215 protein-coding genes and 11 pseudogenes (2 of these 226 cut by a window edge) are annotated in these 224,119 nt (G+C 71.7%); 111 read left to right on the plus strand and 115 right to left on the minus strand.

Going from position 1 to position 224,119, the window contains the following annotated elements:
- Positions 1-1,083: the 5' portion of an APC family permease gene (locus ABZ865_RS22530; protein WP_361232972.1), read on the minus strand. 432 nt of this gene lie to the left of the window's left edge; 1,083 of the gene's 1,515 nt are visible here — the first part of the coding sequence; its start codon is at positions 1,081-1,083; its stop codon lies off the left edge, out of view.
- Positions 1,084-1,303: 220 nt separating this feature from the next.
- Between ABZ865_RS22530 and ABZ865_RS22535 the strand changes: the two genes are divergently transcribed.
- Positions 1,304-1,918: a TetR/AcrR family transcriptional regulator C-terminal domain-containing protein gene (locus tag ABZ865_RS22535; protein WP_361232975.1), complete on the plus strand. Its 615-nt coding sequence runs from the start codon at positions 1,304-1,306 to the stop codon at positions 1,916-1,918.
- Between the two features lie 217 nt (positions 1,919-2,135).
- Positions 2,136-2,318 carry a hypothetical protein gene (locus tag ABZ865_RS22540; protein ID WP_361232979.1) on the plus strand — a complete coding sequence of 61 codons (183 nt, stop codon included), beginning with the start codon at positions 2,136-2,138 and terminating at the stop codon, positions 2,316-2,318.
- Here the strand turns inward: ABZ865_RS22540 and ABZ865_RS22545 are convergent.
- The 4 genes and pseudogenes from ABZ865_RS22545 to ABZ865_RS22560 all read right to left on the minus strand — a co-directional run bounded on the left by ABZ865_RS22545 (position 2,315) and on the right by ABZ865_RS22560 (position 5,755).
- Positions 2,315-3,316: an aminoglycoside phosphotransferase family protein gene (locus ABZ865_RS22545; protein WP_361232982.1), complete on the minus strand. Its 1,002-nt coding sequence runs from the start codon at positions 3,314-3,316 to the stop codon at positions 2,315-2,317. The genes ABZ865_RS22540 and ABZ865_RS22545 overlap by 4 nt on opposite strands.
- 109 nt (positions 3,317-3,425) lie before the next feature.
- Positions 3,426-3,520 (minus strand): annotated as a pseudogene (locus tag ABZ865_RS22550).
- Positions 3,521-3,645: 125 nt separating this feature from the next.
- Positions 3,646-4,413 (minus strand): polysaccharide deacetylase family protein, encoded by a 768-nt coding sequence (locus ABZ865_RS22555; RefSeq protein WP_361232985.1) that lies wholly within the window; start codon positions 4,411-4,413, stop codon positions 3,646-3,648.
- A 286-nt stretch (positions 4,414-4,699) separates the two neighbouring features.
- A complete protein-coding gene (locus ABZ865_RS22560) occupies positions 4,700-5,755 on the minus strand; it encodes a CPBP family intramembrane glutamic endopeptidase (protein WP_361232988.1) in 1,056 nt (351 codons plus the stop codon).
- Between the two features lie 138 nt (positions 5,756-5,893).
- Between ABZ865_RS22560 and ABZ865_RS22565 the strand changes: the two genes are divergently transcribed.
- Together ABZ865_RS22565 and ABZ865_RS22570 are read left to right on the plus strand one after the other, a co-directional pair.
- The gene (locus tag ABZ865_RS22565; protein WP_361232991.1) at positions 5,894-8,236 is read left to right on the plus strand and encodes a histidine kinase; all 2,343 of its coding nucleotides are present in this window, start codon (positions 5,894-5,896) and stop codon (positions 8,234-8,236) included.
- A complete protein-coding gene (locus ABZ865_RS22570; protein WP_361232994.1) occupies positions 8,233-8,892 on the plus strand; it encodes a response regulator transcription factor in 660 nt (219 codons plus the stop codon). The genes ABZ865_RS22565 and ABZ865_RS22570 overlap by 4 nt, the downstream gene beginning before the upstream one ends.
- Before the next feature lie 23 nt (positions 8,893-8,915).
- Here ABZ865_RS22570 and ABZ865_RS22575 read toward each other — a convergent pair whose 3' ends face one another.
- From ABZ865_RS22575 to ABZ865_RS22585, 3 genes are all read right to left on the minus strand, one after another.
- Complete coding sequence (locus tag ABZ865_RS22575) at positions 8,916-9,308, minus strand: RidA family protein (protein WP_361232997.1); 393 nt, start codon at positions 9,306-9,308, stop codon at positions 8,916-8,918.
- Positions 9,309-9,414: 106 nt separating this feature from the next.
- On the minus strand, positions 9,415-10,191 hold the full coding sequence (locus tag ABZ865_RS22580; protein ID WP_361233000.1) for an isoprenyl transferase: 777 nt from the start codon (positions 10,189-10,191) through the stop codon (positions 9,415-9,417).
- Between the two features lie 104 nt (positions 10,192-10,295).
- Complete coding sequence (locus tag ABZ865_RS22585; RefSeq protein WP_361233003.1) at positions 10,296-10,895, minus strand: TetR/AcrR family transcriptional regulator; 600 nt, start codon at positions 10,893-10,895, stop codon at positions 10,296-10,298.
- Between the two features lie 109 nt (positions 10,896-11,004).
- Between ABZ865_RS22585 and ABZ865_RS22590 the strand changes: the two genes are divergently transcribed.
- From ABZ865_RS22590 to ABZ865_RS22610, 5 genes are all read left to right on the plus strand, one after another.
- A complete protein-coding gene (locus tag ABZ865_RS22590; RefSeq protein ID WP_361233005.1) occupies positions 11,005-11,916 on the plus strand; it encodes an alpha/beta hydrolase in 912 nt (303 codons plus the stop codon).
- A gap of 154 nt (positions 11,917-12,070) precedes the next feature.
- A complete protein-coding gene (locus ABZ865_RS22595; RefSeq protein ID WP_361233007.1) occupies positions 12,071-12,736 on the plus strand; it encodes a PAS domain-containing protein in 666 nt (221 codons plus the stop codon).
- Between the two features lie 10 nt (positions 12,737-12,746).
- Entirely contained in the window at positions 12,747-13,715 is a 969-nt protein-coding gene (locus ABZ865_RS22600) for a threo-3-hydroxy-L-aspartate ammonia-lyase (protein ID WP_361233010.1), read from the plus strand.
- Between the two features lie 119 nt (positions 13,716-13,834).
- A complete protein-coding gene (locus ABZ865_RS22605) occupies positions 13,835-14,569 on the plus strand; it encodes a hypothetical protein (protein WP_361233013.1) in 735 nt (244 codons plus the stop codon).
- 63 nt (positions 14,570-14,632) lie between these two features.
- Entirely contained in the window at positions 14,633-14,953 is a 321-nt protein-coding gene (locus ABZ865_RS22610; RefSeq protein ID WP_361233016.1) for a DUF6400 family protein, read from the plus strand.
- A 6-nt stretch (positions 14,954-14,959) separates the two neighbouring features.
- Here ABZ865_RS22610 and ABZ865_RS22615 read toward each other — a convergent pair whose 3' ends face one another.
- Together ABZ865_RS22615 and ABZ865_RS22620 are read right to left on the minus strand one after the other, a co-directional pair.
- Positions 14,960-15,787, minus strand: a complete 828-nt coding sequence (locus ABZ865_RS22615; RefSeq protein ID WP_361233019.1) for a maleylpyruvate isomerase family mycothiol-dependent enzyme — start codon at positions 15,785-15,787, stop codon at positions 14,960-14,962.
- 117 nt (positions 15,788-15,904) lie between these two features.
- Positions 15,905-16,495, minus strand: a complete 591-nt coding sequence (locus ABZ865_RS22620; RefSeq protein ID WP_361233022.1) for a hypothetical protein — start codon at positions 16,493-16,495, stop codon at positions 15,905-15,907.
- 195 nt (positions 16,496-16,690) lie between these two features.
- On the opposite strand from ABZ865_RS22620, the gene ABZ865_RS22625 reads away from it, so the two are divergent.
- Positions 16,691-18,757: a serine/threonine-protein kinase gene (locus tag ABZ865_RS22625; protein ID WP_361233025.1), complete on the plus strand. Its 2,067-nt coding sequence runs from the start codon at positions 16,691-16,693 to the stop codon at positions 18,755-18,757.
- Between the two features lie 70 nt (positions 18,758-18,827).
- Here ABZ865_RS22625 and ABZ865_RS22630 read toward each other — a convergent pair whose 3' ends face one another.
- Entirely contained in the window at positions 18,828-20,735 is a 1,908-nt protein-coding gene (locus ABZ865_RS22630; protein ID WP_361233027.1) for an acyl-CoA dehydrogenase, read from the minus strand.
- A gap of 393 nt (positions 20,736-21,128) precedes the next feature.
- Between ABZ865_RS22630 and ABZ865_RS22635 the strand changes: the two genes are divergently transcribed.
- The 3 genes from ABZ865_RS22635 (at position 21,129) to ABZ865_RS22645 (ending at position 24,136) form a co-directional block, all read left to right on the plus strand.
- Positions 21,129-21,812 carry a ScbR family autoregulator-binding transcription factor gene (locus tag ABZ865_RS22635; RefSeq protein ID WP_361233030.1) on the plus strand — a complete coding sequence of 228 codons (684 nt, stop codon included), beginning with the start codon at positions 21,129-21,131 and terminating at the stop codon, positions 21,810-21,812.
- A gap of 150 nt (positions 21,813-21,962) precedes the next feature.
- Complete coding sequence (locus ABZ865_RS22640) at positions 21,963-23,198, plus strand: cytochrome P450 (RefSeq protein WP_361233033.1); 1,236 nt, start codon at positions 21,963-21,965, stop codon at positions 23,196-23,198.
- Between the two features lie 302 nt (positions 23,199-23,500).
- Positions 23,501-24,136 (plus strand): ScbR family autoregulator-binding transcription factor, encoded by a 636-nt coding sequence (locus ABZ865_RS22645; protein ID WP_361233035.1) that lies wholly within the window; start codon positions 23,501-23,503, stop codon positions 24,134-24,136.
- A gap of 162 nt (positions 24,137-24,298) precedes the next feature.
- Here ABZ865_RS22645 and ABZ865_RS22650 read toward each other — a convergent pair.
- Positions 24,299-24,526: pseudogene (locus ABZ865_RS22650) on the minus strand (AraC family transcriptional regulator); the annotation flags it as partial.
- Between the two features lie 9 nt (positions 24,527-24,535).
- Between ABZ865_RS22650 and ABZ865_RS22655 the strand changes: the two are divergent.
- Positions 24,536-24,910 (plus strand): annotated as a pseudogene (locus tag ABZ865_RS22655) (isochorismatase family protein); the annotation flags it as partial.
- Positions 24,911-24,960: 50 nt separating this feature from the next.
- On the opposite strand, the gene ABZ865_RS22660 reads toward ABZ865_RS22655, so the two are convergent.
- The 3 genes and pseudogenes from ABZ865_RS22660 to ABZ865_RS22670 form a co-directional block, all read right to left on the minus strand.
- Entirely contained in the window at positions 24,961-25,452 is a 492-nt protein-coding gene (locus tag ABZ865_RS22660) for a peptidylprolyl isomerase (RefSeq protein ID WP_361233038.1), read from the minus strand.
- A gap of 216 nt (positions 25,453-25,668) precedes the next feature.
- Positions 25,669-25,899, minus strand: coding sequence for a helix-turn-helix transcriptional regulator (locus tag ABZ865_RS22665; protein WP_361233041.1), 231 nt, complete (start codon positions 25,897-25,899; stop codon positions 25,669-25,671).
- Positions 25,900-26,294: 395 nt separating this feature from the next.
- Positions 26,295-26,388 (minus strand): annotated as a pseudogene (locus ABZ865_RS22670).
- 235 nt (positions 26,389-26,623) lie between these two features.
- Between ABZ865_RS22670 and ABZ865_RS22675 the strand changes: the two are divergent.
- The 3 genes and pseudogenes from ABZ865_RS22675 to ABZ865_RS22685 all read left to right on the plus strand — a co-directional run bounded on the left by ABZ865_RS22675 (position 26,624) and on the right by ABZ865_RS22685 (position 29,512).
- Entirely contained in the window at positions 26,624-28,324 is a 1,701-nt protein-coding gene (locus ABZ865_RS22675; RefSeq protein WP_361233043.1) for a sigma-70 family RNA polymerase sigma factor, read from the plus strand.
- A 128-nt stretch (positions 28,325-28,452) separates the two neighbouring features.
- A pseudogene (locus tag ABZ865_RS22680) lies at positions 28,453-28,533 on the plus strand (hypothetical protein); the annotation flags it as partial.
- Positions 28,534-28,573: 40 nt separating this feature from the next.
- Entirely contained in the window at positions 28,574-29,512 is a 939-nt protein-coding gene (locus ABZ865_RS22685) for a DUF6183 family protein (protein WP_361233045.1), read from the plus strand.
- A 67-nt stretch (positions 29,513-29,579) separates the two neighbouring features.
- Here the strand turns inward: ABZ865_RS22685 and ABZ865_RS22690 are convergent, their stop codons facing one another.
- Positions 29,580-30,653 (minus strand): NAD(+)/NADH kinase, encoded by a 1,074-nt coding sequence (locus tag ABZ865_RS22690; RefSeq protein WP_361233048.1) that lies wholly within the window; start codon positions 30,651-30,653, stop codon positions 29,580-29,582.
- 466 nt (positions 30,654-31,119) lie between these two features.
- Between ABZ865_RS22690 and ABZ865_RS22695 the strand changes: the two genes are divergently transcribed.
- Complete coding sequence (locus ABZ865_RS22695) at positions 31,120-31,824, plus strand: DUF4232 domain-containing protein (protein ID WP_361233049.1); 705 nt, start codon at positions 31,120-31,122, stop codon at positions 31,822-31,824.
- A 17-nt stretch (positions 31,825-31,841) separates the two neighbouring features.
- Here ABZ865_RS22695 and ABZ865_RS22700 read toward each other — a convergent pair whose 3' ends face one another.
- The gene (locus ABZ865_RS22700; RefSeq protein ID WP_361233051.1) at positions 31,842-32,756 is read right to left on the minus strand and encodes a serine hydrolase; all 915 of its coding nucleotides are present in this window, start codon (positions 32,754-32,756) and stop codon (positions 31,842-31,844) included.
- 338 nt (positions 32,757-33,094) lie between these two features.
- Between ABZ865_RS22700 and ABZ865_RS22705 the strand changes: the two genes are divergently transcribed.
- Positions 33,095-34,522, plus strand: a complete 1,428-nt coding sequence (locus ABZ865_RS22705; protein ID WP_361233054.1) for a cytosine permease — start codon at positions 33,095-33,097, stop codon at positions 34,520-34,522.
- 79 nt (positions 34,523-34,601) lie between these two features.
- Here the strand turns inward: ABZ865_RS22705 and ABZ865_RS22710 are convergent, their stop codons facing one another.
- On the minus strand, positions 34,602-35,471 hold the full coding sequence (locus tag ABZ865_RS22710; RefSeq protein ID WP_361233057.1) for a CAP domain-containing protein: 870 nt from the start codon (positions 35,469-35,471) through the stop codon (positions 34,602-34,604).
- Positions 35,472-35,940: 469 nt separating this feature from the next.
- The gene (locus ABZ865_RS22715; protein WP_361233060.1) at positions 35,941-36,792 is read right to left on the minus strand and encodes a helix-turn-helix transcriptional regulator; all 852 of its coding nucleotides are present in this window, start codon (positions 36,790-36,792) and stop codon (positions 35,941-35,943) included.
- 87 nt (positions 36,793-36,879) lie between these two features.
- Between ABZ865_RS22715 and ABZ865_RS22720 the strand changes: the two genes are divergently transcribed.
- Together ABZ865_RS22720 and ABZ865_RS22725 are read left to right on the plus strand one after the other, a co-directional pair.
- On the plus strand, positions 36,880-37,692 hold the full coding sequence (locus tag ABZ865_RS22720; RefSeq protein WP_361233063.1) for a glucose 1-dehydrogenase: 813 nt from the start codon (positions 36,880-36,882) through the stop codon (positions 37,690-37,692).
- A gap of 254 nt (positions 37,693-37,946) precedes the next feature.
- The gene (locus ABZ865_RS22725; protein WP_361233641.1) at positions 37,947-39,065 is read left to right on the plus strand and encodes an MFS transporter; all 1,119 of its coding nucleotides are present in this window, start codon (positions 37,947-37,949) and stop codon (positions 39,063-39,065) included.
- Positions 39,066-39,118: 53 nt separating this feature from the next.
- Here the strand turns inward: ABZ865_RS22725 and ABZ865_RS22730 are convergent, their stop codons facing one another.
- Positions 39,119-39,406: a DUF1905 domain-containing protein gene (locus ABZ865_RS22730; RefSeq protein ID WP_361233644.1), complete on the minus strand. Its 288-nt coding sequence runs from the start codon at positions 39,404-39,406 to the stop codon at positions 39,119-39,121.
- Between the two features lie 171 nt (positions 39,407-39,577).
- Positions 39,578-40,228, minus strand: coding sequence for an NAD(P)H-dependent oxidoreductase (locus ABZ865_RS22735; protein WP_361233066.1), 651 nt, complete (start codon positions 40,226-40,228; stop codon positions 39,578-39,580).
- 117 nt (positions 40,229-40,345) lie between these two features.
- Between ABZ865_RS22735 and ABZ865_RS22740 the strand changes: the two genes are divergently transcribed.
- Positions 40,346-40,708, plus strand: a complete 363-nt coding sequence (locus tag ABZ865_RS22740; protein ID WP_361233069.1) for a helix-turn-helix domain-containing protein — start codon at positions 40,346-40,348, stop codon at positions 40,706-40,708.
- Between the two features lie 64 nt (positions 40,709-40,772).
- Here the strand turns inward: ABZ865_RS22740 and ABZ865_RS22745 are convergent, their stop codons facing one another.
- Both ABZ865_RS22745 and ABZ865_RS22750 read right to left on the minus strand, forming a co-directional pair.
- Positions 40,773-41,471, minus strand: a complete 699-nt coding sequence (locus ABZ865_RS22745; RefSeq protein ID WP_361233072.1) for a hypothetical protein — start codon at positions 41,469-41,471, stop codon at positions 40,773-40,775.
- Between the two features lie 19 nt (positions 41,472-41,490).
- Complete coding sequence (locus tag ABZ865_RS22750; RefSeq protein WP_361233076.1) at positions 41,491-42,255, minus strand: DUF2071 domain-containing protein; 765 nt, start codon at positions 42,253-42,255, stop codon at positions 41,491-41,493.
- Positions 42,256-42,547: 292 nt separating this feature from the next.
- Here ABZ865_RS22750 and ABZ865_RS22755 point away from each other — a divergent pair, with 292 nt between their 5' ends.
- Positions 42,548-43,915 carry a tannase/feruloyl esterase family alpha/beta hydrolase gene (locus tag ABZ865_RS22755; protein WP_361233079.1) on the plus strand — a complete coding sequence of 456 codons (1,368 nt, stop codon included), beginning with the start codon at positions 42,548-42,550 and terminating at the stop codon, positions 43,913-43,915.
- Between the two features lie 32 nt (positions 43,916-43,947).
- On the opposite strand, the gene ABZ865_RS22760 is transcribed toward ABZ865_RS22755, so the two are convergent.
- Both ABZ865_RS22760 and ABZ865_RS22765 read right to left on the minus strand, forming a co-directional pair.
- Positions 43,948-45,564, minus strand: a complete 1,617-nt coding sequence (locus tag ABZ865_RS22760) for a glycerol-3-phosphate dehydrogenase/oxidase (RefSeq protein WP_361233082.1) — start codon at positions 45,562-45,564, stop codon at positions 43,948-43,950.
- Positions 45,561-46,160, minus strand: coding sequence for a TetR/AcrR family transcriptional regulator (locus tag ABZ865_RS22765; protein ID WP_361233085.1), 600 nt, complete (start codon positions 46,158-46,160; stop codon positions 45,561-45,563). The genes ABZ865_RS22760 and ABZ865_RS22765 overlap by 4 nt, the downstream gene beginning before the upstream one ends.
- A gap of 86 nt (positions 46,161-46,246) precedes the next feature.
- On the opposite strand from ABZ865_RS22765, the gene ABZ865_RS22770 reads away from it, so the two are divergent.
- A complete protein-coding gene (locus ABZ865_RS22770) occupies positions 46,247-47,839 on the plus strand; it encodes an FAD-binding oxidoreductase (protein ID WP_361233088.1) in 1,593 nt (530 codons plus the stop codon).
- A 160-nt stretch (positions 47,840-47,999) separates the two neighbouring features.
- Positions 48,000-48,881, plus strand: a complete 882-nt coding sequence (locus tag ABZ865_RS22775) for a diacylglycerol kinase family protein (protein WP_361233092.1) — start codon at positions 48,000-48,002, stop codon at positions 48,879-48,881.
- Between the two features lie 114 nt (positions 48,882-48,995).
- Here the strand turns inward: ABZ865_RS22775 and ABZ865_RS22780 are convergent, their stop codons facing one another.
- Positions 48,996-49,433, minus strand: a complete 438-nt coding sequence (locus ABZ865_RS22780) for an ATP-binding protein (protein WP_361233095.1) — start codon at positions 49,431-49,433, stop codon at positions 48,996-48,998.
- Positions 49,434-49,659: 226 nt separating this feature from the next.
- On the opposite strand from ABZ865_RS22780, the gene ABZ865_RS22785 reads away from it, so the two are divergent.
- Positions 49,660-50,427: an IclR family transcriptional regulator gene (locus ABZ865_RS22785; protein ID WP_361233098.1), complete on the plus strand. Its 768-nt coding sequence runs from the start codon at positions 49,660-49,662 to the stop codon at positions 50,425-50,427.
- Between the two features lie 44 nt (positions 50,428-50,471).
- Positions 50,472-51,986 carry a glycerol kinase GlpK gene (gene glpK / locus ABZ865_RS22790; RefSeq protein WP_361233101.1) on the plus strand — a complete coding sequence of 505 codons (1,515 nt, stop codon included), beginning with the start codon at positions 50,472-50,474 and terminating at the stop codon, positions 51,984-51,986.
- A 79-nt stretch (positions 51,987-52,065) separates the two neighbouring features.
- On the opposite strand, the gene ABZ865_RS22795 is transcribed toward glpK, so the two are convergent.
- Positions 52,066-54,000, minus strand: coding sequence for a cellulase family glycosylhydrolase (locus tag ABZ865_RS22795; RefSeq protein WP_361233104.1), 1,935 nt, complete (start codon positions 53,998-54,000; stop codon positions 52,066-52,068).
- Between the two features lie 276 nt (positions 54,001-54,276).
- Complete coding sequence (locus ABZ865_RS22800; protein ID WP_361233107.1) at positions 54,277-54,678, minus strand: cupin domain-containing protein; 402 nt, start codon at positions 54,676-54,678, stop codon at positions 54,277-54,279.
- A gap of 214 nt (positions 54,679-54,892) precedes the next feature.
- On the opposite strand from ABZ865_RS22800, the gene ABZ865_RS22805 reads away from it, so the two are divergent.
- The 4 genes from ABZ865_RS22805 to ABZ865_RS22820 all read left to right on the plus strand — a co-directional run bounded on the left by ABZ865_RS22805 (position 54,893) and on the right by ABZ865_RS22820 (position 57,604).
- Positions 54,893-55,768: a helix-turn-helix transcriptional regulator gene (locus ABZ865_RS22805; RefSeq protein ID WP_361233109.1), complete on the plus strand. Its 876-nt coding sequence runs from the start codon at positions 54,893-54,895 to the stop codon at positions 55,766-55,768.
- Positions 55,769-55,838: 70 nt separating this feature from the next.
- Positions 55,839-56,465, plus strand: a complete 627-nt coding sequence (locus ABZ865_RS22810; RefSeq protein WP_361233112.1) for a LysE family translocator — start codon at positions 55,839-55,841, stop codon at positions 56,463-56,465.
- A gap of 82 nt (positions 56,466-56,547) precedes the next feature.
- Positions 56,548-57,132: a thioredoxin domain-containing protein gene (locus ABZ865_RS22815; protein WP_361233115.1), complete on the plus strand. Its 585-nt coding sequence runs from the start codon at positions 56,548-56,550 to the stop codon at positions 57,130-57,132.
- Between the two features lie 88 nt (positions 57,133-57,220).
- Entirely contained in the window at positions 57,221-57,604 is a 384-nt protein-coding gene (locus ABZ865_RS22820) for an NUDIX domain-containing protein (protein ID WP_361233118.1), read from the plus strand.
- On the opposite strand, the gene ABZ865_RS22825 is transcribed toward ABZ865_RS22820, so the two are convergent.
- Positions 57,583-57,960, minus strand: coding sequence for a thioesterase (locus ABZ865_RS22825; RefSeq protein WP_361233121.1), 378 nt, complete (start codon positions 57,958-57,960; stop codon positions 57,583-57,585). The genes ABZ865_RS22820 and ABZ865_RS22825 overlap by 22 nt on opposite strands.
- A gap of 96 nt (positions 57,961-58,056) precedes the next feature.
- Positions 58,057-58,308, minus strand: a pseudogene (locus ABZ865_RS22830) (FUSC family protein); the annotation flags it as partial.
- 73 nt (positions 58,309-58,381) lie between these two features.
- Here ABZ865_RS22830 and ABZ865_RS22835 point away from each other — a divergent pair.
- The gene (locus ABZ865_RS22835; protein WP_361233125.1) at positions 58,382-59,020 is read left to right on the plus strand and encodes a DUF1345 domain-containing protein; all 639 of its coding nucleotides are present in this window, start codon (positions 58,382-58,384) and stop codon (positions 59,018-59,020) included.
- A 44-nt stretch (positions 59,021-59,064) separates the two neighbouring features.
- Here the strand turns inward: ABZ865_RS22835 and ABZ865_RS22840 are convergent, their stop codons facing one another.
- The 3 genes from ABZ865_RS22840 to moaA all read right to left on the minus strand — a co-directional run bounded on the left by ABZ865_RS22840 (position 59,065) and on the right by moaA (position 61,551).
- Positions 59,065-60,315, minus strand: coding sequence for a molybdopterin molybdotransferase MoeA (locus tag ABZ865_RS22840; protein ID WP_361233128.1), 1,251 nt, complete (start codon positions 60,313-60,315; stop codon positions 59,065-59,067).
- Positions 60,312-60,446: a hypothetical protein gene (locus tag ABZ865_RS22845; protein ID WP_361233130.1), complete on the minus strand. Its 135-nt coding sequence runs from the start codon at positions 60,444-60,446 to the stop codon at positions 60,312-60,314. The genes ABZ865_RS22840 and ABZ865_RS22845 overlap by 4 nt, the downstream gene beginning before the upstream one ends.
- Before the next feature lie 94 nt (positions 60,447-60,540).
- Entirely contained in the window at positions 60,541-61,551 is a 1,011-nt protein-coding gene (gene moaA / locus ABZ865_RS22850) for a GTP 3',8-cyclase MoaA (protein ID WP_361233133.1), read from the minus strand.
- A 353-nt stretch (positions 61,552-61,904) separates the two neighbouring features.
- On the opposite strand from moaA, the gene ABZ865_RS22855 reads away from it, so the two are divergent.
- Both ABZ865_RS22855 and fdhD read left to right on the plus strand, forming a co-directional pair.
- Entirely contained in the window at positions 61,905-64,217 is a 2,313-nt protein-coding gene (locus tag ABZ865_RS22855; protein ID WP_361233136.1) for an FdhF/YdeP family oxidoreductase, read from the plus strand.
- Between the two features lie 107 nt (positions 64,218-64,324).
- Positions 64,325-65,161 (plus strand): formate dehydrogenase accessory sulfurtransferase FdhD, encoded by an 837-nt coding sequence (fdhD, locus tag ABZ865_RS22860; protein WP_361233139.1) that lies wholly within the window; start codon positions 64,325-64,327, stop codon positions 65,159-65,161.
- Between the two features lie 58 nt (positions 65,162-65,219).
- On the opposite strand, the gene ABZ865_RS22865 is transcribed toward fdhD, so the two are convergent.
- The gene (locus ABZ865_RS22865) at positions 65,220-65,567 is read right to left on the minus strand and encodes a LysR family transcriptional regulator substrate-binding protein (RefSeq protein WP_361233141.1); all 348 of its coding nucleotides are present in this window, start codon (positions 65,565-65,567) and stop codon (positions 65,220-65,222) included.
- A complete protein-coding gene (locus tag ABZ865_RS22870) occupies positions 65,564-66,121 on the minus strand; it encodes a LysR family transcriptional regulator (RefSeq protein ID WP_361233144.1) in 558 nt (185 codons plus the stop codon). The genes ABZ865_RS22865 and ABZ865_RS22870 overlap by 4 nt, the downstream gene beginning before the upstream one ends.
- A gap of 147 nt (positions 66,122-66,268) precedes the next feature.
- On the opposite strand from ABZ865_RS22870, the gene ABZ865_RS22875 reads away from it, so the two are divergent.
- The 6 genes from ABZ865_RS22875 to ABZ865_RS22900 all read left to right on the plus strand — a co-directional run bounded on the left by ABZ865_RS22875 (position 66,269) and on the right by ABZ865_RS22900 (position 72,332).
- Entirely contained in the window at positions 66,269-67,252 is a 984-nt protein-coding gene (locus tag ABZ865_RS22875) for a Dyp-type peroxidase (protein ID WP_361233647.1), read from the plus strand.
- 2 nt (positions 67,253-67,254) lie between these two features.
- Positions 67,255-68,082, plus strand: coding sequence for a family 1 encapsulin nanocompartment shell protein (locus ABZ865_RS22880; protein ID WP_361233147.1), 828 nt, complete (start codon positions 67,255-67,257; stop codon positions 68,080-68,082).
- A gap of 113 nt (positions 68,083-68,195) precedes the next feature.
- Complete coding sequence (locus ABZ865_RS22885; RefSeq protein ID WP_361233150.1) at positions 68,196-68,708, plus strand: SRPBCC family protein; 513 nt, start codon at positions 68,196-68,198, stop codon at positions 68,706-68,708.
- Positions 68,709-68,796: 88 nt separating this feature from the next.
- Entirely contained in the window at positions 68,797-69,306 is a 510-nt protein-coding gene (locus tag ABZ865_RS22890) for a hypothetical protein (protein WP_361233153.1), read from the plus strand.
- A 163-nt stretch (positions 69,307-69,469) separates the two neighbouring features.
- The gene (locus ABZ865_RS22895; RefSeq protein WP_361233156.1) at positions 69,470-72,025 is read left to right on the plus strand and encodes an ATP-dependent Clp protease ATP-binding subunit; all 2,556 of its coding nucleotides are present in this window, start codon (positions 69,470-69,472) and stop codon (positions 72,023-72,025) included.
- A gap of 19 nt (positions 72,026-72,044) precedes the next feature.
- Entirely contained in the window at positions 72,045-72,332 is a 288-nt protein-coding gene (locus ABZ865_RS22900) for a hypothetical protein (protein ID WP_361233159.1), read from the plus strand.
- A gap of 97 nt (positions 72,333-72,429) precedes the next feature.
- Here the strand turns inward: ABZ865_RS22900 and ABZ865_RS22905 are convergent, their stop codons facing one another.
- On the minus strand, positions 72,430-72,894 hold the full coding sequence (locus tag ABZ865_RS22905; protein WP_361233162.1) for a GreA/GreB family elongation factor: 465 nt from the start codon (positions 72,892-72,894) through the stop codon (positions 72,430-72,432).
- Positions 72,895-73,540: 646 nt separating this feature from the next.
- Here ABZ865_RS22905 and ABZ865_RS22910 point away from each other — a divergent pair.
- The 3 genes from ABZ865_RS22910 to ABZ865_RS22920 all read left to right on the plus strand — a co-directional run bounded on the left by ABZ865_RS22910 (position 73,541) and on the right by ABZ865_RS22920 (position 78,961).
- The gene (locus ABZ865_RS22910) at positions 73,541-74,935 is read left to right on the plus strand and encodes an NAD(P)-binding protein (protein WP_361233165.1); all 1,395 of its coding nucleotides are present in this window, start codon (positions 73,541-73,543) and stop codon (positions 74,933-74,935) included.
- A gap of 103 nt (positions 74,936-75,038) precedes the next feature.
- Positions 75,039-77,366, plus strand: coding sequence for an FdhF/YdeP family oxidoreductase (locus tag ABZ865_RS22915; protein WP_361233168.1), 2,328 nt, complete (start codon positions 75,039-75,041; stop codon positions 77,364-77,366).
- 170 nt (positions 77,367-77,536) lie between these two features.
- Positions 77,537-78,961, plus strand: coding sequence for an NAD(P)/FAD-dependent oxidoreductase (locus ABZ865_RS22920; protein WP_361233171.1), 1,425 nt, complete (start codon positions 77,537-77,539; stop codon positions 78,959-78,961).
- A gap of 79 nt (positions 78,962-79,040) precedes the next feature.
- Here the strand turns inward: ABZ865_RS22920 and gap are convergent, their stop codons facing one another.
- The 3 genes from gap to ABZ865_RS22935 all read right to left on the minus strand — a co-directional run bounded on the left by gap (position 79,041) and on the right by ABZ865_RS22935 (position 81,630).
- A complete protein-coding gene (gene gap, locus ABZ865_RS22925; RefSeq protein ID WP_361233174.1) occupies positions 79,041-80,039 on the minus strand; it encodes a type I glyceraldehyde-3-phosphate dehydrogenase in 999 nt (332 codons plus the stop codon).
- Between the two features lie 152 nt (positions 80,040-80,191).
- The gene (locus ABZ865_RS22930; RefSeq protein WP_361233177.1) at positions 80,192-81,148 is read right to left on the minus strand and encodes a helix-turn-helix domain-containing protein; all 957 of its coding nucleotides are present in this window, start codon (positions 81,146-81,148) and stop codon (positions 80,192-80,194) included.
- Between the two features lie 26 nt (positions 81,149-81,174).
- Positions 81,175-81,630, minus strand: a complete 456-nt coding sequence (locus tag ABZ865_RS22935; protein WP_361233179.1) for a pyridoxamine 5'-phosphate oxidase family protein — start codon at positions 81,628-81,630, stop codon at positions 81,175-81,177.
- 139 nt (positions 81,631-81,769) lie between these two features.
- Here ABZ865_RS22935 and ABZ865_RS22940 point away from each other — a divergent pair, with 139 nt between their 5' ends.
- Entirely contained in the window at positions 81,770-84,553 is a 2,784-nt protein-coding gene (locus ABZ865_RS22940) for a LuxR C-terminal-related transcriptional regulator (protein ID WP_361233182.1), read from the plus strand.
- 18 nt (positions 84,554-84,571) lie between these two features.
- Here ABZ865_RS22940 and ABZ865_RS22945 read toward each other — a convergent pair whose 3' ends face one another.
- The 3 genes from ABZ865_RS22945 to ABZ865_RS22955 all read right to left on the minus strand — a co-directional run bounded on the left by ABZ865_RS22945 (position 84,572) and on the right by ABZ865_RS22955 (position 87,751).
- The gene (locus ABZ865_RS22945; RefSeq protein WP_361233185.1) at positions 84,572-85,024 is read right to left on the minus strand and encodes a DUF1801 domain-containing protein; all 453 of its coding nucleotides are present in this window, start codon (positions 85,022-85,024) and stop codon (positions 84,572-84,574) included.
- Positions 85,025-85,244: 220 nt separating this feature from the next.
- On the minus strand, positions 85,245-86,219 hold the full coding sequence (locus ABZ865_RS22950) for a DUF5996 family protein (RefSeq protein WP_361233188.1): 975 nt from the start codon (positions 86,217-86,219) through the stop codon (positions 85,245-85,247).
- Between the two features lie 515 nt (positions 86,220-86,734).
- Positions 86,735-87,751, minus strand: coding sequence for an aldo/keto reductase (locus ABZ865_RS22955; protein ID WP_361233191.1), 1,017 nt, complete (start codon positions 87,749-87,751; stop codon positions 86,735-86,737).
- Positions 87,752-87,915: 164 nt separating this feature from the next.
- Between ABZ865_RS22955 and ABZ865_RS22960 the strand changes: the two are divergent.
- Positions 87,916-88,073, plus strand: a pseudogene (locus ABZ865_RS22960) (transcriptional regulator); the annotation flags it as partial.
- A gap of 33 nt (positions 88,074-88,106) precedes the next feature.
- The gene (locus tag ABZ865_RS22965) at positions 88,107-88,322 is read left to right on the plus strand and encodes a hypothetical protein (RefSeq protein WP_361233692.1); all 216 of its coding nucleotides are present in this window, start codon (positions 88,107-88,109) and stop codon (positions 88,320-88,322) included.
- A 151-nt stretch (positions 88,323-88,473) separates the two neighbouring features.
- On the opposite strand, the gene ABZ865_RS22970 is transcribed toward ABZ865_RS22965, so the two are convergent.
- Positions 88,474-89,304 carry a helix-turn-helix transcriptional regulator gene (locus ABZ865_RS22970; RefSeq protein WP_361233194.1) on the minus strand — a complete coding sequence of 277 codons (831 nt, stop codon included), beginning with the start codon at positions 89,302-89,304 and terminating at the stop codon, positions 88,474-88,476.
- Between the two features lie 186 nt (positions 89,305-89,490).
- Here ABZ865_RS22970 and ABZ865_RS22975 point away from each other — a divergent pair, with 186 nt between their 5' ends.
- A complete protein-coding gene (locus tag ABZ865_RS22975; RefSeq protein ID WP_361233198.1) occupies positions 89,491-90,489 on the plus strand; it encodes an aldo/keto reductase in 999 nt (332 codons plus the stop codon).
- A gap of 135 nt (positions 90,490-90,624) precedes the next feature.
- Here the strand turns inward: ABZ865_RS22975 and ABZ865_RS22980 are convergent, their stop codons facing one another.
- Entirely contained in the window at positions 90,625-91,206 is a 582-nt protein-coding gene (locus tag ABZ865_RS22980; RefSeq protein WP_361233201.1) for a TetR family transcriptional regulator, read from the minus strand.
- 191 nt (positions 91,207-91,397) lie between these two features.
- Here ABZ865_RS22980 and ABZ865_RS22985 point away from each other — a divergent pair, with 191 nt between their 5' ends.
- Positions 91,398-92,189 carry an SDR family NAD(P)-dependent oxidoreductase gene (locus ABZ865_RS22985; protein ID WP_361233204.1) on the plus strand — a complete coding sequence of 264 codons (792 nt, stop codon included), beginning with the start codon at positions 91,398-91,400 and terminating at the stop codon, positions 92,187-92,189.
- Positions 92,190-92,262: 73 nt separating this feature from the next.
- On the opposite strand, the gene ABZ865_RS22990 is transcribed toward ABZ865_RS22985, so the two are convergent.
- Positions 92,263-93,435 (minus strand): helix-turn-helix domain-containing protein, encoded by a 1,173-nt coding sequence (locus tag ABZ865_RS22990; RefSeq protein ID WP_361233207.1) that lies wholly within the window; start codon positions 93,433-93,435, stop codon positions 92,263-92,265.
- A gap of 157 nt (positions 93,436-93,592) precedes the next feature.
- On the opposite strand from ABZ865_RS22990, the gene ABZ865_RS22995 reads away from it, so the two are divergent.
- The gene (locus ABZ865_RS22995) at positions 93,593-95,086 is read left to right on the plus strand and encodes a long-chain fatty acid--CoA ligase (RefSeq protein WP_361233210.1); all 1,494 of its coding nucleotides are present in this window, start codon (positions 93,593-93,595) and stop codon (positions 95,084-95,086) included.
- Positions 95,087-95,104: 18 nt separating this feature from the next.
- Here ABZ865_RS22995 and ABZ865_RS23000 read toward each other — a convergent pair whose 3' ends face one another.
- The 4 genes from ABZ865_RS23000 to ABZ865_RS23015 all read right to left on the minus strand — a co-directional run bounded on the left by ABZ865_RS23000 (position 95,105) and on the right by ABZ865_RS23015 (position 99,591).
- A complete protein-coding gene (locus ABZ865_RS23000) occupies positions 95,105-95,845 on the minus strand; it encodes an aquaporin (protein ID WP_361233213.1) in 741 nt (246 codons plus the stop codon).
- 748 nt (positions 95,846-96,593) lie between these two features.
- Positions 96,594-97,844 carry an MFS transporter gene (locus tag ABZ865_RS23005; protein ID WP_361233216.1) on the minus strand — a complete coding sequence of 417 codons (1,251 nt, stop codon included), beginning with the start codon at positions 97,842-97,844 and terminating at the stop codon, positions 96,594-96,596.
- Complete coding sequence (locus ABZ865_RS23010) at positions 97,841-99,001, minus strand: PLP-dependent cysteine synthase family protein (protein WP_361233650.1); 1,161 nt, start codon at positions 98,999-99,001, stop codon at positions 97,841-97,843. The genes ABZ865_RS23005 and ABZ865_RS23010 overlap by 4 nt, the downstream gene beginning before the upstream one ends.
- Before the next feature lie 176 nt (positions 99,002-99,177).
- Entirely contained in the window at positions 99,178-99,591 is a 414-nt protein-coding gene (locus ABZ865_RS23015) for a hypothetical protein (RefSeq protein WP_361233219.1), read from the minus strand.
- 280 nt (positions 99,592-99,871) lie between these two features.
- Here ABZ865_RS23015 and ABZ865_RS23020 point away from each other — a divergent pair, with 280 nt between their 5' ends.
- The 3 genes from ABZ865_RS23020 (at position 99,872) to ABZ865_RS23030 (ending at position 102,625) form a co-directional block, all read left to right on the plus strand.
- Positions 99,872-100,666 carry an SDR family oxidoreductase gene (locus tag ABZ865_RS23020; protein ID WP_361233222.1) on the plus strand — a complete coding sequence of 265 codons (795 nt, stop codon included), beginning with the start codon at positions 99,872-99,874 and terminating at the stop codon, positions 100,664-100,666.
- A gap of 76 nt (positions 100,667-100,742) precedes the next feature.
- The gene (locus tag ABZ865_RS23025) at positions 100,743-101,048 is read left to right on the plus strand and encodes a helix-turn-helix transcriptional regulator (RefSeq protein WP_361233653.1); all 306 of its coding nucleotides are present in this window, start codon (positions 100,743-100,745) and stop codon (positions 101,046-101,048) included.
- Positions 101,048-102,625, plus strand: coding sequence for a helix-turn-helix transcriptional regulator (locus ABZ865_RS23030; RefSeq protein WP_361233225.1), 1,578 nt, complete (start codon positions 101,048-101,050; stop codon positions 102,623-102,625). The genes ABZ865_RS23025 and ABZ865_RS23030 overlap by 1 nt, the downstream gene beginning before the upstream one ends.
- Positions 102,626-102,702: 77 nt before the next feature.
- Here the strand turns inward: ABZ865_RS23030 and ABZ865_RS23035 are convergent, their stop codons facing one another.
- Both ABZ865_RS23035 and ABZ865_RS23040 read right to left on the minus strand, forming a co-directional pair.
- Positions 102,703-103,278, minus strand: a complete 576-nt coding sequence (locus ABZ865_RS23035; RefSeq protein ID WP_361233228.1) for a transcriptional regulator — start codon at positions 103,276-103,278, stop codon at positions 102,703-102,705.
- Between the two features lie 67 nt (positions 103,279-103,345).
- Positions 103,346-103,439: pseudogene (locus ABZ865_RS23040) on the minus strand.
- 132 nt (positions 103,440-103,571) lie between these two features.
- Between ABZ865_RS23040 and ABZ865_RS23045 the strand changes: the two are divergent.
- The gene (locus ABZ865_RS23045) at positions 103,572-104,792 is read left to right on the plus strand and encodes a PQQ-binding-like beta-propeller repeat protein (protein ID WP_361233231.1); all 1,221 of its coding nucleotides are present in this window, start codon (positions 103,572-103,574) and stop codon (positions 104,790-104,792) included.
- Between the two features lie 39 nt (positions 104,793-104,831).
- Here ABZ865_RS23045 and ABZ865_RS23050 read toward each other — a convergent pair whose 3' ends face one another.
- Together ABZ865_RS23050 and ABZ865_RS23055 are read right to left on the minus strand one after the other, a co-directional pair.
- Positions 104,832-105,047 (minus strand): hypothetical protein, encoded by a 216-nt coding sequence (locus ABZ865_RS23050; RefSeq protein ID WP_361233234.1) that lies wholly within the window; start codon positions 105,045-105,047, stop codon positions 104,832-104,834.
- Positions 105,048-105,088: 41 nt separating this feature from the next.
- Positions 105,089-105,331 carry a hypothetical protein gene (locus ABZ865_RS23055; RefSeq protein ID WP_361233237.1) on the minus strand — a complete coding sequence of 81 codons (243 nt, stop codon included), beginning with the start codon at positions 105,329-105,331 and terminating at the stop codon, positions 105,089-105,091.
- Positions 105,332-105,444: 113 nt separating this feature from the next.
- On the opposite strand from ABZ865_RS23055, the gene ABZ865_RS23060 reads away from it, so the two are divergent.
- The 8 genes from ABZ865_RS23060 to ABZ865_RS23095 all read left to right on the plus strand — a co-directional run bounded on the left by ABZ865_RS23060 (position 105,445) and on the right by ABZ865_RS23095 (position 110,869).
- Positions 105,445-106,218 (plus strand): VOC family protein, encoded by a 774-nt coding sequence (locus ABZ865_RS23060; RefSeq protein WP_361233240.1) that lies wholly within the window; start codon positions 105,445-105,447, stop codon positions 106,216-106,218.
- A gap of 149 nt (positions 106,219-106,367) precedes the next feature.
- A complete protein-coding gene (locus ABZ865_RS23065) occupies positions 106,368-106,877 on the plus strand; it encodes a hypothetical protein (protein ID WP_361233243.1) in 510 nt (169 codons plus the stop codon).
- Positions 106,874-107,233 (plus strand): zinc ribbon domain-containing protein YjdM, encoded by a 360-nt coding sequence (locus tag ABZ865_RS23070; protein WP_361233246.1) that lies wholly within the window; start codon positions 106,874-106,876, stop codon positions 107,231-107,233. The genes ABZ865_RS23065 and ABZ865_RS23070 overlap by 4 nt, the downstream gene beginning before the upstream one ends.
- Positions 107,234-107,401: 168 nt before the next feature.
- On the plus strand, positions 107,402-107,743 hold the full coding sequence (locus tag ABZ865_RS23075; RefSeq protein ID WP_361233249.1) for a metalloregulator ArsR/SmtB family transcription factor: 342 nt from the start codon (positions 107,402-107,404) through the stop codon (positions 107,741-107,743).
- Entirely contained in the window at positions 107,740-109,500 is a 1,761-nt protein-coding gene (locus tag ABZ865_RS23080; protein WP_361233252.1) for a SulP family inorganic anion transporter, read from the plus strand. The genes ABZ865_RS23075 and ABZ865_RS23080 overlap by 4 nt, the downstream gene beginning before the upstream one ends.
- On the plus strand, positions 109,497-109,907 hold the full coding sequence (locus ABZ865_RS23085; protein WP_361233255.1) for a pyridoxamine 5'-phosphate oxidase family protein: 411 nt from the start codon (positions 109,497-109,499) through the stop codon (positions 109,905-109,907). The genes ABZ865_RS23080 and ABZ865_RS23085 overlap by 4 nt, the downstream gene beginning before the upstream one ends.
- Complete coding sequence (locus tag ABZ865_RS23090) at positions 109,907-110,347, plus strand: ATP-binding protein (protein WP_361233258.1); 441 nt, start codon at positions 109,907-109,909, stop codon at positions 110,345-110,347. The genes ABZ865_RS23085 and ABZ865_RS23090 overlap by 1 nt, the downstream gene beginning before the upstream one ends.
- Before the next feature lie 171 nt (positions 110,348-110,518).
- On the plus strand, positions 110,519-110,869 hold the full coding sequence (locus ABZ865_RS23095) for a metalloregulator ArsR/SmtB family transcription factor (RefSeq protein WP_361233261.1): 351 nt from the start codon (positions 110,519-110,521) through the stop codon (positions 110,867-110,869).
- A gap of 144 nt (positions 110,870-111,013) precedes the next feature.
- Here ABZ865_RS23095 and sbnA read toward each other — a convergent pair whose 3' ends face one another.
- From sbnA to ABZ865_RS23120, 5 genes are read right to left on the minus strand one after another with little or no spacing between them, the layout of a single operon-like run.
- The gene (gene sbnA / locus ABZ865_RS23100) at positions 111,014-112,039 is read right to left on the minus strand and encodes a 2,3-diaminopropionate biosynthesis protein SbnA (protein ID WP_361233264.1); all 1,026 of its coding nucleotides are present in this window, start codon (positions 112,037-112,039) and stop codon (positions 111,014-111,016) included.
- Positions 112,040-112,077: 38 nt separating this feature from the next.
- Positions 112,078-113,148, minus strand: a complete 1,071-nt coding sequence (gene sbnB / locus ABZ865_RS23105) for a 2,3-diaminopropionate biosynthesis protein SbnB (protein ID WP_361233267.1) — start codon at positions 113,146-113,148, stop codon at positions 112,078-112,080.
- Entirely contained in the window at positions 113,145-114,149 is a 1,005-nt protein-coding gene (locus tag ABZ865_RS23110; protein ID WP_361233269.1) for a TauD/TfdA family dioxygenase, read from the minus strand. The genes sbnB and ABZ865_RS23110 overlap by 4 nt, the downstream gene beginning before the upstream one ends.
- Positions 114,150-114,192: 43 nt before the next feature.
- Positions 114,193-117,456: an amino acid adenylation domain-containing protein gene (locus ABZ865_RS23115; protein ID WP_361233272.1), complete on the minus strand. Its 3,264-nt coding sequence runs from the start codon at positions 117,454-117,456 to the stop codon at positions 114,193-114,195.
- Between the two features lie 13 nt (positions 117,457-117,469).
- Positions 117,470-120,058, minus strand: coding sequence for a Pls/PosA family non-ribosomal peptide synthetase (locus tag ABZ865_RS23120; RefSeq protein WP_361233275.1), 2,589 nt, complete (start codon positions 120,056-120,058; stop codon positions 117,470-117,472).
- A gap of 406 nt (positions 120,059-120,464) precedes the next feature.
- Here ABZ865_RS23120 and ABZ865_RS23125 point away from each other — a divergent pair, with 406 nt between their 5' ends.
- From ABZ865_RS23125 to tatA, 5 genes are all read left to right on the plus strand, one after another.
- Entirely contained in the window at positions 120,465-120,827 is a 363-nt protein-coding gene (locus ABZ865_RS23125) for a metalloregulator ArsR/SmtB family transcription factor (protein WP_361233278.1), read from the plus strand.
- Positions 120,820-123,645 carry a magnesium-translocating P-type ATPase gene (gene mgtA / locus ABZ865_RS23130; protein WP_361233281.1) on the plus strand — a complete coding sequence of 942 codons (2,826 nt, stop codon included), beginning with the start codon at positions 120,820-120,822 and terminating at the stop codon, positions 123,643-123,645. Before ABZ865_RS23125 ends, mgtA begins: the two co-directional genes overlap by 8 nt.
- Before the next feature lie 116 nt (positions 123,646-123,761).
- Positions 123,762-124,460: a transglycosylase SLT domain-containing protein gene (locus ABZ865_RS23135; RefSeq protein ID WP_361233284.1), complete on the plus strand. Its 699-nt coding sequence runs from the start codon at positions 123,762-123,764 to the stop codon at positions 124,458-124,460.
- A 210-nt stretch (positions 124,461-124,670) separates the two neighbouring features.
- Positions 124,671-126,410: an LCP family protein gene (locus tag ABZ865_RS23140; RefSeq protein WP_361233287.1), complete on the plus strand. Its 1,740-nt coding sequence runs from the start codon at positions 124,671-124,673 to the stop codon at positions 126,408-126,410.
- Between the two features lie 121 nt (positions 126,411-126,531).
- Positions 126,532-126,861, plus strand: coding sequence for a Sec-independent protein translocase subunit TatA (tatA, locus tag ABZ865_RS23145; protein ID WP_361233290.1), 330 nt, complete (start codon positions 126,532-126,534; stop codon positions 126,859-126,861).
- A gap of 100 nt (positions 126,862-126,961) precedes the next feature.
- Here tatA and ABZ865_RS23150 read toward each other — a convergent pair whose 3' ends face one another.
- Complete coding sequence (locus ABZ865_RS23150; RefSeq protein ID WP_361233293.1) at positions 126,962-127,930, minus strand: hypothetical protein; 969 nt, start codon at positions 127,928-127,930, stop codon at positions 126,962-126,964.
- 242 nt (positions 127,931-128,172) lie between these two features.
- On the opposite strand from ABZ865_RS23150, the gene ABZ865_RS23155 reads away from it, so the two are divergent.
- Both ABZ865_RS23155 and ABZ865_RS23160 read left to right on the plus strand, forming a co-directional pair.
- Positions 128,173-130,449 carry a heavy metal translocating P-type ATPase gene (locus tag ABZ865_RS23155; RefSeq protein WP_361233296.1) on the plus strand — a complete coding sequence of 759 codons (2,277 nt, stop codon included), beginning with the start codon at positions 128,173-128,175 and terminating at the stop codon, positions 130,447-130,449.
- A 765-nt stretch (positions 130,450-131,214) separates the two neighbouring features.
- Positions 131,215-132,627 carry an RtcB family protein gene (locus ABZ865_RS23160; RefSeq protein WP_361233300.1) on the plus strand — a complete coding sequence of 471 codons (1,413 nt, stop codon included), beginning with the start codon at positions 131,215-131,217 and terminating at the stop codon, positions 132,625-132,627.
- A gap of 112 nt (positions 132,628-132,739) precedes the next feature.
- Here the strand turns inward: ABZ865_RS23160 and ABZ865_RS23165 are convergent, their stop codons facing one another.
- Positions 132,740-133,201 (minus strand): archease, encoded by a 462-nt coding sequence (locus ABZ865_RS23165; RefSeq protein WP_361233303.1) that lies wholly within the window; start codon positions 133,199-133,201, stop codon positions 132,740-132,742.
- 74 nt (positions 133,202-133,275) lie between these two features.
- Complete coding sequence (locus ABZ865_RS23170) at positions 133,276-135,408, minus strand: SpoIIE family protein phosphatase (RefSeq protein WP_361233306.1); 2,133 nt, start codon at positions 135,406-135,408, stop codon at positions 133,276-133,278.
- A gap of 140 nt (positions 135,409-135,548) precedes the next feature.
- Between ABZ865_RS23170 and ABZ865_RS23175 the strand changes: the two genes are divergently transcribed.
- The 4 genes from ABZ865_RS23175 to ABZ865_RS23190 all read left to right on the plus strand — a co-directional run bounded on the left by ABZ865_RS23175 (position 135,549) and on the right by ABZ865_RS23190 (position 139,099).
- The gene (locus ABZ865_RS23175; RefSeq protein WP_361233309.1) at positions 135,549-135,779 is read left to right on the plus strand and encodes a hypothetical protein; all 231 of its coding nucleotides are present in this window, start codon (positions 135,549-135,551) and stop codon (positions 135,777-135,779) included.
- Positions 135,780-135,885: 106 nt separating this feature from the next.
- A complete protein-coding gene (locus ABZ865_RS23180; protein WP_361233656.1) occupies positions 135,886-137,619 on the plus strand; it encodes an MFS transporter in 1,734 nt (577 codons plus the stop codon).
- A gap of 76 nt (positions 137,620-137,695) precedes the next feature.
- Positions 137,696-138,127, plus strand: a complete 432-nt coding sequence (locus ABZ865_RS23185) for a DUF5959 family protein (protein WP_361233312.1) — start codon at positions 137,696-137,698, stop codon at positions 138,125-138,127.
- Positions 138,128-138,157: 30 nt separating this feature from the next.
- Positions 138,158-139,099 (plus strand): hypothetical protein, encoded by a 942-nt coding sequence (locus ABZ865_RS23190; RefSeq protein ID WP_361233315.1) that lies wholly within the window; start codon positions 138,158-138,160, stop codon positions 139,097-139,099.
- 53 nt (positions 139,100-139,152) lie between these two features.
- On the opposite strand, the pseudogene ABZ865_RS23195 reads toward ABZ865_RS23190, so the two are convergent.
- A pseudogene (locus ABZ865_RS23195) lies at positions 139,153-139,305 on the minus strand (integrase core domain-containing protein); the annotation flags it as partial.
- Between the two features lie 3 nt (positions 139,306-139,308).
- Here ABZ865_RS23195 and ABZ865_RS23200 point away from each other — a divergent pair.
- Positions 139,309-139,591: pseudogene (locus ABZ865_RS23200) on the plus strand (hypothetical protein); the annotation flags it as partial.
- Positions 139,592-139,598: 7 nt separating this feature from the next.
- Here ABZ865_RS23200 and ABZ865_RS23205 read toward each other — a convergent pair.
- Positions 139,599-141,860 (minus strand): MMPL family transporter, encoded by a 2,262-nt coding sequence (locus tag ABZ865_RS23205; protein WP_361233318.1) that lies wholly within the window; start codon positions 141,858-141,860, stop codon positions 139,599-139,601.
- Between the two features lie 175 nt (positions 141,861-142,035).
- Between ABZ865_RS23205 and ABZ865_RS23210 the strand changes: the two genes are divergently transcribed.
- Both ABZ865_RS23210 and ABZ865_RS23215 read left to right on the plus strand, forming a co-directional pair.
- Positions 142,036-143,208 (plus strand): sensor histidine kinase, encoded by a 1,173-nt coding sequence (locus ABZ865_RS23210; RefSeq protein WP_361233320.1) that lies wholly within the window; start codon positions 142,036-142,038, stop codon positions 143,206-143,208.
- Complete coding sequence (locus ABZ865_RS23215; protein ID WP_361233323.1) at positions 143,183-143,845, plus strand: response regulator transcription factor; 663 nt, start codon at positions 143,183-143,185, stop codon at positions 143,843-143,845. The genes ABZ865_RS23210 and ABZ865_RS23215 overlap by 26 nt, the downstream gene beginning before the upstream one ends.
- Positions 143,846-144,091: 246 nt before the next feature.
- Here ABZ865_RS23215 and ABZ865_RS23220 read toward each other — a convergent pair whose 3' ends face one another.
- Positions 144,092-145,063 (minus strand): hypothetical protein, encoded by a 972-nt coding sequence (locus tag ABZ865_RS23220; protein ID WP_361233326.1) that lies wholly within the window; start codon positions 145,061-145,063, stop codon positions 144,092-144,094.
- A gap of 2 nt (positions 145,064-145,065) precedes the next feature.
- Positions 145,066-145,458, minus strand: coding sequence for a hypothetical protein (locus ABZ865_RS23225; protein ID WP_361233329.1), 393 nt, complete (start codon positions 145,456-145,458; stop codon positions 145,066-145,068).
- Between the two features lie 364 nt (positions 145,459-145,822).
- Between ABZ865_RS23225 and ABZ865_RS23230 the strand changes: the two genes are divergently transcribed.
- The gene (locus tag ABZ865_RS23230) at positions 145,823-147,943 is read left to right on the plus strand and encodes a SpoIIE family protein phosphatase (RefSeq protein WP_361233332.1); all 2,121 of its coding nucleotides are present in this window, start codon (positions 145,823-145,825) and stop codon (positions 147,941-147,943) included.
- 93 nt (positions 147,944-148,036) lie between these two features.
- Here ABZ865_RS23230 and ABZ865_RS23235 read toward each other — a convergent pair whose 3' ends face one another.
- Both ABZ865_RS23235 and sigJ read right to left on the minus strand, forming a co-directional pair.
- Complete coding sequence (locus ABZ865_RS23235) at positions 148,037-150,148, minus strand: MMPL family transporter (protein WP_361233335.1); 2,112 nt, start codon at positions 150,146-150,148, stop codon at positions 148,037-148,039.
- Between the two features lie 16 nt (positions 150,149-150,164).
- Positions 150,165-151,070: an RNA polymerase sigma factor SigJ gene (sigJ, locus tag ABZ865_RS23240; protein WP_361233338.1), complete on the minus strand. Its 906-nt coding sequence runs from the start codon at positions 151,068-151,070 to the stop codon at positions 150,165-150,167.
- 444 nt (positions 151,071-151,514) lie between these two features.
- Here sigJ and ABZ865_RS23245 point away from each other — a divergent pair, with 444 nt between their 5' ends.
- Positions 151,515-152,909 carry a hypothetical protein gene (locus ABZ865_RS23245; protein ID WP_361233342.1) on the plus strand — a complete coding sequence of 465 codons (1,395 nt, stop codon included), beginning with the start codon at positions 151,515-151,517 and terminating at the stop codon, positions 152,907-152,909.
- Here the strand turns inward: ABZ865_RS23245 and ABZ865_RS23250 are convergent.
- Positions 152,869-153,825 carry a LysR family transcriptional regulator gene (locus tag ABZ865_RS23250; RefSeq protein WP_361233345.1) on the minus strand — a complete coding sequence of 319 codons (957 nt, stop codon included), beginning with the start codon at positions 153,823-153,825 and terminating at the stop codon, positions 152,869-152,871. The genes ABZ865_RS23245 and ABZ865_RS23250 overlap by 41 nt on opposite strands.
- 330 nt (positions 153,826-154,155) lie before the next feature.
- Here ABZ865_RS23250 and ABZ865_RS23255 point away from each other — a divergent pair, with 330 nt between their 5' ends.
- The 3 genes from ABZ865_RS23255 (at position 154,156) to ABZ865_RS23265 (ending at position 157,448) form a co-directional block, all read left to right on the plus strand.
- Entirely contained in the window at positions 154,156-154,971 is an 816-nt protein-coding gene (locus ABZ865_RS23255) for a LytTR family DNA-binding domain-containing protein (RefSeq protein ID WP_361233659.1), read from the plus strand.
- A 199-nt stretch (positions 154,972-155,170) separates the two neighbouring features.
- A complete protein-coding gene (gene rox / locus ABZ865_RS23260) occupies positions 155,171-156,595 on the plus strand; it encodes a rifampin monooxygenase (RefSeq protein WP_361233348.1) in 1,425 nt (474 codons plus the stop codon).
- A gap of 25 nt (positions 156,596-156,620) precedes the next feature.
- Complete coding sequence (locus tag ABZ865_RS23265) at positions 156,621-157,448, plus strand: class I SAM-dependent methyltransferase (RefSeq protein WP_361233351.1); 828 nt, start codon at positions 156,621-156,623, stop codon at positions 157,446-157,448.
- Here the strand turns inward: ABZ865_RS23265 and ABZ865_RS23270 are convergent.
- Complete coding sequence (locus tag ABZ865_RS23270) at positions 157,384-157,980, minus strand: TetR/AcrR family transcriptional regulator (protein WP_361233354.1); 597 nt, start codon at positions 157,978-157,980, stop codon at positions 157,384-157,386. The genes ABZ865_RS23265 and ABZ865_RS23270 overlap by 65 nt on opposite strands.
- Positions 157,981-158,059: 79 nt before the next feature.
- On the opposite strand from ABZ865_RS23270, the gene ABZ865_RS23275 reads away from it, so the two are divergent.
- Positions 158,060-158,905: an NAD(P)H-binding protein gene (locus ABZ865_RS23275; protein WP_361233357.1), complete on the plus strand. Its 846-nt coding sequence runs from the start codon at positions 158,060-158,062 to the stop codon at positions 158,903-158,905.
- 280 nt (positions 158,906-159,185) lie between these two features.
- Here ABZ865_RS23275 and ABZ865_RS23280 read toward each other — a convergent pair whose 3' ends face one another.
- From ABZ865_RS23280 to ABZ865_RS23295, 4 genes are all read right to left on the minus strand, one after another.
- A complete protein-coding gene (locus tag ABZ865_RS23280) occupies positions 159,186-159,488 on the minus strand; it encodes a muconolactone Delta-isomerase family protein (protein WP_361233360.1) in 303 nt (100 codons plus the stop codon).
- Positions 159,489-159,589: 101 nt separating this feature from the next.
- Positions 159,590-159,775, minus strand: a complete 186-nt coding sequence (locus ABZ865_RS23285; protein ID WP_361233363.1) for a hypothetical protein — start codon at positions 159,773-159,775, stop codon at positions 159,590-159,592.
- 42 nt (positions 159,776-159,817) lie between these two features.
- On the minus strand, positions 159,818-160,261 hold the full coding sequence (locus tag ABZ865_RS23290) for a VOC family protein (protein WP_361233366.1): 444 nt from the start codon (positions 160,259-160,261) through the stop codon (positions 159,818-159,820).
- Positions 160,262-160,615: 354 nt separating this feature from the next.
- Positions 160,616-160,834, minus strand: a complete 219-nt coding sequence (locus ABZ865_RS23295; protein ID WP_361233369.1) for a hypothetical protein — start codon at positions 160,832-160,834, stop codon at positions 160,616-160,618.
- 498 nt (positions 160,835-161,332) lie between these two features.
- On the opposite strand from ABZ865_RS23295, the gene ABZ865_RS23300 reads away from it, so the two are divergent.
- Positions 161,333-161,776: an ester cyclase gene (locus ABZ865_RS23300; protein ID WP_361233372.1), complete on the plus strand. Its 444-nt coding sequence runs from the start codon at positions 161,333-161,335 to the stop codon at positions 161,774-161,776.
- On the opposite strand, the gene ABZ865_RS23305 is transcribed toward ABZ865_RS23300, so the two are convergent.
- Positions 161,771-162,385 (minus strand): TetR/AcrR family transcriptional regulator, encoded by a 615-nt coding sequence (locus tag ABZ865_RS23305; protein WP_361233375.1) that lies wholly within the window; start codon positions 162,383-162,385, stop codon positions 161,771-161,773. The two genes, ABZ865_RS23300 and ABZ865_RS23305, sit on opposite strands and share 6 nt — an antisense overlap.
- A 93-nt stretch (positions 162,386-162,478) precedes the next feature.
- Between ABZ865_RS23305 and ABZ865_RS23310 the strand changes: the two genes are divergently transcribed.
- Positions 162,479-163,060: an alpha/beta fold hydrolase gene (locus ABZ865_RS23310; protein WP_361233378.1), complete on the plus strand. Its 582-nt coding sequence runs from the start codon at positions 162,479-162,481 to the stop codon at positions 163,058-163,060.
- A 90-nt stretch (positions 163,061-163,150) separates the two neighbouring features.
- Here the strand turns inward: ABZ865_RS23310 and ABZ865_RS23315 are convergent, their stop codons facing one another.
- Both ABZ865_RS23315 and ABZ865_RS23320 read right to left on the minus strand, forming a co-directional pair.
- A complete protein-coding gene (locus ABZ865_RS23315; RefSeq protein WP_361233381.1) occupies positions 163,151-164,431 on the minus strand; it encodes an MFS transporter in 1,281 nt (426 codons plus the stop codon).
- Positions 164,428-165,042, minus strand: coding sequence for an XRE family transcriptional regulator (locus ABZ865_RS23320; RefSeq protein ID WP_361233385.1), 615 nt, complete (start codon positions 165,040-165,042; stop codon positions 164,428-164,430). The genes ABZ865_RS23315 and ABZ865_RS23320 overlap by 4 nt, the downstream gene beginning before the upstream one ends.
- On the opposite strand from ABZ865_RS23320, the gene ABZ865_RS23325 reads away from it, so the two are divergent.
- The gene (locus ABZ865_RS23325) at positions 165,041-165,562 is read left to right on the plus strand and encodes an N-acetyltransferase family protein (RefSeq protein WP_361233388.1); all 522 of its coding nucleotides are present in this window, start codon (positions 165,041-165,043) and stop codon (positions 165,560-165,562) included. The genes ABZ865_RS23320 and ABZ865_RS23325 overlap by 2 nt on opposite strands.
- 66 nt (positions 165,563-165,628) lie before the next feature.
- On the opposite strand, the gene ABZ865_RS23330 is transcribed toward ABZ865_RS23325, so the two are convergent.
- From ABZ865_RS23330 to ABZ865_RS23340, 3 genes are all read right to left on the minus strand, one after another.
- Positions 165,629-166,162 carry a hypothetical protein gene (locus ABZ865_RS23330; protein ID WP_361233391.1) on the minus strand — a complete coding sequence of 178 codons (534 nt, stop codon included), beginning with the start codon at positions 166,160-166,162 and terminating at the stop codon, positions 165,629-165,631.
- Positions 166,163-166,197: 35 nt separating this feature from the next.
- Positions 166,198-167,490 carry an MFS transporter gene (locus ABZ865_RS23335; RefSeq protein ID WP_361233394.1) on the minus strand — a complete coding sequence of 431 codons (1,293 nt, stop codon included), beginning with the start codon at positions 167,488-167,490 and terminating at the stop codon, positions 166,198-166,200.
- 192 nt (positions 167,491-167,682) lie between these two features.
- Complete coding sequence (locus ABZ865_RS23340; RefSeq protein ID WP_361233397.1) at positions 167,683-168,360, minus strand: metalloregulator ArsR/SmtB family transcription factor; 678 nt, start codon at positions 168,358-168,360, stop codon at positions 167,683-167,685.
- A 47-nt stretch (positions 168,361-168,407) separates the two neighbouring features.
- Here ABZ865_RS23340 and ABZ865_RS23345 point away from each other — a divergent pair, with 47 nt between their 5' ends.
- The 5 genes from ABZ865_RS23345 to ABZ865_RS23365 all read left to right on the plus strand — a co-directional run bounded on the left by ABZ865_RS23345 (position 168,408) and on the right by ABZ865_RS23365 (position 173,473).
- Positions 168,408-169,892, plus strand: coding sequence for an MBL fold metallo-hydrolase (locus tag ABZ865_RS23345; RefSeq protein WP_361233400.1), 1,485 nt, complete (start codon positions 168,408-168,410; stop codon positions 169,890-169,892).
- A gap of 5 nt (positions 169,893-169,897) precedes the next feature.
- Positions 169,898-171,169: an MFS transporter gene (locus ABZ865_RS23350; RefSeq protein WP_361233662.1), complete on the plus strand. Its 1,272-nt coding sequence runs from the start codon at positions 169,898-169,900 to the stop codon at positions 171,167-171,169.
- 90 nt (positions 171,170-171,259) lie between these two features.
- Positions 171,260-171,928 (plus strand): HAD-IA family hydrolase, encoded by a 669-nt coding sequence (locus ABZ865_RS23355; protein ID WP_361233404.1) that lies wholly within the window; start codon positions 171,260-171,262, stop codon positions 171,926-171,928.
- A 90-nt stretch (positions 171,929-172,018) separates the two neighbouring features.
- Entirely contained in the window at positions 172,019-172,549 is a 531-nt protein-coding gene (locus ABZ865_RS23360; protein ID WP_361233407.1) for a putative immunity protein, read from the plus strand.
- A gap of 57 nt (positions 172,550-172,606) precedes the next feature.
- Entirely contained in the window at positions 172,607-173,473 is an 867-nt protein-coding gene (locus ABZ865_RS23365) for a GNAT family N-acetyltransferase (RefSeq protein WP_361233410.1), read from the plus strand.
- Between the two features lie 124 nt (positions 173,474-173,597).
- Here ABZ865_RS23365 and ABZ865_RS23370 read toward each other — a convergent pair whose 3' ends face one another.
- The 3 genes from ABZ865_RS23370 to ABZ865_RS23380 form a co-directional block, all read right to left on the minus strand.
- The gene (locus tag ABZ865_RS23370) at positions 173,598-174,146 is read right to left on the minus strand and encodes a DUF1062 domain-containing protein (protein ID WP_361233413.1); all 549 of its coding nucleotides are present in this window, start codon (positions 174,144-174,146) and stop codon (positions 173,598-173,600) included.
- Positions 174,147-174,332: 186 nt separating this feature from the next.
- Entirely contained in the window at positions 174,333-175,121 is a 789-nt protein-coding gene (locus ABZ865_RS23375) for an MFS transporter (protein ID WP_361233665.1), read from the minus strand.
- 156 nt (positions 175,122-175,277) lie between these two features.
- Complete coding sequence (locus tag ABZ865_RS23380) at positions 175,278-175,757, minus strand: carboxymuconolactone decarboxylase family protein (RefSeq protein WP_361233416.1); 480 nt, start codon at positions 175,755-175,757, stop codon at positions 175,278-175,280.
- Between the two features lie 123 nt (positions 175,758-175,880).
- Here ABZ865_RS23380 and ABZ865_RS23385 point away from each other — a divergent pair, with 123 nt between their 5' ends.
- The 4 genes from ABZ865_RS23385 to ABZ865_RS23400 all read left to right on the plus strand — a co-directional run bounded on the left by ABZ865_RS23385 (position 175,881) and on the right by ABZ865_RS23400 (position 178,157).
- Positions 175,881-176,870, plus strand: a complete 990-nt coding sequence (locus tag ABZ865_RS23385; RefSeq protein WP_361233419.1) for a pirin family protein — start codon at positions 175,881-175,883, stop codon at positions 176,868-176,870.
- 46 nt (positions 176,871-176,916) lie between these two features.
- The gene (locus ABZ865_RS23390) at positions 176,917-177,255 is read left to right on the plus strand and encodes a GNAT family N-acetyltransferase (protein WP_361233421.1); all 339 of its coding nucleotides are present in this window, start codon (positions 176,917-176,919) and stop codon (positions 177,253-177,255) included.
- Positions 177,256-177,409: 154 nt separating this feature from the next.
- Entirely contained in the window at positions 177,410-177,856 is a 447-nt protein-coding gene (locus ABZ865_RS23395) for a DUF5709 domain-containing protein (protein ID WP_361233668.1), read from the plus strand.
- A gap of 133 nt (positions 177,857-177,989) precedes the next feature.
- Positions 177,990-178,157 (plus strand): hypothetical protein, encoded by a 168-nt coding sequence (locus ABZ865_RS23400; protein WP_361233423.1) that lies wholly within the window; start codon positions 177,990-177,992, stop codon positions 178,155-178,157.
- Between the two features lie 195 nt (positions 178,158-178,352).
- Here the strand turns inward: ABZ865_RS23400 and ABZ865_RS23405 are convergent, their stop codons facing one another.
- From ABZ865_RS23405 to ABZ865_RS23415, 3 genes are all read right to left on the minus strand, one after another.
- Complete coding sequence (locus tag ABZ865_RS23405) at positions 178,353-179,204, minus strand: NmrA/HSCARG family protein (protein ID WP_361233426.1); 852 nt, start codon at positions 179,202-179,204, stop codon at positions 178,353-178,355.
- A 161-nt stretch (positions 179,205-179,365) separates the two neighbouring features.
- Positions 179,366-179,488 (minus strand): hypothetical protein, encoded by a 123-nt coding sequence (locus ABZ865_RS23410; RefSeq protein ID WP_361233428.1) that lies wholly within the window; start codon positions 179,486-179,488, stop codon positions 179,366-179,368.
- A gap of 61 nt (positions 179,489-179,549) precedes the next feature.
- The gene (locus ABZ865_RS23415) at positions 179,550-180,416 is read right to left on the minus strand and encodes an LLM class flavin-dependent oxidoreductase (protein WP_361233431.1); all 867 of its coding nucleotides are present in this window, start codon (positions 180,414-180,416) and stop codon (positions 179,550-179,552) included.
- A gap of 133 nt (positions 180,417-180,549) precedes the next feature.
- Here ABZ865_RS23415 and ABZ865_RS23420 point away from each other — a divergent pair, with 133 nt between their 5' ends.
- On the plus strand, positions 180,550-181,098 hold the full coding sequence (locus ABZ865_RS23420; protein ID WP_361233434.1) for a hypothetical protein: 549 nt from the start codon (positions 180,550-180,552) through the stop codon (positions 181,096-181,098).
- 159 nt (positions 181,099-181,257) lie between these two features.
- On the opposite strand, the pseudogene ABZ865_RS23425 reads toward ABZ865_RS23420, so the two are convergent.
- Together ABZ865_RS23425 and ABZ865_RS23430 are read right to left on the minus strand one after the other, a co-directional pair.
- A pseudogene (locus tag ABZ865_RS23425) lies at positions 181,258-182,024 on the minus strand (NPP1 family protein).
- 26 nt (positions 182,025-182,050) lie between these two features.
- On the minus strand, positions 182,051-183,157 hold the full coding sequence (locus ABZ865_RS23430) for a lectin (RefSeq protein WP_361233437.1): 1,107 nt from the start codon (positions 183,155-183,157) through the stop codon (positions 182,051-182,053).
- A 545-nt stretch (positions 183,158-183,702) separates the two neighbouring features.
- Between ABZ865_RS23430 and ABZ865_RS23435 the strand changes: the two genes are divergently transcribed.
- The 5 genes from ABZ865_RS23435 (at position 183,703) to ABZ865_RS23455 (ending at position 188,969) form a co-directional block, all read left to right on the plus strand.
- Positions 183,703-184,152 (plus strand): hypothetical protein, encoded by a 450-nt coding sequence (locus ABZ865_RS23435; protein WP_361233440.1) that lies wholly within the window; start codon positions 183,703-183,705, stop codon positions 184,150-184,152.
- 46 nt (positions 184,153-184,198) lie between these two features.
- Positions 184,199-185,935: a cation acetate symporter gene (locus tag ABZ865_RS23440; RefSeq protein ID WP_361233443.1), complete on the plus strand. Its 1,737-nt coding sequence runs from the start codon at positions 184,199-184,201 to the stop codon at positions 185,933-185,935.
- A 110-nt stretch (positions 185,936-186,045) separates the two neighbouring features.
- Complete coding sequence (locus tag ABZ865_RS23445) at positions 186,046-187,275, plus strand: histidine kinase (protein ID WP_361233446.1); 1,230 nt, start codon at positions 186,046-186,048, stop codon at positions 187,273-187,275.
- A gap of 194 nt (positions 187,276-187,469) precedes the next feature.
- Positions 187,470-188,459: a phosphotransferase gene (locus tag ABZ865_RS23450; protein ID WP_361233448.1), complete on the plus strand. Its 990-nt coding sequence runs from the start codon at positions 187,470-187,472 to the stop codon at positions 188,457-188,459.
- 93 nt (positions 188,460-188,552) lie between these two features.
- The gene (locus ABZ865_RS23455) at positions 188,553-188,969 is read left to right on the plus strand and encodes a DUF3224 domain-containing protein (protein ID WP_361233451.1); all 417 of its coding nucleotides are present in this window, start codon (positions 188,553-188,555) and stop codon (positions 188,967-188,969) included.
- On the opposite strand, the gene ABZ865_RS23460 is transcribed toward ABZ865_RS23455, so the two are convergent.
- The 11 genes from ABZ865_RS23460 to ABZ865_RS23510 all read right to left on the minus strand — a co-directional run bounded on the left by ABZ865_RS23460 (position 188,957) and on the right by ABZ865_RS23510 (position 199,995).
- Complete coding sequence (locus tag ABZ865_RS23460) at positions 188,957-189,751, minus strand: nucleotidyltransferase domain-containing protein (protein ID WP_361233453.1); 795 nt, start codon at positions 189,749-189,751, stop codon at positions 188,957-188,959. The genes ABZ865_RS23455 and ABZ865_RS23460 overlap by 13 nt on opposite strands.
- A gap of 90 nt (positions 189,752-189,841) precedes the next feature.
- On the minus strand, positions 189,842-190,195 hold the full coding sequence (locus ABZ865_RS23465) for a VOC family protein (protein WP_361233671.1): 354 nt from the start codon (positions 190,193-190,195) through the stop codon (positions 189,842-189,844).
- Positions 190,196-190,261: 66 nt separating this feature from the next.
- Positions 190,262-190,591, minus strand: a complete 330-nt coding sequence (locus ABZ865_RS23470; RefSeq protein ID WP_361233457.1) for a hypothetical protein — start codon at positions 190,589-190,591, stop codon at positions 190,262-190,264.
- 117 nt (positions 190,592-190,708) lie between these two features.
- The gene (locus ABZ865_RS23475) at positions 190,709-191,137 is read right to left on the minus strand and encodes a YjdF family protein (protein ID WP_361233460.1); all 429 of its coding nucleotides are present in this window, start codon (positions 191,135-191,137) and stop codon (positions 190,709-190,711) included.
- Positions 191,138-191,304: 167 nt separating this feature from the next.
- On the minus strand, positions 191,305-193,377 hold the full coding sequence (locus tag ABZ865_RS23480) for an acetoacetate--CoA ligase (protein WP_361233463.1): 2,073 nt from the start codon (positions 193,375-193,377) through the stop codon (positions 191,305-191,307).
- Positions 193,378-193,383: 6 nt separating this feature from the next.
- Positions 193,384-193,962, minus strand: coding sequence for an alpha/beta hydrolase (locus ABZ865_RS23485; RefSeq protein WP_361233465.1), 579 nt, complete (start codon positions 193,960-193,962; stop codon positions 193,384-193,386).
- Positions 193,959-195,350, minus strand: a complete 1,392-nt coding sequence (locus tag ABZ865_RS23490) for an MFS transporter (RefSeq protein WP_361233468.1) — start codon at positions 195,348-195,350, stop codon at positions 193,959-193,961. Before ABZ865_RS23490 ends, ABZ865_RS23485 begins: the two co-directional genes overlap by 4 nt.
- Before the next feature lie 126 nt (positions 195,351-195,476).
- A complete protein-coding gene (locus tag ABZ865_RS23495) occupies positions 195,477-196,391 on the minus strand; it encodes a TauD/TfdA family dioxygenase (protein ID WP_361233470.1) in 915 nt (304 codons plus the stop codon).
- Positions 196,392-196,428: 37 nt separating this feature from the next.
- Complete coding sequence (locus ABZ865_RS23500) at positions 196,429-197,403, minus strand: quinone oxidoreductase (RefSeq protein ID WP_361233474.1); 975 nt, start codon at positions 197,401-197,403, stop codon at positions 196,429-196,431.
- A 131-nt stretch (positions 197,404-197,534) separates the two neighbouring features.
- Complete coding sequence (locus ABZ865_RS23505) at positions 197,535-198,587, minus strand: 3-keto-5-aminohexanoate cleavage protein (protein ID WP_361233477.1); 1,053 nt, start codon at positions 198,585-198,587, stop codon at positions 197,535-197,537.
- Between the two features lie 385 nt (positions 198,588-198,972).
- Complete coding sequence (locus tag ABZ865_RS23510) at positions 198,973-199,995, minus strand: AraC family transcriptional regulator (protein WP_361233674.1); 1,023 nt, start codon at positions 199,993-199,995, stop codon at positions 198,973-198,975.
- Positions 199,996-200,163: 168 nt separating this feature from the next.
- On the opposite strand from ABZ865_RS23510, the gene ABZ865_RS23515 reads away from it, so the two are divergent.
- Genes ABZ865_RS23515 through ABZ865_RS23535 form a run of 5 tightly spaced genes read left to right on the plus strand, consistent with a single transcriptional unit; the run spans position 200,164 to position 205,149 of the window.
- Positions 200,164-201,261, plus strand: a complete 1,098-nt coding sequence (locus ABZ865_RS23515; RefSeq protein ID WP_361233480.1) for a TauD/TfdA family dioxygenase — start codon at positions 200,164-200,166, stop codon at positions 201,259-201,261.
- 40 nt (positions 201,262-201,301) lie between these two features.
- Complete coding sequence (locus ABZ865_RS23520) at positions 201,302-201,835, plus strand: hypothetical protein (RefSeq protein WP_361233483.1); 534 nt, start codon at positions 201,302-201,304, stop codon at positions 201,833-201,835.
- A 44-nt stretch (positions 201,836-201,879) separates the two neighbouring features.
- A complete protein-coding gene (locus ABZ865_RS23525) occupies positions 201,880-202,893 on the plus strand; it encodes a hypothetical protein (protein WP_361233485.1) in 1,014 nt (337 codons plus the stop codon).
- A gap of 17 nt (positions 202,894-202,910) precedes the next feature.
- Positions 202,911-204,245, plus strand: a complete 1,335-nt coding sequence (locus ABZ865_RS23530; protein ID WP_361233488.1) for a Dyp-type peroxidase — start codon at positions 202,911-202,913, stop codon at positions 204,243-204,245.
- Between the two features lie 7 nt (positions 204,246-204,252).
- Entirely contained in the window at positions 204,253-205,149 is an 897-nt protein-coding gene (locus ABZ865_RS23535) for a hypothetical protein (RefSeq protein WP_361233491.1), read from the plus strand.
- Between the two features lie 30 nt (positions 205,150-205,179).
- Here ABZ865_RS23535 and ABZ865_RS23540 read toward each other — a convergent pair whose 3' ends face one another.
- On the minus strand, positions 205,180-207,261 hold the full coding sequence (locus tag ABZ865_RS23540) for a SpoIIE family protein phosphatase (protein WP_361233494.1): 2,082 nt from the start codon (positions 207,259-207,261) through the stop codon (positions 205,180-205,182).
- Positions 207,262-207,403: 142 nt separating this feature from the next.
- Here ABZ865_RS23540 and ABZ865_RS23545 point away from each other — a divergent pair, with 142 nt between their 5' ends.
- A complete protein-coding gene (locus ABZ865_RS23545) occupies positions 207,404-207,982 on the plus strand; it encodes a suppressor of fused domain protein (RefSeq protein ID WP_361233497.1) in 579 nt (192 codons plus the stop codon).
- 1 nt (position 207,983) lies between these two features.
- Here ABZ865_RS23545 and ABZ865_RS23550 read toward each other — a convergent pair whose 3' ends face one another.
- Positions 207,984-208,403 carry a CBS domain-containing protein gene (locus tag ABZ865_RS23550; protein WP_361233500.1) on the minus strand — a complete coding sequence of 140 codons (420 nt, stop codon included), beginning with the start codon at positions 208,401-208,403 and terminating at the stop codon, positions 207,984-207,986.
- 197 nt (positions 208,404-208,600) lie between these two features.
- On the opposite strand from ABZ865_RS23550, the gene ABZ865_RS23555 reads away from it, so the two are divergent.
- Positions 208,601-209,026 (plus strand): CBS domain-containing protein, encoded by a 426-nt coding sequence (locus tag ABZ865_RS23555; protein ID WP_361233503.1) that lies wholly within the window; start codon positions 208,601-208,603, stop codon positions 209,024-209,026.
- 78 nt (positions 209,027-209,104) lie between these two features.
- Positions 209,105-209,440, plus strand: a complete 336-nt coding sequence (locus ABZ865_RS23560; RefSeq protein ID WP_361233506.1) for a DUF6343 family protein — start codon at positions 209,105-209,107, stop codon at positions 209,438-209,440.
- 42 nt (positions 209,441-209,482) lie between these two features.
- On the opposite strand, the gene ABZ865_RS23565 is transcribed toward ABZ865_RS23560, so the two are convergent.
- From ABZ865_RS23565 to ABZ865_RS23625, 13 genes are all read right to left on the minus strand, one after another.
- The gene (locus ABZ865_RS23565) at positions 209,483-209,779 is read right to left on the minus strand and encodes a hypothetical protein (protein ID WP_361233509.1); all 297 of its coding nucleotides are present in this window, start codon (positions 209,777-209,779) and stop codon (positions 209,483-209,485) included.
- Between the two features lie 169 nt (positions 209,780-209,948).
- Positions 209,949-211,004, minus strand: coding sequence for an SDR family oxidoreductase (locus ABZ865_RS23570; protein WP_361233512.1), 1,056 nt, complete (start codon positions 211,002-211,004; stop codon positions 209,949-209,951).
- Between the two features lie 97 nt (positions 211,005-211,101).
- The gene (locus tag ABZ865_RS23575; protein ID WP_361233514.1) at positions 211,102-211,356 is read right to left on the minus strand and encodes a DUF5133 domain-containing protein; all 255 of its coding nucleotides are present in this window, start codon (positions 211,354-211,356) and stop codon (positions 211,102-211,104) included.
- Positions 211,357-211,544: 188 nt separating this feature from the next.
- Positions 211,545-212,477, minus strand: coding sequence for a non-homologous end-joining DNA ligase (gene ligD, locus ABZ865_RS23580; RefSeq protein ID WP_361233517.1), 933 nt, complete (start codon positions 212,475-212,477; stop codon positions 211,545-211,547).
- 67 nt (positions 212,478-212,544) lie between these two features.
- A complete protein-coding gene (ligD, locus tag ABZ865_RS23585; protein ID WP_361233520.1) occupies positions 212,545-213,582 on the minus strand; it encodes a non-homologous end-joining DNA ligase in 1,038 nt (345 codons plus the stop codon).
- Between the two features lie 135 nt (positions 213,583-213,717).
- The gene (locus ABZ865_RS23590) at positions 213,718-215,559 is read right to left on the minus strand and encodes a complex I subunit 5 family protein (protein WP_361233677.1); all 1,842 of its coding nucleotides are present in this window, start codon (positions 215,557-215,559) and stop codon (positions 213,718-213,720) included.
- 11 nt (positions 215,560-215,570) lie between these two features.
- Complete coding sequence (locus ABZ865_RS23595; protein ID WP_361233680.1) at positions 215,571-215,915, minus strand: sodium:proton antiporter; 345 nt, start codon at positions 215,913-215,915, stop codon at positions 215,571-215,573.
- A gap of 5 nt (positions 215,916-215,920) precedes the next feature.
- Positions 215,921-216,676 (minus strand): MnhB domain-containing protein, encoded by a 756-nt coding sequence (locus ABZ865_RS23600; protein WP_361233523.1) that lies wholly within the window; start codon positions 216,674-216,676, stop codon positions 215,921-215,923.
- Entirely contained in the window at positions 216,673-216,984 is a 312-nt protein-coding gene (locus ABZ865_RS23605) for a DUF4040 domain-containing protein (protein WP_361233526.1), read from the minus strand. The genes ABZ865_RS23600 and ABZ865_RS23605 overlap by 4 nt, the downstream gene beginning before the upstream one ends.
- Positions 216,981-217,289, minus strand: a complete 309-nt coding sequence (locus tag ABZ865_RS23610; protein WP_361233529.1) for a monovalent cation/H(+) antiporter subunit G — start codon at positions 217,287-217,289, stop codon at positions 216,981-216,983. The genes ABZ865_RS23605 and ABZ865_RS23610 overlap by 4 nt, the downstream gene beginning before the upstream one ends.
- Before the next feature lies 1 nt (position 217,290).
- Complete coding sequence (locus ABZ865_RS23615) at positions 217,291-217,638, minus strand: monovalent cation/H+ antiporter complex subunit F (RefSeq protein ID WP_361233532.1); 348 nt, start codon at positions 217,636-217,638, stop codon at positions 217,291-217,293.
- Entirely contained in the window at positions 217,635-218,126 is a 492-nt protein-coding gene (locus ABZ865_RS23620; RefSeq protein ID WP_361233535.1) for a hypothetical protein, read from the minus strand. Before ABZ865_RS23620 ends, ABZ865_RS23615 begins: the two co-directional genes overlap by 4 nt.
- A 173-nt stretch (positions 218,127-218,299) precedes the next feature.
- Positions 218,300-219,010, minus strand: coding sequence for a DNA polymerase ligase N-terminal domain-containing protein (locus ABZ865_RS23625; protein ID WP_361233538.1), 711 nt, complete (start codon positions 219,008-219,010; stop codon positions 218,300-218,302).
- 150 nt (positions 219,011-219,160) lie between these two features.
- Between ABZ865_RS23625 and ABZ865_RS23630 the strand changes: the two genes are divergently transcribed.
- From ABZ865_RS23630 to ABZ865_RS23645, 4 genes are all read left to right on the plus strand, one after another.
- Entirely contained in the window at positions 219,161-219,838 is a 678-nt protein-coding gene (locus ABZ865_RS23630; RefSeq protein WP_361233541.1) for an endonuclease, read from the plus strand.
- A 223-nt stretch (positions 219,839-220,061) separates the two neighbouring features.
- A complete protein-coding gene (locus tag ABZ865_RS23635; RefSeq protein WP_361233543.1) occupies positions 220,062-220,385 on the plus strand; it encodes a plasmid stabilization protein in 324 nt (107 codons plus the stop codon).
- A gap of 99 nt (positions 220,386-220,484) precedes the next feature.
- Positions 220,485-220,640 (plus strand): DUF6131 family protein, encoded by a 156-nt coding sequence (locus ABZ865_RS23640; RefSeq protein ID WP_361233546.1) that lies wholly within the window; start codon positions 220,485-220,487, stop codon positions 220,638-220,640.
- A gap of 16 nt (positions 220,641-220,656) precedes the next feature.
- On the plus strand, positions 220,657-221,727 hold the full coding sequence (locus ABZ865_RS23645) for a Ku protein (RefSeq protein WP_361233548.1): 1,071 nt from the start codon (positions 220,657-220,659) through the stop codon (positions 221,725-221,727).
- Here the strand turns inward: ABZ865_RS23645 and ABZ865_RS23650 are convergent.
- Both ABZ865_RS23650 and ABZ865_RS23655 read right to left on the minus strand, forming a co-directional pair.
- Positions 221,722-222,849: an enolase C-terminal domain-like protein gene (locus ABZ865_RS23650; protein WP_361233551.1), complete on the minus strand. Its 1,128-nt coding sequence runs from the start codon at positions 222,847-222,849 to the stop codon at positions 221,722-221,724. The two genes, ABZ865_RS23645 and ABZ865_RS23650, sit on opposite strands and share 6 nt — an antisense overlap.
- Positions 222,846-224,119, minus strand: partial view of a thiamine pyrophosphate-requiring protein gene (locus ABZ865_RS23655; protein ID WP_361233554.1) — the 3' portion only. 511 nt of this gene lie beyond the right edge of the window; 1,274 of the gene's 1,785 nt are visible here — the last part of the coding sequence; the start codon falls outside the window, past its right edge — the gene reads right to left on this strand; the stop codon is at positions 222,846-222,848. Before ABZ865_RS23655 ends, ABZ865_RS23650 begins: the two co-directional genes overlap by 4 nt.

Here is a 224,119-nt window from a genome sequence, read left to right on the forward strand (position 1 = left end):
GACGACCGCGCCGAGGACCGTCTGCGCGATGCCCGCGACGTACGGGGAGCGGTGGCGCGAGTGGATCCGGCCGAGCCGGCGCGGCAGCACGCCCTCCTCGGCCAGGGCGAGGGCGTAGCGGTTGATCGCGTTGTGGAAGGCGAGGAGCGAGGCGATCACGCTGGTGATGATGAAGACGTGCATCAGGTCGGCCGCCCAGCCGCCGACGTAGGTGGTGATCGCGGTGAAGAACAGCCCGGCCGGGTCCTTGCCCGCGGCCCCTACGACCTGGTCGTCGCCGAAGGCCTGGACGGCTACCCAGACGATGAATGCGTAGAACAGGCCGAGGAATCCGACGGCGAGGTAGGTGGCACGCGGCACCGTGCGCTCCGGGTCACGGGCCTCGCGGCGGTAGATGACGGTCGACTCGAAGCCGGTGAACGCGGCGAAGGCGAAGGCGAGGACCGCGGCGGTGCCGGGCACGAACACGTGCGCCGGGGCCAGGGAGCCGAGGGACAGTCCGTGGGCGCCGCCATTGATCAGGACCCCGCCCGCGAGCAGGACGAGTATCCCGGTCTCGGCGACGAGCAGCACGCCGAGCACCTTGGCGCCGAAGTCGATGGAGCGGAAGCCGCCGTAGCCGATCAGCAGCAGACCGGCGAGGGAGACGGGCAGCCAGGGGACGTCGCTGCCGGCGAGGGAGTGCAGGGTGTCCCGGGTGGCGGAGGCGAGGAGGCCGTAGACGCCGATCTCCATGCCGTTGTAGCCGACCAGGGCCAGCAGGGCGGCGCCGATGCCGACCGGGCGGCCGAGGCCCCGGGTGATGAAGGCGTAAAAGGCGCCGCCGCTTCTGACGTGGCGGCTCATGGTGGTGAAGCCGACGGCGAAGACGGCGAGGGTCAGACCGGCGAGGAGATAGCCGACGGGGGCGCCGATGCCGCCCAGCAGGATGGCCAGCGGAGCGACGCCGGCCATGACGGTCAGGGGTGCGGCGGCGGAGACGACGAAGAAGGCGACGTCGGCGGTGCCGAGGGAGCCGGAGCGGAGCGTGGCCGTGGCGGACGGCGCTCTCTCCTCCGGGATCTCGGACGTGGTCACGGACATACGGGGGAGCCCTTCTGGCGGCGGACGGGAGGGGTCCGGGTGGCGGGGCAGCAGGGGTCGCGGGCGTCGGCGGCCGGAGCGGGGGTGCGCGGGACCATGCCGACGTCTCCGGGCGCACGGGGGATGACGAGCGGCCCGGGCCGTAAACCTAAAGGCTTTCGGTTTCCGCAATGTAACCTGCCGTTGGGCATCCGGGAAGACCTCAGGGGGATCACTGACCATGGGACGGCCGCGCACACCGCTCCTCGACCGCGAGCGCATCACCACCACCGCGCTGCAACTGATCGACGAGAGCGGCGACTTCAGCGTCCCGCAGATCGCCCGGCGGCTCGGCGCCCAGACCGGGTCGGTGTACCACCACGTCGACGGCCGGGACGGCATCGTGGAACTGCTCCGGGAGCGCGTGGCCGCCGCGATCGACCCCGCCACCCTCGACCTCACCCCGTGGGACACGGCCGTCGAGGCCTGGGCCCGCTCCTACCGTGCCGCCTTCGCCGCGCACCCGCGCGCGATCCCGCTGCTGATGACGTCACCCGTACGAGCGCCCCGGGTGCTGGAGCAGTACGAGCGGGCGGTGACCCTGCTCATGTCGGCCGGGTTCGACCGGGCCGAGATCATGCCGTTGATCATCGCGCTGGAGAACCTGGTCCTGGGCTCGGCCCTCGACCTCGCCGCCCCCGAGGCGATGTGGGAACTGACGGACCGGACCCCGACCCCCTGCCTCGCCGAGGCGCTCGCCGCGGTGGGGGAGGGTCGCGCCGACCGCGCCTTCGAGGTCGGCCTCACCGCCTTCATGAACCACGCGCGGGCCCTACGGGAGGGTCGGCAGCGCTGAGGGCGGCCGCCGTCGGATCAGGCGGGCACGCCGAGTCGCCGGCTCGCCCGCGCCGACCCGGCGACCGGCGACCACGCAGAGTGATCTCAGGCCCGGCTATGGCCTCCATAGCCGGGTTTCCCAGTACCGGCAGTAACATGATCCCCTTGTTCCGGGTGTACCAGTCAGTCAACTAGGCGCCGTCCCGGGAGGGCGCGCGCCCTCCCCGGAGATGGTCATGTCCTCTGTCGACGACGCGTTCGAGAACGCACGTTTCACGTACGAGCAGCACATGCAGACGTGCCGCCAGTGCCACGCCGATGCCGCGCCCTGCGCCGTGGCCAAGCACCTCCTGCGGATCTACAACAACGCCCGCAGGGACCTGCTCCGCGCCTCTGGGCCGGGAAACCCGACGGCCTAGAGCGGCGGATCCTCGAGGAGTTCCAGCAGCGTGCGGGCGCTCTCCGTGGCCGCGGGAACGCTCGCGGCCGCGCCCGGGAACAGGCGGCCCCAGGCGCGGACCCGGCCCAGGGCGCCGAACCGCCACGCGAGCCGCACCCCACGGCGGAGCTCCGCCGCCGACCGGCCGGCTCCCGTCCACGGCTCCAGATAGGCGTCCCGCAGCCGCGGCAGCACGTCGGCTCCGTACCGCTCGCAGGCCCGTCGGGCCGGGACCCACAGACTGCAGAACGGGTGGGAGACGACGGCGTCGCCCCAGTCGAAGAACGTGTACCGGCCCGGCTCCGGGTTGAACAGCTGACCGTCGTGCAGGTCCGCGTGGTCGAGGGAGTCGGGGATGCCCAGCGCGGCCAGCTCGGCGCACCAGTCCACGAGTTGGGGCCGTAGTCGGCCGAGCCGCGCCCGCTCATCCGTGTCCAGCGCGGGGCTCGCGGCGAGCAACTCGTCGAAGGCATCGGGCAGTTCGAGGGTACGGACTCTCGTGACGCCCAGCTTCTCGATCTCCTCCGCGTGCGGGATCAGGGCGCGCTGCATGCTCGCGTACTGACGGAGCAGGTCCTCCCACGCGTGGGGCGGTACGGCGTCCCGTACGAGCACGTCCCTGAAGAGGTCGCCCCCGTCGGGCAGCAACGACCAGCCACGCCCGGCGTCGACCGCGAGGGGTTCCAGAACGTGCTCCGGAACCCAGCGGGCCAGCGCGGCGCTCAGCGCGCCCTCGAAAGCGCTGTCGGGCGGATTCGCCTTGAACCAGACGGCCTCCCGCCCGGCCACGGGCACCCGCACCAGAACCGACCACGGCCGCAGCCGCACGTGCAGGCCTCCGGTGGCCCGCAGACCGTGAGCGGCGAGCCCGCCGGCCACCCAGTCGAGGGCGGCGGCCCGCCAGGTCTCCTGCTCCCAGGGAGTGACCGCCTCCTGGTACCGGCCCCGGTCCACGGCCGCTGACGCATCGAGTCGCATCGCGCCATCCCAGCATGGCGAGCCCGGGGCTGACCAGCGGTTTTTGCCTGTGGGAACGGGTTCTCCGGTGAGCAGAGGGGGCGGCCCATGCCTGGACCGCCCCGTCGTGCGGAGAGGGCAGGATTCGAACCTGCGTGGGCCCCGTGGGGCCCGACCTCGCGACGTGCTCGCTGGTCCCCGATCAACCACTCCGGGCACCTCTCCCTGTTCCCGGCCTCCGGTCTCCCGTTGCGCCGTTCACCTGCATCAGAGTGGCAGCGGCGGCTGACGGCGCTCTGACGCGGGCCTGACGCGAGCGACCTCCGACGTCACAGGCGGCCGAACCCCCTTCAGCGCACGGGGAATCCGAAGGAATAGCCCTGCTGCTTCAGCCAGGGCAGCAGGGTGCGCAGGGCGGCCACGGTCTGGGAGCGGTCGCCGCCCGCGTCGTGGAAGAGCAGGGTCGGACCGTTGGTCACCTCGCCCTTGACCGTGGTGACGATGGCTTCGGCGCCGGGCCGCTCGAAGTCCTTGGAGTCGACGTTCCAGCCCAGCGGCCGCATGCCGTGGGAGGCCGCGAGGTGCCGGCTGTACGGGGTGAACGCGCCGCCCGGCGCGCGGTAGTACAGCGGTCGTACACCCCCGGACGCCCGCGTGATCTGACGCTCGGCGTCCAGGATCTGCTGGGACTGGTACGCCTGGGACTTGGTGTCCATCGTGGTGTCGTGCGACACCGTGTGGTCGCACAGCCGGTGCCCGGCGGCCACCACCCGCTTGACCAGATCCGGATGCGCCTGGGCCTGCGTGCCCACCATGCAGAACGTGGCCTTCACGCCGTTGTCCCGCAGCACCTGGAGCACTTGGGGGGTCCAGACCGGGTCGGGGCCGTCGTCGATGGTGATGTTGACCGCGTGGTCGCCGCGGTCGGAGGCGTGCACGATGGTGGCGGACACGGGTGCCGCCTTCGGCGCGGCGGCGCGGGGCGACGCGCCCGACCGGTGCCCGGGCGTGGGGCCGGCCTGCGCCGTCCATACCGACGTGGCAGCCGCCAGCGCCGTCACCCCGACCGCCGCCGCCATCACCCGGCCGTACCATCCCCGCCCCGCGTGCCGCGCCATGTCCGCCCCGTTTCTCGCCTGTTGGTGGGTCCCCGTGCAAGGCAGGACGGGACAGAGCGGCCTGGGGATCCCGTTGTTACCGATCGCGGACAATTCCGTGGTCCACGGGTTCACCACCATGCACCGCCGCACCGGGGGACCAGCAGTTCCCGGCGACCACGCGCAGCCTCGCCGGCTACGCGCTGGGCGCCTGACACCGGACGTGCTGCGGGCGCGGGACGCGGACCGGGCGATCGACCCGTCCGGTGCTGAACGAGGGGGATGGTGTGCCGGTCGTGGGCACCCCTCACGGCCAGTCGGCGATCTCCCCTCCGCCACCGGTGTGCGGGGGCGGAGCCGGTGAGTGCGGAGTCGGCCGGCCGACCCACGGCGGTGGCACGGGCGTATCCGTGCGGGATGCGTACAGGGGAACGAACGCGGTCGGCGGGGCTGGAGGGAGCGGTGCGGGGACGGCGCGGTCCTGCGGGCGGCGGCGAAGCAGCCACACCACGGCTGCCGCGTAGAGCAGGATGCCCACGACGTCGAGTGCGACCACCGGCCAGGTGGCGTCGGCCGCGGTCTCGTCGCTCGTGAGTCCGTCGACGGTGGCCGCCGAGGCGGCGAAGGCGAGGAGGTTGTTGACCGTGTGCAACCCGATGGACGCCTCCAGACCGCCCGTGCGCCAGGTCAGCCATCCCGCCGCGGCCCCGAAGACCACGAGGTCGGCGAACCCCCAGGGCGTGCCCCAGCCATGGGCGGCGGCGAACAGAACGGCCTGGGGCAGGAACGCGAACCAGGGCGAGCGTATGAAGGCGCCGACGGCCTGCGTCAGCCAGCCTCGGAAGACGTACTCCTCGGCGGCCGCCTGCAGGGGAACCAGGACGACGAGCATGGCGAGCGCGGGCCCGAAGACCGTCCAGCCCGCCCACCGGAACTCCTCGCCGCCGTCGGCGGGCAGCAGGAGCATGCCGCCCATCGCCAGGGCGACGATCGGCAGGCCCGTCAGCACGCACAGGATCAGCCAGCGCCATCTGAGCCGCCCGGTCACGGAGGAGACCGTGCCCGCCGGGCGCTGCCCGATCCAGCGCACGGCCAGCAGCACGACGGGGGTCGCCAGGGCGATGAGCAGCAGGCCTACGGCGGTGTCCGGGACGGGCCCGAACTCCGCCCATCCGTCGGGGTCCTCGGGGTACCCCTTCCGGGAGCCCCACTCGTCGAGGACGGCATAGAGGACAACCACGGTGATCACGTAGACCACGGCCACGACCAGGGTCCCCACCAGCGGGCGCCACCAGCGGTGGTGGCCCGAGAACCGGGCGAGTCGGTGGTACGGCAGGGGTTCGGGCAGCGGTGGAATCGTCATGACAACACCTTCCGCGGTGGCACCCGGCCCTGCCGTCGCCCTGCGGCACGAACGGTGTCTCTATCGCTGGGTAGGGATCGGTCTCGACCTCAGGGCCGGTGCCTGGCCTCCGGTAGGACCTCTACGCTCGTCGCCGAGATGGAGACAATACGCAACTGGCTTCTGCCCCTGGCGCTGGCAGCCGGACAAAGTGCGCTGATGTGGACCGGTTTGGGTCCGGACGAAGCGCCCGGCCTGCCGAGCGTGATCGCCGTCGTGTGTGCCCTGTCCCTGGAGACGGTCGCGTTGGGCCGACGCCGGCAGGCACCCGTACGGGCTCTGGCCGGGGTGCTGTGTGCCTACGTCCTGGGCACGGTCTCCTGGCCGGACGGCTACCTCGGCCTCGGCACGCTGGTGGCCCTGTACTCCGTCGCCGTCCACTGCCCCGTACCGGTGACGGTCCGGGCCGTCGCCGGGCTCGTGGGCGTCGAGTGGGGAATCTCCGCCGTACAAGAGGGTTTCCTTGTCTCGCTCCTGACGATGGCGGTCTCGCTGTCCGTGTACGTCCTGTGCGCGGGACTCGGCGAAGCGCGCCGCCAGTGGCTCGGCGGCCGGCTGACAGCGGCCCGCCGGATCGCCGGAGCAGAGCACGCCCGCCGGACGGCCGGCCATCATGAGCGCCGGCGCCTCGCCCGCGAACTGCACGACGTGAGTGCCCACCACCTCACCTCGGTCGTCGTCACCGTGGACGCCGCGCACAGGCTGAAGGACAGCAGGCCGGAACTGGCCGCCGAGGCCCTGTCGTTCGCGGAGCGCACCGGCGGCGAGACCATGGCGGCGTTGCAGCGACTCGTCGGTCTCCTGCGGGACACCGACTGTCCGGGCCAGGGGATCACGAGCGCCGACATCGAGGAACTGATCGCGGGATTCGGCCGGTTGGCCCGACCCGTCGACGCCCACATCCCCGAGGACCTGACCGGCCCCGCCGCCGAGGCGATCCACGGAATCGTCCGCGAGGCCCTCACCAACTCCCTGCGCCATGCCCCCGGTGCCGCCACCCGTGTGCGCCTCCACCGGGCGAACGGCCTGCTGGAACTGACCGTGGAGAACGCGTCGCCGCGCACCTGCCCACAGCACGACACCGGCGGCCTCGGCGCGGGACGCGGCGTGGCCGGCATGCGGGAACGGGCCGCAGCGGCCGGCGGCGAGCTGACCGCCGGCCCCGTCCCCGGCGGCGGATGGCTGGTCCGTGCGACCTTGCCCGACACTGCCGGCCCCCGGCATCCACCCGGGCCCGTATGGCGCCGCGACGTCCTGCGGGAGCAGCGGCTCGCCGATCCCGCCCTGGCCCTCACCGCGATGATCCTGCCGGTGGTCACCGCCCTCGCGGTCACGGAGGACTGGTCGGAACGGACCAGGCGCGCTTCGATACCGGAACTGCTCGTCGTGACGGCGCTGCTGGTCCTGCACGCGCTGCCTCTGGTGTGGCGCAGACGCGCCCCCTTGGCTTCCCTCGTCGCCGTGCTGGCCACGGCCTGGCTGGGGCCCGTGGCCGTCGCCGTGGTGCCCTTGCCGTCACGGGTGTCGCAGTTCCTCGTCATGGGCACGCTCGTGGAGTTGCTCGCGGTGTACGCCCTCGCCGCCTACGGGCGCGGGCCGTCCATCACTTGGCCGGCGGCGATCGCGGCGACCTTCGGCACGGCCTCGGTCCTCACGGCAACGGCCGCTGCCGACGGCGCGTTGGAGGGCGAACCGGTCGGCGGGTTCACCGTGGCGATGGTGGCCGTCCTGTGCGTTCTGCTGGCACCCCTCTATGCCGCCCTGTGTGGCGCGGGCCTCTCCGTACGACGCCGGCGCCTGCGCCTTCTGGCGAACGACGATTTCGCGCTCGCCACCTCGCTGCGGCACGCACAGTGGGCAGCCGAGGCCGAACGGCACCGGCTGGCGGTCTCGTTGCGCGAGGCCGTACTGCACCACACGGCGTCGCTCGTCGAACTGGCCCGGCAGGGACGCCTCGACGAGGTGGCCGCCACGGCCCGGGCAGCCCTCGCCGCCATGCGGGACATGCTGCACAGCCTCGACGACGCCGAAGGCCCCGCCGAGCGCCTCGCTCCGTCCCCGACCGCCGCCGACCTCGACACACTGTGCCGCACCTTGCGCGCCACCGGCCGCGACGTGCGGTTGCGGGGCCTGCCCGAGGCCGCACGGGACCTTGCGCCGTCCGTCCACGTCACGACGTACCGGATCGTCGAAGCGGCGCTCGGCGCGGGCGACCGGGGGCCGGCCCGGGTGACCCTGAGGCGGCGCCGCGGCACCGTGCACATCACGGTGACCGGCGTACCCCTCGCCGGCGCAGGCCCGGTCGCCGAACGCCTGCGGGTGCAGGTCGCCGCGGGCGAAGGACACATCGTGTTCGAACCAACCGGTAATGTACGGGTGTCGTTGCCGGCCGGACTCGGTCCGGCCCCCGTCCAGGAGGTGTCCCCGTCGCCCTACGCGTGATCGTCGTCGACGACCAGGCCGTGGTCAGGGCCGGCTTCGCCGCCATCGTGGACGCCGAGCCCGACCTCACCGTCGTCGGCGAGGCCGGAGACGGAGCGACGGCGGTGTCGCTCGCCGCCGCCGAGGCCCCCGATCTCGTCCTGATGGACATCCGGATGCCGGGTATGGACGGACTCACCGCCACCCGGCTGATCACCACGGTGGAGAACGGGCCGCGGGTGCTGGTGCTCACCACCTTCGACCTCGACGAGTACGTGTACGAGGCTCTGCGCGCCGGAGCCTCCGGGTTCCTGCTGAAGGATGCCCAGCCCGAGGACCTGCTGACCGCGATCCGCGTCGTGGCCGCAGGCGACGGCATCCTGGCCCCCGCCGTGACCCGCCGCCTCATCCACACCTTCGCACAAGGCGCCCCCCAGGTTTCCCTGGCGACCGGGGCCCTCGGTCAACTCACCCCGAGAGAGCGGGAAGTACTGCTGAAGATCGCTTCCGGTCTGACCAACGCCGAGATCGGAGCCGAACTCGGCGTGACCACAGGCACCGTGAAGACCCACGTGAACGCCCTGCTGTCCAAGCTCGGTCTGCGCGACCGGGTCCAGGCGACCATCCTGGCCTACGAGAGCGGACTGATCCGGCCCCGTACGAGCCGGCAGAGCTGACCGAGGGCCCGGTCGCGCCGGGATCAGTGAGCACTCGGGCGGCGGGCGTACACCTCGATCTCGATCTTCATACGGGGATCGGCGAGTCCGCACTCGAGCATCGTCGCGGCCGGACGGACGTCGCCGAAGCAACGCCGCAGGGCCGGCCAGCACGGTTCGAAGTCCGTGCGGTCGGGCAGCAGATAACGCACCCGTACCACGTCGGCGAAGCCGCAGCCCGCCTCGGCCAGCGCGGCCTCGATGTTGCGCAGGCACTGCTCGGCCTGCTCCACGACGTCGTCGGAGATCGTCATCGTGGTGTAGTCGAACCCGGTCGTCCCGGACACATGCACCCAGTCGCCGTCCACCACGGCCCGGGCGTAGCCGATCAGCTCCTCGAAGGTCGAGCCGCTGAGGATCGCACGTCGCTCTGTCATGCGCCGAACGCTAGGTGAGCTGCGCGGACACGTCCACCGCGTTCGGCGCCCCGCTGCCGGGGACGGCCCTCCCGCCGACTCTCGCGGCCGCCCGGTACGGCCTCCGTCAGCGGCCGTAGCGGCGGTCGCGGGCGGCGTACGAGCGCAGGGCCCGCAGCAGGTCGATCTGACGGAACGCCGGCCACAGGACGTCGACGAAGTGCACCTCGGCGTAGGCGGACTGCCACAGCAGGAAGCCCGACAGCCGCTGTTCGCCGGAGGTGCGGATGATGAAGTCGGTGTCGTGCCCGGCCGGCGAGTACAGATTGTCGGTGATGTGCTCCAGGTCGAAGTCCGCCGCCAGTTCCCGCGGGTCGCCGCCGGCGCTCATGTGCTTGTCGAAGGCCGCCTTGACCGCGTCGACGATCTCGCGGCGGCCGCCGTAGCCGACGGCCACGTCGACCTTGAGCCCGCCGCGGCCGTGCGTGCCGGCGGCGGCCTCCTTCAGGACGCGCGCCGTGTTGCCGGGCAGCAGGTCCAGCGCGCCGATGATCTCGATCTCCCCGGGTTCTTCCGGGGCACAGATGCGCTGGACGGTCTCCTCGATTATGTCGAGCAGCGGGCCCAGTTGATCGGCCGGACGGTGCAGGTTGTCGTCGGACAGCATCCACAGCGTGACGTGCTTGATGCCGGCGTCGGTGCACCAGTGGAGGAAGTCCGTCACCTTGGCGCCGCCGACGCGGTAGCCCTCACGGACGTCCTGATGCCCCGCGCCCCGGGCCCAGCGCCGGTTACCGTCCAGCATGATCGCCACGTGCCGTGGCCTGGGCAGGCCCTCCAGCTTGCGGTTCAGGCGTCGTACGTAAATCGCTTCCAACGCCGAACGCAGGGCTTTCCATGCCACGCCGATATCCCTTCTCCGACCCGTGATTGAGGGCGCAACGATAGTGCCACGCTTTGCGGGCGCGTCGCGAAGCCGCTCCTCCAGGAGGGCTGCGCTGCGGTCGGTCACTCGCCGGCCAGTGCCGCCCGTACGATCGCCGCGGCCGCCCTGCTCGCCGCGAGCACCGGCGCGGTGCTGCGTGCGGCGCGACCGAGCATGAACGCGCCCTCCAGCAGCGCGATGACCGAGCCCGCCGTCTCCCGGGCGGCGGGCTGGGGGATGCCGCCGTGCTCGTAGTAGGCGGCGAGGTGGTCCATCCAGCTGTCGAAGACCTCCGAGGTGGCCTGCCGCAGCACCTCGTTGGTGCTGGCGACCTCCATCGCCACGGTGGCGATGGGGCAGGGGTCGGCGAAGTCGAGTTCTTCGAGGGTGTCCGCGGCGGCGGTGAAGGCGTCGGCCGTGGCCGCGACCCGGTCCTCGTACGGCGTCATGAGCTCGCCGATCAGCCCCAGATACACGGCTCCCGACGTGCGGATCACCTCCTCGCCCAACTGGGCCTTCCCGCCGGGGAAGAAGTGGTAGATCGACCCGAACGGCGCCCCGGCGGCCTCCGCGATCTGCTTCATGCCGGTGCCGGTGTACCCCGTGCGCCGGAACAGCTCCGTGCCGGCGCTGAGGATGCGCTGTCGGGTCTCGTGGGTGCTGGGGGCCTTGCTGTCGCTCACGGGGGCCTCCGGGGGAGCCGTTGGTGTTCTGTCGCGCGTCCCCTATTCTGTCACTAGAACGATCTATCAAGTAGCTGCCGAGGCAGCCGACCGGATCGGAGACGGGGCCATGCCGCAGACCGGGCAGAGCGAGCAGACCGAGCAACTCGAGCACACTGAGCAAATCGAGCGCACTGAGCAGATCGAGTTGAGCGCGGGAACCATCGACTACCAGGACACCGGAGGAGAAGGGCCCGTGCTGGTCCTCGTCCACGGTCTCGGCTTCGACGAGTCGGTGTGGTCCGAGGTCGTGTCCGAGCTGCGGCCGGACTTCCGGGTGCTCGTCCCCGTCCTGCCCCTCGGCAGTCACCGGCGCCCGATGCGGCCGGACGCGGACCTGTCGGCGCACGGCATCGCCCGTCTGCTCGCCGAGTTCCTGGACCGGCTGGACCTGCGGGACGTCACGCTCGTCCAGAACGACACCGGCACCGCCCAACTCCTCGTCGGCGTACGGGACGAACGCGTCGCCCGCCTGGTCCTCACCTCCTGCGAGGCCCTGGACAACTACCCGCCCGGTCTCCAGGGCAAGCTGCTGCACCGGGCGAGCAGGATCCCCGGCGGTCTCTTCCTCCTCCTCCAGTCCTTCCGCTTCCCCTTCCTGGCGCGCATGCAGACGTCGCTCGGCGGCATGGCGAAGAAGCCGCTCCCGAAGGAACTGATCGCCCGCTGGTACGGCCCGCTGCTGACCAGCCGTGAGATCCGCGGCGACTTCGCCAAGTTCTGCGGTGACGCGGACCCGGACCGCTATCTGAAGGCGGCCCGGAACTTCCCCTCCTTCACCCGCCCGGCCCTCGTCGCCTGGGGTGCAGAGGACCGCATGATGCCGCCGGCCATCGGCCGCCGCCTCGCCGAACTCCTCCCGAACGCCCGCCATGTGGAGATCCCCGACGCCCGCACCCTGGTCCCGCTGGACAACCCCGGCGCCCTCAGTGCGGAGATCCGCCGCTTCGTGAAGGAGCATCCGCTGCCCGGCGAGGACTGAGAACAACGACCGGGAGAGCTCGGAAGATCCAAGGAGGGAAAAGGGGTGGCGGGAGCCGCTGTCCAGATGTACTGTCCAGAATTGGAAAGTTAGTCGAACGCCCGAGAGTTCGAACTCGAGTGCGCGAATCCGGGCTGGTCTGCGGGGGGCATCCATGGATCACGACGGCACGGCCGGCGCGGACGTCTCCGCCACCGTCGAGGCGGACGAGCACCTCGTCCACGAGCTGGAGAAGATCGCCGTCGCTCTGGGGCGCATGTTCCCGGGGCTGTGCGAGGTGGTGCTGCACGACCTGCGGGACCCGCAGCACGCGATCCGGGCCATCGAGAACAACCTGTCCGGCCGCCGGACCGGCGACTCCGCAACTGAGTTGGGCCTGGCCCGCATCGCCGACCCGCAGTACCCCAGCGTCATCCAGAACTACCCCAACCGGTTCCCCGACGGCCGCCCGGCGAAGAGCACGTCGATCGGGATCAAGAACAGCGCGGGCGACTACATAGCGGCCCTGTGTCTGAACCTCGACGTCTCCGTGCTGTCACCGGTCACGCTCGCCCTGTCCAACCTCGTCGCCACCGACACCGAACACCGCGACCAGCCGCTGGAGACCCTGCGCGACCGCAACGCCCGGGAGCTGCGCCAGGCGGTCGAGGCCCTCGCCGCGGAACGTGGCGGCACACCGCGGTCGTTGGGCCGGGAGGCGAAGAAGGCGCTTGTACGACAGCTGCACCGGGACGGCTACTTCGACTCACGCGACGCCGCGCAGGCCATCGCCGACCTGCTCGGCGTGTCCCGCGCCACCGTCTACAACTACAGCAAGTGAAGGACACGCCATGCCCGTCACCGCGCCCCTCACCCTCGACGACGTTCGCCAGGCCGCCGTACGCCTTAAGGGCGTCGCCCACCGCACCCCCGTCCTCACCTCCCGCACGCTGAACTCCCTCGTCGGCGCCGAGGTGTTCATCAAGTGCGAGAACTTCCAGCGGATCGGCGCCTTCAAGATCCGCGGCGCCTACAACGCGGCCGCCCAGCTCTCTCCCGAGCAGCTCGCCAAGGGCGTCGCCGCCTACTCCTCCGGCAACCACGCCCAGGCCACCGCCCTGGCCGCCCGCGAACTGGGCACCAGCGCCGTCATCCTGATGCCCGAGGACGCCCCCCGCTCCAAGATGGAGGCGACCGCCGGATACGGCGCCGAGATCGTGACGTACGACCGCTACACCCAGGACCGCACCGCCCTCGGCGAGGCCCTGGCCGAGGACCGCGGCCTGGCGCTGATCCCGCCCTACGACCACCCCCACGTCATCGCCGGCCAGGGCACCGCCGCCCTCGAACTCCTCGAGGACACCGGCGAACTCGACGCGCTCGTGGTGCCCGTCGGAGGGGGCGGCCTCATCGCCGGCAGCGCCACCGCCGCCAAGGCGCTGTACCCGGGCATCCGGATGATCGGCGTCGAGCCCGAGGCGGGAGACGACACCAAGCGCTCCCTGGAAAGCGGCGAGCGCGTCACCATCCCCGTGCCCCGCACCATCGCCGACGGTCAGGCGATCTCCACCCCCGGCGAGATCACCTTCGGCATCAACCGGCGGCTGGTCGACGCCGTCACCCTGGTCAGCGACGAGGAGATCGTCCGGGCCATGAGGTTCGCCTTCGAGCGCCTGAAGATCGTCCTCGAACCCAGCGGCGCCTCGGGCCTGGCGGCCCTCCTGGCCGGACGTGTCGACGACCTCCCGCGGCGGATCGGCGTCATCGCCTCGGGCGGCAACATCGACACCGAGCGGTTCGCCGCACTCGTCGGCGGCTGAGACGCGGGTCGGAGCCCGTACGCCCGGTGGCCCCTCGCCTCCCGGCCTTCCGGCCTTCCGGCCTCCCGGCCCCCGCACCCCCTGCGCCGAGCGGTCCGGCACCCGGGACAATCTTCGCCATGACCGAAGACAGGGGCGACGCCGAGAACCGCCTGGCCAGGATCGAGCGACTGTTGGAAAGCGGCGAGCGTGATCTGGTCCCCGCGTGGCGGCGGGTGACGCGCGGGGAGCCGCGCTTGGCGGTGACCGCCGTGATCGGGGTGGCGGTCGTCCTGCAGCTGGTGCTGCCGCACCGGCTCGCGCTCCAGCCGTTCTGGGTGCTGCCGGCGCTGGAGGTGGTGCTGCTGGCCGGCCTGATCGCCGCGAACCCCCGGCGGGTCGAGCCGCGCACGCGTCCGCTGCGGTGGCTGGGCCTCGGCCTGATCTCCGTCATCAGCGTGGCCAACGGCCTGGCGGCGGTCCGGCTCGTGGTGGAGCTGGTGAGCGGTCGCGCGGGGAAGGACGCGGTGCCGCTGCTGCTGACCGGCGGCGGGATCTGGCTGACGAACGTCATCGTGTTCGCCCTGTGGTACTGGGAGTGGGACCGCGGCGGTCCGATGGCGCGGGTCCTCGGCCGGCGGCAGCACGCCGACTTCCTCTTCGTGCAGATGCAGAGCCCGGAGCTCGCCCCGCCGGACTGGGAACCGGCGTTCCTGGACTACCTGTATCTGTCCTTCACCAACTCCACCGCCTTCAGCCCGACCGACGTGATGCCCCTGTCACGGTGGGCGAAGATGCTGATGATGCTGCAGTCCTCGGTCTCCCTGGTGACCATGGTCCTGGTGGTGGCGCGGGCCGTGAACATCCTGAAGTGACCTGCTGTGATGTCTCCCACCTGCTCTTGCCGTGGCGGGAAAGGCGTACCTACGTTCGGGTGTATGTCCTCCTTTGACCCCGTCCCTTCCGGTGAGCCGGACGACGAGTCCGCCGCGGTGAGCGAGTCCGAGCCGGTCGGCTTCGTCGTCGACCTGACCGCGCACGAGATGCTCCGGCGCACGCACGCCCTGGCCGCGCTGGGGCCCGACTGGGACCCCGTCGCGGCGCTGCGCGGCGAGGAGGAGGCGTACGACCTGCTGTACTCCGGCCTCGACGCGGAGCAGCAGCGCATCTACGACGAACTGGTCGCGGCCGGGGTGCTCCCCAGGCGCGGGGGCGGCGACGCCGCCGAGCACTTCGACGGCACCCGATCCCCGGGGTGAGACGGCTCAGGGCGCGGTGAACAGGGTCGGGAAGCGGGGGGCCAGCCAGGGCTTGGATCCCCAGGCGAGGACCTGACCCCGGGCGATGGCGCGCCAGGGGTTGAGCCGGCCCAGCGCGATGAGCAGGAACGCGGTCGGGTCCAGGAGGATCGTGCAGTCCGAGCGGTCCGCCGCCGGCCCCGGTGTCACCTGTACGACGCCGTCGGCCAGGGAGACGCCGAACGCCTCGCCCCCGCGCAGCCGGATCGTGTAGCGGGCCGTGAGACCGGCGGTGGCCGCGGTGTTCGTGACACGCGGCATGACCGAGAGCATGAACGGCATGCAGAGGCCCGCCCGCGGGCGGTCGACCATGTGCGGGCGGCCCAGGGCGCGCGCGAGATCGTATCCGTGGCCCAGCATGTGCGTGAGCAGGTACGACGCGAGAACGTCCCGGCCCATGGGGCCCAGCGGCGTGATCGGTGTACGGCCTTCGTCGGTGGTCCGCGCCATGGCGTCCAGGAACACCTCGGCCTGCTCCGCGATCATCGTCGCCAGCGGCTCCGCCCGGCGTTCCCCGAAGGCGGCGAGGGAGTCGGCGTTCGCCGCGGCCAGGCTCTGCGGGGTGCCGTCCCCGTAGGGGCGTTCACGCCCGGACGCGAGGTCGGCCATCAACTCGTTGGCCAGAGCCAGATGGGCGGCCGCCTCGCCGACGGTCCATTCCGACCCCGGTACGGGTACCGCCGTGTAGGACGCACCCCGCAACAGCGTGGCGATGTCCTCGGCGGTCGCCCGTATCGCCTGCCCGAGCCCTGCGGGCAAGGGCCCCTCGATGTCCTGCCGTTCCGTCGTCCGCACGCCGCCCGCCTCTCCCGCCTGCCGCGCCCCGTGCGCACGGGGCGCCGGGTACCCAACCAGACTCCAGGGCACCCGGCAAGCCCGCGGGTGGTGTGCGTTCCTCACCTCACCGTGCGCTCAGCGGCTGCCCGTCCAGTTGTGGGCCACGTCGATCACCAGGTGGTCGGGCAACTGGATGACCCGGAACGGCAGTCGGGCGCGGACCCCGAGGCCGACCTGCGTCTCTCCCTCGAAGCTGCCCGCGAACCGGGTGTCCCTGAACGTGCGGTATCCGGTGAGGTTCACGCCCGGCAGGGTGCGGCCCACCCGGCCCGGGTACGTGGCGGCGCCGGTCTCGGGGTCGTAGCTCGGCGCGCCGATGCGGACGTCGAGGACGGCCCCGCCGCCGACGGGGATGTACCGACCGCTGGCGGTCTGGTGGAGCCGGCTGACGTACCGGACGTAGTAGCCGAGGTGGTGGCCACCGCCGGGCACGTCGAACACCATGCGGTCGAAGCAGGCATGCCGACCGGTCCTGATGTTCTCCAGCGGCACGGCCCCGGCGGTGGGGCCGCCCTTGGCCCCGCTGCCCCAGCCGGTCGGACAGGCCGTCGCCAGTGCCGTCGCCTGTGCCGTGGCCGCCGGTGCGGCGCCCGCCGCGGACGATGCCACTCCCAGCCCTGCGCCCGCCATGACGAGCGCCGCTATCACTGCCCCAATTCTTCGCATGATGTCCCCCTTGGTCGAGTCATGCGCTTATGTGATGGGACACGCAGGTATGGCGAATGGTTGCATGTCGAGGTGGCTGAATTTCTGCGGTTTCGCCTCCGAGGGGAGAAGGCGTGCCGACTTCAACCATCCGCGTGATATACACATTCTCCACAACTTCCGCACGTCAGTCGGTCTGCTCCTGGGGGGAGTTCGGTGAGCACTACTGGCGCGGGCGGGCGGGTTCAGCCGGCCCATCTCGGGGACCCCTCCTGGATCGGCCCGTACCGGATCGTCGGCCGGCTCGGCGCCGGCGGCATGGGTACCGTCCACGCCGGCCTCACCGCCGAGGGGCTGCGGGTCGCCGTCAAGGTGATCCACCCCGCGCAAGCCCAGGACCCGGAGTTCCGGGCCCGGTTCCGCCGCGAGGTGCAGCTCTCCGCCCGTGTGCATGGCCCCTGCCTCGTACCCCTGCTGGCCGCCGACCCCGAGGCCGCGGCACCCTGGCTGGCGACCGCGTACGCCCCGGGTCCCACCCTCAGCCAGCACCTGGCCCAGTACGGGCCCCTCACCGGCGGCACCCTGTACGCCTTCGCGACCGGCACCGCCCAGGCCCTCGCCGCCATCCACGCGGCCGGCGTCGTCCACCGCGACGTCAAGCCGCAGAACGTCATCCTCACCCCTGCCGGACCGCGCGTCCTCGACTTCGGCATAGCCCACGCCGCCGACGGCACCAGCGTGACCCGCACCGGAGTCGTCACCGGCACCCCGGGCTGGATCAGCCCCGAGTACTACCGCGACGGCACCGCCGGACCCGAGGGCGACATGTTCGCCTGGGGTGCGCTCGTCGCCCACGCCGCCACCGGCCGCCTCCCCTTCGGCGCCGGGGCGCCCGACGCGGTGGCGTTCCGTGTCCTGTCCGGCGAACCCGATCTGGACGGCGTCCCCCGGGAGTTGCGGGAGATCGTGGCGACGGCCCTCGCGAAGCATCCTGGCGACAGGACACGCGCCGCCGCCGCGGCCGAGGAGTGCGCACGGCTGCTCGCCGCCGCGGCCACCCAGGTGGGCGGCGGCGCGGCGGGCCTCCAGAGCACCCGCGTCTCCGCCGACCCGGTCGCGGCCCAGTGGGAGATGCCCACCCTGGACGACCCCCGCTGGCACCCGCCGTCGTCGCCCACACGGAAGCGGACCGTCATCACCGCTCTCGTCGCGGCGGCCGTCGTCGGCGGCATCGCGGGCGGCGCCCTGGCCTTCCCGGGCGTCGGCGGCGACCGTGCCCGCGCCGCCAAGGCCGGCCCCACGGGCGGCGGTACGGCGTCCACGACCGTCACGCACGAGGACGGCGCCACCCCGGGCGCCGCGACCGCTACCACCCCAGCTGGGACGGCGGAGCCGGTGACCGACCCGCGCAGAGCGGCCGTTCCCACGGATCCGCTGGCCGGCGTGACCGACCCCGCCTTCACCCGCGCCGGGGACGAGACCCAGCCCGGCGACGACGAGTGGAGAATCAGCACCGCCGCGAGCACCCCGGCCGAGCAGCAGGTCGCCCAGGCCGTCCGGGACGGCATGAAGACCATGCTCGCCACCAAGAACATGGACTTCATGCAGCCCACGGTCACGTTCAACCGGCGCGCCCAGACGCTGATGGTGACCGGCGGACCGATCTCCCAGCTCCCCGAGAACGAGCAGGAGGTCTTCCGCAGGAGCGGGGAGATGGCCGCCTGCGTCGCCCTCGCGCGCCGGCTCAAGGACCACCCGACCAGCTGGCCGTACGGGCGCTACTCGGTTTTCTGGAAGGACTTCGACACCGATCCCGAGGCGAACATCCTCGGCTTCGGCGAAGCCACCGACGGCTGCTACACCCGGATCGCCGGGCAGTGGCAGGGAGACGAGGCCGGCCTGGCCACCGCCCGGATCCCGAGCAGCGACAAGGCCGAGATCCGCGTCGCCGACGCCATCGACAAGGCCGTCACCGCCGCGTGGCGGGCCCGGGCCGCCGAGGGCGACGGCCTGGAACCCTCCGCCGCGGACGACGAGATCAGCCTCGGCTTCGACCCCGTCGAGAAGGCGGCGTACGTGTGGATCGACGACTCCGCCGGACAGCTCGTCGGCCGCGCCCAGCGGGCGAACTTCCAGGACGTCGTCACCACCACCGCCTGCCCGAAGCTGGTCTCCGAGTACAGCAGCAACAAGGCGTGGCAGTACACCCGCTGGTCGGTGGCGGTGTTCGCCGGCAACAGCGGCGCCCCCGAATTCACGGGCTCGGGTGACTGCATGCCCTAGGTCCCGCAGAGGCGCTGCGGGACCGGGGTCACTCAGGGGTCCGCAGAGGTTCTCTGGACCGCGGGATCACTCACTCAGGCGGCATGGCGTAGTCCGCGAGTGATACGCAGCCGGAGTTGGCCAGGGGTATGCCTTCCAGATACGCGGTCGGCAGGTCGAACGCGTCGACCAGGTCCGACATGTGCGGGGCGAGGTCGTGGAGGACGTCGTCCAGGAGCTGGGGCAGGCCGCGTACCTGCTCGGGGGAGAGATGGCCGTGGGCCAGCAGGTCGCCGCTGTACGGGCCGATCTCCTGCAGCAGGAACAGCAGGCACAGCCGCTCCAGCAGATCACCGGCCTGGGGGTCGCCTGCGCGGGCGGCCGCGTCGAGGAAGGCGTCCGTCGCCTGCAGCCGGGCGTGCACCGACACCATTTCCAGGGCGGCGGACGAGGCGCCGTTCCACCGGGCCACCGGGTCCCCGGACGGGCCCTGGCGCAGTTGGGCGCGCGCCCGGTCCTGCCAGATGGCCTCGACCCGGGCCAGCAGCTCCCGCACGTGCCGGGGGTCCCTCAGCTGCCGTATGCCGCCGGGGGTCTCCAGGGCGTGCCGGGGCGGCTGGTGCGCGAAGAGCATCTCGGCGGCGGCCTTCACCCAGATCACCGTGTTGTCGCCCTCGGCGGTGACGGTGCCCTCGATGTACTGCGGGAACTCGGACAGCCCGTTGGCCGCGAACAGCCCCTGGGCGCCGCAGCGTTCCCGGCACTCGACGGTGACGGTGCGTGCCTGCCAGGTGATCCAGCTCTTGGCGATGGCCACCAGGCGCTCCGCGTCCGCGCGCTGCTCGGTGTCCCCGCCGGCCCCGTGGGCGGTCCAGCGGGCGAGCGCCGAGCGGTGCAGGAAGGTCATCGCGTAGGCGGTGGCGAGGCCCTGGAGCAGCGGCCGATGGTGGGAGCGGTGGGCGTTGACCGGGATGCGCTCGCCGGCCCGCGGCCCGCTGACCTGCCGGTGGTCGCCGTAGCGCACGGCGATGGCGAGTGCGGCCCGGGTCGCGCCGATGGCGGCACCGCTCATGCACAGCTTGCCCATCGTGACCCGGCCGATGGACTGCAGGAACCGCTTGCGCCGGTTGCCGAGGCTGCTGTGCAGCCGGCCGTCGGCGTCCAGCCGGCCGTGCGCGGACTCCAGCAGGGCGTCGCGCGGCAGGAGTACATGGTCGAACGAGGTCAGACAGTGGTCCACCGGGGCGCCCGTACGCATGGGCAGCCGGCGCACCCCGACCCCGGGCCGCAGTCCGTTCTCGTCGCTCAGCGGGGTCAGGAAGAGGAAGACGCCCTCGTCCCGGCCGTCGACCAGGAGGCGGGCGGCCACCACGGCGCTCTTCGGGCCGCCGGTCAGGCTGGTGTTGGGCATGAACTTCTGGGCGCCCGGGTGCGGTGTGTTCAGCACGAACCGGCCGGTGAGCGGGTCGAGTTCGGCGGTCGTCTCCAGCGCCGACGCGTCGTTGCCGTGCTCCAGTTCGGTGCAGAGGAAGGTGCCGATGCGTCGGAGCGTCGTGAAGTCCGACAGGTCACGGATGCCGGCGCCCGCGTGATCGAGCAGGGAGCCGAGGAACAGGTTGTAGTGGATGCTCGCCACCGTGCACAGGCCCCCGCCGCCGTCCACGATCGCCGCCCACTCGTGCAGTGCCGCCAACTTCGCCGGGTCGTCCGCGAGTTGTACGGCGTCCCCGGCGGTGTCGTTCACCAGCCGCAGCCAGTCGTAGGAGAGGGCCGCGCGTTCGGCCGGGCCCAGTCCTGGACGGTGGCGGAAGGTGTCCTTCGCGATGAGGTCGCGCCAGCGGCCGTGGACCTCTTCGACGTCGTCGCCGCTGTCGTCCTCGAAGAGGAGCCGGGTCAGTTCGGTGACGGGTGACGTGTCCTGATGAAGCCCTTGACGGGCGCTGAACTTCTCGGTCCTCGGTGCCGGGGGGAGGTCTATGGGGGGTGTCAGAAGGGTCATGGCCTGCTCCCGTAGTCGCAGATCCGGAAGGTTGGGATGCGCAACGTCAGAAGATACGGACCTCCCGGTTTGCTTATCAAGCAAAATTTCTGCCAGTCGGTTACCGACCCCTTGCATTCTGTGTGCACTTCCTGACCTGTCAAGTGACAGCAGATGACAGCTTCTTGCACAGCGACTCCGTCCACCGGCCCTGCTCGGGCGGGTGAGTTGGGCGTTGAGATACCGGGCGACACGTTTTATTGTGGCGGTCAGCGACGGGCCCGGACGCCCGGCAGAGGGTACGGAGGGGGTGTGCTCACGCTTGAAAGGCCGAGTTCCGGGGTGGCAGGATGCGTACCTGTCGGTCTCTTTTCGGTGCCGATCGGTCCGTGAAGCCAGTGCGGAGGGTGTGCCGTGGCCCTGCAGGAACGAGCGATCAGGACGAGGCGCAACATCCTGGTGGCCGCAGCCGACGTGTTCGCCGAGGTCGGTTACGAGGCGGCGACCATCTCCGAGATCCTGCAGCGGGCGAACGTCACCAAGGGCGCCCTCTACTTCCACTTCGCCTCCAAGGAGCAGCTCGCCCAGGCGGTGCTGACGGACCAGCTCAACTCCGTACCGGTCTCGCCACCGCGGGACCTGGTGCTCCAGGAGGGGCTGGACGCCGGTCTTCTCCTCGCCCATCTGCTCGGCGCGGGCGACCCCATGGTGCGCGGCAGCATCCGTCTGACCGTGGACCAGGGATCACCGCAGGACGGACTCGACCGGCGGGTGCCCATGGCGTCCTGGATCGAGCACAACGCCAAACTCCTCGCGCGCGCCAAGGCGAACGGCGAACTGCTGCCCCACGTCGACGTCGAGGCCGCGGCCAAGGCGTTCGTCGCCGCGTTCACCGGTGCCCAGGTGCTGTCCAAGATCATGAGCGACCACGCCGACCTGATGGACCGCGTGGTCGATCTCTACCGGCATCTCATGACCAGCGTCGCGGTCCCCGCGGTGCTCGTCCGCCTGGACATGTCCATGGACCGGGGCCGGCGGGTCTACGAGGAGGCCATGGCCCTGCGCCGGGAAGAGGACGGGGTCGGGGCCACCGGCTGAGCGGAACCTCCAGGGGTACGGACACGGCTGTCGGTGCGAGGAACGGGACGGCCCGCCGCGGGCACATCCCGGACCGGGGAGGGACGACCCTCCCTCGGGCACGTCGCGACGCAACAACGTGAGGCACGACCGAACCCAGGGAGCACACCGATGGAGAAGACCGCCTGCCCTTACACCTTGGACATCACGGGCCGCGACCACATGGGAGAGGCAGCCACGCTGCGCGCCCAGGGCCCCGCCGTCCAGGTCGAACTGCCCGGCGGAGTGATCGCCTGGGCCGTCGTCCAGCAGACGTACGTGGAACGGCTGCTGGCCGACCCGCGCGTCTCGCGCAGCGCCCGCCTGCACTGGCCGGCGTTCATCGAAGGCAAGATCACCGAGGAGTGGCCGCTCTACCCGTGGGTGGCGAACGAGAACATGCTGTTCGCCTACGGGGAGCACCACACCCGGCTGCGCCGGCTGGTGGCCGGGGCGTTCACCGCGCGACGCTCCGAGACCCTGCGCCCCCGCGTCGAGGAGCTGTCCGCCGAACTGCTCGACAGCCTGGCCGCCGTCGCCCTCGGCACCCCCGTCGACCTGCGCACCTCGTACGCGGAGGTGCTCCCGCTGCGCGTCATCTGCGAACTGTTCGGAGTGCCGCGCGGCGCCGAGACGGACGCCCTGTCCGCGGCCCTGAGCACGGTGTTCAGCTCCACCGTCTCCGCCGCGGAGATGGAGGCCGCGCGGATGGAGGCCTTCGGACGGCTCGCCGCCCTCGTGAAGACCAAGCGGCAGCAGCCCGGCGACGACCTCACCAGCTCGCTGATCGCCGCCCGCGACAACGACGACCGGCTCACCGAGGACGAACTGCTCGGTTCCCTCTTCATGTTCATCGCCGCCGGCCAGGACACCACCGCCACCCTGATCACCAACGCGGCCGGCGCCCTGCTCACCCACCCCGAGCAGCTGGAGCACGTCCGCGCGGGACGGGCGACCTGGGCCGACGTGGTCGCCGAGGCCATGCGGGTGCACACGCCCGGCGCGTACTCGCCGCTGCGGTTCGCGGTGGAGGACATCGACCTCGACGGCGTCACCATCCGCAAGGGCGAGTGCATCCTCGTCAACTTCGCGGCGGGCGGCCACGAGACCGACCGGCACGGCCCCGACGCTGACCGCTTCGACGTGCTGCGCACCGACCGCGACATCCTCGGCTTCGGCCACGGCCCGCACCGCTGCCTCGGCGCCCCGCTCGGCGAGATCGAGGCCGCCTCCGCCCTCGCCAAGCTCTTCGACCTCTTCCCGGACGCCCGACTCGCCTGCGCTCCCGAAGAGTTGGAGCCGCTGCCGACCTTCATGCTCAACGGATACCGCGCACTTCCCGTCGTGCTGCGCCCGTCGGCTTCCTGAGCGCACGGCGCGCCGACGGCAGGCGCCGGGGCTCTGGACGAGGAAGGCCAGGGCCCCGGCGGGTGAAATCCGGGTGAACACACCGCACGGACGGTTTGGTTGGAGGGAAGGAGTATGCCCCGGAGGCCGATTAAGCCCTGCTGTACTGGCAGTTTGTCACCATCCCAAGGGATTCCGGCCTGGCTTGCCGTCAAGTCTTGCCGCATCAGGCCCCGCTAAAACATACTGAACATGCGGTTAGATGCGGATCAGGGCGACGGGACGGCCAGACGGCCACCGGAGCCGGCCCGAAGGAGAGCGTCATGGTCAAGCAGGTACGGGCGGCCTTCACCCGCCAGGCCCTGGTCCGCGCGGCGGCGGAGGTCTTCGCCGACAACGGATACGCCCGCGCCTCCCTGCCGGCGATCAGCAGACGGGCCGGGGTGAGCGCGGGCGCCCTGCACTTCCACTTCCCGAGCAAGGACGAACTGGCCGGCGAGGTCGAGCGGGCGGCGACGCACGCGGTGACGGAGATGACGCGGCACTGCCGCCGCACCCGCGGCAGCGCGCTGAGCGCGCTGATCGCCGCGACCCACCAGTTGGTCGGCGCCTTCGCCGCCGACCCCGTCACCTGGGCGGGCTTCAGGCTGAGCGGTGACCCCGCGTGGCGGGACAGGGCCGGACTCCTTGACTGGTGGCACACCTGGGTGCACGACATGCTCCGCCAGGCGCGGGACGAGGGCGAACTCACCGACGGTGTCTCGACGGAGGGCGCGGCCGCAGCGGTCGTCGCCGCCACCGTCGGCTTCGAGGTGCTCGGCAGCCGGGACCGGGAGTGGCTGTCCACGGAGCGCATGACCCAGTTCTGGACGTTCCTGCTGCCGAGCCTCGCCGGGGCCCCCGAGGAGGACCTCACCCGGATGCTGAGCTACGGCATGGCCGAGGCCGCCCGCACCTGAACCGGAACACGAAGAACCCCCCGCCCTTGAATCCAGGGACGGGGGTTCTCTTCGAGCGCCGGGCAGGCCTTGCACCTGCATTTCCCCGCAGGAAGCGGGGCGTCTTTCCTTGGACCACCAACGCGTCGCGCCTCACCCGCACTTGGGTGCCGCGCTCAAGATCGAGCTTATCAGGCGGTTGCGGGCGACTTCGACCCGGGCGGACTCGATGTAGGCGGCCGGGGTCATGCCGAGCTCGGACGTGAAGATGCGGGTGAGCTGGCGCTCGCTGACGTGGGCGTACTCGGCGAGATCGGGGACGGTGAGGCGGCCGGTGAGGTGCCGCGCGAAGTGGTGCCGGAGGTCGTCCATGCGGCGTGTCGTGGAGACCGGTTCGATCGGGACGCTGAACGCGCGGTGGCCGAGATCGGCCGGATCCATGCCCGGGTGGCGCCCGTCGAGGGCGAGTCCGTGGTCGTCAAGACGACGCCCGACGCGTTGGCCGGTACCGGCCTGGGCGACCTGGTGGACGCGGCCGGGCACAAGGACGTGATCATCGCCGGGTTCATGACCCGCATGTGCGTGGCCTTCACCGCCGCCGGCGCGTTCCTGCGCGGCAACCGGCCCACGGTCGTCGCCGACGCCTGCGCGACGCGGCCTCTGACGTCGGGTGTCTCCGAGGTGTCCGCCGACCAGCTCCACCACGGCGCGCTCGCCACGATCGCCGACCTGTACGGCGTCGTGGTGCCGTCCGCCACGTCCCTGGACCGAGTGCCGGACCGGCCGCAGGGGTGAACCGCCCGCCGTGCCCCTGAGCGAGGGGCACGGCGGTTCGGCGGGTCCGGTCAGACCGTGCCGCTCTCGGCGATCGCGATCTTGGCCGACGTGGCGCCGCTGCGGCTGCCGAGGCTCTCGACCTTGTCGACGACGTCCTGGCCCTCGACGACCTCGCCGAAGACCACGTGCTTGCCGTCGAGCCAGTCCGTGACGACCGTGGTGATGAAGAACTGCGAGCCGTTGGTGTTCCGGCCGGCGTTCGCCATGCTCAGCAGGTACGGGCGGTCGTGCTTGAGCTGGAAGTTCTCGTCCGCGAACTTCTCGCCGTAGATGCTCTTGCCGCCGGTGCCGTCGCCGCGGGTGAAGTCGCCGCCCTGCAGCATGAACTGCGGGATGACGCGGTGGAACGTGGAGCCGGCGTAGCCGAAGCCGTGCTGACCGGTGGCCAGCTCGCGGAAGTTCTTGGCGGTCTTGGGGACCACGTCGTCGAAAAGACGGAAGACGATCCGGCCGGCCGGCTCGTCGTTGATGGTGATGTCGAAGTAGACGTTGTCGCTCATGGAGATCAACCTACCGCCGCTCGGCCCCGCCGCTTGCCAGGGCCCGGTCACGACGCGCTGTCGAGGGTGGGTCCGCGCGTGGCTCAGACGGCTGTGGTTCTCGATTGCAATCCTTATGGTAGGCATATGTGCTGCATTTTTTGATATTTGCTGCGCATCTGCAAACACATGAGGATGGGTTGGTGTCCCGGCGGGTCCGTCGCCGGGCTCACGGCATCACAGGCCCAGGGCGATGGCCATGCGGGTCAGTTCGGCCGTGCTGCTGATGTTGAACTTGGCACGAATGCGGCGGAGGTAGGCGTCGACGGTGTGCTTGGAGAGGCCCATGTGGCGAGCTGTCTGGAGGTAGGTCCGGCCGGCGGCGATGTGCCGCAGGGTCTCCCGCTCACGCGGAGCCAGCTCGGGGGTCGCGACCTCGGTGGTCGGTGCGGCGAGGCTGAGGCTCATGGGGATTCCTTCGGCGGATCGGCTCGGGTTCGCTGCTCGCATCGCGTGAGCGGGAGACGTTTGCCCGATTAGGACGATTTGCCCTGGTTTCTTCAGACTCCTCCGCGTTCTTCATGACAGCGTCCGTCGCCTGTCACAGGCGTGTCACAGGGAAGGGTGCAGCGTTTGAGTGCAAGAAAGGCCCTGGTGGCAGCGTTCTGATTGCGGAATGTGACCGAATTGGTCGATCTGGGTGACAGTCTGGGCGCCCTCGCCCTCGCCACTCGGCCTCGCCGCTCGCCATCGCCGGCAGGCCGGCCTGCCGGTCGCGCCCGCGCGCGGCTGAGGAATGTCACGCAAGCCAACTCAGATGACTGGCAGGGCAGTTGGCCCATCAAGCGTGATTGTAAGCTCGGCGGAGAGGGCAGGATTCGAACCTGCGTGGGCCGCGTGGGCCCGACCTCGAGACGCGCTCGCTGGTCCCCGATCAACCACTCCGGGCACCTCTCCCAGCTCCCGGCCCCGTGTTCCCGGGGGCCGTTCACATGAATCAGCATGCCCGGCCCCGCTGACGGCGCGCTGACACCCGATGTGATCCGGTCCATTGCGATCGCCGACCCTGGCCGCGAATCTCTCGTGGAACAAAGATCCGAAGAACTGTTATCCGGCGCTCGCCCAGCGGTCTCCCAGGCATCGGACAGACATCGGACCGCGTCGTGCGGCGTCGAGGACAGGGAAGCTTCAGATGAGGACACAGCACACGGTGGCGCCTACGGCACTGGTGACGGCTGCCCAAGAGGGTGACGTGGAGGCTCAGGACGCCCTCGTGAGTGCGTATCTGCCGCTGGTCTACAACATCGTGGGGCGGGCCCTGAACGGCTCGGTCGACGTCGACGACGTCGTGCAGGAGACCATGCTGCGGGCCCTGGACGCGCTCCCCGGGCTGCGTGCTCCCGAGAGCTTCCGCTCCTGGCTCGTGGCGATCGCCATGAACCAGGTACGGGCCCACTGGTACGAGCGGCAGGGCGCCCCCGGCACCGTGGAAGAGGCGACCGACCTCGCGGATCCGGGCGCCGACTTCGTGGACCTGACGATGGTTCAGCTGCAGTTGTCCGGCCAGCGCCAGGAGACCGCGCGCGCCACCCGCTGGCTGGAGCCGGACGACCGGGCTCTGCTGTCGCTGTGGTGGCTGGAGTGCGCCGGCGAGCTGACCCGGGCCGAGGTCGCCGCCGCCCTGGAACTGTCGCCCCAGCACACGGCGGTCCGCGTGCAGCGGATGAAGGCGCAACTGGAGGCGTCCCGCGTGGTGGTGCGGGCGCTCGACGCGCAGCCGCCGTGCGCGGAGCTGTGCGGCGTGCTGGCCGGCTGGGACGGCCGTCCGTCGGCGCTGTGGCGCAAGCGCATAGCCCGGCACGCCCGCGGCTGCGCGCGCTGCGGGGGCCTGTGGAGCGGGCTGATGCCCGCGGAGGGCCTGCTGGCCGGCCTCGCCCTGGTCGCCGCGTCGCCCGCGCTGCTGGCGAAGGTGCGCTCCGCCACCGGCGGGATGACCGCGACCGGCGGGACGACCGTCACCGGCGCCATGGCCGTGACCGGCTCGGCCTCCGCGCTCGACGCGTCCACGGGACCGGCCGCGGTGGGCCACGCCGCCTCGGGCCCGGCGGCCGGCGGGCACCGCGCCCCGCGCGGGCGGACGACCTCCCGCGGCGAGGCCCGGCGCCGCCGACGCATCCGGCGCCGGGCCGTCGGCGGCGCCGTGGTGGCGGCCTGTGTCGCGGGCGGCGGCCTCTGGTACTTCGGCTCCTTCGACGCGGGACCGGGCACCGGAACCGAGGACGCGACCGCCTCGCGCACCACCGGGGAATCCCTCACGGACCTCTCGGCGCCCGATGCCCTCGCGACCACGCCCTCGGCTTCGGCCTCCGTGTCACCGTCCGCGTCGGCCTCCAAGAAGCCGAAACCCTCCAAGTCCCCGCAGCCCACGAAGAAGACGGCGCCGACGCCCCGTCGGTCGGCTCCGGCGCCCCAGAGCGCGCCGCCGCCACCGCAGGCGCAGACGGCACCGTCGGACACGGTGGCGCAGGTGGTCGCGCTGGTGAACAAGGAACGGGCGGCCGCCGGCTGCGGACCGCTCACGGAGGACCCGCAGCTGGAGAAGGCCGCGCAGAACCACTCCGACGACATGGCCGCCCGTGACTTCTTCGACCACACCAACCCGGACGGCGCCGACCCCGGACAGCGCATCACCGCCGCGGGCTACCGCTGGTCCACGTACGGGGAGAACATCGCGAAGGGCCAGCAGACGCCCGAGTCCGTGATGGACTCCTGGATGAACAGCCCCGGCCACCGCGCCAACATCCTCAACTGCTCGTTCAAGGACATCGGCGTGGGCGTCCACCGGGGTGCGGGCGGCCCCTGGTGGACGCAGGACTTCGGCGCCAAGCTCTGACACCGCCCGGGGGACCCGGCGGAACGTGGGGCCGGCGCCCAGGACGTAGGCTCGTCGCCGTGACTGATCGGATAGAGAAGATCGTGGCGGAGCTGCCGGACCTGACGGAGGTCACCGGCGTGTGGGCCGTGGCCGCCGACCGTCTGGCACAGGGCGACGCCGCCTTCCCCGCCGACCTCGGCATCGCCGTCGCCCGGCGGTACGCCTCCGACGCCGGGAACATGTGGCAGTACCGCAGCGTCCTCGACCATGTGCTGCGGCTCCTGGCCCACCACTCCCGGCCCCGGGCACGTCGCCCAGGCCCTGCGCCTGGTGGCCGCGCCGGAGGTCGCCGGCAGAGGACGGGACCGCGCCACGGCGTCGCTGCTGGCGTCCAGCCACCCCGTCGAGGAACTGGCCGTGGCGTACACCGGGCACGCCTCGGAGGAACTGCGGGCGTGCCTGGTGCACGAACTGGTGCTCAGGGACGTCGCCGTGACCGAGACACCCGGCATCGCGGGCTGGGCGACCTCGCCCCACTGGAGCCATCACCCCCTGCGCCGGCTGCCGCTGGAGCGGTCCTCGGTCGAGGAACGCGTGGATCTGCCGAAATACGCCCTCCACGGCGAGAGTTACTCCATGCCGTACGGGGCCTGGGACGAACACGGCCTGCCGGTCGTCACCGGTGCCCCCGTGCCGCTGGCGACGGAGACGACGACGGCCGCGGACGCGCAGGCCATGACCGGGGCCGTGGCGAACTGGGCCGAGGAGTCCAACGGCCGCATGGAGGCGCGGGTCTTCGCGCTCGCGGACCCGCTGGCAGCGGAGTCGGTCCCGGCGGCCCTGCTGACGCTGGGGCTGGAATGCATGAAGGGCGAGGAGAAGAAGTCCACGCTCCTGGTGTCCCCCTGTCCGCCGGCCGAGGCATGGCGGGTGCTCTTCGCCGCCGCGTCCACCGGAGGGGCCTACAACTCCGGCCTGCGCGGCGCCTACGGGCGCCTGGCCGCGTGGCAGTCCCTGGCCGCTCTCGCCGGAGCCCCGCAGGACGCCCCCTTCGCCGAGGCCGAGTCGCTCGTCCGGGAGTCCACCTGGTACGGCTTCGACGCCGAGACCGCGTGGTTCGACCAGGTGGCCTGGGACTTCGGCATCGCCGCCCTCGCCCCGGACGGCCGCAGGCTGGCCGTGCTGGCCGCCACGGACACCGACTGAGACGCCCCGGTCCCGGCCACATCGATCGGGCCGCCTGCATGAAAGGGCGGAACCGCGGGGGTGTACGTCAGTTGGGCCGGGGTGCGTCGCCCGGAGCCGACGGCAGCGCGAGGTGGGCGAGGTCGCCGGGCGGCGGTGTGGTCACCGGCCACAGCGGAGCCGCGCCCCCGTCGGCGACCGCGGCCGGCGCGTCGGTGAGGTTCATGCGTTCGCGCAGCCGGCCGTAGAAGTCCATGGGGCCGAGGCGGACTGCCTTGAGCCGGCGGGGAGCGGCGTACACCCCGATCCAGTCCCCGGGGTGGAGCACGCCGCGCAGCTGTCCGTCGATGCTGACGGCCGCCTCGCCCGACCGTTCGAGCACCCGCAGCGCGATCGGCTCGTCCGGGGCGGCCAGGACCGAGCGGTTGAACGCCATGTGCGGGGCGACCGGCGTGAAGAGCAGCCCTTCCGCGCGGGGCGAGACGACCGGACCGCCGGCGGCGAAGCTGTACGCCGTCGAACCCGTCGGCGTGGCCACCAGCAGCGCGTCGGCGGAGTAGCTCGCGAGGAGCCGGCCGGCCAGATAGACGGCGACCGACACCTGTCGGTCCCGGGCCAGCTTCTCCACGACGATGTCGTTCAGCGCGGTGACGTCCAGCGCGACCCCCCAGTCGCTCCCGGTCTCGCACTCGGGGCGCACCCGGGGCGGGGGCAGCATCGGCCCACGGCCGTACCGGACCAGGGCCTCCACGTTCTCCGGCACGACCAGCCGGCACGACGCGCGCATGGTGAGCAGCATCCGCTGCTCGATGTTGATCCGCTCGCTCCGTACGGCGTCCAGGGCGGCGCGCACCGCCGTTGCCGGGACTTCCGTCAGGAAGCCCACCCGCCCGAGGTCGACACCGAGCACCAGGGCGTCGTTCTCGGCCGCCAGCCGGGCCCCGCGCAGGAAGGTCCCGTCGCCACCCAGCGTCACGATCAGGTCGGGATCGCCCGCGGCCTCGACCTCCTGCCGGGCGCTGTGCCGCTCGCCCGGCTGCCACACGTCGATCTCGGCGCACCCCACGGCGTGCTCGGCGCACCACTCGCGCACGGTCCGCGCGGCGGCCACGGCCTCCGCCCGCCCGCTGTGCACGACCAGGCCGACACGGCTCACTGTCATACCCGCACACCCGCCTCCCAGCCCGACCGCCCGGAGTGCCATCCTCGCCGCGGAACGAGCCGCCGCCGCGCACGCCACGCCGCCGGACGGATCCGACCGGCCGTCCGCGGACCGCGCCCCTGCTCGTCCCCCGTGCCGCGCAGCCGATCCGATCCGGTCCGCGCCGGTCCGGCCTGCCCCGATCCGCCGCGGCCGGGTCCCATCCGCGCCGCTCGGGTTCCGTCCGGCTCAGGTTGCGTCCCGCTTCCCGCGCCGCTCGGGTTGCGTCCGCCCTCGGCGCCGCTCCGGTCCCATCCCGTCCGCCCCGCCCTGGTCCCGCCCCGTCCGTGCCGATTCGGCCCGGGTTTTGTCACCGCCATGTCACAGGCGATCCGGCGTGGAACCCCGGCTCGCGCGGCCCTGTCTCCCTCGGTGACCACCGGCTCGGAGCCGGTCGACCTGTGCACTTCGGACATCGGGGGACCCCATGCAGTACGGCACCACCACGCGCGCCACCGTCTCGGCCATGGCCGTGATCGCGGCGGCACTGGCACTCACGGCATGTCAGTCGGACGGCGACGGAACGGCCACCAAGGCGCCGACCACGACCCCGACCACCGCCGCGTCCTCCCCGGCATCCGCTTCCCCCACGGCACCCGCTACCGCGACCCCGTCGGCGTCCGGCGGCGGCGCGTCCACCGCGAGTGCCGCCCCCGCCTCCCCGGCGTCCGCCACCTCGGCCGGCACCGCGCCGACGTGCGCGGCCGCGGCCCTGGAGACCTCGGCGTACCAGGCCGCCGTCCGCCCGGACGGCACCGGCACCGGAGCGGCGGTGATCCAGTTCAAGAACGTCTCCGCGAAGCCGTGCGTGCTGCGCGGGCACCCGACGGTGGCCGGCGCCGGCAACGGCTCACCCCAGCACAACACCCCGCTCACGGTGACCCGCACGGGCTCCGCGGCCGACGTGAAGGTCGCGCCGGGCGGCAAGGCCTGGGTGAAGCTCACCTTCGTGCAGGTACAGGGCGAGGGCGACGGATACTGCGCGTCGGGCGCGAAGCCCGCCGTGTACCCGACGCTGGTGGTCGGTCTGACCGGTTCGGGCGCGCATCAGGTCGCCCTGAACGACGGCCAGTTCGCCGAGTGCGACAACAAGGTCACCGCGACCGCGGTCTCGGCGGTGAAGCCCGCCTGACCTGGCCGGGAGGCGGCTCAGCGGGCGGTCGTGGAGGAGACGGCGGCGCGAGCCGCCCGTTCCACCAGGGCGACGCCCTCCGGCATCGACTTGTTGCCGTCCGAGAGGACCGCGACGAGGTAGTGGTGCCCGCCGCTGGTGATCCGGCCGACGCTGTTGACGTCCCACAGCTCGGTCGTGTTCCGCTGCAGCCACCCGTTCTTCAGCGCCCAGCCCGAGTCGGTCGCCGCCGAGACGCCCCAGGACTGATCGGCGGCGATGCGGCTCATCAGCGTGCGGAGGTAGGTGCGGGAGGCGTCGGTCAGCGCCGGCTTGGCTCCCGCCTTCGCGGTCGGCCCGCTGTCGAAGACCGCGCGCAGCAGTCGTATCTGGTCGCTGGCCGTCGTCCGGGTCAGACCCCACTTGGCGCCGGGACCGCCCTTGGTGGAGGTCAGGCCCAGCCGCTTGTTGGCCGCCTCCAGGCCCGGGGCGCGACCGATCTTCCGCCACAGGGCGTTGGCCGCCGCGTTGTCGCTGCGCTTGATCATCGCCTCCGCCTGAGTGCGCTCGCGCGCGGTCAGCGGGTGCCCGGAGTCCTGCGCCTGGATCAGTGCGGTGGCGAGGATGTCGACCTTGACGATGCTCGCCGTGTCGTACGGGGTGTCGTCGCCGTAGACCGCGGGCGTGCGGCCCGCGCCGTCCAGGTCGAGGACCGCGGCCGTCACCCGTGCCTTCCCCTTGGCCTGCACCGACGCCCGGAAGTCGGCCGCGGAGGCAGCGGCGGAACCGGAGCGGGCCGACGCCGTGGCGGCGGAAGCGGGCGCCGCGTGGAGCGGGCTCGCCGCGACCAGCGCCGCCGCGGCGAGGACCCCGGACGCCACCGCACGCCTGCCCGTGGACCCGGCCTTCCGGGGGTGCCGCGGTTGCTTGGAGGGGCGGGGCAGGAACGGCATGTGGGGGCCTCAGTGGTTCGGGGACGGGGACACGCGACAGCGAACGTAAACAAAACGCCCGCCCCGCGAAGTGACGGCCGCCACGACAGGGCCCCGTATGCCGGAATTGTGAGCAGAGCAACAGGTGCGGAGGTGAGCCGAGCGTGACCGGGACTCGCACGGCGTGACCTGGCGGTGAGAGTGCCGACCGGATGCCGAGCGCGCCCTAGAGGGGTCGCCCGCGTCCGATGAGAGCCGAACGCGCCTCATCGGAGGGGACGCGGGGAGAATGTGACCAGAGAGACGGACCTGCTCCGGGAGGCGTCATGGGCACATCAGCGGAACCTGGGGAGCCCAGGGTGTCGGGCCTGGAGGTCAGGTCCATCGACTACGTCCCGCTGAACGAGCGGCACGGCAAGCTCTGGCACCTGGGGCCCCTCTGGTTCATGTCGAACGCCCAGATCGCCACCCTCGCCGTGGGGCTGATCAGCATCACCGAGGGCGGCAACCTCATCTGGTCGCTCCTCGCGATCGTGGCCGGGACCGTCATCGGCACCTTCTTCATGGCGTTCCACTCGGCCCAGGGACCGCAGCTCGGACTGCCGCAGATGATCCAGTCGCGGCCCCAGTTCGGCTACGTCGGTGCCCTGCTGGTGTGGCTCTTCGCCTACGTCCAGTACGCGGGATTCAACGTCTTCAACACCATCCTCACGGCCGACGCCCTGCACACCACGGTGCACGGCAGCGTCAAGCTGTGGGTGGTCCTGGTCACCGTGGTCGCGCTCGTCATCGCCCTGGTGGGCTACGACATCATCCACAAGGCCGAGCGCATCCTGACGTACACGTTCCTCGTCGTCTTCGGGATCTTCACCGTCGGCGTCCTGGTCAACCTGCACTATCCGGCGGGCTCGTTCGACCTCGGCGGCTTCAAGTGGACGCCGTTCCTCGCCCAGTTCGGTGTGGTCGCGGGCTACCAGATCAGCTGGGCCATCTACGTCTCCGACTACTCGCGCTATCTCCCGCCCGACGTGACGGTCCGCAAGACCTTCTACTGGACCTACTTCGGCTCCGCGCTCGGCGGCATCTGGCTGATGGTCCTCGGATCGCTGCTCGCGGCCTGGGCCGGCAAGGACTTCGAGACGATCGCGTCGATCAACGCCGCCGGTGACAAGGTGTTCGACGGATTCGGCGCGGTCGTGCTCCTCTTCGCCGCGCTGGGCCTGATCTCCGTCACCGCGCTGAACATGTACGGCGGTTCACTGACCCTCATCAGCGCCATCGACTCGTTCAAACGGGTACGGCCCACGCTCGGCGTGCGGACGCTGACCATCGGGCTCACGGCGGCGCTCTCCCTGGTCGGCGCGCTGGCCGCCACCTCCGACTTCCTGCAGAACTTCAACAACTTCCTGCTGCTGGTGCTCTACCTGTTCATCCCGTGGACCGCGGTGAACCTCATGGACTACTACGTCGTGCGCCGCGGGCACTACGCCGTCGCCGAGATCTTCAACCCGCACGGGATTTACGGGCGCTGGGGCTGGCACGGGATCATCTCGTACCTGGTCGGCTTCGCCGTCATGATCCCGTTCTTCTCCGTCGGGACCCTGTACGTCGGCCCCGCCGCCGAGGCGCTCGGCGGAGCCGACATTTCCCTGTTCATCGGGCTGCCGGTCTCCGCCCTGCTCTACTGGTGGCTGACCCGCTCGATCGACGTGGAGGCCGAGACCCGCGTGGCCGAGGCGGAGGCCGAGGCACTGGAGCGGGCGGCCCACGAACACCGGGAGCCCTGACGCGGGCACCGCGGGAGTTCGCCGGGGACCGCCCGCGCCGGGGGCGCCTGCAGGGTCCTGCCCGGGCAACCGCCTTGTTCTAGCGGGCGGTTCCGAAGTCCTGCGTCCAGTAGCTGCCCGGCTGGGCGAGGCCGACGCCGATCTCCTTGAACGAGCAGTTGAGGATGTTGGCCCGGTGGCCCGCGCTGGTCATCCAGCCCTCCATGACCTGCTCCGGGGTGGAGTAGCCGTACGCGACGTTCTCGCCGTAGGCGCTCCAGTTGTAGCCGGCGCTGGTGATCCGGTCGCCGGGGGAGGAGCCGTCGGACCCGGTGTGCGACATGTTCTGGTGGGCCGCCATGTCGGCGCTGTGCGCCTGCGCGGCCTTCGTGAGGGTCGCGTTCAGTGTCAGGGCCGAGCAGCCGACCTTGCTGCGCTCGGCGTTGACGAGCTGCACGATGCGGGCGACGGTCCCGGACGCCGTGGCCGTGGCCTTCGGGGCGCTCGGCGTGGCGGTGGCCTTCGGTGCGCTCGGCGCCGCGGGGGCCGGGGTGGGAGCGCTGGGAGCGGTGGTCCTCGGCGTGCTGGGAGCGCTGGGGGCCGCGGTGGTCGTGTGCGGGCGCTTGTGGTGCTTGTGCTTGTGGTGCTTGTGCGGGTGCTTGTGGTGCTTGTGCTTGTGCGGGTGCTGGGTGTGCTGCGGGACGCTCGGGGGAGCGGTCGGGGTCCCCGGCGCCGACGGCGTGGCCGCGTCGGCCTCGGTGCCCCACCAGGCCTGGTTCCAGTGGGACGCGGGGCTGGCGTCGTACCACTCCTGCGGGCTCACCGGCTGCCCCGCCGCCGTGGCCGGGGGTTCCGTGCCGATCCCCCAGTCGGTGCTGGCCATGGCGGCGGACGGTATGCCCACGGCGCTCACGGCTACTGCGGCGATGACCATCCGCCGGTAGTGCTGCTTCTTGCGGTGCTTACCCATGCGTGACCTCACTCGGTAGTCGCCGAGCGCCCCTTCTGCGGCTGCCCCTGCGCGCACTCCGCCGCCTGCTGGGCTGCGGAGCCCTCCTGCGGTGGTCATTCTTAGGACGCCTTCACAGCGAGTGCAAAGGGCGCTTCGTACTACCTCTGCTCGTAGACCGGAGTGCCCCTTGCGCAGGGAGAGAGGGCGTGCTGCCCCGTCACGCGACCTCTTCGTCCGCACCTGTCACACCGTCAGAAGCCGTCAGAATTTGCAAAAGCGAGCGAAATTGCCGGGCGAGTGGAATGCCGTCGCGTCCGGCGCGAGTCGCGCCGGCGCCAAGACGGACAAATCCCATTTGTCGGCAGAGGGTCACCTACTATCCGGCACCCTTGATCGAAGTTCCCGTGTGACGGATGTCACGGAACCAAAGGCCGATAAAGCCTGTCCGGACGTACTTCGGCCCTGGGGTCCGGCCCGGCGGGACGGCTCAGCGGGGCACATCCATGCGCTGCGTGCCCACGACCGACAGCAGGCGCAGCGCCTCCTCGGACCGTGAACCGGGAGTGGCGGTGTAGATCACGAGGTGCTGGTCCCGGTCGGTGATGTGGAGGGCGTCGCAGTTGACCGTCACCGGGCCGACCAGCGGGTGCTGGAAGGTCTTGCACAGGGTGGGCTCGGCGGACACGTCGTGGGAAGCCCACAGGCGGGTGAACTCCTCACTGCCGGCGAGGAGTTCACCCACCAGCTCCGCCACCTCGGGGTCGTCGAGATAGCGGGCGGCCGTCGCGCGCAGACCCTGTGCCGAGACGCGGGCGAAGTCCTCCGCGTCGGACACCCCGTACAACCGGCGCCCCTCGGGGTGCGGCCCGAGGAAGGCCCGCCGCACCAGGTTGCGCTCGCGCCGAGGTACGGCCGAGAAGTCCTCCATGAGGGCGGCCGCCAGATCGTTCCAGGCGAGCACCTCGTACGTCGCGGACGTCACCATCGCGGCGGCCTGCGGGAGCCGCTCCAGCAGGTCGAGGATGCTCTGCCGTACCTCGCGCGAGGGCCCGGGCGGCGGCCCCGGCGGTGCGCCGGCAAGGTGGTGGAGATGATCGCGCTCGGCGTCCGACAGACGCAGGGCCCGGGCCAGCCCGGCCAGCACCTCCCGCGACGGCCGCGGGCCACGGGCCTGCTCCAGCCGCGTGTAGTACTCCGTCGAGATGAACGCCAGCTGGGCCACCTCCTCGCGGCGCAGCCCCGGGGTGCGGCGGCGCGGACCGGCGGGCAGTCCCACGTCGGCGGGGGCGATCCGCTCGCGCCTGCTGCGCAGGAACGCCGCCAGTTCTCGTCTGTCCACACGTCCAGTCTGCTCGGGGCCCGCGCGGCGGATCCAGGTATCGCCGGTGCCTGGATGAGCCCCCGGGACCGGCGCAGGCTCGCTGCCATGAACGACACACCCACACCTCGCACCGAGACCGCCACCCCCGCCTCCGCCCCCCTGGGTCTGCTGGCCGGCAAGGTCGCCTTCATCACCGGAGCCGGACGCGGCATCGGCGCCGCCGCGGCACGGCTGTTCGCCCGGGAGGGCGCCCGGGTGCTGCTCGCGGCGCGCACCGAGGCACAGCTGAAGGCCGTCACCGAGGAGATCCGGGCGGCGGGCGGAACCGCGGACTTCGTCGTGTGCGACCTGGCCGACGCGGCCAGTGTGCGCGCCGCCGTGGACCGTACCGTCGCCCTCTACGGCCGCCTCGACGTCGCCTTCAACAACGGCGCGACCATCCAGCGGCCCGGCCCGCTGGACCAGCTTCCGGAGGCCGACTTCGACCACGTCTACGCCGTGAACCTCAAGGGACAGTGGCTGGCCATGGCCGCCGAGGTCGCCGCCATCCGCGCCACCGCCGGGACCGGGGCCATCGTCAACAACTCGTCCGTCGGCAGCCTGCGGGGCAACCCCGAGCTGCCCGTCTACGGCGCGATGAAACGGGCCCTCAACAGCCTCACCGAGTCGGCCGCCCTCACCTACGGCTCGGAGGGCATCCGCGTCAACGCGATCGCCCCCGGCCACACGGCGACCGAGATGATCCGCGCCTGGGAGGCGGAATCGCCCGGCCTCGTCGAACGGCTCACGGCGCTCACCCCGCTGCGCCGCGCCGCCGACCCCGAGGAGATCGCCCAGGCCGCCGCCTGGCTCCTGAGCGACCGAGCCTCCTTCGTGACCGGCACGGTCCTGCGAGTCGACGGCGGCGCCCGGGCCTGAGTGGGGGGGTGATGCGGGGCGGGGCTGTCCGGCGCGGGCCTGAGCAGGATGCGGGGCTGTCCGCTGCGGGCCTGAGCAGGATGAGGGGCCGCCCGGCCCGGGCCTTGTGCGGCGCGGCGAAGCTCCGGCTTGCCGCGCCGCACCGCGCGGGTGCCCGCGTGCCATGGTGGAGTGTGATCGACACCGACGCCGAGTCTCGTCGGCAAGGCCGCCGGCCGGGCTACAAGGCCGCGGCGGCCGTCTTCGCCGTAGGGATGATGGGCACCACGCTGCCCACGCCGCTGTACGGGCTGTACCGGCAGGAGATCGGATTCTCCGAGCTGATCGTGACCGTGGTGTTCGCGGTCTACGCCGTGGGGGTCATCACCGCCCTGCTGGTCGCCGGTGGCGCCTCCGACGTCCTGGGCCGGCGCCCGGTGCTGACGGGCGCGCTGGTGCTGGCCGCGCTCAGCGCGGTCTGCTTCCTGGCCGAGGGCGGACTGCCGCTGCTGTACACGGGGCGGGTGCTGTCGGGGTTCTCGGCGGGGCTGCTGAGCGGCACGGGCACGGCGGCCGTGCTCGACCTGGCGCCGCCCGACAAACGAGGCCGCGCCGCCCTCGCCGCCACCGCGGCCAACATGGGCGGCCTCGGACTCGGCCCGCTCCTGTCCGGCCTCCTCGCCGAGTACGCGCCCTGGCCGCTGGCCCTGCCCTTCCTGGCCCATCTGGCGCTCGTCGTCATCGCCCTGGTCGTCACCTGGCTCCTGCCGGAGACCGTGCACCACTCGGGCCCACGCCCTTCGTTGCGCCCCCAGGGCATGACGGTCCCGTCGCAGGTGCGCGGGGTGTTCGCACCCTGCGCGCTGGCCGCATTCGCGGGCTTCTCGCTGCTCGGCCTCTTCACGGCCGTGGCCCCCGCGTTCCTCTCGCAGACGCTGGGGGAGCACAACCTCGCCGTCATCGGTGCCGTCGTCTTCTGCGTGTTCTGCGCCTCGACCGCCGGCCAGTTGCTCATGGGGCGGCTGGGCGCGCACACCGCCCTCCCGTGGGGCTGCGCCGTGCTCGTCGCCGGCCTCATCCTCGTCGGGGCCTCGCTGGCGGCGACGGCCTTCCCGGTGCTGCTGGTCGGTGCGGTGACGGGAGGCATGGGTCAGGGCATGGCGTTCCGGGCCGGGCTCACCCTGGTGGGTTCGGCGGCCCCCGAGGAGCATCGCGGCGCCACCATCTCGGCCTTCTTCGTCATCGCCTACCTGGGCATCTCGCTCCCCGTCGTCGGGGTCGGCGCCCTGGCGGTGACGCTGGGCGTACGCGACGCCGGCCTGGTGTTCACGGCCTGCGCGATCCTGCTCGTCGCGGCCGTGGGCGTCCAGGTGCGACGGAACCCGCCCCGATGACGGTGCCCGCCCCACCCGCTGACCGCCCCAGGCCCATCCAATGACCGGCCCGGCTAGAGACGGACCGTCATCTCCACGCTCACCTCGTCGCCCGCCGAGAGGCTCTGCGGGGCGCGCACCGCGCTCTTCAGCGGCAGCAGATAGGCGCCGTCCTTCGGGAAGAGCGAGGTGCTGAAGGCGACCTCACCGATCCGGGCCTCGACGGGGATCACTCCCCAGCCGTAGCTGGCCATCGCGGCCACCTCACGGATGTCGGCCGACTCCTGCTCGGGCACGGGGACGAAGTAGTACGGCGCCGGGCCGCGCCACTCGATCACCTCACCGGCGAAGGCAAACTCCACCATCTCAGCTCCGTCCCCCCGGTCCGGTCGGCCAACTCCCGCGCATGCGGCCCAGGATAGGGCTGCCGCGCCCGGCCGCCCCGGCGAGCCCCCGCCTCGATGCCCGCCCGCGGGCGCCGAGCCCGATCCGCCGTCCGCGGTCGGGTTCGGCGCCGCCGGCTTCCGCCGCCGCTACGCGGCGAGGCGCTCCGCCAGGGCCTTCGCCTTGGTGGCCGCCTCCTGGAGGGCGCGCTCACGGGACGCCTCGAAGAGGGGCACGAGCTCGGCCATGGCCGGGTTGTGCGGAGCCATGGTCAGTTCCGGAACGATGAAGTCGACGTCGAGGCCGAGGAAGTCGGCGAGGACCGCGTTCAGGTAGTTCTGGACGTACTCGTAGGACTCGCGCGGGGTGCCCGGCGCGTAGGAGCCGCCGCGGCTCGCCACGACGGTGACCGGGGTGCCCTTGGCGGAGGGGGTCTCGCCCGCCGTACGGCCGAACAGGATCACGTTGTCCAGCCACGCCTTGAGGGTCGACGGAATCGTGAAGTTGTACATCGGGGCGCCGATGAGGACCGCGTCCGCCTGCTCCAGCTCCTCGATCAGCCGCACGCGGTCGGCGAAGGCGGCCGCCTGCTCGGGCGTGTGGGCGGCCGGGTCGGCGAAGCCGGCGGTGTGGGCGGCGGCGTTGATGTGCGGGACGGGGTCCACGGCGAGGTCCCGGTAGACCACCGTGCCGCCGGGGTGCTGCTCCTGCCAGGCCGTGCGGAAGGCGTCGGTCACGGCGCGGGACGCGGACGCCTCACCAGGGAGGAGGGACGAGTCGATGTGCAGGAGGGTGGCCATGCGTGTCTCCAAGGAAAGGAGCCCGCGGAGAGCGGGCTGAGGTTTCGTACCTAGCTATGTCTAACACAGGTACTTACTTTTTTTCATCCCCCTACGACGGGGTAGTACCCTGGTCCCATGGCGGCGGTGGAGCGGACGCACGACGCGTCGGAGTGCAAGCGTGTGGACGACGGCATCACGCGCGTCTTCCAGGTGCTCGGAAAGCGCTGGAACGGCCCGATCCTGGCCGTGTTGCAGGGGGAGCCGACGTACTTCGCCGATCTGCGCCGGGCCATCCCGGGCATCAGCGAGCGCATGCTCTCCGACCGGCTCGCCGAACTCGGCGCCGCCGGACTCGTGGTGCGCGAGGTCGACGAGGGGCCGCCGCTGCGGGTCTCGTATCGACTGACCGCGCAGGGAGCCGCGCTGGAGCCCGCGCTCAGGGAACTCGGCGCGTGGGCGAAGGAGCATCTGCCGGACGCACCGCCCTGCGCGGGCTAGCGACGGCCTTTGCAGGGCGTGCCGCACCGGCGAGACTCGCCACCCGGGTCAACGGCCCCGTGGGTCAGTCCAGTTGACGGCCGGCCGAGCGGCGTGCCGGATCCGGTGCTCGTACCGTGGTGGTGACCCGGACGAGACAGGGCGTGCGCGGTGTCGAGCCGAAGCCGAAGTGCACCGGCGGTTCGACGGGGGCCAGTGAGCCGAGGTCCCGTCCCTCGAACCTGGCGGTCGCGGCGGTGACCGGACGCAGGTCGTGGGCGCCGTACCACTCGTGCCGGCCGGCGCCCGCGGTGCCACAGGTGTGGACACCGAGCAGCAGACGGGCGGCGGGGCCTGTGAGGGTCGCGTAGGACGGGCGCGCGCAGACCGGACCCGGGACGGCTCGGAGCAGCACGCCCAGCGCGCCCCGCCGACCGACGGTGAAGGTCAGGTCCAGCAGGGCGCCGGCCACGACGGTCCAGTGGTTCCCGGCGACGCCCACCCGTACGGGCACGACGCGCACCTCGTCGAAGCCGTACGTCCCGGCGATGAAGCCGGCCGTTCGACGGGTCGGGGCCAGGAGAAGCCGGTGGCCGTCGGCGCGTTCCAGCATGACGTCGCTGAAGGGGCCGAACGGCGAGCGGGCCCAGTGGCCCAGGACCAGGCGCGTGCGGGAGGTCGTACCGAGGCCCGCGATCCATCCGTCGAAACGGAGGGAGACGGGCCGCCGCTCGGGGGCGCCTCGTCCCAGGTCGCGGGTGCCATGGGACCGGGCCGTGCGCATCGCGCTCATCCGATCCCGGTCATCGTGGTCGTCCGGGTGCGCGTCCGTGCCCGCCGTGCGGCCCCTCGGCGCGCGGCGCGCCGCCCGCCGCGTGGTCGTGGGCGGGCTGCGACGGCCGGGAGGCCCCCAGGCGTACCCGGTGGACCCCGTCGCAGAAGTGCACCAGGGGCTCGGTGCCGGGCGGGGGCAGCCCCACCGCGCGGGTGAGCGTCTCTTCGAGAGCCTCGACGCGGGCGCTGCGCAGCGGGAAGGGCATGTGCTCCACGGGGGTCTCCCAGATGACCCCGAGCCGCTTGGTGAAGGCGCGCCAGCGCGAGGTCAGCCACACGTCCCGGTGGGCGGGGGCGATCGGATCGCCGGGGCGGACCGTCAGGCGGTACGTGGATCCGGTGCGCCGCCGGGAACCGGTGTACGTCACGACGCCGTCGCGCTGCGACACGCTCAGCCGTCCGAGGTGGTACGGAGCGCCCACCGCGCAGGCGGCGAGCATCGCCGAACAGCCCGCCTCCAGGGACAGGAACCACAGTCCGTCGCGCCCGCCCCGTCGCCGCACGTAGGTGCGCAGATTGGTCTGCGGGAAGGGGGGCAGGCCGGGCACGGCCGCCGGGAGCACGGACGGGCGCAGGTCCGCCATGACGAACGCCGTGAGGCTCACCCACGCGGCATCGTCGTACGTGTCCACGACCAGGCCGTCCGGTACCAGCCGCTGCACCAGCTCCGCCGGGTAGGGCCAGTGGACGAACGTCTGGGTCAGCCAGCCGGCGCGCAGCGCGGGGAGGTACACGCGCCGCTCCGGCCCGTACGAGACCACGCGCACCGAATGCCCCGGTGCCGGACCGTGAAACGCCGTGAGGGTGGGCACCGGGCCCGACGGCGACATGTGTGCGGCACACCCACTGCCTCCGCCGCCACAGTGTGCGTTCGCTCCGTGGCCGGACCGGCGCGGTGGGCCAACGATGTACGCCCAGCGCGTCCGCACGCGCGCCGCGCCTGCATCCCGCAGCCCCGTAGCCCCGTAGCCCTGCAGTCCCATCCCCTCGTACCCGTACCCCTCGCACCCGGGAGGCCCCGTACCGATGCGCCCCAGCCGACGCAGCACCCTCTTCTCCGCCGCCGTGCTCGCCGCGGCGGCGCTCACGCCAACGACCTCGGCCCGCGCCGACGACGTACGCGCCAACAACGCCGGCACCGGCCGGCGCCGCGTCAGGGTTCCCGGCGCCGAACGGCAGGAGTTCTCCCGGCACGACGACCTGACCACGAGCGCCCTCATCGGCACGCCCTACACCGACGCGGCGGACTGGGCCGGTCTCGCCGCCAAGGACACCCAGAACCCCTCGGGCGTGCCCGGCGTCCAGATCGACGGCTATTTCCCGGGCTCCTCGCGCCTCAACACCCTGCACGGCTGGAACCACGACGCCCAGTTCGTCATCCGGCTGCCCGACAGCTGGAACGGCAAGCTGGTCGTCACCGGCGCCCCCGGCGTCCGCAAGCAGTACTCGATGGACGAGCTCGTCTCCGACTGGGTGCTGGCCCAGGGCTACGCGTACGCCTGCACGGACAAGGGCAACACCGGACCCGACTTCTACACCGACGGCGAGCGTCCCGGCGACGCCCTCGTCGAGTGGAACCGGCGCACGACCCAGCTCACCCTGGCGGCGAAGGCGGTCGTCGCGCGGTACTACGGCCACGCCCCGCGCCGCACGTACATGACGGGCATCTCCAACAGCGGCTATCTCACCCGCTGGCAGCTGGAGAACCATCCCGAGCTGTACGACGGCGGCGTCGACTGGGAGGGCGCGCTGTGGCGGCCCGAGGGCCCGAACCTGCTGACCTTCCTGCCCACCGCGGTCGCCCGCCAGCTCGGGCGGGCCGGTGACGCGGACATGTACGCGGCCGGGTTCGCCCGCGGCTCGGAGTTCCTGTGGCCGTACCACGAGAAGGTGTACTGGGGCCTGACCCAGAAGATCTACCGTGCCGAGTTCGACCCCGGCTACGACCCGGCCTGCCCCGGTGCGTCGGCGGGGACGACGGCCGAGCAGATCCTCGCCCCCTGCCCCTCCGACGCCGCCTACGACTACGCCGCGCGCCCCGGCACGGTTCGTGACGCCGTCGCACGGGTCTCGCTGACCGGCCGCATCGGCAAACCCATGATCACCCTGCACGGCACGCTGGACGCGCTGCTGCCGATCAGCGTCCAGTCCGACGTCTACGCGCGCATGGTGGCCGCCCGGGGCCGGTCCCGGCTGCACCGGTACTACCGGATCGAGGGCGGCAACCACGTCGACAGCCTCTACGACGCCTTCCCGGACCGGCTCCAGCCGATCCTGCCCCACTACCGCGCCGCGTTCACCGCGCTGACGGCGTGGGTGGAGCGTCACGAGGAACCTCCGGCGAGCCGGACCGTCCCTCGCCCGGCGTCCGGCGGCCCGGCCGAGACTAAGTAGTGCAGTGCGTCGACTGAGTGCAGGGCTTCGGCTCAGTGCAGGGCTTCCGCACCCCGCGTCAACGCGTCCCGCGCCGCGTCGAGCGCCTTGGCCCGGTCCTCGGGGACGAGGCCGATGCGCGTACGGCGGTCCAGGAGGTCGGACGGGTCGAGGGCGCCTTCGTGCAGGGCGGCCCAGAGGAGCTCGGCGCGGGTGACGGGGTGTCCCGGCAGGACCGGTTCGGCGAGGGCCGGATCCCGTTCGGCCAGGGCGTGGACGGCCGGGGCCTCGGTGCCGTGACGACGGACCAGGCGGCCCGGCGCGCGCAGGGCGCGGAGGCGGTCCGGGGCGGCGGCGCCGACGAGGGGCAGGGCGGCGGTGGGGGAGGGGCCCGCGGGCAGCCGGTGGGCCTCGATCGCGGCGTCGACCGCGTCCTCGGCCATCCTGCGATACGTGGTCAGCTTGCCGCCGACCACGGTGATCACTCCCTCGGCCGAGGTGAGCACCGCGTGCCGGCGTGAGATGTCGGAGGTGCGTTCCTCAGTGCCGCCGCCACGGCCGTCGGGGCCGTCGTGGTCCGAGGTGTCCAGCAGGGGGCGCAGTCCGGCGAAGGCGCCGTCGACCTCGTCGCGGCGTACCGGCGTGTCGAGCACAGAACCGAGTACGTCCAGCAGGAAGCCGATGTCCGTCTCCGGCACCTCCGGCTCGTCCGGGATGTCGCCCTCGACGGGCTCGTCGGTGAGTCCGACGTAGGTCCGGCCGTCGCCCTGGGGCAGGACCAGGGCGAAGCGGTTGGTCTCGCCGGGGATCGGGATGTGCAGGCCCGCCGGCAGCGCGCCGAGCCGTTCCGAGCGCAGGACCAGATGGGTGCCGCGGGAGGGGCGGATGCGGATGCCGTCGACGAGGCCGCCGGCCCACACGCCGGTGGCGTTGACGACGGCCCGGGCCCTGATCTCCCCTTCCTCGCCGGTGAGTTCGTCGCGGATCCGGGCGCCGGTCGCGGTGAGTTCCAGCACCCTGACCCGGGTAAGCACCCGGGCGCCGCGGGCGGCGGCGGTGCGGGCGAGGGCGGTGACCAGCAGGGCGTCGTCGGTCACCTTGCCGTCCCAGGACAGCAGACCGCCGCGCAGGCCGGCCGCGCGGACCGAGGGCGCGAGGTGCCGGGCCTCGGTCGCCGACAGCCGGCGGGGCGCGGGCAGCACCTGGCGGGGGGTGCGGGCGGCGAGCCGCAGCATGTCGCCGGCCCGGAACCCGGCCCAGGCGAGGGAGGCCTGGCCCCGGGACACCAGCGGGGTCAGCGGCAGCACGAAGGGCTGCGCGGCCACCAGGTGCGGGGCGGTGCGGGTCATCAGCACGCCGCGTTCGACCGCGCTCTCGTGCGCGACGTCGAACTGCGCGGAGGCCAGGTAGCGCAGCCCGCCGTGGATGAGCTTGGAGCTCCAGCGGGAGGTGCCGAAGGCGAGGTCGTGGGCGTCGACCGCGACGACGTCGAGCCCGCGGGCGGCGGCGTCCAGGGCGGCGCCCGCCCCCGTGGCGCCGAGCCCGACGACCAGGACGTCGGCCACCCTGCCGTCGGCCGCCGCGGCCAGGTCGCGGATGCGCCGGCCGGCGCTGAGGGACGAGCCGGGTGCTGCCCCGGTGTGCTCGTCCCGGTTGCTGGTGGGGCTCATGGCGTGAGGGTCCTCTCCAGAAGGGTGCGCAGTTCGCCGAGCAGCGCGTCGGCGTCGAGCTCGGGGTCGTCCTCGTCGGTCATGGTGCGCAGCGACAGGGCGAAGGACTGCACCGTCAGCAGCAGGGCGCGGGCCTGCCGGTCGGCGTGGCCGGCGCGCACCGACCCGTCGGCGTGGCCCTCGCGCAGCCCCTCGGCCAGCAGGGCGAGCAGGGCTTCCTGGCTGGCGCCGCGCCGGTCGAGGACGTAGGGCAGGAGCAGTTCGGGGTCGACGTCGACGATCTTGCGGAAGAGGGGGTGGGCGCGGAACGCCCGCACCCCCGCGACCAGGCCCTCCACGATCCGCGTGCGCGCGGTCATGCCGTCCGTGTCCTCGGGCATGGCCCCGGTGGCCACGTCGAGCCACTCGCGGGTCATCAGGTCGCCCACCAGGGAGCGCAGATCGGGCCAGCGCCGGTACAGCGTCATCCGGGAGACGCCGGCGCGGCGGGCCACGTCGGCGAGCGTGGTGCGGCGGACGCCGACGGCCAGGACGCAGTCGCGCACCGCGTCGAGCACGGTGTCACTGTCCGAACGGTTGTGACGAATAGGCGTCATGTGTCACAGTGTAACGCCCCGGGGGCCGGGCGGGCGATGGCGCCGCACGAAACCGAGCGAACCGACCGTGTGAGGACGACCGTTCAATGGACATGCTGTGGAACGGCTGGGGCGACCCGGCCAAGGCGGCACCGCTGCCCGACGCGGTGACGGGCCTGCTGCGCGACCTGCTCGGCGTCAAGCCGCGCGGCGCCGAGCCGCTCGCCCTCACGGACATCCCCGTGCCCGGGACCACCGCCGCCCCCGCGGCGCTGGACGCCCTCGCCGACGCCGTCGGCGGCGCGGACCACGTCCGCACGGACGCGGAGAGCCGGATCCGGCACACCCGCGGCAAGTCCACCCCCGACCTGCTGCGCATCCGCGCCGGCGACACGGCGGACGTCCCGCAGGCCGTGGTCCTGCCCGCCTCCCACGACGAGGTGCTCGCCGTGCTGCGCGCCTGTGCCGCGCACCGGCTGGCCGTCGTCCCCTTCGGCGGCGGCACCAGCGTCGTGGGCGGCCTCGCCCCCGAGCGGCGCGACTTCGTCGCCCTCGACCTGCGGCGCATGAACGGCCTGCTCGACCTCGACCCGGTCTCCCGCACCGCCGTCCTGCAGCCGGGCCTGCGCGCCCCGGAGGCCGAAGCCCTGCTCGCCGAGCACGGGTTCACGCTCGGACACTTCCCGCAGTCCTTCGAGTGGGCCACCATCGGCGGCTTCGCCGCCGCCCGCTCCAGCGGCCAGGCCTCCGCCGGATACGGGCGCTTCGACGAGATGGTCCTCGGCCTCACCCTCGCCACCCCCGAGGGGACCGTCGAAACGGGCCGCGCCCCGCGCTCGGCCGCCGGACCCGACCTGCGCCAGCTGATCCTCGGCTCCGAGGGCGCCTTCGGCGTCATCACCTCCGTGACCGTACGCATCCGCCCGCTGCCCGAGCGGCGCGTCTACGAGGGCTGGCGGTTCGCCTCCTTCGAGGCGGGGGCCGCCGCGCTGCGCCGGCTCGCCCAGGACGGGCCCCGGCCCACGGTCCTCCGGCTGTCCGACGAGACCGAGACCCTCATCGGCCTGGCCCAGCCCGACGCGATCGGCGCCGGACTGGACCAGAGCGACGCCGGATGCATGGCGATCACCGGGTACGAGGGCACCGCCGAGGAGACCGAGCGGCGCCGCGAGCAGGCGGCCGCCGTCCTGCGGGACTGCGGCGGCACCCTCGTCGGGGCCGAACCGGGCGAGCGCTGGGCCCACGGCCGCTACTCCGCCCCCTACCTGCGTGACGCCCTGCTGGACGTGGGAGCCTTCGCCGAGACCCTGGAGACGGCGACCTTCTGGTCCCGCGTCCCGGACCTGTACACCGCCGTGCGCACCGCGCTCACCGACACGCTGACCGCGGCCGGCACCCCGCCGCTGGTGATGTGCCACATCTCCCACGTGTACGAGAACGGCGCCTCCCTGTACTTCACCGTGGTCAGCGCCCAGGGCGACGACCCGGTCGCGCACTGGACGCCCGCCAAGCACGCGGCCAACGAGGCCGTCCTCGCCGCCGGCGGCACCATCTCCCACCACCACGGGGTGGGCACCGACCACCGCGACTGGTACGTCCGCGAAGCAGGGCCCCTCGCCGTCGAGGCGCTCCGCGCGGTCAAGCGCCGGCTCGACCCCGAGGGCCTGCTCAACCCGGGCGTCCTGCTGCCCACGGATTGACCGTACGCTTCCCGCACACCGAGTGGTCCGCCGGCCGGCCCGTGGCCCTGGTCCGGCCGGCCGATCACTCCTCCCGTCGTCCGTACTCCTCGTCCGTCCTTCTCGCCCGTCCTTCCTTCCCATCCGTCTCCCGACCCGTCAGCGCCCCGGAGGCACACCGATGCGACAATTCACCGCCATCGTCAACCCCACCGCGGGCGGCTCCACCGGGGCGTCGACGCTGCTCCAGGTGGCCCGGCTGCTCCGCGAGCCCGGCGCCACCCTGGAGACCGAGTACAGCCACAGCCTCGCCCACGCCCAGGAACTCGCCCTCCGGGCCGGGGAGAGCGGCCGGGTGGTGCTGGCGGTCGGCGGGGACGGCATGGCCGGCGGCATCGGCGGGGCGCTCAGCGGCACCGGCGCCGTCCTCGGCCTGGTCCCCGCCGGCCGCGGCAACGACTTCGCCCGCGCACTGGAACTGCCCCACGACCCCGAGGCCCTGGCCGGCATCCTGCTGCACGCCGAACCCCGGCGCGTCGACACCATCGAGGTGGAATCGGCCGTCCACCGGCGCACGGTCGTCCTGGGCAGCGTCTACGCCGGCGTCGACGCCCTGGCCAACCGGTACGCGAACCAGGCCCGCCTGCTGCGCGGCTCCGCGTCCTACTACGCGGGCGGACTGCGCGCGGTCACCGGCTGGCGGGCGGCGGACTACCGGGTCACCGTCGACGGCGAGGAGCACACGCATCGCGGCTACACCGTCGTGGCCGCCAATTCCCCCTACTACGGCTCGGGCCGGATCATCGCGCCCAGCGCCAAGGTCGACGACGGGCTCCTCGACATCGTCATGATCCGCGAGGCGCCGCGCCGCCTCTTCTTCACCCTCATGAACGAGCTGAAGACCGGCGCCCACGTGCACCGGCCCGAGGTCCGCGTCCTCCAGGGCCGCGAAATCCGCATCGAAGCGTCCCGCCCGGTTCCCTACGGTGCCGACGGCGAGGTCGAGGCCACGCTCCCGGTGACGGCCCGGGTCCGCCCGGGCGACCTCGCCGTACTGTGCTGAGGCCGTGCTGAGGCCGTCAATCCGCCGAGGCCGTACGCGTCCTCTCTGCCGAGGCCGTACGCGCCTTCTCTGCCGAAGCCGTACGTGCCGTTTCTGCGGAGGCCGTACGCGGCCTCACGGTGTCGCTCCCAGGGCGACGAGGTCGGCCCAGCGGGTGATGCCGCCGGGGCGGACGCGTATGCCGTGACGGGTGGCCAGGGCGTGGACGATCTCCACGCCGCGGCCGTGCTCGTCGGGGTCGATGCCCGAGGGGCAGTGGCCGGCCGCGAGCGCGGGGCCCGCGTCGGTGACCTCCACCCGCAGGGTGCCGAGCCCGCCCTCCCGGACCCAGGACAGCCGCAGCAGGGCCGGGGGCAGGGCGTGGACGATCGCGTTGGTGAGCAGTTCCGACACCACCAGCAGCGCGTCATCGACGATGTCCGCGCACACCTCCCAGTCGGCGAGGATCCGGCCGACTTGCCGGCGTGCGGCCGGGACCGCCCCGGCAACGGGAGGCACCGAGCACACGTGTTCGCATGCCTCCCGGACCGGCGTGTTCAGCTGTACCGCCATCTTGTCTCCATGGGGTGAGCCCGCCCTCCAGGGTTTCCAGAGGGCGACCCTGCAGGTCAGGCGCTGGGCCTCCGGCACATTGCCGGAACCTGGGAGCACGTTAAAGAGACGAATCGGAACGGTCAATGAAGCCGGGTCGGCATTGCCGAACGCCCGAGCTCCCGCCGCATCCCGTGTGCGCCATGCACGCCAAGCGAAGCGGCTGCGGCGGTAATAGGCTCGCCATATGGCAGGCCCAGTCCAGTCCATCGAACGGGCGGCGGCGATTCTGCGCCTGCTCGCCGGGGGCCCCCGCAGACTGGGGCTCGGCGAGGTGGCGGCCTCACTCGGGCTGGCCAAGGGAACCGCCCACGGCATTCTGCGCACGCTCCAGCACGTGGATTTCGTGGAGCAGGACGCGGCGACCGGAAAGTACCAGCTCGGAGCCGCTCTCCTGCACCTCGGCACCAGCTACCTGGACGTCAACGAGCTGCGGTCGCGTTCGATCAACTGGGCCGACGCCCTGGCCGCCCGCAGCGGGGAAGCGGTGCGCCTCGGCACGCCCCTGGAGGGCAAGGTCCTCGTGGTCCACCACGTCTTCCGCCCGGACGACTCCCTGCAGACCCTGGACGTGGGCTCGCTGCTGCCCCTGCACGCCTCCTCGCTGGGCAAGATCCTGCTGGCCTTCGGGACCGCGCCGCTGGAGCCGGTCCTGGAGTCGGGGATGGAGGCCTACACCCGGCACACCCTGGTCACCCCGGACGACCTGGCCCGGGCGCTCGCCGAGGTCCGGGACCGGGGCTGGGCCGCCGAGATCCAGGAGATGAGCATGGGCGAGGCCGGGCTGGCCGCGCCGATCCGCGGGCACGGCGGACTCGTCGTCGGCGCCATCGGGCTGTCCGGCCCGGTCGAGCGGATCTGTGACAGCCAGGGCCAGCCCCGGGCGAATCTGCTCACCCTGCTCCGCGAGGCCGCTCGGGCGATCTCCAGAGACCTGGGTGCCGCGCGCTGGTAGACCTCACCGCTCCCTCCGCAACCGACCGGAAGGCAGACCTGATCATGGTTGAACGGTATGTGATGTCCATCGATCAGGGCACCAATTCCACCCGTTGCATTCTCTTCGACCACCGGGGACGGCTGGTGACGGTCGCCCAGCGGGAGCACCAGCAGTATTTTCCCAAGCCAGGATGGGTCGAGCACGACGCCATCGAGATATGGAACAACCTGCAACGCGTCGTACCCGAGGCGCTGACCGCCGGCGAGGTCGCCGCCGAGCAGGTCGCCGCCATCGGCATCGCCAACCAGCGGGAGACCACGGTCCTCTGGGACCGGCACACGGGCGCCCCGGTCGCCCGGGCGATCGTCTGGCAGGACACCCGTACCGGCCCGCTCGTCGAGGACCTCGGACACGATCCCGGAGCGGAGTTCTTCGTGGAGCGGTGCGGCCTGGCGCCCTCGACCTACTTCTCGGCGCTGCGCATCCGCTGGCTGTTCGACAACGTGAAGGGCCTGGAGGAGCGCGCGAAGGACGGCGACGTGCTGTTCGGGACGATCGAGAGCTGGCTGATCTGGAATCTCACCGGCGGCGCCGACGGCGGCCTGCACCTGACCGACCCCACCAACGCCAGCCGCACCATGCTGATGAACATCCGCACCCTCACCTGGGACGACGAGCTGCTGGCCTGCTTCGGCGTCCCCCGGCCGATGCTCCCCGAGATCAGATCCTCCGCCGAGATCTACGGCGACGCCCGCTCCCTCGTCCCCGGCGTCCGCATCTCCGCCGCCCTGGGCGACCAGCAGGCCGCCCTCTTCGGCCAGACCTGCTTCTCCCCGGGCGAGGCGAAGTGCACCTACGGGACGGGCAGCTTCCTGGTGCTCAACACCGGCACCGATCTGGTCCGGTCCCGGCACGGGCTCCTGACGACCGTCGCCTACCGGATCGGGGACCAGCCGCCCGTCTACGCCCTGGAAGGGCCGATCGCCGTCACCGGCTCCCTGGTCCAGTGGTTCCGCGACCGGCTGGGGCTGATCAGCAGCGCGCCGGAGATCGAGACACTCGCCCGGACGGTCGAGGACAACGGCGGCTGCTACATCGTCCCCGCCTTCTCCGGCCTGTTCGCCCCCCGCTGGCGCAGCGACGCGCGGGGCGTCATCGTCGGCCTCACCTCGTACATCACGAAGGGACACCTGGCCCGGGCCGTCCTGGAGGCCACCGGCTGGCAGACCCGGGAGGTCGTCGACGCGATGAACGCCGACTCCTCGGTGCCGCTGCGGGAGCTGAAGGTCGACGGCGGCATGACGGCGAACAACCTGCTCATGCAGTTCGTCGCCGACGTGCTCGACGTCCCCGTCGTACGGCCCATGGTCGCCGAGACGGTCTCCCTCGGCGCCGCCTACGCCGCCGGACTCGCCGCCGGCTACTGGCCGGACCTTGAGGTCCTGCGCCGCAACTGGCACCGGGCCGCCCAGTGGCTGCCCGACATGGACCCGCAGTTGCGGGAGGCGGAGTACGAGGACTGGCAGCAGGCCGTCGAACGGTCACTGGGCTGGGTCCGCACGCCTCGCTCTCCCTGAGTGGGCGGGTCCATCGGCAAGAGCGGTGGTCGGGGTGGTCCGGCCACTGGTGGGGTGGCCGGGCCAGTGTCGGGGGTGGTCAGGGCAAGATGCGGCACAGCAGGGCCGCGGGCCCGGGACTGCTGCCGACCCGGGTCGTGAACGCGATCCCGGCCGCGTACTCGTTCGCCGCGCACTGGCCCTTGTAGCTGCCGTAGGCGAAGTCGCCACCCGCCCCGTCGGCGGGCCGGTTGTCGGACCGGTCGAACCACACGGTGCGGCTCGCACCCGACAGCGCCACGCGCCCCGGAGCGCACAGGGCCGCCGAGACACGCGCGCCGCGTTCGCTGTAGCCGATGAGGAACGCACCGGACGGGCACTGGAACTTGGTGTAGCCGGACGCCCAGTCGCCGCCCCCGGGAACGTAGCGCTCGTCCGTGACGACCGTCTGGCCCGCGCCGGAAGCGCGCAGATCGGTCACGTCCGTGTCGGTGCACAGACCGCGCCCGGAGGTGTGGCTCAGACCGACGAGTCGCAGCCCGTCCGGACAGGCGGCCTTGTACGCCCCCACGTCCCAGTCCCCGGCGGCCCGCACCCGCACGGACTCCACCGCGTCCCCGTGGTCGGTGCTGAGCATCCGCCAGACGGGCACCGCCGCCACGGGACCGGACGTGCCCGGCGCCGTCATCAGGTGCTGCCAGGCCGTGGCGCGCCAGTCGGCGGAGTCGAGGATGCCGGAGCGGTGTCCCGCGCTGTCGTAGCGCAGCAGGGCCCAGTCGTCATGGCCGTCGAAGCCCACCAGCGGCCAGTACGCGAAGTCGGCGTCATGGTCGGCGAAGTAGTCGGTGACGTTGCCGAACCAGGTGCGGGCCGCCGTGTTCGTCTCCCCTGACCCGATCCCGAACTCGCTCACCCAGACGGGCGCCGTGTAGTGCCGGCCGGACTCCTCGACGAAGAACGCCTCGTCGTCCAGCGCCGCGGACAACTCCGCACGCGTCAGGTCCTGGTAGCGGGCGTCGTGGGTCTCGCCCAGGCCCGTGGCGCCGCTGTGGTGCGGGCCGGTGTAGCCGTAGAAGTGGGCGGAGTAGACGAGCTTGTGGGCGTTGACCAGGGTGTGCGAGAGCGTCCGGGCCGGGGTGAGGACCGGCCGGCCGTGCGGGAGCCCGTCCACCGGCACTCCGGTCCAGTTGATGCCCTCGATGACGATGAGCAGGCGAGGGTTGCCCTCGGTGAGGATGCGGTCGGCGGCCAGCTGGGCCGCGGCGTACCAGTCGTGGTTGTCGCCCATGCCCCAGTTGGGATCGTCGAGGACGTCCCGGCGGACCTCGTTGTACAGGTCGGCCCCGACCACGCGGGGGACGGAGGCGTAGCGGCGGGCCATGAAGACCCAGTCGTCGGCCCACTGCTGGGTGGACTGCCCGCTGTTCCAGCGCTCGTTGCCGTCGACCCCGCAGCACCAACGGGACGTGTTGGTGTGGTTGTTGAGGATGACGGCGAACCCGCTCTGGCTGAGCGCGTCGACCACGGCGTCGTAGACCTCGAGCGGAGTTCTGCCGCGCAGCTGGGGGTTGGCCGCGAGGGCCTCGTCGGGGACGGGAGCCGTCGCGTGGATCATCTCGTTGGAGAACGGTAGCCGGATGGTGTTGATGCCCAACTGATGGAAGTCCGCCATCAGTTGGGGCAGCGGAACGCGGTCGAGGCCGAGAGGTATGCCGTGCGAGTCCTGACCGGCGTGGTGGTTCGCGGGATCGCTGACGCTTCCGCTCCCGGTCCACGAGCCCTGCGCACCGTCCCAGTTGGCGCCCTTCAGCCGGAAGCGGTTGCCCTGGGCGTCGACGACGTAGCGGCCCCGGGTCGACAGCGGCGCGGACCAGGCGGCCGGGTCCGCCGCCGCGGCGGTGTGCCGGGTGGAGGAGGGCGGCGGTGGCACGGCGAACGCCGCGGTGGACAGGGCGGGCATGGTGGACAAGGTGGCCATGAGCAGGAGGCCGGCGGTGGTGGCGGCCAGGCGCGGCGCGGTGGGGGCCATCGGCATGGGGGCAGCCCTTGCGGTCGGGGGGGTGGCAGGGGTGACGGCCGGGAGACCTGCGCCGCCCGGCTGCGCGAAGTCTCCACCACCGTGCCCGTTGTGCGGAAGGGATCGGGGGCCTGGCTTGCCTCCAACTCCCCGCTGTGGGAGGGAGGTTGCCCGATGCAATGCCGGGGGCGTGGGCGTGGGCGAGGCTGGGGCCCGGTCCGCACCGCCGCCCCGACCTCGCCGCCCGCTGCCCACGGCGGCGCCGCCCTCCTCGACCACGCCTCCGCGGTCCGATCAGAGGCGGGTGCTGGTGCGGGGGCCCTGGTACTGCTCGTCGGTGACGTGCTCCAGCCAGGACACGTCGTCCGTCTCCCACAGGGCCAGGTGGATCATGAACCGGTCGGGTCCGGCGCCGTGCCAGTGCTCCTCGCCGGCCGGGGTCCAGATGACGTCGCCGGGGTGGGCCTCGACGATCTCCCCGCCCCGGGACTGGATCAGCGCGATGCCCTCGACGATGTACAGGGCCTGGCCCATACCGTGGGAGTGCCAGGCCGTGCGGGCCCCGGGGGCGAAGCGGACCATGTTGGCGCGGACCCGGGAGGGGTCCTCGCCCCGGTGGATCACATCCGCCCAGACGTCGCCGGTGGACCACTGCTCGGGCAGCTTCATCGTCGGCGGCTGCTTGAGAATCTCCATGATGCTGGTTGCTCCTGGTAGTCGACTGGTGGCCGATCGGTTCCGGCGTCCTGACGCCGTCGTCCCGGACCCGGTCACATCCGCCGCGCGGCCGGTCGGCACCTCCCGCGGCACGATCCAGAAAACCGCAGTTCACGGGGGCGAGGAAGGACACGCTGATACCTGTACTGACAGGGCACCCCAGCACCACCCGGCCGGACGTAGCCTCGATGACGTGGACCACCGCACCGAGATCCGGGACTTCCTCACCACCCGACGCGCCAAGATCGCCCCGAGCCAGGCCGGGTTTCCGGCCCACGGTGGCCGCCGCCGCGTCCCGGGACTGCGCCGTGAGGAAGTCGCCCTCCTCGCCGGGGTCAGCGTCGAGTACTACGCCCGTCTGGAACGCGGAAACCTCAGCGGCGTCTCCGAAAGCGTCCTCGACGCCCTCTCCCGCGCCCTCCGGCTCGACGACGCCGAACGCGCGCACCTCTTCGACCTGGCCCGCACGGCCAACACCACCCGCCGCGCGCCGCGCCGCCGCCGGTCCGAGCAGGTCCGGCCCGCCCTGCAGGCCCTCCTGGACGCTATGACCGAGGCTCCCGCGTTCGTCCGCAACGGCCGCCTCGACCTGCTGGCCACCAACCGCCTCGGCCGCGCCCTGTACGCGCCGGTCCACGACGACCCCACGCGCCCCGTGAACCTGGCCCGCTTCCGCTTCCTCAACCCCCGCGCCCGGGACTTCTACCCGGACTGGGAGGCCTCCGCCCACACCACCGTGGCCCTGCTGCGCACCGAGGCCGGCCGCGACCCGTACAACCGGGAGCTGACCGATCTCATCGGTGAACTGTCCACGCGCAGCGAGGAGTTCCGCACCCTCTGGGCGGCCCACAACGTGCGCCTCCACCAGACCGGCGAGAAGTCCTTCCGCCACCCCGCGATCGGCGACCTCACCCTGTTCTTCGAGGCCATGCCCCTGCCCGCCGACCCCGGACTCACGCTCACCGCCTACAGCGCCGTACCCGGCACACCGGCCCACGACAGCCTCAGACTCCTCGCCAGCCACGCCGCCACCGTCGACCGGAGCGAGGAGTCCGCCGCCTCTCGGTGAGCGTTTCGCGCCCTCCGCGAGGGAGAACGGGGCCTTGCGGGGCGTCGACGCGCTCGGCCATGCTGCCGCGATGACGACTTCCCTGCTCGCGTTCGTCGGCGCGGCGTTCCTGATCGCCATGGTTCCGGGACCCAGCACGGTCGTGATCCTGCGGCGGGCGGTGACCGACGGCCGGCGCACCGGCATGGCCACGGTCCTGGGGAACGAGTGCGGGGTGCTGCTGTGGGGCCTCGCCGCGGCCTTTGGTCTCTCGGCGCTGCTGCTGGCCTCGAACCTCGCCTACGACGGCATTCGGATCGTCGGCGCCGCGGTGCTGGTGTGGATGGGAGGGCGGGCCCTGTGGCAGGCCCGGCGAGGCGGCGAACTGCCGGACGAGGAACCGGAGCCGGCGCCCGCGGTGTCGCTCGGGCGGGCCTGCCGGCAGGGCCTGGTCACCAACTTCGCCAACCCCAAGGCCGGCGTCTTCGCCGTCTCCTTCCTGCCGCAGTTCGTGCCGCACGGCGCACCCGTCCTGCCGACCCTGCTCGCCTTCTCGGTGATCTGGGCCGTCGTCGACCTGATCTGGTACTTCCCGCTGGTCTGGCTGGCCGGGCGCGTGGGCGGAGTGCTCCGACGACCGTCCGTGCGACGCCGTATGGAACAGGTGTCCGGAGCGGTCCTGGTGGGCCTGGGCGTACGACTGGCCGTCGAGGCGTAGCGCACCTCGCGCACGCCCGGTGCGGGGTCGAGGAGCCCCGCCACCGCTCGTGAGGCATCGGCATCTGTGCCAAGCTCGATGCATGACTCCCGCAAACACGACGGACCCCGACGGCACCACGCTGTACTACGGTGACCTGTCCGCGCCGCACGTGCTTCAGGTGTTCATCGACATGCGCGACCGGGCGAGCGCCCGCGTCGCGCAGACTTTGCTCGACACCATCCGCAAAGCAGCCGACGAGGGCACGCTCGTCGTCAAGTTCCACTTCGCGGGGACGATGGACGACACCGTCGGCGGCAGCGGTTCGCAGCGTGCCCTGAGCGCGCTGGCCGCGGCGAGCGACGTGGGTCAGAAGCAGTTCCTCGACTATCTGGCGGCCCTGTTCGCCGCCCAGCCGTTCCCGCCCGGTGACGACCGGTTCGCCGAGACCTCGGTGCTGCTGTCGGCGGCCGACGGGGTGACCGGGCTGCGGTCCCCCGACTTCGACCGGAAGGTCACGGACGACACGTATCTGACCTGGGCCGGGGAGTCCATCGGCACCTTCCCGTCCTACGGCGTGGTGGGCGCACCGGCCGTCTGGTACGACAAGGAGGTCATCCCCGTCGTCACCATCGACGGAGACGTGGACATCACCCCGGGGACGTTCCTGGCCCGGATCCAGAAGTGACGGCCCGCCGTCCTGGGTAGGCATCGGACACCCGGCCGCGCACGCGGCCGGACGTCCGGGACGTGAACAGGGAAGGGGTGGGCCGCCGATGACGTTCGATCAGGCTGCCGGTGGCGCGGTGCAGGCGGTCGTGGTGTACGACGGGCGCCTGCTGCTGGTGGCGCGGAGGGACGGCTGGGAGCTGCCCTCGGGCACTCCGGACCCGGCCGAGTCGGCGAAGGTCACCGCGGAACGCGCCGTCTACGAACTCACCGGCTACCTCGTCGACGGCTCCCAGACGCTGGAACCCCAAGGGACGGCGCAGGCGGACGCGACAGCGGCCGTGGTCTGCCAGCTGCTGAGCCAGTCCCCGTCCGGAGGAGGCAGCCTGACGCCGGATCAGCTTCGCTGGGCCCCGTTCAAGGAGGCGGTGAACGCCGCCCCCTTGCCCGCGGCCGTGCGCCACTTCCTTCAGGGGCACTCGCCCGCCTGAGCCCCGGCAGCCCCGGCGAGGAACCGTCGGCGGTCGACGATCGCCCGGTCGATCTCACCGGTCGCGACCAGTTCCCCCGAGCTGTCGACGGCCCGCACCGTGAACGTGAGCCGCCGGCCCGCCCCGCCGGGCGCCGGCTCGGCGGTCACCTCCACCAGGCCGCCGACGCGCGTGGCACGGAGGTGCGCGACGCGGACCGCGGTTCCCACGGTCGTTTCGCCCGTGCCGGTGAACGGCGCGGCGGCCCGTACAGTCGCCGCCTCCAGCCACGCGATCAGCCGCGGGGTGGCGAGCACGGGCACATCACCGCTGCCCACCGCCGACGCGGTGTCGGCATCGGTCACTTCATGGCGCATCTCCTCACGCTAACGCGTCAGCGGTGCAGGAGCCGCTCCAGCAGCAGGTAGGCGCGCTGTTCGGCGGCGGGAAGGGCCGCGGGATCGATGCCCGCCGGCCACAGCTCGCCCGCCGCCGCGCCGTCATGGCCACCGCGACCCCGGCGAGGACGCGAGCCCGGCGGTCGTAGGGCAGGGTGCGTCCGAACGTCGTGGTGAAGGAGCCCAGCATCGCGTACACGGCGAGATCGGGGCGCCCGGCCGCCACGGCGGGCAGCGCCGCGAGCGCCATGGCCAGCGCAGCCCGCACGGCGAACGGGAACGCCCCGTCCACCCGGTGCCACTCACTCTGGTCCGGTTCCCGATCACCGGTTCGCGTCCCGCTGCCGCCGCCGACGGCTCGCCGGGCCGGGCTGCGCCGGGGCGGCTACCGTTCTGCCGTATGGGCAAGTGGAAGCCGCTGTCCGCGGTCCCCCGGCTCGCCGGCTCGGTGGTCGTCGGAGTGCTGGTCGGTGTGGTCGTCGGCGTGGCGACCCACGCACCCCTGGGCGCCCTCGCCGGGATCGCCTCGGGGGGAGTCGTCTTCGTGGCGTCGGGCTGGCTCGTGCTCTGGCCGATGGACGCCGAGGCGACCCACCACAACGCGCGGCGTGAGGACTTTCCGCCGGTCGCCGAGGAAGCGGTGGTGGTGACCGCCGCTCTGTGCGGACTGGTCGGGATCGTGCTGCTGCTCCTCGCGAACCGTACCGGCGGCCCCAACCACGCCGCGGCGGCGACCGCGCTCGGCGGTGTGTTCATGGCGTGGGCGTCCCTGCACCTCATGTACGCCACCCGCTACGCCTACCTCTACTACGGTCCGGCCGAGGGCGGCATCGATTTCAACTCCGAACTGCCGCCCGCGTACCGGGACTTCTTCTACTTCAGCTACAACCTCGGCATGACCTACCAGGTCTCCGACACCTCCGTGTCGAGTCCGCTGATCCGGTCGATGGTGCTGCGGCACACCCTGCTGTCCTACGTGTTCGGCACCGGCATCCTGGCCACGACCCTCAACCTCGTCGTGGGAATGGTCTCCGGCTGAACCGGCCGGCCGCGCGGGGCCGGATCAGCGGCCGGGACGGCCCGCTAGTGACCGGGCAGCCTGACGACCTCGACGGTTGCGCCGGCCGGCACCCCGCCCGGGGGAACCACGGCGAGGCCGTCGGCGAGTGCCAGGCCGCGCAGCATCGCCGGGCCGCCGAACGGCAGCGGGGTCGCCTCGCCGCCCGTGCCGTGCACGGGCAGCAGCCGGGTGTCCCGCGGGTGTCCCGGAAGCGCGGCGGTGGCGGTCGTCCGGCAGGGCTCGGGGGTCGCGTGGCCGCCGAGGGCGCGCAGCAGCGGTACGGCCAGGGTGACCATCCCGGCCACGGCGGCCAGCGGGTTGCCGGGCAGGCCGACCAGGTGGCGGGCCCGGCCGTCGGCGGTGGCGGGCAGTTCGGCCAGCAGCATCGGGTGCCCGGGCCGTACCGCGACGGAGTCGACGAGCAGTCGGGCGCCCAGCGCCCGCAGGGTGTCGTGCAGGAAGTCCACCGGCCCGGCGGCGGTGCTGCCGGTGGTGATCACGACGTCGGCGGGGGAGCGGCCCACCGCTTCCCGCAGCAGGCCTGGTTCGTCCGCGATCCGTTGATGGCCGATCAGTTCGGCGCCGCAGCCGTCCAGCCAGGGCGGCAGCAGCGGGCCCAGCGCGTCCCGGACGCGTCCGCCGCGCGGCACGCCCGAGTGGAGCAACTCGTCACCGAGGACGAGGAGTTCGGCACTGGGGCGGCGGTGCACGGTCAGCCGGTCGTACCCGCTCGCAGCCGCCAGGCCCAGGACGGCCGGGGTCACGGTGGCCCCGGACGGGAGCAGGGGCTCTCCGCTGCGGCACTCCTGGCCGAGCGGCCGGATGTCATGGCCCTCGGGTGTCGGTCCCGGGCCGGGCGAGCGGTCGTACAGGGTGTCCTGCCGCGGGTCCGCCGCTCCGTGTTCCCGGCGCAGTACGGCGGTCGCGCCGGGCGGCACCGGGGCGCCGGTGGCGATGGGGACGGCCGTGCCCGGCGCGAGCGGCCCGGGCGTCTCACCGGCCAGGACGCCGTGGCCGGCCAGCTGCCAGGGCCCGGGGCCGGACACGGCCCAGCCGTCCATCGCAGAGGTCGCGAAAGGCGGCAGGTCGGTCAGCGCGGTGAGCGGTTCGGCCAAGGCGTGCCCGAGCGCGTCGGCCAGCGTGCGGGGCACGGCGGGCAGCGGCTGTCCGGCGGCCGCACGCGCGGTCGACCTGGCCTGCTCCCAGCTGTGCGGTGCGCGAGCGGTGTGCTGTGGCGAGGTGTCCCCGGCGGCGTTCGTCCGTGCGGCCGTCACGGGGCCGTCGTACCGTTCTCGTGCTCGCCCGATCGGCGTTCAGCCGGCCGTGTCACCTGTCGCAACTCGCTCATGTCGGCGTCGGGATCGTTGCCCTGATCGTTCTCGGTCGAGGCGATCGATTCGCGCATCCGGCTCACCTTGTGGTCCTCATGATCGTCCTCGTGGTCGTTCTCACGGTCCTATCCTTGTGTCGAAGGGTGCTGGTCCGCGCGACAGCGCGCGTCAGCCGCCGATGGCCGACATGGGGCGGTCCGGGCGGCGGAAGCCGGCGCTGCCGATGGCGTGGCCGGGGGCCTTGCCCGCGAGGCAGGTGCGCCAGGCCGCCTCGAGTTCCGTGTCGTCGGCGCCGCCGCGCAGCAGGGCCCGCAGGTCCGACTCCTCGGTGGCGAAGAGGCAGTTGCGCAGCTGGCCGTCCGCGGTGAGCCGCACCCGGTCGCAACCGCCGCAGAACGGCCGGGTGACACTCGCGATGACACCGACCACGGCGTCCGTGCCGGCGATACGCCATTCCTCGGCGGGGGCGTTGTCCTCCCTCCCGACCGGGACGAGTGCGAAGCGCGCGCCGAGACGGTCGAGGATCTCCTCGGCCGTGACCATCCGGTCCCGCTCCCAGGCGCCCTGCGCGTCCAGTGGCATCGACTCGATGAACCGCATGCGGTAGCCGTGCTCGACGGCGAAGGCGGCCAGGTCGGCGATCTCGTCGTCGTTGACACCCCGCACCGGAACCGCGTTCACCTTGACGGGCGTCAGACCGGCGGCCCGGGCGGCGTGCAGACCGGCCAGCACGTCGGGGAGCCGGTCGCGCCGGGTGAGGGCGGCGAAGTGTTCCGGGCGGAGCGTGTCCAGGCTGACGTTGACCCGGCCCAGCCCGGCCTCGCGCAGGGCGGTCGCGCAGCGGGCCAGGCCGATGCCGTTGGTGGTGAGGGACAGCTCCGGAGCCAGGGGCAGGTCCGCGAGGCGGGCGACCAGAGCGGGCAGGCCGCGGCGCACCAGCGGTTCACCGCCGGTCAGCCTGACCTCGGTGATGCCCAGCCGCTCGGTGGCGATGGCGACCAGGCGCACGATCTCGTCGTCGGTGAGCACCTCCTCCCTGGGCAGCCACGCCAGGCCCTCGGCCGGCATGCAGTACGTGCACCGCAGGTTGCAGCGGTCGGTCAGGGACAGACGCAGGTCCGTGTGGATCCGGCCGAAGCGGTCCACCAGGGGGCGCTGGTCGGAGTGCGGTCGGGGCACGGTCCTGCCTTCTTCCTCTGCTGCCCTCAGGCGGTCGGATTACCGTCCGCCGATCAGCGTCGACCAAATTCGCGGCGGAGTCAAAGAGGGGTGGTTGATGGGCCGATAGGTGCCGTTTATCTACGCTCGCAGCGTGATTCGAGACACCCGCCGGGCGTGCGTCGTGCCTGGTGAGCAGCTCTGGCCTGGGGGAGAGAGGCTCAGATAAACGGCGCTTATCACGTCATCGAAATGGCCTCTTTGACTTTTGCCGTCTCGTCAGCGGAGGCTGCCTTCGCGGCGGATTCGGAAATCGCGGAGCGCGATGGAGGACCGCTGACGGACGCGCACGGCAGAAAGAGGCGGACGACACCATGAGCAGCGGCATCGAGGACCCGGCCGACGATCTGTCGGTCACGCCCCCCAAGACCTGGGCGACGGGTGTGCCCGCCGTGACCCACGCGCTGCGGTACTCGCTGAGCCAGACGTCCCCGCGGCGCACCATGCTGACGCTGCTGAACATCAACCAGGCCAAGGGCATCGACTGCCCCGGCTGCGCCTGGCCCGAGCCCGCGCCGGGCAAGCGGCACATGAACGAGTACTGCGAGAACGGCGCCAAGCACATCAACGACGAGGCCACCTCGCGCCGCGTCACCCGCGAGTTCTTCCGTGAGCACTCGATAGCCGAGCTGGGCACCATGTCCGACTACTGGCTCAACCAGCAGGGCCGGCTGACCGAACCCATGGTCAAGTGGCCCGGCGCGACCCACTACGAGCCGATCGGCTGGGAGCAGGCGTTCGAGGTCCTCGCTCGGGAGCTGAAGCAGTTGGCCTCCCCCGACGAGGCTCTCTTCTACGTCTCGGGCCGCCTCAACAACGAGGCCGCCTTCCTCCTCCAGCTCTTCGCCCGCGCCTACGGCACCAACAACCTGCCGGACTGCTCCAACATGTGCCACGAGTCCAGCGGTTCCGCGATGTCGGAGACCCTGGGCGTCGGCAAGGGCACCGTCTCCCTCCACGACCTGGAGACCTCCGACCTGGTCTTCGTCGTCGGGCAGAACCCGGGCACCAACCACCCGCGCATGCTCTCCTCCCTGGAGGAGACGAAGCGCAATGGCGGCCAGGTCGTCGCCGTCAACACGCTGCCCGAGGCGGGTCTGTTGCGCTTCAAGCACCCGCAGCGCCCGCGCGGCGTCATCGGCAAGGGCACGCGGATCGCCGACCAGTTCCTGCACATCCGGGCCGGCGGCGACCTCGCCCTCTTCCAGGCCCTGAACCTGCTCCTGCTGGAGGCCGAGGACGCCGCCCCGGGCACGGTGCTCGACCACGCCTTCATCGAGAAGCACACCACCGGTTTCGCCGAGTTCGCCGAGCACGCACGCAAGGTCTCCTGGGAGCACGTCCTCGACGCGACCGGCCTCTCCCGCGAGGAGATCGACGAGGTCTTCCAGCGCGTCCTGAAGGCCGAGTCGATCGTCGTGTGCTGGGCGATGGGACTCACCCAGCACAAGCACGGCGTCCCCACCATCCGCGAGGTCGTCAACTTCCTGATGCTGCGCGGCAACATCGGCAAGCCCGGCGCGGGCGCCTGCCCGGTGCGCGGCCACAGCAACGTCCAGGGCGACCGCACGATGGGCGTGTGGGAGCGGATGCCGCAGACGTTCCTGGACGCCCTGGGCAAGGAGTTCGGCTTCACCCCGCCGAGCCGGCACGGCCTGGACGCCGTCCACGGCATCCGCGCCATGTACGAGGGACGCGCCAGGTTCTTCCTCGGCGTCGCCGGTAACTTCGTCCGGGCCACGCCCGACAGCGAGGTCACCGAGCAGGCGATGCGCAACTGCCGTCTGACGGCGCACATATCCACCAAGCTGAACCGCTCCCACACGGTGTGCGGCGAGACCGCCCTGATCCTGCCCACCCTGGGCCGCAGCGACAAGGACATCCAGGCCACCGGCGAGCAGTTCGTCACCGTCGAGGACTCGATGAGCGACGTGCACGCCTCCCGGGGCAAGCTCCCGGCCGCCTCCCCGCACCTGCTCAGCGAGGTCGCCATCGTCAGCCGGTTGGCCGCCGCGACCCTCGGCGACCGCTACGGCATCCCGTGGCGGGACTTCGAGGACGACTACGGCACCATCCGCGACCGGATATCCCGCGTCGTACCGGGCTTCGAGGACTTCGACGCCCGCGTGTCGAAGCCGGGCGGCTTCAACCTGCCCAACCCGGCCAACCAGGGCGTCTTCAACACCCCCAGCGGCAAGGCCGTCTTCACTCAGAACGACTTCACGATGCCGCACGTGCCCAAGGGCCACCTGCTGCTGCAGACGCTGCGCTCGCACGACCAGTGGAACACCGTCTGGTACGCCCCCGACGACCGCTACCGCGGCATCCACAACGCCCGCCGGGTCGTGATGGTCAACCCCACCGACCTCGAACTCCTCGGGTTCGCCGACGGCGACATGGTCGACCTCGTCGGCGTCTGGCACGACGAGAGGGAGCGCCGCGCAGAGAACTTCAAGATCGTCGCCTACCCCGCCAGCCCCGGATCCGCCGCGGCCTACTACCCGGAGACCAACGTCCTGGTCCCGCTCGACAGCGTCGCCGACATCAGCAACTGCCCCACCTCCAAGGGCGTGCTGATCCGGCTGGAACCCGCCCGGGTCACGACGGCCGCCGCACCGGCCGACTGAGCGGCCGCATCCGTACACGGCCGGTCACCATCGCCGACCTTGGGCCGATCTCCCTCGGCCACGAGGTCACCTACAGTGGATTTCTCAGACCGGAGAGGAACAAGACCATGGGACGAGTGACCGCCCGGCGCAGGGTTCTCCGCATCCGCGACGGCGTGATCTCACACCGCCCCGACACCCTGGCCGCCGAGGAGCCGATGGAGATCCGGGTCGGCGGACGCCCGCTCACCGTCACCATGCGTACCCCCGGCGACGACTTCGACCTGGCCGCCGGCTTCCTGGTCAGCGAGGGCGCGGTCCACACCGCCACCGACGTGGCCGGAATCCGCTACTGCGCCGGCGCCACGGCGGACGGCGGCAACACGTACAACGTGGTCGACGTCGTCCTAGGCCCGGGCGCCCAGGCACCCGACGCCTCCCTGGAGCGCAACTTCTACACGACGTCCTCGTGCGGCCTGTGCGGCAAGGCCAGCCTGGACGCGGTGCGCACCACCGCGGCCTGGACCGTGGCCGAGGACCGGCTGAGCGTCGGCCCGGAGCTGCTGGCCTCCCTTCCCGACAAGCTGCGGGCGGCCCAGAAGGTGTTCGACACCACCGGTGGCCTGCACGCGGCCGGCCTGTTCTCGGCCGAGGGCGAGCTGCTGTGCCTGCGGGAGGACGTGGGCCGCCACAACGCGGTGGACAAGGTCGTCGGCCACGCCCTGCGCGAGGGACTGCTGCCCCTGCGCGGCACCGTGCTGATGGTCAGCGGCCGCGCCTCGTTCGAGCTGGTGCAGAAGGCGGTCATGGCCGGCATCCCGATGCTCGCCGCCGTCTCCGCGCCGTCCTCGCTGGCCGTGGACCTGGCCGAGGAGACCGGCCTGACCCTGGTCGGCTTCCTGCGTGGCGACTCGATGAACGTCTACGCCGGCGCCGAGCGCCTCCAGCCGCAGCCGGTCGCCTGAGCGGCGCCCATGGCTGCGGCCCGGGGAGCCACGTGGGGCCATGACAGGCACGTGAGCCCTACGGCAGGGCGGAATACCCGGGCAGGCGCTCCAGCGCGGCGGCGACATCGGTCCGCCCGGCGATCTCCGTCAGGGCGCGGGCCATGACGGACCCCGGCCGCTGGGCGGTGGTCACCAGCCCGACCGGAACGGTCCAGGCGGGTTCGACCAGCGGAACCGCCCGCATCCCGTGCGGGACGCCGAACACATGGAGCCAGGCGTGCGGCACGACGCTCGCCCAGCGGCCCGTCCTGACCTGGGCGAACAGCGCCGCCACGGAGTCGGTCTCGACGCGGGGCGAGGGGCGTGCCCCCGCCTTCGCGAACACCTCGTCCAGCACCCGGCGCCCCTGCATGGCCTCGGTCAACAGGCACAGCGGCAGCCGTGACGCCTCCGCCCAGGTGGCCGTCTCCCGGTGCGCCACGTGAAGCTTCCGAAATCGCGGAAATCGCCGAAATTGCCCGCAGGATCCGTGGGCAGATAGGTGATTCCGGCGTCGAGCTCGAACCGCTGGAGTCGACGGAGGATGTCCTCCGACCGGAGATCCGTCGCCACCTCGACGGTGACCAGCGGGTGCGCCGTACAGAACGGAGCCGTCAGCAGGGAGACGGCGGCGGACGCGGTCGGGACCGAGCCGATCCGCATCCGGCCGCTCAGCCCGCTGCGCAGCGCCCCGACCTCGTTCTTGAGGGCGTCGCGGTCGGCCAGGATCCGCTGCGCCCACACCACGATGCGCTCCCCTTCGGGGGTGAGGCCCTCGTACTTCCGGCCGCGCCGGACGAGCGGCACGTCCAGCTCCTCCTCCAGCTTCCGGATCCCTTCCGACAGTGCGGGCTGGGAGACATGGCAGGCCTGGGCGGCGCGCGCGAAATGGTGCTCCCGGGCGAGCGCGACCAGATATTCCAGTTGGCGAAACAGCACGTCATGGCTCTACCCGACGGCTCCCCGGAAAGCGCACCGGGACCGCCGCTCCCACTCTTCCGCTCGCCGGCGGGGACGACCGCGCGCCGACAGCCGACAGCGTTTATGTTCGTCGTGCATGCAGCCGATGAGGAGGCAGGATCCGGTATGGAACCCCAGCCCGTTGTCGTCCCGCCGGCCAGGGCCGCATTGTTTCTCGTGGTCACCATCTCGCCGGGCGGCGAGGAGACCGTCCGAGACCTGCTGGAGGATGTCGCGACCCTGAAGCGCTCGGTCGGGTTCCGGGTGCCCGATGCCGAGCTCAGCTGTGTCGTCGGGATCGGATCCGCGGCATGGGACCGGCTCTTCAGCGGTCCGCGACCTCAACACCTGCATCAGTTCGTGGACTTGATCGGCGAGCGCCACCGAGCCCTCGGCACCCCCGGTGACCTCCTCTTCCACGTACGGGGCCACCGCATGGACCTCTGCTTCGAACTGGGCCGGCTCTTCGTCGAACGGCTCAAGGGAGCCGCCACCGTGGTCGACGAAGTACACGGATTCAGGTTCTTCGACGACCGGGACCTGCTCGGATTCGTCGACGGCAGCGAGAATCCCGAGGGCGAGAACGCGGTCGAGTCGGTGTACGTCGGCGACGAGGACCCGGACTTCAAGGGCGGCAGCTACGTCATCATCCAGAAGTACCTGCACGACCTGGAGGCCTGGAACGCCCTGCCGCCGGAGAAACAGGAAATGGTCATCGGGCGGTCGAAGCTGGAAAACATCGAATTCCCGGACGAGGTGAAGCCCGCCGACTCGCATGTCACCCTCAACACGATCACCGACGAGGACGGAAACGAGCTCAAGATCGTACGCGAGAACATGCCCTTCGGAACCATCGGGAAGGGCGAATTCGGGACCTTCTTCATCGGCTACGCCCGGACCCCCGAGGTGACGGAAGAGATGCTGAGGAACATGTTCCTCGGCCGGGAACCCGGCCGGCACGACAGGATCCTCGACTTCTCGACGGCGGTCACCGGTGGTCTGTTCCACGTGCCGACCGCCACCTTCCTCGACGACCTTCCCCCGGCCCCGACGGCAGCCGAGGCACGGGCCGACGGATCTCTCGGCATCGGCGGCCTGAAAGGAGCCTGAGCATGACCACATCCGGCGTCGCGAACAATCTGCACCGGGAGCTCGCGCCGATCACGCCGCAGGCGTGGAGCGAGATCGAGGAGGAAGCCGGCCGCACGTTCCGTCGTCACGTCGCGGGCCGGCGGGTCGTGGACGTCTCCGGACCCGACGGGCCGGAGCTGGCGGCCGTGGGGACGGGACACCTCGAGGGCATCGAGGCACCGGCGGAGGGTGTCTCGGCGTGGCTGCGGGCGGCGCAGCGCCTGGTCGAGCTGCGCGTGCCGTTCAAGCTCGGCCGCGCCGCGGTCGACGACGTGGAGCGCGGCGCGAAGGACTCCGACTGGCAGCCGGTCAAGGACGCGGCGCGCGCCATCGCGTTCGCCGAGGACCGGGCCGTCTTCGACGGGTACCCGGCGGCCGGCATCGACGGGCTGCGCCACCGGACGTCCAACCCCGTGATCGCCCTCCCCGCCGATCCGCGCCACTACCCGGACGCCGTCAGCCAGGCACTGACCACGCTCCGCCTCGCGGGTGTCGACGGCCCGTACTCGCTGCTGCTCGGCGCCGACGCGTACACCGCCGTCAACGAGACGTCCGACCACGGTTACCCCATCGCCGCCCACCTCGGCCGCATTCTCGACGGCACGCTGGTCTGGGCTCCCGCGCTCGACGGAGGCTTCCTGATCTCCACGCGAGGCGGGGACTTCGAGCTGAGGCTCGGCCAGGACCTGGCGATCGGCTACACGAGCCACGACGACACCGACATCGAGCTGTACTTCCGGCAGACGCTCACGTTCCTGGTCTACACCGACGAGGCCGTGGTGGCGCTGAGCCCGGCGGCGGGCGAATGAGCCGCGACCGCGGGAGCACCCGGGGCCACCGGGAGCCGTAGACGATCACGACCTCTGACGGCCGGGGCATCCGCCGTTGACATTATGCAGGCAAACGCCTGCATAATTGAGGCGTGCCCACACCCCGCCTCCACGAGGAGTACGCCATGACCGACGGATCCACGGCCGTGCCGGACTACGTCTACGTCACCTACATCCGCGCGAGCGCCGAGCAGGTCTGGAAAGCCCTGACCGACGCGGACCTGACCGCCCGCTACTGGGGGCACGCCAACGTCTCGGACTGGCAGCCGGGCTCGGCCTGGGAGCATCGGCGCGTCGACGGATCGGGCGCCGTCGACGTCGTCGGCCGAGTGATGGAGAGCGAGCCCCCGACGCGCCTGGTCATCACCTTCGACGACGCCCCCGACATCGCGGCGACCAGGGAACCGTCGGTGGTCACCTTCCTCGTCGAACCGCACCAGGACATCGTCCGCCTCACCGTGACCCACGAGCACCTCCCCAACCGGGAGATGCTGGGCGGCATCTCGCGCGGCTGGCCGGCCGTGCTGGCGAACCTCAAGTCCCTGCTCGAGACCGGCGAGGTCCTTCCGCAGGCGCCCTGGGAGATGTCTCCCGCGCACACCTGAGCCGGCGGTCGCCGCCACCCCGCCGCCCCCTTCCACCTCGCCCCCTTCCACCCCGCGCACGACCGCAGAGAGAAGGCACGAAGACGTCATGGACACCACCACGCTTCGGGACGCCTACCGCGCGCTGCTGGACGCCGCCGCGACCGTCGCGGACTCCGACGGCCCCCACCTCGTCCCGCCGCCCGGCGAGTGGAACGCCGACCAGATCCTGGCGCACGTCTCCCTCGTCAACGCCGCCACCCTCGCCGCCGTCTCCGACATCGCCGCGGGGGCGCACACGACGTACGACAACCGCGTCGCGCTCGACATCTGGACCATCGACCGGCTCATCGCGCTCACCGGCGGCACCGCGGGGCTCCGCGAGCGCATCCGCCTCCAGGCGGACGCCCTGTGCGCACTGGGCGGGCCCCTGCTGAGCGAAGCCGAACTCGACACACCGGTCCCCACCCGGCTGCTCTCCCACGACACCCTCCTCGTCGATCAGCCCATGCCGCTGAGGGACCTCGTCACCGGGCTCGCGGACGTCGAACTGCCCGGCCACACCCGACAGCTCCTCGCCCTCCTGCCGAATGGCACCGAGGCCGAAGCCGCGAACTGACCTCAGCGGTTCGGGGGGCCGCTCGACGACCGTTTCACCTGCGCCTCGACCCCTTCTGCAGAGTCGGTGCCGAGCCGGTGCCGAGCCCGTCCGTGCTCCGGTTGCGGGGCACTGGGCATCGCGGTTCAGTGAAAACCTGGTCCGCCGTGCACCGGGAGCTGCCATGTCGTCGATGTCGTTCGGTTCACCGTTCGGTTCCTCCGATCCCTTCAGTGAACTGTTCAACCGCTTCTTCGGCATGTCCCCGGCCACCTCGCCGCCCGCGGTGCAGCGCGTACCGATCGGACGGCTGCTGACGGAGTCCTCGCAGGAACTCCTCAATCTGGCGGCGCAAAAAGCGGTGGACGACGGAACGACCGACCTGGACACGGAGCATCTGCTCTGGGCCGCGACACAGGTCGATCCCTCGCGCCGGCTGCTCGCCCAGGTGGGGGTGAATCCCGACAACCTCGCGACCGAGCTCGCCGCGGTCCTGCCCCGCGAGGCCAGGCAGCCGTCCGCGGAGCCGGGCCTGACCCCGGCGGCCAAGCGCACCCTCGCCTCCGCCTTCGCCCACTCACAGGCGGCGGGGGTCTCCTACATCGGCCCCGAGCACATCCTCACCGCGCTACTGGACGACGTCGCCTCCGGCGCCGGACGGCTGCTGACCGCCGAGGGGATCGACGGAAAGAAACTGGCCGGCCTCACGGAGCAGGCGGCCCGCACGGAAGCCCCTGCCGCCGAGCGGAAGAAGCCGGCCACGACGCTGGACGAGTACGGGCGCGACCTCACGGAGGAAGCCAAGGCGGGCAGGCTCGACCCGGTGGTCGGGCGTGCGGAGGAGATCGAGCAGACGGTCGAGATCCTCTCCCGGCGCTCCAAGAACAACCCCGTCCTCATCGGCGAGCCCGGCGTCGGCAAGACCGCGATCGTGGAGGGCCTGGCACAGCGGATCGTGGCGGGCGAGGTCCCCGACACACTGAAGGACAAGCGGGTCGTCGCCCTCGACATGTCGGGCCTGGTGGCCGGGGCGCAGTACCGGGGCCAGTTCGAGGAGCGGCTGAAGAAGGTCATCGAGGACGTCCAGGCGGCGAGCGGCCAGATCATCCTGTTCATCGACGAACTCCACACGGTCGTCGGCGCGGGCGCGACCGGCGAGGGCTCCATGGACGCGGGCAACATCCTCAAGCCCGCGCTGGCCCGGGGCGAACTGCACGTCGTGGGCGCCACGACCATCGACGAGTACCGCAAGTACGTCGAGAAGGACGCCGCCCTGGAACGCCGCTTCCAGCCCGTGCTGGTTCCGGAGCCGACCGTCGAGGAGACCGTACTGATCCTCGAAGGCCTGCGGGACGCGTACGAGGCGCACCACCAGGTCCGCTTCGACGACGGGGCGCTGGAGGCCGCGGCCGAGCTGTCCGACCGCTACATCACGGACCGCTTCCTGCCCGACAAGGCGATCGACCTGATGGACCAGGCCGGTGCCCGGGTGCGGCTGCGCAGCGCCGGCCGCTCCACCGAGATCGTCAGCCGCGAGGACCGCATCGCCAAGCTGCGCCGTGAGCTGGACCAGGCGGTGGCGGCGGAGGACTTCGAGAAGGCCTCCACCCTGAAGCGGGAGATCGCCGAGGCGGAGGGCGAGCTGGCCGGGATCGAGGAGCGCCGCGAGGGCGTCGTCACCGTCTCGGCGGCCGACATCGCCGACATCGTCTCCCGCCGCACCGGCATCCCGGTCTCCCAGCTCACCGCCAGCGAGAAGGAGCGGCTCCTCAGGCTCGAGGAGGAGATGCACGCGCGGATCGTCGGCCAGGACGAGGCGGTCACCGCGGTCGCCCAGGCGGTGCGCCGCAACCGTGCGGGCATGGGCGACCCGAACCGGCCCGTGGGTTCGTTCCTCTTCCTCGGTCCCACAGGTGTCGGCAAGACCGAACTCGCCAAGACGCTCGCCGCGTTGCTGTTCGGCGAAGAGGACCGCATGATCCGCTTCGACATGAGCGAGTTCCAGGAGAAGCACACGGTCGCCCGGCTCGTGGGCGCGCCTCCCGGATACGTCGGTTACGAGGAGGCGGGCCAGCTCACCGAGAAGGTGCGCCGGCAGCCGTACAGCGTGGTCCTGTTCGACGAGGTCGAGAAGGCGCACCCCGACGTCTTCAATACGCTGCTCCAGATCCTGGACGACGGGCGCCTGACGGACGCCCAGGGACGCACCGTCGACTTCCGGCACTGCGTCATCATCATGACGTCCAACATCGGCGCGCATCTGATCCTCGATCACAAGGGCGATGTGTCCGAGCTGAAGGACCAGTTGATGGACGACCTGCGGGGCCGGTTCCTGCCCGAGTTCCTCAACCGCATCGACGACATCATCATCTTCCACGGCCTGTCCGAGGACGATCTGTCGAAGATCGTCGACCACCTGCTGGACCAGAGCAAGCGCCGGGTGCACGCCCAGGGCATGAGGCTGGAGGTCACGGAGGCCGCCAAGAAGCTGCTCATCGCACACGGTCACCAGCCGGAGTTCGGCGCCCGTCCGCTGCGGCGCACGATCCAGGCGGAACTCGACAACCGCATCGCCGAACTGCTGCTCAGTGGCGAGGCGGATCCCGGCGACACGATCGTCGCCGACATCGAGCACGACTCCCTGCACTGCACCATCCGCAAGGGCGACGCGGACGCCGAGAAGGCCGCGGAGCCCGGGGCCGCCACCGACAAGCCGGCCTCGGGCACGGCGGCCACGTAGGGACTTTCAGGGAGGATCCATGGGACACCACCACCATCACAAGTCCAACAAGCAGGTCGCGGGCGACCTGGACTTCGGACATGGACGCGGTATGCCGCGGCGCCCCAATGCGGCACAGCTCGACCGGCGCATCATCGAGGACCGCCGCGAGGCGGGCCTGCCCGTCTACGAGCAGCCGAGTCCCGACGCGCAGTACGAGGAGGGACGGGCCGAGGTCGAACGCCAGGTCGACCGCGGCGAGATGGAGACCGGCTCGTTCTCGCGCAGGCAGCGAGCACCCTATCCGCCGAGCCGCTACGAAGACTGACGCCGAACCAACAGGGTCAGCCGGACTCGGCTGACCCAAGACGCTGACCCAGGACGCGCGGTCGCCTTCCCAGGCGCCTGCCGTCAGTCGCCTTCCTTCAGCCGATCGACACCACGACCGCGGACGCGTGCCCCTCCGGCGTGTCGTACCGGACCGTGTCGCCGGGGCGGTGGCCGAGCAGCGCGCTGCCCAGCGGGCTGTGGGACGTGACCAGTTGCTCGTCCTCGGCGTCGGGCAGCTCACCGACGTGGAAGGTGTCCGTCGAGCCGTCCGGGAACCGGACGGTCACCGTGCTGCCCACGCCGACCTCGTCGGTCCGGACCGGGCCCGCCAGGTCCGCCTGGCGCAGCCGCACGGTGATCTGCTCGATCCGGTTGTCCAGCCGCTGGAGTTGATCGGCGCGCCGCAACTCGTCGGCCTCGTCGCCGCGATCGCCCACGTCGTCGTTGTTCTTGTCCCGCAGGGACGCGGCGACGAGTCCGCGCTCCTTGCGCAGGTCGGCAAGCTCGTGTTCGAGCGCGCGACGGGCGTCCACGCTGATCGGCTCGGGGTCACCAGTCATCCCTGCTCCTGTGGTACAGGCGGAATAGCTTGATAGAAAAACGATAATTGTCCGTTTGTGCGGCGTGCCAGTCGGACCACGCCCATGCCCCTGCCCGACCGGCCCGGCCTGCGGTGGAGGAGGCGAACACTCAGAGATACGGTACTTGTGCGCATTGTGCGTATCAGTGCGCATTCACGCGTATTGGTCTCCATCGTGACGTTCCATCCCCCCGCATCCGCAGGAGGTTCCCATGTCCTCGAAGCGACGCCGGAAGAAGAAGGCCCGCCGCAGCCACGCCGCGAACCACGGCAAGCGGCCCCAGTGCTGATCCGCGTCTCACCGCCCTGACGTTCGCCACGCGCGGTGGCGCGGCCCACGGACCTCAGTCGGACGCTGTGCCGTCCGGCTGAGGTCCGTGGCCTTTCTGGTGGCGCGGTGCGCCGGCCGTGCACGCACGGTGACGGTCCGGTGGCTTGCGGGGTCCAGGACTGGACCAAAACTTTGCCCACACCGGCGCGAGTTTCTCGTATGATCGGTAGTCCGCTCATGTGAGCGCGTATATCGGATGAATCCAGCCGCCCGGCGACGACGCCCTACGGCGGCTCTCCGTCCACCGTCGGCCCCTGACGGTCGCGCCCTCACGACTGAAGGGACTCCCCGCGCCGTGACCCCCATACGCCCCACGCCCTCCGGCCCCCGAGCGTTCGTCGTCATCGGCGGGACCAACCTCGCCCGTCGGGTCTGCGCGACGCTGCGGGAACGTGACGACACGGTCGTCCACCTGCTCGAACCGACCGACGGCGAGCTGCGCGCCGCCCTGCGCGACAGCTCCGACGGCGTCGCGATCCTCCTGCACGACGACGTCGCCGCCCTGCGCTACGCACTGGCCGTCGCGCACCTCTTCCCGTGCGTTCCGGTCGTCGCCACGGTCTTCGACCGCACCGTGGCGGACGAACTCAAGCGGCTGCTGCCGCAGTGCGACGTCACGTCCCCGGCGGACCTCGCGGCTCCCGCGCTGGCGGGCCCCTGCGTCGACCCGTCGAACCTCGCCGTGCGACGGGCCGGACGGGGAGTGCGAGCGGTACGCGCGCGGCACGACGCGCCTTACACGGAGGAATGGCATCCGCGCCGGCCGAGGCTGGGGCGCCGCCTGCAGCACATGGCCGGGCAACTGCGGCCCCACGACGCGGGCGCCCGGCTCCTGCTGATCGGCCTGTTCGGCATCCTCGCCGTACTGGCGGGGGACTGGGCCTGGCTCGTCCGCGACGGTCATCCTCCGGCCGAGGCCCTCTTCCACGCCGCCCGCGTCGTCGCCACGGTGGGCCCGGCGACCGCCCCGGAGGAGGCGAGCGGCTACCAGGTCATGTCCAGCGTCGCGATGCTCGCCACCCTCGTCTTCAGCGCCCTGTTCACCGCGGGTGTCATCGAGCGCATGCTCGGACCCAGGCTGATCGGGCTCATCGGGCCCCGCACCCTGCCCCGCTCCGGGCACGTCATCGTCGTCGGCATGGGGCAGGTCGGCATGCGGCTCTGCGTCGAGCTGCGGCATCTCGGCATCCCGGTCGTCGGAGTGGAGCGGGACCCGCACGCCTCGACCGCGCGGCTGGCCCGCTCCCTGGGCATCCCCGTCATGACGGGCCACGGCGGCGACCGGGCCGTACTCGAACGGCTGCGCCTCGGACACGCCCGGGCCCTGGCCGCCGTCGGCTCGGACGATCTCGACAACATCGCGGTCGCCATCGCCGCGCACGGCGTGGCACCCGGCACCCGGCTCGTCATCCGGGCCGGCGAACACGAGGCCATCGCGGAGACCAGGTCCCTGCTGCCCATGGGCACGATCAGGGACGTCACCAGCCTCGCCGCCGCCTATGTGCTGGCCCGGCTCCTGGGGGAGCCCGCCACGGGCGTCGTGGCACACCAGCACGACATCTGTGTGCAGACGGACGAGGACACGTTCGTCCACTGGCCCCTCACGGCCCGCGAGCACTGCCCGCACAGCAACGGGGCCGCCTCGTCGGCGCAGGCCGCACAGCAGGCGGAGCACGCGCGACGGGGATGATCCACGGGCAGGTTTCCCGCCGCGCGGGCGCGCGTGGCGGGGCCTGATCAACCGGCATAGCCTGGCCTAAAGCCTCGTACACCGGGCGGGAAGGGTGAGAGCCGTGAGCACCTTGGGCGACCAGGCGCGGACCCAGGCGGAGGATCAGCTCGAACCCCGGGTCGGTCCCCTTCCCGACGGCGAACCGCACTTCCACCCCTACCACCACCCGGCCGCGGGCTGGGGCGCCGCCAAGAGCGTGACCAAGTTCCTGGTGCGCGAGGGCGCGTTGATGGACGGGCCGCGGGCCATCATGAAGATGAACCACGAGAACGGTGGCTTCGACTGCCCCGGGTGTGCCTGGCCGGACGACACCAAGGGCCTGAAACTCGACATCTGCGAGAACGGAATCAAGCACGTCACCTGGGAGATGACCCACAAGCGTGCCGACCGCGAACTCTTCGCCCGCCACACGGTCGGCGAGATGTCCGAGTGGAGCGACTTCAAGCTCGAGGACCAGGGCCGGCTGACCGAGCCGATGGTGTACGACCCGGACACGGACCACTACGTCCCGATCACCTGGCACGACGCCTTCGAGCTGGTCGGGCGGACCCTGCGCGAGCTGGACGATCCGAACCAGGCCTCCTTCTACACGTCCGGACGGCTCGGCAACGAGGCCACTTTCCTGTACCAGTTGATGGCCCGTGAGCTGGGCACCAACAACCTGCCCGACTGCTCCAACATGTGCCACGAGGCCAGCGGACGCGCGCTGCAGGCATCCCTGGGCACCGGCAAGGGCACCGTCGACCTCAAGGACTGGGATGCCACGGACGCCCTGTTCATCCTCGGCGTCAACGTCGCCTCCAACGCCCCGCGGATGCTCACCGCGCTGGCCGAGGCCTTCCACCGGGGCGCCCAGATCGTGCACGTCAACCCGCTGGTCGAGGCGGGTGCCACGCGGACGATCATCCCGCACGACTTCCTGGACATGGCCACCTTCCACTCGACGCGGACCAGCACCATGAACCTTCAGGTGCGTGTCGGCGGAGACATGGCGCTGCTCCGCGGCATGGCGAAGGCCGTCCTGGAACAGGCGAAGACCGACCCCAGGGCGCTCGACCAGGAGTTCATCGACCGGCACACCCAGGGCTTCCAGGAGTACCGGGAGCTGTGCGAGGCCACGTCGTGGGACGAACTGGAGCGGCAGTCCGGGCTCAGCCGCTCCGACATCCTCAAGGCGGCCCGCGTGTACACGGACGCCGACCGCAGCATCGTCAGCTGGTGCCTGGGCGTCAGCCAGCACGAGCACGGCGTCGACACCGTCCGCGAGATCGTCAACCTGCTTCTGCTGCGCGGCAATCTGGGCCGCGAGGGAGCCGGACCGTCCCCCGTGCGCGGCCACAGCAACGTGCAGGGCAACCGCACGTGCGGCATCGACCACCGGCCGACCGAGGAGTTCCTGGACCGCCTCGCCGAGGTCTGCGACATCGATCCGCCCCGTGAGCACGGGCTGGACACCGTCGGCACCGTCCAGGCGATGCAGCGCGGCGAGATCAAGGTGTTCGTCGGCATGGGCGGCAACTTCGCCCTCGCCGTACCGGACTCCGCGTACAGCTACGAGGCGATCCGCAGCTGCGACCTCACGGTCCAGGTGAGCACCAAGCTGAACCGCAGTCACCTCGTCCACGGCAAGCAGGCGCTCATCCTGCCGTGCCTCGGCCGCACCGAGAAGGACCACCAGCGCTGCGGCGACCAGGCCACCTCGGTGGAGGACTCGATGAGCATGGTGCACCTGTCCGAAGGGATGAGGCGGCCCGCCTCGCGGCACCTGCTGTCGGAGCCCGCCGTCATCGCCGGCATGGCACGGGCCGCGCTGCCCGACAGCGCCACACCGTGGGAGTGGTACATCGAGGACTACGACCGCATCCGCGACACCATGGCGCACGTCCTCGACGGATTCGAGGACTTCAACCGCAGGGTGCGCCTCCCGCTGGGCTTCCGCATCAAGCAGCCCGCCCGCGAACTGGTCTTCCTCACCCCTTCCGGACGCGCGGAGTTCTCCCACGCTCCGCTGCCCGACGTCGTACCGGAGCCGGGCATGCTGGCGCTGGGCACCATGCGCTCGCACGACCAGTGGAACACCACGATCTACTCCGAAAACGACCGCTACCGCGGCATCAAGAACCTGCGCACGCTGGTCTTCATGAACGAGGACGACATGCGCGAACGCGGCATCTCCGAGTTCGACCCGGTCGACATCGTGAGCACGGCCCGGGACGGCACGCACCGCTCCCTGGAGGGCTACCTCGCCATCCCGTACGACATGCCCCGCGGGTGTGCCGCCGGATACATGCCCGAGATGAACGTGCTGGTCGCGCTCTGCGACTACAGCCGCCAGAGCGACCAGCCGATCATGAAACACGTCAACGTCGCCATCACACCCGCCACTTGAGCGGCGCGAACCAACACGACGCGGACACCGCCCTGCTCATGGCGGGACCGGTTCTCTGTTTGGAAGCTCGGGCCCTCCACCGGCAGACTCAGGACCATGAGATCCACGACGCCGCCCCGGGCCCGCCGGAGCGCGGCCACGTCGACGTACGGGCCACTGGACACGGCGTCATGACGTCGGCCCTCGTCGTGGGCGGCGGGCCCAACGGGCTCGCCGCCGCGGCCCTGCTCGCCCGCGCGGGCCTGCGGGTCACCCTCCTGGAAGCCGCGGACGAACTCGGCGGCGGCACCCGCAGCTACGAGGCCATCCTCCCCGGACTGCTGCACGACCACTGCTCGGCCATCCACCCCATGGCCGTCACCTCACCGGCGCTGCGGACCCTGGACCTGGAACGGCACGGCCTGCGCTGGCGGTTGCCGGACATCGACTGCGTACACCCCCTCGACGACGGCAGCGCCGGCGTCCTGCTGCGCTCCGTCGAGGAGACCGCCCGCATGCTCGGCGCCGACGGCCGCCGCTACCGGGCGCTCGTCGAACCGTCGGCGCGGCACTGGGACGCCCTCGCGCACGACGTCATGGGCCCCCTGCTGCGGATCCCCGACCACCCGCTGCTGCTCGCCCGCTTCGGTCTGCCGACCACCCTGCCCGCCACCGTCCTGGCCCGCCTCTTCACCACCCCCCGGGCGCGGGCCCTGTGGGCCGGCGTCGCGGCACACGCGTTCCGGCCCCTCGACCGGCCGCTCACCTCGGCGATCGGCCTCGGCATCCTCACCGCGGGCCACGCCACCGGATGGGCCGTCGCCGAAGGGGGCTCACAGTCCATCGCCCGCAGCATGGAGAACGTGCTGCGGAAGCACGGCGGCACGATCGAGACCGGCGTCCGCGTCAGCGACCACCGGCAGCTCCCGCCCGCCGACGTGACCCTGCTCGACCTCGACCCCGGCCAGGTCGCCGCCATTTACGGCGACCGGCTCCCGCACCGGGTGCGCAGCGCGTACCGGCGCTACCGGCGCGGCCCGGGCGCCTTCAAGATCGACCTCGCGGTCGAGGGCGGCATCCCCTGGACCAACGAGCACGCCCGCCGCACGGGCACCGTACATCTCGGGGGCCCGCTCGCCGAGGTCGTGCGGGCGGAGCGGGACGTGGCGGCCGGACGCATGCCCGAGCGCCCCTTCGTCCTGGTCGGCCAGCAGTATCTGGCCGACCCCGCACGGTCGGTCGGCACCGTGCACCCCGTCTGGGCCTACGCCCAGGTCCCCCACGGCTACGACCAGGACGCCACACCCGCGATCCTGCGGCAGCTGGAGCGCTTCGCCCCCGGTGTCCGCGAACGGATCGTGGGCCAGAACGTCACCCGCCCGGCCGACTTCGCCGCCGCCAACCCCAACTTCGCGGGAGGCGACATCCTCACCGGCGCCGAGACCGTCCCCCGACTCCTCCTCGGCGCCCGCCCCGCACTCGATCCGTACTCCACCGGCCTGCCCGGGGTGTTCCTGTGCTCGGCCGCCACCCCGCCCGGCCCCGGCGCCCACGGCATGTGCGGCGCCGGAGCCGCCGCCGCGGCCCTGCGCCACCTCGGCATCCGCGCCGACTGACGATCGGGCCGTCGCCCGACCGGCTGCCGGGGGCGGCCGGCGGCCTGCCGGAGCACGGGTGGCCGTCCCCGGTGCCGGGTCAGCGGGCGGCGAGCAGCTGGAGCGTGTCGATCACGCGGTTGGAGAAGCCCCACTCGTTGTCGTACCAGGCCACGACCTTGATGTGGCGGCCGTCGACGCGGGTGAGGGCCGAGTCGAAGACGGACGAGGCCGGGTTGCCCGTGATGTCGGCCGACACCAGCGGGTCCTCGGAGTACTCGAGGATGCCCGCGAGCGGTCCCTCCGCAGCGGCGCGGTAGGCCGCCAGCACGTCCTCGCGGGTCACGTCGCGGGCGACGGTCGTGTTGAGCTCGACGATCGAGCCCACCGGAACCGGCACGCGGATCGAATCGCCCGACAGCTTGCCGTCCAGGTTCGGCAGCACCAGACCGATCGCCTTGGCGGCGCCCGTCGTGGTCGGCACGATGTTGACGGCGGCGGCGCGGGCGCGGCGGGCGTCGCGGTGCGGGCCGTCCTGCAGGTTCTGCTCCTGCGTGTAGGCGTGCACCGTCGTCATGAAGCCGTGCTCGATGCCCGCCAGGTCGTCCAGCACGGAGGCCAGCGGGGCCAGCGCGTTGGTCGTGCAGGAGGCGTTCGAGACGATCGTGTGGAGTTCGGCGTCGTACGCGTCGGTGTTGACGCCGAACGCGAGCGTGACGTCGGCACCGTCCGACGGCGCGCTGACGAGCACCTTCCGCGCACCGGCGTCCAGATGGGCGCGGGCGGCCTTGGCCGACGTGAAGCGGCCGGTCGCCTCCAGCACGATGTCGACACCCAGTTCGGCCCACGGCAGCTGCGCCGGCTCGCGCTCGGCCAGCACCTTGATACGGCGGCCGTCGACGACCAGCGTGTCGCCGTCGACGCTCACCGGCCGGCCGAGCCGCCCGGCCGTCGAGTCGAAGGCGAGCAGCCGCGCGAGGGTCGCCGGCTCCGTGAGGTCGTTGACGGCGACGACCTCCAGCGTGCTGTCGCGCTCCAGCAGAGCCCGCAGCACGTTGCGCCCGATGCGGCCGAATCCGTTGATGGCGATACGAGTCATGAGTGGTGTCCCTTCGGTTCGCCACCCAGATTCGCGGCCCGCGCCCGTGCCCGGCAGTGGCGCGAGCGCCACGGTTCGCAAGGATCGCGCCAGGGGCGGCGAGGGGCCGCGTGGCCGGGGCGGACGTGCCGCGTGGGCGGGGTGCCCGGGGGCTACGTGCCCCGGGTGAAGGTGCGCCGGTACTCGCTCGGGGTGGTGCCCAGGATGCGCTGGAAGTGCAGCCGCAGATTCGCGCCGGTGCCCAGACCGACGTCCGCGGCGATCTGCTCGACGCTGCGCTCCGACCGTTCGAGCAACTCGCGCGCCAGGTCGACGCGGGCGCGCATCACCCACTGCATCGGTGTGTACCCGGTGTCCTCGGCGAAGCGCCGGGAGAACGTGCGCGGCGACACCGCCGCGTGCCGGGCCAGCGCCTCCAGGGTCAGCGGGCGGCCCAGCCGGTGCAGCGCCCACTCGCGGGTCGCGGCGAACCGCTCGCCGAGCGGCTCGGGCACGCTGCGCGGCACGTACTGCGCCTGACCACCGCTGCGATACGGCGCCGCGACCAGCCTGCGGGCCGCGTGGTTCGACGCGGCCACCCCGAGGTCCCGCCGCAGGATGTGCAGGCACAGGTCGATGCCCGAGGCGGCACCGGCCGACGTGAGCACGCTGCCCTCGTCCACGAACAGCACGTTCTCGTCGACCTGGACCAGCGGATGCTTGGCCGCGAGCGCCCGCGCGTAGTGCCAGTGCGTCGTGGCGCGCCGGCCGTCGAGCAGCCCCGTGGCCGCCAGCGCGAAGGCTCCCGTGGAGATGGCGGCGAGCCGCGCACCCCTCTCGTGGGCGGCGACCAGCGCGTCGACCACGGCGCGCGGCGGGTCCTCGCGGTCCGGGAACCGGTAGCCCGGGATGAAGACGATGTCCGCCCACTTCAGCGCGTCCAGGCCGTGCGAGACGTGGTACGACAGCCCGTCCCCGCCGGTCACCAGACCGGTCTCGGCCCCGCACACCCGCACCTCGTACGGCATGCTCGCGCGCGTCGTGAACACCTGAGCCGGAATCCCCACATCGAGCGGTTTCGCACCTTCGAGGACAAGGACGGCGACGCGATGGAGACGGGAGGGTGGCACGGGGACCAGGGTACGGGGGAGCGGCGTCACACCAGCCAGCGGCCGTCGCGCATCAGCTCACGGTCGCGCAGTTCGTTCTCCTCGCGCCAGGCCTGGATACGGCGCGGTGTGATGCGGAACCAGCGGTAGCGCGTGGCCAGCGCGCGCGGGTCGAAGCCGGTGCGCGCGGCGAACCGGTCCCCCTGCCGGCGCGGCAGCGCGTCGATCTCGAGGACCTCGACCTCGCCCTCGATCATGGCGACGTCACGGGTGTGGCCCAGCGCCAGCCGGGCGGTCCGGGTGGCGGCCAGGTTCCGGCCGGTCGGGCTGTCGGCGGGGGTGGCCACCAGCAGCGCCTCGCCGTCCCGGTCGAAGGACAGCGGAACCAGGTACGGTGCGCCGTCCGGCGAGGCGCTGGCCACCCAGACGTCGACGTCGTGGGTGAGCCGGTGCTCGGTGTCGCGGCGGCGCTGGGCGCGGGTGCGGGGCGCGGAACCCGTCATGGTCACTCCTGCGGTCGTGGGGCGGTCGACCGCCCCGGTGCGTCGGACCGGGGCTGATCGCTGTGGTGACAGCCTCTCTCCACCGGGGTACCGGCCACCTCCGTGCCGACCACGGAAAGCCGTCACGGACAATGACTCGGTGTCGACTCCAGTGATCTCGGCTCGGGAAGCCGAAGTGCTCGCGCTCCTCGGGGAACACCTCAGCAACGCGGAGATCGCCGCGCGGCTGTTCATCTCGGTGCGCACGGTCGAGTCCCATGTCTCCTCACTGCTGCGCAAGTTGGAGCTGCCGGACCGGCGGGCGCTGTCCCGGCGCGCGCCCGCGCCGGCCCCCGCGGGGCAGCCGAGCCCGGCCCCCGCCCTGCCGGCGCCGCTGACCGCGTTCGTCGGCCGGGCACGGGAGCGCGGGGAGCTGGCCGAGGCGGTGCGGACACACCGGCAGGTGACCGCGGCCGGTCCCGGCGGGGTGGGCAAGACGCGGCTCGCGCTGACGGTGGCGGCGGACCTGGCCGGCGGCTTCGCCGACGGGGCGTGGTTCGTCGACCTGGTCCCGGTGACCGATCCGGGCCGGGTGGGGGCGGCGGTCGCGGCGGCCATGGGCGTCGGCGAGCAGCCCGGGCGCGGCATCGACGACGCGGTGGTCGCCGCGCTCGCGGACCGCGAGGCGCTGCTGGTGCTGGACAACTGCGAGCAGGTACGGGACGGGGTGGCGCCGTTCGTGGAGAGGCTGCTGGTGGCCTGCCCCCGGCTGCGGGTGCTCGCGACCAGCCGGGCCCGGCTGATGGTTCCGTTCGAGCGGGTCTTCCCCGTCCCGCCGCTGTCGCGGGCGGGCGGCGGCGATTCCGACGCGGTGGCCCTGTTCCTGGAGCGGGCGGCGGCGGTCGGCCGGTCGCCGGACCCGGCGGTACGCCCCGAGGTCGCGGCCCTGTGCGAACGCCTCGACGGCATGGCGCTGGCGATCGAGCTGGCGGCCGCCCGGTGGCCCACGCTCGGCCTCGACGGTCTGTCGGCCGGTCTCTCCGACCAGTTGCGGATCCTGGCCGGCGGCCCGCGCGTCGACGGCAGGCACCGGTCGGTGCGGGCGGTGCTGGACTGGAGCCACGACCTGCTGGAGCCGCGGGACCGGGCGCTGCTGCGGCGGGTGGCGGTGTTCGTCGTGCCGTTCACGGCGGAGGCTGCCGCCGAGGTGGCCGGGTTCGCGCCGCTGGGTCCGGCGGCGGTCGCCGACGGTCTCGGCAGGCTCGCCGAGCAGAGCCTGCTCACGGTGACCCAGTCCGCGGCCGGCACCCGGTACCAGGCGCTGGAGACCATCCGCCAGTACGGCATGGAGCACCTGGCCGACGCCGGTGAGCTGACCGACGTCCGCTCCCGCCATCTGGACTGGTGCCTGGCCGGTGCGACCGCCCTGACAGGAGCCGACGGCCCGGACGCGCGCGCCCGGTTCGACGACATGGCGGAGGACTTCCGGGCCGCGCTCGCCTGGGCCGCGGACCAGCCGGAGCAGCGGGCCCACGCCCACCGCCTCGCCCTGTCGCTGGCCGAACTGACCTTCACCTGCAACCTGTTGGGCGAGTCACAGCAGCGGTTCGAGCAGGCGGCCGCGCTGACCGACGACGCTCCTGCCGCCGCGGCGCTGCGGCAGGCGGCCGCGGTGGCCGGATGCCGCAGGCTCGGCGAGGACATGTTCCGGCTGCATCGCGCCGCCGCCGAAGCCGCCCGGCGAGCCGGCGACACCGCTGGTGCTGGCCGTGACCTGGCGGCCGCCGCCACCGTCGCATACCGCTTCTCCACTTCGTTCACGCGGATTCCCCCCGAGGCCGAGGTGACCGCCATGCTCGCGGAGGCACGAGAGCTGTCCGGCGACGACGACCCGGCTGTCGCGCTGGCCGAGGCGGCAGTGATCGCGGATGCTTTCGGCGCGCTCCAGGGGGATGCGGACAACACCGCGCAGGAGACGGTGGGATGTGCCGAACGGGCTGTCGAGCTTGCCCGGCGGGCGGGTGACCCGGTGGCCGAGTCGGCCGCCCTCGACGCGCTCTCCGGCGCCCGGAGCTGGGCCGGAGAGTCCTTCGCCGTCGCGGCTGCCGCCCGACGTCGGATCACCATCCTGGCTTCGGTACCGCGCACCCCGGCCAGTACGCACGAGTGGATGGACGCCCTCGCCATGGGCGCCGGAAACGCCCTCGGCGTGGGGGAGTTGCCGGGGGCCCGCCGGTGGGGCAGGCAGCTCGCCGACCATGCGCTGCTGGCCGAGGCGGGTCACCACGCCACGTCCTGGCTCCTGGTCGCGGACGCGTTCGCCGGCCATGCCGACGAGGTGCTCACCCGCAGCTCGAGATTCCGCGAGGCGTGGGAGCAGAGTGGCCGCCAGCGGTCGCTCTCCCTCGGCGCCGGGGCCGCGTCGGTCGCCATGATCCACGGCCTGCGTGGCGACCACGACGCGCGGGCGACCTGGCTCGCGATCGTCGACCAGGCGGACAGCGCGGTGCAGCACCGCCTCGGCTACGGTGCGGTCTTCGACGCCATGGTCCTGCTCCATCACGGGGACGCGGACGCGGCCCTGGAGCGGCTGGCGCCGGAGCCGGACCAGGTGTGGAAGTGGGTCTGCTGGGTCTGGCTGCACTGGTACGTGGCGCTCCGCGCCGAGGCGTCGGTACTCGCCGGACACCCGGACGCCCGGGACCGGATCGACGCCGCCCGGAGTGTGGTCGCCGGCAACCCGGTCGCCACCGCCCAACTGGACCGGGCGCAGGCACTGCTGGACGGCGACCTGCCACGACAACTCGCCGCCGCAGCGGCCTTCGAGGCGGCGGGCTGCCCCTACCAGTCGGCGCGCACGCTGCTGCTCGCCGGGAGCGACCACGCCGCCGCGGGCACGGCGGCACTCGCCGACCTGGGCCTCACGCCCGTGGACGTCGAGTGACCGCGGCACAAGGGCGGTTCAGCTCACCGCCTGCTTCACCAGCGCGGCGATCCGCGCCTCCACCTCGGGCGTCACCTCGGTCAGGGCGAAACCGGCCGCCCACATCGGGCCCTCGTCGAGGTTCGCCTGGTCGCTGAACCCGAGCGTCGCGTAGCGCGACTTGAACTTCTCCGCGCTCTGGAAGAAGCAGACGACCTTGCCGTCCAGCGCGTAGGCGGGCATCCCGTACCAGAGCTTCGGCGCGAGGACCGGCGCGTTGGCGGTGACGACGGCGTGGACGCGCTCCGCCATGATCCGGTCCGAGTCCTGCATCTCGGCGATCTTCGCGAGCACGTCCTGCTCCGCCTGTGCGGCCTTCTCCGCGCGAGAGCCGCGCCGAGCGGCCTTCTTCTGCTCCAGGGCGTGCTCCTTCATCGCCGCCCGCTCCTCGGCCGTGAACCCCTCGTACGTGCTGCTCTCCGTGCTGCCCATGGTCTCCCCTGTGGTCGTGCGTTCCCGATCGCCCTGGTGTGTCGTGTCGGGCGCGATCGCCGTGGCCACAGTCTCTCCCGCCCGAAGTACGGACCGCCTCCGTGCCGACCACGGAAACCAGCACGGATGCCGAGTCGCCCTGACACCGGCACTGGAGGGCGACTCCACGGTGATCGCGGTCGGCGCCCCGGGCGATGGCGGCTCGGGGACGGACCTCCGATCACCCCTGCCGGCACTGCGTCTGCAGGACCGCGGTCGGTGTCCGGCTCACGTACCACCCGTCGACACGCGGCACGAAGACATCGGTTGGCCAGCCCGCCGTCTCGACGGCGGCCTCGTACACGGCGTCGCCGAAGTCCACGATGGCCCGGTGCGGGTCCGGCAGTTCCCGGAGCGTGTCCCAGGGCAGCAGCACCAGACCGGCCTCCGGATACCACGCGGCACCCTTCACCCCCCAGGACCGGCCTTCCAGCCCGTCCGGCTGGGGCCAGATGTAGGCGTACATGCCGATCGGCGGCGCGTCGACGTCGCTGATCTTGGTGTTGTCGAAGCAGAACCCCACCGACAGGTACGAGTGGAGCTGGGCGTTCTGCATGAACGGCGGACGGCCGGGCGTCGGCGTCGCGGGCCGCGCCCGGAACCGTGTGGCGGACAGGTCGAAGCCGCCCCACATCACCCCGACCCGGGGCCGGTGTCCGAGGAAGGGTGCCTGCCACGCCTCCAGCCCGTCGGCGGCGAGGCTCAGCGCCTCCCACATCAGCCGGGCCGCGTCGCCGTCCCAGGTGCGGACGACCTGATCGTCCTCGAAGCTCGGCGGGGCGTCCGGGATCTCGCAGATCAGCGAGGTCCGCGGGCGCCGGATGCCGAGTTCGGACACGGCGGCGCAGAACGCCGAGTAGAACGCGGCGACCGATCCCTCGGCCAGCGACAGCCTCCGCGACTCACCGTCGGTCTCGATGACCACGTCCCCGTCGAGCAAGCGGTAGTGCACGCGGAAGGCCACGCCCCGCTGCCGGAACGTCGGCGTGCTCAGCCCCCGGGGCGTCACGTCCAGGACGATGTGCCCCCACCCCACTTCGAACGGCTCGTCGAGGGTGTACTTGCCCGCGACCTGAACGACGCGGTTCACATAGTCGACCATGGGAGCCAGGTCCTCATGGACCAGCGCCGGCCACGCGTCGGGACGTTCGCTCACGAAAAGCCTCCCAGCGTGTCGAGGGGAACGGCCGCAGGGGCATGAGCAGAGGCCCGCGCCCGCTCCCGGGGCCGGGCGGCGACGGACCGGCCTCGGCCGCCGAGCCTGCGGACCGCGTCCTCATTCTCGCACCAGGGCCGGGGGCCAGGCATGTTCTGCCGGATCGCCGCGAGCGTGTGACGATGACGCGCAGGCACCCGAACGCTGCCGCGACCTGTGGAGAGGCCGAACCAGACGCTGGGGCATGTCCCGCGGAGCGGTGCGACGGCCCGTGCCCCGGAGCGCTTGCCGACGCGAACTCCCCTTGGCCGGAAGGGGCTCGGCATGGCGTCCCCGGAAACGACCGGCACGGGCGTGGCAGCACCGTCCGGGACGAAGCCCCGTCGACCGGGCAGGACGGGCAGCAGGCACCACCTGATCACCGACATCGGCACCGGCCTGCAGGAGCGACGGCGGAATCCGGTCGAGTCCGGACGGACGGTCCTGCAGGCCGCGCACGGCCCTGCCGGTGCGCCTCAGCGGCGTCGCAGGCGCTTGTCGGTGAGGGGCGGGGTGGGGTCGATGTAGAAGTCACCGGGGTTGACATCGACGCCGGGCGGGACGATGTCGTCGATACGGTCGAGGAGGTCGTCGTGGAGTTCGACGTCGGCCCCGGCGAGGAGATCGGCGAGGTGCTCGGGCCGGCGCGGGCCGATGAGCACTGCGGTGACGGCTGGGTGGGCGCGGACGAAGGCGGTGGCCAGATGGGGCAGCGGCAGACCGGCCTCGGCGGCGAGGGCGGTGAGCTTCTGCACAGCGTCGGCCTTGGCCCGTACACCGGGCCGGGACAGGTCGAACGTCTTCGCCCCGGCACCGGCGCTGCGGTGCCCGGCAGTGGGGTCCCCGCGGCCGGAGAGCCAGCCGGAGTTGAGCGGCCCGAAGGTGAGCACGCCCATGCCATACCGCTGGGCGGTGGGCAGCACGCGGCTCTCCACACCGCGGGTGAGGATCGAGTACGGCGGCTGCTCGCTGCGGAAGCGGTGGTGCCCGCGCCGCTCGGCCGCCCACTGTGCCTCCACGATCTCCTCGGGGGAGAAGAAGGAGCCACCGATCGCGCGGATCTTGCCGGCCCGGATCAGGTCCGACAGGGCGGCGAGGGTCTCGTCGATATCGGTGTGCGGATCCGGACGGTGCATCTGGTACAGGTCGATGTGGTCGGTGTCCAGTCGGCGCAGGCTGTCCTCGACCGCTCGGTGGATCCAGCGGGCGGATCCACCGCGTCGGTTGGGATCGTCGCCCATGGCCAGCCCGAACTTGGTGGCCAGGATGACGTCGTCGCGGCGGCCCTTGATCGCCTTGCCGACGATCACCTCCGACTCTCCGGCGGAGTACACGTCGGCGGTGTCGATCAGGTTGATTCCGGCATCCAGTGCGGTGTGGATCATGCGGACGGACTCGTCGTGGTCCGTGTTGCCCATCGCGCCGAACATCATCGCGCCGAGCGCGTACTCGCTCACCGACAGCCCGGTGCTGCCGAGGATCCTGCGCTTCATAAGTACCTCCTGGTGTTGGACGGCTCTTCCAGCAGCCAAGCACCGTCCCCTGCCGCACTGGGAGGCCCGCCTCTACCGGGGGTCCAGCAGACCCCCTTTGGCGCGGCCATCACCCTGTCAACCCGGACGACCGTGGTGGCACGGCCCAGGAACCCGACACCGGGCTGCGGGATCTTCTGCGCTCGCGCCGCGCGAAGATCACCCCGGAGGAGGCGGGCCTGGGGCCCCGGGCCGGTGCCCGGCGGGCTCCGGGCCTGCGGGGTGAGGAGGCCGCACGGCTGGCCGGCGTGAGCGTCGATCACCAGTCCGCCTCGAACGAGGCCGGCCCCTGAACGCCGCCGGCCTGCCGAGGCGGGTGTGGCCTGGCCGCACCCGTACACGGCTCCTCGCGCTGGAGGAGCAGCCGGCACGCCCCGACCACCGGGGCTGCCCGCAGGCGGCTACCGCGATCGAGCACGCGGGTCATCCGGCGAGCGAGGTCGTCCGGCGTCACAAGCGGGAGATGACGGACTTCTTCCAGCGCCGGGCCGAACGTGGCGGCGCCCGCGACCCCGAGACGTCCGCTCAGTGACTGAGCATGGTGTTCGACGCCGCGAGCGCCCGCGCCGTCGTCCAGGCGGAACCACTGCACTGCCTCGCCGTCGAACGAGTCACCGTGGCCCGAGGTCTGCTTGCGCCCGCGGTACAGCGCGAGACGATGTCGTCGGGGCCGACGGGTCGGCTCAACTCGCGAGCCTGCGCAGGGCCTTCTCGGACGGCGATCCGGGTTCGACGGTGTACAGGCCGAGCGTCTGGTCGGCGTCGCCCATCGGAGTAAAGGCTTCGAAGCCGAGTGTCAGGTCCCCCACCAGCGGGTGACGGTAGTGCTTGACGCCGTGCCGAGGCAGGAACACCTCGTGCTCCGCCCACCAACGGCGGAAGTCCCGGTCCGCGGCGGACAGTTCGCCGACCAGTCGGGCGAGCCGGGGGTCCTGGGGATGATGGCTGGCATACAGACGCAGCATGCCCACGTTCTCCCGGGCGGTCTCGGGCCAGTCGACATACAGCTCGCGGGCCGCTTCAGTGAGGAACATGTAGCGGGCCATGTTCCGCTCCTCGGACGGCAGGGCGTCGAAATCCACGTACAGGGCGCGGGCCAGACGATTGGTGGCCAGAACGTCCAGGCGGTGTCCCAGGAGCAGAGCCGGTACGTCGGTGATGTTGTCCAGTGCCCGCAGCAGCCCGGGCCGTGCCCGCTGCGACGACACAGCGCGCGGCCGCCCCCGGGTGGCCGCGGCCAGGGCGAACAGATGATCACGCTCGGTCTCGTCGAGCTGCAGCGCGCGAGCCACGGCCTCCAGGACGGACGCGGAGACACTCGCGCACCGCCCGCGTTCCAGCCGCACGTAGTAGTCGACGCTCACCCCGGCCAGCTGGGCGACCTCCTCGCGCCGCAGTCCCGGCACACGTCGCGCCCCCAGATGCGGGGCAAGACCTGCCTGCTCCGGGGTGATGCGGGCCCTGCGGGTCCGCAGGAAATCCCGAAGATCCGTCTCGGGCCTGTGCTCACTCACGTCCTTCAGGCTAGCGCCGCCTGCCGGCCCCTTCCTCGGTACTTGAGGGGGTCTGCCGGACCCCCGGTCGGCCGGCCCCCGGGACAAGGGCTGCTCTTCCTGGACGTTGGCGGCCGGTGGTGCCCTGGATGCGTGACGACCCCGGCCGGCAGACCGGGGCAGATTTTCGAGAACGGAGAGACAACCATGCGACGGCTCCCACTGGGTTCAGACGGTCTCGCGGTGAGCACCGAGGGGCTGGGCTGTATGAGCATGAGCACGACGTACGGACCGAGCGACGAGCGGGAGGCCCGCGTCACGCTGCGGCGCGCCGTGGAACTGGGAGTGACCCTGTTCGACACCGCCGAGTCGTACGGGCTGGGCCACAACGAGCGCCTCGTCGGCCACGCCCTGGCCCCCGTCCGCAACGACGTCGTGATCGCGACGAAGGTCGGTTTCGGGTACACCGAAGACGGCCAGATGGCTGTGGTCGACGGACGGCCGGTTGTGGACGGGCGGCCGGAGCACATCGTGCGGGCGATCAAAGGCTCGCTGGGACGACTCGGGATGGAGCGGATCGATCTGGTGTACCTGCACCGGATCGACCCCACGGTGCCGATCGAAGAGACGATCTCGGCCATGGCGGGCCTGGTGAAGGCCGGACAGGTCTGTCATCTCGGTCTTTCCGAGGCGTCGGCGGCCACCATCCGGCGCGCACACGCGGTGCACCCGATCACCGCCGTACAGACCGAATACTCACTGTTCGAGCGTGGGGTCGAGGTCAACGGTGTCCTCGCCACCGTACGCGAGCTCGGCATTGGATTTGTGCCGTACTCCCCGCTGGGCCGCGGATTCCTGACCGGCCGACTCAACCCGGAGGACCTGCATGCGAGCGACTTCCGCAACAGCGATCCGCGGCTCCGGGGCGAGAACCTCGCCCCCAATCTGCGGATCGTCGACGCGATCGCGCGGATCGCCGCGCGGAAGGGAGTGACCCCCTCCCAGCTGGCCATCGCCTGGACCATCGCCCAGGGCGGCGTCCCGATCCCGGGCACGCGTCGGGTGCGGTATCTCCAGGAGAACGTCGCAGCCGCGGACATCACCTTGACCACCGACGAGCTGGCGGCACTCGATGTGGCCGCCCCGGTAGGCGCCGCCTCGGGCGACCGCTACGGAGCCGGAAACATGGAGCTCCTCACGCAGTGAGGGCGAGTGGGATGCCGGTGCCAATGTCGGTGATCAGGTGGTGCCTGCTGCCGGACCTCGTGCAGCCGGGGCGCACCCCGAGATCACCGATCCTGGAGTGATCCGACCACCTCGAAGATCATCTCGTGAGGAGTTCTAAGACCGTTCGGGCGCCCCGGTGACCAGCAGGATCGCGTCCACGAGGTCCTCCGTGGGGCTTCCGGTGGCCAGGTGCCGGAGCTGGAGACCCATCACCAGGGCGACCGTGGTGGCCGCGAGGCGCTCCGCGTCCGGGACACCGAGGGCGGTCAGGATCCGCGCGGCGAGCCGGTCGTAGGCCGTGAACGCCTCCGCCGCCGCCTCGCGCAGCCGCTCGTCGCGTCCGGCGTGGAGATACAGCTCGAACGGCGCGAGATGGGCACTGTCGAGCGCCGATCCGCATGCCACCTGCCCGGCCAGACGGGCCGCGTCCTCGATGTCGATGCCCTCGGTCTGGCACTGGTCGGCCAACTCGGTGAAGTGCCGTGCCTCCTCGCGCACGAAGTGCAGCAGACTCTCGCGCAGCAGCTCGTGCTGGGTCTCGAAGTGGTAGGTGACCGAGCCGAGGGAGACGCCCGCCACCTTGGCGATCCTCCGGTTGGTGAGCGCGGCGAGCCCGCCCTCGCCGACGATCTGCAGGACGGCCGTGATGATGCGCTGACGCGTCGGGACGGCGGCGGAGAGGTCGGCGTTCGGCATGGCCCGCATTCTTCCATCAGCGCTGGTCGGGCAGGGACTTGGGCGGACCGGTGTCGTACCGGGCCGGCGCGACGAGCGGCTGACGCTCGATCAGATCTCTTTCGCCGCCCCAGCTTTGTCGCATTGCGGCGGTGGACAGGGACCTCCGCCCTCCCTATTGTTCGTTCGAACGAACAGGACTGGAGGGTGTCGTGCGTATTGATGGGGCAACTGTGCTGCTCACCGGAGTCACCGGCGGGATCGGTGGCGCGCTCGCCGCGGGACTGTCCGCTCGGGGCGCGAAGCTCGTCCTCAGCGGCCGGCGCCGCGACGCGCTGGAGCCCCTCGCCGAACGCTACGGCGCCCGGACGATCCTGGCCGATCTCGCCGACGCCGACGATGTGCGGCGCCTCGCCGAGGAGGCCGCCGGCACGGACATCCTCGTCGCGAACGCGGCCCTGCCCTCCAGCGGCGACGTGCTCGACTACACGCCGGAGCAGATCGATCGCGCGCTCGCCGTGAACCTGCGGGCCCCCGCGATGCTCGCGCGCCTGCTGGCTCCCGGGATGGTGGCCGCAGGGCGCGGGCACATCTGCTTCGTCGGCTCGCTGTCGGGGATGGCGGCCACCAAGTCGTCGTCCCTGTACACCGCGACGAAGTTCGGGCTCCGTGGCTTCTCGCTCGCCTTCCGCCAGGATCTGTACGGCACGGGAGTCGGCGTCTCGATCGTCCAGCCGGGCTTCGTGCGAGAGCTGGGGATGTTCGCGAACACGGGGGCGTCGACGCCCGGCGGGGTGCGTACGGTCTCGCCGGAGCAGGTGGTCAAGGGCGTGGCGCGCGCGATCGAGCGCGATGTCGCCGAGATCAACGTGGCCCCGCTCGAACTGCGCTTCCTCACCAGGATCGCGTCGCAGTTCCCCGGGTTCTCGGAGCGGGTGCAGCGGCGGTCGGGGGCCGAACGGACCCTGAAGACGATCGTGGCGGCACAGCGCGCGAGCCGCTGAACGGAGCGGGCGGCCAGGCAGTCGGCCGGACGGCCGGGTCCCCTGCGCCTGCCCGGATGCCTTCCCCCGCGTCCTAGGTGTGTTTCCGGCTCAGCCGCAACGCGTGCAGGGCGGTGCCGAGGTCCGCGACGGCGGCGGGGTCGGTCAGGGAACGGCCCGTCAGTTCCTCGATGCGGCGGAGCCGGTAGCGCACGGTGTTCGGGTGGATGAAGAGGTGGTGCGCCGCGTCGGCGGCGACGCCCTTGGCGGTGAACCAGTGCCCGAGCGTCTGCAGCAGCCGCCCCCGTTCGGGCGCCGGGAGTTCCAGGACCGGTCCGAGGACGACCTCGACCAGGCGGGCCGACTCGGCGGGGGCGGCGGCGACCAGCATGGCGAGCGGGCTGTCGTCGAACAGGGCCACGCCCGGCCCCTCGCCCGGCAGCCCGGCCAGCGCCAGCCGGGCGAAGCGCAGCGCCTGCGGAGTGTCGCGCAGCGAGTCGAACCGGGGGCTGACGCCGACCCGGGCGTGATGGCGGCGGACCGCCCGGTGACTCACCGTCTCGGCGTCGGGATGGGTCAGCGCGAGCAGCCCGATCTGCTGGTCGGGCAGCAGCCGCCAGGCCGACGGGACACCCGTGCGGCGCAGGTCCGCCTCGATGCCGGGCAGCGGCTCGCCGCCCGGATCCGGCACGGAGGCGGCCACGACCGCGTACGGTCCCCGCTCCGGAAGACCCAGTTGCCGTGCCGTCTCCCACAGCGTCGTCCGGTCCGCGAGAGCGCCCGTGAACAGCGCCTCGACCAGGGCCGAGCGGCGCACCTCGCGCTGCAGGGCCAGCTCCGCGCTGGCCTCGCGGTAGGCGGCGGCGACGGCCTCCGCGTAGCAGCCGAACTGCGCCCAGATCTCCGACGACCCCGCCACCAGATGGGCGTCCGTGACCTCGGGATGCCGCTGGGCCTCGTCCAGCAGTTGCGCCCACAGGTACTCGAAGCCGATCCGGTAGGCGTGCAGCGTGTCCGCGAGCGGCACACCCTGCTCGGCCCGCAGCCGACCGGTTTCCTCCGCTGGTCGCACATCGGGTGCCGCGTCGACCGCGAAACGCCCGAGGATGTGGTCGGCGTTGGCCGTGCAGGACTTCCGCAGCGAGGCGAAGGGGATCAGCGACTCGTCGGCGTACGACTCGACCTCCGCGCGGATGCGCAGCGCCATCCGCTCACCCAGGTCGGGCAGCCGTACCCGCAGGGCCGCGCTCACTCCGGAGAGACTCATTCGTGCAGCGTACGGCCTGCTCTTTGTTCCTGGGAACAATCCACGGGCCGGTGAGCTGTTCGCGCGGCCATGGACGCCCCCCGGCGCGGAGGACACCATGCCGGGAGCGTCGGCGGGGACGGTCGGCGCGCAGTGAGCACGCATGCGAGGAGGCATCATGCCCAATCTGGCGGAATTCCTGGCGCGGACGGCGGCCCGGGGGCCCGAGAGTGCCGCGTTGCGGCTGGGCGCGGCGACCACCACCTATGCCGAGCTGGACCGGCTGAGCGCCCAGGCCGCCGCCCTCCTGCGCACCGAGGGCCTGCGCGCCGGCGACCGGGTCGCCCTCATGCTGCCGAACGTGCCCGAGTTCGTCGTCCTGTACTACGGCATCCTGCGCGCCGGCGGCATCGTCGTACCGATGAACCCGCTGCTCAAGGCGCGGGAGACCGAGTACCACCTGCGGGACTCCGGCGCTGTGCTGCTCTTCGAGTGGCACCAGGCGCCCGGCGAAGGCGCCCAGGGCGCGGCCGCGGCCGGGGTGCGGCACATCTCCGTCGAGCCCGCCGCCTTCGCCGCCGAGCTGGCACGGCTGGAGCCGCACCACGAGATCGCCGCCGTCTCCGACGACGACATCGCCGTACTGCTCTACACCTCCGGCACCACCGGCCGGCCCAAGGGCGCCGCGCTGACCCACGCCGGACTGCGTCACAACACCGAGGTCAACGTCGTCCACGTGCAGCGGCTGACGTCCGAGGACGTCATGGTGGGCTGCCTCCCGCTGTTCCACATCTTCGGGCAGACCTGCACCATGAACGTCGCCGTGTACAGCGGCGCGACGCTCGTCCTCGTGCCCCGGTTCGACCCCCAGACCGTGCTCGACACCATCGCCCGCGACCGCGCGACCGTCTTCGAGGGCGTGCCCACCATGTACGCGGCCCTGCTCCAGCACCCGGGCGCCGACGACATCGACGTGTCCACCCTGCGCATGTGCGTCTCGGGCGGCGCGTCCCTGCCGGTGGAGATCCTCCACGGGTTCGAGCGGCGCTTCGGCTGCATGATCCTGGAGGGCTTCGGCATGTCCGAGACCAGCCCCGTCGTCTCCTTCAACCACCCCGACCGGCCGCGCAAGCCGGGCTCCATCGGGACACCCATCCGGGACGTCGAGGTGCGGCTCGTCGACGACGACGGCAAGGACGTGGCCCAGGGCGAGGTCGGCGAGCTCGCGGTGCGCGGACCGAACGTGATGAAGGGCTACTGGAACCGCCCCGAGGAGACCGCCGCCACCATCCCCGACGGCTGGCTGCGCACCGGCGACCTGGCCCGGCAGGACGAGGACGGCTACCTGTACATCGTCGACCGCAAGAAGGACCTCATCATCCGCGGCGGCTACAACGTCTACCCGCGCGAGATCGAGGAGGTGCTGCACGAGCACCCCGCCGTCGCCCTCGCGGCCGTCCTCGGCGTCCCCGACGAGCGGCTCGGCGAGGAGGTGGCGGCCGCCGTCGTGCTCCGCCCCGGCGCCGAGGCGAGCGTCGAGGAACTCCAGGAGTACGTGCGGGAGCGGGTGGCCGCGTACAAGTACCCGCGCCGGCTGTGGCTGATGGACGCGCTGCCCATGGGCCCGAGCGGGAAGATCCTCAAGCGGGAGATCGCCGCGCCGGTACAGTGACCCCCCCGGAACCCGCCCTCAGAAGGCCGCGGGTTCGGCCTCGCCGTGAGGCGGGACGGCGATGTCGTCCCGCCTCACGCCGTCCGGCCGCCCATGGAGCAGCGCCGCGGCGCCGAATCCGAGTCCGGCCCCGAGCAGTTGGGCCGTGACGAACGGGAGCAAGGAGGCCGGCGCGATTCCGGCGGGAGTGTCGGTCAGGGCCCGGCCGACGGTCGTCGCGGGGTTGGCGAAGGAGGTCGAGGAGGTGAACCAGCAGGCCGATCCGATGTACGCCCCCACGGCGGCCGGCGTCAGCCGGGCACGCCCGGTGCGCTCCAGCCCGACGACGAGCAGGATCAGCCCGGCGGTGGCGACGACCTCCCCCAGCCACAGATGCCCGGCGGACAGATCATGCGTGGACCGTCTCACCAGCGGCCTCGCGAACATCGCGTCGGCCAGCACCGCGCCGCCGACCGCCCCCACCACCTGGGCCGGCACATAGGCGGCGACCTCCCGCACACCCGGCCCCGTGCCGGCGCGGCGGCCGCCGTACCACGCGGACAGCGTGACCACGGGGTTGAGATGGCCGCCGGACACCGGCCCCAGCAGGGTGAGCAGCACGCCCAGGCCGAGCGCGGAGGCGAGCGAGCAGGCGAGCAACCGCACACCGGCGTCGTCCGACAACTGGGCCGCCTGGATCCCCGAGCCGACGGCCACGGCCGCCAGCAGCCCGGTTCCGACCGCCTCGGCGGCGATGCGACGGGGGAGCGAGCCGGTCATGCGGTGTGCGGAGGGGGAGGAAACACGCTCATGAGAGGAGTCACGGTCATGAGAGGCAGTCTGGACACGCCCCTTGTCCGAGGACAGTGGAGGAACACCCCATCCTGACCTGGGTTGTTCGTCGATCCGACGGTGAGGGGGCGTTCCCGCCGGTCCAGAGGGTCGTGGGGGCGCGTCGAACTGGACGGACGTCAGTAGCTCTTCCACGCCGACGACATCTCCGTACTGCACGAGGTTTCCGCCCGGACCTGCGGCTGGTCCGGTGTGGGCGCCTCCCAGGCCGTCGTCAGCGACGCGGAACGCCTCGCCCTGCCCGTCGACACCGTGATCAGCGCGTCCTTCCAGCTCCGGGCGAGCCCGCTGTACGACCTCGTGCTCAGGCATCTGCGCGAACTGTGGCGCGCCCCGGCCCGGTTGGAGATCGACCCCGGTACCCCCGCCCTCGCGAGCGCGACCACCGACGCGCGATGTCGCCTCCACCACACCAGGGGCTCACGGTGGCCGCGGTCGCCGCACAGTGCGGCTCGGTGCGACCTCGGACGGCTCAGGGCCGAGGCACGGGGCAGGCAGGCGACGGGGGAGAGAGCCTGCCTGCCCCGGCGCGCGGCTCCCCTCCGGGGGGTCAGGGCGACAGAGGAGCCACGGGCCTCGCCAGGAGGCCATCCCCTACAGCGCAGCAAGCTCCCCAGGTGTCACGCGGCCCCGCCGGGGTGCGGCATCGGATCTCTTGTCGCAACGGGCTGCGGAGCTACGTCGCGACCGGCCGCGGCCGCCCGACCGCCAGGCGCCCCCGCTGGGCGAGGACGGCCACGGAGGCCGCGCACCCCAGACCGGTGGCCGCCAGCACGGTCCAGGTCAGCCAGACGGCGTCGTGCCGCAGCGCGAAGTCCCACAGCGCGCCGATGACCAGGTTGCCGAGGGTGATGCCCAGGCCGGAGACGGTGTTGTACAGGCCGTAGTGCGTCGCGACGAGGCGGTCACCGGACAACGCGACGATGGTGTCCATCTCGAAGGGATAGACCACCGCGGACCCCGCCGCGAGCAGCACCACCGCCACCACCAGCGCGCACAGCACCGACAGGGACGATCCCGGGGGAGTGAGCGCCAGCGGCAGGAACGCCAGCCCCATCGTCGCCAGGCCCCGCACCAGCGCCTGCTCCGACCGCCACCGGTCCTTCGCCCAGACCGTCAGGCGCAGTTGGCCCACCACGGCGACCCCGGCCGACACCACGAAGAGCCCGCTGGTGACGGCCGTACCCTCGGCGCCGAGGGCGTCGGCGGCGGCGAGCGGCAGCGCCAGATAGACCTGGAACGTCAGCACGTACGAGCCGATCATCGCCGTGGCGAACAGCAGGAAGGGCCGGTTCGCGGCGACCGTACGCCACTGCGCCACCACGCTTCCCCGCTCCGCGCCGGCCGCGTGGCCGTGGCGGCTGGGCAGCGACCGCCACTGGAGCAGGGTGAGAACGGCGAACACGGCCGCCGCCGTCGTGCACACGAGACGGAAATCGGCCGCCAGCAGCGCGAGTCCGACGAGCGGACCGAGCAGCATGCCCGCCTGGTAGTGGACGTTGAACACGGCGAAGGCGTCCACGCGCCGTTCACCCGCCTCCTCGGCCAGATACGCGCGGACGGACGGATTGAACAGCGCACCCGCGAAGCCCGTCGCCGCCGACGCGAAGACCAGGGCGGGCAGGTTGTCGACCCAGCCGAGCAGGGCGAAACCGGCCGTGCGCAGCAGGCAACCGGCCATGATCGGGGCCTTGTAGCCGAAGCGGTCGGCGAGCGTGCCGCCGATCAGGAACATCCCCTGCTGCGAGAAGTTGCGCACGCCCAGCACGAGTCCCACGGCCCAGGCGGCGAGGCCGAGACCATGGGAGAGGTGGGCGGCGAGATAGGGCATGAGCATGTAGAACGCGAGGTTGATGGCGAACTGATTGGCCATCAACAGCCGTGCCGGGGCCGAGAAGGAACGGATCTGCCGCCACAGCCGCTTCATCGGGCCGCCCCGTTCGGCGTCGTCGCCTTCGCCTCGGCCTTCGCCTCGGCCTTCGCCGTCCGCGCCGCCGCGTTGCGGGCGAGTGGATCCGTGATGTGCAGGCAGCGGGTCCAGCGGGTGACGGTCCGCTCGCCGGGGTGCTCGATCTCGTCGGGGTCGTCGGCGGGTGGCCGGTCCAACAGGCCGTGCGTACGGCAGTACGAGTCGTCGTAGACCGTTCCGACGTACCGCTGGGGCCCGTCGGGGAAGACGGCGACGATGCGTGCGTCGGCGGGCAGGGTGCGGGCCAGCCAGCGCGCCACCAGCGCGACGGCGCCGACGCTCCAGCCGCCCGTCGCGTAGTGGTCGCGGGCCAGGCGCCGGGCGGCCCAGACCGCTTCCGCGGCCGCCACCCAGTGGACCTCGTCGAAGAGGTCGTAGGCGACGTTGCGGGGGTGGATGCTGCTGCCCAGCCCCCGCATCAGGCGGGGCGCGGCGGGCTGACCGAAGATGGTCGAGCCGGTCGCGTCGACCCCGACGACCCGCAGGCGGGGAAAGGACCCGCGCAGCACGGAGGCGATGCCGGCGGAGTGTCCCCCGGTGCCGACGGAGACGACGAGAGTGTCGACACGGTCCAGTTGCGCGGCCAGCTCGCGGGCGAGCGGGGCGTAGGCGGCGACGTTGTCCGGGTTGTCGTACTGGTCGGGGTGCCAGGCGTCGGGATGCGCGGCGAGGAGTTCCCGGACGCGCCGGCGTCGCGCCTGCTGCCAGCCGCCGACCGGATGCGGGGACGGGACCGGGTCGACCTCGGCGCCGTGCGCGCACAGCAGACCGCTCATCCACGGCTCCATGCCGGGGTCGGTGACCACGGTCACCGGATGACCGAACGCGGCCCCGGCCAGGGCCAGCCCGAGGCCGAGCGTGCCCGAACTGGACTCCACGATCCGGGCGCCGGGCCGCAACTGCCCGCGCAGCCGGGCCGCGTGCACCATGTGCAGCGCCGCGCGGTCCTTGAGACCGCCGGGGTTGTGCCCTTCGAGCTTGGCCCAGAAGCCGCGACCGGGGGCCGTGAAGGGCTCCCCGATCCAGAGGACGGGGGTGTCGCCGACCAGCCCGGCCGGCGTACGCATCGGCTGCCGGACACTGCTCGGCGGCTGCGCGTCGGGGATGGCGGACATCGGGGCGGGGGAAGGGGGGTTCATGGCGTTCATGGGGTGCATGGGGTGCATGGCGTGCTTCTCCTGCGGCCGGTCAGCGGACGGCTGCCGGCCGTGGGGTAGGGAGGCAGTGGTGATCGGTCGCCGCGCCCGGGTGAAAGCGGGGAGGAGGAAGCGAGGGGCGCGGCCGAGCGCGATCAGGTCCGCGACACGCCGATCAGAGCCAGGGACCGGGCGATCGGCAGGCCGCCTCGGCCGGGAGGGGCCGCCGGCGACTGGCCGGGTCCCGGCGCGCGTACGGAACCGTCCTCGCCTCCGCTGGACGCGGTCAGGTGTGCCGACGGCAGGGCCGCGTCGGTGTCCCGCGGTGCCTGGATCGTCGGCTCGTCCTCGTGACAGCAGTGCTGGTCCGGGCCGTGCTCGGCATCGGAGTCCGCGGTGACGACGGCGATGGCGACTGCGGCGGCGGGGCCGGCCGGGAGGGAGTCCGCGGCCGGTGCCGGGCCGTGGGCGCAGGCCAGGAGATGCAACAGGGCGGCGAGGAGCACCAGGATCGCCGCACCGGCGCGAGACTCGGCGCGGCCGTCGCGGTACACCGGGCCGGCTCTCATGGACGCAAAGGGTAACCATACGATCGCGTGGGATGACGCAACCGATCGGGCCCGACGCGGGGATCAGTCGGAAAGGCGAGCACGCCCATGTGACCCGAACGAGTGAGTCGAGCAGGGCTGATCAACGCGATTCAACACGATCGACCCGATCGCGCGGATGTCCTCCGCCGCTCGGATGTGTCACCCGGTCACACTGGGCCGACGAAGTGCCGTATTCGACTGAACGACGCATTCGATGGAATCGCGCATTCGGACGCACGCGAAGGGAACTCGCTCGCCCATGCACATCGATCTGACGGGACGCACCGCCCTGGTCACCGGCTCGACGCAGGGCATCGGCGCGGCCATCGCCGCCGGGCTCGCCCGCGCCGGCGCACGCGTGGCGATCAACGGGCGCGACGAGCAGCGAGTGGCCGAGAGCGTCGGCCTGTTGGCCAAGGACGTACCCGGAGCCGATCTCGTACCCCTCGCCGCGGACGTGACGAGTGAGCAAGGCGCGGAGCGGGTGGCACAGGCGCTCCCGCGGGTGGACATCCTCGTCAACAACCTCGGCATCTTCGGCTCCGCCGACCCACTGGAGATCACCGACGAGGAGTGGCGGCGCTACTTCGAGGTCAACGTCCTGGCCGCCGTACGGCTGACCCGGCTGTACCTGCCGGGCATGACCGAGCGCGGCTGGGGGCGCGTCCAGTACATCGCCAGTGACTCGGCGATCGCCATTCCCGCGGAGATGATCCACTACGGGATGTCGAAGACCGCCCTGCTCGCGGTGAGCCGCGGCTTCGCCAAGAAGGCGGCGGGCACCGGCGTCACGGTGAACTCCGTCATCGCCGGGCCCACCCACACCGGCGGTGTCGAGGACTTCGTGTACGAACTCGTCGACCGCGATCTGTCCTGGGACGAGGCCCAGCGCGCCTTCATGCGCATGTACCGCCCGCAGTCGCTGCTGCAACGGCTCATCGAGCCCGAGGAGATCGCCCACATGGTCGTCTACCTCAGCTCCGACCAGGCGTCGGCCACCACCGGGGGAGCCCTGCGCGTCGACGGCGGATACGTGGACGCGATCCTGCCCTGATCCCCGCCCGCACCAGGACGCCATGCGGGAAACGCATAACCCATGAGTGATCGGTGATACCTTCGACCCCGTGGGTATGAGCCTGGACGACCGAGTGCGGTCCGCGGTGGCCGCGCTGCTGCACGCGACCGGTGAGTCGCAGACCGATCTCGCCGGCGCCCTGGGCGTGAGCCAGGCCCAGGTGAGCCGCCGTCAGTCGGGCAGCGCCGCATGGAGCCTGGCGGACTGTGACGCGGTCGCCGCGCACTACGGCATCGACGCGCTGGACCTCCTGGCCGGCCCCACCCGGGCTACGGAGTCGCTGCCCGGTGAAGGCCGCCGTACTCCCGGCAGACACGCCACCACCGCACGCCCGGCCGCCGTTCAGGACGGGAGGTCGTGATGAAGGACTTCGACGCGATCGACGCCCTGCTCGCCGGCGCCAGACAGGAGGTCCCGCTGCCACCGGCCGGGCAGCGCCGCGCGCTGCGTGAGGAGCTGAACCTCTCGCGCGCGCAACTGGCCAAGGCCTTGAACGTCAGCCCGTCCACGGTCGGCGGCTGGGAGTCCGGACGGGACCCGAGCGGCGAAGTCCGCGAGAGGTACGCGTACTTCCTGGAGGGAGCCCGCGCCAGGCTGGCCGACCTCATGGCCGAGAAGGCGCGGGGCGACGAGGCACCGGCCGGGGAGGCGGGGGAACCGGCGGTCGACGAGGCGGCGGGGACAGAGTTCCACGAGTCCGTGGTCAACGGCCCGGCGGACGCCGAGGGTCACGTCGGCCATGACGACGACGTCGAGTCTCTCTCCTCCCCTCAACCCTGCGTGCTGTGCGGGCAGTTGGCCCGCCATCAAGTCGCCGGATTCCCCCAGCACCTGGACCCCGCCGAGTGCGGCACGGCCGGGCCCGCGCAGCCGGAGCCGCCGGTGCGGCGGCCCGGGCCGGAGCAACGCTCGCCTCGGCCTGCCGACGGTAGGGGCGCGGCGGCGACGGGGGTCAAGGTCGTACCCGTCGGGCGCCGCCTGAAGACCGCCGACGCCCCGGACCCGATCGGCTCCGCCGTCGCGGCCGCCCTCGCCCAGCACTCCGGTGACGTCGAGGCGGCAACCGCGGCGCTCGTGAAGCGGGCCATCCCGGACGCGATGACGCTGCTGGACGAGACCCGCAAGGGCGGGCGGTACGACGTCGTCGCCCACCCGTGGCTGCCCGACATCCTGCGCAAGCAGACCGCCCGCGGCGCCGACCAGATCTGGGAGGCCCGCCCCAAGTGGGCCAGGTCCGAACTCCCGCCCGGCGCCCACGAGGTGACCGCGCTCGACGTCAACGGCGCCTACCTCTCCGCGCTCAAGACCCACCTGCCGATCGGCCAGCTGGAGCACTCCACCGGCGACCACCACGACCGCCGCCGCGCCGGCGTGCACCTGATCACCCCGCCCGACTGGGACCACGACGCCCACCTGCCCAACCCCCTCGGCAGCAGGGACGAACCGGGCCCGCTCTGGGTGACCGAACCGACCCTGCGCCTCCTGCTGCGCCTGTCGGGCCCGAAGTACGCGTTGTGCGACCCGCCGGAGATCCACGAGTCCTGGACCTCCGGGGCCACGGAGAACCTGCTGGAGAAGTTCCGCGTCACGCTGAAGGACGCCCGCGACCGGGCGATCGCCGAGGACGACGAGGTGACGCTGGAGTACATCAAGGCCATGTACTCCAAGTTCGTCTCCACGATGGGGGAGTCGAACTACAACCGGGAGCTGTACCGCACCGACTGGATGCACCTCATCCGTTCCCAGGCCTTCGTGAACCTGTGGTGGAAGGCCCACCGGGCCTACGACGAGGGCCTCATGGTCGTCCGCGCGATGGGCACCGACGAACTGCACGTCATCGGCGACTGGCGCGCGGTGTTCCCCGAGGGACGCGGCGTCACCGAGGTGAAGGTCAAGGACGTCTACACCGTCGGCTCCGACGCCGACGCCCCCGCGTGACGCCGTAGATGATCGCCGGGCAGGTCACCCTCCGCTCGCTCACCTCGTACGATCGCCGGCCCGTCGGAATCGATGATCTAGGCGGCGAAGCCGATGTTGGTGACGTACTCGTACTGGCCCCATTCCGAGCCGAGGTCGACCACCGCGTCGCTGACCCAGGCGTCGTCGAGGGCCTGGATGTCGTCGTCGGCCCAGGCCCGGACGATGCGGTCCCAGTGGCGGACGTTGAGCGTGCGGTAGGAGACGACGCGCTGGCGTGGCCGGTCGACCTGGGACTGGTTGAGCGGGTGGAACTCGACACGGGTGCCGCGGCCTTCGCGGCTGAGGCGGGCCAGGAGGTAGCGGGCGACGTTGTGGCGGCGCACGGTGCGGTAGGCCGTCTCGATGCGTTCGAGGTTCTGCTTCGAGGGGCTGCGCCTGCCGTCCAGCCATGCCTTGAGCGTGCGGTCGGTGACGGTCAGGCCCGCCTCGCGGGCCGCCTGGCGCGCGTGCTCGGTACGGGTCAGGTAGTGCAGCCGGGCGAGCAGACCGCGCCGGGCCGTGATGGGGGTGGCGACGAACCCGGCGAGCGCGTCGAGCCGGCGCGCGACCGCCTCGTGCCCCTTGATGCCACGGGCGCCGTACTTGCCGAATTCGATGTTGCGCTCAGGCACGCGTGCTCCTCTTCCGCCGCCGACAATCTACCGGTTGCGGTCCGGCACGTGCGTGCATCGATCGGTGCGGAGAGGGCAGGATTCGAACCTGCGTGGGCCGCGTGGGCCCGACCTCGAGACGCGCTCGCTGGTCCCCGATCAACCACTCCGGGCACCTCTCCCTGTTCCCGGCCTCCGGTCTCCCGTCGTGCCGTTCACATGCACAACAGTGCCAGGAGCCGCTGACCCGGCGCTGACATGTCGCTGACCCCCTACGCTGCCCTCGGCATCGGTTCTTCTGGGGTGGGAGACGCATGTACGAGGACAAGGCGCCGGAATCGGTATGGCTTCCGAAGCGGCGGTGGCGCGCGCTGAAACCGGCGTGGCAGGCCCGGCACAACGGTCCCGCCGAGGCCGAGACGCTGGGCACCTGGCTGTACGACGGGTTCGTCGTCAGGGCTGCCTTCGACCGGCTGCGGGCCTTCGACACCGAGACCGGCGAGCGGCGCTGGACCTGGGAAGTGCCCGGCCGCGACGTGCTGTTGGCCATGACCGACGAGGTCGTGGACGGTGTCGGGCTACTGGCCCATCGGCCGGACGTCTCCGGCGGACGGGAGAAGGCCACGGTCACCGCCCTCGACGTGGCGTCGGGCAAGGAACTGTGGTCGGCGCGGCAGGACCTCGGCAGGCTCTGGCACAGCGGCTCCCGTCTCAGGTCCGGCACTGTCGCCCTGTCCGGGGGCCGGGCGATGGTCGCCACGGGAGCGAGCGTCGTCGCCCTGGACATCCGTACGGGCCGGCCGGCATGGACCGTGCCGCACGGCCCCGCCGACGAGGCCGAGATCGGCGCCGGAAGCGATCGGCTCGTTCTGGTCACGTCGCACGCGGGCACTGCCACCGTCAGGTCGGTCGCCGCCGCCGACGGCACCGTGCACTGGGAGAAGCCGCTGCCCGTCGACGGCCCCGTCGAGCGGGTACGGGTCGTTGCCGTGGACCCCCTGCTGCTCGCCGTGGAGGGCGAGGGCCGTCGTGGCCCGAACTGTCTGCTCCGGCTGGACGCGGACGGCAACAACGCCACAGAGATCTCGCCGCCCGGCGACCACGGCACCACAGTGCCGTACGCCACCTGGGTCCTCGACGACGCACGGCGCCTGGTCACATGGGCCGGGGACACGCTGATCACGTTCGTCAAATTGCCGCAACACGACTATCTGACCCATCTCGCCGGCTTCTCACTGTCGACGGGCCGGCACCAGTGGACGTGGGACGACGGCTGGGGCATCGACGCGCTGGCCTGCCACCGCGGCCATGTCGTCGCCCTGCGCCACTTCGAACACGAAAACGAGGGGCATGTCGACTGGAGCTGCACGGCGCACGTGCTCGACCCCGCCGACGGCCGTGTGGTGGCGCGGCGCCGCCTGCGGGTGACAGCGGACAAGCCGTACACGATGCATCTGCACGGCAACCGGATGCTCTGGGTCAGTAAGGAGAGCAGCCTCGGCACGCCCCCGGTGAAGGCCTTCGACTGGCGCTGAGCCGACGCGTGCGGGCCGGTGCCCCTCCGCGGGATCTGCCTAGCGCTGCCACGCCTGCGGGCCGCCGCCGCGCCACTCGATCCATTCCGCGGCCGCGACGTCCGACGCCTCCATGTCCGCCACCCCGGCCCGGGACAGGAACTCGGCGACGTCCAGCAATGTGTACGCCATCCCCACGAACCGGTCTCCGACGCGCACCCGGCGGCCGCCGTCCTCGGCGGGCGGGTAGATCACGACGGGGGGTGCAGAGGTCATGAGCCGAGCCTGGACCGGGGTGGCGGTGGACGCATGCCCGGTTACTCCACAGCGGGGTCCTCCTGCGCCCGCCGTACCGCCGCCTTGACCGCCTCCTCCAGTCTGTCCCGGTCCTCGCCGGTCGCCGCCACCTGCGCGGTGATCGCGGACTGCACGGCTTCGTAGGCCTCGCACCAGCGACCGCGCTGCGCGTCGTACGCGGCGCCGGTGAGGCCGGCCAGCTTGGCGCGTTCGATCTCGGCGGATCGTTCCAATGCGATCAGTTTGTCTGGAATATCTCCCACGATTGGATCGTATGCGGGTGACGGAGAGCCCGCGAACAGGTGTCGCGTGCGGGGCTGTGGCCACGAGGTCGGCATAGTGACGGTCCGCCTACCGGACTCGCAGGAGGTATCCCTTGATCGGCACCGACTTCCGTACCGGGTCACCCATGTGGATCGACCTCGGCAGCCCGGACACGGACGCGGCGGCCGCGTTCTACGGCGCCGTCTTCGGCTGGGAGTTCGTGTCCGCCGGGCCGGACGCGGGCGGATACGGCCTCTTCCAGAAGGGCGGGAAGACGGTCGCCGCGATGGGACGGCTGACCGAGGAGGGGGCCCGGTCGGCCTGGATCACCTACTTCCGCAGCGACGACATCGACGCCACCACCCGCGAGGTCGTGGCCGGTGGTGGCAGCGTGCGCGTCGAGCCGCTGAGCCTGGGCGAGGGGCGGCTGGCCCAGTTCACGGATCCCCAGGGCGCCCGGTTCGCCGTCCTGCAGTCCGCGAGGGGACTGGAGACGGTGTCGGACAACGACGCCCTGGTGTGGGTGGAGTTGCACGTGCCGGAGCCCGAGGCGGCCCTCCGCTTCTACCAGGGCCTGTTCGGCTGGCGCGCCGAGGAGTTGCACGCACCCGGCATGGCGTACTGGGTGGTCGGCGTCGGGGATGCCGACCAGGGGAACGGGTCCTTCGGCGGCGTGGCCCCCCTGCCGGGCGAGCGGGAGGAGCCGCGCTGGTTGCCCTACTTCGCCGTCGTGGACGTCGACGCGGCCGTCGCGGCGGCGCAGGGCGGCGGCGGGACGGTGGTCATGCCCGCCGTGGACGTGCCCGACGGCGGACGGGTCGCGTGGCTGGCGGATCCGGGGGAGGCGCTGTTCGCGGTGCTGAAGCCGAATCCGCACCAGGGCTGATCGTCGGCTCTCGCACGTACCACCCCGCCGACGGGGGCAATCCGCCGAGCTCGCTCGCCCGTATGGATACATAGGGATCGATCCTCATGAACCAGATCGCCGTCAGGGGAGAGCGGTAGCACCTCCGCTCGGGAACAACCGGAGTCACCATGAACTCCACCCACGCCACCGACATCACCCTGAGGGGAGTGGGCGTGTGCTGTGCGCTCGGCAACACGGCGCTGCACACGCTCCTGATCCCCGATCACCTTGAGGAGAAGTTCTACGTGGGCGTCCTGTTCGCCCTGGGCAGCGCCGCCATGCTGGTCGTGGCGGCGTCGCTCACCGCCTTCAGGCGGCCCATGGCCGCGTGGCTGGCCGGGGCGCTCGTCAGCGGCGGCATGATCGTCGGCTTCCTGCTGTCGCGCACCGTCGGCTTGCCGCACGGCTATTACGAGCCCGGTTGGGAAGTGCCTTACGGACCGCTCTCGCTGCTCGTGGAGGGCGTCTTCATTCTCGCTTTCCTCCTCTGGCTCGGGCTGGCCGCAGGGGTGGCCACGGCCCCCGAACCGCCGTACCGGGCGGCGAACGCGAGCCGTCGTACGCCGGCGGCCGGGCCTTCCCGCCGGGCTGAGCGGCGGATCGTCCGAGGTGGAAAGCCGGATACGCTGAGCAGGTGAACGAGAATCTTCCTCCCTGTCCCAAGTGCTCCAGCGAGTACACCTACGAAATGGACGCCCTGATCGTGTGCCCCGAGTGCGGCCACGAATGGGTTCCCGCCGAGAACGGTGCCGAGGCCGGTGACGCCGCCGGTGAGCGTGTCGTCAAGGACGCCGTCGGCAATGTCCTGCAGGTCGGCGACACCGTGGTGGTCGTGAAGGCGCTCAAGGTCAAGGGCAGCCCCTCGGGGATCAAGGCCGGGACCAAGGTGCGCAACATCCGCCTTGTCGACGGAGTCGACGGCCACGACATCGACTGCAAGATCGAGGGCTTCGGAGCCATGCAGCTCAAGTCCAGCGTGGTCAAGAAGGCCTGACCTCTCTCCTGCCTCCCCCTCGACGGGATCACCCAGGCATCAGCAGGATGCGGAATTGCAAAATTTCGCAATTGGTTAGATGCTATGTTGGCTGTGTCCGCAGGTAGCCGCGGGCACAGCCCTGGATCTCCGCCCCGGACGGGGCTCGTACGGGAAGCCGAGGGGCCTGTGTCCGTTCCGCTCTACCAGGCCAAGGCCGAGTTCTTCCGGATGCTGGGGCATCCCGTGCGGATACGGGTGCTGGAACTGCTCCAGGACGGACCGAAGCCGGTACGGGACCTCCTGGCCGCCATCGAGGTCGAGCCGTCCAGCCTGTCGCAGCAGCTCGCGGTGCTGCGCCGCTCGGGCATCGTGACCTCGACGCGGGACGGCTCGACGGTCGTCTACGAACTGGCCGGCGGGGACGTGGCCGACCTGATGAGGGCGGCGCGACGGATCCTGACCGAGATGCTCGCCGGACGCAGCGAACTGCTGGCCGAGCTGCGGGAAGGCGAGGTCACCGCCCGATGACCACCTCGTCCACCCCGTCCGCCTCATCCGCTCCGTTCGTGTCGCCGCGCCGCGCGTGGGCCCGTGTCGCCTCGCTGCTGCCCGGCCGTGCCGACCTGGACCAGGCGCGGCGCGATCCCCGGCGGGACCTGCTCGCCGGGCTGACCGTCGCGATCGTGGCGCTGCCGCTCGCGCTCGGCTTCGGTGTCTCCTCCGGGCTCGGCGCCGCGGCCGGCCTGGCGACCGCCGTCGTCGCCGGCGCCCTCGCCGCCGTCTTCGGCGGATCCAATCTGCAGGTGTCCGGCCCGACCGGCGCCATGACCGTCGTACTCGTCCCCATCGTCGGGAAGTACGGGCCGACCGGGGTGCTCACCGTCGGGCTCATGGCCGGGGTCATGCTCGTCGGCCTCGCCGTGCTGCGGGCCGGGAAGTACATGCGGTACGTGCCCGCCCCGGTCGTGGAGGGCTTCACCCTCGGCATCGCCTGCGTCATCGGACTCCAGCAGCTCCCGAACGCCCTCGGCGTGCCGAAACCCGAGGGCGACCGGGTCCTGGTCGTGACCTGGCGGGCCGTCGAGGCGTTCGCGAATTCCCCGAACTGGACGGCCGTCGCGCTCGCTGCCGCCGTGGCCGTGGCCATGCTGCTCGGCGCGCGGTGGCGGCCGACCGTGCCGTTCTCCATCCTGGCCGTGATCGCCGCCACCGTCGTGGCACAACTGGCCCACCTGGACGCGGCGAAGCCGATCGGCGACCTGCCGGCCGGACTGCCCGCACCCTCCCTCGCCTTCCTCGACCTCGGCTCGCTCGGCTCCCTCCTCGCCCCCGCGATCGCGGTCGCGGCGCTCGCCGCGCTGGAGTCCCTGCTGTCCGCCTCGGTCGCCGACGGCATGACGGTGGGCCAGCAACACGACCCGGACCGGGAGCTGCTCGGCCAGGGCCTCGCCAACATCGCCGCCCCGCTCTTCGGCGGCGTGCCCGCCACCGGCGCCATCGCCCGGACCGCGGTCAACGTCCGCACCGGCGCGGGCTCCCGCCTCGCCGCCCTCACCCACGCGGCCCTGCTCGCCGGCATCGTCTTCGCCGCGGCCCCGCTCGTCTCCAGGATCCCGCTGGCCGCGCTGGCCGGTGTCCTGCTGGCCACCGCGATCCGCATGGTCGAGGTGGGCTCGCTGCGGGCGATGGCCCGGGCCACCCGCTCCGACGCGCTGATACTCGTCCTGACCGCCGTCGCCACCCTGGCGCTGGACCTCGTCTACGCGGTCATCATCGGCCTGGTCGTGGCCGGCGCCCTCGCGCTGCGCGCCGTCGCCAAGCAGGCCCGCCTCGACCAGGTGCCGCTGGACCACGGCGACCACAGCGCCGAGGAACACGCCCTGCTCACCGAGCACATCGTCGCCTACCGCATCGACGGGCCCCTGTTCTTCGCCGCCGCCCACCGCTTCCTGCTCGAACTGACCGAGGTCGCCGACGTACGCGTCGTGATCCTGCGGATGTCCCGGGTCTCGACCATGGACGCCACCGGCGCCCTGGTCCTCAAGGACGCGGTGGAGAAGCTGCGGCGGCGCGGCATCCGCGTCCTGGCCTCCGGGATACGTACCGGCCAGCGGCAGGTCCTCGACTCGGTCGGCGCGCTCGACCTGCTGCGGAACGAGGGCGGGGAGTACGAAACCACACCGGAGGCGATCCGGGCCGCGCGCGATCACCTGGAGTCGAGCGGTGTCCTGGCGGCCGTCCCGGTCCGCAGCGGCACAGAGACGAGCGAGAAGGCAGCCCGATGAGCATCCGTCCCGACGTGCTCCGCATGACCGAGGTCTCCGGCCCGGAGGCCCTGTGGCTGCTGGAGGGCAGCAGCCTGGGCCGCCTGGTCCATGTGCAGCGGGAGCAGGCGGTCGTACGGCCCGGCCGGCACGTGTGGGAGTACGGCCGGCTGATCGTACGGACGCCGGTGCCGGCCACGGCGCTGCCCGCGTCGGTGACGTACCAGGTGGACGAGGTGGGAGCGGCGAGCGGCACCGGCTGGACGGTGACCGCGACCGGGCCCGCCGAGCTGGTCACCGACCCCGACGAGGCCGCCCACTACCGGCGCACCCTGCCCGGCTGGGTGTACGGGCCGCACGACACGCTCGTCCTCGTCCGCCCGCGGACGGTGGGCGGCTTCCGCTTCGCCCGGAGCACGGAGGGCTGATGTCCACGCAGCTCGAAGCCCTTCCCTACCGGCACGTGCTCACGCTGCCCACCGAGCCGTCCGCGGTCAGGATGGCCCGGGAGACCGCCGAGCTGGCCCTGACCGAGTGGGGCATCGGCCTGCGCCACCCGGCCGTCGGCCCGGCCCTGCTGGTCCTGAGCGAACTGGTCACCAACAGCGTCCGGCACGCCGCCGTCCGGTCCCCCCAGCTCACCGTCGTCTACGCGGCCGGCCGGGACTGTTTCGCCTTCGCCGTCCACGACCGCCACCCCTACCGGCCGCCCCTCCACGGAGCGGTCACCGCCACCGGCACCTCGGGCACCACGGGCGCCGGTCTCCGCACGGTGATGGAGCTGGTCCTCGGCCTGGGCGGCACCGCGGTCGTCCGCGCGGACGCCGACGGCGGCGGCAAGAGCATCTGGATCACCCTGCCCCTCTGACCAGCGCCGCAGGGTGGTGCAGTGGGTGATTCCGGTGCAAAAGACCTCACGATTCGGCCTGGGGGGTCGCACAGGCGAGGATGTGCACATGCTTGTGACGACTGGGTGGACACGAGAGGCCGGGAACCGGCCCGTGGGGCCGTGCCGCTGTGCCGGGGAGGGGACGGCCGGGTGAGTACGCCGCTCTACCGGCTGAAGGCCGAGTTCTTCAAAACCCTCGGTCACCCGGCCCGCATCCGCGTCCTGGAACTGCTCAGCGAGCGTGAGCACGCGGTGGCCGAGATGCTGCCCGAGGTGGGCATCGAGCCCGCGCACCTCTCGCAGCAGCTGGCCGTGCTGCGGCGGGCGAACCTGGTCAAGACCCGCAAGGAGGGCTCGACCGTGTACTACTCGCTGACCAGCCCGCATGTGGCGGAGCTGCTGCGGGTGGCGAGGACCATCCTGTCCGGGGTGCTGGCCGGGCAGGCCGAACTCCTCGCCGACCTGAAGGCCGTGCAGGGAGAGGCGAAGCCGCCGTCCTGACGGGCGCTCCGGACAGCCGTAGCCCGGGCCGCCGGGTCCGCATCGCCCTGGCCTCGACCGCCCTGGCCCGGAGCGCCGGTACGGCCGCGTCCGCCCCTGTGCGGGGTGTCCGCCGCCGTACCGGTGGCCGTCGCCGGTGCGCCGCTACGATCTCGGCCGGCGTTCCGGCTCCCGTGGCGCCGGCTTCTCCCGGGGCGGTGCCGTGTTCAGCTGCTCGGCGTCGAGGATCTGCTCGCCGTACAGATCCTGCAGCCAGTTGGTCTGGTAGATGGTGTCCAGATAGCGCTCGCCGAGGTCGGGCGCGATGGCGACCGCGGTGAGGCCGCGGGTGTCGTGCCGGGCCAGCCAGTCCGTCGCACCGCTGACCACCGTCCCCGTGGAGCCGCCGAACAGGAAGCCGCGCCGGGCCAGCCGGTGACAGGTGCGGATGGTGTCCGCCTCCTCCACCTGGATGACCTCGTCGACGTAGGACTCGTCGAGCAGCGGCGGGACCATGCTCATGCCCAGGCCGGGGATCATCCGGCGTCCCGGTTTGCCGCCGAAGGCCACGGAACCCACGGCGTCCACCGCGACGATCCGTACCGGGCGGTGCCATTCCCGGAAGTAGCGCGCGCAGCCCATCAGGGTTCCGGCGGTGCCGGCCCCGACGAACAGCACGTCCAGGCGCGGGAAGTGCTGGGCGATCTCGCGGGCGGTCGTGCGGTAGTGGGCCCGCCAGTTACCGGGGTTGGTGTACTGGCTGAGCCACACATACCGGGAGTCGGACTCGCACAGCCCGCGGACGTAGTCGATGCGCGTGCCCAGGAAGCCGCCGTTGGCGTCCAGGTCGGCCACGACGTGCACCTGGCTGCCCAGCGCCTCCATGAGCAGTCTGGTCGACAGGTTGCACCGGGAGTCCGTCACACACAGGAACTGGTAACCCTTGCTCGCGGCGATCATGCTGAGCGCCACGCCCAGGTTCCCCGACGAGGACTCGACGAGGATGGAGTCCTGCGTCAGGACCCCATCCCGCTCGGCGCTCTCCACCATCTCGTTCGCGGCCTTCAACTTGATGGAGCCGGCGAAGTTGAAGCCCTCGCACTTCAGGTAGAGGGGGTGTCCGAAGATCGACTTCAGGTCCACGAAGAGACGGCCTTCGTTGAAGTCATGGGGAGCGGATATGACGGGCACGGTGGTCCTCCTGGTGCCAGGGCTGAGGGTTCGCGGCCTCAGCCGTACCGGCGCAGGTCGTGGAAGAAGTCGTCGATGAGGCGCAGGTTCCCGGCCTCGGCTGCCTGGTCGTAGACGTACTTGCCGACGGCGAGGTCGAGGACGCCGAGTCCGAACGGCGAGAAGATCACGGGCCGGTCGGCCGGCGGGGCGGCCCGTCCGAGCATCACGTCGTTGAGCGTGCCGTTCAGGAAGTCGCGGTTGCCGGTGCGCTGTTCGACCAGATGCGGGGAGGTGTCGGCCTTCAGGCAGTGCTCGACGTCGTCCACGAAGTTCGCCGCGTGGAGCAGGACCTCGGGGGAGAGGTCGCGCAGGGAGATGTGCAGGACCACGGGGTTGTGGTCGAACCAGGCCGGGCTGGTGACGTGGGGTTCGCCCGCGACGGTCGCGAAGATCACCAGGTCGCTGGAGCGGATCAGGTCCTCGGCGCTGTCGTGGACGGTGACCTCGGCAGTGCTCCCGGCCTGCTTGAGGTAGCCGCAGAAGCCGGTGGTGCTGTCGGGTGACACGTCGTGCACGCCGATCGTGTCGAACGTCCAGCCGGTGCCGGCCAGGAAGGTGTGGATGTAGCGGGCGATCAGGCCCGTGCCGAAGAAGCCGACGCGGGTCGGGCGGGTCCGGGTGCGGCTGAGCCAGTCGGCGGCCAGCGCGGCGGAGGCCGCGGTCCTGGTCGCGCTGATGATGGAGCTCTCCAGGCAGGCGAACGGGTAGCCGGTGTCCGGGTCGTTGAGGATGAGGACCGCGGAGGCCCGGGGCAGCCCCGCCTTCACGTTCTCCGGAAAACTGGAGATCCACTTCAGGCCGTCCACGTGGACGGAGCCGCCGACCGACGCCGGCAGCGCGATGATCCGCGCGGTGGGGCGGTCGGGGAAACGCAGGAAGTACGAGGGCGGGTTGACCGAGTCCCCGGCGCCGTGCAGCCGGTAGGTGGCCTCGATCAGGTCCACGATCTCCTTCTCGCGCCCGCTGAGCGCCTGCTGCACCTGTTCACCGGAGATCACGGAGAACGTCGGTACCGAAGCCGGGCGGGCCGTGGCCCGCCGGGTGGAGGGGGACACCGTCTGGGTCATCGCCGGCCTCCTTCCGCGGCCGGGCGGCCGTCGGCCAGGCGGCGGGGCTCGGCCATGCCGACCAGGACCTGCCGCTCCCCTGTGAAGGGCTCTCTGCTGTGCGCGGTGCGGATGTTGTCGACGAGCATCAGGTCGCCGGCCTGCCAGGGTTCACGTCGGGTGTGCTGCTCGTAGGTCGTGTTGAGCAGCTCGACGACGTCCTCGCCGATCGGGGTGCCGTCCCCGTAGCGGGTGTTGAACGGCAGCCCGTCCTCGCCGTACTCGTCGACCAGGTACTCGCGCACCTCCGGCGTCAGCGTCCACTGGTTGAGGAAGGCGATCTGGTTGAACCAGCAGCTCCTGCCGGTGACCGGGTGCCGGACCACCGCGCTGCGGCGCTGCCGGGTGCGCAGGGAGCCGTCGGGCCCCCAGGTGGCGTCGATGGCGTGTTCCCGGCAGTAGCGTTCGATCTCGGCGCGGTCGTCGGTGCCGAACGACTCCTCCAGGGACGCCCCGATCTCGTCGTTGTAGCTGCGGGTCAGGATCCAGCCCTCGCGCTCGAACCGCTCCCGCAGATCTGCGGGCAGCGCCCGGAGCATCTCCTCCGCGTCGGCCACCGCCGTCGCCCCGCCCTGATCGGGCGCGGTCAGACACGCGAACAGCATCAGACCGGGAACGTCCAGCGTGTAGCTCAGCTCGTGGTGCATGCACATCGGCTGGTTGGCCGGCCAGGTCGTGGAGGCGTACAGCCCGGGCCCGTACGCCTCACGGGGCGCGAAGGCCTCCCGCTCCGTCATGAGACCGTCGGCCAGGCCCGCGAAGACGGCACCGACCTGGCCGATGTCCCGCAGTGCGAGGCCGCGGACGACGAGCGCTCCGTGCTCGGTGACCTGAGCGCGCAGCGACTCGCGGTACTGGGCCGCCCAACTCGCCGCGTCACCGGGGGACTCGACGTGCAGGATCGCTGGTCTGTCCGGCCGCAGCTCCACGTCGAGCGGTGCTGCCAGAGGTGAGGACGACATCTCGGTTTCCCTTCGGTTGCCCGTCTGCAGTCGGTACGGGGGGTCAGGAGGAGGCCAGGGGCGCGACGACACCCAGGACGGCCTGTGCTGCCTCGGCCGGCCGGGTACGCGGGAAGTAGTGGCCCCCGTCGGGGAGTTCGTGCAGGTCCACGTGGTCGGCCAGGAGCAGCCACTGCCGGTGGCGGTGGGCGTGGCCGACGGTGTGCGGGTCGTCGGCGGCGACGACCACTGAGACCGGGGCGGGCAGCTTCATTGCCGGCGGGGTTTCCAGGGCGTCACGGAAGTAGCGGTGCGCGGACACGCAGTCGTGCCGGTAGGCGGCACCGATGTGCTCGGCGTGGTGTGCGTTCAGTTCCGCGAGTTCGGTGTAGCCGCTGTCCGCGGTCAGCCGTGCGGCGATCTCGGCGTTGTCGAGGCGCGACAGCTCACCGATGGCGGCGCTGCGTTCGGCGACGGTGCCGAGCAGCTGCGCGGCGAGGAACACCCGCGTCACGTCCACGCCGTGCTCGTGCAGCCGCCTGGCCGTCTCGACGGCCAGGGCTGTGCCCGACGAGTGCCCCCACAGCATCACCCGGGTGAGGCCCCGCGCGGCGATCTCGGCGGTGACCCGCTCCGCCACCTCCTCGATGGACGCGAACGGCTCGTGGTGGGAGGCCAGGTCGTGACCGGGCAGGTCCACCGCGAGCACGGCCACACCGCTGCCCGCGAGCGCGCTCGCCATCGGCTGGTAGTTGACGGCGTTGCCCCCCGCGTAGGGGAAGCACACCAGGGCGCACTGCGCCGCACCGCCCGCCTGGGACAGCGGCTGGAGCAGCTCCGGGTGCTGGCGGCCCGTGCCGTCGAGCAGGGTGGCGAGGTCGGCGAGGACCGGGTGCCGGGTGATGTCCTTGAGGGACACCGCCCGGTCGAGCGCGATGGTCAGCTTGACCGCCGACAGGGAGGTGCCTCCGGAGTCGAAGAAGTGGTCCTTGCGGCCGATCTGCGGTTCGGGGACGCCCAGCACCTCGGCCCAGGCGGCCGCCAGTCTGCGCTCGGTCGGGGTGAGCGGGGCACGCTCGGGCTCCGCGGCGGCGTCGCCGGGCGCGGCCGGTTCCGCCTGCGCGGCCAGGGCGGTGAGCGCCTTCCGGTCGATCTTGCCGTTGCCGGTCAGGGGCAGGGCGGCCTGCCAGTGGAAGGCCGAGGGGACCATGTAGCCCGGCAGGGTGGCACCCAGGGCGTCGCGCAGCACGTGCTGTTCCAGCCGCGAGCCCGTGTAGAAGGCGATCAGGTGCTTGTTCTGGCCGGCCAGCTCGGCGCAGACCACCGCGCCGTCGCGGACCCCGTCCACCTTCAGCAGGGCGTTCTCGATCTCACCGATCTCGATCCGGAAGCCGCGGATCTTGATCTGGTTGTCGCGGCGGCCGAGGAACTCCAGCTTGCCGCCGGGGTGCCAGCGTCCCCAGTCACCACCCAGATACAGCCGCTCGCCCGGGTGGTACGGGTCCTGCCGGTAGGCCTCGCGGGTCCGCTCGGGATCGTTGACGTACCCCCGGCCCACACAGACACCGGAGAACGCGATCAGCCCGGGTGCGCCCAGCGGCACCAGCGCCAGCTGCTCGTCGACGACGTAGACGCGCACGTTGTTGACGGCACGCCCCAGCAGCACGCGCTCGGGTACGGCGTCCATGACCTCGTGGTTGGTGTCGTCCGACGTCTCGGTCAGGCCGTAGGCGTTGACCAGCTTGATCTCCGGCTGGATCGCGAACCAGCGCTGGATCAGCTCCCGTTTCAGGGCCTCACCGGTCACCGACACACACCGCAGGTCCGGCAGCGCGCGGGGGTGCTGCTCCAGATACGCGGCCACGACCTCCAGATAGGACGGCACGACCTGCGCCACGGCGACCCGGCCGCGGACCAGCGTGTCGACGAACCGCTCCACGTCCACGATCACGTCCTGGCCGACGAGCAGCGTCCGCCCGCCCACCAGCAGCGAGGACACCAGCTGCCACAGCGAGATGTCGAAGCACTGCGGCGCGGTCTGCGCCACCACGCATCCCTCGCCGATGCCCAAGTCGTCGATCTTGGCGTGGAGATGGTTGAGCATGCCCGCGTGCTCGCACATCGCGCCCTTCGGCTCGCCGGTGGAGCCGGAGGTGAAGTAGATGTAGGCCAGCTGATCGGGGTCGACCCGCACCCCGGGATCGTCGTCGGCGTGCGGTTCCCGGTACGCCGCCCCGATCAGCAGCTTCTCCGTTCCGGGGAGCGTGGTCAGCGCCTCGTCGAGGGTGGCGGTGCTGCCGTCCTCGGTCAGGACCAGACGGCAGCCCGCGCGTGACAACGTTGCCGAGATACGACCGGCCGGGAAGTGCGGCTCGATCGGCAGGTACGCACCGCCCGCCTTGAACACCGCCAACGTCGCGGCCAGCCAGTCGAGATGGCGCTCGGTGACCACCGCGACCACGTCCTCGCGTTCCAGCCCTCGCGCCAGCAGCGCCCGCGCCAGCCGGTTCGCGCGCGCGTTCAGCTCCGCGTACGTCCACTCCTGCTCGCCGTGCACGGCCGCCACCGCGTCCGGATGCGCGCGCACCCGCTGCTCGAACAGCTCGTGGGCCCGGGCGTCCGGCAGCTCCCGGCGGGGCCCGGCCAGCCCTTCCAGCTGCTCGCGAACCTCGTCCGCCGACAGCAGACTCTGCCGCGCGTGCTCGGCGTCCACGTCGGCCGTCATCAGCCGAAGCGCCGTCAGGTGGTAGTCGCCGATCCGGGCCGCGGCCGCGGCGTCGAGGACGTCCGTGCGGTAGCGCAGCCGCAGCCTCAGCCGGCCGTCCCGGTCGCACCAGCGCACCCGCAGCACACCGCCGGCGACCGGTGCGTCCTCGGCCTCCCGGGGACCGAACACCACCTCGTACGACGGCTCCGTCAGGCCCAGCTCCCGCCGCAGCTCGCCCACCGGGAACTCCCGGTGCTCCAGCACCTCGGCCTCGGCGTGCTGAGCGGCCGTCAGCAGCCCGCGCCAGGATCCGGGGGGAACCGTCAGGCGGCAGGGCAGCGGCTCGCCCCGCACCCCGGCGGCGTAACCGGTCACCACGTCCGGCTCGCCGGACAGCACGGCGAGCACCTTGGCGTGCGCCGCGAGGAGCAGCGCGCTGACCGGTACGTCCAGCTGGTGCACCAGCGTCCGTGCCGCCTCCGCCACGTCGTCGGGTACGGCCACCTTGTGCTCGGCCACGCCCGCGACCGGTTCCCGCACCCACCGCGGCACCGCACTCGTACCGCCCGCGGTCAGCGCGCGGCTCCAGAACTCCCGGTCCGCATCCCGTTGCGTTCCCATCGAATGGCCTTCCTCAACTCACGGTCGCCGCAGTGGCGTTGATCGAAGACGGTGACGTTTTCCGGCCGGCGCCGTACGGCCGGTCGGCCGGGTCCGGCATGTCCACGGCCGGGTTGCCGCCCCAGCGCGCGTACGAGGGGACTTCCTCGCCCTTCATCAGGAACGAGTCGGGTGCCAGCACCGCACCGTCGTCCATCGTCACGCCGTAGTGCACATGCGCGCCGACGCCCAGCGTGACGCCGGTGCCGAGGGTGGTGTGGTCCGACTTGTAGGTGCCGTCCTCCTGCGAGTGGCACTGGATCTTGCTGCCCGCGTTGAGCGTGCACTCGTCGCCGATGGCGGCGAGCGTACGGTCCGTCAGGTAGCAGCCGTCGTCGAACACCCGGCGGCCGATGCGCACGCCCAGCATCCGCCAGACGAGACACTTGAACGGCGTGCCGTTGTAGATGTTCAGGTAGTGGTCCGGCACCTTCCACAGGCGCTCGATCAGCCAGAAGGCCCGGTCGTAGATGGAGCACAGCTGAGGTTGCTGCCGACGGAACCGCATGATGCAGCGCTCCACCACGACGTAGTACAGGGTGGAGAACGCCAGGGTGATGGCCAGGTACCCGGCGATCACCACGTGTCCGAGCACGCCGTACAGGTCCACGGTGGCGAGGGCGAACAGCGTCAGCGCGAAGGTCTGCAGCCACCGCACGAAGAGCATGCAGGCCATCGAGCGGAGGTTGTAGCGGTTCTTGGCCGCGAGACGACTGCGGTGCGTCTCGCCGGTCCTCAGGTCGTCGAACCGCGTGTCCCGCTCCACCGACCGGGGAATCTCGAAGCACGGCGAGCCCAGCAGGCCCACGCCTTCGCGGATCTCACCGTCGAGGGGCACCATCACCTTCGTGGCGAGAAGACAGTTGTCGCCCGTCCTGCCGCCCGTGGGGTAGGCGATGTTGTTGCCCAGGAAGTTGTGCGGGCCGATCGTCGCCCGGGACACCCGGAAGGACGTGCTGGAGTAGTCCGCGTTGACGATGGAGAGCCCGTCGGCGACCATCGTCCCCCTGCCGACGGTGACCAGCAGGGGACTCTCGTGCTGCACCTCGGTGCCGAAGTTCGAGCCGGTCTGCTCGACCCGGGACAGGTCGTATCCGATGCCCCGCAGGTAGTAGACGATGTAGGAACTGTCACCGAAGAGCCAGGCGAAGAACTTCACGTTCGTCATGCGGGCCATCGCCCGGTGGACCGCGTACTGGAATCCGTAGAGCGGATACACCCGGTCCGGCTTGACGACCAGGCCCAGCAGCCGCGGCACGACGCACAGGGCGGCGAGCCCGAGGACGACGAAGCCGAAGAACAGGGCGAAGGAGAGGAGCAGCGCGTCGGGGATCAGCTCCGACCGCTTGACCTCGGCCAGCTGCGGGTCGAGCCGGTCGCCGAGCGCCGGGACCGCGCTGAACAGCATGTACATTCCGCCGATGGCCAGCGGTATGTACAGGAAGAACAGCTGAAGCACCGTGACGAGGCCGAACCAGGCGCGGCGCACGCTGCCGCAGTCGGCCGGCGCGACGCGCACGTAGTCGATGTCCGTGGGCTGCGCCGGGGTTCCGTGCCAGTGCTCACCGTCCGGGACCGCCTGGCCGCGGTAGAGCGAGGACGAGTGGCCGAGTTGTGCGCCGTCGCCCATCGATGTGTCGATGTCGAGGACGGTCTTCTCGCCGATGTACACGTCCCGTCCGAGCGTGACCCGGCCGATCTCGATATGCCCCGCGTGCGCCCGGTAACCGAGGAAGAAGGCGTCCTTCCGGATCACCGTGCCGGACCCGATCGTGAGCAGGTCCGTGGAGACCGGGACCGCGTGGGACAGGATCGTGACGCCCTTTCCGATCCGCGCGCCGAGTGCCCGCAGATACAGCACGTACAGGGGGTTTCCGATGAAAAGGATCATCGGATTCGCGTGCAAGAGCACTTTGACGAGCCAGAAACGCATGTACGCGAAACCCCAGACGGGAAATTCACCTGGTTTCCAGCGGCCGATGAGCAGCCATTTGGCGATGACCGGGAAAACGCACAGGGCCAGGAATCCGATGCCCCCGAACAGGAGCGACCGCAGATAGATGTCGACCGCGTTCGCACCGCTCGCGACCCAGTCGTAGCCGCGCGCGGTGACGAATCCGGCGACCAGCGAATAGACCAGGAAGGCGAGCAGTTGGAATGTTCCGCACAGAACGTGGTTGAGCCTGCTCGCCGGTGCCGGAAGCACCGCCGGGACCGCCGGCGGCGGGGAGACCGGTGAGGCGACCGCCTCGGAGGAGGCCTCTGCGAGGGCCGCGGCCAGGCTCTGGATCGTCGGGTGCCGATAGATGTCCCTCATGGACGGGGACGGCAGATCCGGGCGCTTTCTGACCCGGGCACAGAACTGAGCCATGACGAGGGAGTTGGCGCCGAGGTCGTCGAAGAAATGGCTGTCGACCGAAACGCTGTCCGCGGATATCAGGTCCGCGAGCGTTTCCGCGAGTTTCGCCTCGAATTCCGTCCTCGTCGGGCCGGCGTCGCTGCGCCGGATGACGGCTCCTGCGTCCGGCCCGGATATATGGACCTCGGGGGACTGCTCCACCATTCGATCTCCTGGAAGGACGTGCTCTTTCCTGATCACGATCCGTCGAAATCCAGTCTCTGCCCGCCACCGTCAGGCTGCCACTCCGAATCGATCACGGTGAGCGTGGGCAGGGCTCGAATGGCCCGTGTTCCCTGGTCACTCGCGGCATCGCGGCGTGCGCCGGATCACCCGAATGGTCGCCCACGGCACCGAGTGGCTCCCGTGTCCCTGTCGCTCCCGTGCCCCCGCCGCGCCCGTGTCTCCGTCGCTTCCGTGCCCCCGTCGCACGGGTGTTCTGTCGGTGTCGTGCCCCCGTCGCTCCCGGGTCCTCGTCCGCTCCCGAAGGCCCGGCCGATGCGGGGAGACCGGCCCCCTACACTGGGCGGGCGCATGTGTGTGGGCTGTGAGAAGTGGGCGGGAGAGGGCTGTGTCGGGGAGCGCCGGTGGTTTCGAGGATCCGTCCGCCGAGGTTCTCGCCGAGGCGGCCGCCGCGTTCGGACTGCTCGCCTCGTCGGCCCGACTGCACCTCATGTGGGCGCTGTCGCAGGGGGAGAGCGACGTCACGCATCTCGCCGACCGGGTGGGCGGCGCGCTGCCCGCGGTCAGCCAGCACCTGGCGAAGCTGAAGCTCGCGGGGCTCGTCTCGTCCCGCCGTGAGGGCCGACGGCAGGTCTACTACGTCGACGACCCCGACGTCGTGACCGTCGTGCGGGTGATGGTGGGCCAGCTGACGGCGCGTTCCCGGCACACCCTCGCCTCCGTGCGCGAACTGCGCGGGACCGGTGGCTGACACCACCGCCGCCTCCGGGCAGGACGCACGGACACCTGAACCGCCGCACGCCCCGGCGTCCGGGCGCGGGCACCACGCTCTCGGAGGGTCCCGGCCGGGACCCCCCGACCTCACCGTCCTCGAAGTTCTGCGCGCGCTGGACAGCGGCCCGCGGGGCCTGACGGAGGCACAGGCCGAGGAGCGGCTGGCCCGGCTCGGCGAGAACACGGCGCCGGACCGGCGGGACGCCTCCTGGCCGCGACGGGTCGTGCGCAGCGCGAGGGATCCGTTCACCGCGGTGCTGGGATGCCTCGGGCTGGTGTCGGCGGCCCTGTTCGCCTGGGGCACGGCCTCCGTGATCCTCCTGCTCGTCGTGGTGAGCTGCGTACTGCGCGCCTCCGGTGAGCGCCGGGCGGACCGGTCCACGGCCGCGCTGCGCGAGCTGGTCGCCACCACCGCGACCGTGCTCCGGCGGCCCGACGAGGCAGCAGGGCCGGTGGCCCGCGAGGTACCCGTGGAAGAGCTGGTGCCCGGCGACGTCATCCGGCTCGGGCCCGGCGACCTGGTGCCCGCGGACGTACGCCTGCTGCGGGCGCGCGGCCTGACCGTGCACCAGGCCGCGCTGACCGGAGAGTCCGCACCCGTCGCCAAGTCCGCCGACGACCTGCCCCGCGTGACCGGTGGCGAGGCGGGTCCCGCCGCTCGAGCGAAGCCGGGAGCGGGGGAGTTCGACCGGCCGCAGCTCTGCTTCCAGGGCAGCAGCGTGGCCTCGGGCAGTGCCACGGCGGTCGTCACCGCGACCGGCGCGCACACCAGGTTCTCCGCCGCGCACGGCGGCACGGCGGGCCCGCCCGAGGCGAGCGCCTTCGACCGTTCCGTGCACGGCATCTCCTGGATCCTGATCCGGTTCATGCTGCTGACCCCGCCGCTGGTGCTCATGGCCAACGCGGCGCTGCGCGGGCGCGGCCTGGAGACACTGCCGTTCGCCGTCGCGGTGGCCGTCGGACTGACCCCCGAGATGCTGCCGGTCCTGGTCACCCTGTGCCTGGCGCGGGGCGCGTCGTTGCTGGCCCGGACCCACGGGGTGATCGTCAAGCGACTGCCCGCCCTGCACGACGTCGGTGCCGTCGACGTGCTGTGCCTCGACAAGACCGGCACGCTCACCCAGGACCGGCCGGTCGTCGAGCGTGCCCTCGGCCCGGACGGCCAGGACGATCCCGCGGTCCTGCACTGGGCCGTCGTCAACGCCTGGTGGACGCTGCAACTCGCCGACCTGCCGGAACCCGACGCCCTCGACGAGGCGCTCCTGGACGCGGCCGACGAGGACGCGCTCTTGGCGTACGACGGTGTCGCGGCCGTCCCCTTCGACCCGGACCGCCGGCTCGCCACCGCCGTCGTCCGCACACCCGGCCGCCTCGGCGCGCACAACCTGGTCGTCAAGGGAGACGTCGAGGCGCTGCTGCGGCGCTGCGCCCTGAGCGACGGCGAGCGCGCGGACCTGCGCGGCCTCGCCGCCCGGCAGGCCGACGCCGGGCTGCGCGTCCTGGCGGTGGCCACCGCCGAGCGCTCCGCGCGCGGCCGCGACTACACCCCGGCCGACGAGCGCGGCCTCACCTTCCGAGGCCTCGTCACCCTGCGTGACGCGCTCGTCCCCACCGCCGCCGAGGCGCTGAAGGACCTCACCGACCGGGGCGTCAGCGTCCGGATCCTCACCGGCGACCACCCCGGCACCGCCGTCCGCGCCTGCCTCGACCTCGGCATCCCCGTCGCCGGGGACGGGGTGCTCGGGGACGGGGCCCTTGGAGACGGGGTCCTCGGGGCCGGGGAGCCTGGGGACGGTGTCCTCACCGGCGACGGCATCGACGCCCTCTCCGACGCCGAGCTCATCGAGGCCGTCGGCCGTACGACCGTGTTCGCGCGTTGCACCCCGGACCACAAGGCCCGCGTCACCCAGGCCCTGCGCGGCGCCGGCCACACCGTCGGCTTCCTGGGCGACGGGGTCAACGACCTGCCCGCCCTGCGCGCCGCGGACGTCGGCATCGCCCCGCGCGACGCCGCCGCCGTGGCCCGCGAGGGTGCCGACGTCGTGCTCGCCGAGAAGGACCTCACCGCGATCGCCCACGCCGTCACCGCGGGCCGGCACGCGGGCGGCAACATCGCCACGTACCTGCGCATCACCCTGTCGTCCAACCTGGGCAACGTCCTCGCGATGCTCTGCGCAGGTCTGCTGCTGCCGTTCCTGCCGATGCTCCCCGCACAGGTCCTCATGCAGAACCTCTGCTTCGACGTGGCCCAGCTCACCTTCGCCCACGACCGCCCCCACCCCTCCGTGCTGCGCCGGCCGACCGTGCTGGACCCACGGGAGCTGCTGCGGTTCATCACCCGCTTCGGAGTGCTCAACGCCGTCGCCGACCTGGCCACCTTCGCCGTGCTCGCGCTCGCCCTGCACGGCCCCGGGACGGGGGACGACCGAGCGGTGTTCCACTCCGGCTGGTTCACCGAGAACCTGCTCACCCAGGCCCTGGTGATGGTGCTGCTGCGCACCGGCCGTCGCACCGGCCGCGGCACCGGCCCCCGCATCAGCCGTCGCACCGGCCGTCGTAACGCAGAGAGGCGCGGGCCGGGCCCGGTAGCCCGGGCCGCGCTCGTGCTGGCGGCATTCGGTCTGGCACTGCCCGCGTCACCGCTGGGCCCGATGCTCGGCCTGACCGCCCTGCCCGGCGTGTACTACCCGCTGCTCACCGCGGTCCTGGTCCTGTACGCCGGGGGCCTCGTTGCGGCCAGGACCCGGTACGAGCGACGTGCTGGTGGCCGAGTGCGGGCGAATCGCCCCCATTGAGGCCCCTTTGACCCGGACCCCCGGCGCTGCCTCACGCCCGGCTCGGTCGACCTGCTGTACAAGGGTGCCTGCCGAGAGCGGGATGCGAGAGAGGGCACGACGAGAGAGGGCACGACATGTCCGAGTCGCGGGCGCCGAAGCGCCGACGCTGGTGGGCCGTGATCGTCTTCCCCTTGGTGGTGTACGTCATCGTGCGCGCCGCCAACACCAACCAGAGCGACACGCCGCCCGCCGCACGAGCGTCCACGCCGGCGCCGACCCCGTCGGCCGGCTCGGCCGCGCCCACCGCCTCGTCCTCGGCCTCGGAGGCCGCCACGTCGTACGACCCCGCCCACTACGCACCCCAGGTCCGCACCCGGGCCCGCGAGGCCGGCGTCAGCGCCCAGCTGCTGATGGCGATCCTCTACAACGAGGCGTACAAACCCCACGACCCGGCCCTCGAACGGGCCTGGCAAAGGTACAAACCGGACGCCGCCTTCGGCATCGCGAACATGCACCGGGCCACCTTCGACGAGGTCAGGAAGGGCCGAGACTTCGCCGAGCGCCGCTGGGAGGACCTGCCGGACGACCGGGACCTCGCCATCGAGGCCGCGGCCTGGTACCTGCACGACCTCGCGACCCAGCTGCCCGCGCGGTGGCCCGCCCCCTACAGCCGCAACGAGCTGCTGGCCCTCGGCTACAACACGGGGTCCGCCAACATGCTGGCCTTCGCCCGCGGTGTGCGGCCCGGCAGCCAGGCCCAGTCCTACCTCGACAAGCTGCGCGCCTGCTGGGCCAAGGCGGGACGGGCCGTCGGGGTGAACGGAAGCCTCTGAGCGACGCCCGAGACACCTTTGAGGCGCCTTTGACATGCCTCACCTGTGAAAAGCCCAGGGCTTTACGCTGTTCGGGCGATGGGTTTGTTAGATTGCGCAACTACGCAATCGAGGTGGAGTTCCGCTCCGCCTGCCTGTACATCGTCGCGCACGCCCGGTCGTACCCCGTCGGCCCCGCATGCCGCGCTCGAGCGATCATGGGAGCGGGACATGAGCGACCCGTGGGACGGCCCGAGGGGCCAGGCCACGCGCAGCCGCACCGCCCAGGTGCCCGGACAGCGCCTGGCCGAGCCCGACGGCGGACGTCCACCGGGCGGCCGCGCCGCGGCGCGGGCGGCCTCCCGCGCGGGCGGCTCGCGGTCCGGCGGCTCGCGCTTCGGCGGGTCGCGGTCGGGGCGCCGGGCCCGCAGGGCGGGGCGCGGCAGGCGGGTACTGCGGATCATCGGACTGTGCCTGTCGGTCCTGGTGCTCGGCACGGCCGGTGTGGGCTGGTGGTTCTACGAGCACCTGAACGGCAACATCAACAGCGTCTCGCTCGACGGCAAGGGTGGCGAGGAGAAGGCCGACGCGTTCGGCCGCACCCCCATCAACATCCTCGTGATGGGCTCCGACGGACGCACCAGCAAGACCGACTGCAAACTCGGCGGCGGCTGTTCGAAGACCGGCGTGCAGACCGGCAGCAACGCGGATGTGGAGATGGTCGTGCACATATCGGCCGACCGCTCCAACGCCACCGTGATGAGTATCCCACGCGACACCATGACACACGTCCCGGCCTGCAAGGACAGCAAGTCCGGCCAGTCCACGGCCGGCTACTACGGCCAGATCAACAGCGCACTGCAGTACGGTCCGGCCTGCCAGGTGGCCACCGTCCACCAGCTCACCGGCATCCCCATCGACCACTTCGTCAAGCTCGACTTCTCGGGCGTGGTCAAGATGTCCGACGCGGTCGGCGGGGTGTCCGTGTGCGTCAGTGACGACGTCTACGACACCTACTCGCACCTCAAGCTGTCCAAGGGCACCCACACCCTCAAGGGCGTCGCGGCCCTGGAGTTCGTGCGCTCCCGGCACGGCTTCGGCGACGGCAGCGACCTGGGCCGTACCGTCTCCCAGCACATCTTCCTCAGCGCGATGATCCGCAAGTTCAAGAGCGCGGGCACGCTCACCGATCCCGCGGCGGTCTACGATCTCGCCGACGCCGCCACCAAGGCGCTGACCGTGGACGACGGCCTCGGCACGGTGAAGAAGCTGATCGGGCTCGCCGACGACGTGAACAAGGTCCCCACGAAGCGGATGACCTTCACGACGATGCAGACGGGCACCGACGCGAGCGACAGCAACCGTGTGGTGGTGGGCCCCGGCGCCAAGAGCCTCTTCGCCACCATCGCGAACGACCAGTCGCTGACCACCGGTTCCGGCAAGAAGTCGGCTGCCGCCTCGGCCACGGCGAAGGCCACCGCCTCGGCCGTGCCCGCCTCCGAGATCGCCGTGACGGTCGAGAACGGCACCGCCATCACCGGGCGTGCCTCCACCGTGGCCACGGCCCTCATGGACAAGGGGTTCAGCTCCGGCACGACCACGGCCAACGCCCCCAGCTCCGCGACCACGACCACCCTGACCTACGGCGCCGGTGAGAAGGCCGAGGCCGGCACCGCGGCGAAGGCCCTGGGCCTGCCCACCTCGCATCTGAAGCAGGGCACCGGCACGGGCCTCACCCTGGTGATCGGCACCGACTGGCCGAGCGGCTCCACGTATCCGGGCGGCGACGCGTCCTCGTCGGCGCCGGGCGACACGAAGGCCGCGGTCTCCAACGCCCATGCCCAGACCGCCGACCAGGCCAAGACCTGCGCCAAGGTCAGCCCCTACAAGACGGTCGAGCTGGGCGGTGTGCCCATGACTCCCTCCCAGGCGTACGCGGCGGCACGCGGCAAGCCGGACTCCGATGCCTGAGGGCGGGCGGCGGGACCCTGGGTTGTACAGTTGCGCAAGATAGCAACCAAAGGCGATGAGTTCGGCAGCCGGCGCGCGTTCGGCGCGCACGGCCGTCCTGCGTAGAAAAGGGGTGGGCGCGATGCTCCGCAATGGACTGGAACCCTGGCACCTGCTGGTCGTGGCGATCGTGTTCCTCTTGCTGTTCGGCTCGAAGAAGCTGCCCGACGCCGCACGCGGACTGGGCAAGTCGATGCGCATCCTCAAGAGCGAGGCCAAGGCCATGAAGGAGGACGGCGTCGCCCAGCCCACCGCCGGCCCGGCGCAGAACCCGACCGCCACCGAGCCCACGCCGACCGCCACCGAGCCCACGCCGGGCGTCGCCGAGCCCGCACCGACCGTCGTCGAGGCGGCCTCCGCCGAGACGGTGACGGCCCGCCACACCCCCGCCGAGACCACCCCGGCTCACTGAGCCCCCTGAACGGCCTGCGACCCGGCGGCCATGCCGCCGGGCCACGCAGGAGAACGGGGTGGTCACACCCGGATGGGCGCGGGTGCCCGGAGCGACTGCCTCACTGGCTGTGTCCGGAGTGCGACTCCGCGCTCGGTGCGGAGGCGCTTGCGGAGGTGTCCGGTTGCGTCGTCGGCTTGCCCGCCTGGACGGTGAACGCGGCGGTGTGGACGGTGCCGTTGTGCTTGAAGTCCAGGAACAGGCGGTAGGAGCCGGTGCTGGGTGCCGTGGCCATGAAGGAGATGTCCGGCCCGGCCTTCGTCTCGCCGTCGCCGGGTTCGCCGTTGGGGTGTACGTGGAGGTAGGCCAGGTCGCCGGAGCGCAGGGCGACCAGGTGGCCGTAGGCGCCGAGGTAGGGCTGGAGGTCGCGTACCGGCCGGCCGTCCTTGGTCACGGTCAGCGTCAACTCGCTGCCCTTGGCGGGGGTCAGGCCGCCGTGGAGGCTGACCTCGTATCCGTCGACCTTGGTGGTGGTGCCGGGGGCGGGGAGTGGTGCGGGTGCGTAGGTGCCCGAGGCCGTGAGATCGGCGCCGAGGGTGAGACCTTCGCCGCCGCGGGGCGTGAAGTCGGCGAAGACCCGGTAGGCCCCGGCCTTGGGCAGCGTCACGGGGATGGACCAGGTGCCGTCGGCGTCGCGGGTCGGGTGCACGTGGCGGTAGACGGTCAGGTCGCGTGAGGCGACGATCAGGTGCAGTTCCTTGGTGTGCTCCTGCTGGTAGGCGGTGAGCGCGCGGCCCGTCGCGTCCCGCACGACCGCGAACCGCAGGTCGGTGCTCTTCCCCGCCTCGACGGTCGGGGTCTTCAGGTCGAGCGTGTAGCCCCCCTCGGATATCTGGAGTCCTCCGGGAGGCGCGGCCGGCGCGTGACCCGCGCCCTGGTGGTCGTCGTGCGCGGTGCCCGCGTGTTGGTCGTGTGCCGTGGTCTTCGTCTTGAGGGAGATCTCGTCGACGCCGCTGCCCACGGCGTAGGCGGTGCCGAAGGTCGCGGCGAGTGCGGCGGCGAAGACGGTGATCCGCAGTCCGGTGTTCATGGTCGGTCCTCGTCTCTTGGGTCGTCTCAGGGTCGTTCATCGGACGTCTCTTCTGGCCGCTCTGGGGGCGGCTCGATGGGCTTCAACATACCCATGGGGGGTATCAGACTCAAGCCGGGAACGTGGTTGCGTTCCATACGGGTGGGGGGTATAGATTGAATCCATTCGCCAGGTACCCCCAAGGGGTATTGGGTATCGGAATCGAGTACACCCCACGCGTTCGTGAGCTGCGAGGAGCAGACATGACCACCACCACTCCCGGTGCCGCCGAGGTCGAACTCGCCATCGGCGGCATGACCTGCGCCTCCTGCGCCGCCCGCATCGAGAAGAAGCTCAACCGCATGGACGGCGTCGAGGCCACCGTCAACTACGCCACCGAGAAGGCCAAGGTCACCTTCCGCGAGGACATCGCCGTCGCCGACCTGATCGCCACCGTCGAGGCCACCGGCTACACCGCCCGCGAGCCCCGGCCCGAGCCCGAGGCCGTCCGCACCGGCCCGGGGTCCGGCAGCGGCTCCGCCGGGACGGAGGCCGACGAACTGCGGCCGCTGCGGCAGCGGTTGACCACGGCGATCGTGCTCGCGGTGCCGGTGATCGCGATGTCGATGGTTCCGGCGCTGCAGTTCGAGTACTGGCAGTGGCTCTCGCTGACCTTGACGGCGCCGGTGGTGACGTATTCCGCCTGGCCCTTCCACCGGGCCGCCTGGACCAATGCCCGGCACGGCGCGGCCACCATGGACACGCTGATCTCGGTCGGCACGTCGGCGGCGTTCCTCTGGTCGCTGTGGGCGCTGTTCTTCGGTACCGCCGGCATGCCCGGCATGAAGCACCCCTTCGAGTTGACGATCGCGCGCAGCGACGGCGCCGGGAACATCTACCTGGAGGCCGCTGCCGCCGTGACCGCCTTCATCCTCGCGGGCCGCTACTTCGAGGCCCGCTCCAAGCGGAAGGCGGGAGCCGCGCTCAAGGCGCTGCTGGAACTGGGCGCCAAGGAGGTCACCGTTCTGCGCGGCGGCCGTGAAGAGCTGGTGCCCGTCGGTGAGTTGAAGGTCGGCGACCGTTTCCTCGTCCGGCCCGGCGAGAAGATCGCCACCGACGGCACGGTCGTCGAGGGCTCCTCCGCCCTGGACGCCTCGATGCTCACCGGCGAGTCGGTCCCGGTCGAGGTCACGGTCGGCGACGCCGTCACCGGCGCCACCCTGAACGCCGGCGGGCGACTGGTCGTCGAGGCCACCCGAGTCGGCGCCGACACCCAACTCGCCCGTATGGCGAAGCTGGTGGAGGACGCCCAGAACGGCAAGGCCGCCGCCCAGCGGCTGGCCGACAGGATCTCCGGGGTGTTCGTCCCCGTCGTCATCGCCCTGGCCCTCGCCACGTTCGGCTTCTGGCTCGGCAACGGCGCGGGGCTGACCGCCGCCTTCACCGCCGCGGTCGCCGTTCTGATCATCGCCTGCCCGTGCGCCCTCGGACTGGCCACGCCGACCGCACTGATGGTCGGCACGGGGCGCGGCGCACAGCTGGGCATCCTCATCAAGGGCCCGGAGGTGCTGGAGAGCACCCGCAGGGCCGACACGATCCTCCTGGACAAGACCGGCACCGTCACCACCGGCCGGATGACCCTGCTGGCCGTGCACACGGCCGAGAACACCGAGGAGAAGGACGTCCTGCGGCTGGCCGGTGCCCTGGAGCACTCCTCCGAGCACCCCGTCGCCCAGGCCGTCGCCGCCGGTGCCGCCGCCCGCGTCGGCACGCTGCCCGCCCCGGAGGACTTCGCCAACCTGCCCGGCCTCGGCGTCCAGGGCATCGTCGATGGCCACGCCGTACTCGTCGGCCGGGAACAGCTCCTCGCCGAGTGGGCCATGTCCCTGCCGACGGATCTGCGGCGTGCGAAGGCCGCCGCCGAGGCGGCGGGGCGCACGGCCATCGCGGTCGCCTGGGACGGCAAGACCCGCGCGGTCCTCGAAGTCGCCGACGCCGTCAAGGAGACCAGCCCCGAAGCCATCCGCCGGCTGCGCGCCCTCGGCCTGACCCCCATGCTCCTCACGGGAGACAACCGGGCCGTCGCCGAGGCGGTGGCCGCCGAGGTGGGCATCGACCGCGAGCATGTGATCGCCGAGGTGCTCCCGCAGGACAAGGTCGCCGTCGTCAAGCGCCTGCAGGGCGAAGGGCGTTCGGTCGCGATGGTCGGTGACGGCGTCAACGACGCGGCGGCGCTCGCCCAGGCCGACCTGGGCCTGGCGATGGGCACCGGCACGGACGCGGCGATCGAGGCCGGCGACCTGACGCTCGTCCGCGGCGACCTGCGGGTCGCGGCCGACGCCATCCGACTGGCCCGCAGGAGCCTGGGCACGATCCGGTCCAACCTGTTCTGGGCCTTCTTCTACAACATCTCCGCCCTGCCGCTGGCCGCGGCCGGACTGCTCAACCCGATGCTCGCCGGTGCGGCCATGGCCTTCTCCTCGGTCTTCGTCGTCGGCAACAGCCTGCGCCTTCGCCGCTTCCAGCCCGCCGACCAGTGACCGCCTCCTGAAGGCGAGCGCTTCCTGAAGAGGGCCAGGCACGGTCCATAGACGGACAGGCAAGGTCCATCACGCGGCCACTCCGATCACCGGGGTGGCCGCGACCGCCATGCAGCGCGAGCGTGGCGCCCCCACACCGTGAACGCCGTGATCTTCAAGGCCGGCATGGCCAGAACTCCCGCGACGGCCCACCCCGTCCAACGAGGCGCGGAGAGCACGGCGTCGGCCAGACCCAGATGCACGGCGACGAAGAGGACCACGAGAGCCGCGACCCCCGCCCAGGTGAGGTGCCCGCGCCTCGACGGAGGCGGAGGCGGTGGAGTGGGCGTGGGTACGGCATCTGCGTCCGCCACCGCGCGGGTGGCCGGAGACGCCGGCAACTGCTGCCACTCCACTCGTAGCTCCTCGCGCCGTCCGAATCTGCCGATGCGCGGTGCGCAGGCTGGTCCGGGTCACGGTGGACGGCCTACGGCCCTGACGGCCCTCCCGCCCTCGCGCGGCTCGCCGGCGCCGCGGCCGTCGTCACGGTCGGCGTGGTCACGGCTGCCGTCGTCAGGGTGGGCGTCGTCATGGTGGGCGTGGTCGCGGCGGGTGTCGTGGCGGTCGGTCCGGCACCGCCCGCGCGTGTCCTCGCGGTCGGTCCGCCACCGTGCGCGCGTGTGCGCGGCGGCCCACCGGGTACCGGGAACACACCCGGCACAGACCGGCCGGCCCACGGCCGGGTGCCGGCACCGGACCGAGCCGGAGACATCGCGGGAGGATGCGATGGAACTCGTGGAGGAGCGTCCCTACCGCTTCCGCATCGAACGGCACGGGGACATGCGGGTCCCGGGCGTCGTCTTCGCCTCCCGGGAGCTGCTGAAGGACGCCCAGCAGGCGCTCGGCCAGGTGGTCAACGTGGCAACCCTGCCCGGCATCGTCGGTGCCTCGTACGCGATGCCCGACATCCACTGGGGCTACGGCTTCCCCATCGGCGGCGTCGCGGCGACCGACGTGCACGAGGGGGGCGTGGTCTCGCCCGGCGGGGTCGGATTCGACATCTCCTGCGGCGTACGGCTGCTCGCCGCCGACTGCGACCGCGCGGAGCTGCGGCCCGCCCTGCACGCGGTGATGGACGGCCTGGACCGGGCGATCCCGCGCGGGGCCGGCCCCGGCGGAGTCTGGAAGCTGACCGGACCGGGACAGCTGGAGCGGATCCTCGAGGGCGGCTCCCGCTACGCGGTGGAGCAGGGGCACGGCGAGGAACGCGACCTGGCCCGCTGCGAGGACCGCGGGGCGGTGGCCGACGCGGACGTGGCCCGGGTCGGCCCACGCGCACGCGAGCGCGGGCTCGGGCAGGTCGGCAGCCTCGGTTCGGCCAACCACTTCCTGGAGATCCAGCAGGTCGCCGAGGTGTACGACGAGCAGGCCGCGGCCGCGTTCGGACTGGCCGACGGTCAGGTGTGCGTGATGATCCACTGCGGGTCGCGGGGCCTCGGGCACCAGATCTGCACCGATCACGTACGGGAGATGGACCGCGCGATGGCCCGCCACGGCATCACCGTGCCGGACCGGCAGCTGGCCTGTGCCCCGGTGGAGTCGGCCGAGGGACGGGCGTACCTCGGGGCCATGGCCGCGGCCGCCAACTACGGGCGCGCCAACCGGCAGCTGCTCACCGACGCGGCACGCCGGGTCTTCGAGCACGCCGCGGGAGTCCGGCTGACGCTGGTGTACGACGTCTCCCACAACCTCGCCAAGATCGAGACGCACACCGTGGACGGGACCCGCCGCGTGCTGTGCGTGCACCGCAAGGGAGCCACCCGCGCCTTCCCGCCCGGCCACCCCGACCTGCCCGACGATCTGAGCGAGGCCGGCCAGCCGGTGCTGATCCCGGGCACCATGGGAACCGCCTCCTACGTCCTGGCCGGCGTGCCCGGCGGGGGCGCCTTCGCCTCCACCTGCCACGGCGCGGGCCGCACGATGAGCCGCCACGAGGCCATGCGCACCGTCACCGACCGGCAGTTGCGAGCCAGGCTGGAACAGGTCGGCGTCGCGGCCCGCCCGCGGTCCTGGCGGAGCCTGCCCGAGGAGGCACCGGAGGCCTACAAGGACGTCGACGCGGTGGTCGTGGTCGGCGAAGAAGCCGGGCTGTGCCGCAGGGTGGCCCGGCTGGTGCCGATCGGGGTCGTCAAGGGCTGATGCTGATGCCGCGGAGGGCGGGCGCGGGCTGCGTGGAGGCGCGGCTCCGGCGGGACGGACGTCGGGCGTGAGGCGCGGGGTGGTTCACACGTCGTGGTTCATAGGTCGTCGTTCACACGTCGACAGTCACCGCGCAGGACCAGCCGTAGGCATCGGGCCCCACATGCAGCTGGTGCCACGACACACCCTTGGGCGGGGCGCCGGTGATCTCCACCGCGTCGAGGTCGGTGACGGCCAGCCGTACGGCCAGGCCGCCGTCGTCCTCGTTCGCCTCGGCCTCGACGTCGACCGGGATCTGGCCGTGCACCTCCAGCCGGTAGACGACCTCGTCCAGCAGGGCGGTCAGCAACTCGTCGTCGCTGTTCTCGTCCATTTCGACGTGCGCGACCGCGGTGGGGTGGACGCCGGTGATGTCCGCGAAGCACTCCACCAGCCCCAGAACCGCCTCCGCGAGACACCGCTCGCGACTCGGCCCCCATGCCTCGATCCGTACGTCGGCCGTGTGCGGCAGCGCTCGGTGCCCACTGGTGCCCTGCTGCCGGGCCAGCCTCTCGTCGCCCGTGTCACCGACCATGCCCTCCGTGTGCCCATTCACCCGCGCCGCACACGGTGCCTCCAGGCGGCCGCGGCCACGGAGGGGCCGTCACGTCAGGGGACCGTGCCGTCGGGGGCCGTGCCGGGCAGTGCCTGTTCGGCCCAGATGGTCTTGCCGCGGTCGTGGGGACGGGTACCCCAGCGTTCGGTGAGCTGTGCCGTGATGAACAGCCCCCGTCCGCCCTCGTCGCTGTCCAGGGCGCGCCGCAGCTGGGGGGCCGTGCTGCTGTCGTCGGTGACCTCGCAGGTCAGTGCCCGGTCGCGGATGAGCCTCAGCTCGACGGGGCCACTGGCGTACCGCACGGCGTTGGTGACCAGCTCGCTGACGATCAGCGCGGTGGTGTCCGCCAGCTCCGCGAGGCCCCAGTGGTCGAGCTGGTCGGTGGCCAGTTTCCGGGCCTTGGCGACGATTTCGGGCGTGTTGGGCAGCGTCCAGGTGGCGGTGTGGTCGGCGTCGAGCGCATGGGTACGGGCCAGCAGCAGGAAGGCGTCCTGCCGACGGTGCACGGCGGCCACCGCGTCGACGATCGCGTCGCAGGTCTCCTGCAGGTTCGGCCGAGGCGTCGCGACGGCCTGGCGGATGCGATCGAGGGGCAGGCGTGCGTCACTGTCCGGGCCTGCCGGGAGCATGGCCTGGTTGTAGAGAGCCAGCATGCACCCCTCCGGAAGGGTGCGTTCTGCGACGGTGTACTGCGCGATGCCCTCGCCCAGCGCCGGGCCTTCGGGGACGTCCGCGAGCTCTACGTCGCCGGCGGGGCGTATGACCGCCGGAGGAGGATGCCCCGCCCGGGCCATCGAGCAGCGGCGGGTCGTCGGATCGTAGATCACGTACAAGCAGGTGACGGGGCACAGCGGATCGGCCGGGGAGGCGCCGGGGACGTCCTTGGACGCCCGGGCCCGTGACGGCTTGCTCACCAGACCGTGCAACCGTTCCAGAAGCTCGTCGGGCGGCAGGTCCAGATCCGACAGGGCCGTGATCACTGCGCGGAGCCCTCCCGTGGCCACGACGGCCTCGGTGCCCTGACCGGCCGTGTCGCCCACGGCCAGCGCGACCCGGGCTCCGGACAGCGGGATCACGTCGGCCCAGCTGCCGCCGCCGGCCCCGGTGGGCAGGGGATTCCGGGCCGTCTCCACCACGCCGCACTCCCGCGCCTCGGGCGCCCACTGGCCGCGCTGGAGAAAACCCGCCACCGACCGTTCACGGCCGTAGAGGCGTGCGTTGTCCAGGCACAGCGCGGTGCTCGTGGCCAGCTGGTGCGCGAGCGACAGGTCCTGGTCGTCGAAGGCGGTCGCATTGCGCCGGCGGTAGAAACAGGCGAGCCCGAGCACCACTCCGCGGGCGCACATCGGCACCGCCATCATCGAGTGAGCCCGCGCCGCGAGCAGCCGCGCGGCGCTTGCCCGGTCCGCGCTCAGCCACGGCGCGTCCTGCGTCAGGCGGCGGACCAGGCGCGGCCGCAGGTTCGCCAGAGCGGCCCGGTGCGGGCTGCCGGGCGGGTAGGCGCTCACGTCCCCGGGGTGTGGTGCTCCGTGGTCGGCCGACTCCGCGTCGGGGCAGCCGCCGGCCCGCCGCAGCGTGAGGTTCCCGGCCACCGACCCCGGCGACGGGGCCCGGCCGCACAGGACGCAGTCCAGCACGTCCACGGTCACCGAGTCGGCCAGCTCCGGCACGGTCACCTCGCACAGCTCGGCGGCCGTACGGAACACGTCCAGGCTGGTCCCCACCGAGGCGCTGGCCCTGTTGAGCAGCCGCAGCCGCTGTTCCGCCTTGATCCGCTCGGTGATGACGGTGATGGAGCTGGCCAGACCGAGCACGGTTCCGTCGGTGTCCTGGAGTCGGAAGCAGTCCGCCGAGACCACGTGCTTGACGGACGGGTCGCCGGGGCTGCGTACCCGGCAGCGCAGGTCGAGCACGGGCTGTCCGGTCTCCAGCACGCCGCGGGCCAGGCTCTCGATGTGCTCGGGGTTCTCGACGCCGAAGGTGCGCAGCGCGTGGAGCAGCGACCAGCCGAGCATGTGGTCGACGGGGAACTCGTGTATCAACCGTGCGGCGGTGTTGACCCGCACCAGGCGCAGCCGGGTGTCCAGGATGTGCAGGCCGACCGTCGACTGCGAGAACAGAGCCGCCAGCACGGTTTCATCCAGGCGCGGCCCCGCGGGGCCGGAGGGGTGCTGTGGAGTACTCACGACGCACGCCTGCTCTTCCTTGCGGATGCGCGATCCATCCCGACAGATCGAGCAAACCACCGTCTGACCTCCGCTCGCCACCGAAGCCCGGGCGCATCGACGGCGTCGGCATGGGTACACGGACCCACGAAACACCCCCCATGAACCCTGGAATCGCCCCGATGTCCCTCCGACTGCTGATCCTCGATCACCCCCGCATCCGGATGATCTTCGAGCACCCTGTCATCGCCCTCGAAGTCGCGAGCCGCGGCCATCCGCACCGGCACGGAACGACGGCACCCACCGCGCCTTCCTCTGAGCAGAAGCCCGAGCAGAAGCCCTCCGAGCAGAAGCCCTCTGGGCAGGAGCAAGGGAACGAAGCCGACACCTAGAGGGTGACGGGGCCTTGGGGCCCTTCCTCGTCACTCCACAGTCGCCTCTCCACAGTTGGTTTCATGGTGCACCTACGTCTATAATCCGCTTATGCATAAGCGTGTTATGGATAATTCACCGAGTGCATCACACAGAGGGGCTGTCAGCCCGTTCAGGCAGCCGAAGGCGGTCTGGGCCGTCGCGTTCGCCTGCGTCATCTCGTTCATGGGCATCGGCCTGGTCGACCCGATCCTGCCCGCCCTGGCCGAGAGCCTGCACGCCACACCCAGCCAGGTCTCCCTGCTGTTCAGCAGCTATCTGATCGTGACCGCGGTGGCCATGCTGATCGTCGGCTCGTTCTCCAGCCGCTTCGGCGCCAAGCGCACCCTCGTCATCGGCCTGGCGGTCATCGTCGTCTTCGCCGCGCTCGCCGGCACGTCCGACTCCATCAACGGCATCGTCGGCTTCCGTGCCGGATGGGGCCTGGGCAACGCCCTGTTCATCGCCACCTCCCTGGCCGTCATCGTCGCCTCCGCCAGCGGCGGCTTCGGCGGCGCGATCATCCTCTACGAGACCGCGCTCGGCCTCGGCATAGCCGTGGGCCCGCTGCTGGGCGGCGAGTTGGGCGCCATCAGCTGGCGCGGCCCGTTCTTCGGCGTCGCCGTCCTCATGGCCATCGCCCTGGTCGCCACCCTCGCCTTCGTCCCCGACCTGCCCAGGCCGGCCCGCCCCACGTCACCGATCGCCCCGCTCAAGGCGCTGCGTCACCGGGGTCTGCTGACCATGGGTGTCATGGCGCTGCTCTACAACTGGGGCTTCTTCACCATGCTCGGCTACGCGCCGTACCCGATGAAGCTGAGCGCCCACCAACTCGGCCTGGTCTTCACGGCCTGGGGCCTGCTCGTGGCCGCCTTCAGCGTCCTCTTCGCCCCGCGCCTGCAGGCCCGTTACGGCACCGCCCCGGTCCTGTACGCCAACCTCCTGGGCCTGAGCATCGTGATGGCCGTCATCGCCGCGGGCGTCGACGACCCCACGGTGGTGATCGTCGCGGTCATCGTCAGCGGTGCCTTCATCGGCATCAACAACACCCTCACCACCCAGGCCGTCATGCTCGTCGCCCCGGTCGAGCGTCCCGTGGCCTCCTCCGCCTACGGCTTCCTGCGCTTCATCGGCGGCGGCCTGGCCCCCTACGTCGCGGGCAGGCTCGCCGACGCCACCGACCTCGGCGTCCCCTTCTACCTCGGCGCCGCCACCTTCCTCCTCGCCATCCCCGTGCTCGCGAGCGGCCACCGCCTGCTCCGCCAAGCCGAACAGCACGGCGGCGAGGGCGAGTCGGTGACGCCGACGCTCACCCCCGTGGGCAGCAGGGCGAACGCCGGCACCCCCGCGGTGGTCGTCGCCGTGGGCGCCCATGAGCGCGCCGGTGTCATCGTCGACGCCGCGGCACGGTTCGCCCGGGACACCGGCAGCCCGCTGGAGGTGGTGCACGTCCAGCAGACGGCCGTCGTCGAGGAACAGGCCGTCGACACCGAGGACTTCGAGGCCGCTCGGGCCGCCGTCACCGCGCACCTCGACCGGCTGGCGGCCCACGGCGTCGCCGCCACCGGCCAGGTCCTCACCAGCGTCGGCGACCACGCCGCGGCCGGCCGCGCGGTCGCCCAGCACGCCGCTGACATCCACGCACGCGCCGTCGCCGTGGGCCGCTCTCCGCGCGGACCCCTCGCCCAGTTCGCCGACGGCAGCTTCACCAGCGCGCTCACCCATACCGCCGACTGCACGGTCGTCCTCGTCGACCCCGACGACACGCCCCGGCGCCTGACCGCGGACAGTCTGCGAGAACTCCGCAGCGGCGCACTCTGACACCGGCGGCGGTTCAGCCCGGATCCATGGCGGACGTTAGTGTTCGGAGGCACGGGCAAGCGGGGGAGGGATGGGCATGGCTGAGCAACCGATCGACCTGATCCGTCTGGAGGGGGAGGGCAACAGCGTCGTCCTCCGGATCGAGGGGAAGGAGGAGCGGAAAAGTCCCGGCGAGAGCGATGTCCTGACCGGGGAGTTCGTGGTGGACACGCCCTTCGTGCGGGGCACGCTCAAGACCTGGATCTCCCCGGGGGACTTGAGACGATGGCAGCAGGCCCTGGACGCCCTGGACGCGGGCCAGGACGTCTCCTGGCGCGAGGGTGAACGTGCCCCGTGGCTGTACATCGAGCACGACGAGGACGGCGACCGGTGCCACGTCACGATCAAGGACTACGCGATGTCCCTGACGACGGTGACGGTCACGGTCCCCTTGGCCGACGCCTGGTTCGACGACGCCTACCGGCGCCTCGACCTGGTCTGGGACACCTGGGACCTCAGCGAGGACTGAACCGGCCTCTCACCAGCGTACTGTCTTGGCATGCGGCGCACAGAGATCACGCGGGACGACGGCACCTGGACGGGCTTGTCCCTGGAGGTACACGCCCGCCGCCAACCAGGTCTGTGCCTGTTCACCGCCGAGCGCCGGCTGCTTCTCGCCCAGCAGTCGCGGCCCGTGCTCCTCGCGGCTGTCGAGGAGGACTTCTGCGGAGTCGACTTCTGGCGCACCGACGCCTACCGCTCTCTCGTCCCGCCGTTGCGTGCCCGGACGGGAAGGGCGTTGGCCGACAACCTCGACCGCTGGGCGTACCGCTTCGCACAGCACCTGCTCGACGCACCGGGCAGCCCACTGCACGACGGCCGATGGCTGCTCTCACGGGAGAGCCCGCTCCTGCGCTGGAACCACGGCCGTCTCACGCAGTCCGAGTACTGGGGCTCGGTGATCATCGAGGGTCATCCGGACGGTTACATCGACTGGTTCGTCCATTCCGGCTCCTGGGAGATCCTCCCGCTGCGCCCGATGCCCGACGCGGGCGACGCACGGGTCAAGGCATACCGCAAGCAGGCCCGTGACGGAACGCTACCGCCCGTCCTGCTGTGGTGGGTGAGCGGCTTGGACTGCCATCTGATTCTGGACGGTCACGCGCGGCTCGCCGCGGCGATCGCCGAGTCGACCACACCTCCGGTGCTGTTTCTGCATCGCACCACATCGAGCGACGACGTGGTCGCGGGCACCGAACGGGCGGTGCGCCTCTACGAGGCCGAACTTGCTCGCTTCGCCGAACTCCGCACCGTCCACGGCCCAGCCGTCCCGGACGGCGCCGCCATCGCAGGACCCTCACTCGCGCGGGACCTCCAGGAGCGGCACACGGCACAACGGCCCACCTGGGCCTGGCCGTTGCCGGGCGGAGAAGCCGAGTGGCACCGCGTCGCACGTGAGGTGACTGCCGAGACTGCTTTTTGGAATTCGCCGCACGGCTGATGAAGCCGGGATTGCGCCATGAGCGTCGGGAGCGTGTCGGTCTGCGCAGGCGACTAGGTGTGCTGCTTGGACACGTTGGTGACGCGGCTGGCTGGGGTTTGGCCGCTGATTCCGGTGTGGGGCCGGTGATAGTTGTACCAATCCAGCCAGTCGGGAAACGCTGCTTGACGTTCGGTTTCTGAGGTGTAGGGCTGTATGTAGGCCCAGGGGACGCCGGCGTCTTCGAGGCCCTGCTGGAGGGCCTGGTCACGGAAGCCGCGAAGCGGGGTGAGGTGGACCTGTCCCTGGCACCACCGCCCGAGCCCACCACGACGCGGCCTATCCGGCGTCGGCGGAAACTCCGGCTGAAGGCCGCCCTCCTCGCGCGTTCCAGAGGCGGGCAGACCAGCAAGGTCCACCTCGCCGCCGACCGCAAGTGCCGCCCGCTGACGTTCATCCTGACCACAGGACAGCCCGCAGTTCATCCCCGTCCTGAAGAAGGTACGGGGCAGGAGTTGAGTCAGCGGTCAATCAGCCGTTGACGCGGGGCCTCACCCGTGGATTCCGCGTCGGTGCCGACCGGGCCGCGGGGAAGCATCCGGTCCAGCCACCTCGGCAGCCACCAGTTGGTCCGGCCGAGGAGTGTCATGGTCGCCGGTACCAGCACCATGCGTACGACCGTGGCGTCGATGAAGATCGCGGTGGCCAGGCCGAGCCCGAACATTTTGGTGGAGGGGTCCTCGGCGACGGCGAAGGACAGGAAGACCGCCACCATGATGAGGGCGGCCGAGGTGATGATCCGGGCGGTGCCCGAGACGCCCTCGACGATCGCCGTGCCGTTGTCGCCGGTGCGCAGGTACTCCTCGCGTACACGGGAGAGGAGGAACACCTCGTAGTCCATCGACAGGCCGAACAGGATGGCGAAGAGGAACATCGGGATGAACGACACGATCGGAACCGTCGCTTCCAGCCCGATGAGTGCGCCTCCCCAGCCCCACTGGAAGACCGCGACCATGATGCCGTAGGCCGCGCCGATGCTCAGCAGGTTCAGCAGTACTGCCTTGAGCGGTACGAGTATCGAGCGGAAGACCAGCATCAGCAGCAGGAACGACATCGCCAGCACGGCGGCGACGAACACCGGCAGGCGTTGGCTGGTGCGTTGGCCCACATCGGACAGGCTCGCGGCGGCGCCGCCGACGTGGGCCCTGGCCGGGCCGTGCCCGATCGCCGTGGGCAGCACGTCGGTGCGCAGCCGGGCGATGGTGTCGGCGGTGGCCTTGTCCTGAGGGCTGGTGGTCGGGAACACCACGAGGGTCGCGATGCCGGTGGCCCGATCGATATGCGTCGGCGCGACGGATGCGATGCCCGGATCCGCCGCGACCGCCCCGACGAGTCGGTCCAGCACTCCCGGATCACCGGCGGGGTCCGCGGCGATGACGAGGGGACCGTTGGTGCCCGGGCCGAACCCCTCGGCGACGAGGTCGTAGGCGCGGCGCTCGGTACGGCTGTGGGGCAGTGAGCCGTCGTCAGGCAGGCCGACGCGCAGGCCGAGCACGGGCAGCGTCGCGGTCAGCAGCAGCCCCGCCGCGCCGACCGCGTACGGCACCGGGTGCCGGCTGACGTGCCCGATCCAGCGCCGCCACCCGGCGGCGGGGGCGGCGCCCGCCGCCGGGTCCCGCCGCCGTGCGAGTCGGCCCAGCTTCCTGGTCTGCAGAGCGCGGCCGATCCGGCCGGCCCGGGCCAGGCGTGGGCCGGCGGCGCCGAGGAAGGCCGGCAGCAGCGTCACCGACGCGACCACCATGGTCAGAACGACGATCGAGACGGCGAGCCCGCCCACCGTCATGAACGGCACGTTCGCGACCGCCAGGCCGAGGATCGATACGACGACGGTGCCGCCGGCGAAGACCACGGGCCTCCCCGCCGTGGCCACCGCTCGCCCCGCCGCCTCGCGGGGATCGAGCCCGCGCGCGAGGTACTCACGGTGCCTGGCGAGCACGAACAGCGCATAGTCGATGCCCACTCCGAGCCCGACCATGCTGCCCAGGACAGGGGCGAAGGTCGGGACGTCCGTCACCCCCGCCAGTACCGTCATCGTGGCAACCCCGACGGTCAGCCCGAAGACCGCCATGCCGATCGGCAGCGCGGCGGCGACGAGCGAACCGAACGCCAGGAACAGGATCGCGGCCGCGGCGAGGATGCCGATCAGCTCGCTTGCGCCGCCGTCGGCGTCGGAGAAGACGTAGAAGAGGTTCCCGCCCATCTCGATGCGCAGGGGCAGCTCGGCGCGCAGCCGGTCGCCGAGATCGACGAGGGCGTCGAGGTCTTTGGCCGACAGCCGGCTCTGGTCGGGGTACTGCACCCGGACGACCGCGATCCGCCCGTCGGCCGAGACAAGGCCGCCGCGCACGGTGGTGTCCCCGCCTGCGTCGAGTGCTCCCGCCGGGTCGCTCGTGCCGAGCACGTGCGGCAGCCGCTGCACCTCGGTCTGCAGCCGCGTGAGAGCGGTGCGCGCGCTGCCGTGGTCGAAGAACGTCGCACCGTCGTCGAGGGGGGTGACGACCACTTGTGCGGTCATCCCCTCCTGGTTGGTGCCGGCCCGCTCGATCAGTTGCGCGGCCCGTTGGGAGTCCAGTCCCGGAGCGGTCATCGAGTCCGCGGTCCGCCCGCCGATGGCGATCGCGGCGAGGACGGCAAGCGTGGTGGCGATCAGCCATGCCGCGATCACCCGCCAGGGATGGCGGGCGGCGCTTGCGCCCAGGCGCAAGAGGGCTTTCGAGAGCATCGGGTCCTCCAACCACCTCGTCGGCCGTCCTTGTACGGCCGCCGATGCCGAGGTTCGTCGCCACGGCGCTCTGCGGCATCGGCTCGCGGGCCGCGGATCCGTCGGCCCCAGGGCGGAGTGACGCCCCATCCTTTCGGCCGATGCGCGGCACGGCGCGGTCCCTAGGCTGAGAACCGTGCTGCGAGACGACCTGCGAACCCTGTGGACCGAACCCCGGCCGCCCGACGCGCCCGCCCGTGTGTGGCGGGACTGGGCGCTGCTCGCCGCGGGCCTGGGCGGTGTGGTGCTGGAGGCCACCCTGCGCGAGAACGTCGTGTGGCGGCCGGTGGCAGTGGTGTTGGCCGTCTGGCTGTGCGTGCTGCCCCTGTGGCGCCGGACGCGCCCGCTGGCGGTGGTCGCGCTGGCGTTCGGCTCGGCGATCCTGCTCCAGGTCGCCTCGCTGGTCGCCGCGCCGCGCGAGCCCGTCGGCCTGAACACCGGCGTGGTCGTGGTCGTACTGGTGTATGCGTTGCCCCGGTGGGGATCGGGACGGGAGATCGTGCTGGGCAGCGCGGTGATCCTCACGGCCTTCGGGCTGTCGGTCGTCACGGACGAAACGCCGGCCGCCGAACAGGTCGGGGGCTTCGTCTTCCTGTTGCTGCCCGGCTTGATGGGTGCCGCCGTGCGGTTCCGGGCGACCGCTCGCGAGCGGCAGTGGGAGCAGGTACGCTCCCGCGAGCGCGAGCAGCTCGCCCGGGAACTGCACGACACGGTGGCCCACCACGTTTCGGCCATCGTGATCCGCGCCCAGGCGGGCCGGGTGGTCGCGGGCACCGACCCGTCCGCCGCCGTCGAGGCGCTGGAGGGGATCGAGGAGGAAGGGGCGCGCACGCTGGAGGAAATGCGAGCCCTGGTCGCCGCGCTGCGCGACCGCGGGGCCGGCGCCGAGCTGGCGCCGCCTACCGGTGTCGCGGATCTGGAGCGCCTGGTGCGCACCCCAGGTGGTCGCCTCAGGGTCGACCTGGGGCTCGACGGCGAACTGGACACGCTGCCCCCGGCCGTGGACGCGGCCGTCTACCGCATTGTGCAGGAGTCGGTGACCAACGCCATGCGCCATGCGGTCAACGCGACCGAGGTCGTCGTCCGGGTCACCGCGGAACGGCACACGGTACGGGTGAGCGTGCGCGACAACGGCCAACGCACCGGCCGAGGCCGTGCCGGATACGGACTTGCCGGACTGCGCGAGCGCGCTGCCCTGCTCGGCGGCAAACTACAAGCCGGCCCCGGCGCCGACCAGGGCTGGCATGTCGAAGCCGAGCTGCCGAGAGGGAGGACCGAGAGCGGTGCCCATCCGCGTCCTCGTCGCTGACGACCAGACCATCATCCGCACCGGGCTGCGGATCATGCTGAACGCCCAGCCCGGCATCGAGGTGGTCGGCGAGGCCGCCGACGGACAGGAAGCGGTAGGTCTGGCCCGCGAACTGCGCCCCGACGTCTGCCTGTTCGACATCCGCATGCCCGTGATCGACGGGCTCGAGGCCACCCGGTTGGTCGCCGGCCCGGGCGTCGCCGACCCGCTGGCCGTGGTCGTCATCACCACTTTCGACCTCGACGAGTACGTCTACGGCGCGCTGCGTGCCGGCGCCCGCGGATTCCTCCTCAAGGACACGGGACCAGACCTTCTGGCCCAGGCCGTACGGTCGGCGTCCGACGGTGAGGCGCTCATTGCGCCCAGCGTCACCGTCCGTCTGCTCCAGGCATTCGCGGACCTGCCCGCCGGCCGGCCCGCGGCCCAGCCGGTCTCCCCCGTCACCGCCCGCGAGGAGCAGGTGCTCCTCGCCGTCGCTCGCGGGCTGACCAACACCGAGATCGCCGATGCGCTGCACATCAGCCTCAGCACGGTGAAGACGCATCTGGCCAGCCTGATGGCCAAACTCGGCGCCCGCAACCGGGTCGAGATCGCGATGTGGGCCTACGAAACGCGCCGTATCCTCCCCGGAACCTGAGCCGGGTGCCGGGCCATGTCCCATGAGTCCCCGCCCGGACATCAGTGCACCGGTCGGCTCAGGTCGCCACCACGTGCCTCACCCGCCCCAGAGCGTGACGTACCAGGAGGCCGGAACTGGGACGGTGAGACACCCGATACGACAAGACTCCCGACAGCTACCTCGCCAGTCTCCACCTGCACGCCTCGATGATCTGGATCAAAGACCTCACGAGGACCACCCGATGATCACGACTCGATACGCGCCCTAGGAGGCCGGCGGGCCGGAGGAGCTTGATGAGGGCCGGGGCCTGCCGGTGCTGGAGGCACGGAGTCGGCGGGTGAGCGCTTCGCCGAGGGCGGTGTCCGCGGGGCCGGTGTGGTCGATGCCCAACTGGCTGGCCAGATCGGTCAGGTGGAGGCGGGCGGCCGCCTCCAGGAGCCGGGCATACAGGGCGGTGGCGGCGCGGACGCGGTGCCGAGCGGTCAGGGCGACGGCCGCGGCCAGCGGCGCGGCGGGCCACCACCACACGGTGAGCGCCGCGTACATCAGGGCCCAGCCGCCCAACGCGCAGGCGCGGGCAAGGGCTTGTTCCACCGCGGTGATCTCGTCGCGGGTCGACTCGGGCAGCACGAGCCACAGATGCGGCCACAGCAGCGGCAGATCCACGTGGTGGTCGCGGCCGAGGCGGGCCTCGACGGCGTGCACTTGGTCACCGCTCCAGGTCGGCCGCTCCGGCTCCTCCTCGGCGATGCGTCGTACGGCGTGGTAGGCGGCCCGGCGTCGCGCGGGGTCGGCCCGCTGTCCGTCACGGGCCAGCGCGCGTGCGTCGGCGTCCCGTTGCCGCCGGTAGCGCTCGGTGGCGGCGGCCCAGCGGGCGCGCCGGCGGGTCACCAGGACGCGGGCCGCCCGGTCCAGGGGACGCGGCCAGGTGTGCCAGTCGGCGGCCAGCGCGACGCGCTGCACCCCTGCCCCCAGTGCCTGCGCGGCCAGACCGGCCGCCGCGGCAGCGACGACCACCGCGCCGAGGACGACGACCTGGCCGCCCAAGCTCGTCGCCACCGGAGCCTTGGCCCACCCGGAGATCCGGCCCGTGAGGCGCGCGAGGTCCAGGGCGTGCGCATGGCCGAGCGTACGGGCGGCGGCGGCCGTGGCCAGGAACAGCGCACCGGGCAGCCCCAGCAGCGTGACCCAGCGCTCGGCGAGTTTCTGCCCCAGCCCGTTGAGGAGGCCGGTCACGGCTACAGCCGAGCCCCGCGCAACGGCCGGCCGCTGACCCGGCAGGGCGGCTCCGCGTCGCCCTCGTCGGGCCAGGCGTGCCGCGCGCACTGGCCGGTGGGGCACAGCAGCACCCACTCGTCGGGCAGGTCCGCGTCGACCCCGAGCGGACTCAGCCCCCGCACCTGGCCGTGCAGCCCGACGGCGTCGCCCGCCACGAGCAGCGCCTCGTGCAGCGCGTCCAGCGCCGGTACGGGATCCTCCTCGGCGCGCAACGCCGCCATCACGCGCTCCAGCGGGGCCGCGCCCTCACGGCCGTACCGCTCCAGGGAGGTGCGGATCTGGTCCAACCGGGCGCACACGTACGCGACTTCCTCGCGGGACCGTGTACGGCGGCTCTCCTGCTGGTCGGTCAACCGTCCCCCTACCCCCCAACTGTCCTCAGCCCGACGGGCGGGCCAACAGCCCGGCTGGCTTTGATGACTGACGATACGACAGGTACGGGCGAGTGTTCATGGCGGAACGCGAGAAGCTGTGGGCCACCGACCGCACCGAACTGCCCGGCCGGCCGCGCCTCGGGCAGTGGCGCTGGTACGGCGGGGCTGGTACGGCGCCCCGTGCCCCGCCGACGAGCCATGGCGGACCCGCTGGGACCCTCGCCTACCCTCCGCTACGCGCGGTAGCCGTCCGGAGCCTGCGGCATAGTGGAATGTGCTGACGCGACAGGATCGCCCGCGTGGTGTCCGCGCTGGGGCGGTCGACAGGAGAGGCGGCCGGTTGATGGGTGCCGACAACCTGTGGGGCCAGGGATCGGGGCCGGACCACGACCGAGCCGCGGGGGACCCCGGCGGGCTGCTGGATCTTCTGCACGCGTCGGCGGTGGGCCTGGACGGCGAGGGCAGGATCGTCCTGTGGAGCGCCGAGGCTGAACAGTTGTTCGGTTATGGTGCCTCCGAAGTGCTGGGCGAATCGGCCTCCCGGCTCCTGGCCTCGCCCGAGGGCGTGCAGGACGCCGCCGGGCAGGACGCCGCCGGGCTGTTCGGGCAGCAACAGGTCGGCAGGACGGGCGCCGGTGTCTTCCTCGCCCGGCGCAAGGACGGCTCGACGCGGCTGGTGGAGTTCCGCAACGGGGGCCTGCACGATCCCGAGGGCCATGTGCTCGGCCTGACCCTGGCCGCCGATCTGGACGCCGTCCGCCGGATCGAGGGCGACATGGCCCTGTCCGAGTTGGTGATCAACCAGTCACCGGTCGGGCTCGCCGTGTTCGACACCGACCTGCGCTGGATCCGTGCCAACCCCGCCCTGACGGCAGCCAACGGCGCGACCGAGGAGGACGTGCGGGGCCGCCGCCTGCGGGACACCCTGCCGCAGCTGGACACCACGGCGATCGAGTCCGCGATCCGGCGGGTCCTGGAGACCGGCGAGCCGGTGCTCGACCAGCGGACGCTCGGTCGCACCCCCGCCGACCCCGGCCACGACCATGTCTGGTCGGAGTCGTACTACCGGATCGAGGACCCGCGCGGGAAGGTGCTCGGCGTGGCGGTGTCGGTCGTGGACGTCACCGAGCGTCACCTGGCCGCCGCCGAGATCGCGGCGGCGCGGGATCACCTCGCGACGGTCGCGGAGGCCGCCGCCGGCATCGGGACGACACTCGACCTCTCCCAGACGGCGCGGGAGCTGGCCGCGGCCGTCGTACCCCGGTTCGGCGACCTGGCGACCGTGGACCTGCTGGAGTCCGTGGTGACCGGTCAGCGCACGCTGTCCCCGCCGGCCGACGACGATCCCACCCGGTTCCGGGCGCTCGCGGCGGCCTCCGCCCGTCCCACCCGCGCCCTCGATGTCGCCGACCCGCTCGACGAGGTCACCCGGTACGAGCCGTCCCGGCTGATGTGCCGCAGCGTCCGGGAAGGCTCCCCCATCCTGCAGCCACGGGTGGACGGCCCGCTGCTCCTCGAGATCGCCCGCGACGAGCGAGCCGCCGCGGCCCTCGAGGAGGAAGGCGTCCACAGCTATCTGGCGGCCCCGCTGATCGCCCGTGGTTCCGTGCTCGGCGTGCTCAACCTCTACCGCACGGTGAACACCCGCCCCTTCGACAGCCGCGACCTCCGGCTCGTCTGCGAGCTCGTCGGCCGCGCCGCGATCTCCGTCGACAACGCCCGCCTGTACGGCCGTGAGCGCGACACCGCGCTCACCCTGCAGCACAGCCTGCTGCCGCAGGAACCCCCCGACCTGCCCGAGGGCCTGGAGATCGCCGTCCGGTACCAGCCCGCCGGGGCGGGCACCGAAGTCGGCGGCGACTGGTACGACGTGCTGCCCCTCAGTGACGGCAAGGTCGGGCTGATGGTCGGCGACGTGATGGGAAGCGGGGTGCGCGCCGCCGCGATCATGGGTCAGCTGCGCACCACCACCCGTGCTCTCGCCCGGCTCGACCTGCCCCCTGCCGAGCTGCTCAGCCACCTCGACGAGATCACGACCACGCTCAGCGAGTCCTTCGCCACCTGCGTGTACGCCGTCTGCGACCCCAAGCGCGGCACCTGCGCCTTCTCCAGTGCCGGGCACCTGCCACCCCTGATCGTCCAGCCGGACCGCGAGGTGACACTCGTCGCCCCGCCGACCGCGGCACCGCTGGGAGTGGGCGGGGTCCCCTTCGGGGAACTGGAGTTGAAGCTGCCCGAGGGCGCCATGTTGGCCCTTTACACCGACGGGCTGGTCGAGACCCGCCACGACTCCATCGACGTCGGCGTGCAGGCCCTGTGCCAGGCCCTGAATGGCCCGCCCCGCCCGCTCGAGGAGACCTGCGACATGGTCCTCGACACCCTCTCTCGCTGCTCCGGGGACGACGTCGCCCTGCTCCTGGCCCGCCTCGGCCCGACGAGCGGCCCGGCAGGCGCGACGGCCTAGCCGGACCTGCCCGCGGCCCGACATTCGCGTGGTGTGGGGTCGCGGATGTCACGTGACGGAGCGTCACATTGCCTTACGCGACGGCAGATGGCGTCACATGGCCCTGAGCGCGGGTTCGCGGTCGGGCTTCCCCGCCGGCCGCCGCGGGTCGTCGTGGCGCCGGAACAGCGCGCTGGGCCACCACATCCATCGACCCACGTCCAGGGTCAGCGCCGTGACCAGCACCGAGCGGACGATCAGGGTGTCCAGCAGCACACCGAACGCCACCGCGAACCCGAGCTCGGCCGCGAACACCAGCGGCAGCGAGGCCATCGCGGCGAAGGTACCGGCCAGCACCAGACCCGCCGAGGTGATCACACCGCCGGTGCTGGACAGACCCGTCAGCGCGCCATGCCGGGTGCCGTGCAGCAGCGCCTCCTCGCGCACCCGGGTGACCAGGAAGATGTTGTAGTCGATGCCCAGAGCGACCAGGAACACGAACGTCAGGAGCGGGAACGACGCATCCGCCCCGGCGAAGTGGAACACCTGGTTGAACATCAGACTGCTCACGCCGAGGGCCGCTCCGAACGACAGCACCACCGTCGCCATGAGCAACAGCGGCGCGACGATCGCCCGCAGCAGCAGCGCCAGGATGAGCAGCACCACGACCAGCACGATCGGGATGATCAGCCTGGAGTCGCGGGCCGCCGCCTCCTGCGTGTCGAGAACGATCGCCGTGTTGCCGCCGACCTGGGCGTCCGCACCCTCGATCCGGTGGACGGCGGTTCTGGCTCGCTCGACGGTGCGCATCGCGGCCGTACTGCTGGGATCGTCCTTGAGCTCGCCGAGCATCATGACGTCGCCATTCCTGCTCACCGGCGTCGAGACGCCGACCACCCCCGCAACACCGGACAACGCCGTCCGCACCCGCTCCGCCGAGGCGGCCCTGGCCACCACGTAGACGGGGTCACCCGAACCGGCCGGGAAGTGCCGCGACTGGATCTCCTCACCGACGGCCATCTGCGGCGTACCGGTGAACTGGTCCTTGTTGGAGAGCCCGTCGGCCCTGAGCCCGAACGCCCCGATCGCCATGGCGCCGAGGACGAGCGCGGTGCCGATCCACACGATCCGCGGCCGGCCGGAGACCGCGGTGCCGACCCGGTCCCAGACACTGTCCCGGCTCGCCCCGGCCGATCCGTACGACGGCTTCACCGGCCAGAAGATCCAGCGACCGCAGACGACCAGCAGGGCCGGCATCAGCGTGACCATGGCGAACAGTCCGACGACGATGCCGACGGCGCAGGCCGGGCCCAGCCCCTTGGTGGAGTTGAGGCCGGCCAGCATCAGCAGCATCAGGCTGACCGCGACGGTCGCGGCGCTGGCGAGGATCGCCGGACCGGAGCGGCGCAGGGCCTCCGCCATCGCCTCGTGCCGGTCCTCGTGCCGCCCCAACTCCTCCCGGTACCGCGAGATGAGCAGCAGGGCGTAGTCGGTGGCGGCGCCGAAGACCAGCACGGTCAGGATGAAGCTGGTCTGCTTGTTGACGGTGAGTCCGGCGTTCTTCGCCAGGACGTAGATCACCGCTTCCGACGTCACCAGCGCGCCGCCCACGGTCAGCAGGGGCAGCAGCGGCAACAGCGGGCTGCGGTAGGTGAGCAGCAGGATCACGACCACCACGACCGCGGTGATCGTCGTCAGGCCGCCTCCTCCACTGAAGGCCTTGATCGAGTCGGACGCGTATCCGGCGGGTCCGGTGACGTGGAACCCGAGGCCATGGGCGTCGCGTTCACCGACCTCGGTCATCGCGTCGACGACCTTCCCGATCCCTTCCCAGCCCGACTTGTCCTTGCGTACCTGGACCACGGTCTGGATGGCCTTGCCGTCCCGGGCCACCGACGGGCCCTGCGGCTGCCCCACGACGTTGTCGACGCCCTTGAAGGCCTCGGCGTCGGCCCGGGCCTTGGCCATGTCGGCGGGGGTGACGCCCCCGGGCCGGTCGTAGATCACGATCGCGGGCAGGGTGTCGGCGTGCTGGAACTTCTCGGCTCGGTCGACGACCTTCGTGGACTCCGCATTGCCCGGCAGCCAGGCCGAGTTGTCGTTCTGCTCGACGTCGCCGAGCCTGCCCGCCAGCATGAGGGCCGGGACCAGCAGGAGCGTCCAGAGGGCGAGGACGACCCACTTCGTGAGTCTGCCACTGGGCAAGGACGCCATTCTTCGCAGCATGGGGATTCCTCGGTGTTCAGTCGACGTGAGCGAGCTTGTCGGGATTGGAGACGGCGTAGATCCCGCACACCTGGTCGCCGTCCGGAGTGAGGTCGAGGACGAGGACGGCGTAGGGGGTGTCACCGGCGAACAGCAGCGCCGACGGGTCGCCGTTGACGCGGCGGTAGGCGATGCTGAGGCCCTTGCCGGAGCTGGGGCCGAGGGCGGCGAGCAGACGGGCCACCTTGTCCCGCCCCTGCAACGGCCGGGCGCCCCCCGCCCCGTGGCCCTTGCCCCCGCCGTCCCCCCACAGGGTCACGTCCGGCGCCAGGATCTGCAGCAGCGCGTCGAGGTCACCCCCGAGCGCGGCGGCCAGGAACCGTTCGGTCACCTGCTGCCGGACCTGCGGGTCGGGCTCGTACCGGGGGCGCCGGGCGTGCACGTGCTCGCGGGCGCGATGGGCGAGTTGGCGTATCGCCGCGGGGCTGCGGCCGAGGATCTCCGCGATCTCCGTGTGGGCGTAACCGAACACCTCGTGCAGGACGAACACCCCGCGCTCCAGCGGAGTGAGGGTTTCCAGCACCACCAGCAGCGCCATCGACACCGACTCGGCCCGCATCGCCGCATCGGCGGCATCGGCCACGACGGGAGCGTCGCCGAGCGGACCGACGAGCGGCTCGGGCAACCACGGCCCCACGTACGTCTCCCGACGGCGGCTGACGGTGGCGCGGTGGGCGAGTGCCCCGTTCACCGCGATCCGCACCAGATAGGCGCGCGGATGGTCGATGTGCCCCGCGCTCGATGTCTCGTTCCTTGCCGTCCACGACAGCCACGTCTCCTGCAGCACGTCCTCGGTGTCGGCGACGCTGCCGAGCATGTTGTAGACGATGGAGAACAGCAGCTCACGGTGATCGTTGAACACCTGCGTCGCCGTGTTCGTCACCCCATCTGACGCCGCCTCACGCGGGCTGCCGTGCCATGTGGGTGCCGGTGATTCCGGCGGAGTGTCGGACAACGTGGGCCCTCCCGTCGCGATCGCATTCGGAACTGAGAGGGATCCTGGCGGCCGGAGTGTGACATCCACGCCGAATATGTGATCCACATCACGCGAGCGCCCTGGGGGCGAGCAGGGGAAGGCCCGTCACGGAAGGCGGGCGAGCCTGCCCCTGCCCGACGGCGCCCGCTCGACTCCCCCCGGAGTGCAGGCGCCCTGACCCCGCCCGGGGTCACTCTCCTCAGCGCCGGGCGAGTCGGCGATGTCACGGGTGACCGGGGATACTTGCCAGGTCAACACCCCTGTGGAGGCCACCTCGTGCGTACTTCACAGCGGCATCGCATCCCCTTCATGAACGGCCGGGATGCCCGTCGGCGAACAGGGAGGGGCACCATGCGTGGACTCCACGCTCACCACGAGACCATTGACGCGATCGCGCGCAATCCCGCGGCGCCGGCCGACGTCTTGACCAGGCTGCTGAGCAAGGAGGCCATCGCGGCCTGGGACACGATCAGCTCGCGCGCCCTGCCGGACGAGGTGGTCGACGCCATCGTCACGAACCCCGACCACCGGCTGCGGGAGGCGTTCGCCGGGAACGTCGGGGTGACCGCGGAACAGCGCGCCCGGCTCGTGGACGATCCCGATCCACGCGTCCGTCGGAGTCTGGCCATGGGACCTGACGGGTTCCGCATCCGCGTGCGGCCACTGCCCCTGTCCGCTCAGCAGCGCCTGCTCGCCGATCCGGAACCGCTGGTCCGCCGAAGCGCGGCCTTCTGCCGTCACACGGCTCCAAGCCTGGTCGCCGGGCTCGCCGACCACCGGGACGCGGATCTCCGCGAGGCAGCCTGCCACCAGTGGGCCCTGCTCTCCGAGGACACCCGCCACCGTCTGCTCCGCGACGCCGACGACACCGTACGTGAGGCGGCCATGATGAAGGCATGCCGTGATGACCCGCATTACACGGATCTGCTTCTCGACGCGGGAATCGGCCGCTTCGGCAGGCGGGACGTGATCCGGTACGGCGCCATGAGCCCCGCGACCGCCGAACGGCTCGCGGCGAGCACCGAGGAGAGGGACCGGCGGGAGCTGGCGGCCAACCTCAACGTTCCCATCGACGTCGTCCGGAGGCTGGCGAACGACGACGCGCACAGCGTCCGGCTGGAGGTGTCCGTACGACCCGAGCTGACGGAGACCGAACGCACCGCCATCGACGTCACCGTCAGCCCGTCCGACCGGCCCGACCCCGTCGAATGGGTTCTCCTCTGCGCCGATCCCGACGTCCTGCGCCAATGCGCCACGTCGGCCAACACCCTCCTACGCCGCAGCGCCGCCTGCAGCCGGCACCTGCCCGCCGACGCCGTCGACCGGCTCTCCAAGGACGACGACTACCCCGTGCGACTCCTGCTCTGTGAGAACCAACCGACCGTCGACGGCGAGGTGGTACTGCAGACCTATCTGGACTGCCAGGTCATCACCAAGAGCTACCTGCTGCGCCACCCGAACTTCCCGGCCGCGGGCAACGGACAGCGCTTCGCCGACGACCCGGACCCGGAGAAACGATGGCTGGTGGGCCTGGACGCCGACGCGCCCGTCGAGGCCGTCGTCCGGTTGCTCGCCGACCCCGACGAGTGGGTACGCGCCATGGCGGCCGCGCACCCCGCGCTGCCGGTCGATCTCATCCTGCAAAGCTGCGGGAATCCGGAGACTTCCTCCCACGCCCTCAGCAACCCGAGCCTTCCGGCGGACGTCATGCACCGATATCTGGACGATGCGGGCGTGCCTCGCTGACGTGGTGCCGCATCACCCGGTCCAGTTCGCCCCGCATGTCGATCTCACGCGCGACGTCGATCAGAGCGCGGGCCAGCATCGACTCGGGGCTGCGGTCGGGCAGCACGAGCCCGACGTGGACGGACCGCTGCGGCCGGGGCAGCGCCAGCACGCGGGTGTCGTCGGGGACGCCGAAGCTGTGCAGCCAGGCGTGCGGGATGACGCTGGACAACCCCATGGAGGTGATGTGCGCGTAGATCGCCGACACGGTGTCGGTCTCGATCACCGGACTGACCGTCGCGCCGGCCTCGGCGAAGTGCCCGTCGAGGATACGACGGTTCTGCATCACCGGCGTCAGCAGGCACAGCGGCGCCGTCGCGGCCTCGGACCAGCTGACCGAGCCGTGGTCGGCGAACTCCCCGTCACGTGGGGTCAGGAACAGGTACCGCTCGCGGTAGAGCGGCACGACCCGCACCTTGCCCAGGGGCTCGCCGTCCACGTAGGTCATGCCGACGTCGATGTCGAACTCGTTGAGCCGCGACACGATCTCCCGTGACGACATCGACTCCAACGAGAACCGCATGCTCGGATGCCGCTCGCGCAACGGGGTGGTCAGCAACGACGCGACCGTCAGCGCCGTGGGCACCGCGCCGATGCGCAGCACCCCGGACAGCCCGCCCCGCATGCTCGACAACGAGTGACGCAGCGCGTCCTGCTCGGCGAGCATTCGGTGGGCCCAGTGCAGCACCTGCTTGCCCTCCGGGGTGAACCCCTCGAACCGCTGCCCCCGCTGGACGATCCGCACCCCGAGCTCGCTCTCCAGCTTGCGGATGCCGGCCGACAACGCGGGCTGGGACACATGGCACGCCGCGGCCGCGCGACCGAAGTGGCCCTCGCGCGACAACGCACTCAGGTACTCCAATTGGCGCAGCAGCATGCGCCATGGATACCCCGAAGAGGACCCCCAGGTAAAGCCGGGTACCGAAGGAAGCCGCAGGTAAGGGCACCTGCCCGCGTCCGCCGAAGGGCACCGGGCCACTGATCACCGGTCCCGTCGCACCGCCGTGAACGGACCGCTCTCGATACTCAGACGCCCGGCCAGGTGACCAGGAAGCCACCGTCCCAGCGATGCCCGTACGGAGCCGGGCCGACCCTTGTCGCCGCATCCCGACCGCCTCACGATGAACACGAGCACGAGAACGAGCACTGGGACGAGCACGAGGAGATGAGGCACTTGAGCGCAGCCGACCGGGGATGGTCGAACCCCGTGGGCCGGACCGCGGGTCCTGCGGTATCGCTGCGCGCCCTCGCGGTCGACGACGAGGAGCCCGCGCTCGAGGAGCTGCTCTATCTGCTGCGCGAAGACCACCGGATCGGCAGGGCGGAGGGCGCTCTGGAGGCCACCGAGGCCCTGCGCCGGCTCGGCAGGGCGATGGAGCAGGGGACCGACGGCGAGGAGGCCATCGACGTGGTGTTCCTCGACATCAACATGGCCGGACTCAACGGCCTCGACATGGCTCGTCTGCTCGCCGGCTTCGCGGCACCGCCCCTGATCGTCTTCGTCACGGCCCACGAGGACTTCGCGGTCCAGGCCTTCGACCTCAAGGCCGTCGACTACCTGCTGAAGCCGATCCGCAAGGAGCGCTTCACCGAGGCCGTACGACGCGTCGTGGACCTGACGAGAGCGGGACAAGGCCCTCGCCGGCCCGCCCCCGCTCCGGCAGACACCGTCTCGGACCAGGTCCCCGTGGAGCTGGGCGGGGTGACACGGTTCGTCGACATCGCCGACATCACCCATGCCGAAGCCCAGGGCGACTACGCGCGCCTGCACACGCGTGACGGCAGTCATCTGGTGCGGATTCCGCTGTCCACCCTGGAGGAGCGCTGGCGCTCCCGCGGTTTCGTCCGCATCCACCGAAGCCATCTGGTGGCCCTCGGCTGCATCGAGGAGCTGCGCCTCGACGGCGGCAACCTGACGGTCAGGGTCGGCGACCAGGTCCTCGCCGTGAGCCGACGCAACGCCCGCGAACTACGAGGCCTGCTGGTCCGACAGGCCAAGGGGGCAGCAGGGAACGACCGTTGACGGGGAGCGCCCGTACGCCCGCCCATTCCAGGAGCCCAGGGGCCCAGGGGAAATGACAAAGGCAAGGAGGGACACCCTCTCCTTGCCACTCTCAACCTATAGCGCATGGGGGGCCTTGCCGCAAGGCCCCGGTCATGCCGCAGAATCGCCCGCCGAAGCCAGAACTGCCGAAGCCAGAACTGCGGAAGTGGGATGCGTGATGATCGACGTGATCGTTGCCGGCGGGGGACCGACCGGACTGATGCTGGCGGGCGAGTTGCGGCTGCACGGCGTGCACGTGGTCGTGCTGGAGAGACTGACCGAGCCGACCGGGGAGTCCCGCGGGCAAGGTCTGCACGCGCGCAGCGTCGAGGTGATGGACCAGCGCGGTCTGCTGGACCGGTTCCTCGCGGTCAGCGAGAAGTTCCAGGCCGGCGGCCTCTTCGGCGGCATCATGAAGCCGTGGCCGGAGCGGCTGGACACGGCTCACACGTACGGCCTCGCCACCCCGCAGCCGGTCACCGAGCGGCTGCTCGACGAGCGTGCCCTCGAACTCGGCGCCGAGATCCGGCGCGGCTGCGACGTGGTCGGAGTGAGCCAGGACGAGGACGGAGTGACCGTCGAGCTGGCGGACGGCACACATCTGCGCTCGCGCTACCTCGTCGGCTGCGACGGCGGCCGCAGCACCGTGCGCAAGCAACTCGGCGTCGGCTTTCCCGGCGAACCCGCCAAGGTGGAGACGCTGCTGGGCGACCTGGCGGCGACCGAGGATCCGGCGACGATCTCCGCCGTCGTCGAGGAAGTCCGTAAGACCCAACTGCGGTTCGGTGCCATGCCCCTCGGGGACGGGAGGTACCGCATCGTCGTGCCCGCCGACGGCGTGGCCGAGGACCGTGCGACCGCGCCGACCCTCGACGAGTTCAAGAAGCAGCTGCGGGCGTTCGCGGGCACCGACTTCGGCGTGCACGCACCGCGCTGGCTGTCCCGGTTCGGCGACGGAACCCGGCAGGCCGAGCGCTACCGGGTCGGCCGGGTGCTGCTGGCCGGCGACGCGGCCCACATCCACCCGCCTACCGGCGGGCAGGGGCTCAACCTCGGCGTGCAGGACGCGTTCAACCTCGGCTGGAAGCTGGCCGCCGAGGTCAACGGCTGGGCTCCGGAAGGGCTGTTGGACAGCTACCACACCGAACGGCACCCGGTCGGCGCCCGCGTGCTGCGGAACACCCGCGCCCAGATGACGCTGCTGGGCACCGATCCGGGTCCGACCGCGCTGCGGGAACTGTTCTCGACGCTGATGGACTTCGAGGAGGTGAACCGGTACGTGACCGAGATGATCACCGCCGTCGGAGTCCGCTACGACTTCGGCGAGGGCCACGAACTCCTCGGCCGCCGGCTGCGGGACGTGCAACTCAAGCGAGGGCGCCTCTACGAGCTGATGCACGGCGGCCGCGGACTGCTGCTCGACCAGACCGGCCGGCTCTCGGTCACCGGCTGGGTGGACCGGGTCGATCATGTCGTCGACGTCAGCGAGGAACTGGACGTACCCGCCGTACTGCTGCGCCCCGACGGCCACGTGGCCTGGGTCGGCGACGACCAGCAGGACCTGCTGGGCCGGCTGACGAAGTGGTTCGGCACTGTGGGATGACCGCCGCGATGTGAGGATGCTCGGTATGTCCGGGCGCGCACTGAGTTTCGGAGCGAGGGCGGAGGCCTACGAACGGTTCCGGCCGGGGTATCCCGTGGAGCTGTTCGACAGGGTGATGGCGTACGCGGGCCGTCGCTCGATTCCGAGTGCCCTCGAGATCGGCGCCGGCACGGGCAAGGCGACCCGCCTCTTCGCGCAACAGGGGGTCACGGTCACCGCGACCGAGCCCGACGGGGCCATGCTCGCCGAGCTGCGCAAGCACGTGCCGGCACACGTGAGGACCGTGCAAGCCGCGTTCGAGGACGTGCGACCGGGTGAGAGTTACGGGCTGGTCTACGCGGCGGCGGCCCTGCACTGGACGAACCCGGAGGGCCGGTGGTCACGGATGGCCGCGCTGCTGGAGCCGGGCGGCGTGTTCGCCTCGTTCGGCGGGCCGGTCCAGCTCGCTGACCCGGCTGTGGCGGAGGCCGTCCGCGCGGCACGGGCCCCCTTCGTGGAGAGCGACGAGATTCCGTCTCCGGACGGGACGCCGCCGGGGCATGCGATGCAGTGGCCGGGTACGGAGCTGCGGCGGTCCGAGTGGTTCACCGACGTTCAACAGTCCCTGATCGAGAGGCGCTTGACGATGAGTGCCCGCGACTATGTCGGGCACCTCTCGACCGTCTCGGCCTATCTCGTGTTGCCGGCCTCGGCACAGGAACAGGTGTTCAGCCGGATCATGGAGGTGCTGCCGGAGAGGGTCGAGATGACCGCCGACATCACGGTCCATCTCGCGCGCCGGGTCAAAGTTACGCGTCCGCAGGCCGGAGGGAGTCGAGCCAGCGCAGGAGGCGGGCGCCCTCGCGGGTCATGATGTCCGGGTCGCGCAGAGCGTTGGCCATCAGTGACATGCCCTGGTAGCCGGAGACGAGGGTGAGGGCCAGGCCGTCCGGGTCGGGCAGGCCCAGCTCACGGAACTGACCCTCGGCCCAGTCCAGCAGCCGCCGTATCACCGCGCCGGCCTCCGCGTCGAGGGTGCCGTCGGTGCGCTTGTCCAGTTCCACGGCCAGGGTGCCGGTGGGGCAGCCGTAGCGGGCGGCGACGTCGCGCTGGTCGACCCACCCTTCGACGAGCGCCTTGAGGCGGTCGCGCGGGTCGGCCAACTGCTCCAGTCGCTCGGTGAGTTCGTCCAGGTGCGCGCTGTGCTGGGACAGCGCGGCCTGGACCAGCTCGTCCTTCGTCTTGAAGTAGTAGTAGACGTTCCCGACGGGGACGTCGGCCTCGCGCGCGATGTCGGCGAGGGTGGTGCGTTCGACGCCCTGCTCGTGCAGGACCCGGGCCGCCGCCGCGGTGAGCTGCTGACGCTTCTGCGACGCTCGCGCCCGCCGATTCACTGAGTTGGTCACCCAACTGACTATAGACAGCCTCCAGTGGGGGCGTGCTACGTTCTCAGTCAGTCAACTAACTCACTTCAGGGGGATCGTGATGATCACAGTGACGGGTGCGACCGGCAACATCGGGCGGACGCTCGTGGAACTGCTGGCCGAGACGGGCGAGGAGGTCGTGGCGGTCTCGCGACGGCCCCAGCCCGCACACCGCCTGGCCGGCGTCCGGTGGGTCCAGGCCGATGCCGGGGACGCCGAGAGCATGCGGCCGGCCCTCACCGGCGCCCGTGCCCTGTTCCTCCTGCTGGGAGGCGAGCTCAACAGCCGGGGCGAGAGTCCGCGCGCTCTGCTGGACGCGGCCGCGGAGGCCGGGGTGGAGCGGGTCGTTCTGGTCTCCTCGCAGGTCAGCGCCACGCGCCCGGAGGCGCCTTCGCACGCCCGGCTACGGGAGTTCGAGGCAGCGGTACGCGCATCCGGGCGGGACTTCACCATCCTGCGTCCGGGCGGTTTCGCCTCCAACGCCTTCGCCTGGGCCGAGACGGTCCGCACCAAGCGCACGGTCTTCGCCCCCTTCGGTGACGTTGCGCTGCCCGTCGTCGACCCGGCGGACATCGCCGCGGTCGCCGCGGCCGTTCTGCGCGAGGACGGTCACCAAGGGCGCACCTACGAACTGACCGGTCCCGAGCCGATCAGCCCCCGCCGGCAGGCCGCAGCCATCTCCGCGGCCCTGGGTGAGGAGGTGGCCTTCGTGGAGTTGTCCCGCGAGGACGCCCACGCGCACCTGGCCCAGTTCATGCCGGAAGAGGTCGTCACCGGCACTCTGGACGTCCTCGGCGTCCCGCTCCCGGCCGAGCAGAAGGTCAGCCCCGACGTGGCGGCCGTACTCCACCGTCCGCCCGCCCCCTTCAGCGAGTGGGTCGCGCGCAACCTGCCGGCGTTCCATTAGGGCCTGCCCCTCTGCCAAGGCGCCCGTAGCGTCGCGGGGGGCCGCTTCATGCAGGCGGAACCGCGAGGGGTATGACGGGCATGTCGGTCAACCTGGCTGGGCTGCCGACATGCCCGGCCCGACCTGGGCACGCCTCTTCGGCGCGGCCGGCTGTGAGGTTACGCGCGCCTCGCCGACCTCCGGGACGAACGGACCCGGGCCGTCCTCGGGCCGCCGGGCCGGCCCGGACCCTCGGCCCCGGACGGCGACCAGGACTGCAGGTGGTCAGAAGTGGGCGCTGTCACCGCGCGTCAGCGACGCGGCCCGGGTCGTTGGGGTGGGACTCGAGGGGGGTCACGGTGAGCGTCATCCATGGGCGCAGTGGCAGGGTGCCCAGAACCTTCTCGTGAAGCTCGTCCTCGTCGTCGGCCCGCCAGATGCCGATGCTGCGCAGCTCGCCCACCGGGCGCCACAGCCGCGCGAGATGGCCGGTGGAGGCCAGTTCCCGGGCTCGTACGGCTTCGGCGGCCCGCCGCCGGTCGACCTCGTCCTGGCTCGTGCCCTCGGGGACGGTGGTGGTGATCTCGACCAAGAACTCTCGCACGGTCCTGCTCCGCTCTGTGAGGCGTTCCATCGGCAGTCAACACGCAGCGCTGACGTCAACGTCCGTACTCTCACAGGACCTTGAGCGTGAACGCCTCACCCTCACTGGCTCGAGTCGTCCGAGCCGGCGCCGCTTCCCTCGCTCTGCTCTTCGACGAGGAATCGCGCGTACCAGATGGGCCAGTCGTCGTCACGGTGCCCGAGCTGCTTCTCGTACTGCCCATGTGCCTGTTCCGCACGTACGAGAGCCTGGGCCAGTTCGTCCGCCGAAGCGAATGTCACAGACATCGGTGTGGGCTCCTGTCCGTTGTCGGCCGGGGTGCGGCGGTGTCACCGACCCGGCAGTCGTTCGGTGACTTCCTGCACCATCCAGCCGTTGCCGTCCGGGTCGGTGAACGAGGCGAACGAGGCGTAACTGCCCCGCTCGGGATCGGGACCGGACACCCGGTCCTTGGTGCCCGCATGGTGGAACACTCCGCCCGCGTCGTGGAAGACCTCGCTGACCTCGACCCCGTGTCGTGCCAGCTCGTCCCGAGCCGCCTCGATGTCCGACACCACGAGGTACAGGCCCTGGGCGGATCCCGGCGCGGCCGAGGTGACCCCGTCGCCGAAGATCACCGAGCAGGCGGACCCGGGCGGTGTCAGTTGCACCACGCGGAAGCCGTCGGCGCCGGGGAAGTCGGCGTCCAGCCGCCACCCCAGCCCCTCGTAGAAGTCCTTCGACCGGTCGACGTCGGCGACCGGGATCACTACGACCTCGAGTTTCATGTCCACGGTGGGGCCCTCCCGGTGAGGGGTTGTTCGAGCACCGCGGCGGCACTGTCGTGGAAGCTCGCCAGGAGATGGACACAAGGCCGCGCGTGTTCGGTTCGACCAGGGGTGAGACGGGCTGAGACGGCCACCGGCCGACAGCCGCCGAGGTGACGGTATCCGCACCGGTCGGCGGAGACGGCGTGCCGGAAAGACCTCTCCACGATACTGCTTCGCTACAACGGTGCCACTCCTGCCGGCATCCCAGGCGAGGGCCCCCGCGCCGCCGAACCCGCTGCTCCGCGAACAGCGATCAACTCTCCTTCATGCGGCCGGAGAGCGGCTGACGCATCGGCCGGGCGAGCGCGGACGGCGGACCTAGTCGCCGCTTTCACGGCCGAGGACGCGGCGGGCCGCTTCCTCCTCTGCCGCCGGCGGGGACAGCTCGTCGAGGGTGTCGAGCTCGTCGTCGGATTCCAGTTCCCGTTCCCAGGCCGCCGCGAGCTGTTCCTGTTCCTCGCGCGGTTTGGCGCTGACGGCCTCCCGGTGCTCCGGGTCCAGGGCTGCCAGGAATCGTGCGACCGTGTCCTCGGGCATGCCGTGCTCCTTGTTGCCGGGAAGGGTGTTGCCGCAGCCCAGGATGGCCAACCGGTCCCGTGCGGGCCGCCCGACACGGCCTGGGGCCACCCTGATGGCCCCTCTGCCCCCTCCATGGTCGGTCAAACCCCGGCCGGCCGCCGCCCCACGTCCGAAGGGGAGCCCGTGCCGTAATCGATTCTGCAGTGAATCCGTTGCTCCGGACGGGTGAGTCCGCTGAGTCAACGCAGCACGCAACATCCTGGCCGCCGGACGGGCGGACAGGCTAAACGCCTGTGGAGCGCCGGTAAGACGGGCATCCGTTCCCGCACAGCGCCGTGAAGCAGGAAGCCCCCAGAAGGGCCAGACGGCCCAGGCTGGAATCCCCGTCCTTTAGGGCGGGGAGCACGTCAAATCCGGTGATGTCACATCGCGGCGGGCCGACTCGTCATCGGTGTGTGGTCAGTCGCGAGACGTGACCACGACCCGCATGCTCATGCCGACCCAAGGAGGAGCCGCATGTCGACGAGCCAGGAGACGAGCAACGTGGAGATGCTGGGCCGCTTTCACGACGCCGTGAACACCGGCGACGCCGAAGTCATCGCGAAGGCGATCGACGAGTTCGTCGATCCGGACGTGCTCTTCCACGCGCCGGTGCCGATGGACACGACGGGGGCACAGGCGCTCAAGCAGGTATGGACCGTGCTCCTTCGTGCGTTTCCCGACGTGCACGTCGCGGTCGAGGACGTGATCGCCCAGGGGGACAAGGTCGTCTCCAGGAACACGGTGACCGGTACCCATCGGGGCGAGTACAGGGGCCTGCAGCCGACCGGCAGGTCCGTCACCTACAGCGAGATCTTCATCTTCCGCATCGCGGACGGCAGGATCGCCGAGATCTGGGGAGTCGTGGACGTGTTCTCACAGATGCGACAGCTCGGCCTGATTCCCGGGGGTCCTTCATGACCGCTCCCCGTGCGGCACACCCAGCCCCCGGAGCAGTTGGGCGACGTGGCCGGGGGCCTGGGCGGGATCGAGTGGCTGGTGGCCGACCAGCAGGCGGTACCAGAAGAGGCCGAAGAACTGGTCGGTCGCGGCGTCCAGATCGGCCGTGGCCGGGAGTTCGCCGCGCTCCACACCCCGGGCGAGCAGGGTGAGCACGACGGCCCGCCTGCTTTCGACCCACTCCTGAAACGGCTCGGCGAAGGCAGGGTCGAGCTGGGCTTCCGCCATCAGCCCGCGCAGCGTTCGGACCCGGACCGGGTGCGCGGAGACGCCGTACAGGGCGGCGGCGAAGGCGGTCAGATCGCCGGCGACCGTGCCGGTGTCCGGTTCGGGCATCCGCTGCTCGACGGCCGTGCGGTACGCGTCCATGACAAGGGCCGGCTTCGACTTCCACCAACGGTAGATGGTGCTCTTCGCGACGTCGGCGCGGGCCGCGATCCCCTCGATGGTGACGGCCTGGTAGCCGGACTCCTCGACGAGCTCGATCGCCGCGGCGAGGACGGCGTCCTGGGCGTCCTGGCTGCGAACACGGCCACCGGTCCGGCGGCTTGGGGTCTTTCCGATGGGCACGGCGACACCGTAGCAGTGTGCTACGGTCAATCGAAACGCGACGGATCGTTTTGATTGATTCGATGATGATTCGATTGAGGGAGTGGATCGGCCATGGGCGAGATCGTGGTGTCGCACGGCTACGGGTCGAGCGACGACAGCGTCTGGTTCCCGTACCTCACCGAGCGGCTCGCGGCCGCCGGTCACCGGGTCACCGTGCCCCGCCTGCCGGAGACCGCCGCCCCGCGGCTGGAACCCTGGCGCAAGACGTACGGTGCGGCCGTCCTGGCCGCCGGTCCCGCCGAGTCGACCGTGCTCGTCGGGCACAGCATCGGCGGAGTCAACGTGCTCCGCTTCCTGGAGCAGCACGACCCTGATGCTCAGGGGGTGTTCGCCGGCGTGCTGCTCGTGGCGACCTCGGCGCACGAGGTCGGCTACGACGAACTGGCCGAGTTCTTCGATGGCGGCTTCGACTGGGAGCGGATCCGCCGGTCCGCGCGGCACTTCCGCGTGCTCCAGGCCATGGACGACCCGGTCAACCAGCCCGACCCGACCGAGCATGTCCGGCTGCTCGTGAACGGCCTCGGCGCCACGGCGGTGGTGACCCCGACCGGGGCCCACTTCGGGGCGACTCCGGACGACCACGTCGAGGTGCCGGAAGCCGTACGGCTGGTCACGGAACTGCTGGCGGCCTGACGGGTCCGGATGCCCCGACTGCGCTCGGACCTGGGAGAGGAGAAACGCATGGCTGTCGCGGCGCGGCCGTCGGCAGCCGTGCGGCGGTCCTCATTTCCGCGCACGCGATTTCGGCGCAGTCGATTGCTGCGCACGTGACTTCTGCGCACGCGATGTCCCCGCACGCGGGACGAGATCGCGGGCTGCGGCGTGGGCAGGCTCGCTGTGCGTCCGTCGGAAGCCGGTGTGTCCGAGGGCGGCGGCGAGGAGCAGCGCTGCGACGGCGGTGAGCGTGGTGCCCTGCCAGCCGAGGGTATTGAGCAGGGGTGCGGCCAGTGCGGTTCCTGCGGCGCCGATCGTGAAGTAGAGCACGAGGTAGACGCTGCTGAGGCCCCCGGAACGGTGTGGGTCGAGGGCGATGACGCGGCTCATGTTGGCGGCTTGGGCGGCGAAGCAGCCGGCGTCGAAGAGGGCGAGGCCGACGGCGGTGGTCGGCGGGCTGTTCAGGCCGGTGACCAACAGGGCGGTTCCGGCCGCGGCGGCCAGCATGCAGATGGTGATCACCGTGGCCGGGGAGTGCCGGTCGGTGAGGCGTCCGGTGAGGGGGAGGGCGACGAGACCGAGGAGGCCGGCCAGGCTGTACAGGCCGATGGCGGCCGGGCCGAGGGAATAGGGCGGTTCGGCGAGGGCCAGCGCGAGCGCGACCCACGTGACGTTGAAGGCGAAGTACCACAGTCCGCCGACGACCACCGCGTGGCGCAGCGGTGCGAACTGCCGCAGGAGCGGCGGGAGTGCGGTGAGGGCGGCGCGATAGCCGTGGTCGGAGCGCGGTCGCTGCCGGGGCAGCAGCGTGGCGGCGGGTACCGCGCAGAGCAGGGCGAGGGCGGCGAACACGAGGAGCATCCGGCGCCATCCGAGGATGTCGGTGAGGGTGCCGCCCGCCAGGCGGCTGAGCAGGATGCCTGCCGACATCCCGGCCGCGACGATGGCGACGCCGGTTCCCCGTCGGCCGGGTGGGGCGTATCGCCCCGCGATGCTGCCGGCCTGGGCCGCGACACTGGCGGCCGCGCCGACGCACAGGTACGCGCCCAGGAGCACGCCCGCGCCGGGCGCGGCGGCGGCGAGGATGAGGGCGGCGGCCAGGGCGGTCAACTGTGCGGCCACCAGGCGGTTGGGGGCGAGGCGGTCGGCGAGGGGGAGCAGGAGGGCGAAGCCGGTCATGCAGCCGGCGAGTGCGGCGGTCGGGACGAGACCGATCACGGAGAGCGGCACGCCCAGATCGGCGGCGACCGCGCTGAGCGCGGGCTGGATGGCGTAGTTGTTCGCGATCGCCGTCCCGGCTGTGCAGGCCAGGAGGAAGGTGCCGCCACGCGGGAGGGAGGGCGGGGTCACGGCTGTGCGCCGCGGGTGAGGATGACGGCGTAACGGCACTCGGTGTCCGTGGTGTTGGCGAAGACGCGCTCGGCGGGGTTCCCGAGTTCGATGGTGTCACCCGCGTCGAGTTCGTGGACCGTGTCGCCGTCGTGGAAGGTCAGGCGGCCGTCGAGGACCCAGACGATCTGTCGTACGAAGGCGAACGCGGCGGCCGGATACGGCACTTGGGCGCCGGCCGGCAGACGGATCTCGGCGACCTCCGCGGGGAAGCGCGGGCCGCTGATCTGCCGGCGCCGGTAGCCCGTGCCGGGATCCCGCCACTCGGCCGTGTCGGCCCGGCGGCGCACGCCTGCGCCCCCTTGGGACTCCTCCTGCGACTCACTCTGCGACTCCTCCTGCGCCCCCTCGGCGAGGGCGAGCAGGGAGGCGATGCTGAGCTGGAACGCGGCGGACAGCTTGCCGAGCACGACGGCGGTCGGGCTGCTCTCACCCCGCTCGATCCTGCTGATCATGGCCTGCGACACGCCGGAGGCATCCGCGAGCTGGGCCAGAGTCCACCGACGGCGTTCCCGTTCGGTACGGACTCGGGCGGCGATCTGCCCCACCAGAGGATCTACTATGTTGGACATGAATCCAATATACGAGAGAAGCGCGGCGACCGTGACCGTGCGCCGCGCACGCCCGGGCGACGCGGAGGCCGTCCGCGCGATCCGCAACCAGGCGATCGAGCACTCGACGGCCCTGTGGACCCAGACCCCGCAGTCCGCCGCCGAGGGCGCCGCCTGGCTGGCGGTCCACCTGGAGCGCGCGTCGGCGTTCGTGGCCGAAGCGGAGGGCGAGGTGGCGGGGTTCGCGGTCTACGGCCCGTGGCGGCAGCTCGACGGCTACCGCCACACGGTCGAGAACTCGGTCTACGTCCGCACCGACCGACACGGCCTCGGCATCGGCTCCGCGCTGCTCGACGCCCTCATCGCCTCGGCGCGCGCGGCCGGCCATCACGTCATGATCGCCGGCATCGAAGCCGAGAACACCGCGTCGATCCGGCTGCATCAGCGGTTCGGGTTCGAGATCGCCGGTACCGTGCGCGAGGTCGGCACCAAGTTCGGCCGCTGGCTCGACCTGACGATCATGCGCCTGTCCCTCTCCTGAGCCGCCGTCACGTGTCGACGGCGCTGGTCACAGTCATCAACGGCCTCCGCTCCGCAGTCCGCGGCCTCAGGCAAGGGGATTCGGATCCACGTTCCAGACCGACGGCAGGTCGCTGCCGCAGAACACGCAGACGAAGTCGCCCTCGCGCACGATGCCGTGCTCCTGGCAGCCGGGACAGCGGCGGAACACCACCTCGTGCGTGAAGCCGTCCGGACGCCCAAGCCCTGCCCGGTCCAGGGCCCGCGCGACCGCCGGCCAGGAGCTGACGTCCGGGCAGTATCCGGTCGAGTGGTTGCTGACGTCGCTCACCCGCCAGCTGCCTGACTCCGACTCACAGATGAAGGCGATCTCGCCGGCGCTCAGGACCGGTTGCCCTCCGGCGCAGGCCACATGTTCGCTCCGACGCGGCGCCAGCCGCAGCACACCGTCCGTGCCGACCACGAACGTGAACGGCTCGGCCAGGTCCACACTCGACTGCTCCGCGGCCCAGGCATCGAAGTCCGCCGCGGAACCGATCCGGCGACCGTCGCCACCAGGCCGGACGCCGACGCTCAGACCAGCCGGCCCCACATACCGATAGCTCCGCCCCCACGCGCTCACCCGAGACAACCTGGAAGCAGGGGGAGTGGGCCGCCTCATCGGCTGCTCGCGGTCGCGGCGATGGCGGGGAGGATCGCGAGGGCCGCGATGCCGCCGGAGAGGGCCAGGACGGGGTAGCCGGCAGCGGCGACGACGAGGCCGGAGGACAGGCCGCCGGTGGCGCCGGCGATCGCGATGGAGACGTCGACCATGCCCTGGGTCTTGGCGCGGGTGGCGAGCGGCACGGTGTCGGTGATGATCGCCGTGCCGGAGACGAGGCCGAGGTTCCAGCCGAGCCCCAGCAGGGCCAGGGCGAGCGCGAGCAGCGCGACGGAGTCGGCGGGGGCGGCGGCGGCGAGGATGCCGGCGGCCAGCAGGGTGAGGCCGGAGGCGGCGGCGAGCTTCGTACGGCCGTAGCGGTCGACCAGCCGGCCCGTCACCGGCGAGGGCAGGTACATGGCGCCGATGTGCAGGGCGATGACGAGGCCCGAGGCGGCGGTGCCGTGGCCGTGGTCGTGCATGTGGACCGGGGTCATCGTCATGATCGCCACCATGACGAGCTGGGTGAGGATCATGACGAGCGCACCGAGGACCACGCCGCCGCGGCGTTCGCGTGCGGGGCCGGCGGCCGGGGTCGCGTCGGCGACGGTCCTGCTCTGCTCGGCGGCCGCGGCGATCGTACGGGCCACGAGCAGCGGGTCGGGCCGCAGGCGGACGGCGAGGACGAGGGCGGCCAGGGCGTAGGCGGCGCCGGACAGCAGGAAGGGCCCGGCGAGGTTGGGGATGCCGAGGGTCTCGGCGAAATCGCCCATGGGTGCGGCCACGTTGGGTCCGGCGACGCCTCCGAGCGTCGTGGCGACCAGGACGGTGGAGACGGCCCGGGCACGGTGAGCGGGGTCGGCGAGGTCGGCTCCGGCGTAGCGGGCCTGGAGGTTGGTGGCGGTGCCCGCGCCGTAGACGAACAGGGCGAGGAACAGCAGCACGGGGCTGTCCAGGACGGCTGCGGTGATGACGCCGGCGCTGCCGAGGGCTCCCATGAAGTAGCCGGCGGCCAGACCGGGCCGGCGTCCGCGGGCCTGGGAGATACGGCCGACGGCGATGGCCGCGAGTGCCGATCCGGCGGTGAACAGGGCGCTGGGCAGCCCGGCGAGGCTGGTGGTGCCGAGCATGTCCTGGGCGAGCAGGGCGCCGACGGTGACACCGGCGGCGAGTCCGGCCCCGCTGAGGATCTGGGAGGCGACCAGGACGCGCAGGATGCGGCGCTGCGCCTGGGCGGCGTCGGGCACGTCGGGTCGGTGGGGTCCGTCGGGTATGGAACCCGTCGTGCCGGCTGGTGCGGTACTGGTCATGTGTCCTCCGGATGGGGCCCCGCCGGTCAGGGCACGGGCGAAGCGGGCCGCCGGTGCGGGCCGGGCAGGGCAGGGCAGGGGCGCGCGGGACCGGTGGGCGGAACGGATCGGGATGCCACGCGGGCTGTCAGGTGGAGTTCAGAGTCTCAGCGAGATCGGTGACGAGGCTCCGGGAACGACCGGCGTGGTCGGTCATGCCAAGTCCCCGGCGTCGACGGGGAGTTCGGCCAGGCGCCACTCGAGCATGCCGTCGTTGAGCCGGATGGCCCGTCGTCCGCGGTCGGTCAGCAGCCGTACGGCGTCGTAGGCGAGCACGCAGTACTCGCCCCGGCAGTAGACGACGATCTCCGTCTTCTCGGGCAACTCGTCGATCCGGTGGGCCAGTTCGTCGACGGGGATGGACATCGCGCCCGGGATGTGCCCGGCCTGGTACTCCTCCGCCGGGCGTACGTCCAGCACCACGACATCCCCGGCCGCCACGCGGGCGCGCAGTTCCTCCTGGGTGACCTCCGCCGCGTCGTCGTCGCCGAGGTAGGCGTCCCGCGCCGCGGGCACGGCGGCCTGGTGGGCCTCGGCGACCTTGCGCAGCAGGGCGAACAACTGGGCCACGTCCTCCCCGGCGAGCCGGTAGTGGATGCGTACGCCCTCACGGCGGGTGGCCACGAATCCGGCCTGCTTGAGGGTCTGCAGATGCGCCGAGGCCGTCGTCAGGTTCAGTCCGGCCGCCTTGGCCAGGGCGTCGACGGTGCGCTCGCCCTGGGCGAGCAGATCGAGCAGCTCCAGACGCTTTCCGCTGGCCAGCGCCTTGCCGCTGGCCGCGAACGCGTCGTACAGCCGCGCCTTCGTACCGGCCCTGGTGCTTCCCGCCATGACATCCTCCATAAATCCATGGAATAGTGTAGGTGATGGAAGGTGCGGTGACCACAACACCGATCGAGCGGATCAAGTGGAACAAGCCGATCAATCCGATCAAGCCGATCACACCGACCGCAGCGCGATCGCCCTCGCGCATCCGGACCTTGGAGGACCTGATGGGCTTCGCCGACGACCACCTGACCCTCCTGGTCGACGCCGGGCTCGGCAACAGCGCCTATCTCGTCGACCTCGGCGACGGCCGCGCCCTGGCCGTGGACGCGAGCCGCGACCTGCGTACCCTGCGGGAGGCCGCCGCCCGGCGCGGGCTGACCGTGGCGTACGCGGCGGACACGCACCTGCACGCGGACTTCCTCTCCGGTGCCGTCCAGCTCGGTCACGACCACGGGGCCACCGTGCTGGCCTCCGCCGCGGGCCACCGCATGTTCGAGCACCGGGGCCTGGCCGACGGCGACGAAGTGGATCTGGGCGGCCTCACCCTGCGCGCCCTGGCCACCCCCGGGCACACCCACGAACACCTGTCCTTCCTGCTCCTGGACGGCCCGCGCGCACTCGGCGTCTTCACCGGCGGCTCGCTGATCGTGAACTCCGCCGCCCGCACCGATCTCCTCGGCGCCGACCGCACCGAAGAACTCGCCCGCGCCCAGTACCACTCACTCAGGCGCCTCGCCGAACTACCGGACCAGGTCGCGGTCTGGCCCACCCACGGCGCCGGATCCTTCTGCTCGGCCCCGCCCGGCAGCGAGCGCACCTCGACCATCGGCGCGCAGAAGCGGACGAACCCGCTGCTGGCCGCCCCGGACGAGGACACCTTCGTACGACTGCTGCTGGCCGGCCTCGGCAGCTACCCGGACTACTTCGACCGGCTCGCCGAGGCCAACCGGCGCGGCCCCGCCGTCCTCACCTCGACCCCGCAGCTGCCCGCTCTCGACGCCGGACAGGTCACGTCCCTGCTCGCGGACGGCGGCCACGTGGTCGACGTGCGCCCGGCTGCCGACTACGCGGCCGGCCACATCCCCGGCTCCCTGTCCATCCCGCTGCGCGGCCAGTTCGCCACCTGGCTGGGCTGGCTCCTGCCCGACACCGTCCCGCTCGCCTTCGTCACGGCCGACGACCAGGACCTGAGCGAGCTGGTCTGGCAGGCGTACAAGATCGGCTACGAGCGTCTCGCCGGACGCCTGACCGGCGGCATGACCGCATGGCTCGCGGCCGGCAACCGGCAGACCACCACCGCGTTCGTCACCGCCGACCGCACCGGGAGCCGCCCGTACCTCGACGTACGACAGGACGCCGAGTTCGCTGCCGGACACGTGCCCGGCGCCGTGCACATCGAACTCGGCGGCCTCACCGCACACGCCGCCGACGCCCCCCAGGGGCCGATCGTGGCCTGCGGCCACGGCGAGCGGGCCATGACCGCGGCCAGCCTCCTCGAACGCGCCGGCCACACCGACATCGCCGTCCTCGACGGCGGCCCCGCCGACTACGCGGCGGCCAACGGACGACCGGTCACCCAGGACACTCATTCGTGAACACCATGCCCGCGACCAGCACGCCGACCGACGCGTCCGGGAGGCCCATCCGCCTGGGACTGCGTGAGAACTGGCTCCAGTTCACGCTGCTCGTCGTCGTCAACGTCTGCGTGGGCGGCCTGGTCGGCCTCGAACGCACCACCGTCCCGCTGATCGGCGCGCACGTCTTCGGCCTCACCAGCGACCTGGCCGTCTTCTCGTTCATCATCGCCTTCGGCGTCACCAAGGCCCTGACCAACCTCGCCGCCGGCGCCCTGACCGCCCGCTTCCGCCGCAAGCAACTCCTGGTCGCCGGCTGGCTGATCGGCATCCCCGTCCCCTTCGCGCTCGCCTGGTCGCCGTCCTGGGGCTGGATCGTCGCCGCGAACGTCCTGCTCGGCCTCAACCAGGGCCTCACCTGGTCGATGACCGTCAACATGAAGATCGACCTCGTCGGCCCCGCCCGCCGCGGCCTGGCCACCGGACTCAACGAGGCCGCCGGTTACACCGCCGTCGGCGCCACCGCCCTCCTCACCGGCTACCTCGCCACCACCCACGGTCTGCGCCCCACCCCCGAACTCATCGGTGTCGTCTTCGTCGCCGCCGGACTCGCCCTGTCCCTCGTCGTCCGCGACACCGCCGGCCATGTCGCCCTCGAACTAGCCCAGCACACCAAGCCCCTGCCCACCGGTGAGAACACCGGCCTGGCGGCGGTCTTCGCCCGCACCTCCTGGCGCAACCGCTCCCTGCGCGGCGCCAGCCAGGCCGGCCTCGTCAACAATCTCAACGACGGCCTGACATGGGGCGTCTTCCCCCTCCTCTTCACCGACCACGGACTGGGCCTCGCCGCCGTCGGCCTGATCAAGGGCCTGTACCCCATCCTCTGGGGCCTCGGGCAGATCCCCACCGGCCACCTCGCCGACCGCATCGGCCGCAAACCCCTGATCGTGTACGGCATGCTCGTCCAGGCCGGCGGCTTCGTCCTCGCCCTGACCCTGCTGAAGACCCCGCTGCTCGCGGGCATCGCCTCCGCCGTGGCACTCGGCATCGGCACCGCCATGGTCTACCCGGCGCTGATCGCCTCCATCTCCGACCACGCCCACCCCGCCTGGCGGGCCAACGCCCTGGGCACCTACCGCTTCTGGCGCGACTCCGGCTACGCCGTCGGAGCCCTGATCGCCGGCATCCTCGCCGACACCCTCGGCCTGAACGCCACCGTCATCGCCGCCGCCCTCCTCACCGCCGGCTCCGGCCTGCTCGCCGCCCGCTGGATCACGGAACACCGCCCGGCCCGCTGAGCGGCCTCGCCACCGCTGTCGTCGCCGCGCAGATCAACGGCCTTGGGTCCGGCCTGCCGTGGCCTGTTCGCCGCCTGGCATGATCGACACGTGACCAGTGAACCCGCGCGGCCCGGCCGCACGAAGTACGTCCTGTTCGACGTCGACGGCACGTTGATCGACGCCGTGAGCAACCAGCGCCGGGTGTGGGGTGCCTGGGCGGAGCGGTACGGGCTGGACGCGGACGAGGTCTACCAAGTGGCGCTGCGGACACGGCCGATGGAGACGTTCGCCCAGGTCGCCGCGGACCGGGATCCGCGCGAGTGCCTGGACGCGCTGCACGCGTTGGAGGACGAGGACGTCCGCTCCGGCGTCTACGCGGCCTTCGACGGCGCGTCGGAGCTGCTGCACGGCCTGCGTCCGGGCTCCTGGGCGCTGGTCACCTCCAATTACGAGCACCGGGTGCGTGGCCGTTTCCTGCGGACGGGCCTGCCGCTGCCGAGCCTGATCGTGGACGCGGCCGCTGTCGAGGAGGGCAAGCCCTCTCCCGTCCCCTATCTGCAGGCGGCCGCGCGGCTGGGCGCCGAGCCGGAGGACTGCCTGGTCATCGAAGATGCCCCGTCCGGGGTGCGGTCCGGGCTGCGCTCCGGGATGACCGTGTGGGGCGTGAACGCCGCCCTCGCGGTGGAGGGCGTGCACCGCCACTTCGTCAGCCTCCGCGAGGCAGTCCCGCACATCCTGGCCTTCGCGTCCGGACCTCACGGGAGCGCCGCGGCCTGAACCCGCGCCGCTTCGGCGAACCGTCCATCGGGACGCGCGCGTGGCCAGGCCGAACTCTCAGCACAGAAGACGTTACGGCAGGATGGGGGCGTGCCAACGGAGTCGGAGACCATCGAGCTGAGCGAACAGGAACTGCGGGAGATCGCGGGCTACGCGGCTGCTTGCGCACGCAGGACACTGCCGATCTTCGAGCAGAGCGTGTCCGCCGATGCGCGCCCCCGCGACGCCGTCGACGCAGCGGAGGCGTTCGCCGGGGGCGGCCGGCGGACAGCGGCTCTACGGCAGCGCGCGTGGGCGGCGTACAAGGCGGCACAAGAGGCCGCTCCACCCGCCGCGGTCGACGCGGCCCGAGCGGCAAGTCATGCGGCCGCCGCCGCGTTCCTGCATCCCAAGGCAAGTGCCCATCAGGTGAAGCACATTCTCGGCGCGGCAGCACACGCGGCCCGAGCGGAAGAGCTGGCATCCGAGGAACGGGCCACGGTCACCGGGACCCTCGAATGGGCGCGTCACCACGCACCGGCAGCGGTCGTCGCCGTGCTCGGCCGTCTGCCCGCCGCACCACCCGGAGGCGGGCGCGTCGGAGAGTTCATCCGCGATCTGGACGCCGCTCTCCGCACCTGAAGGCGGCCGGCCGGAAATCGGGTGCGGGCTGTCGACGCGGTGGTGTCTCATCGGGGCATGGCGATCGTGTTGGGCAAACCGGACGTCGACGGGTTGAGCGAGGCTGTGGGCGTGCTGCGGGAGTGGCAGTACGACGGGGCGCCGATGCAACTGCACCCGGGGGATCTGGGCTGGTTCTGGCGGTTCGGTGCGGAGGCGACGGCCGCGGCGGTCCGGACCTGGATCCGGGGCGGACGGATTCTCGCCGTCGGGCTGCTGGACGGGTCCGAGCTGTTGCGGCTGACGATGGCGCCGGACGCTCACCAGGACGAGGAGCTGGCGCAGCAGCTGGTCGAGGACGTGAGCGATCCGGAGCGGGGTGTACTGAAGGAGGGGAAGGCGTACATCGAGGCGCCCATCGGCGCCCTGGTCCAGGATCTGCTGTCCGAGCACGGATGGAACACCGACGAGGCGTGGACGCCGCTGCGCCGCGACCTCACGGAGCCGGTGGAGGACCCCGGCGTGCGGATCGAGGTGATCGGGCCGGACCGTGCGCATGTGCGAGCCGCCGTGCAGCGGGCCGCGTTCGACCGGTCGACGTTCACGGACGCCCGCTGGCACGCGATGGCGGCCGGACCGGCGTACGCCGACGCCCGGTGTCTGCTCGCGTACGACGACCAGGGCAACGCGGTGGCGACGGTGACCGTCTGGTCGGCCGGTCCGGGGAGGCCCGGGCTCCTCGAGCCGATGGGCGTGGACCGGGACCATCGCGGTCACGGCTACGGCAAGGCGATCACCGTCGCGGCGGCGGCCGCACTCCAAGAGCTGGGCTCGTCGAGCGCGATCGTCTGCACCCCGAGCGCCAATGCCGGCGCCGTCGCCACCTACAGGTCGGCCGGCTTCCGGCAAAGCCCTGAGGTCCGCGACCGACGCCGGGACGCCTGACGCGGGGACGACGTACGCCGGGACGACGTACGCCGGGACGCCCAAGGCCGGTCCGCCCAACTCCGGGACGACCAGGGCCTGTCCGACGGATCTTGCCGGACAGGCCCTGGTCGCGGGCGAGGGCTCAGCGCTTGAGCGTGAAGGTGAAGTCGCCGGAGAGCTTGCCGCTCAGCCGGACCGCCGAAACGAGCTTCCCCTCCGTGATCAGTCGCTCGACCTCGGCCCGCGAAAGACCGCAACCCTCAGCGATCAGCCGCACCGGCCGGACAGGGATCGGCGCCGCGAAGCGGACCGACACGTCGATCACCTCGCGGTCCAGATGATCCGATCCGCCGGTGTCGAGGCGCCAGGCGTCGTCCCAGTCGAGGGCGATGCGATTGCGGCGCCGCACGACCGGGTCCTGGAGCAGTTCAGCTGCCAGGCCAGGGTCGTTGTCATGCATCCGGTCCAGCAGCTCAGGTCGTACGGAGCGGACGTTCATCCGCTCCAGGACCGTGAGTTTCGCCGTGTCCCCGCATGTAGTGCAGAGCACGAGGAGCCAGGCGTCGAGGAGCTTGTGGTTCGCGTTGACGCGAAACTTGCCGTTCGCCTGGAAGCGCTCGGACGCGCAGGCGTGGCAACGGCGGAGAACGGTCGGCAGGCAGGTGGGCATGACCACCCAGCTATTGAGCACAGAAGTACACCGGTTTCAGTGAGAAGTCCGCAGCAAAAAGCAGCGCGGCGCACAGGCGCGACGCGCGACAGATCAGCTCTCGGGAGGTCTCACAGGGTGTACAACGGCACGTCCTTGCCTAGACGACTGGGTCCGGCAGCACGGTAATGGCGCACAGCGGTGCTGCTCCACTGGTTTTCGAGCGCCTCACCGCCGGGTTCTGTCAGGCGGATCACGGGCGAAGCCAGAGCCGGCCAGTCCTTCACGAGGCGTTGATGTGCCGCAGCAAGGCCGCCGCTGCCGGGGAGGGTTGGCCAGCGCGGCGAGGGCGAACGCGGCGCCGGTCATGGGCCGGGTCAGCCTGCGGTCGGCCCAGCGTCCGGCCAGCGGGGCCACGGCCGCGCCGGCGGCTCCGACGAGCGCGAAGATGCCGATGCCGACGGGGGAGTAGTGGAGGCCGGGGCCGGTGAGGACGTAGGAGATGGTGGTCCAGAACGCGCTGAACGCGCCGAACATCGCCGCCTGGTACAGGCCGCGGCGCAGCAGCGCGGGGTGGGTGCGGACCAGCCGGACGGTGGAGTGGAGTACGCGGGCGTACGGGATGGTCGTGCTGGGCGCGTGCTGGGGCAGGGCCGCGCGCAGGGCCACGGCGAGGACGGCCATCAGGACGGCGGAGCCCAGGTAGACCACGCGCCAGCCCGCGACGTCGGAGACCAGGCTGCTGAGGGTGCGGGAGAGCAGGATCCCGGTGAGCAGGCCGCTCATCACCCGGCCCACGATCCGGCCGCGGGCGTGGTCGAGGGCGAGGCTCGCGGCGAACGGGACCAGGATCTGGGCGACCACCGACGTGGCGCCGCTGACCAGCGACGCGATCCGCAGCATGGGGAAGTTCGTGGCGAGTCCGGCCACCAGCAGAGCGACCGTGGTGGCCGTCAGCAGCGCCGTGATCAGGCCGCGCTTCTCCAGCCGGTCGCCGAGCGGGACCAGCAAGAGCATGCCGATCACGTAGCCGACCTGGGAGCTTCCTCGCCGCTCTCACGTGGGATCAGCGCTCGGCCACCGCACTCTGCTCCCCTGTCCACCGCGATGGTTCCGGATGTCAGTCATCTCCAACAGAGATAATCGCCGGAGCAGAGAGAGCCCCTGGTCCGCCTACTGCGGTCGGACCGGATGCTTGCTCATGATCGAGACCCGGTTGAACGCGTTGATGGTCACCGCCACCCAGATCACGGCGGAGATCTGGTCGTCGGTGAGCACCTCGCGGGCCTGGTCGTACGCCGTCTCCTGCAGGGCGGCGTCACCGGGTTCGGTGGTCGCCTCCGCGAGCGCGAGCGCCGCGCGCTCGTCGGGCGTGAACACCTCGGTGTCCCGCCAGGCGGCCAGTACGCCGAGTCGCTGCGCGGTCTCGCCTGCGCGCACGGCGGCCCTGGTGTGTACGTGGAGGCAGTAGGCGCAACCGTTGATCTGCGACACGCGCAGATTGACCAGCTCCACGAGCCGTCGGTCGAGTCCCGCCTCGGCGGCGACCGCGCGGACCGCTTCCGAGGTCTGTACGAGCGCCTGATAGGCGGCGGGGCTCTGCTTGTCGATGAAGATCCGCTGATCCGCGGACCCGGTCGTGTGACTGCTCAACCTGGAACTCCTCCGGGGTCGATGTGGCTCACCTGTCGTGTGGTGTGTACCTGACGGTGCCGACGATCTATTATCGCGGATGATGGTTGAATATGAAACAATGTTTTCGGGAGGTGGTCCACGGTGAGCAATGTCGAAGCCAAGCCCATGGAGATGCGGTGCGGTGCTCTGGCCGACGGCGAGCGGCCGGCCGAGGCGGCGCGGGTCGACGTACTGACCGCGCGTGACGTGCCCCTCGGCGGACCCCGCGCGATGACCGTACGGCGGACGCTGCCGCAGCGCGCCCGGACCCTGATCGGCGCCTGGTGCTTCGCCGATCACTACGGCCCCGACGACGTCTCGTTCTCGGGCGGCATGGACGTCGCCCCGCATCCGCACACCGGGCTGCAGACGGTGAGCTGGCTGTTCAGCGGGGAGATCGAGCACCGGGACAGCCTGGGCAGCCACGCCTACGTACGGCCCGGCGAGCTGAACCTCATGACGGGCGGGCACGGCATCTGCCACTCGGAGGTCTCCACCCCGCGCACCACCATCCTGCACGGCGTCCAGCTGTGGGTGGCCCTGCCCGAGCAACACCGCGACACCGCACGCGACTTCCAGCACTACGTACCCGAGCCCGCCCGGATCGACGGGGCCGAGATCCGGGTCTTCCTGGGCTCCCTCGCCGGCCAGGCCTCCCCGGTGCGGACCTTCACGCCCCTGCTCGGCGCCGAGATCGTCCTCCCGCCGCGCGCGACCCTCACGCTCGCCGTGGACCCCGGCTTCGAGCACGGACTCCTGGTCGACCAGGGGGAGGTGCGCCTGGCCGACACGCTGGTCGGCCGCGCGGAGTTGGGCTACGCCCACCCGGGCGTCGACGCGCTGACGCTGACGAACGAGTCGGACGACATCGCACGGACGGTCCTGCTCGGCGGAACCCCGTTCGAGGAGGAGATCGTCATGTGGTGGAACTTCATCGGGCGCAGCCACGAGGACATCGCCAAGGCCCGGGACGAGTGGCAGAACTCCTCCGATCGCTTCGGTGCCGTCGAAGGTTATCCGGGAGACCGCCTCCCCGCCCCCGCCCTGCCGAACGCCGTCATCACGCCGCGCAGGAACCCACCGCGCCGCTGACCCGTCCGACGCGTCACCGAATGTACTTCCCTATGAAAGGCACCCCATGAGCCAGTCTTCCGCCGCTCCGACCGTCGAGCGGGTGGACGCCAAGAGCCGCTACGAAATCCTCGTCGACGGCGAGCGCGCCGGACTGACCGCCTACCGCGACCGCGGTGACCAGCGCGTCTTCTACCACACCGAGGTCGACGACGCGTTCGCCGGACAGGGCCTGGCCTCCCGGCTCGTTCAGGAGGCCCTCACCGACGTACGCGCCGCCGGGAAGCGGATCGTGCCGGTCTGCCCGTACGTGGCGAAATTCCTGAAGAAGCACGAGGAGTTCGCCGACATCACCGATCCCGTGACCCCCGAGATCCTGAGCTGGCTGGAGACCGAACTGAGCTGACCGGTCACCGCTCCGGATCCTGGGAGCCACAAGCAGTGCACTGGCGGAACGCACCCCATGCACCGTCGGGCAACTCCGCACGCCGGGCATGCCTAGCCTGAAGACCGAGCAGAGCCTCACGACGCATGGAGATCGGGACGTGACCGACGAGACGATGGGCGACGAGGTCTACCAGCCGGACGGGTCGGAGGTGCAGGACGACGCCGGCCTCCTGGACGCGTCGGACACCCTGGACTACCGGGCCGGCGACGAGGCACTGGACGAGGGCTACTCACCCCCGGACCGGCCCTGGGGCGTGGAGCACACCGGCGTCACGGCCGCGGAGCGGCAGCGGGGAGAGAGCCTGGACCAGCGCCTCTCCGAGGAGTTGCCGGACATCGCCGTCCCCGAGGGTGACGGAATCGGCGATACTTGGGACACGCCCGGTGAACCCATCGACCACGAGGTCGGCGACGAGCGCGCCGGACGACTGGTCGCGCCGGACGAGGGCAGCCATGAGAACACCGAGTCCGACCTTTTCGCCTCCGACATCGGTCTGGACGGGGCCGCGGCATCGGCGGAGGAGGCCGCGATGCATGTGATCCCCGAGTCCGAGGCCTGATACCGAAGGCCGCGCCGCAGGCGGCTGACGCCAACCGCTGCCCGATACGGAGGATCACCACGTGAACACGGACGAGCCGGCCTCGGACGAGAGTCATCACGCTCACCCCCACCTTCGGCACATCATCGAACGAATGGCCGAGCACCACCGTCGTGCGCAGTCCGAGCACGAGGAGGACTCCTTGGCGGAGGCGATCGACGGCGCGACATTCGACCTGGGGACCGACATCGCACATCCGACAGCCGGCCACGCGGAATCCGCGTACGACGTCGACACGGACCTCGGCATCGACCGGCCGTAGCCGTCGTCGGCGACGGCCGGGGAACGGGTCCGCACCCCGCGCCGCCTACCTCGCCATCGTCACCGCGGTTCTGATCCGAAAGGCCGTCCGGAGCACCAGCGGCTGAGCGGCCTCGTCGAACCCCGTCCCTGGTGTGCCGGCCGTCCAGGCCCGGCTCCTCGCGGCGGGGTCGGCGCCCCTTCGCGGTCGGCCGCGTCAGCGGGTGCGCGCCCACGTGTCGTGGGCCCAGTCCGCGAAGGGGGTCCAGCGGATCTCTGGGTGAGCGGCATGGAGCGCCGGGATGTCGACCCGATACCCGGGGCCGTTCAGGAACGTCCACATCGCATGCATGTCCGGATTGCCGATCATCTCCAGCGGTGTGTACTCATGACGGACGTCCCGTCCCAGCGCCACGCCGAGCGCGGCCGCCATCTGCGTGGGAGTGGGCGCGTCGCTTGCCAGCTCGATGCGCTGCCCGACGTACGGGGCGGGGTTGAGCAGCACGTCCGCCGCGAACGCGCCGAGGTCGGGGCGGGCGAGCTGCTGCAGCGGCCGATCGGGCGGCAGCGGCAGATCAAGAATGCCGTCGGCGATGCGCTCCGCACCGCCGAGCGCGTTGTCGAAGAAGTACGTCGGCCCCAGGATCGTGTAAGGCACCTCGCCGGAAGTCAGCTCCGCTTCGATGCGCGCCTTGCTCTCGAAATGCGGCACTCCGCTGTCCTGGTCGGCGCCGGCGACAGAGCTGAACACGAGGTGCGGAACGCGTTCCCGGGTCGCGGCGGAGAGGATGGCACGCCCCTGCTCCACCTCCGCCTCGACCCCGGCCTCGAAGGGAGTGGTGTACGCGAAGACACCGGCGACCGCGCTCATCGCCGCGGCGAGCGACTCACGATCGCTCAGGGATCCCGCGACCACGTCGACGCCCCGGCCGGCGAGCTCGCGCGCGGCTCCCCGGGCGGGATCACGTACCAGAGCCCGGACCCGCGCCCCGCGGGCCAGCAGCGCGTCGGTCACCGCCCTGCCCTGTCCGCCGGTCGCCGCCAGCACCAAGATCGGCTCATCGGGCATCGAAGAACTCCCCTCCCGTCAACGGGCGGCAACGGATCATCAACCGCTCCCCACGGTAACCGTCCGTCCCCGCCGACACGCTCAGCATCGCGACGCGCCGTGAGTCGTGTACCGGCGGGAGCCTTGACGCACAGGCGGCGGGCGAGAGTTGCTCAGTGCCCTCAGGACGGCGGCTGGGCCCAGGTGGGGCGTCCGGCGGAGAGGCCGTGTGTGGTCACGGAGGTGGTGGCCAGAAGGACCAGTGCCACCACGTAGGCCGCAACGCGTCCCCTCACTCTCGGCATGAGTGCAGTGTGATCACACGATGTCGCCGCTTCAAGACCAGTGCATCGCCTGTGCGGGCCTCTAATCGACCTTCGGCGGCCCCGCCTCGATGCGGCGCAGCACCGGGGGGAGACGATCCAGGTCGGGGCCGGTCTGGAGCTGCCGTTCGTCCCACCAGGTGGCGCCGGCGTCGCGAAGCGGACCGATCACGTCCCTGGCCGCCGCCGGGTCCGCGGGCGTGGCGCCGCCGAGCACGAACTCGAAGGGACGCTCGGCCTCGTCCGTACGGTGCTTGCGCACATAGCCGACCAGTTCCCTCACCTCCGCCACATCCGGCACATGCCCATGCCGCGCCGTCTCGAAGAGCGGCACCGCACCGTCCCACCGCGCGGCCCGCCGCATGGGAGGACGACGCGGCCAGAACCCGCCGATCCACACCGGCGGCCGGGGCCGCTGCACGGTGGCGGGCAGCAGCGTCACGTCCCGCACCTCGTAGTGCCGGCCACGATGGCTCACCGGCTCGCGGGACCAGAAGCGGTCCAGCAACTCCAAGCCCTCGTCCAGCCGTTCGGCGAGGCGGCGTGGATCGGCGCTGTCACCGAAGCTGCGGTACTCGTCCTCGACCGGACCGCCCAGGCCGGCGGCGAAGATCACTCGGCCGCCGCTGAGGTGGTCCAAAGTGGCGACCTGGCGGGCGAGTTGCTGCGGGCGGTAACGGGGGACCGGCGTCAGCAGGGTGCCCAGCCGGATCCGAGAGGTCGCCAGCGCCGCCGCGGTCAGCAGCATCCAGGGGTCTCCGAAGGGACGTCCCTGGTGCTGCCGGTGCAGCACGTGGTCCCAGACGAAGAGCCCGTCCCAGCCGGCCTGTTCCGCTGCCGCCGCCACGGTCGCGACGTTGCGGGGATCGGCGAAGTCCCCGAAGTTCGGGATGTTGATGGAGAAGCGCATCCCGGCATCATGCGGGGCCGGCCGTGACGGGGCAATCGGTTTCGACTCCGAGGTTCTCTTGACGTGGGGCCGTCGCGGGCCGGGCGGAAGAAAACCCGTACTGGATGCGCGCAGGCCCTGGGAGACTGCGCCGGTGACCCCGACAACCCCTTACGACACCGAGCGTGCCCGATTCACCCGCCAGGCACTGGCACGCCTGGTCCTGTGCGACCACGCCGTGGACGTGGCCGAGAGCGCGAGGGGCCTGGTCGCCACCGGGAACGACCCTGACACTGGTCCCGGAGGCCGGGTCAGCCAGGCGTCCCAGCTCGTCGAACTCGCCGAACGCGCACTGGTCTCGGCCGTGATCTACGAACGCGAGCGGGGCAGTTCCTGGGGGGAGATCGCCCAGTACCTCGGGATCGACGCGACGGAGGCGGAAGCGCGTTTCGCCGCGGACCTGGACGGCTGGAACACTGCCTTCGAGGTTCCGTACCGCCTCGACGAAACCGGCCGCAAGCGCGTACCTCAGCTGCCCACGGCGGCCTACGACCCGGCCTGGGCCTGCGATCACCTTGACCGCTGGGCCTATCTGCAGCGCATCGGCGACAAGCACGCCGTCAGCTCCGGTCTGGACATGGCCACGGTGGAGGAGGGCTCCCGGTCACCCGCGGACGGCGAGACCGGAGCCGGTCGGCCATGACCTCACCCCGATTCAGCGATGTGAACGCGCTTGCCCGAGCCGTCCGGGCCCGCGACGTGGATGCATGCTGCGGGGCGCCCCGCGCTGCGGCAGTGGTCGTGTGCGGCGCGTGTCGGTCGGGTGGACCGGCTCGGGCGCCCCGAGGGTGCGTCCGGAGGGTCAGGCGTTGGGGTCGAAGGGGATGCCCGAGGGCATGGAGTGTGCCAGGGCGTAGGCGAAGTCGGCGTCCTTGATCTTGATGGTGGCGGCGCCGAAGTCGGCGCTCATCAGCTTGTCCCGGAAGCCGGCCGGGTAGCCGTTCCAGCCCACGAGCCGGGGGTAGAACCAGCCGCCGGTCACGTTCTCAGGGGGGTCGTCGTTGCTGTTGGCGAAGCGGAAGTCGTGGGTGGAGACGCCGTCCTTGTGGTAGACGATCTTGGGGTGGGTGCCGTCGAAGCGGACCGAGGAGCGGGCAGCGACCTGGTAGCCGGTGTGCTGGGACACCGAGACGTACTGCACCTCGTTGTTGTTGATCCACACCACCACGTGCTCCCAGTCGTGGGTGTGCCCGATGGCCGCGGGGCCCAGGGTGGCCTGGTCCTTCTCGAAGTAGCTGGCGTACATCACCGCGCACCAGCCGTTGTTGCACTTCTCGCGTGAGTAGGTGTTGGCGTTGGCCAGTTGGGCGTAGTCGTGGCAGTGCCCGTTGACGTCGCCGCCGAGTTTCAGGCCGGGGTTGACGGTGCCGTCGGCACCGATGGCGGCGGTGGCGTAGCAGCCGTCGCCGTCGTAGTCGTAGGGGGGGAGAAGGTCTGTTCCAGGCCGTCGGCGTTCTGCGGCAGCAGGGTGAGGACGTTCGCGTGGGCGGCGGCCGGGACCGCCACGACGAGCGTCATCGCGCCGAGTGCGCCGAGCAGGACCTTGGTCAGGGAATTCGGCTTGCGCATTGCGGCTCCTTGTCGGGCGGCTCGCGTCAGCAGTACAGGTTGCCGCCCGGCGAGACGCCGAGGATCTGGGTGAAGCGCTGGTAGGCGTCGACGCGGCTCTGCACCTGGGCCGGGTTCCTGCCGTCGCACTCCAGCGAGCCGTTGATGCTGCGGATGGTCTGGCCGAAGCCGGCCTGGTTCACCATCGCGTTGTGCGGGGTCATGGTGCCTGGCCCGGACTGGGTGTTCCAGTACCACAGGCCCGTTTTCCAGGCGACGGCCGCGTTGTTCTCCACCTGCCAGGGGTTGTTCAGGAGGTCGATGCCGAGCGCGTCACCGGCGGCCTTGTAGTTGAAGTTCCAGGAGAGCTGGATCGGGCCGCGTCCGTAGTAAGCCGCCTGGCCCGCGGGGCAGCCGTACGGCCGGCTCCAGTCGCAGTAGGTCGGGTAGTTGGCGGTGTTCTGCTCGACGACGTACACGAGACCGCCGGTCTCATGGCTGACGTTGGCGAGGAAGGCCGCGGCCTCCTGCTTCTTCACCGTGTCGCTGCCGGTGTTCGCGAAGCCGGGGTAGGCGCTCAGCGCGGCGGTGAGGCCGCTGTAGGTGTAGAAGGAGTTCCGGTTCGGGAACATCTGGTTGAACTGCGCCTCGGACACCACGAATCCGGACGGAGTACCGCCGCCTCCGCTCGCGGGTGCGTTCCACTTCTGGTTTGCGCCTCCGGTGCAGCTCCAGATCTGGGTCCGGGTGCCGTTGGCGGGGTTGTTGTCGGTGACGTCCAGGCACTTGTCGGCCTGCGGGTTGACGATGTCGTGGGCGGCGGTGACGGTCCACTTCTGGTTGGCGCCGCCGGTACAGCTCCACAGCTGCATCTTGGCGCCGTTCGCGGTCGAGTTGTCCGTGACGTCGAGGCACTTGCCGAGGGCGCGGATCGTGCCGTCGCTGCCGACCGTCCACTGCTGGGCTGCGGTGCCGTTGCAGTCGTAGAGCTGGACGGCGGTGCCGTCGGCGGAGTTGGCGCCGGCGACGTCGAGGCACTTTCCGGCGAGTCCGGTGATGGCGCCGGTGTCCGCGTGGGCGGGGACGGCGGTGAGCAGGCACGCGGAGAGCCCCAGCGCGGCGGTGACGACGGCAGCGGGCAGGGTTTTGGCCATGAGAAAGGTGGCCTTTCGGTGGGGGGTGGGCACCCTGCGGCGTTCACCTCGTGAAGGCTGGGTCAGCGGTGAGCGCGTCGCACGATGCGTGTTCGAGCCGTGAAACTAGAGGTACAGACCACTTACGTCAAGTAGTGAAGTAAGCAGTGAGGAAAGCGGGTTGGGGTTAAGAACCCGACCGACCAGCCGTCGGCGCCCAAGCTGCCCCCGCGCGTCCGCAGGTCCTGCACGTTCACGGTGACTACACGTACAAGGTGCAGATCCTCAACGCCGAGACCACGGTGGCCCTGTGGAAGCCGAGCCGCGTAACCGCAGCATCCACGCGCCCTACGCTCCCGATCGAAAGCCATAACGACCGGCTCCTGACGCGTGGTCAGGCCTGCGACAGGACATCGGGCCCGTTGCACCGAGGGGGACGGCCCCGGGCTCCGAGCTCGGATGTTCTCCCCATCGTGCGCCGAGGCGCGACCGAAATCTGTCCCTCGGGTTTCCTGATGCGTACACTCCACTGCGAGGCGTGATCATCGCGGTCGGAGGAACGCGGCATGAGTGCACCTGGGACTCCTCGGCGTGAAGTGGTCACGGGCGCTCCGACGACTTCTGGTACGGCCCACGGCCACGGCCACGGTGTCGGCCCCGCCCGCCGCGCCCGTCAGGCCGGTCAGGCCAGGCCGGCCCGTCCGGCCCGGGTGTACGAGGCGGACCCAGCCGTCGACCTCCCCGCCCTGAAGGCCTTGATGCGACGTCAACTCCGACTGGGCATCGGGGCATTCGGCCTCCTCGTCGTCCTGCTCGGGCCACTGCCCCTCGCCTTCAGGGCGCTGCCCGGCACGGCCGACTGGCCCGGCGGCCGTGCCCTGATCGTCTACGCGGTCCTCGGCGTGGCCGTCTACCCCGCGCTCGTGCTCATCGGCCGGTGGTACGTCGTACGCGCGGAACGCAACGAGCGGGACGCCGCCGACCTCGTCGACCTCGTCGAAAGGCCCGGAAGGTGACCGAGGTCGAGCCGCGCCGCCTCGAGCGTGCGTCCGGGGCCGCCGGGTGAACCAGACGTACGGCATCGTGGCCGTGTCCGCGGCGGTCGTCATGACGCTGGTCATCGGATCGACGGGCCTGCGCATCTCCCGCACCACGTCGGACTTCTACGTCGCCTCCCGCACCGTTCCGCCGTACCTGAACGCCATGGCCGTCAGCGGCGAATACCTCTCGGCGGCCTCGTTCCTCGGGATCGCCGGGCTCGTCGCCGCCCAGGGCGTCGACATGCTCTGGTTCCCCGCCGGATACGCCGCCGGCTATCTCGTCCTGCTCGTGTTCGTCGCGGCCCCGCTGCGCCGGTCGGGGGCCTACACCCTGCCCGACTTCGCCGAATCGCGCCTGGAGTCCCGGGCCGCGCGACGCGTCGCCAGCGTGCTCGTCGTCGGCATCGGCTGGCTCTACCTCATCCCCCAACTCCAAGGCGCGGGCCTCACCCTCGGCCTGGTCACCAGCGCACCGCGCTGGCTCGGCGGAGCACTCGTCGCCGTCGTCGTCACGCTGGCCGTGGCCGCCGGCGGCATGCGCAGCATCACCTTCGTCCAGGCGTTCCAGTACTGCCTGAAGCTGACCGCCCTGCTCGTGCCCGCGATCTTCCTGGCCGTCGCCTGGCACGGCGACCCGCGCCCCGGAGCCGCCCTGGACGAGCCGCCGACCTTCCGCGAGCACACCCAGGTCACCGTCGAGGGCACCCTGCACATCAGGATCCAGGAGCCGCTGCGGGCCGTCGCCGACGGCGCCGTCGACGGAAAGGACTACGACGACGGCCGCCTGGCACTGGACCCCGGCGTCCACGAGATCAGCGCCGGTACGACACTGCGCTTCCCGCCGAAGGCCCAGGTGCCCGAGCGCGAGACCGACGGCGGCCGGCATGCCGGCGCGTCCAGCTGGGCGGCACCCCTGTCGGGCGGCAGGGACGATCACCCGCTCTACACGACGTACGGGCTGATATGCGCCACCTTCCTCGGCACCATGGGTCTGCCCCATGTGCTCGTCCGCTTCTACACCAACCCCGACGGCCGCGCCGCCCGCCGCACCACCGTGATCGTCCTCGCCATGGTGGGCGGCTTCTATCTGCTGCCGCCCCTCTACGGCGTCCTCGGCCGGATCTACGCCCCCGATCTGCTGCTCACCGGCAACACGGACGCCGCCGTCCTCGTGCTCCCCGAGCGCCTGGTCGGAGGCGTCGGCGGCAATCTTCTCGGCGCCCTCATCGCGGCCGGCGCCTGCGCCGCCTTCCTGTCCACCGCCTCGGGACTCGCCATGTCCGTCGCGGGTGTGCTCAGCCAGGACGTCCTGCCCTCCCTCGGCGTCCGCCACTTCCGGCTGGCGACGCTCCTGGCGATCGCCGTACCCGCCGTGGTGAGCGTGGCCGTCAGCGGACTGCCCGTCGCCAACGCCGTGGGGCTCGCTTTCGCGGTGGCCGCCTCGTCCTTCTGCCCGCTGCTGATGCTCGGCATCTGGTGGCGCGGACTCACCGCGCCCGGCGCGATCGCGGGCCTGCTCACCGGCGGTGGCAGCGCCCTCACCGCGGTCGCGCTGACCATCGCCGGACCGCTGCGGGACGGCTGGGCGCACACCCTGCTCGCCTGGCCGGCCGTGTGGTCGGTACCGCTCGGCTTCCTGACCATGATCCTGGTCTCCCTCGCCACCCGGGACCGGATCCCGGACGGTACGGACGCGGCCATGGCCCGCCTCCATCTGCCCGAACGCCCCGCCGGACCGGGCGCGTTCACCACGCGCTGAGGAGCGCCCCTGCTCAAGACCAGCCCCCTGAGGACCACCCCCTGAGGACCACCCCTGAGAGGTGACGACCCGATGACGACTCGCCCGCCCGCCGCCACCCGGAACCGCGCATGAGCGGGCTCATCCTCCTGCTCGTCGTCGCCGGCGGCGCCCTGCTGTTCGCCGCGGGCCTCGCCACCGGACGGCTCCTCGTGCGCCGGGCAGCCCCGGGCGGTACGGACCTCGGCACCCCCGTGGAACGCGCCACCTTCCACACCCTGCACACCGCCTCCGTCGCCGCGCCCCCGCTGCGCGCCGGACTCACCGAGGACGCGGCCCGCAAGGCGGTACGACGGCTCCGTCCGCTCTTCGGCACGGCAGCGCTCGGCCTCACCGACGAGGACCGGCTGCTGGCCTGGGAGGGGCCGGGCCGGCACCACGAGGACACGGCCCTGGACCGGGTCCGGCAGGTACTGGCCACCGGCCGCACGCAGACCTTCGCCGTCGGCTGCCGGGACACGGACTGCCTGGTCCGCTGGGGCGCCGCCGCGCCGCTCACCGTCGACCAGCGCGTGCTCGGCACCCTCGTTGTGCTCGGCGCCAGGGAGTCGGCGTCCGCGGTCCGGGCCACCGAGGAGGTGGCGCGCTGGGTCTCCGTACAGCTCGAGCTCGCCGAACTCGACCGGACCCGCACGGGACTCATCGAGGCGGAGATCCGCGCACTGCGCGCACAGATCTCCCCGCACTTCATCTACAACTCCCTCGCGGCGATCGCCTCGTTCGTCCGCACCGACCCCGAACGGGCCCGTGAACTCCTGCTGGAGTTCGCCGACTTCACTCGCTACTCCTTCCGCCGCCACGGTGAATTCACCACCCTGGCCGAGGAGTTGCGCTCGATCGAGCAGTTCCTGGAGCTGGTGCGGGCCCGGTTCGGACAGCGGCTGGAGGTGACCCTGCAGATCGCCCCCGAGGTGCTGCCCGTGGCCGTGCCGTTCCTGTGCCTGCAGCCGCTGGTGGAGAACGCGGTCAAGCACGGACTGGAGGGCAGCGTCGAACGCAGCCGTATCACCATCGCCGCGCAGGACGAGGGCGCGTTGGCCCGCATCGTCATCGAGGACAACGGAGTCGGCATGGAGCCGGACCGGCTCCGGCGGATCCTGCGCGGCGAGGACAGCCCCGCGACGGGCATCGGGCTGCGCAACGTGGACGAGCGGCTGCGGCAGGTCTACGGAGACGACCACGGCATGGTCATCGAGACCGGTGTCGGAGCCGGGATGAAGATCACGATCCGGATCCCCAAGTACCGGACGGGAGTGCACAGTGGGCCCCCGCGCAGCACGTCCGCGCCCGGCAGCGCCTGACCAGGGCGGCGTCTGACCAGGGCGGCGTCTGACCAGGGCAGCGCCTGACCTGGGCGGCGTCTGACCCGGGCGTGCGTCCCGCAGGCTCTCGTGTGCGGTCCGAGGCAGGGCAGGCCGCGCAAAACGAATCGCCCCGCTCGTCGATACGCGCGTAGGGTGCGCGGGTTGTCGTGGCGGGGAGGCGGTTCGGAATCATGGCACTGAGGGCGGCAACGCGAGGGCAGTTGGAAGGCGTCGCACGGGCTGCGCTGGGGGGCGGCCGGCGACTGGAGGCGGTCGAGCGGGTCGCGGGCGGCAGCAAGAAGGGCGTGTACCGCCTGGTGATGGACGACACGACGACGGCGGTCGCCTATCTGTGGGACGAAGCCGAGAACTACTGGCCGGCGGCCGAGGGCGACGACGACCTCACCGACCCGTTCTCGCCCGGTCTCGGGCTCGACCTGTTCGAGGCCGCGCACGCGCGCCTGGACGCGCTCGGCGTCCGCGTTCCGGTGATCCGTCTGGTCGACCGCGCCGGCGGCCACTGCGCATCCGATGTCGTGGTCGTCGAGGACATCCCCGGCGAGAACCTGGAGCACCTCCTCACGCGCGACCCACGTGCGGCCGGCCCGGTCATGCGCAGGCTCGGCGAGGCGTTGGCGGCGATGCGGTGTCACCGGGCGCCCAGGTACGGCAAGGTGGCCGTCGTCGACGGCGGGGGAACGTCACGCGGGACGTCGTGCGAGGGGGTCGTCCTCGAGCGTGCGCTGCGGGACCTGGCGGAGGCCGCGTCGCGTGATCCGCGGATCGCGGCAGCCCGGGTCCGGCTGGAGGAGCGGCTCACGGACCTGGCGGCGGCAGTGCGGCCGCGCGCGGAATACACCGTCGTGCACGGCGAGCTGGGGCCCGACCATGTGCTGGTGGACGCGGACGGGAACCCCGTGGTGATCGACATCGAGGGTTCGATGTACTTCGACGTCGAATGGGAGCACGTGTTTCTGCGGATCCGTATGGGTGATGCCTATCGGGCGCTGGCGGCGGACGACCTGGACGAGGACCGGCTCGCGCTCTACATGCTGGCGCAGAGGCTGTCGCTGACGGCGGGGCCGCTGCGGCTGCTCGACGGGGACTTTCCCGACCGGGCGTTCATGGCCGGCATCGCCGAGTACAACCTGAAAGAGGCGCTGAAACTCGTCCGCGTCTGAACGCCGCGCGTCCCAGCCTTCGTTCCAGCCCGCGAGCCGGGGGCTGCCTCGGGTCCGGCTTCGATTGTCAGACCCTCTCGGTACGGTCGGTGCATGAGAGCCACAGGAACATTCACCGTCAAAGCGTTCGTCCCGACCGACCTGAAGCCCGAGCCGGCCGTGTCCACGGGGTTGCCGGTCGGTGTCGCGACCATGGAGAAGCACTTCGAGGGCGAGATCGCCGGGCGCGCGGCGACCTTGTTCACCGCCGCGTTCGACCAGACGACCGGCGTGGGCACGTATGTCGCCATGGAGTCGTTCGAAGGCTCACTGCACGGCCGGCAGGGTTCCTTCAACTTCGTGCACTCGGCGACGACGACGGGCAGCGACCGCACCGCCGAGTTCTTCACCATCGTGCCGTCGAGCGGCACCGGCGAGCTGGCGGGGATCGCCGGCGCCGGCGGGATGGCGGTCGACGACGATGGCACGCATCGCATCTGGTTCGACTACCAGGTCGATCAGTCGGCCTGATCGATGACCTGGTGGAGGTACTGCACGGCGAGCTTCTCGGCCTGACGGTTGCGCTCGATCGGCGCTCCAGCTTCGTCTCGCCACCGGGTGTACAGGTCGACGCCGGCAAGGAGTGCCCGGCCGGCGTCGTGCCGGTCGTAACCGCACAGGGTGGCCCGAAGCTCGCGCGCCTCATCCGGTGCGATGGATTCGAGGTGGCGTACCCCGCGCGGGATCGCACCCACCCGGCGAGCCGCCAGGGGACCCAGGACGGCCTCGCGCAGGTAGTTGAGGAAGCCGATGACTTCGAACAGTTCACCGCGGCCGAGCTTCGTCACACCGTAGTGCACCCAGGTCCAGAACCGGTCCTCGATCCACTGGAGGTCGAGCGACGTGGGTGTCGGCGGCTGCTCCGCGAGCGCCTCGGCCAGGCGGCCGTCCCGGTCCCACAGGATCTCCGGGTCCTCGACGCGCTCGGCGAAGTCGGAGGCCCGCACGAACTTGAAGTCGACGTGGAGAAGGGGCGGCCCGACGAGCGTGATGATCAGCCGGGGTTCGCCGACGTGCTCACCGGTGAACCCGGCCACGAGGGCGGCCCATGAGCCGATCAGCGTGAGACGTTCCTTCATGACCGAGTCGAACGCCTCGTCGTCGACGACCACGATCAGGTCGACATCGGAGTAGATGTCGGGGTGTCCGCCCGCGATCGACCCCGCGACGGCAACACCGGTCACTCGCGCGTCCTGCTGGATCCGGGGAAGCACGTCGCTGAGGAAGCGGCTGTGCAGGGTGGGCGCGTCCATGGCATTCCTTCCGATCGGAACAAAGTCTTGTAACGTACCCTGCATTCAGATCGGATGTACAAGGAAATACCGGCGGCATCCGGACTCACCTCAGGCGGGCTGCCAGAGCTCGATCCGATTGCCCTCGGGATCGGTGACCCAGCCGAATCGACCGACGCCCTCCATGTCCTGCGTCTCTTCGGCCACGTCCGCTCCCTTGGCGCGCAGTTGCGCGAGCATGGCATCCAGATCGCGGACGCGGAAGTTGAGCATGGTCTGCTGGGCGCGGGACCCGAAGTAGTCGGTCTCGGACTCGAACGTCGCGAACACCGTCACCCCGGCTTCCTGACGCCACACGCCGTTCTCATCGGCGTCCAGGCCCAGGCAATCGCGGTACCACGCGTTCAGGGCGGCAGGGTCGGCGGCCCGCATGAAGTATCCACCGATTCCAAGCACTCGTTCCATGCCGCCATCTTGCCAGGACGCGACCGAGCCGGTCGGCACCACACCATCGACCGAGTTCGACACTGTTCAGCATGGATCCGCCTCGTCCAGGGCGCGTCGTAGATCGGCGATGCTCGGTGCCCCCTCGACGCGGCCGTCCGAGCCACGGTAGAGACGGCAGGACAGGGATGCGGGGGCGCCCGGCTCGGCGAACGGGTCCACGCCGTTGATCAGCACAGTGGGCGAGCCGGCCATCCCGAGCCGAATGGCCTCCTCGGGGTCGCCGACCTCGATCCGCTCCACGTCCGCGTCCCGGCCCTCGAGCGCCCGGGCGAGCCGTTCCTCGATCACCGGCGTGCTGTGGCAGTCGGGCACGGTCAGCAGTGTGATCCGCATGGCGTCGTCCTCCCAGCTCACGGCCACTCCCCGACGGTAGACCCTCCAGTGCGCCGGAAGGTCAAGGCACAGCCTCGGAGGCATACACACCGGAGATCAGGCCGCGCCGACAGGGCCCGTCACCGTCCACAGGACCCGTCATCGGCCGCGGTGGCGGGACTTCGCTTTTTGGCGGGCCTGTTCGCGGCGCTGTTCCGCCTCCTCGGCCCTGCGCCGCTTCGCCGCGCGCCGGTTCTCCTGCTTGGCCTGTTCGACGGCGCGCGCCATCGCCTCTTGGGCCATGGTGCTCACCGGCCGGGCCCGCTGTTCGCGCGCGACGGCCCGGGCCTGTCGCTTGGGGTTGACGACCCGGCGCTGCCGGGCGGCGTTGTCCGGATCGACGGGTTCGCAGGCCAGTGCCCGGGCGAGCAGACCGTCGAACGCGCGCAGCGAGAACTGCATCAGCTCCGGCCCGGTCGGCTCCGCGCCGAAGACATGGCGCGCGGCGCGCACCCCGTCCTCGTCCGCGATCTCCAGGACACCGACCCAGAACGGGTCGTCGAAGTACACCGTGAACGTACTCGGCACAGGTCCTCCCATGGTGGCGCCGCACACCGTGCGACGTCAGGCGGCACGCACCGGACACCCTGGGAGGGGAGGTTACTGACCCGCGCCGTGCCGGCCCGGGCGCCCGGACTACCGACCGGGCCGTGTTTTCGTGCGTGTCGTTTCTTGTCAGTGATTGCGGTCCGAGGCTACCGCGCCCCCGATTCACCGGGAAAGACCGAGCGGCCGGGGGTCGGGCTGAACGGTGGCCGGGCGAAGTCGGCGAACCAGTCCAGCATCTCGGGGTGGGTGACGGATCCTTCGCTGCTGACGTCACCGGCGCGCGCACCCTGCAGGATTCGCTTGACCGGTACTTCCAGCTTCTTGCCGGTGAGCGTGCGCGGGACGGCGGGGACGGGCACGATGACGTCGGGCACATGGCGCGGGGACAACCGGCGCCTGATGGCCGTGGTGATCCGCTCGCGCAGCGCCTCGTCGAGGGCGACGCCGTCGGCCGTCACGACGAACAGGGGCATGAAGTAGCCGCCGTCGGGCTCTTCCACGCCGATGACGAGACTGTCGGCGATCTCCGGAAGCTGCTCGACGACGGAGTAGATGTCGGCGGAGCCCATCCGTACGCCCATGCGGTTGAGGGTGGAGTCGGAGCGGCCGGCGACGACGACCGACAGGTCCGCGTCGACGGTGACCCAGTCGCCGTGCCGCCAGACCCCGGGGTAGGTGTCGAAGTAGGCGGCCCGGTAGCGGGTGCCGTCGGGGTCGCCGACGAAGTGGAGCGGCATGGACGGCAGCGGCGCGGTCACCACCAGCTCGCCCTGTTCGCCGGTCAGGGGGCGCCCGCCGGTGTCCCAGGAGGCCAGCGCGACGCCGAGCGCGGGGCCCTGGATACGGCCCACGCGTACGGGCAGCAGGGGAGAACCGCCGGCGAGCACCGAGCAGATGTCGGTACCGCCGCAAATGGACTGGAGCCACGCGTGCGGTGCCAGGCGGTCGTAGGCCCAGCGCCAGGTGCCGGCCGGCAGGGCCGATCCGGTCTGGAGGATGGAGCGCATCGGCTTGAGGTCGAACTCGGCCGCGGGATGCGTGCCCGATTTCTCCACGGCGGCGAGGTACGCCGCACCCACGCCGACCATGGTGGCGCCTGTCCGTTCGGCGATCCGCCAGGCCCCGTTGACGTCCGGAAAGGTGGGGCTGCCGTCGTACAGGATGATCGTGCTGCCGTGCAGCAGGCCGCCGACGAGGAAGTTCCAGACCATCCAGCTCGTGGACGTGAGGAAGAGGTAGCGGTCGTCGGCGCGCAGATCCGCGCCCAGACCGAGTGCCTTGAGCAGTTCGACGACGATGCCGCCGTGACCTTGGACGATCCCCTTGGGTATGCCGGTGGTCCCTGATGACCACAGGATCCAGAGCGGGTGGTCGAAGGGCAGGGCGGCGAACTCCAGGGGGGACTCGGCGGCCGGCAGGGTGGACCAGGCGTGCTGTTCGATCCCGGCCCGGGCGGTCCAGGGCTCGGTCGGGGTCGCGAAGAGGTTGTCGACCGCGAGGAGGTGACGGAGGGTGGGCAGTCCGTCCGCGAGTTCGGCGACCTCCGGGCGTCTGTCGTACGTCTTGCCGCCGTAGCGGTATCCGTCCGCCGCCACGAGGACGGCGGGCTCCGCCTGCCGCAGCCGGGCGAGCACGCTGGGAGTGCCGAAGTCCGGGGAGCACGCGGTCCACACGGCGCCGACGGCGGCCGTGGCAAGGAGGGCGACCACGGTCTGCGGGAGGTTGGGAAGGTATCCGGCCACGCAGTCGCCGGGTCCGATGCCCATCCGGCGCAGCGCCGCCGCGACGTCCGCGACCTGGCGGCGCAGTTCCTGCCACGAGGTCTCCACGGGCGCGCCGCCCTCGGCGATGCTGATCAGCGCGGGGCGGGCGTCGGTGGCCTGGGCGAAGCACCGCTCGGCGAAGTTCAGCCGGGCACCGGGGAACCAGACGGCACCCGGCATCGACGCGTCGCTCAGGACCTCGTCGTACGAGGTGACCGAGTCCAGCCCGTAGTACTCCCACACCGCCGACCAGAAGCCGGGCAGGTCGGTGGAGCTCCACCGCCACAGCTCGGCGTAGTCGGAGAAGTGCAGCCCCCGCTCCTCGCTCACCCATTCCATGAAGCACGCGACATTGGAGTCCTCCAACTCGCGGCGACCGGGAGACCACAGCAGGTCGGTGTCGGTGCCGGTGTGGATGCCGGTGTTCATCATCGGTGCCTTTCGCGGGGGCTGCACGGGGGATCAGCTGTGTTCGAGCTCGCGGAGCAGTTCCTCCGCGCGCGGCCACGGGCCGTAGCCGGACGCGGGGTTGAGGTGGCCGACCTCGCCCAGTGCCACGAGGCGGCCGCCCCAGTCCCGGGCCAGTTCGGCGACGTGCTCGACGGTGCCCAAGGGGTCGTTCGAGCTGGCCGCGACGATGCTGGGGAAGGGCAGCGGCTTGCGCGGCACCGGTGTCCAGCCGTTCTCGTCGAGCACCTCGGGCGTGGGGTAGCCCTCCGGGAGCGGTGTCTCGAAGTCCGGGGGCGTGACGAGCAGCGCCCCTCGCACCTCGGCCTCGTGCCCCTGGGCCCAGTGGACGGTGGTGATCACGCCGGCGCTGTGGGCGACCAGTACGACGGGCCCCGCGATCTCCGAGATCACCTTGTCCAGCGCGGCGACACGGGCCTCGCGGCTGAGCTGGTCGTGTGTCAGCGGGGGAACGGTGCGGACGGTCCGCCCGGCCTCGGCGAGCCGAGCCCCCAGCAGGGTCTGCCAGTGCTGTTCGACGTGGTCGCGCAGGCCGGGGACGATCACGACCGCCGGCTCGGTGGCACGGCTCACGAGGACACCTCCGAGTCCTTCGTCTCGGGCTCCGGCGCCGGGGCTTGCCCGGACAGACGGCGCAGATCACGGTCGTAGAAGTGACGGCCGATCAGGAAGGCCCCGGTGGCCGCGATCGCCACGAGCGGGACGAGGCGCAGCGCGCCGAGCAGACCGAGGTGGTCGGCGAGCAGCCCGGTGACGGCAGGGCCGGGGGCGAGGCCGAGCAGGCTCTGGGCCAGGGTGAGCGTGGCGAACGCCGTCGCGGCGATGGCCGCCGGGGTCAGGTTCGCCACCATGGCGGCCCCAGGCCCGGCCGTTCCCGCGCACAGCAGGGCTCCCAACGCCAGCACCAGCAGCTGCACCGGGCCGGTCGGCAGGCGGAACGCGGTCATCAGCAGGACGAGGGAGCCCACGCTGCAGCTGATGGCGACGGCCCACTTGCGGATCGGGGCGCCCCGGCTGATCCGGTCCGAGGCGATTCCGCCGACGACCATGCCGATCCCGATCACCAGGGCGAAGAGGCCCGCGGTCGCACCCGCCTTCGCGGTCGGCATGTCGTAGTAGCGGTTGAAGAAGCTGGGCAGCCAGGCGATCAGGGCGCCCGCGATGAACAACTGCAGACCGCTGCCGATGTAGGCGCTGATCACCGAGACGGAGGAGAACAACCGCGGCAGGAGCACGCGGAGACTCTCGCGCTCATCGGCCACGGCTCCGGCTTCGGCTTCGTCCTCGGCCCCGGCCCCGGCCGGATTCTGCGCCGGGGCCAGCCGCTTCTCCGTGACCACGACGGCGTAGACGCCCGCGAGCACCAGGCCGAAGACGCCCATCGCGCCGAACGCCCAGCGCCAGCCGAACGCCTGGGCCAGGGCCCCGCCGATGGATATGCCCAGGACCGAGCCGAAGGCCCCGCCGGCGATGAAGGCGCCCGACAGCGTCGCCCGCATGGCGCGGGGGAAGACGCTGAGGACCACGGCGATGCCGACACTGCCGTACGCGGCCTCACCCACGCCGACGAAGAGCCGGCCGACGAACATCTGGCCGTAGCTCGCCGCCACCGCGCAGCCCAGGGTCGCCAGGCTCCACACCGTCGCCGCGATGACCAGGGACCTCACCCGGCCCCATCGGTCGGCCAGCAGGGAGAGGGGAAAGGTGAGCAGACCGACCATCAGTGCCACGATGCCGCTGAGGGAGCCCAGCCGGGCGTCCGAGAGCAGCCAGTCGGCCTTCAGCATCGGGAAGACCGCATTCAGGACCTGCCGGGACATGTAGTCCGAGAGCAGCAGTCCGAAACTCAGTGCAAAGACCACCCAGGCGTAGCGCCGGGACACGGGCCACGTGGAGGCACCGGAACCGGAACCGGAACCGGTTCTGCCCTGGGCGGGTTCCGCAGTGGTGAGAAACCCCATTGTCATCACCTCGACTGCTCTTGATGGAAAGGAAGGGAAGGGGACGGGGAGTGCGGGATGGGGGAGTGGGGGACGGGGAGGGGGAGTGGGGGCGGGGGAGTGGGGAAGGCGGCGGACGGAGGAGCGTCAGAACGGTCGGTCGCCGACGATTCCGGCGCGCTCCATCCGCCGGACGGCGGGCCAGTAGTCCTGGACGGCGTAGTGCTGGGTGGAGCGGTTGTCCCAGATGGCGACGCTGTTCGGCGTCCACCGCCAGCGCACCTGGTACTCGGGGACCGCTGCCTGGCTGATCAGGTAGTTCAGCAGCAGGCCGGCGCCGGGGGCGTAGTCCTGCCCGAAGCGCACGTTCTCCGGGGTGTGGTAGTTGACGAAGTGCGTGGTGAAGGCGTTGACGAACAGGATCTGTTCGCCGGTCTCGGGGTGGGTGCGCACCACCGGGTGCTCCGCGTCCGGGAACCGCGCCTTGAGCGCGTGCCGCTTCTCCTGCGGCATGACGGCACCGAAGGTGGCCTCGATGCTGTGCCGGGCCCGCAGCCCCTGGATCTGGGTCTTGATGTGCTCCGGCAGCCGGCGGTAGGCCTCGGCCATGTTGACCCAGAGCGTGTCGCCGCCCACCGGCGGCGACTCGATGCAGCGCAGCACGGCACCCATGGACGGGTTCTCACGCCAGGTGCCGTCGGTGTGCAGCGCGTTCTCGTAGTGCTCCGCCGGGCTGTCCAGGTCCTTGTAGATCCGGACCAGGCCGGGGTGGTCGGGGTCGCTGCCGGCGACCGGGTGGTCCTCCAGCGCGCCGAAGCGCTCGGCGAACGCGACGTGTTCGGCCCGCGTGATGTCCTGGTCCCGCAGGAACAGCACCTTGTACTGGAGGAGCAGGGCCTTGATCTCGGCGAACAGGTCGTCGTCGCGTGCCGCGTCGCCGAGGTTCACGCCGGTGAGTTCGGCGCCGATGGTGCAGGTCAGCGGGTCGACCTTGATCGAGCCGAGGGAGTGGGCGCGCACCAAAGAGGGTGCGCTCTCCAGCGGGGCGAGTGTCTTTTCCATGGTGCTTCCTCCTCGTCGAGGGGTCATCGGGGCGGACTCAGAGGACGAAGACGGACGATCCCGTGGTCCGTCCCGCCTCCAGCTCGCGGTGCGCCTCGACGGCGTCCTCGAGCGCGTAGCGCTGGTTGATCTCGATGGCGATGCGGCCGGAGGCGACGTGGTCGAACAGCTCGCCGGCCAGTTCGGCACGCTCCGCGGGGTCGGCGATGTAGTCGGCGAGTGCCGGCCGGGTGACGAACAGGGAGCCGCCGACGGCCAGTTGCATGGCGTCGATGGGCGGGACCGGCCCGGAGGCCGTACCGAAGCAGACCAGCAGACCGCGGCGCCCCAGCGAGGCGAGCGAGGAGGCGTACGTGGTCCGGCCCACGCTGTCGAAGGCGACCGGGACCCCGACGCCGTCGGTGAGTTCGCACACCCGCTCGGCCACGTTCTCGCGCCGGTAGTGGATGACGTGGTCGCAGCCGTGGGCCCGGGCCAGCTCGGCCTTCTCCTCGGTGGAGACGGTGCCGATGACGGTCAGCCCGAGCAGCTTGGCCCACTGGCAGACGATGAGACCGACACCGCCCGCCGCCGCGGTCAGCAGGATCGTGTCGCCGGCCTTCAGCGGGTGGATCCTGCGCAGCAGGTAGGCGGAGGTGAGGCCACGCATGGTCATCGCGGCGGCTGTCTCGAAGCCGATGCCGTCCGGCAGCCGGATCAGTGAGTCGGCGGGCATGACCCGTTCCGTGCTGTACGCACCGAGCGGGCTTCCGGTGTACGTGACCCGGTCGCCCTCTGCGACGTGGGTGACGCCCTCGCCCACCGCCTCGACCACACCCGCGCCCTCGACGCCCAGTCCGGCGGGCAGCGGTGCCGGGTACAGGCCCGTGCGGAAGTAGGTGTCGGCGAAGTTGAGTCCGACGGCTTCGTGCCGGATCCGTACCTCGCCCGGGCCGGGGTCGCCGACGACGACCTCTTCCCAGTTCAGGACGTCGGGACCGCCGGTCTCCTTGAAGCGAATGGCGTGAGCCATGAACGTGCTCCGTTGTTCGTGGGAGGTGAGGTTGAGCGAAAGGGCCGCCGGTGCCGGGAGGCGCGGTGGCCCCGGCGGTCCTGTGGCTGCCACGCGTGATTGCGCGGCGGGCGGGATGCCCTTTGCCGCGATCAGACGTCGCGCAGCATGAACCCGCGCTGACCGGGACGGCGGTTCGGCACCATGCCGAGGCGGGCCAGGGTCTCGTCGGCGCTGTCGTAGTACTCGCCGATCTTGTAGATCTTCTTGGCCTCGGCGCCGGTGGCGATCTCACGGCCGAGCGCCTCGGAGATCTTCACCATCTGCTCGACCTGCTCGACCGAGGACATCCGCTCGGTCTTGCTGCGCCACAGGTTGTCCTCGTTGCCGACCCGGACGTGGCAGCCGAGGGCGATGCCGATCGCGTTCATCGGGGCCACCGCACGCATCGAGCTCTCGATGGTGAGCACGGCGCCGTCCGGGACGCGGCGGATGAACTCGATCAGGTCGGCCGGGTGCCGGCCGGCGAAACCGCCGCCGATCGCGACGTAGTTGAGGACCAGCGGACCCGTGTAGACGCCCTGGCGGATCAGCCGCTCGACGGTCTCCAGCTGGGCCAGGTGGGCCAGCTGGAAGTGCGCCTGGATGCCATTGGCCTGGAGCCGCTTGAGGTGCTCCAGGTAGAACTCGGGACCCGCCTCGACGACCATGTCGCGGTAGGCACGGTAGTAGTCGGGCTTCGCGATCGAGGTGCCCGCCAGGTCGTCGTCGTTCATGATCTCGACGATGTTCATCTGGCTGGTGTTGATCGCGATCGTCACCTGGTCCGGCGCCGGGGTGAGTTCGGCGAGCAGGTGACGGGTGTCGTAGGCGAGCCACTTGGCGTCGCCGCCCTCGCCCTCGGGGGCGAAGGAGATCGAGCCGCCGATCTGGAGCACCATGTCCGGTACGGCCTCTCGCAGCCGGCCCAGCAGCTCGTTGAACATGGACATCCGCTTGGAGCCCTTGCCGTCCAGCTCACGGACGTGGATGTGGAGCACGGTGGCGCCGGCGTTGTAGCAGTCGACGGCCGCCTGGACGTGCTCGTCCATCGTCAGGGGAAGGTCGTCGGCGTCCCCGGGCAGCCACTCCGGCCCGTAGGGAGCGGCCTGGATCACCAGCTTTTCCTGGTTCTCCGGGAAAAGCGAGTCGTCGTGGAAATGCACGGTCCGTCTCCTTCGTGCGATCGGTGATCAGTCGCCGGGACCACCGCCGCGTGCGGTGCGGGGGCGGCGTGAGATGCCCGGCGAGAATCGATGCGGGTCACCGGAGGACAGCGGGCACGGGGTGGCCCGGGTACGTTCGACCGGTCCGGAGGGGGACGTGCACAGGGGGAGTACCACGGCTCGGCCCCTCCGGTGGCCGACCGCGTCGCTGCGGTGCTGCAAAGGTAGGGGCGAGCACGCGTGATCGCTTGACGCTTGGGGACGGATAACTTGTCATTTGGGGACATCGGCGTGGAGTGGGCCGAGTGACCCATGCTTGGTGGGCCGCGCGAGCGGTCCGTGCGTGCGCCGGCATGGACCGGCCGAGTCCGTACCGCCCGTGATGTCAGTCCTGGCCGGGGAGTTGGGGCCCGCTCCTGACGCTGCGCCATGCCCGCGGGCTGCACCCGAACTGCTCACGGAACCAGCGCGAGAACGCGCTCAGCGACGAAAAGCCAAGCAGGTCGGAGATCTCGGTCAGCGACCGCCGCGGGTTCGCGACGAACTGCTCGGCGAGGTGCATGCGGGTGGCGTTGAGGAGCGAGGAGAACGTCTCGCCCGAGGCGGCCAGGCGCCGGTGGACGGTACGCCGGTCGACGCCCAGGCTGCGCGCGACCTGCTCGATCGAGCAGCGTCCGCTCGGGAGCAGGATCTCGATCAGCTCCCGCACCCGGTCCGCGACCGTGGTGTCCTTGGGGACGGCGATCGACTCGAAGTACTGGCGGGCGTACTCGCGCAGCAGAGGGTCCGCCATCGCGTTGGGCGCGTCGAGGTCGTCGGCGTAGAAGACGATGCCGTCGAACTCGCGACCGAACTGCACGGTGGGGCCGAACACGCGCCGGTGCGTCGAGGCGTCCGCCGGGGCGGGGTGCCGGAACCAGACGGAGAGCGGCTGCCACCGGGGGTGCAGGAAGCCGCGCAGGATCCGGTGGAAGGCGGCGACGGCCAGCTCCGTCGCCTGCCGGGACTCCATCGCCTCGCCGAGCCGCAGGTCGACCTTCAGCGTGGCCAGTCCGTCGCCCTCGGACAGCCGGGCGTGCAGGACCTCGTTGTACATGTGCTGATGGCGGATCAGCACCTCCAGCGCGCTGCGCACGTCGGGTTCCTCACGGACGACGAGACTGACGGGGCCGAGGTTGGAGAAGCGCCGGAACTCCGCCATCAGGACGCCGAAGTCGTCGTGGCCCGAGGCGGCCGCCGACAGCTCCAGCACCTCGACCGCGGCAGCGCCGGAGATCCACCGGTCCTGGACCGCGAGGGCGGCGGTGTCCAGGCCGACGCGCCTCATCAGCTCCTGCGGGTCGAGGTCGAGGGAGCGGCACAGCTCGACATAACCGCTGAGGGCTGCGGTGCGGACCAGGGGCTTCATGCGCACCCTCCAGACTGTCCCGAAACTGTCCCGAAAAGCAAAGTCTCATGTCACGCCACGGCAAGCACGGCGGGGACGGGCAACCTAGCATGGCGCCCCGGTCGCCGGCCCGGTCCGCTCATGGCAACCACTCCGGGCCGTTGATCGCATGATCGTAAGGATGCGTACATGACCGGTGCGGAGGCGTGCATGACCGGTACGGAGGCGTACATGACCGGTGTGACGGGCACGGGTGAGGCGCTGCCCGCGCGCTGCTCGGGCCCCTCGGTGTGGCGGGGCGGGGAGCTGGCGGGCCGTCGCGACGAGTGGATCCTGCGGCTCTCGTCGCACCACCTCGCCGAGATCGGCTCCGCCCTGCGTCAGGCGCGCAGGCGCGACCGCACGCTGCTGAAGCTGACAGCCGCCGACTTCCCGCTCCCCACCCTCGCCGGCGAACTGGAACGCATCGCCGAGGCACTGGAGAACGGCCGGGGGTTCGCGCTCGTCAAGGCCCTCCCGGTCGAGCGGCTGGGCGAGCCGGCCGCGAGCGCGGTCTTCTGGGGCCTCGGCCAGTACCTGGGCCGTCCGGTCGCGCAGAACGCGGACGGACACATGCTCGGCCACGTCCGGGACACCGGTCGCAGCCTGGCCGATCCGGCGACGCGTGGCTACCAGACCCGGGCGGCGCTCCCCTTCCACACCGACGGCGCGGACCTGCTCGCACTGCTGTCCCTGCGGACACCCTGCACCGGCGGGCGCACGTCCCTGGTCAGCTCGGCGGCGGTCCACAACGCGGTGCGGGACCTCCGCCCCGACCTGGCCGGGCGCCTGTACAGCACGTACTGCTTCGACCGCCGGCAGGAGCAGCTCCCCGGGGAGCCGCCGTACACGGCCGCCCCGCTCGCCGCCCGGTCGCCGTCAGGCGCGCTGAGCATGCGCTACAACCGCCGCTATCTGGAGTCCGCCCAGCGCTTCCCCGAGGTGCCCCGGCTGAAACCGGCGGACCTGGAGCTGTTCGACCTCATCGACGACGTGGCGGGCGCCCCGGAGTCCCGGCTGGACATCGACCTCGAACCGGGCGACCTGCTGCTGCTCAACACCCACAGGGTCATGCACGCACGAGCCGAGTTCGAGGACCACGACCGGCCCGACCTCAAGCGCCATCTGCTGCGCCTGTGGCTGGCCCTGCCGCACCGCCACTGTGCCGACGGCGCTCGTCACGGGGTTACCCCTCGCGATGTGATCCGGCCCCGGAATGGCGCCCGGCAGACCACAGGTGGAATATGAGGGCAATTGCCCCGTTCGTTCGGTGGCGGGAGGAGCGGACATGGAGATCAAGCCGCAGGCTGCCCTCATCCCCAAGGACACCTCCGAGTTCGAGCAGGGGAAATACGGCCCCGTCTTTCCGAGGACACCGGCGTGTTACGGGTTCACCATCGTGGCGAACGTCAAGCCCGGCCGTGCCGACACGATGCGCGCATACGGCCACACCCTGGCCAAGGCTCTGGAGGAAGACCCCCACCTTCTCGCGCCCTTGAAGCTGCACTACCTCCGCTGGGTTCTCTTCGACGACGACACGCGCTTCATGTATCAGGGGATCTTCGACACCGACTTCGACAAGTACACCGAGGACGCCGTCGCGCTGTTCAGCAAGGCAGGAGTGAGCACGGCCTTCGAGAACCTCGAAGGGTTCCCCGAGGACTGGAAGACCAACCCCGAAGCGTTCGTCAGGTTCGTGCGGGCGCACCACTGCCCGAGCTTCATCGAGTACGGGGAGTACCCGTACGTGACCGCCGACGAGATCAAGAAGGCCTTGCGGATCAAGGCCGCCCTCTCCGAGATGCTCGACCAGATGCAGTGAGAGCGGACCGCGGCGCGCGCTCGCCACTGCGGATCGGAGACCAGATGAACGAGGCCAGGACCGCCCGCACCTACAACCAGAACCACATCCCCCGCGCACACACCCCCGGCCGGCGACGCGTGAGCGTCTACGTCTCCTGGAGCTATCCCGCCGAGGCGGGCCGGAACCCGGCCGAACTGGACAACCGGTTCTCCACGATGACGGAGGTCAGGCGGGTGGCCTGGCCCGCCTACGAGGACCCGAAGTGGTCCGACCCGTTTCGGTTCCAACAGGGCATCGCCGGTTCGCTGGAACTGTTCTTCTGGGCCTGGGTGCCGTTCCAGCAGTTCGTCGAGGAGGTCACCGGACACCCGGTGCCGGTGTACCAGCGCATCGACCAGGCCGGCTTCCGTACCCCGCTCGACGAGCGCGTACTGGCCGACACCGACACCCTGTTCGTGTTCGGTCTCGACCACATGGTCACCGGGCAGGAGGCCCAGGCCGAGGAGATCGAGGCACTGCGCGCCTTCCTCCGCAGGGAGGACGCCTGTCTGGTCCTGGGCCCGCACCACGACGTCGGGGCGTCCGACGACCTGAGCGTGCGGGACGTGGAGTACCACCATCACGGCGATCCCCTGGTCCCCCGCCAGCAGCGGTTCGCCACGTACGTCCGCGGGTTGATGCACGGCCTCGGGGTGCCGGTCGAGAACCGCTACGGACTGCGCCCCGCGGTGCGGGAGGACGGCAAGATCGCCGCGCTGTCCACGGTCGGGGACCTGGACGCGAAGGGGTGGCTGGACGGGGTGACCAACTTCAACTTCCACATGCACTTGCCGCACTACGCCGTGACGACCGACGAGCCCGACGTCATCCATGTGCTGGCCAGGCAGCCGGTCGACACCTCCAGGCCGCATCCGTTCACCGACGCCGGCGACACCGAGTTCAACATGTTCCTGTGGATGCCCCCGAGTGGTGAGCGGGCCGGCGATGTGCTGCTGGCGGACTCCACGATCTTCAGTTCGCTGTTCGGCGGCGACGAGAGCCTGCGGAATTTCTGGCGGAACCTCGTCTCGAAGTAGTGCGCAGGGAGGCGACCGTGAGTGGGCCCACGCACGTCGCGTTGGAACTCGACGACATTCAGCGCGGGGTTCTCAGCCCCCGCCCGACCCCCTACGCGGCGACCTACGTGGTGTTCCGCATCGACGACCGGGCCGACGGACGGGAGTTGATGCGGCGCGCGAGCGCGGTCGTGACCTCCGCCGCCGAACCGGTCAGCCCCCTGGGCGACACCTGGGTCAGTGTCGCGGTCACCTGCCACGGTCTGGAGGCGCTGGGGGTGCCGCGGGCGTCGCTGGACACCTTCGCATGGGAGTTCCGGCAGGGGATGGCGGCCCGGGCCACCGCGCTGAGCGATGTCGGCGAGAGCAGTCCCGACCACTGGGAGGCGCCGCTGGGTACCCCGGGCGTCCATGTGGTGCTGACGGCGATCGCGCCGGACGCCCCTCGCCTGGAGGCGGCCCTCGACCGGGCCCGTCCCGCGTACGACAGCCTTCCCGGCCTCACCGCGATCTGGCGGCAGGACTGCTACGCCCTGCCCACCGAGACCGAGCACTTCGGCTATCGCGACGGCGTCAGCCATCCAGCCGTCGAGGGAAGCGGGACCGCCGGGTCGAACCGGCTGGAGGTGCCGCTGAAGGCCGGGGAGTTCGTGCTCGGTTACCGGGACGAGATCGGCGGTGTGCAGACCCCGCAGCCGGAGGTGCTGGGACGCAACGGCAGCTACGCGGTCTTCCGTAAACTCCACCAGGACGTCGCCGCGTTCCGGCGTTACCTGCGGGACAACGCCACCGGCCCCGAGGACGAGGAACTGCTCGCGGCCAAGATCATGGGACGCTGGCGCAGCGGAGCCCCCCTGGCGCTCAGCCCGCAGCACGACGACCCCGCTCTCGGCGCCGACCCGGACCGCCGCAACACCTTCCTGTACGAGCAGGACGACCCGGCGGGGTTCATCACGCCCGGCGGCTGCCACATCCGCCGGGCCAACCCCCGGGACGCCTCGGTGGCGGGAGAGGTGCGACTCCACCGCATGATCAGACGCGGCGCGGTCTACGGCCCGCCGCTGCCCGAGGGGGTCATGGAGGACGACGGGGCCGACCGCGGGCTGATGTTCGCGTTCATCGGAGCCCATCTCGGACGGCAGTTCGAGTTCGTCCAGTCGCAATGGATGAACGACGGCGTCTTCTTCGGCGCGAACGACGCCAAGGATCCCATCACCGGATGCCACGACGGCAGCGAACGCTTCACCGTTCCCCGGCGGCCGCTGCGACGGCGCCTCGCCCCGCTGCCGCGGTTCGTCGTCACCCGCGGCGGCGAGTACTGCTTCCTGCCGGGCCTGAGCGCCCTGCGCTGGCTCGGGGATCTCCAGGACTGACGGCCTCATGGACAGGCTGCAGATGCTGTTCAACGCCGTCACCGTGATCTTCATCGCGGCGACCATGTTCGCCGCCGGCCTCGGGGCCACCGTCGCGGCACTGCGCTCCCTGTTCACCAGCGTCCCGCTGCCGGCGCTCGCCCTGCTCGCCAACATGGTCGTCGTCCCGCTGCTCGGCTGGGGCATCGGCGCGCTGTTCGGCCTTCCCACGGCGGCCTTCGTCGCACTCGTCCTGGTCGCGTCGTCCCCGGGCGGGCCCTTCGGGGCGAAGCTGGCCATGGTGCAGAAGGGTGATGTCGTGGCGGGCGCGGCCATGCAGGTGCTGCTCGCCGCCGTCGGCAGCTTCACCTTCGCGCCGACCGTCAACGGCATCCTCGCCGCCGCCGACATCGGCAAGGGGGTCTCCCTCGACGTCGGGGTGCTGGTGCGGACCGTGGCCCTCCTGCAGCTCGTACCGTTCGCCGTCGGACTGCTGCTGCGCCGCTACGCCGCGCCCACCGCGCGAGCGTGGCACCCCATGGCCGCCGCGGTGTCGAACGTGACCTTCCTGATCGTGCTGGCGGGGATGCTGGTCGGCAACTGGCGTGATGTCGTCGCACTCCTGGGCTCGCTCACCCTCCTCGCCGGCTTCGTGCTCGCGGCCGTAGCCTTCGCCGTCGGGACGCTCCTGGCCACAGGACCGCCCGCGCGCCGCACCACCATGGGCGGCGTCGCCGCGGTGCGCAACGCGGGGCCCGCCCTGGCCGCGATCGGCATCGCCTTCGGTGACCAGCCCGCCGTCCTGGGCGCCCTCGCCGCGGTCCTGCTCAGCGGCCTGGCGGCGTCCGTCCCGATCGCCTCGGTGCTCAGCGGCAGGCGAAGCGCTGCCGCGGCGGCGTCCGACAGCACGAACAGCACACGCTGACCAGGCCGCCCGCCGTTCCCCGCATCCCGGTCACGCCGGCGTCAGCGCCTGCTCGGTCCAGATGGTCTTGCCGTCCGCCGAGTAGCGGGCTCCCCAGGAGTCGGCGAGATGCGCGACGATGAACAGTCCCCGCCCGCCCTCATCGGTCGTGCGGGCGTGCCGCAGGTGCGGTGCCGAAGGGCTACGGTCACTGACCTCGCAGGTCAGCGTCTGATCCAGGATCAGGCGCAACTCCAGTGGCGGGCTTCCGTAGCGAACGGCATTGGTGACCAGTTCGCTGACGATGAGCTCGGTGCTGAACGCGGTCTCCTCCGCCACGCTCCAGCCGTCGAGCCGGCCCCGGGTGTACTCGCGGGCCGCGGCGACAGCGGTGGGCTCGTCCTCGAGTCGCCAGGTCGCGACACGACCGGAGGGGAAGGGACGCGTGCGCGCGAGCAGGAGGACGGTGTCTTCGGCCCGGCTGTCGGCCGGGAGGGTGCACAGCAGGTGGTCACCCAGCTCCTGCAGCGGCTGATCCGCGCGTGCCGCGGCCGCCGTGACCAGGGCGCCGGTGGCGGCTGTCAGGTGCGAGGCCAGTTCCGGGGTGCTGGGAAAGACCAGCACACTGCCGAGCGGGATCCGCATGCGGGAAGCGGCGAAGGGCGCCTGATCGGTGCTGCCCAGCAGTGGTCCCGGCGCTGTGTCGGGTTGGTCGACGGTGCCGTCGGGGCGGACGATGACGGGCGCGGGGTGGCCGGCCCGGGCCACCGTGACCGCGTCGGCCAGCGGGTCGTACACGGCGTACACACAGCTGGCGGTGACCGGTTTCCGGTGCAGCGGGTCGCCGGACGGGAGTGACGCCCGCTCGGCCACCAGAAGCGCGGCGGTGTCGTTCACACGCGCGAGGAGATCCTCGGGCTCCAGGTCGAGGGCGGCCAGGCAGCGGATCACGGTGCGCAGCTGCCCCATGCTCGCCGTGGCGTGGATGTCGGAGCCGGACATCATGCCCGCGACCAGCGCGGTGCGGGCGCCGGACAGGGCGATGGTGTCGTACCAGGCGCTTCCACCGCCATCGGGAGGGGCGGTGCCGACGGCCTCCAGCGCGGTGTGGGAGGTGGCCCGCGGCGGGAACTCGCGCCGGAGGACGGTCGCCGCGACCGAGTGATCCCGCATATGGCGGCGGGCGTTGTCGATGCACAACGCGGTGTGCCCTGCGATGTCGTCGGCGACCGCGACGTCCTCCTCGTCGTACGGGTCCGTCGAGGTGGTGCGGTAGAGGCTCAGCAGCCCGATCACCGCGCCGTGCAGTGTCAGGGGGACGGCGAGGAGGGTGTGCGCCCCCGATTCGCTGATGGCCCGGGCGCGAGCCGGGTCGGCGGTCAGCCACGGCAGCCCGGGGCCGAGGCGGACGGTCCGGGGCGTCAGGTCGGTCAGAGTCTGACTGTAGGGCGTCGGTGTGGGCAGGACGCGGACCTCGCCCACCGGGACCGCCTGCGGCGGGTTCCCCGCGGCGCTGCTGCGAAAGGCGACCCGCCGCAGCGTCAGAGTGCGGGGATGATCCGGCAACGGAGGATCATCGCCCCGGATCACGCCGTCCACCACCTCCACGACCGCGACATCGGCGAACTCCGGCACCAGCGTCTCCACCAGTTCCTGGCAGGTCACCACCATGTCCAGGGTGCGGCCCACGTGCGCACGCACAGCACTGAGCATGCCCAGCCGCGTCCGGGCCTGTTCACGGTCCGTGACGTCCACCACCGTGATGGCCACGCCGAGGACGGCGTCATGCGGGCCCGCGAGGCGAAATGCCGACAGCTCATAGCGGCGCTCCTGGCCGCGGTGGGCAGGAGGGCGCGCCCGCACCACCCGCCTCCGCAGCGGAACACCGCTCTCCAGCACCCCGCGCACCAGCGCCTCGGCCGCCTCGGCCTCGACCACGTAGTGCGAGCCGGGAAATCTGCGCCCTACGACGTCCTCCTCCCGCATGCGCTGCATGGCGGGCGTGGCGGTGTTGACCCTTACCACCCGCAGCTCGCTGTCCAGCACGGCCAGGCCGACCGGCGACTGGCTGAACAGCGCGTCCAGCATCACCGCCTCGGGATCACCTGCGACGATGCCTCCTCGGTCTGCCATGGACGACCACCTCCCGCGCCGCTCGACGGCAGGTCCACACCAGGAGCCGCTCCTGCGATCCTCCTTACCGGTCTACTCCGGCACCGCGCACACGGCGACTTCGCCTCCCGCGGACACCGACCCCGTCTGGCATGATCGCGCGGTGAGTGATGCGAGGCTGCAGGCCGCCGAGGCCGTCGAGTCACATGTCCGGGCGTTCTTCGAGGGGCATGTCGTGGAGGCCGTCGACCACGACCTCGGGCCGCAACGCCGAGACGTGCTGCCCGACCTGCGCGTTCTCGTCGTGGGGCCCGGTCCCCGCGGCGACGGCTGGGCCTACGTCACCGCCGGCTGCTGGGCCTCGACGGAGCGGGACGGCCACGGGCTCGAGTTCGTCATGACCGCCCACGTCCGCGACCCGCGGTTCATCGAGCTCATGGCGATGATCGCCTACTACCACTGCGGAGGCCACCGGCTGGACCTGGCCCACAGCATGCCGATCGGTGAACCGTGGGTCCCGGGCTCGACCTGCGACCATCTGCTGGTCAGCCTGCCCTACCTCCACGGACCGGACCTCGAACACTGTCCGCTGCCCGGAGGGCACGCCCGCATCCTGTGGACCCTGCCCGTCACAGGCGCCGAGATCGAGTTCCGCAGGAGCCACGGGCACGAGGCGTTGGAGCAACTCTTCGACGAAGCAGCGATCATCCCCACGGATCCGTTCCGGCGCTCGGTCGTCTGAATCACCGGTTTGGTCGCGCGGAACTGATGTCGGCGAGGGCCGAGTGCGGATCCCGGTCGACGGCCAGGTCGCCCAGGCTGAGCGTCCCGACCAGCCGGCCGTCGTCGACGACGGGCAGCCGCCGTACGGCGTGTTCGCGCATCAACCGGATCGCGTCGTCCACGGCGTCCCTGGACGAGCACATGACCATGTCCCTGCTGCACACCTGCCCGACGACCGTCAGCGCGGGGTCGCGCTGGTCCGCGAGGGCCCGGACCACCAGATCGCGGTCCGTCACCAGACCGCGGACGTGGTCGGCCTCCGTGACGATGACATCGCCGATGGCCTTCTGCCGCATGAGCTGCGCCACCTCGGCCAAGGGCGTCTCCTCGGGCACCGTGACGGGATCCCGCGTCATGATCTCCCGGACGTACTGAGTCATGGCCGCCTCCGTCTGCCGTGCGCGACGAGCGCGAGTGGAACCCTTGCGGCGAACCGAGTACCCGAGGCCGTGACCTCGATGCCCCTTCCCGTGCGAAGTCGGTGTGGCAGCTTCCCGCGAAAGAGCGGTTTGGCGGCGTCCGCGCGGGCTACGCGGCTCTCAGGAGGATTCGGGCACATCCGTGAGGCGGTGACGACATGACCAGGCGGATACGCGACGTGATGGCGTCCGGCGCGGTCGCCGTGGAGCCGATGACCTCGCTGGAAGCGGCGGCCCGCCTGATGCGCGAGCGCGATGTCGGCGACGTCCTCGTGGCTTACGACTGCGACCTGTTCGGCGTCCTGACCGACCGGGACATCGTGGTGCGGGCGCTGGCCGAGGGCCGCGATCCGCACACCACCACCGTCGGCTCGGTGTGCACCAAGCCCCCGTTGGCGACGCTGACCCCCGACGACACGACCGATCGCGCGATCGGCCTGATGCGCGAGCACGCCGTCCGCCGCCTGCCCGTCGTCGAACGCGGCGGCTGCCCGGTCGGCATGGTCAGCCTCGGCGACCTCGCCACCACGGACGACGCCTACACCGTGCTGGAGGACGTCAGCGTGGCCGAGCCCAACCACTGAGGCGTGGCTGAGCCACTGACGCGGGGCCGACCCGAGCCGCCGAGGGAGGCCGAGCCCGACCACCGAGGGAGGAGCACCGTGCGCCAGGACTCACCCGGGCGGGAGCGGAGGCCCGCTCCGCGGGAACGCTCCGGCGTCATCGGCCGCCGATGGCCGCGTACCGGCACCGAGCCCGTCACCGCTCGCAGCGCCGTACGTCTGCGGCTCCTGCTGGGCGGCGTCTTCATGCCGCTCTTCGCCGCCGCGGCCGTACTGTTCGCCGTATGGGCCGCGCACTCGGGTCCCGGCGACAGTCCCGGGTCCGGAGTGCTGAGCGCCCTCGCGGGTGTGTGCGCGGCGTTGGCCCTGCTCGCCGCCGTGGATCTGCTGGTCGTGGCCCGTCGGCTGCGCCGCGAACGGGGCGCAGCCGACTGACGTCGCCTCACCAGCCCGTGAGCGACGCCGCTGTACGGGGCGTCAGGCGTGGCTGCCGGGGCCCGTGATCGGGCCGACCGTGGTGCGGCCGTGGGTTCGGCGCAGATGCCGGCCCCCGTGCCGGTGGTGTGTCGTTCCGCCCGCCATGATGGCCATGCCCAGGCAGAACATGAGGGCCAGCGCGAGGCCGGCACAGAAGACGGCGAGCGGGCCGAGCGTGGCGATGTGTTGGCCGAGGACCGACACGCCGTACTGCGGACCGCCGGACAGGTTGTCGGCGATCACCAGTCCCGTGAACGCGCCCGTTGCCGCGAGCAGGAGCAGTCCGAGCAACCGCATCCGATTCACCTCCTCAAGAAGGAAAAGCACGAGCAATGATTCACCTGCACCTCCTCCTTACCGGGTTTCCGGAAACGGGCGGATCAGGCCTCATCGCGGCATGGCGTTTCCTGGGCGGGACCGGCGTGCGGTCACGACCGCCGGGGCAACGGATCGGTGCCCGCCACGCTCAGGCGCCGCGCGAGCGGAGTCCCCGCCGCGTGGCCCAGCACGCCGCCACGGCGCCCGCGGCCGTGGCGACGCCGGCCAGGGTCACCGCGTCGTGGTGGCGCGACGCCCAGCCCTGCACGGCATGGGCCTTGGCCGTTCCGTCGAACCGCCCGTGGGCGCCGAAGTCCTTCCCGTCTCGGTCGTCCAGGGGGCGCCACAGGTTGTGGCGGCTGCCGGGCGGCTTCGGCTCGTCCGTCTGCTGGGCGCCGTACCCGGTACGGGCCAGGTAGCGGTCGAGCAGCCCGGGGGCCAGGGCGTTGGCGATGAGGGTGCCCGCCGTGCTCCCGCCGACCCAGTACTCCCGGCGGCGCGGATGGTCGGCCGCGTACACGATGGCGCGGGCCGCCACCTCCGGCTGGTAGATCGGCGGAACCGGCTGCGGCTGTCGGCGCATCCTGGTCAGCGACCAGTCGAACTGCGGGGTGTTGACGGCGGGCAGCTGGACCATGGTGACCGCCACCCCGCTGCCCTGGTGCAGGAGTTCGCAGCGCAGTGCCTCGTTCCAGCCCTGGATGGCGTGCTTGGCGCCGCAGTAGGCGGACTGGAGCGGGATGCCGCGGTAGGCGAGTGCCGATCCGACCTGGACGACGGCGCCGCGGTCGCGCGGCAGCATCCGACGCAGCGCGGCCCGTGTGCCGTACACATAACCGAGGTAGCAGACCTCGGTGACGCGGCGGAACTCGTCGGGCTCGATGTCGGTGAACTCCGCGAACACGGTGGTGAAGGCGTCGTTGACCCAGATGTCGATCGGGCCCAGCTCGCGCTCGGTCCGCTCCGCCGCGGCCTCCAGGGCACGGGCGTCGGCCACGTCCGCCGCCAGGGGCAGGGCGGTGCCACCGGCCGCGCGTACCTCGTCGGCCACCGCGTCGAGTCCGGTCTCTCCGCGGGCCACGAGCGCCACCCGGTCACCCCGCGCTGCGAACGCGCGTGCCACGGCACGGCCGACGCCCGCGCTCGCGCCGGTCACCACGACGACGCGCGGGCTGTGGGGCGAGGGGCGTGACGTGCCGAACATGGTGCTGCCTCCGTGTCTCCCGGTCGGCCCCAGGCGCGGTCGGCCCAAGGAGCGGTATACCCCCAGGCGGCCGGCACGCACCGTGCGGGGCCGCCGGTCAGGGTTTGACGGCCGGTGTCTCCGGACCGGCGCGCTCCGGGGCCCTTCCGGCGAGCGCATCGGCAAGAAGGCGCTCCGCCCGGGCCGCCGCCGCGGTGGCGCTGCGCCGGTCCATGAGCACGCAGAGTGTGTAGGCGGCGTCCTCGAGCTGACGGTGACGGATCGGATTCGCCGGGTCGCGCAGGACGCGGGCCTGGGCGACCCGATAGGCGCGCAGCGCCCTGGCGAGGGTCCTGAGGTGGGGCAACAGCATCTGCGACTCCATTTCTGACGGTCGCGTCGACCTGGTCGGACTGGATGTCGGTCGGCAGAGCGTGGCCTCTCCATGGCCGAGGCCGTCTTCCATACTGCGCGCCTTCGCCCAACCGGGCGACTCATCCTGTTCCGGGCGACTCGTCCTGCGCCGCGACGCCCAGCTCTGCGGCGCCCTGCTCCGCGACGTCATGCGAGGTCGTCGAGACGCTGTTCCGCCGCGTGGAGGGAGCGCCGGCAGCGGCTCAGCCCCTTCCACGGGTCCCCGTGCTTGTCCAGGCGTTCGGGGAGGGTACGCAGGGTCCACTGCCGCGGCCCCAGGTCCGGGTCGTCGAGTTCGTCCCAGTCCAGGGGAGTGGCGACCGGGGCGTGCTGGCGGGCGCGTACGGCGTAGGGGGCGACCGAGGTCTGGGCGTAGGCGTTGCGCTGGGTGTCCAGGTAGAGGCGGCCCCGGCGCTTGTTCTTGCGTGGCTCGGTGGTCAGCCGGTCGTCGTGACGTGCGGCGAGTACGTCGGCGACCCGGCGGGCGAAGTGCCGTGCGGTGTCGAAGTCCGTGCGCCGGTCGAGCAGGACCAGCAGATGCATGCCGCGCGATCCCGTCGTCATCAGCGCGGGGCGAAGCCCGAGTTCCGTGAGCAGATCCCCGAGCCGGCGGGCGGTCCACCGTACGGCCTCGAAGCCCTCGCCGTCGCCGTCACCCTCGGGCGGGTCGAGATCGAAGACCAGCCGGTCGGGGCAGTCGAGACAGTCGGCGGGGCTCAGCCACGGATGCGGGGTGATGCACGCCTGGTTGGCGAGGTAGACCAGGGTGGCCGTGTCGTCGCAGACCGCCATGGTGAGGCTGCCGCCCTCCTTGGGCACGCGGACGGTGCGGATCCAGTCGGGGAAGTAGTCGGGAACGTCCTTGTGGAAGAAGGACTTTCCCCGGTACCCGTCCGGATAGCGCTCCATCACCAGCGGCCGGTCCTTGAGGTGGGTGAGCATCGGGCGTGCGACGGTGCGGTAGTAGTCGATCAGCTCGGCCTTGGTGATGCCGTCGTCCGGGAACAGCTCCTTGTCGGGGTTCGACAGCGGCACGCTCCGGTCGCCGACCCGTATCTCGTCCTTGGTCCTGGCACTCATGCGCTCTTCCTCGGCTCTTGCGACCTCTTGAACTCATCCTCAGCTCTTGCTCGTCAACTACAGCTCGTCAACCACTGCTCGTCCCCTCGGGCCGCTCCCGTACGACCTTCCGCGCAGGCTTGTCGGTCCGCAGGCCGACGAATCGCGGGTGGCGCAGCTTCCCGTCGTCCGTCCACTCGGTGAACCCGACCTCGGCGACGAGCCGTGGCTCGGTCCAGTGGGCGCCGCGCTCCCGCGGGGCACTGCCCGCGAACGGCGAGTCGCCGCGTTCCAGACGGTCCATCCGCGCGCGCAGCTCGTCGAGTGTGGCGCGGTCGTAGCCGGTGCCGACCTTGCCCGCGTAGACCAGGTGCCGTCCCTCGTAATAGCCGACCAGCAACGCGCCGAAGCCGGTGCGGCTGCCCTGGGGCTCGGTGAATCCGCCGATCACCAGCTCCTGGCGCCGCCCGCACTTGAACTTCAGCCACTTCGTCGAGCGCCGGTGCTCGTAGCGGCTGTCCGCCCGCTTGGCGATGACGCCCTCCCAGCCCCGCTCGCAGGCCTGGCGCAGGTACGCCTCGCCGTCGGCGTTGCGGTGCGGGGTGAAGCGCAGGGGCGGCGCGAAGTCGAGGGCGCGGCGCAGAAGCGCCTTGCGGGTGCGCAGGGGCAGCGCGGTCAGATCGTGTCCGGCCAGGTACGGCACGTCGAAGACGTAGTACGTCACCGCCACCCGACTGGCGCGTGCCTGGCGCGGGTCGTGGATCCCGATGCGCTGCTGGAGCCGCGCGAAGCTGGTCCGGGTGCCCTCGAAGGCGACGATCTCGCCGTCCACCATGAAGTCGTCGCAGTCCTGCCCGCCGAGCGCCTCCGCGATCTCGGGATACGTGTCCGTGAGCGACTGGCCGGTGCGGGAGAGCAGCCCCGCGTCGGCGCCGTCACGGAATCCCAGACAGCGCTCCCCGTCGAGCTTGCGCTCGAATATCCACTGCGGATCCGAGAAGTAGCGCTCCGTCAGCGTGGCCAGCATCGGCCTGGGACGCTCGGGCCGCGCCGCCCGCCGCAACGCCTCGCGCTCGTCGTCGGGCACGGTCCCCAACAGATCCGCCACGGACCCGGAGACGGGCATCCCTCATCGACCTCCCTCCACCACGAGGACCACTCCTCGCCCTCTCCGGGTTCCCGCACCGAGCAGACGCATGCGGACCCACTGCACCGCCGTGACGCACTGCACCGCCATGAGGCGCTCCATCGCCACGACGCACTACGCCGCCATCACGACGAGGAACACCGCCACGCCGACGGCGAGCCAGGTGACGTAGTCGCCGAGGTGGCCGGAGTGCAGGCGGCGCAGGGGCAGGATCACCGCGCGTCCCGCGGTTCGGCACGCCGCGCGGACGCGGTCCGCGCCTGGCCAGCGGGAACCCCAGACGGCGGCCGAGGCGAGGAGGACGGCGAGGGCGGTGGAGGCGAGGGCGAGGAGGAGGCCTTCGGGGGTCCAGCCGGTGTCCGGCACGGGGGAGGCCGGGGCGACGGTGTGGCCGTAGATCGCGGCGGTGTAGGCGGTGCGGTCGGTGAACTGCCGCGCTGCGCGGGCGAGTGCGTCGCCGACTCCCGGCAGCAGTCCGACGGCGAGCGAGGCGCAGAGCAGGACGGCCGGCACGGCGAGCATGGGGACCGGGATGCGACGCTGCGGATCGCGGATCTCGGGTTCCTCGCCGCTGCCGGTGGTCTCGGGTCCGGCGTAGTGCTCCTCGGGCCGGGGCCCGGCGCCGGCGAAGATCCGGGCGCAGGCACGCAGGACGGCCCCGCCGGTGGCGGCCGAGACGAGGACGAACACGGCGGGCAGCCAGGGGAACCGCTCCTCACCGGCGTGCTCGGCGACGGCCTTGCCCAGCGCGGTGCCGAACGGCGGCAGACCGGCGAGCGCGAGCCCGCCGAGGGCGAACATCGCGCCGGCGAGCGGCAGATCGCGGCCGCGCCCGTGCAGACCGTGTTCGTCGACGGAGCCGTGCCGGTCGAGCAGGACGCCCGTGGTGGCGAACAGCGCCGCCTTCACCCCGGCGTGCGCCGCGACGTAGAGGGCCACCCCGGCGGTTCCGGCCGGGGTGAGCAGCGCCATGCCGACGAGGAAGAGTCCGACGTGGCCGACGGTCGAGAAGGCCAGCATGCGCTTGAGATGCCGCTGCTGCCAGCACATCACCGCGCCCACCAGCGCGGTCAGCACCCCCGCGGCGACGAACACGGCCCGCAGATGCGCCTGCGCGATGCCGTGCGGCCCGGAGAACACCGTCCAGTACACGCGTACGACGCCGTAGACGCCGAGCTCGACCATGACGCCCGACAGCAGCATGCACACCGGGGTCGGCGCGACGGAGTGGGCGTCGGGCAGCCAGAAGTGGAACGGCACCACGGCCGCCTTGACCAGCAGCCCGGTGGCGACGAGTACGAAGGCCACCACCAGCAGGGCGTCGTGGCGATGCCCGGCCAGCTTCACGCCGATCTGCGCGAAGCCGAGTTCACCGGTACGGGCGTAGAGCAGCCCGATGCCGAGCAGCGAGCAGTACGCGCCGAGCGAGTTGACGATGCCGAAGATCAGCGCGCCCTGCACCGGACGCGGGTCCTCGATGCGGTAGCCGGTGAGCGCGTACGCGACGGCGCCCATGAGCTCGAAGAAGACGAAGGCGTCGAACAGGTCACCCGTCAGCGCGAAGCCGCACATGCCCGCCTCGAACAGCAGGATGAGGGCGGGGAAGACGCCGGCGTGCTGCACGGGCGGCTCGTCGAAGTAGCGCCAGGAGTACACGACGACCGCGAGGACGAGCGCACCGGTCAGCAGCGCCAGGCCGACGCCGATCCGGTCCGCGGCGAGCACGATGCCGACGCTCTCCCCCCGGACCGGATGCCAGCCGCCGAGCCAGGACACGCTGTGGCCGTCGCCGGTACGCGCCCACAGCAGGACGAGGCATGCCAGCTCCAGCGCCGCCCAGGCGGTGGCCAGCGAGTCGATGGCGACCCGCGGCAGCCAACGCCCGGCGACGACGAGCACGACCGCGCCCAGCAGCGGGACGGCGACGGCGAGCGGCAGCAGATCCGCGGTACGCACCACCCCGCCCGCTACCCCCTGAGCCCGGTCAGGGCGTCCGGGTCGACGGTGCCGTGCCGCTTGCGCACCTGCATGGCCAGCGCCAGCAGCAGCGCCGTGACGGTGGCGCCCACCACGACGTCGGTGAGGGCGAGTGCCTGTACGACCGGGTCCACGACGCGCGTGCGCATCGGGGTGTCGGTGAAGTACGGCGCGGTCGCGGCGCGCCGGTATCCGACCGCGAGCAGCAGCACGTACGTCGACGACTGGGCTACGGCGAGACAGCCGATGGCGTGAATGACGTTGCGGCTGGTGACCATCCCGTACACGCCGACGAGGAAGATCCAGCCGGCCACGAGAAAGGGAAGGACCCTCAGGACCGTCATGAGCCGCCTCCGGAGTCCGAGTTGTCCGGTGATCTGACCTCGACCGCCTGGTCGAGGAAGGAGGCCAGCAGAACGACGATGCCGGAGCCGACCTCCACGCCGACCGCCGCGTTCAGCAGGGGCACCAGGCCTCCGGAGGAGAGCTGCCCGAAGGTGCCGAGCGGCAGCACGTTCTGCAGATAGGCCGCACCGGCGGCCAGCCCGGCGAACCCCAGGGCCACGAAGGCGCCCGCACCCAGGGCATCGGCCACATCCAGCACGGCGAGCGGCCGGATCCGCTTCAGGACGCGGTAGTCCGCGGCGACGTACGCCAGATGCAGCCCGGTGGCGAGAATGACACCGCCCTGGAAGCCGCCGCCCGGCGACAGCTGGCCGTGCGCGACGATGTAGACGCCGGTGAGCAGGGTGACGGGCAGCAGCACCACGCCCAGCAGCCGGGTCGTGGGCAGCACGCGTCCCGCCCGCGGAGGGTCGACGCGCTCGTCGCGGGCGTGGCGCAGCAGCACGATGGCGCCCAGCACCGAGGCGAACAGGATCGACTCCTCTCCGAGGGTGTCCAGGGCCCGCTGGTCGAAGTTGACGGAAGAGACCACGTTGGCGGTGCGCTGCCGCAGGGACGCCGCGACCGCGCGCGTGGCGTAGGGGTGCACCTCGGTCCCGAAGCGCGGCAGCCCCAGGCAGGCGGCCGTGAACGCCACCGCGAAGACGACGGCCGCCGCCCAGAAGACCCGGATGCGCACGGTACGGCTCACCGGCGCCGCCCCTTCCCCCGCCCGTCCCGGCCCCCGTCCCGGCCCCCGCGCGGTCCCGGGGTGCGGCGCACCTTCCGTACCGTCAGCAGGATCAGCAGCGGTGTGACCACCGAGCCCACCGCCAGCTGGGACAGCGCCACGTCGGGCGCCTGGAGGAACGTGAAGAGCAGGGCGAGGCACAGTCCGAGCAGGGCCAGCACCACGGCCTGGCGCACCGGATCGCGGGTGAGCGCCGCCACCGTGGCGGTCACCGTGACCAGCACCAGCGCCACGGCGATCAGATATTCCTCGGCTCCGGCGGCGCTCACTGCGGGGAGTCCCTTCGCACCAGGCGGTCGCGCTGGGCCGTCGACCTGCCGATGGCCATGGTCGTGACCACGCCACCGGCGGCCGTGATCGCACCGATGAGGAGCAGCTTGACCGCCGCACGCCCGGGGCCCGTCTCCACGGCGAGGGCGAGCGCGACGAGCGGCACGCCGACGGAGGTGGCGGGGGAGAGGGCGTGCAGGCGCTGGTACGGCCGTGGCAGCACCACCAGCCAGACGGCGCACAGCAGCAGCACGCCGATGCCGACGACGAGCAGGGCGACCGCACACGCATGACGGACCGTCATCTCACGCCTCCCCGCGCCTTCCCGTGTCGTCGGAGTCGGAGCCGGTGTCGGTGTCCGAGTTGGAGTCGGAGCTGACATCGGCGGCGTCGGCGTCGATCGAGCGTCCGCCGAGGAACCGGGCGAAGACCAGGGTTCCGGCGGGCCCGAGCACGGCCAGGACGAGCGCGAGGTCGCTGTAGGAGCTGCGGCCGACGCCCTGCGCCGTCAGCAGGAAGAGCACGGTGACGAAGGCGGTCGCCAGATCGAGCCCCGCGAGCCGCTCCTGTGCCGGCCCCCGGCCCACCACCCACACACACGGCGGCACGGCCAGGGTCGACAGCACCGCGGCGGCCGCCAGCCAGGCGTTCACTGCCGCCCCCCACTGGTGAGCAGCCGCTCCAGCCGCGTACGGTCACCGGTCAGGAAATGGGCGACGACCGTGCGGCCCGTCGCATCCTCACCCCCGGGGACGTCGACGACGTACGCGCCGGGCGTGGACGACAGGACCCCACAGGCCCACGCCGCTCCCGTACCGGACTTCAGCGTCAGCCGCCGCAGGCTTCCCTCGGCCGGGCGACCGCGCAGCACACGCACGGTGACCGCGCACAGCCCCGCCATGTCGGCGAGCACCGCGCCGGGCCACGCGAGCAGGGCCGCGCCCCACCGGGCGGTGCCGCCGAGACCGGCTCCCGAGGCCGTGTGCACGGCCCGTGCTGCCACCGCGCCGATCGCCGCACCTCCGGCCGCCACGACGAGTTCGAGCACCGAGACCGAACTGATGAACACCAGCTCGACCACGACCAGCACCGCCCACCACACCAGCACCTCACCCCAGGCCGCGCGCCCCGACCGCCGCATCGCCCCTCCTCACCGGCGCCAACCGTCACGGACCAGCAACGTGTACCGCGCACGGCGACGCGCATGCCCCGCGCACGCCGGGAAAGCCGCCCCGGCCGCACGAGCATCACCGTGATGGACCATCACCCGGCACCACGTTCCACGGGCCCACGCCTTCTCGACTTCGACCAGGGCTACTTCTTGCCCCTGCTCTTCTTCCCGTCGCTCTTCTTCTCCGCGCCCTTCCCCTCCGTGTCCTTCTTCTCGTCGTCCTCGGACAGGTCGTCCAGGGTGCGACCACTGCGCACGGAGGCCGGCTCGGTGCTCACCGGGTTCCGGCGGGCGTCGGCGCCCTCGTCGTCGAGCTTGATCATGATCCAGCGCTCGCGTTCGCCGTCACGGCCGGTCCGGGTCAGCGCGTAGCCGCCGTGCAGCTTCTCGCCGTCCAGCCACACCTTCACATGGCCTTCGCCCACGCCCTTGCCGACGGGCACCTTCCTGCCCTCGTGCTCGGCGAGGTTCCGGTACGTGCCGGTGTCCCAGACGATGACCTTGCCCGCCCCGTACTCGCCCGACGGTATGACGCCCTCGAACCCGAGGTAGTCCACCGGGTGATCCTCGGTGAGCATCGCCAGGCGCTTGTCCTTGGGGTTGGTGGACGGCCCCTTCGGGACGGCCCACGACTTCAGGACGCCACCCGCCTCGAGCCGGAAGTCGTAGTGCAGCGCCGTCGCCGCGTGTTTCTGGACCACGAAACGGCGCTTGCCGCCCTTGGCCGACGTGCCACCCATGGGCTCCGGCGTGCGTCCGCTCTCGCGCTTCGCCCGGTACTCGTCCAAGGACCGACCGGAGCCGCCGGACGCGGACTTCCGCTTCTTGCCGCTGCCTTTGCTGTCACCCGCCATGCTGCCCGCGTTCCCGGGACCCCCGGGGGCAAACGACCGCATCGATCGCATCGGGACGGGTACACGGACCGGGCGGAATGACGTGCTGCGGAAAGCGTCGTCGTGACGCGCTACGGAAGGGTTGAATCGGTGACGAGTCGGTGACGGGCGATGAGTACGAAGACCGACAGGAAATCCGGCAAGAAGACGTCCGACGCGACGGACAAGGCTGTCGTCCGCGCTCTGCTCGACCGGCAGCAACAGACGTATCCGGCGCAGGCCGGCATCAGACTGCGCAACACCCCTGGGCCCCTGTACCAGACACTCGTGCTGGCGGTACTCCTCAGCGCCCGCATCAGGGCCGACACCGCGGTCGCCGCCGCCCGGGCGCTGTTCGACGCCGGACTGCGTGACGCGCGGTCGATGGCGGACGCGTCCTGGCAGGAACGCGTGGACGCACTCGGCGAGGGCGGCTACCGCCGCTACGACGAGCGCACGTCCACCCTGCTCGGCAAAGGCGCCGAAGTGCTCCTCGAGCGCTACGACGGCGATCTGCGCCGGCTGCGCGAGGAACCCGACCCGAGGCAGGCCCTGATGGACATACCCGGGATCGGTCCGACCGGGGCCGACATCTTCCTGCGTGACGTTCAGGGCGTGTGGCAGGAGTTCGCGCCCTACATCGACCGCAAGGCCCAGGACGGCGCCCGCCGGCTCGGCCTGCCGTCCTCGCCCGAGAAGCTGAGCGGCCTCGTCGCGGGCCGTGAGATGCCCCGCCTGGCGGACGGACTGGTCCACGCGGCCCTCGACAAGCCGCTGGCCGACGAGGTGCTCGCCGCCGCCCACTCGTGATCGACTCATCGGAGCAATCCCATGGACCATGAGAAAGACGCGAATGACGGGAACGGCGAGCGGGATTCCGCAGGGCCCGTCCCGCGGGAGCCGCCGCCCACCGGGGACATGCCGGAAGAGGTGAAGCAACCTCCTCCCGACGCGGAAGAACTGCAAGAAGGCGAAAGCGAGACCGAGGGGGAGATACAGGAACCACCGGATTAGACAGGAAGGAGCAGTGGTCATGCCGCGCGGCTCGAGCCCGAAACGGGAACGCCAGTACGAGCACATCAAGGAAAGCGCCGAGGCTCGCGGAGAGAGCACCAAGCGGGCGAAGGAGATCGCCTCGCGCACGGTCAACAAGGAACGCGCCCGCTCGGGTGAGTCCAAGACCGCGAGCAAGTCCTCCACGCAGGACAAGCCGTCGTCGAAGCGCGGCGGTCAGCGCTCCCACAGCGGCGCCGAGGGGCCCACGTACGACCAGTTGTACGCCGAGGCCCAGCGCCGCAACATCCATGGCCGGTCCTCGATGAACAAGGAGGAGCTCAAGCAGTCCCTCGGCCGATGAGGGCGGCGCCGAGGACCAGTTCGGCGAGGTGGGCGCCCGGCCGAGTCACCGCTTCGCGGAAGGGGTACCCGACAGGCGTCCACCGACCTGGAGGCCGTCATGATCATTCTCGGGGTCATCCTGCTGGTCGTCGGTTACGTCACCGGCATCAGCATCCTGTGGTCGATAGGAGTCCTTCTGTTGATCATCGGACTCATCCTCTGGATCCTCGGCGCGTTCGGCCATGCCGTGCGCGGCCGCCGGCACTACTGGTGACGAGGCATCCCACGCCATGGCACGCGCGGTATGGAACGGGGCTCTGACTTTCGGTCTGGTGTCGCTGCCGGTCCAGCTCTTCTCGGCCACGGACAGCCACACCATCCGGTTCCATCAGCTCCAGCGAGGCACCTCGGACCGTGTCCGCAACAAGCGCGTGAACGAACGCACCGGAGAGGAGGTGCCGCTGGACGAGATAGTCAAGGGCTTCGACGCCGGCGACGAGTACGTGCTCGTCGAGCCCGGTGAGCTGGAGGACATCGCGCCCGGCCGGTCACGGCAGCTGGAGATCAGCGGATTCGTGGACCTGGAGGACGTCGAGCCGATCTTTTTCGACCGGACCTACTACCTCGGGCCCAAGGACGAGCAGTACGAGAAGGTCTACGCGGTGCTGGAGCAGGCGCTCGAGCACGCGAACAAGGCCGGAATCGCCACATTCGTCATGCGCAACCGCGAGTACCTGGTCGCCGTCAAGGCCGAAGCCGGCATCCTCACCCTGCACACACTCCACTGGCCGGACGAGATCCGCGACCCGCGCAAGGAGGTCGACCATCTGCCGGGCGGCCGGACCAAGCGCAGCGACCGCGAGCTGAAGATGGCCGAGCAGCTCATCGATTCACTGACCATGGAATGGAATCCGGAGGACTTCCACGACACGTACCAGGAGAAGGTGCGGGATCTGGTCGAGAGCAAGAAGAAGGGTGAGACGGTCGAAAAGGCCGAACAGCCCGCGGAGGCGACCAATGTCATCGACCTGATGGACGCGCTGCGGGCCAGCGTCGACCGGGCCAAGACGGAAAAGGGCAGCCAGACGGGAAAGGGCGGCCAGTCGGAGAAGGGAGGCCCGTCGAAGAAAACGGCTGCGTCGAAGAAGACAGCCTCAGCGAAGAAAACGACCTCTTCGAAGAAGACAGCCTCGAAGACGAAGGCCTCTGCCGCGCGCCGGCGCCGCGAGGAGACCGGCTCCGTCGACTCACTGAGCAAGGCGGAGCTGTACGAACTGGCGGCGAAGGCCGATATCCCCGGCCGCTCCTCCATGAACCGCGAGGAACTGGTCGAAGCACTCTCGCAGAAAGCCGCCTCATGACCGTGCCGTGCGGTACGCGTCCACGTGCGCCGCGCGCAGTTCCAGTCCGTGCCCCGGTGAGCCATCGGCTCCCGGGCTCACCCGGCCGCCCGCCGGGTCGAGGATGCCCGTGAAGAAAAGCCGCTCGACGCGTACGTGATCGTGGAACCATTCGAGGTGGCGCAGGTTCGGGACGGCGGCCGCCGCGTGAGCGTGGACGTGCGGTGCGCAGTGGCAGGAGACGGCGAGGCCCGCGGACTCGGCCAGGGCCGCGGCGCGCAGCCAGACCGTGATCCCGCCGCAGCGCGTGGCGTCGGCCTGCAGGCAGTCCACCGACTCCGCACGCAGCATGTGTCCGAAGTAGGCGAGGGTGTAGCCGTATTCGCCCGCCGCGATGTCCAGTGCGAGCGCGCCGCGCAGCTGCGCCAGCCCCATCAGGTCGTCGGAGGAGACCGGCTCCTCGAACCAGGTGACGCCTTCGTCGGCGAGTCGCCGGCCGACACGCGCCGCCTGCTTGCGGCCGTACGCGCCGTTCGCGTCGACGTACAGTTCCACGCCGTCCCCGACGCAGGCCCGGGCTCGTACGACGCGTTCCAGGTCCCGGCGCTCCTCCGTGCCCCACGACTGGCCGATCTTGATCTTCACGCGTGGGATGCCCTGTTCCTCGGTCCAGCCGCGCAGCTGCCGGTCCAGCTGTTCGTCGTCGTACGTCGTGAACCCGCCGCTGCCGTACACCGGGACGTCGGACGCGCAGGCGCCGAGCAGCCGGACCAGCGGGAGCCCGAGGAGCCGCGCCTTGAGGTCCCACAGGGCGATGTCGACGGCCGAGATCGCGCCGGCGACCAGGCCCGGACGGCCCGTATTGCGCACCGCGCGGCTCATGGCCTCGTTCAGCGCCGGGACGTCCCAGGCGCAGCGGCCTTCGACCAGCCCGGCGAGGTGCTCGGTGACGACCTGGGCCGTCACGGGCGAGCCGTACGTGTAGCCGATGCCGCTCACGTCCCCGCTGCTCGCGCTCACCAGGACCAGCGTCGTCGCGTCCCAGTCGAGCGTGCCGTCGGCTTCGGGCGCGTCCGTGGGGACCGTGTAGGCGGCCGCCCTGATGGCCGTCACCCGCGGGTCACTGGTGAGCGCCGCCGTCATGGATGGCGCCGGGGGAGGAGTTCCTGCACCTTGGCCTTGAAGCCCTGCTTGACCATCGAGCCGCGGTCGGAGTCACCCTTCAGGACGGACAGGGCCGCCGCCTCGATCTGGTCCAGGGAGGCGTGCGGCGGGATCGGCGGAACCGCCGGATCGGTCAGGAAATCGACGACGAACGGCCGGTCCGCCTCGAGCGCCGAGCGCCAGGCGTCCTCGACGCCGTCCGGCTTCTCCACCCGGACGCCGCCCAGACCGATGGAGCGGGCGAAGTCCGCGTAGGCCACGTCGGGGATGGCCTGCGAAGGCAGGAACTGAGGGGCCCCCTCCATCGCGCGCATCTCCCAGGTGACCTGGTTCAGGTCCTGGTTGTTCAGGACGGCGACGACGAACCGGGGATCGTCCCACTCCTCCCAGTACTTGGCGACGGTGATCAGTTCGGCCATGCCGTTCATCTGCATGGCACCGTCGCCCACGACGGCGACGCACGGCCGGTCCGGATGGGCGAACTTGGCGCCGATGAGGTAGGGCACTCCCGGACCCATGGTGGCGAGCGTGCCGGACAGCGACCCGCGCATCGATCCGCGCATCCGCAGGTGCCGGGCGTACCAGTTCGCGGCCGATCCCGAGTCGGAGGCCAGGATCACGTCCTCGGGAAGCAGCGCGTCCGCCGCGTGGACGACGTACTCGGGGTTGACCGGGTCCGCGTCCACCTCGGCCCGGCGTGCCATGACCTCCCACCACCGACCGATGTCCTTCTCGATCTTCGCGCGCCAGGGTCCGTGCTCCTTCGTCCGCAGCTTCGGCAGCAGCCTCGTGAGCGTCTGCTGGGCGTCGCCGACCAGGATCACGTCGAACGGGTAGCGCAGCCCCACCATGAACGGGTCGATGTCGATCTGCACGGCCCGCGCCTGGCCGAACTCCGGCAGGAACTGCGTGTAGGGGAAGCTGGACCCGATCACCAGCAGGGTGTCGCAGTCCCGCATCATCTGGTACGAGGGCCGGGTGCCGAGCAGCCCGATGGCACCCGTCACATAGGGCAGGTCGTCGGGCAGGGCGTCCTTGCCGAGGAGGGCCTTGGCGACGCCGGCGCCGAGCACGTCGGCGAGCCTGCGGACCTCGTCCTGGGCGCCCCGCGCTCCCTGCCCGATCAGGATGGCGACCTTGTGACCCTCGTTCAGGATCCGGGCCGCCTCGTCGAGTTCCTCCTGGGCCGGGACCGGCGCGGAACGCACGAAGCCCAGGCTGGAGGGAACCATCTTGAACGCGTGCTCCG

This window comes from Streptomyces sp. NPDC047085, from assembly GCF_040643735.1.
GTDB lineage: Bacteria > Actinomycetota > Actinomycetes > Streptomycetales > Streptomycetaceae > Streptomyces.

Excerpts from the sequence above, each read along its gene's own strand:
- ABZ865_RS23140 (WP_361233287.1), top strand. The coding sequence starts at position 124,671 with ATGAGCGACCCGTGGGACGGCCCGAGGGGCCAGGCCACGCGCAGCCGC.
- ABZ865_RS23510 (WP_361233674.1), bottom strand. The coding sequence starts at position 199,995 with ATGAAGCCCCTGGTCCGCACCGCAGCCCTCAGCGGTTATGTCGAGCTG.
- ABZ865_RS22895 (WP_361233156.1), top strand. The coding sequence starts at position 69,470 with ATGTCGTCGATGTCGTTCGGTTCACCGTTCGGTTCCTCCGATCCCTTC.
- ABZ865_RS22630 (WP_361233027.1), bottom strand. The coding sequence starts at position 20,735 with ATGACCCTTCTGACACCCCCCATAGACCTCCCCCCGGCACCGAGGACC.
- ABZ865_RS23390 (WP_361233421.1), top strand. The coding sequence starts at position 176,917 with ATGAGCCAGTCTTCCGCCGCTCCGACCGTCGAGCGGGTGGACGCCAAG.
- ABZ865_RS22875 (WP_361233647.1), top strand. The coding sequence starts at position 66,269 with ATGGAACCCCAGCCCGTTGTCGTCCCGCCGGCCAGGGCCGCATTGTTT.
- ABZ865_RS23450 (WP_361233448.1), top strand. The coding sequence starts at position 187,470 with ATGGCACTGAGGGCGGCAACGCGAGGGCAGTTGGAAGGCGTCGCACGG.
- ABZ865_RS22535 (WP_361232975.1), top strand. The coding sequence starts at position 1,304 with ATGGGACGGCCGCGCACACCGCTCCTCGACCGCGAGCGCATCACCACC.
- ABZ865_RS23340 (WP_361233397.1), bottom strand. The coding sequence starts at position 168,360 with ATGGCGGGAAGCACCAGGGCCGGTACGAAGGCGCGGCTGTACGACGCG.
- tatA (WP_361233290.1), top strand. The coding sequence starts at position 126,532 with ATGCTCCGCAATGGACTGGAACCCTGGCACCTGCTGGTCGTGGCGATC.
- ABZ865_RS22620 (WP_361233022.1), bottom strand. The coding sequence starts at position 16,495 with ATGCGAAGAATTGGGGCAGTGATAGCGGCGCTCGTCATGGCGGGCGCA.
- ABZ865_RS23185 (WP_361233312.1), top strand. The coding sequence starts at position 137,696 with ATGGCTGAGCAACCGATCGACCTGATCCGTCTGGAGGGGGAGGGCAAC.
- ABZ865_RS23150 (WP_361233293.1), bottom strand. The coding sequence starts at position 127,930 with ATGAACACCGGACTGCGGATCACCGTCTTCGCCGCCGCACTCGCCGCG.
- ABZ865_RS22565 (WP_361232991.1), top strand. The coding sequence starts at position 5,894 with ATGGAGACAATACGCAACTGGCTTCTGCCCCTGGCGCTGGCAGCCGGA.
- ABZ865_RS22725 (WP_361233641.1), top strand. The coding sequence starts at position 37,947 with ATGATGGGCACCACGCTGCCCACGCCGCTGTACGGGCTGTACCGGCAG.
- ABZ865_RS23635 (WP_361233543.1), top strand. The coding sequence starts at position 220,062 with ATGCCGCGCGGCTCGAGCCCGAAACGGGAACGCCAGTACGAGCACATC.
- ABZ865_RS23250 (WP_361233345.1), bottom strand. The coding sequence starts at position 153,825 with ATGCTGCTGCGCCAATTGGAGTACCTGAGTGCGTTGTCGCGCGAGGGC.
- ABZ865_RS23575 (WP_361233514.1), bottom strand. The coding sequence starts at position 211,356 with ATGCTGTTGCCCCACCTCAGGACCCTCGCCAGGGCGCTGCGCGCCTAT.
- ABZ865_RS22545 (WP_361232982.1), bottom strand. The coding sequence starts at position 3,316 with ATGCGACTCGATGCGTCAGCGGCCGTGGACCGGGGCCGGTACCAGGAG.
- ABZ865_RS22775 (WP_361233092.1), top strand. The coding sequence starts at position 48,000 with ATGCGACAATTCACCGCCATCGTCAACCCCACCGCGGGCGGCTCCACC.
- ABZ865_RS23205 (WP_361233318.1), bottom strand. The coding sequence starts at position 141,860 with ATGCTCTCGAAAGCCCTCTTGCGCCTGGGCGCAAGCGCCGCCCGCCAT.
- ABZ865_RS23285 (WP_361233363.1), bottom strand. The coding sequence starts at position 159,775 with ATGTCTGTGACATTCGCTTCGGCGGACGAACTGGCCCAGGCTCTCGTA.
- ABZ865_RS22560 (WP_361232988.1), bottom strand. The coding sequence starts at position 5,755 with ATGACGATTCCACCGCTGCCCGAACCCCTGCCGTACCACCGACTCGCC.
- ABZ865_RS22575 (WP_361232997.1), bottom strand. The coding sequence starts at position 9,308 with ATGACAGAGCGACGTGCGATCCTCAGCGGCTCGACCTTCGAGGAGCTG.
- ABZ865_RS23065 (WP_361233243.1), top strand. The coding sequence starts at position 106,368 with ATGAACTCCACCCACGCCACCGACATCACCCTGAGGGGAGTGGGCGTG.
- ABZ865_RS22540 (WP_361232979.1), top strand. The coding sequence starts at position 2,136 with ATGTCCTCTGTCGACGACGCGTTCGAGAACGCACGTTTCACGTACGAG.
- ABZ865_RS23230 (WP_361233332.1), top strand. The coding sequence starts at position 145,823 with ATGGGTGCCGACAACCTGTGGGGCCAGGGATCGGGGCCGGACCACGAC.
- ABZ865_RS23190 (WP_361233315.1), top strand. The coding sequence starts at position 138,158 with ATGCGGCGCACAGAGATCACGCGGGACGACGGCACCTGGACGGGCTTG.
- ABZ865_RS22590 (WP_361233005.1), top strand. The coding sequence starts at position 11,005 with ATGCCGCAGACCGGGCAGAGCGAGCAGACCGAGCAACTCGAGCACACT.
- ABZ865_RS23000 (WP_361233213.1), bottom strand. The coding sequence starts at position 95,845 with ATGACCGGCTCGCTCCCCCGTCGCATCGCCGCCGAGGCGGTCGGAACC.
- ABZ865_RS23565 (WP_361233509.1), bottom strand. The coding sequence starts at position 209,779 with ATGCGGTTGCTCGGACTGCTCCTGCTCGCGGCAACGGGCGCGTTCACG.
- ABZ865_RS23165 (WP_361233303.1), bottom strand. The coding sequence starts at position 133,201 with ATGGTCGGTGACACGGGCGACGAGAGGCTGGCCCGGCAGCAGGGCACC.
- ABZ865_RS22770 (WP_361233088.1), top strand. The coding sequence starts at position 46,247 with ATGGACATGCTGTGGAACGGCTGGGGCGACCCGGCCAAGGCGGCACCG.
- ABZ865_RS23235 (WP_361233335.1), bottom strand. The coding sequence starts at position 150,148 with ATGCTGCGAAGAATGGCGTCCTTGCCCAGTGGCAGACTCACGAAGTGG.
- ABZ865_RS23610 (WP_361233529.1), bottom strand. The coding sequence starts at position 217,289 with ATGACGGTCCGTCATGCGTGTGCGGTCGCCCTGCTCGTCGTCGGCATC.
- ABZ865_RS23640 (WP_361233546.1), top strand. The coding sequence starts at position 220,485 with ATGATCATTCTCGGGGTCATCCTGCTGGTCGTCGGTTACGTCACCGGC.
- ABZ865_RS23525 (WP_361233485.1), top strand. The coding sequence starts at position 201,880 with ATGAACGAGGCCAGGACCGCCCGCACCTACAACCAGAACCACATCCCC.
- fdhD (WP_361233139.1), top strand. The coding sequence starts at position 64,325 with ATGGGACGAGTGACCGCCCGGCGCAGGGTTCTCCGCATCCGCGACGGC.
- ABZ865_RS23375 (WP_361233665.1), bottom strand. The coding sequence starts at position 175,121 with ATGCTCTTGCTGGTCCCGCTCGGCGACCGGCTGGAGAAGCGCGGCCTG.
- ABZ865_RS23645 (WP_361233548.1), top strand. The coding sequence starts at position 220,657 with ATGGCACGCGCGGTATGGAACGGGGCTCTGACTTTCGGTCTGGTGTCG.
- ABZ865_RS22905 (WP_361233162.1), bottom strand. The coding sequence starts at position 72,894 with ATGACTGGTGACCCCGAGCCGATCAGCGTGGACGCCCGTCGCGCGCTC.
- ABZ865_RS23445 (WP_361233446.1), top strand. The coding sequence starts at position 186,046 with ATGAGCGGGCTCATCCTCCTGCTCGTCGTCGCCGGCGGCGCCCTGCTG.
- ABZ865_RS22665 (WP_361233041.1), bottom strand. The coding sequence starts at position 25,899 with ATGAGCCTCAGCCTCGCCGCACCGACCACCGAGGTCGCGACCCCCGAG.
- ABZ865_RS23310 (WP_361233378.1), top strand. The coding sequence starts at position 162,479 with ATGGGCGAGATCGTGGTGTCGCACGGCTACGGGTCGAGCGACGACAGC.
- ABZ865_RS23005 (WP_361233216.1), bottom strand. The coding sequence starts at position 97,844 with ATGAAGCGGCTGTGGCGGCAGATCCGTTCCTTCTCGGCCCCGGCACGG.
- ABZ865_RS23320 (WP_361233385.1), bottom strand. The coding sequence starts at position 165,042 with ATGTCCAACATAGTAGATCCTCTGGTGGGGCAGATCGCCGCCCGAGTC.
- ABZ865_RS22685 (WP_361233045.1), top strand. The coding sequence starts at position 28,574 with ATGTGCTGCGGCTCCTGGCCCACCACTCCCGGCCCCGGGCACGTCGCC.
- ABZ865_RS23405 (WP_361233426.1), bottom strand. The coding sequence starts at position 179,204 with ATGCCCGATGAGCCGATCTTGGTGCTGGCGGCGACCGGCGGACAGGGC.
- ABZ865_RS22785 (WP_361233098.1), top strand. The coding sequence starts at position 49,660 with ATGGCAGGCCCAGTCCAGTCCATCGAACGGGCGGCGGCGATTCTGCGC.
- ligD (WP_361233520.1), bottom strand. The coding sequence starts at position 213,582 with ATGCCCGTCTCCGGGTCCGTGGCGGATCTGTTGGGGACCGTGCCCGAC.
- ABZ865_RS23410 (WP_361233428.1), bottom strand. The coding sequence starts at position 179,488 with ATGCCGAGAGTGAGGGGACGCGTTGCGGCCTACGTGGTGGCACTGGTC.
- ABZ865_RS23080 (WP_361233252.1), top strand. The coding sequence starts at position 107,740 with ATGACCACCTCGTCCACCCCGTCCGCCTCATCCGCTCCGTTCGTGTCG.
- ABZ865_RS22735 (WP_361233066.1), bottom strand. The coding sequence starts at position 40,228 with ATGGCCACCCTCCTGCACATCGACTCGTCCCTCCTCCCTGGTGAGGCG.
- ABZ865_RS22995 (WP_361233210.1), top strand. The coding sequence starts at position 93,593 with ATGCCCAATCTGGCGGAATTCCTGGCGCGGACGGCGGCCCGGGGGCCC.
- ABZ865_RS23295 (WP_361233369.1), bottom strand. The coding sequence starts at position 160,834 with ATGCCCGAGGACACGGTCGCACGATTCCTGGCAGCCCTGGACCCGGAG.
- ABZ865_RS22760 (WP_361233082.1), bottom strand. The coding sequence starts at position 45,564 with ATGAGCCCCACCAGCAACCGGGACGAGCACACCGGGGCAGCACCCGGC.
- ABZ865_RS22695 (WP_361233049.1), top strand. The coding sequence starts at position 31,120 with ATGCAGTACGGCACCACCACGCGCGCCACCGTCTCGGCCATGGCCGTG.
- ABZ865_RS23265 (WP_361233351.1), top strand. The coding sequence starts at position 156,621 with ATGTCCGGGCGCGCACTGAGTTTCGGAGCGAGGGCGGAGGCCTACGAA.
- ABZ865_RS22700 (WP_361233051.1), bottom strand. The coding sequence starts at position 32,756 with ATGCCGTTCCTGCCCCGCCCCTCCAAGCAACCGCGGCACCCCCGGAAG.
- ABZ865_RS23045 (WP_361233231.1), top strand. The coding sequence starts at position 103,572 with ATGTACGAGGACAAGGCGCCGGAATCGGTATGGCTTCCGAAGCGGCGG.
- rox (WP_361233348.1), top strand. The coding sequence starts at position 155,171 with ATGATCGACGTGATCGTTGCCGGCGGGGGACCGACCGGACTGATGCTG.
- ABZ865_RS22920 (WP_361233171.1), top strand. The coding sequence starts at position 77,537 with ATGACGTCGGCCCTCGTCGTGGGCGGCGGGCCCAACGGGCTCGCCGCC.
- ABZ865_RS23430 (WP_361233437.1), bottom strand. The coding sequence starts at position 183,157 with ATGGCCAAAACCCTGCCCGCTGCCGTCGTCACCGCCGCGCTGGGGCTC.
- ABZ865_RS22900 (WP_361233159.1), top strand. The coding sequence starts at position 72,045 with ATGGGACACCACCACCATCACAAGTCCAACAAGCAGGTCGCGGGCGAC.
- ABZ865_RS22675 (WP_361233043.1), top strand. The coding sequence starts at position 26,624 with ATGAGGACACAGCACACGGTGGCGCCTACGGCACTGGTGACGGCTGCC.
- ABZ865_RS22660 (WP_361233038.1), bottom strand. The coding sequence starts at position 25,452 with ATGAGCGACAACGTCTACTTCGACATCACCATCAACGACGAGCCGGCC.
- ABZ865_RS22855 (WP_361233136.1), top strand. The coding sequence starts at position 61,905 with ATGAGCAGCGGCATCGAGGACCCGGCCGACGATCTGTCGGTCACGCCC.
- ABZ865_RS23540 (WP_361233494.1), bottom strand. The coding sequence starts at position 207,261 with ATGGCAGACCGAGGAGGCATCGTCGCAGGTGATCCCGAGGCGGTGATG.
- ABZ865_RS23460 (WP_361233453.1), bottom strand. The coding sequence starts at position 189,751 with ATGGACGCGCCCACCCTGCACAGCCGCTTCCTCAGCGACGTGCTTCCC.
- ABZ865_RS22955 (WP_361233191.1), bottom strand. The coding sequence starts at position 87,751 with ATGAAGCGCAGGATCCTCGGCAGCACCGGGCTGTCGGTGAGCGAGTAC.
- ABZ865_RS22795 (WP_361233104.1), bottom strand. The coding sequence starts at position 54,000 with ATGCCGATGGCCCCCACCGCGCCGCGCCTGGCCGCCACCACCGCCGGC.
- sbnB (WP_361233267.1), bottom strand. The coding sequence starts at position 113,148 with ATGACCCAGACGGTGTCCCCCTCCACCCGGCGGGCCACGGCCCGCCCG.
- ABZ865_RS22710 (WP_361233057.1), bottom strand. The coding sequence starts at position 35,471 with ATGGGTAAGCACCGCAAGAAGCAGCACTACCGGCGGATGGTCATCGCC.
- ABZ865_RS23455 (WP_361233451.1), top strand. The coding sequence starts at position 188,553 with ATGAGAGCCACAGGAACATTCACCGTCAAAGCGTTCGTCCCGACCGAC.
- ABZ865_RS23335 (WP_361233394.1), bottom strand. The coding sequence starts at position 167,490 with ATGACCAGTACCGCACCAGCCGGCACGACGGGTTCCATACCCGACGGA.
- ABZ865_RS23620 (WP_361233535.1), bottom strand. The coding sequence starts at position 218,126 with ATGCGGCGGTCGGGGCGCGCGGCCTGGGGTGAGGTGCTGGTGTGGTGG.
- ABZ865_RS23175 (WP_361233309.1), top strand. The coding sequence starts at position 135,549 with ATGAACCCTGGAATCGCCCCGATGTCCCTCCGACTGCTGATCCTCGAT.
- ABZ865_RS22810 (WP_361233112.1), top strand. The coding sequence starts at position 55,839 with ATGACGACTTCCCTGCTCGCGTTCGTCGGCGCGGCGTTCCTGATCGCC.
- ABZ865_RS23325 (WP_361233388.1), top strand. The coding sequence starts at position 165,041 with ATGAATCCAATATACGAGAGAAGCGCGGCGACCGTGACCGTGCGCCGC.
- ABZ865_RS22945 (WP_361233185.1), bottom strand. The coding sequence starts at position 85,024 with ATGGGCAGCACGGAGAGCAGCACGTACGAGGGGTTCACGGCCGAGGAG.
- ABZ865_RS23020 (WP_361233222.1), top strand. The coding sequence starts at position 99,872 with ATGCACATCGATCTGACGGGACGCACCGCCCTGGTCACCGGCTCGACG.
- ABZ865_RS23500 (WP_361233474.1), bottom strand. The coding sequence starts at position 197,403 with ATGGCTCACGCCATTCGCTTCAAGGAGACCGGCGGTCCCGACGTCCTG.
- ABZ865_RS23025 (WP_361233653.1), top strand. The coding sequence starts at position 100,743 with ATGAGCCTGGACGACCGAGTGCGGTCCGCGGTGGCCGCGCTGCTGCAC.
- ABZ865_RS23365 (WP_361233410.1), top strand. The coding sequence starts at position 172,607 with ATGGCGATCGTGTTGGGCAAACCGGACGTCGACGGGTTGAGCGAGGCT.
- ABZ865_RS22740 (WP_361233069.1), top strand. The coding sequence starts at position 40,346 with ATGGCGGCGGTGGAGCGGACGCACGACGCGTCGGAGTGCAAGCGTGTG.
- ABZ865_RS22720 (WP_361233063.1), top strand. The coding sequence starts at position 36,880 with ATGAACGACACACCCACACCTCGCACCGAGACCGCCACCCCCGCCTCC.
- ABZ865_RS23090 (WP_361233258.1), top strand. The coding sequence starts at position 109,907 with ATGTCCACGCAGCTCGAAGCCCTTCCCTACCGGCACGTGCTCACGCTG.
- ABZ865_RS23115 (WP_361233272.1), bottom strand. The coding sequence starts at position 117,456 with ATGGGAACGCAACGGGATGCGGACCGGGAGTTCTGGAGCCGCGCGCTG.
- ABZ865_RS22765 (WP_361233085.1), bottom strand. The coding sequence starts at position 46,160 with ATGACGCCTATTCGTCACAACCGTTCGGACAGTGACACCGTGCTCGAC.
- ABZ865_RS22605 (WP_361233013.1), top strand. The coding sequence starts at position 13,835 with ATGACCGAAGACAGGGGCGACGCCGAGAACCGCCTGGCCAGGATCGAG.
- ABZ865_RS22745 (WP_361233072.1), bottom strand. The coding sequence starts at position 41,471 with ATGCGCACGGCCCGGTCCCATGGCACCCGCGACCTGGGACGAGGCGCC.
- ABZ865_RS23630 (WP_361233541.1), top strand. The coding sequence starts at position 219,161 with ATGAGTACGAAGACCGACAGGAAATCCGGCAAGAAGACGTCCGACGCG.
- ABZ865_RS23155 (WP_361233296.1), top strand. The coding sequence starts at position 128,173 with ATGACCACCACCACTCCCGGTGCCGCCGAGGTCGAACTCGCCATCGGC.
- ABZ865_RS22595 (WP_361233007.1), top strand. The coding sequence starts at position 12,071 with ATGGATCACGACGGCACGGCCGGCGCGGACGTCTCCGCCACCGTCGAG.
- ABZ865_RS23515 (WP_361233480.1), top strand. The coding sequence starts at position 200,164 with ATGACCGGTGCGGAGGCGTGCATGACCGGTACGGAGGCGTACATGACC.
- ABZ865_RS22890 (WP_361233153.1), top strand. The coding sequence starts at position 68,797 with ATGGACACCACCACGCTTCGGGACGCCTACCGCGCGCTGCTGGACGCC.
- ABZ865_RS23110 (WP_361233269.1), bottom strand. The coding sequence starts at position 114,149 with ATGTCGTCCTCACCTCTGGCAGCACCGCTCGACGTGGAGCTGCGGCCG.
- ABZ865_RS23350 (WP_361233662.1), top strand. The coding sequence starts at position 169,898 with ATGCCCGCGACCAGCACGCCGACCGACGCGTCCGGGAGGCCCATCCGC.
- ABZ865_RS22835 (WP_361233125.1), top strand. The coding sequence starts at position 58,382 with ATGGGCAAGTGGAAGCCGCTGTCCGCGGTCCCCCGGCTCGCCGGCTCG.
- ABZ865_RS23030 (WP_361233225.1), top strand. The coding sequence starts at position 101,048 with ATGAAGGACTTCGACGCGATCGACGCCCTGCTCGCCGGCGCCAGACAG.
- ABZ865_RS22610 (WP_361233016.1), top strand. The coding sequence starts at position 14,633 with ATGTCCTCCTTTGACCCCGTCCCTTCCGGTGAGCCGGACGACGAGTCC.
- ABZ865_RS22975 (WP_361233198.1), top strand. The coding sequence starts at position 89,491 with ATGCGACGGCTCCCACTGGGTTCAGACGGTCTCGCGGTGAGCACCGAG.
- ABZ865_RS22980 (WP_361233201.1), bottom strand. The coding sequence starts at position 91,206 with ATGCCGAACGCCGACCTCTCCGCCGCCGTCCCGACGCGTCAGCGCATC.
- ABZ865_RS23555 (WP_361233503.1), top strand. The coding sequence starts at position 208,601 with ATGACCAGGCGGATACGCGACGTGATGGCGTCCGGCGCGGTCGCCGTG.
- ABZ865_RS23300 (WP_361233372.1), top strand. The coding sequence starts at position 161,333 with ATGTCGACGAGCCAGGAGACGAGCAACGTGGAGATGCTGGGCCGCTTT.
- ABZ865_RS23180 (WP_361233656.1), top strand. The coding sequence starts at position 135,886 with ATGGATAATTCACCGAGTGCATCACACAGAGGGGCTGTCAGCCCGTTC.
- ABZ865_RS23435 (WP_361233440.1), top strand. The coding sequence starts at position 183,703 with ATGAGTGCACCTGGGACTCCTCGGCGTGAAGTGGTCACGGGCGCTCCG.
- ABZ865_RS22640 (WP_361233033.1), top strand. The coding sequence starts at position 21,963 with ATGGAGAAGACCGCCTGCCCTTACACCTTGGACATCACGGGCCGCGAC.
- ABZ865_RS23520 (WP_361233483.1), top strand. The coding sequence starts at position 201,302 with ATGGAGATCAAGCCGCAGGCTGCCCTCATCCCCAAGGACACCTCCGAG.
- ABZ865_RS22600 (WP_361233010.1), top strand. The coding sequence starts at position 12,747 with ATGCCCGTCACCGCGCCCCTCACCCTCGACGACGTTCGCCAGGCCGCC.
- ABZ865_RS22935 (WP_361233179.1), bottom strand. The coding sequence starts at position 81,630 with ATGACGGGTTCCGCGCCCCGCACCCGCGCCCAGCGCCGCCGCGACACC.
- ABZ865_RS23625 (WP_361233538.1), bottom strand. The coding sequence starts at position 219,010 with ATGGCGGGTGACAGCAAAGGCAGCGGCAAGAAGCGGAAGTCCGCGTCC.
- ABZ865_RS23120 (WP_361233275.1), bottom strand. The coding sequence starts at position 120,058 with ATGGTGGAGCAGTCCCCCGAGGTCCATATATCCGGGCCGGACGCAGGA.
- glpK (WP_361233101.1), top strand. The coding sequence starts at position 50,472 with ATGGTTGAACGGTATGTGATGTCCATCGATCAGGGCACCAATTCCACC.
- ABZ865_RS22755 (WP_361233079.1), top strand. The coding sequence starts at position 42,548 with ATGCGCCCCAGCCGACGCAGCACCCTCTTCTCCGCCGCCGTGCTCGCC.
- ABZ865_RS22645 (WP_361233035.1), top strand. The coding sequence starts at position 23,501 with ATGGTCAAGCAGGTACGGGCGGCCTTCACCCGCCAGGCCCTGGTCCGC.
- ABZ865_RS22845 (WP_361233130.1), bottom strand. The coding sequence starts at position 60,446 with ATGCGCGAATCGATCGCCTCGACCGAGAACGATCAGGGCAACGATCCC.
- ABZ865_RS23275 (WP_361233357.1), top strand. The coding sequence starts at position 158,060 with ATGATCACAGTGACGGGTGCGACCGGCAACATCGGGCGGACGCTCGTG.
- ABZ865_RS23010 (WP_361233650.1), bottom strand. The coding sequence starts at position 99,001 with ATGTCCGCCATCCCCGACGCGCAGCCGCCGAGCAGTGTCCGGCAGCCG.
- ABZ865_RS23085 (WP_361233255.1), top strand. The coding sequence starts at position 109,497 with ATGAGCATCCGTCCCGACGTGCTCCGCATGACCGAGGTCTCCGGCCCG.
- ABZ865_RS22825 (WP_361233121.1), bottom strand. The coding sequence starts at position 57,960 with ATGCGCCATGAAGTGACCGATGCCGACACCGCGTCGGCGGTGGGCAGC.
- ABZ865_RS23160 (WP_361233300.1), top strand. The coding sequence starts at position 131,215 with ATGGAACTCGTGGAGGAGCGTCCCTACCGCTTCCGCATCGAACGGCAC.
- ABZ865_RS22990 (WP_361233207.1), bottom strand. The coding sequence starts at position 93,435 with ATGAGTCTCTCCGGAGTGAGCGCGGCCCTGCGGGTACGGCTGCCCGAC.
- ligD (WP_361233517.1), bottom strand. The coding sequence starts at position 212,477 with ATGAGTGCCAGGACCAAGGACGAGATACGGGTCGGCGACCGGAGCGTG.
- ABZ865_RS23135 (WP_361233284.1), top strand. The coding sequence starts at position 123,762 with ATGTCCGAGTCGCGGGCGCCGAAGCGCCGACGCTGGTGGGCCGTGATC.
- ABZ865_RS23245 (WP_361233342.1), top strand. The coding sequence starts at position 151,515 with ATGCGTGGACTCCACGCTCACCACGAGACCATTGACGCGATCGCGCGC.
- ABZ865_RS23465 (WP_361233671.1), bottom strand. The coding sequence starts at position 190,195 with ATGGAACGAGTGCTTGGAATCGGTGGATACTTCATGCGGGCCGCCGAC.
- ABZ865_RS22880 (WP_361233147.1), top strand. The coding sequence starts at position 67,255 with ATGACCACATCCGGCGTCGCGAACAATCTGCACCGGGAGCTCGCGCCG.
- ABZ865_RS22690 (WP_361233048.1), bottom strand. The coding sequence starts at position 30,653 with ATGACAGTGAGCCGTGTCGGCCTGGTCGTGCACAGCGGGCGGGCGGAG.
- ABZ865_RS23535 (WP_361233491.1), top strand. The coding sequence starts at position 204,253 with ATGGACAGGCTGCAGATGCTGTTCAACGCCGTCACCGTGATCTTCATC.
- ABZ865_RS23550 (WP_361233500.1), bottom strand. The coding sequence starts at position 208,403 with ATGACTCAGTACGTCCGGGAGATCATGACGCGGGATCCCGTCACGGTG.
- ABZ865_RS23495 (WP_361233470.1), bottom strand. The coding sequence starts at position 196,391 with ATGGAAAAGACACTCGCCCCGCTGGAGAGCGCACCCTCTTTGGTGCGC.
- ABZ865_RS23490 (WP_361233468.1), bottom strand. The coding sequence starts at position 195,350 with ATGGGGTTTCTCACCACTGCGGAACCCGCCCAGGGCAGAACCGGTTCC.
- ABZ865_RS23395 (WP_361233668.1), top strand. The coding sequence starts at position 177,410 with ATGGGCGACGAGGTCTACCAGCCGGACGGGTCGGAGGTGCAGGACGAC.
- ABZ865_RS22780 (WP_361233095.1), bottom strand. The coding sequence starts at position 49,433 with ATGGCGGTACAGCTGAACACGCCGGTCCGGGAGGCATGCGAACACGTG.
- ABZ865_RS22815 (WP_361233115.1), top strand. The coding sequence starts at position 56,548 with ATGACTCCCGCAAACACGACGGACCCCGACGGCACCACGCTGTACTAC.
- ABZ865_RS23400 (WP_361233423.1), top strand. The coding sequence starts at position 177,990 with ATGGCCGAGCACCACCGTCGTGCGCAGTCCGAGCACGAGGAGGACTCC.
- gap (WP_361233174.1), bottom strand. The coding sequence starts at position 80,039 with ATGACTCGTATCGCCATCAACGGATTCGGCCGCATCGGGCGCAACGTG.
- ABZ865_RS23650 (WP_361233551.1), bottom strand. The coding sequence starts at position 222,849 with ATGACGGCGGCGCTCACCAGTGACCCGCGGGTGACGGCCATCAGGGCG.
- ABZ865_RS23015 (WP_361233219.1), bottom strand. The coding sequence starts at position 99,591 with ATGAGAGCCGGCCCGGTGTACCGCGACGGCCGCGCCGAGTCTCGCGCC.
- ABZ865_RS22800 (WP_361233107.1), bottom strand. The coding sequence starts at position 54,678 with ATGGAGATTCTCAAGCAGCCGCCGACGATGAAGCTGCCCGAGCAGTGG.
- ABZ865_RS23415 (WP_361233431.1), bottom strand. The coding sequence starts at position 180,416 with ATGCGCTTCTCCATCAACATCCCGAACTTCGGGGACTTCGCCGATCCC.
- ABZ865_RS23570 (WP_361233512.1), bottom strand. The coding sequence starts at position 211,004 with ATGTTCGGCACGTCACGCCCCTCGCCCCACAGCCCGCGCGTCGTCGTG.
- ABZ865_RS22555 (WP_361232985.1), bottom strand. The coding sequence starts at position 4,413 with ATGGCGCGGCACGCGGGGCGGGGATGGTACGGCCGGGTGATGGCGGCG.
- ABZ865_RS23050 (WP_361233234.1), bottom strand. The coding sequence starts at position 105,047 with ATGACCTCTGCACCCCCCGTCGTGATCTACCCGCCCGCCGAGGACGGC.
- ABZ865_RS22820 (WP_361233118.1), top strand. The coding sequence starts at position 57,221 with ATGACGTTCGATCAGGCTGCCGGTGGCGCGGTGCAGGCGGTCGTGGTG.